Here is a 230,686-nt window from a genome sequence, read left to right as displayed (position 1 = left end):
TATTTGATGCTTGCACTTCTTTCACTTCCCTTTACTGTTTCTTACCTGTTTCATTCCAAAAAGAATGACTTAGGCCCTTAACATTAAATCGGCAATGTTTGTGAAAATTTAATAGTGCTTTGTTGGAAATCCCATAACAAAATTTGCTTATCAATATAAACAAAAAACTGCTGCGCAAAGGAATGCACAACAGCTCTCACTTTTTTATGGATCAAAAAACACCATTTATTATACGATGAAATACTCTTTTCGTTTGAAATCATACTGAAGCGTATTTTGCTGTTTCTTCTCTTGATCTTTTATTAGATAGCCATCTTTCATCTCGAGAATCCGGAAACGAAAATTTTCGATGATGCCTTGGTCATGCGTGGCCATCAGGATAGTTGTTCCACTTTTGTTGATTCTGTAGAACAAACGGAAAATTTCCAGAGAAGTCCGCGGGTCCAAGTTCCCTGTAGGCTCATCCGCAAGAATGATTTTCGGAGAATGTACGACAGCACGTGCAATCGCAACCCGTTGCTTTTCACCGCCGGACAGTTGGTCTGGATAACTGTTTGCTTTATCCGCCAACCCCACCGTTTCAAGCGAGCGATGTACCTTATCCGAAATAGCCTCATTATCTTCTCCCATGACCTCCAGCGCAAAAGCGATATTCTCAAAAACTGTTTTGCCAGCCAACAATTTACAATCCTGAAACACAATGCCAATTTCCCGCCGCAGATGGTGTATGACGTGATTATTCATTTTGCCGACATTGTGTCCACAAACTGTCACCGTTCCTTTTGTGGGTTTGATATCCCGATAAAGTAATTTAATGAAAGTGGACTTCCCTGATCCACTGGCGCCCAATACATACACAAACTCTCCTGCTTCGATGGTAACCGATACATCCTTCAGACTTTTGATGCCCCTAGGATATTCTTTTGTTACGCCAGCCACTTCGATTATTGCCATCTTCTCTCTCTTCCTCCATCTTTTGCTCCCGCAGGAGATCCCTTCACGTTACTACATTATCTCTTGAATCCGTTTATGACACCCATAATCTCATCTGAAGTTTGCGCTGCTTTCAGGTTCATTGAATAAGCGCGTTGGGTCACAATCATATCGGTGAATGCGGCTGCCAAATCGACATTGGATGATTCCAAAAAGTTTTGCTGGATGCCTCCCAACGTAAAACCTTCTGCAGAGGAATACATACGCGTCCCCTCCGCCACTACATATTGATTTTCTCCGGCCGGGACTAGTGCATCAGCAGATGCAGGATAAAACAGTGGAATCCTTCCCGCCAATGTCGCAGCGCCTTTGCTTCCTACCCAGATTTCGCCATTGTCCGAAATCGAAACGGTCCCATCGGTAAGATCCAGCGTCGGCAACAGATTTTGCTCGATTGCGAGGGTATTCCCTGCTGAGTTGGTCACCACGCCATCCGGCCCCACTTGGAATGCGCCATCCCGCGTATAAAAGACATTCCCATTCTCATCATTGACTCTGAAGAAGCCCTCTCCGGAAATCGCCAGGTGAAAATCGCCAGCACTTTCGACCAGACTTCCTTGGGAAAGATCCATTCCGGAAACATTGCTCGATACCCCAGTCGAAATCGCTAAATCCCCAACCCCCTCAGAAAATAACAAGTTTTGATTTTCTGTTTGATTATTGACTAGCAGTTCCTGGAAATTCACATTTTTTGCTTTATAGGAATTAGTATTTACATTCGCAATATTATTCGCAATATTATCCATCCCTGTCTGGAATGCTTTCATGGCAGTTTTGGATATATTAATCGGTAGACTCATCGTTGTCTATCTCCTTCTTCCTACACTTTTCCGATTTCATTGACTGCTTTGCTTAACGTCTCATCTGAAGCATGCAGTATTTTTTGATTCGCTTCAAACTCTCTTGTCAGCTGCATCATTTGGACCATATGATCTGTCATGTCAACATTGGAAGTTTCCAAATATTTTTGAAGGACAAGCGTGTCATCGTCCGTTGTCATCCCTGCCTGATAAGAAAATAACGTATCCCCAATTGATTGAAGGTTTTCTGCTTCCACATTATCCGTCAACAAAAAACGGACGCCGGTAGCGTTGACATTTCCTGTCTGGTCGACAGTAAACGGCACACTGCCTGCTGGAATGGTAGCTATTTGTCCAGCTTGGTTTCTGCCGAGCACCAAGTAGCCTTCCTGAGTAGTCAGATTGCCCGTTGCATCAACCGCAAAATTGCCGTTTCTTGTAACAGCTTGTCCACCGTTTGGCATCTGAACTGTAAAAAAAGCATCCCCCATCAGAGCAAAATCATTGCTTGAATTCGTGCCCTTAATGCCACCTTGGCTCAGATTGCGGTAAGCTGTATCTATCTGATTTCCGAAATTCAGTCCATCAATCGGATTCTGCTGATTCAGCATCGGACCGTTTAAGTTATTCCCAAATTGAAAAGTTTCAGTTGTACTTTGGACAAGCTCTTGATATTTGTACCCGCTGGTATTCACGTTGGCGATATTTGTGCTCAGGTTTTCTTGCTTTTTCTGCAATAAGTTGAACTGATGGCCAACTGTATCCAAACTTCTAATCAAGTTCTTCCCTCCTCATTTCTTCTTTCAATTTCAATATCATTTTCCCATGGATCTGAGAAACTCTGGGGACGGAAACTTCCAGTATGAAGGCAATTTCCTTGAGCGGCAGTTTTTCCACATAATACAGTTGCAGAATCAATTGTTCGCGTTCCTTCAAGCGACCGATTGCGCCCTTCAATGCTCCCATCTGCTCGTTCTTCAGCAATTCTTCCTCAACGGAAACGGCATGAGTATCGACGAGCATATCCCCCAATTCCACGCCACTGCCTTCATCATTAAAGATCATTTTTTCCAATGACTGCGTAGCTAGATAAGACGCCGTATCATATACTTGGCCTAATTGTTTGGAAGTGATCTGAAGTTCTTGGCATATTTCCTCTTCGGTGGGAATTCTTTTTAAACTGTGCTGGAGCGACTCCACTGCCAGCCTGTAATCCTTTAATTTATTCATCCCTGTTCGGGAAACCGGACCATTACGACGAATCTCATCGATTATGGTCCCTTTGATCCGAATAAATGCATAATTTTCAAAAGGGACTTTCTTGTCTTCATCGTATTTATCGATGGCATCCATGAGTCCGATGACACCGATGTTCACCAAATCGCTCTTCTCGTAATCAGAATTACTCAATCCAATGTGTCGGACTACTTTTTCGACTAGAGGCACGTACTTCAATATGGTGGCTTCTCTGTCCTCTATATTTTGCATATCCCGCTCCCATCTTCAGGTGATTGAAAATTCATTTTGTATACTGACCCTCGAGTGAAATTAAATAGCAATATCCTCAACCATACCGACTGATTCGATTGCGATTTCGTTTGGTACTTCATTCAAAGATAATACGGCTATTTCCGGAAAATTAAATGTCAACAGATTTTTTAAAGAGGGTCTTATTTTTGGAGACACCAGCAGGACATGCGGTCTTCCCTCAGCTTCAAGATGGTTATGGATTTTCTTTATGCTGTCGAATAATTTTGTGACATTATTTCCTTGAATCAGTGGAATCGATCCCGATGAAGATTTTTGGATATTTTTACCGAGCATTTCCTCAGTGTTTGGATGGATCGTAACGACATTCAGCACTGCATTTTCATCCAAATAATTTTTCACGATGGTTTGCTTCAGTGCTTGACGGACGTATTCCGTCAGTAGTTCAATGTCTTTTACCGTGGTGCCATAGTCAGCCAACGTCTCCAATACAGTAACCATGTCGGTGATCGGTATATTTTCCTTCAGCAAGTTCTGAAGCACTTTTTGCACTTCACCCAATCTAAGGATATCCGGTATCAACTCATCGATGACAACGTTATGCGTTTCTTTCAGCGTTTCCAATAGTTGCTTCACTTCTTGCCTGCCGAGCAGTTCCTGACTATGCTGAAAAATGGTTTCTTTAAGGTGTGTAACGAACACAGTAAGTGGGTCTACCACCGTATACCCTTGCAAATCTGCCATTTCCCGATCATCCCCAGTTATCCACATGGCATCCAGCCCGAACGATGGCTCTTTTGTTGCGATACCGTTAAAAGCAAACTCTGTATCTCCTGGCGACAAGATTAAGTAGCGATCCATATACAACTCACCCTGTGCGTAGACGTTCCCTTTAATTTTGATTACATATTGATTCATGCTCAGTTGCAGATTATCTTTGATGCGAATTGGCTTCAATAGAATGCCAATTTCCGTGGCACACTGTTTTCGGATGCTATGTATTTGGTTCATCAGATTATCGTCTTTTGTTTCATCAGCTATTGCGATCAGACCGTAGCCGATTTCAATGGATATAGGATCCACTTGATGGGCAGTGACCGTTTCCTCATTTGACTGGTTTTGAAGCATCCGCTCTCCTGCCAGAATGCGTTGTTCTTCGGTTATTTTTTCAAATTGTGCTTTCGTCTCATTTTGCTGGATAAGATAGCTCGACCCGCCCAATAGTATCGCCATCATTGAAAAGGTGAATGTTGGAAACCCTGGTAATAGTGCGAACACGAGTAAAATAGCGGAAACCAGATAGAGTACCTTTGAACTGGACATCAATTCCGGTATCAGTGATGTACCGAATGTTTTTGCGTTTCCGGACCTTGTGACCAAAATACCTGAACCGATTGAAATCAATAAGGAAGGGATCTGACTGACCAGACCATCTCCGATTGTCAATCTCCCGAACTTATTCAACGCTTCCATGATGGGCATGCCTTGTTGCAGAGAATAAATAAGCGTTCCACCGATCAAGTTGATGAAGGTAATAATGATTCCGGCGGTAGCATCGCCCTTTACAAACTTACTTGCACCATCCATTGCCCCAAAAAATTGTGTTTCCCGCTCTAAATCGTTGCGTCGTTGCTTTGCTTGCTGTTCATTGATCAGACCGGAATTCAAGTCCGAATCGATCGACATTTGCTTCCCTGGCATCGCATCCAACGTGAAACGTGCGGATACTTCCGATACCCGACCCGCACCATTCGTCACGACGATCATTTGGATGATGAAAATGATGATAAAAATGACGGCACCGACTATGATATTATTTCCGGCAACCAAATTCGCGAATGTATCGATAACCTTGCCAGCATCGCCCTCAGTCAGAACCAACCGCGTTGAAGAGATATTCAGCCCCAACCTGAACATGGTCGTCAGTAAAAGGAGCGTCGGAAAAGTTGAAAATTCCAGGACATTTTTAGTGAATAACGTCAACAACAGGATCGTCATGGACAAGGCTAGATTCACAATCAACAGTAAATCAAGAAGTGGTGCAGGTAATGGAATAATGATCATTGCCAAAATGAGGACTACAAACGTCGCAATCCCTACATCCATAAACGCTGAAGCATTCCGATTTTTTTTGGTTAGTTGTGCAGCCATTACATCACTCTTTCTCTCACTTATATTTTCCTCTTGTTGCTTTCATCGATCTGATAGATCAACGCAATCATCTCAGCTATCGCTTCATAAAAGTCCAATGGTATCGGCTGGCCGATCTCAACTGATCGGTACATGGCGCGTGCCACTGGTTTGTTTTCCATAATCGGAATATTATTTTTTGAAGCTGCTTCCCTGATTTTTTCTGCCACATAGTCTGCACCCTTGGCGACGACTACGGGCACCTGGTCGCGTTTTTTATCATAACGCACGGCAATTGCCAAGTGCGTTGGGTTTGTGATGATGACAGTCGCAGACTCCACATCCTTCAGCATTTGTTTACTAAATTGTTTATATTTTTGACGTCTTAATGATTTTATGTAAGGATCGCCTTCTGATTCTTTGTATTCATCTTTTATTTCTTGTTTGGTCATATTCAAATTCTTTTTATAGTCATATTTTTGATAGATGAAATCCACCATCCCTAAAAGAAACAACAAGATGGCAAGATTCGTACTGATATCTTTGACAAGTTCCAGAATCAAAAAATAGAGTTTTTCGGTTCCAACTGCAGATGAGTTGATGATGTAGTAACCCGATTTTTCGAACGATATGTAACAGACGTAACCAATCAGGATCATCTTAAGAATATTTTTGATCAAAGTGAATAGCGCCTTTTTACTGAACATATTTTTAAGACCACTCACTGGGTTCAGTCGGCTCATTTTAAATTTTAGGGCTTCTGTTGAGAACAATAATCCTGTTTGGATGATATTTGCAATCAAAGCCCCTATAAAAGCAATCCCTAAGAAAGGTCCCGCTAAGATGAATATGTATAAGATAGCCTTCATCCCGATATCATTGAGATTATTTTCAAGGCCACCCACATCATAAACAACCGCAAATTCACTTTTCAGATAAACATACCCGTATTGAAGGGCGTGCGTGGATAGCGCGATCGCGAACATCATGAACATGATATAAGTAAAGGCGGAATTGAATTCTTGGCTCTTGGCTATCTCTCCACGTTTTCGGGCATCCTTCAGCTTTTTTGGGGTGGGTTTTTCAGTCTTTCCATCTTTCTCACTCACATGATCACCTCTTCATCAGCTTAGTGACTGGATAAATTCAGTCATGTATTTCACCATCAACGGCAGCATCTCTGTCATACTGTCCATCAAATTAGGCAACAGAACCAGCATAAGTGACATACTGACCAGAATCTTTAAAGGCATACTAAGCATCAACACATTTATCTGAGGCACAGTCCGAGAGAGAACTCCCAAAACGACTTCCGTCAACAAAGCCACAATAACGATAGGGGCCGAGAGATTCAACGCTATCTCAAACATCATCGAGAACAGAGTGACAATCCCTTTCACTCCAAAATCCCCTACGGAAAACGCTTCGATGGGGAAAACCGCGAATCCGGATACCAATGCCCTCAAGACATGATGGTGCATATCCGTAAAAAAGAAGATGGACAGCGCCATCCAATAATATATTTTCCCGAAATAAGAAGCCTGGAACCCTAAAGCAGGATCAAAGACGGCCGACATCGAAAACCCGACCTGGAAATCGGCAAAATTCCCGGCTATCTCAACCGCATAAAAGAAGAGGTTTGTGATATAGCCTAGCGCCAGCCCGACCAGGGATTCCTTCAGCGCGAAAAGCGCCAGTTGCACCAAACCCAGCTCGGACTCCATGGCGGGTATCATGATGTAAACCGGCAAACTCAAGCCCAAAGAAATGGCAATCTTCACAACAGTTGGTACACCTTTGAATGAAAATCCCTTACTTATAAAAACGAAAGAACCTATCCGCATAAAGATCAATATGAGTTTCTGTAATGTAATCAGCATCCTTTAGCCATCACAATCCAGCAATCAACTCGAATATTTTTTCTGTATAAGCGATCAATGCGTTCAGCATAAAATTGCCGAACACAACCAAGGCTCCGATTACGGCCAATATTTTTGGAACAAAACTCAATGTCTGTTCCTGCAGCTGTGTTGCTGCTTGAATAATACTGATGATCAAGCCTACCACCAAGGCGATGGCCAGCGTCGGTCCGGCAACTATCAGAATGGTCATGAAGCCTTCTCTCAAAACATCTAAAACTTTTTCTATCGACATTCATGCACCCCTATTGAAAACCTAATACCAGCGACTCAACGACCAAATACCAACCATCCACCAAGACGAACAGAAGTAACTTAAACGGCAACGAAATCATTACCGGCGACAACATGAACATCCCCATGGACATCAAAATACTTGCAACCACGATGTCTATCACCAGAAAGGGAATGAAGATCAAAAACCCGATCGTAAAGGCCGTCCGCAATTCGCTGATCGCAAAGGCCGGAATGAGACTGAGCAAACTTACATCTCCCGTATTGGTTGGCATGTCATCCCCCTGCAGATCCAGAAAGAGGGTAAGATCCTTCTCCCTCGTCTGCTTAAGCATAAAGTCCCGGATCGGGTCCTCTGCTATATAAAAGAACTCTTCGATGCCGATCTGATCCTCCATCAACGGAACCGCCGCCTCATGGTAAACTTCCGTATAGGCTGGCCTCATGATAAAAAATGTCAAGAAGGCCGCCAAGCCTATCAAGACAGTGTTGGGAGGATTTTGCTGTGTGCCTAACGAACTTCTCAAAAAAGAAAAGACAATGATGATCCGCGTAAAACACGTAGTCAATATCAAAAATGCCGGTATGACACTCAGAAGACCTATCAACACATACATTTTTACAGCATCCGATGTCCCGCCCAGAGCATTTTGAACCGTGTCTACGATTTCCGCCGCATGAACTTTTTGAGGAAATGTCAGAAATAACAATCCAACGCCGCTCGTGACAATCCCTTTTTTCACCATCCTATTTTCTCATCCCTCTTCGTGAAATTCTGCCACCCTCATCGACTTCATCCAAAACCACTGGGCTGGCCGGGCGGAATCTTTTATGCTGCGCGATGTCCAAAACAGTCTTTTCTTCCTTGATGTCTTCAATGTTCAATTCCTTCAAAATCTCATTCTTTGTATCTGTACAGCTCATCAAATAGTAGGATTCCGAGACTTTAACGATACAAAGCGACGATGTGCGGTTCATTGGAACACGCTCTATCATGGTGATGTATTTGCCGTTCTTGTTGACGAATCGATCCAATAATTTCAACAGATAATTTATCGCAAAAATCACAAAAATCAACACGATAAAACTTTTCCCGATGTATAACAGTTCATTTTCCATTTCCTTGACGCACACCTTCCACTTCGCTATTGCATGACGATATTTGTAATGTATAAATCACTCGCGATTTCCGAGCCCAAACTTTGATTGATTTTGGCGATGATCTCTTGCTTGATGACCAGGGCTCCATCTGCTTCATCCAAAATATTGGCTGTAGATTTACTCCTGAGAACGCTGATGATCGCATCGCGCACAATCGCCGCCTTTTCGGTCAGAATGGCTCCATTGTCCTCATCAGTTGTCTCTACGGACATTTCGATTTTCAAAAAATCATCGAGACTGCCATCATTGGATTTTAAATTCACCAGAAATTCCTCTTGCGGAACAAGGATGGTTTCCGCATCTTTTTTGTTGAAGTTAGCGATCCATTCCGTTGCTAGCCCGTTCGTCATCAAAGAACCGATCATTCCTCCGCCGACCATTAAAACCATCAAAATGACAGCTATCAGAACAAGCTTCGGAACGCTCTGCTTCTTGGGCAACTGTGCTTCTTTTTCCATTATTCTGCTCCCTCCGGTTCGTAGACCAACACAATATTGACTCTTCGATTTTCAGCACGCTGTTCGGCCGTGTCATTAGGGACAAGCGGATTGTATTCTCCATAGCCGACAGCGGCTAGACGTGCGGGGTCAATATTTTGCTGCTCGGCCAAATGCCTGAGCACAGCAAGAGCTCTGCCTGCAGATAACTCCCAGTTGCTCTCAAATTTTTGATCATGATGGGGAACGTTGTCCGTATGCCCTTCTATCATGATCTTATTTTCAAAATTCCCGATCAATTCTGCCACTTTTTGTAAAGCCGCCGTGCCACTTTCGGTAATAACCGCACTGCCCGGCGTGAACAAGATCGCTGCCTTCACGTTCATGTAGACACCATCAGCATCCATACTCAAACTGATTTCTTCGGACAATCCATTTTTTTCGACAAAATCGATGACTTCCTGATACATTTTGACGACTTCCGGGTCCACCGCTATCATTGTTTGACCTTCTGCAGCCAAGGACTCTGCCCGAGCAGCTTCAGCTTTTACCGCTTGAACAGCAGCTTCTTCCGCTTCTGATAAGGATGCGGAATCTCCGCTTGCTGCATGATCATTTTTCTCAGGTATCCATTGTCCTCCAGTCAAAATACTTTTTTGCCCGGATCCCACAAAAGAATTTTGCAAAGAATCTGCGGCTTGGGTGAACTTGTCATTGCTGACACTGGAGAATGAGTACAACAAAATGAAGAAGGTCAGCAAAAGCGTCATCAAATCCGAGAATGTTGTCATCCATTCCGGGGCGCCCCCACCTGATTCGGCACCTCGTTTCCGCCGTTTACTCATAGGTTAATTTACCTCGCTTTGAACAGCAGCAGCGTTCGTATTCCTATTTTTGTTTTTATTTTTCACAGGTTTGTTATCCAAGTAGCCGTTCAATTTCTGTTCGATTGTCCGAGGATTTTGCCCGGCTTGAATCGACAGCACGCCTTCGATGATCATTTCGCAAACTTCCAGCTCCGCTTCGGTCTGCATCTTCAGATTCGTCGCAATCGGAATGAATAGCAGGTTGGCAAAAAAACTTCCGTAGAAAGTGGTGATCAAAGCGACAGCCATCCCGCTGCCGATTGTGCTGGGATCATTTAATTGGCTTAACATATTGATCAGCCCGATCAAGGTGCCGATCATACCGAACGCAGGAGCCAACTCTCCCCATTTCAGGAATATGGCTTGGCCGACGCCATGTCTGGCTTCCATATTATCGATTTTTATTTCCATGATGCTTTTTATGTCGGCAGGATCCATACCATCCACTGCCATCTGAAGTCCCTCTCGTAAGATCAAATTATCTATCTTGCTGATTTCTTGTTCCAAAGTCAAAATCCCTTTGCTTCGGGACAGACGAGAGAGTTCTGTGAATTTTTCAATCAGATCATTTTTGTTCTCACTGGGAGCTCCGATCACTTTTTTGATTATTGTTGGAATGTTTTTTATAGCAGCAAACGGAAAGCTGATCAGCAAGGCACAGAACGAGCCGGCTAATGTAATGATTAAAGACGGTACATCAATAAACCCACCCATGCTTCCGCCCTGATTAATGGACCAGATGATTAAAGCTACTCCAATGACAAGGGCCAATGGTGGGATCGGATTTTTCTTCATTTTCCAACCTCCGGTAAAGCAAGATAAATCTTTCTTTTATAGTCCACAATTTTTTCTACGATTTTGGTTGCCGGTTCACTCACACGAATGTGCTGACCATCGGACAAGGTTATTATCGTATCGTACGCTTCGTCGATACGGTAAATCAGGTCACAATTTAGAAAAAACGCCTCGCCTGAAACACTGGTTAAAGCTATCATGGGCTTTCCTCATTTCTTTTTGAAGTTTAGCGTTTCAATGCCAATAACTCTTCCAACATCGAATCGGAGGTCGTTATGCTTCTGGAATTAGCTTGATAGGCTCTGTTGGCGATGATCATTTCAGTGAATTCATTCGCAAGATCGACATTTGACATTTCCAAAAAGCCTGATCTGATAACGCCATAACCATCGTCTGCGGGAAAACCTAGTTTGGGAGTTCCAGAGTTTGCTGATTCAACGTACAGATTGCCGCCTGCTTTTTCCAATCCGGAGGCATTAGCGAATTTAGCCATAGCCACTTGTCCGATCACATAAGATTCGCCATTTCCGTAATTACCTGTGATGACACCTTTACTGTCAACTGAATGACTCTTCAAACCAAACACGTTTGTTGCTCCATCCGGGATACTGTCGATTGCCGTAATCGTTTCGTCAGCATTGACCTGGATATAGGCAGGTACACTCAAGTTTTCCAGCGTCTCGGTTCCATCACCTTCAGTATTGTTGACCCCCATCACACTGTAACCAGCACTCGTCACCAAATTGTTCTCGGCATCAAGATAGAATCCCCCATCGCGGGTATAGTAATTGTTGACGCCACCATCCCCACTCACTACAAAGAATGAGCTGTCGCCATTTTCAATCCCGAAGTCCAGTTCTCTTCCTGTCGCCTGTAAAGATCCGCCGTTCATGATGGTGTCGATGGCGCCTGTTTGAACGCCTAATCCAACCTGCTTCGCATTTACGCCTTCTTGGGCACTCGCCATTGATTGGCTGATCATATCTTCAAAACGTACCCTTCCGCTCTTGAATCCGGTTGTGTTTACGTTAGCTATATTATTCGAGATTACATCCATCTTTGTTTGTAAGTTTTTCATGCCTGTAACGCCAGAGTATAATGATTTTAACATTTGATTTCCTCCTAGTAGTTAACATCTTGATCCTATCTGTCATTCAAGGATCGCACGGCTTCCTTATCGGTCCGGCCGTTTTTTAATCTTTGATGAACTTGGTGCTGTCGATGTTCATCACTGTATCCAACTCATTTTGATTCAATGCGGTAATGATCGTGCGGTTGTCGATGCTTGCGATCAAGGCCATATCTTTATAAAATAATAAAGAATTTTTTGAACCTTTGTCATCCAGTTCATCCATCGCTTGGCTCAGATTACTCATATCTTCACCCTCCAATGAGAATCCTCTTTGATCCAGACGTTTTTGAGCATGGTTGGAAATCTTCAACTCTTTGTCATCTTTGCTTTGGCTCAGCGCCTCTTGCATGATTGTTTGGAACTCTCTTGATACTTGTTGATTCTTACTGTTTTGTCGGAGTGGCTCAACCCTCTTGATATCGGTATTCGCTCTTATGTCCATCCGGTTACTCTCCAATCGACTGTACGTCATTCAAATAGTAGTCCTTTCCGCCGATCATCAGCGTTGCAAATCCATTTGAAAATTTCACCTTATCCACTACTCCTGTGACGATGCTTGCTTCCCCAGTCACAGTAACGGTTTTCCCGATCATTGCTAATGCCTGTTGTTGTTGGGTCATCAACATGGTCGTGTTCAATGATTCAGTCAAATCCTTCAACTGTTCCATTGTACTGAATTGGATCATTTGAGCCATGTAATCGGTGGAGCCGCCACTGCTTCCCCCGCCTTCTTCTGACATGGCAGGCATTTTAATGGCTGCAGCCATGATCTGTAAAAAATCGTCCATGGAAAGATCAGAATTGCTTTGGCTTTTATTGCTGATCAGCTGTTCCGTCGATCCGATCGTAAAATTTGATGTGATATCCACTTTCTGTTCACCTCCTCTTTATGCCAATACGCTCAGCCCTCTTGATGACTGTTTCGTTGTTGGATTTTTTTTTGTTTCTGTCTTTTCTTTTGATGTTCTTTTTCTGGATTCTTGCCGTTCCATTTTTCGATGGCCTGGATCAGCTCCTTCTGAAAATGAAAAAGCCAAACTCGGGTCAGCAACAACCGTAAGTGTTAGCGGACTTTCAGAAACGCTATGTTTGAACGGCTCCATCAATAGTGGCAATTGATCCTCCAATAGCCCCTTCGTTTCGGCATCCTGGACATGCAGGACAGCAGTGATGCTGTCTTTCGTTTTGATCAGCTGCACATGGATATCCCCGATATTATCGGGAGTAAGAAGTATTTTCACGACTGTGGTACCCAACACGGGCGTTTTTTCTATCTGCATTTCGATCGTCTTTTGGATGTCTTCGATATGAGATGCAGTCACTTTTGACGGCTTATGCCCAAACACAGTCTCTGTGGCCAGTTCACGGATAACTGGTCCCTGATTCATCAGTGCTTTGTTTTCATTTACATTTGGTGTTTTTCCCGCTGCTTCCGGTAAGTCTAGATTATGTTCTTCATCAGAAATCAAGTTGTTCTCTGCTTCCTGTTCGAAGAGGTTTTCAGGTTCTCCCGAATTAAAATCAACTTGTTGTTTCCGCATATCAACCGTGGTCGGATAGTGCTTTTTTTCTCCGTGTTCGCTTATCCCTATGCGTTCTGTAATGGATACCTGCTCATCCTCTTGCGATCCGCTTGCGCTGGTGGTGATAGCGGCGTCCGAGAGAGGCAATTGTTCAATGTGAGCCCTAGATTCAAACGCTTCAGGTCGTGCAGGCGTTTTCGCTGTGGACACAGCGTAGTTCAATTTATCCGTTGTCACTGACTGTTTCTCTGCCACGCTGACAAGCCCCGTTCCTGTCTGATCTGCTTTTTCATCTGTTGCTGATCCGTCCGGATAGTTTGTCAAGGATTCCTCAGGCGGGCTGCTTTCCTGTACGGAAGAAACAGGCAAGCTTTCCATGTGCGATTTAGCTTCAATCTCTTCAGGTAGTACAGGCGTTTCTGTGGGCGCAGCGTAGCCAAGTTTCTCTGTTATCACTTGTTGTTTCTCGGCCACGCTGACGAGCCACGTTCCAGTCTGATCTGATTCTTCATCTGTCGGAACATTCCTGACTGATACCGTAGCTTTCCCATCCTGAAGGATTCTGTAGGGGTAGAGATTCAAATAGCCCTGTTCTGTTGCCTCCTGATCAGTGCTCTCTTGCGAATCCTCCGTTTCCGCGGAGACGGATGGCTCTTCTTGCATGATAGTCGCTGGTTCCTTGGCTTTGATCAAGCCGGATAAAACACTGTCAAAAATTATACCGTCTGCTTTTGTGGCAGATGACTGAGCCGGATTGAGAAATTGCGCTGAAATTCCGGATGATGCACCAGTAATCAATTTTTCACCTCCTTTCGATACCCACCCTATACTATATCGACTTAAAAGTAACTTTTTTTATACTGTAGGGTAGCGATTTCGTCAAGCTCCTTTTGTTCTTCACTTTTTACTTGCGCAAGCACCTGCACACTTTCGCGTTCTTTTAATTTTTCCATTATTTTGCGGTCTTTGTGTGCTTGTAGCAACGCTTCTTGAAGCTGCTCCATGTCACTTTGCGCTTGATCGATAGCATTTTTTTGAATGACTATTTTTTCGTCGATCAGACCTTTGAGGTGATGGTTATATCTTAAAGTATGTATCTCCGTCAACTTCATTTGTTCATGTTTCAATTTCGTATTTTCATTAACCAGATGCCTGAGTTGCTGTTGCTGCTGCTGCATCTGATTTTGGGCATGGAGAACGGATTTCCTTGCGTTCTCTTCTTCTGTGATTCGCCACTCCAGAATTTTTTCCATTGAGAACTTATGTTTTTTCACCTGATATCACCTTGATTTTCTGATCATTTAAACAAATTTTGTAAAGTAGCCACAATTTCATCATGAGAATGCGGTTCATCCACACGCTGTTTCAAGAAGTTTTTGATGATAGGCGCAACCAAAATAGCCCGATCAATTTCAGGGCTGCTCCCTTTCCGATAGGCACCTACATCGATCAAGTCTTTCGCTTCTGCATAAATGGCCATATTCTCTTTCAGCATTCCGGCTGCACGGCTGTGGGATTCCGGAACAATATCTTTCATCAAACGACTCACACTATTTTGAACATCGATTGCCGGATATTGATTCTCTGCGGCAATTTTCCTTGAAAGGATGATGTGTCCGTCCAAAATTCCTCGGACCGCATCTGCGATGGGCTCGTTCATGTCATCTCCTTCAACCAAGACGGTGTAGAAGGCAGTGATCGAACCATGTTCGGACATGCCGCTTCGCTCCAATAATTTCGGAAGGACGGTGAACACTGACGGCGTATACCCTTTCGAGGTGGGCGGTTCCCCTGTAGCCAATCCGATTTCCCTTTGTGCCATTGCGACACGTGTCACGGAGTCCATCATCAAAATCACTTTTTTCCCTTGATCCCTGTAATACTCTGCTATCGCAGTGGCAACATACGCACCCTTTAGCCGGACCAACGGCGGAGAGTCTGAAGTAGCACAGACGACCACGGATTTACGGTAGCCTTCTTCACCCAAATCCTTTTCGATGAATTCCAACACTTCACGTCCACGCTCTCCGATGAGACCAATCACAATGACGTCCGCTTCGCAGTATCGTGCGATCATCCCTAACAGGGTACTTTTCCCGACCCCACTACCCGCAAAAATACCCACACGCTGTCCCTCACCGATTGTAAGCAGCCCATCGATCGCTTTGATTCCGGTAGGTATGACCTGCTCTATTTTGTTGCGTCTGAATGGATCTGGTGCGCTTCTGTTCACTTTAAACGGAACACCATTCAGTTGCTTTGATTGGTCCATCGGTCTTCCCAGACCATCCAGTGTGGTGCCCAGCAGCTCATCACTGACCTCAATCTGCAACGTCTTTCCGGTCGGACGCACCAAACAGCCCGGTCCTATTCCATCGATTTCATCAAGCGGCATCAGCAACACTGTTGCATCCACAAAGCCGACTACTTCGCTTAGGACTGTGCTTCCGGTCGACCTGATCTGAATCTCGCAAACTTCACCAATAAAGGCGTCCAGACCCTCTACTCGGATGATGATTCCGGTGACTTGACTCACCTTACCCATCTTTAGATAGAATTTTTTTCCTCTGATTTGTTTATGATAGGTTTCAAAAGGAATTTCAAACATGGCTATTGTCTCCCAGAACATTCAAATCTGCGACAATCGCAGCCAATTGTTTCTTTATCTGCAAATCGATGATGGAACGGCTGCACTCTATGATACAGCCATTCTTTTCCAACGTGTCATCGCTCAACACGATATAACGCGCTGTAAATTCATCCGCTTCGTGTTCGGTTACTTTTGATTTGACCATTCCAGTATCTTCCGGACGCACTGTAATCGTAATGAATGGCTCGTTTTTTTCCATTCTTTTTAGGATTGGATTGAGCAGAAGCATGATTTTTTCATCCGTCCTATCAATGGAATGGTGCACGATTTGTTCTGCCATCTGCGCAGCCAGATCAATGATCGCCTCTTTATTATCTTTATAATAGGCCGATACAAGTGTATCGGTTTCTTTCAGTTGATTCAGCAGGCTTACCCGGATTTTGGAAACTGTCGCTAATCCCTCTAGCCGACCTTTTTCATAGCCGGCTAGAAAACCTTCTTGCATGCCCATTTCTTTCCCTTGCAGCAATCCTTCTTCGTTTGCCTTCTGCTTGATGCGGTCTGCTTCTTCAACGGCTTGGGCAATGACACTTTGTCGTTCTTCCTGGGCCTCCAGCAAAAGCTGTCCGATCTGATCGGCTTGAGCAGCGAAAGGGGTGGCGGTATCGGCTTGTCGGTTTTCATTCATCCCTTTTTTGTTGGCGGAAAGCAATGCCGCTTTTTGGCTCAAGGATAATTTTGTATCGATATCTGAAGTCGTTTCATCCGACTTCCATTGGTGCGACTTAATGATGTTATGAGATGACGGCATCTTGTTCACCTCTTCTTAAGTATATCTCGCCGACTTCATCCAGCCTTCTGATGACTGCCACGACTTTCTGCTGTGCTTCTTCTACAGCAGATAAGCGCGCCGGCCCCATAAACTGCAACTCTTCCTGCAGCGTTTCGACGGCACGACTGGACAGATTTTGGAAAATAAATTGCTTGATGTCTTCAGATACGCCTTTAAGCGCCAATGCCAATTGGTCATTATCCACTTCACGCAGAACTTTTTGAACATCTCCACGTTCCAAGCCGACAATATCTTCGAACGTAAACAGATTGGCTTTGACTTCATCAGCCAATTCAGGTTGTTTCTCCTCCAGCATCGAGATGATGTTTTTCTCCGTGCTACGCCCTACAGAGTTGAGGATTTCAACCAGCGTATGGACTCCTCCCACTGACTCCGTTTCGTTATCCACAAAGCTCGAGAATTTTGTCTCGATCACTCTTTCGATTTTTTCTATTACTGCAGGCGTTGTGCGCGTGATCGTTCCGATTCTTTCCGCAATCTCTGCTTGTTTTTCTATAGAAAACTGGGACAGAATCATCGCCGCTTTATCCGGCTGCATGTAACAAAGGATCAACGCTACTGTCTGAGGCTGCTCGTGCAGGAGCAAATTCGTCAACTGCTGCGGATCGGCTTTTCTGGCTATATCAAAAGGACGTTCCCGTAATTGGATCTGATTCAGCATGTCAATGACTTCTTTTGCTCGCTGCGCACCCAATGCCATATTCAACAAGTTGCGGGCATACTCTACCCCGCCATCCAAGACATATTCTCTCGCTTGCGCCATTTCCAAAAACTCTGTAGCGATTTCGTCTACTTCATCTGGATTGACATAATCAATGTTTGCTATCTCATAGCTTATTTTTTGAATATAACTTTCAGGCAGTTGCCGCATTATTTCTGCAGAGGTTTCTGTTCCTAATGAGATAAGCAAAATTGCTGCCTTCTTGATTCCAGCTACATCGCTCACTTATATAACACCTACTTATCTTTCATCCATATTTTTATCATATCCGCGACCATTTCCGGATTCTCTTTCGCATAAACCTTCATTTTTGCATCCCTCTGGAACTTAGGATTTTGAGTAAAATCAAACAAATCATCCTCTTGATTGTTCACAGAAGGTGGTTGAGGAATATTTTTCTCCTCTACAACGCGTGTTGCATTAGCCATTTCCTCATCAAACGCGCGATATTTCTTTTCCTTGCTGTTGCGGAAAAAGAAAGCGATCAGAGACAAAATCAACAGTCCGCCTATGCCCGCCGCAATATACAAGCCATATTCTTTTAGGTAAAAGGCAAAGCTCGTCTGATTGTCGACAATCGATTCTGCTGGATCTTCCGGCGCAATAAATGGAATTCCTTCGATTTCGACCCTATCATTCCGTCCTGCATCAAATCCGATCGTTGCTTTTGTGATATTATCAAGTTGAATCTTTTGTTCATTGCTCAAAGTGCCATTGTAGATGACAGTCGCTGTTACCCTTTTTATCGTTCCAGGGGCACTTACCCGGACAGTGGTTGTCGAATCCAACTCATTATTGATTGTCTGTTCGTAGGATGACTGTCCACCGTCTTCTTCCGAGATGACTTCGTTTATCGTGTTATCATTTGCGGTCTCACCTGCCGCTTCATTCACATCGACGGTTCCACCGGTAGCTGCAACATTCTGGCTTCGGATCGCTGCATCTCCATAATCGACAATTTCCTGTTCCAAGGAATCAAAATCCATCTCGGCAGTCAAAGCAATGGAGAGATTATCCATTCCATAGATTGGCGCGAGTGCTGCCAGCAATTTCTGTTGCAGTTGCTGTTCGTAGCTGCTCACGATTGCGCTGTAGCGGCTCACCAGCTCAGGAGAATACTCATCCGCACCAGCTAATGCTACATTTCCTAAGACATTCCCGCTTTTGTCGACGATTTTGATGTTGTTGGCCGGCAAATTTTCCACCGCACCAGACACCAAGGAAACTACCCCTTGAATCGTGGCAGAAGACAACTGTTGATTTCCCTTCGTCGCGATCACAACGGATGCACTGGCTTCCGGTTGTTCCGTCCCAAAGACGCTTCCTTCCGGAATGGATAAGATGACTTTGGCTGACTCAACAGATTGGAGAGAGGTGATGGCACGTTCCAATTCCCCTGTCACAGCCCGTTGGTACATGATGTTGCGGTCCTCGTCCGTAGCCATCATGCTCGTCTCATCAAAAATTTCGAAACCTGTCGAGGTCTCCGGCATCATCCCATCGACAGCCAGTTGAATCCGATATTTATCAAGTTGTGTGTCATCGATCAGAATCGTTCTCCCGTTATCCTCAAGCTTATAAGAGATCGCTTTTGCTTCCAGATCATTTACGATTATGCCTGCATCTGCCTCTTCCAAGCCGGAAAATAAAGTTGTGTATTCCACGCGTTGGGAATAATAAGAGAGTCCTGAAACAAGAAGAAAGATTGAAAGGAGCGCTGTGATCAGCCCTGCTTTCTTTGGAGTGCTGAGACCAAGCCATCCTTCTCGAATCGCCCCCATTGTGCTCTTCAATTGATTCATGTTGCTTATTCCCCTTGCTTATCATTAAAATTGCATATTTTTGATTTCATTGAAAGCTTCCAAACTTTTATTTCTGACCTGTACTGCCAAATCAAGAGCCAACTGCGCTTCAGTAGCCTTTATCATGACATCATGTAGGTTTTCACTGTTTCCCATGATCAGACTTTGCGTTGCAGCATCGGAGGCATTCTGTGTTTCATTCAGCAGTGTCATCGATTTTCCGAGAAGATTATCAAACGATGCTGGATCGCTCTGGTTCTGAATGCCCGTCGTTCCACTTAACGAGCTGATTTCAGATGTAAGATTGCTGATGGTGGGACTGCTGCCTAAATTATATATTGGTAAACTGATAGCCATGTGACACTCCATTCATTCATTTATTGATTAATCAGCTGAAATTTGCAGCGCTCGCTTCAGCATGTCTTTACTTGCTTCCAAAGCAGTAGCATTCGCTTCGTAAGTACGCATCGTCAGCATCATGTCCACCATCTCGTCTGCCATATTCACATTCGGTTTGATGACGTATCCATTTTCATCTGCGTCTATATGTGTCGGGTCGTACTCCCTGATGACTGCCGTTTCATCTGAATCGATTGCAGTTGGGCGCACGCCGAAGCTCTTTTCTGTCGAACCGTTAAGACCGGGAGTCGTTGTCCTTTTCATGCTCTCCTCGAAAGAAACCGACTTCTTCAAATACGGACCGCCTTCCTCCGTTCGAGTCGTATTGACATTCGCTATGTTCGTGGATATGACATCCAACTTCAATCGTTCCAGACTAAGGCCGCTTGAGTTGATGTGCAACGAATCAAAAATAGACATTCGTTCTTTTAACCCCTTTCATTTATCAACTGGATATAGCAGTATTCAGAAGGCCCAACTTTGCATTCATCTGCGTTACAAGCGCGTTGTAGTACAAACTGTTTTGAGCTTGGTTCGCCATCTCCATATCAATATCCACATTGTTTCCGTTCTCTTTGACAGCAGTATCCGTCCTTTTTGTCACCACCGGATCAATTTGGGTCAAATCGTCGAACCCAATATGCAAATCGTTCGTTTGTTCCATTTCCAAACTATTGTTTGATTGACTTAAAAGCGATTCAAATTGAACTTGCCCCACTTTATAATTGTCTGTGTTAACATTCGAGATGTTACTCGAAATAATCTCTTGCCGCATAGAGGATGCATTTAATGCATTTCTCAGCAAGTTATAATTTATGTCATTCATTCATTATCCCCGCTCTATGTACCGTTTTGTTCACACTTTAGTCACACAAATTTCATCAAGCTTATACATTATACACCACATTCACTTTGCAAGTATAAAATATAATTGCTACTATTTTCTGAAAGGATAGTGGGCATACAAAAAGAACCCCAATCTGACATGATTAAGTCACCACAACACAACCATGTCAGATTGGGGTTCTCTCTATGGATACACTACATGAAAAAAGTGTGAAATTCAACTCAAAAATAACGGTTTCAAATACAGACTGTTTGTTAACTAAATTATAAAGAAGAAAAATACAATTCAATCCAATTAGTCGTATAGGACTATGAAGACAAGAAGGTGAAACCAGCTTATCCTTCTGCCGGGCGCACCCAAAAAAATAGAGCATGCGCGATGCATACTCTATTACAATCATTTTTAATTAAACTTCAACCCACGATGCTCTCAAATTCTGCATGATACTGCAACATTTTTTCACTTGCTCCGCATCTTTGTCGATGTTCGCTTTTATCAGTGCTGCGTGGAGATGGCCATAGATCGTATCAAGTTCCTCAGCGATTGCTGCCCCGTCTTCAAAATTCAATGTCCCCTTGAGTTCCATAACGATGTTCTGGGCCTTGATCAGATTGATATGCGCATCCTCCATTTTCTTGTCCAGGATCGCCCGTTCCGCCAAGTTCATGAACTTGATGCAGCCATCATAAAGCAGGATGATCAATTTCTTTGGCGTTGCCGTCATGACTTGATTCTGTAGATAAACATTCTGCTTATTTCGGTTATACATTTTTCTCTCCCATTCACATGCCTCTATCAACAAAAACCGGCGTTTTCTTCATGTTTATGTAGCTTTCGATGATGCGGCTTTTTTGATTCACTTTTTTTGCTTTCTGAAGCAATTCTTCTTTACTGTTCCTTAAAGTATACATCACTAATTTCTGTTTTTGAATAACCTTGATGAGTAATTCATTTTCCGGTTTGGAAAATGGACTTACGTCTTCAAAGCTATCAAATATTTGCAGAGAAGCAATATGTTCTTTATTTTTTTCGATCACTTTGATTCCGTGTGTCGCTGTGCCGTCCCATGAATCAAATAATTGTTTCATTTCCAGTAAAATATCCAATCTTTGCTTAGCGAAATCTGCGTCCTGCATCTTTCACGACACCTTCTTTCCTCCGTGATCATTAGTCATTGGAACTCGTCAACTGGCTGGATAAGTAGGACATCTGCGACTCTGCTTGCATCATCGCCGTGTCCAAAGCCGTAAAGGTCTTGACGTAGCGCGCTCGCTGCGCTTCCATCCGTACATTGAATGCTTCAATTTTCTTGGCGATGTCATCCATCGCTTTATCGTAAGTCTTATTTTTGGCGGTGATCATGCCATCTTTGGAATCCACAAAGCTGTTTACTACAGTCTGCAATTTTTCCGCCAAACCAACTTTTTTCTTTTCACTGGTCCCGTCGACCGTAATACTTCTGCTGAAGAAGCCGGCAACCCGATCAGGTTCCTTAGTGATGACTTCCTTCAGTTTGGTTTCATCGATGCTGGCTTTGCCGAAACGATCGACAGAAATGCCGAGAGAACCGATAAAATCGTATTTTTGTGTTTCGTTCGGGTCGGTAGGATTTATTTTTTGGATTGCCACCCCACCGGTCAGCATTTGTCTCAGGCTGGATTGCAGACGCATCAATGTGCTGTCACCGCTAAGTGCTCCCGACACGTTAGTTGTTGAAGTAGGATTTCCGACCGACAGTTTTTCGGTGATGAAGCTCACTGTCGAGTTGTATTGCTCGACGAAATCCTTTACGACCTTCAGGGTATTGTCGGTGTCATCCGCAACAGATACGGATACTGAAGAGCCAGAAGTGGTCCCTTTCAGATTGAGCGTCATGCCTTCGATCGCGTCCGTGATGGTATTGGTATTCCGTTCCAACGTAATCATGTTGTTAACGATAATTTTGGCTGTGTTTCCGGTTGCTAATGTGGCTTTAGCGGCACCGGGCGCGGCAGGGTTTAAGGCCAGTTTATCAGCCAAATCGGTTGTGCTTGTCGCCGAAATCGTGCGATCGCCCATCTGCGCATCGGTAAGCGACAAGCGTCCATCGATGATGGTGGCGGAAATACCACTATCTTTCGTTGTTGCGTTGATCTTGATAATGATGTCCTTCAAGGTATCTGTACTGGTAACGGTAATATCCGCTTGTTTCAATGTCGTTGGACTACTTGAGCCAATTTCACTCGTATCCTGACTTGCCAGCTTAAAAGTGCCTTCAAATCCCAAAGCCGAGGTCGAGGTTTGCCCTGTCGTCAGGATTTCTCCCGATAGCAGCTGGGAAGCGGTCGCCCGTCTTTCTATCGCAATCGTATAATCGCCAGGTACGGCGTTTGTTGCGGCAGTCACCGCGAGTTTTGTTTCATCGGAACTCGTAGTTTTTTTCGAAAAAAAGCTTTTTGGATCCATCAATGCATCCATTTTTGTATTCAAGTTCGTTAATCTGGTTTGGATATCCGACCAGGCTGTTTTTTCTTTGGTCAATGTTTCTTTTTGGTTATTGTATTGGGTCAATTTACCGGATTGCGCGGCAATCAAGGAATCGATTGTTTCAGAAGTGATCCCTGAATAGGATCCCAAAAAATTTAAACTGTTGGATACACTCATTCTTTCACTCCGTTCCGTACAGCTTGGCTGTTGGGTTCTGGTTCTAATTATTGAAGCTGCATGGTGCCGCTTTACGACATGATAATATTTTTGGCCCTATAAAGCAATCAAAGGCCAGCCATATGGCCGGCCTTTGATCTAAAGCTATTATTGTAACAAAGAAAGTACAGATTGCGGCATTTGGTTCGCTTGCGCCAACATAGAGGTTGCTGCTTGCGCTAAGATGTTTGACTTCGTGAATGAAGTCATTTCTTCAGCCATATCCACATCGGTGATACGTGAGTTCGCTTCAGACAAGTTTTCTTTTGTAGTGGTAAGATTGTTGATAGTGTGGTCTAGGCGGTTTTGATTTGCTCCTAAGGATGTACGTTGAGTTGATACAGTTTTAATTGCTGTATCCAGCGCTGTAATAGCGCCAGTAGCACCAGCAGTGGTTGTGACATCCAAGGCACCCACGCCTAAGGTTGATGCATCCATTGCATCAATAGTAACTGTCAAAGAATCGTCTGTTGACACATTTGCGCCAATTTGTAACACAAATGTTTTATCTGCTGTATCTAATAAAGATTTTTCATTAAATTTTGTAGTTTTAGCAATTCTATCAATTTCCTTGCTTAAGTCACCCATTTCTCCCTTAATTGCAGTTGAATCAGCTAAACTGTTTGTCTCATTGGCAGCTTGGACAGACAAATCACGCATACGGTTCAGAATGCTGTGTGTTTCTGACAGTGCGCCTTCAGCCGTTTGGATCAAGGAAATGCCATCTTGTGCATTGCGTGTTGCTTGTGTCAATCCGCTGATTTGGTTCTTCATTTTTTCCGAGATGGAAAGTCCGGCAGCGTCGTCTCCGGCTTTGTTGATGCGTAAGCCTGAAGACAGTTTTGCCAATGAACCTGCTTTTGAAGCGTTAGCTGATTTCAAGTTTGAATATGTATTCGTTGCTGCTGTATTTGTTCCGATTCTCATGTGTATTTCCTCCTAGTGTGTTTTCGTTTTGTTAAGGCCTTGCCTATATCTATATAATCGGAGCGGCTCTGAAATAGTTAAGCATTATTTTGCTGAATTTCAAAAAAAAAATAGACTATCCTAAAGATAGTCTAAAATATTGGTCTGGAGAATCTTGGTGCCCATCGACAACGCCGATTGGAAAGCTTGCTGTTCCATCGTGAACTCCATATACTTCTCGGCCAGATCAACATCTTGCTTGTTGGAACGGATCGACTGGAGGTTAATGTTTTCGGAAGTGTTCCGCTCTTGGGCGGATTTCAGCCGGTTGGAGATGGCGCCGATTTCGGTCCGCATATTGACGACGTTTTCCGTCTCTGCGTTGGAACGAGCCAGCAGTATGCCTGAGAGAGCTTCGGTATCATTGGCATCCAAAGCCTTCAGCGCATCCGTAAGGAAGGTGCCGAGATCGTCTTTTTCTGCAGGAGTTCCCTGCTCATTCATAAGCTGTCTGCCATCCGTCTTCAGCGAGACATCCACGCCTGTCGCGATTGTGCGGGATAAATCAGCTTTTACTGGGATAACATTGCCGTTTGCATCGGTTCCGTCAACTGTCCCCTGATATTGGATACCGGTCATTGCCCCTGCAGTATCCCGACTGATTTCGAACGGCTTGGTCGTCGTGTTCATACCGGAGAAGACATACTTGCCGCCAAAATTTGTGTTCAGCGAGTCGACCAATGTGCTGATTTCGGTTTCCATTTCGGCTTTCACGGCTTGGCGGTCCGAATCCGACATCGTTCCGGTGGAAGCCGACTGGATCAGCGTAGTGATCCGTCTGAGTGAATTGGTGGCATTTTCCAAAGCGGAATCCTGCATGTTGGTCCAATCGGTAGTGTCCGCAATCGTTACGGAAAACTCCTCATTCTGGATCAAGCTGTTGTTTAAATTCATGATTTGCGAAGCTCTAAGGGGATCGTCTGATGGTTTGCTGATTTCCTTCATAGAAGACAATTGGTTGTTGTATTTTTCCAACTTGCCTTGGCTTCGGTTGATGCTTTGGATCATGTTCGTTGATGTTATTCTGTCCGTGATGCGCATGTCTATACCCCCGTCCGATTGATCAAAGTGTCCAGCATCTCGGAGGTGACGGCCAACACCTTAGCGTTTGCCTGAAACGCACTTTGGAATTTCATGATGTTGACGACTTCTTCGTTGATGGAAACACCGGAAATGGAACTCTTTCGTTGTTCCAGGAAGGAAACCACTTCGTTTTGGTTCTCCATCATGAAGTCGGCCTGTTGCTTCGAAATCCCCACTCGGGTGATGATGTCATTGTACGCATCCGCTGTAGTCGTGCCATTTGGCTGCGCTGTAATCTTCATCGTGTCCGCATCAAAAGCGAGCGGCTCTTCCGAAGTGTAGCTGAGCACGGCTGATTGGATGTCGGCAATGGCGCGGGCCCGGGTGCCGTCACCGGCTATCTGGCCCGTTAGCGATTTGCCTGAAACAATCTTGCTTGGGTCTTCCGTGATGGCGGAATTCACTTTGAAGTTGGAAATGACCTTATCCGGATCATCGCCCAAATCAAAAAAGGGAATCCCGGTTCCATTGTCGCTATGAACCAAATTGACCGCTTTTGCCACAGTCGAGACCAGCTGATTCAATTCCTGGATGCCTCGATCGATTTCGACCAGCGCTTCCTGGGAACCACTGATATGGCCGCTCTTGCTGGCTAGTTCCGTAAATTGCACCGAACCGTCTTCAGCAGTTTTCTGAAGCAACAGCGTTCCGGCTGGGAAAGCTTCGGATGATTCGACCGTTTTCGAGGTACTGCCGTTGGTCGAGATGCGTGTTCCGTCTCCGGAAGCAGCTCCGATTGCTACACTTAATTCTTGGCGCTTATTTGCTCCGAGAATTTCTTCGCCCTCAATGCTGATGAAAGTCCGTTGGTAAGCATCCGTCTTCACTTCCACCGAAGTGATTCCTGAGAGTTCTCCCACCAATTGATCCCGCTGATCCAATAAGGTATTCGGCATTTCGCCTTTTGTGACCACGGAAAAAATTTGCGTGTTGATTGCTTCCAGTTGCTCGACTTTCGTGTTGAAGTCCAAGACTTTCTTGGAAATTGCCTGAACGGTGCCTTCCTGAAGGGTGTCCAATTGCGCGCCCATATGCGAGACCGTATCCGTCAATGTCTGCGCCTGCTGGCTGACCATCGTTTTGGATGTCGTCAGTTCCGGATTATTCCCCAGATATTTCCAGGATTCATAGAAATCGGTCAATTTATTGTTGAGTCCCGTTTCGGAAGGTTCGTTGAAAACGGACTCCAATTGGCCCAATACATCAGCTTTTTGCGTGAATTTTTCCAAAGATCCATTTTCCGTGAAAGTCTGCTTCACCAAATAATCGTCGACGACACGTGTGACGGATTCCATGCGTACGCCTGTTCCGAGTTGGCCCACTCCAGAAAGCGTGTAAGGATTATTCGTTACCAAATTCACCCGTTGTCGGGAATAACCATCCGTATTTGCATTTGAAATGTTGTTGCTTGTTGTCTGCATCGCCGCCTGCGCTGCGCTCATGCCGTTCGTTCCTGCATTTAGTACTCCAAATAATCCTGCCATGCTACCTCCACCTTACACTGATTGATTGAACAGACCTGCATTTTTGGCAGGGGACAGTTGCCCTTTCTTGGAGTACGTCCGGGATTTTTTTTCCATCCCTTCGCTTAAAGCATCCAAAACGCTGTCATGATAACTGATTGCTTGTCTTGTCAACAAAACGTTGCATTCCTGCAGTTCCTTTATTTCACTTGCTTCTTTTTCGACAGTAAGACGGTCGCAGTCTTCAAAAGAAGCTTCTTTTAATAGGTTTAAAAATGCCTGTTTTTCGGTGACAATGTTTTCGAATGCGGCACTGTCATTCGCCATCAGAGCTTGCTTTTCGCGCTGCAAGGTTTCTTTGAGTGCTAGCAACAAGGATAAGCCATTTTGTCTGGTTTCCATCATTCCGAGCCAGCTCCTTGTTCTTCCATTGCTTTCATCATGCCCGCTGCAATGTTTTCCGCACTTACTTTATACGTGCCATTTTGGATGGCTGCTTTTATCTCTTGGGCTTTGGCGCTAGGGGCGCTAGCGATTGTCTTTTCAGCCAAGCGTTTCGCTTCTTCGGAAATCTCGACTTTTACCGCCGCCTCATTTACTCTTGGTTTAAGCGGTTCAGTCTTGATCGTTTCTTTATGGGTTGTGTCCTTTTGGATTGCTTTCAGGTAACTGTTATAGCCGTTGCCGATTTTCATGCAACTCACTCCTTTTTTACTGGTTAGTATGTATCTATCTTATTGTATCCACATCACTATTGTCGACCACTTTGCTGAAAAGTTAAGTCAAAATCCAGAAAAAGCCCACGGAATGATTGATAAATAGAAAGAAAGCAGCGCCTCTTTCCAAAGGTGCTGCTTTCTATAGCGTTTCGATGCGTTTTTCTTTGCTCAGGATGTTTGTGATGCGGATACCGAAATTCTCGTTGATGACCACAACTTCGCCTTCAGCGATCCGCTTGCCGTTCACGTAGATGCTCAAAGGTTCTTCCGTCAGTTTGTTCAGTTCCACAACGGAGCCCGTCCCTAACGAAAGGATATCTTTGATAGTTTTCTTGCTTTCTCCCAGCATCACACTGAATTCCAACGGGACATCCAGTATCAGCTCCAAATTTTGCGGAAGATGTTGTCTATCGGATTTATGCAATTCTTGAAAAGCAGGTTTTTGAATCGGAACCACATCTACTGCTGGCTGCAAAGGTGGTTGCGCGGGCCGCTCTTCGTGCTTCCGTTCGACTGGAGCAAGCACTTCTCCTTGATCCGCCAACATGATCTCAGTGATCTCTTTGACGGCGTCCATTGTGAACACTTGCATAATTTCACTCTGGAGAATGCCTTCCACTTCCAGTTGGAATGCGATCAGACAGACATCTGCGTTCAAATTATCCACACCGATATCGACATTAAATTGTTCTTTATCATCTACCAAATGCACTTCCGGAGGCAAAATATCGATCATTTTCCCCAGCATGGTCGCCATGGCCGTTGCGGAAGATCCCATCATCTGATTCATGGCTTCACCGACCGCGCTCAATTCCAATTCCGTTAATTCCGAACTGGTTACTTGGCCGTCACCACCCATCATCAAATTGGCGATGATCACGGAGTCCTGCGCATCCATCAGCAAGAGATTATTCCCCGTCAAACCTTTTTTGAAGCCGATCGAGGTAATGATTTTAGGCTTAACCGCAGCATCTATCACCTCACGGATACTTTTGACGAATACTTGGGGCGTTGTGATGTGTACTTTATGACCTAAAATTTCGGACAATGTCGTAGCCGCTTGGGACATAGAGATATTACCGACTTCCCCGATGATGTCGCTCTCCATTTGGCTGATGGTTGTGGATGCGGCAACTGGCGCTTGGGTTAATTCACTCATCATGCGGTCGATTTCTTCTTGTGTTAGTTTTTCCGTGCTCATTTACTCCATGTCTCCTCCGATATAGTGTAATACCTCAACCGCCATTTTATTCCCCAGTACACCAGGCTTCACCAAATAACTTGGCAGATTCTCGATGGACATGACCAATGGCTCGTGTGTGGGTTTATCCAAGGTGATGATATCACCCAACTCTAATTGCAAAAAACTATCCATCGATACGATCGTTTTCCCAAGCAAAACCTCTACGCCCACCGGAACAGATTGCAGATTTTTAGTCAAATTATCTTTGTCTGAAGGATCCGTGGTGCGGCCTGAATGGAACCAATTACGAAAACTCAACTTCTCCAACATGCTCTCAAAAAAGACATACGGGATGCACAAATTGATGAATGTCTGGTCCTCCAGCAATTCAATGATGAACGTAGTCATGATGACAGGTTCATTGGGGGACATCGTCTGCAGCAGCTGTGCATTCGTTTCCATTGCTTCCATCTTCACGTTCAACTCTACGATATCCCTGAAGGCCAATTGCAGTGCATGCCCAAAATTGCCGACCACTTCTTCCAAAATGGCAATCTCGATATCCGTAAAGCTGTCTTTGCTGTTGCCTGTATCAGATAATCTTGTATCCGGTCCGCCGCATAACAGCTGCAATAACTGCAGACAAACCTGAGAATTGATTTCGACAATCTGCATACCCTCTTGTGGCTCTGATCGGAATAGACCCATCAAAGTAAAGTAAGGAATAGAATGCAAAAACTCATCAAAACTGATTTGTTCGATCGATGCAACCCGCAGCGTAACATTTGAACGCACTTGAGTTGTTATTAAATTACTTGCAATCTTAGCATATTCCTCGAGCAACATCGTTAAAGTCGTCATATATTCTTTCGAGAGCCGTGCCGGCCTTCTGAAATCGTATGTCTTGATCTTAACGTGTTCCGCTTCCTCTACTAGTTCGGTGTCAATTTCTCCACTTTTCACACTTTCCATCAATAAATCTATTTCCTGTTGAGATAGAACTTTACTCACGCTTACCCCTCATTTATAGAAAATAATGCTTCCATACTTATTAGACTGATCATTTTGTTGTTTAATCTGATGATGCCTGCTACTTCCTTTGCATTCGCGTAGTCAGTCATTTGTATATCATTTGAATCAATTTCCGAAACAGATTCAACAGAGTCCACCGCAAAAGCAACTTTTTTATCGTTGTTCTTCAAAATGATGATACTATTGTAACACAGTTCTTCTGTTTCACTAGTGTTACTAAGTAATTTATACAAATTAATCAAGGTGATGGCATTTCCACGGATATTGATCAATCCTTCCACCCAGGACGGGGCTTTCGGCACATGGGTATGAGGCATTTCCTTGACTATTTCTTCGACATCTTCAGTAGGTATAGCATAATACTTTTCTTTTAAAGTAAAGACGATTATTTGCATGTTGCCCTCCTGATCAAATGACTTTATCCAATGCTTTGATGACGCGATCTGTGTCAAAAGGCTTCACGATAAAGTCCGCCGCCCCTGCCCGAATGGCATCCATTACCATACCTTGTTGGCCCATGGCGCTGCACATAACCACTTTCGCATTTGCATCAATCACCTTGATTCCCTTTAAGGCCTCAATCCCGTCCATTTCCGGCATCGTGATGTCCATCGTCACAATTTCCGGACGCACTTCTTTATATTTTTCGATCGCTTCGATGCCATTCTGTGCTTCCGCTACGACACTATACCCATTCTTTTCCAGAATGTCCTTCAGTTTCATCCTCATAAATGCTGCATCATCAACAATCATTACACTTTTCGCCATAATCAATTCTCCTTTTCAGTTGTGATTCCATTTAATAATTCGTCTAAAACGCCTTGCTTTGGGATAAAGTACAAGGATGCATCCAGGCGTTCTCCCAAATAAGAAAATTCATTCTTTATGATGAACAGATTTTCTTCATATACACCTTGCTCCATGTAGATGCTGCTGATGATTGCGCCAAACATGTCTTCTATCATGAATGGGATGCCTGTCGTCACGGTCACATCAAACACTTGCGAGATTGCATTCAAAAAGGTGTTGACGATAATATTGACCAATTCGATAAAAGCGGACGCGGCCATTTCATGATCGCCCTGTGTCTCACCCAGCATCAATGACACCAGTTTGTCGGCTTCATCATCCCTGATCACAAACAAAAACGCGCCTTCCAGTTCTCCATGAATCATTGTAATTGCAGCATTCACGCTGCTCTCATCGGACATGATCCCTTCAAACAATTCGGAATAGTCCATTGTTTCCACCAATGGCACCGTCATTACGACAGGGTGATTGATCAACTGCGATAGACTTGTCGCTGCATTCCCTCCGCCTATCGAAAAAAACTCGGTTATGATGTCCAGTTGCATCTCTGAATAATCTTTATACATAGACAGCCACATTTCTTTCGTTGCATATTGCGGTGATATCCAGGATCAAGATGATATTCCCGTTCCCCATGATGGTGGCTCCCAGGTACTTATTGATAGTCTTCAGCTCTTTGCCTAGTTCTTTAATGACAATTTCCTGTTGACGGATCAGATTATCCACTGCCAAAGCGTACAGGCGCTCATCAATTTTTACGATTATCAGATAAGGTTTCTCTTCCACTCCGGTATGGATATCCAAACTATCCTGCAGGCGAACGACCGGAATCGTCTCGTCTTCAAAATAGTATACCTCACCGGTGTGCGTCTGGACAATCTCTTCCGGTTCAGGGCGAATCACTTTTCTGACAACACCCAGCGGCAGCGCAAACTGCTCCGTTCCAACTGTAACAAGCAAAGCTTGAATGATCGACAATGTCAGCGGCAAGCTCATTCGGAATTCGGTTCCTTTATCGACTTCACTGATGATCTCAATCGAACCGCCCAACTCATTGATTTTTTGCTTCACAACGTCCATGCCAACTCCCCGTCCGGAAATGTTGGTCACGTTTATTGCAGTGGAGAAGCCTGGATGGAAAATCAATTGTTGGATTTCCTTATCGGATAAATGGTCGGTTTCGATCCCTTTTCGGCCAGCACTTTCTTTGATGACTGTCGGATTCACACCTTTGCCATCATCGGATACCGTCAGGAACACTCTGTTGCCTTCTTGGTAAGCTGTTATCCGGATCGTTCCTTTAGGGTTCTTTCCTTTTGCCGTTCTGGCTTCAGGTTTTTCTACTCCGTGGTCCACAGCATTCCTCAGAAGATGGATGAGTGGCTCACCCAATTCTGATACGACGGTCTTATCCAATTCTGTATCATCGCCTTCGATGACCAGATCAATATCTTTTTCCAATTCGTTGCTCAAGTCACGGATCATTCTGCCGAACCGATTCGTGACAACGCTGAGGGGCTGCATGCGGATCTTGAGCACCAATTCTTGGAGATCCGTCGCAATCCGGCTCACTTGTTCCAATGGCTCCCGCAGTTCGGACCTTTGCAGATCCTCACTGATCTCTTCCAATCGTGTACGATAGATGACCAATTCCGACACAAGATTCATAAAGGAATCCAATTTCTCGATATCAACCCGTATCGACTGATTCATCGCGTTGTTATGATTCGTGGCTTGTTTCGGCTTAGCTATAATTGTTGGCTTTGTTTCGGTCTCTGCATTTTGTTCATCTGCTTCAGGATGAATAGCTGCTTCGACGACAGCAGTCTCTGCGTTGAGGGCCTCTGCCGTTATTTCTTGAATGATTACGCCGTCTATTTCACTGGTTTCCAGAATCTGTTCTTCGACAGCCGTTTTTTCTGTCTTAGTCAGGTAGACGATGGTGAACTCATTCCCGAAGTCTTCATTCTCCATCGTCACAACATCGGGATCGGAATAAAGAATATCTCCGCTCTTCTCCAGTTTATTGATGACCACATAAACTCTGGCATTCTTCATCATGCTGGTTTCATCGAGACTGACCTTGATAAAAAATGCATGGTAGTTTTTCTCGTGGGCATCGCGGATGACCGAAATATCTGAGGAATCAAGTTTTTCCAATGCAAAGTTTGAATCATCAATCGTCGTCTCGTTTAAATTGGCTTCGCTGACTGTCTCATCCTTCGGTGCTGCTTTTGTGCTTGCCAAAAGATTGTCCAATTTGTTTTTGAGCGTTGTAGTATCCTGCTCCCCTTCATTCTCAGCTCTCAGATCTTCCACAATGGCGGAGAGCATATCCAGACAATCGAAGATCAACGTAACGATCCCTTCGTCTGCAGCTAGCTTGCCCGTTTTGAGCAATTCAAACACGTTTTCCATTTTGTGCGTCAATTCGGCCATGGTTGTATAGCCCATAGTAGCCGCCATGCCTTTAAGCGTATGCGCGGAACGGAAAATCTCGTCCAAAATGCTGACTCTTTCCGGATCATTTTCCAGCTCCATCACTTGGTCGTTCAAATTTTGCAGATGTTCATCGGTTTCTTCAAAGAAGAGTTCCCTGTATTTACTGTTATCGTCCATTGAATCCCAGCCTTCCTCTCGTAGTCCGCTGCTTTACTTATTTACACCTTTTCATACAGAAATGCAGCTACTTTTTTTAGCCCGTATTGTTCAGGTTTGTAGACAGACTCCGTAGCGCCTATAAAGAACAATCCCCCAGGCACTAGCGAATCCGCGATGTTTTGGTATATCTTTTCTTTTACTTCATTCTTGAAATAGATTGTGACGTTTCTGCAGACAATGGCATGGTAGCCCTTTTCGTAGGAATCCAGAATCAGATCATGTTTTTTGAAATGAACCGTTTTTTTGATGTCATCCGACAACACATATCGGTTGTTCTGCTCGGTAAAATAGAGTCTTTTTTCCATGGGAGGAACGTTCTGCACTTCCAATTTGGAGTACGTTCCAGCCTTAGCTTTTGACAAAATGGTTTCGTCTATATCTGTGGCGATTATCTTGCTGTTCGCAGTCAGCTTATTTTTTTTCAGAATCATAGCGATCGAATAAGCCTCCGCTCCCGTCGAACAGGCCGCACTCCATACTTTCAAGGCTTTGAATTTCGAGGAAAGTCTATTGATGAATACTTCTTCAAATTCCTCAAATATTTCCTTGTTGCGATAGAATTCCGTCACGTTTATTGTGATATAATCCAAAAAACTCTTTTTTATATTTTCATCGGTTTCAATCATTTTGGCAAATTGCTTCAAATCGGTTGCTCCGGATTTTTTCATGATGGTCTCAATCCGTCTTTGTAATTGCCCTTCTTTGTATGCTATCAAATTCAAATGCAACGTTTTTTCTGACCAAGCATAAAACCAGTTAAAGTCCAACATTTATTTCCTCCCGCCTAGTACTTGGTTTAGCGCATCTGTCAATTCTTCCAGATTGACTACTTCGTCGATCACCTTATTCTGGATGGCATTGCCGGGCATGCCAAAAACCAAGGAAGATTCTTTGTCCTGAGCGAAGGTATATCCTCCATTAGTCTTTATTTTCTTTAGACCTTCCGTACCGTCTTTACCCATACCGGTAAGCACAACCCCAATCAGACGGTTACCGTAACTTTCGGCTGCTGAGCTGAAAAGATGGTCCACAGCTGGCCTCACACCATGAATTTTATCGGCTTGAGACAGTTGGATGCGGCGATTTTTCACCGTCATATGATAGTCTCCCGGGGCTACATAGGCTTTTCCACCCTCAACCGGCATGCCGTCGTAAGCCTCAATCACCTTTACTGGCGAAACCGCGTCCATACGTTGTGCAAATGATGCAGTGAACCCCTTTGGCATATGCTGCACTATAAAAATGGGCACATTGATCCCTTCCGGCAAGTTCTTCATCACTTGTAAAAGCGCCCTTGGTCCGCCGGTTGATGCTCCAATCACTAAAGCCCGCACTGTATTTGGACGGGATTTAGCTGGAATCGATCCCTCATCATTGATCCGGAGAGCGGTCATCTCTTGGGTTCGGTTGAAGAACTGCTTCATGACAAATTCAATTTGTTTTTTAAAAGACTCCCCTTGATTTCTTATGTTTGCGGGCTTTTCGATAAAATCAATCGCTCCAGCTTCCAACGCTTCAATCGTAATTTCTTTGCCGCTCAGGGAGCTCATCATCATCACGGGTATGTCGCAACTCGCTTTGATGACCTTCAATGTCTCCAGGCCATTCATCCCAGGCATTTCGATGTCCAACGTGATCAGATCCGGATTGAACTGCTTAATTTTTTGAAAAGCTTCTTGGCTGTTCCTTGCTGTCGCGATAACATTCAGCCCATCGATTTCCGCTATTTTCTCTTTTAGTATCTGCCGCATGAATGCTGAGTCATCCACTAATAAGATATTTATTTCCATTACTGTTCCCCCCGTTGAAATTTATAGATCAAAAATTTCTCGATTCCCCATCCTAACTTTCACTTGAAGCGTGTGAAGATCGAAGAACATGGATCTCCCCATTGAACCTCCTGTATGATTTGCCAGAATAGGGATTCCTTGTTCTTTGAGAATAGTTTCAACAGCAGCTACATTGCGCAATCCGATATTCGCTTGAGGCGTATTCAAAGAGTTTTTGAACATGCTTGATCCACCAGCTATTTTCGCAACCAGCCTTCTTTTTGGTGTTTTTTTTGTAAGCTCCGAAATCATATGCGGAATGGCCAAATCGGCAAACTTTTCGATCTTTTTTTCCCCATTGAACATGCTGCTGTCGGGGAGCATAATATGGCTTAATCCACCTACACGGGTGGTTGGATCATAAATCGCTATGCCTACACATGACCCCAGCCCGATTGTAAACAAGGACTGTGGCGCTTCCCCGATTTTGTAATCAGAAATCCCGACCTTTAGTTCCTTTTCCAAAATATGTAATCAACCCCTTTTGAACTTGACCCGCTATCCATTTAATGCAACTAACTCTTCCCTGCCATCAGGATGGAACAAAGCATTGATGTCGATATGGATGATGATGTCTGTATCCGTCTTGAACAGGTGCTCGATATATTGGACTTTATTTTCGACATTGCCGTTTACTGTCGGAAGTTCTTCATCGAATTCACTGACTGAAACGACGCTGTCCACCGCAATTCCGAATCTCAATTCATTGTCGGACACTACGATGATTTTGACGTTTTCCGTAATCTCCATATCGTTATCGAAGAGCCGCTTGCTCAGATCGACGATAGGCATTGTGGTCTCAGCGTATTGGATAACACCACTGACGTATGGTGAAGCTTCCGGAATCAAGGTTGCCTTTCCTAAAGGCAATATTTTCTCAATGATTTCAATTGGAATGGCGAATTGCTGCTGACTGCAGATAAACACGATAAATTTTTTCATGATGTGACTCCCATCAATTTTTTGGTATATGATTCATACTATTTATGATTCTGGTATTCTTATCTTAATCGGCATACTTTTGAAATTATTTAGTCCTTCGGCATAATTACAGTTCTTCATACAACAGTCCCTTTGATTTTATTCGGAAAGTGAATTTATGCTCAAAAAAACCCCGCCAAAATCACTTTGGCGGGGAGAATCAGTTTTTATTACTGGAATTTAAAGTGGTTAACAATCGCATGCAGCATTTCTGCCAAACCGGAAATCTGTTCCGAATTGATTGATACTTCTTCCATGGAACTGTTGATTTGCTGCGTAGCTGCGGAAGTCTCTTCGACACCGGCTGCAGACTCTTGAGAAATGGAAGCTATTTCTTCAATCGCCACACTCATGCTTGCAGTATTTTCCGTCAGACTGGACATTTTGTCTGAAACAAGCAGAATATTCTGGATCATGTTGTTTAATGAACTTTCCATTTCATTCAACACATCTGTTGTTCTTTGGATTTGTTCCGCTCCTGCTTTAACCTCCGTATATCCTTGCTCCAAGGATACACTCACGTCTCTCGACTCAGTCTGAATCTTACCGACAAATCCGGTAATGTCTTTTACAGAAACAGCGACTTGCTCCGATAATTTCCGGACTTCATCAGCTACGACCGCAAATCCTCTACCATGTTCACCTGCTCGTGCCGCTTCTATTGCTGCATTAAGAGCAAGCAGATTGGTTTGATCTGCAATATTTTGAATCAATCTCACCAGCGCCGTGATTTCTTGCGTTTGGAATTCCAAAGATTGCATTTTGACCACAGCTTGTTTCATGATTGTTTCTATTTTATCCATTTGTTGACTGGACAAGTTCATCAACTGTTCACTCTCGTTTGATTGATCGATCACTTGACGAGACGCATCCGCAATGATCAATGAGTTTTCGTTAACAACTTTGAATTCTTCATTGAAGGTTTCCATGACATTTGCAAGTGCGCTGGCATTGCTCGCTTGAGCCTCGGATCCCGTTGCCAATTCTTGCATGGTTAAAGCAACCTGCTCCGACCCAATTTTCACTTCATTTGCAGATTGAGTCAATTCTTGACTATGACCTGCTAATTGTTCAGATGAATCCAGGATATTGACAACAATTGCAGTTAATTGTTCATGCATTGTATTGGTCGCGATTGCCAACTCAGCCAGTTCATCTCGTCCTGCTATTTCAATCGGTTCGACATTCAATCTGCCATCAGCGATCAAGCCCATACGCTCCTTGATAAGCTTGATTTTACCGGAGATTTCATTTGAAAGCACGAACGCAATCACAATGCTCATAATTACAGCAGCCCCGGATAGTGCAACAACAAGCATCAGCGATTTTTGACCTCTCGCGATTATCTCGTGGCCATTTTTATCGATCGTCTGGACTTTACTTTCCAACATTCCGCTTACTGAATCAATCTGCTCGCGAACGACAGGATCCGCAACGTTCACCATAGTCAGCACGGCTGCTTCTGCATTCCCTGCTTGATAAGATGTGAGAACTTCCGATTCCATCAATTCTGCCCACTGATCGTTCGCTTCAAATAATGCGGCAGTTTTTTTTGAATTGTCCAGAGCCAGTATTTCTGCTTTAATAACGTCGCTCTCTTCGGTAAATTGAGTAAACAAGTCCTTGAAGGCCACATCGCCGGTCATCAAGTACGCACGCGCCACTGCGATACGTTGAGAAATCAGAAATTTGAACTCTTCTCCGCTTTCTAAAACAATAATATCCTTTTCGATGATGTCCTTCGTGTTATCATTGATCTCTTTCGTCGTCACGTAACTGTTGACTCCTAAGATTGCTATCAAAGCAATGATAGTGAAGTACCCAGCCAACAATTTTATGCGGATACTTTTAAAATTCAATAATTTTGGCAGATTTATTTTCTTACTGTGGCTCATGATATTGCTGATAAAAGTTTCTCTTACTTCCAAATTTCCCACTCCCATTTCTATGCTGCTTCTATTTCCCTTTGTTTGTAATCGGTATCTTTTTTGTTTTGTTTATATCTTAATGGATTTTTTAATGCAAAAAAAGATCCATACCCCGCTAACGAGTATGGACCTAAGTAAAAAATCTTAAATTGTTCAATCAGCTTCGTCGTTCAATATCGCTTCCCTGCGCTGGAATTGGTGTTCGCTGAGTGTTCTGAAGTGGTGCTGCAGTTCGGGATCGTCGGTCTTATCGGCCATCTCCAAAAGCAGGTGGCCGTTGATGTCGAAGTCGCAGAGCGTACCGAGTGCGGTCTGGACTTTCTTCATCTCTTTGATGGTTTGCTTGTCCATCTCGCCCATAATCGGAGCGAGGTAGGTCGCGGCATAACGCAGTTTCTTGGCGTTGATGCGCAGGCTGTGGGTCTGTTCATGGTTGGAGAAGTCGACTTCTTCCCACTTGCGCATCAGTCGTTTCTTCATCTTTTCAATTTTCTTGATTGTCGCTTTTTTCTGCTGGTCATCATCCAAACTGATGGATTTCAGGAAATGGGCAGTTGCGGCTTCCGCATCCAGGATGCGTTCCGTCAATGCGCCACTTGTGATCAATTCATGGATGCTGTCCTGCTCGCCTTGACGCCCTTCCATCAACCAACTCATGACCTGGCCGTCCTCGGCCAGCATATCCGGATACAACCCGCGCAGTTCGCGGCATTCTTCCATCAGCACATCCAGCTCGCGCAGGTATCCGAAGGTGGTTGCGATGTCACGCCAGTCTTCGCCCGCTTCCCGGTAATATTTCTCTTCGCCGCTCGCTTTGTTGAAATTCAACAAAGCCCGCAGTTGGCGGATCGCGACGCGTAGCGCATGCGCCGATTCCGGTTCGACCGGATCCTGTTGGTAAGCCGCATAGGCATGCTGAACGCCTGCCACCTGTTCATTTATGATATCGGCGTACAAAGTGTCTTCGCCCTCGCCCTGATAACAATCCGCGGTCCCTTCATACTTATCCGCCGCATGTTTTTTTTCTGAGACTTCTGCGTGTTTGCATTTCGCTGATTCTCCCGGCGCCAAAAGCCACTCCAGATTGCCTATCGGTTCCGCGGTCACATCGACCGTGAACAATGCAACCGCCCCTTTTTTGAACGGAATCGCGGCACCGATCAATTCTTTCGTCCAGCTGCTCATATACGGTTCGTGCCCGACAAGCGCCAAATTGAAACCCTCGTCCTCCTGTTTCAATGCATCCATGAAGGCTACGAAATCGCCGGTCGCCAAAAATTCCTGCTGTTGGATCTCTTCGACAGCCGTGGCTTCAGCCACCAACTCAGCTGTTTGGCGCGCCCGGATCAACGGGCTCGTCCATATCTTCAAGTTTCCGTTCTCGGTCAGTAAGGGTGCGATGTCGGGCAGAAACGCAGTCAGTTCCTCCACTCCTGCCTCCGTCAGTTTTCTGTAGAAGTCGTCCCCTTCAGGCGTACGCTCTTCCGCGCTTCCGTGCCGAATCAGTATCAGTTGTCCTTCCATACTGCTCATCCTCCTTAATATTGACCTCTTTCTTGCGGCTACCAGATGATGATTTGTAACCGCTACCTCATTTAACAGTATACCATTTTTAAGCAATGCATGTGAAAAAAATCCGCCTCTTTTTCAGAAAGAGGCGGATTAGCTGAGGTTTGTTGAATTTTGTGGGGATGAACTTAGGCCAGCTTCATCTTTTTCCATTTCCCTGAGCGGAAGCGCATCGCGATCAGGAACCAACGGATGATCTGATCGAGCATGACGGCCAGCCAAGCACCGAGGATGCCGAGTCCGAGCACCTGCACAAAGAAGGTGGCAGCTGCGACACGGATGATCAATATTCCTAGAAAGGTCGAGATCAGCGGGAAAATCGTATCTCCTGCCCCGCGCAACGAACCCGCGACGATCAGCTGGTGCGACTGGAAAGGCTGGGTGATGGCCGCAACCCGGATGGCGATTGCGGCATTCCGGATGATTTCCGGATCAGTGGAATAGAAGCCGACGATGTACTCGGCCCCGAAAAAGAAGGCCACTCCGAGGATTGCACCCCACAGGCTTCCGATTTTACCTGTCCGCGAGGCATATTTTTCGGCCAGATTTGCGTTACCGGCACCCAATGCCCTGCCGACCAAAGCTGACGCCGCAATACCGAAGGCTTGTCCGAGCGTGAATGACAACGACAGGATGTTCATGCCGATGTTGTGGGCGGCAAAGACGACGGTTCCCAAGCCCGACACGATCTGGATGAACAGAATCATTCCGGAACGCAGCACTAGTTGCTCCAGCGCTGAAGGTAGTCCGATTTTCGCCAAGCTTTTCATCGTTTTCATCGAAAAATGGAAAGGATGAGCGAATGAAAAATTCAGCTTGCTCTTGCCGGATCGCAGGTAACGGATCAGCAGGAAGTTGGCCACTAGGTTGGCGATGACTGTCGAAATCGCCGCGCCCTCGATGCCAAAAGCTGGAATCCCGAAAAGTCCATAGATCAGCAAGGCATTTCCGACGACATTCAGGAAATTAGCGCGCAAATTCACGCCCATCGGAATCTGTGTTTCGCCGATTCCCCGCAAGGAACCGGAAATGCTGAAATTGAAGGATTGCAACAGGTAACTTATGCAGGTGATACGGAAATAGAGCCTCCCGACTTCGACTGTATCGGGCTGCGCGCCCATAAAGGTCATGATCTGATCTGAATAGACAAAGGCGGCCAGGGCTAACGGGGCGGAAAGGATCATGCTGATGATCATGACATGCTTCATGACGTTTTCCATCCTGTCATGTTTTCCGGCTCCGAAATAGCGGGCAATCAAGGCAGTGCCTCCGATGTTCAAAGCCTGCACTACGGCCAGCCCTAAGAACATTGGCTGATTCGTCACCCCGACCGCCGAAACGGCAGCTGCCGCATAGGCATGGTCCGCGATATTCCCCAACATCATCATGTTGATCATCCCGAACAACGAACTCAGGACCAGTTCAATCAGAACCGGCCACGCGATGTTCATGATTTCCTTATTGATCGGACTTTTCAGCTGTTTTATGTCCGTTTGCTTCTCTTCCCCCATAATCAACCTCCTACGACTCGTGCTCTGATGTAAAGTACCTAGCACTCACTTGTCCATCCTCATTCTTGTTTCCAGTATAGCATATTTTTGAGCAACTATTCTTATCAAAAATTTCTGTTCAACAAAATCGCATAAACTCCCTACGCTTTTCAGGGAGCCAATGATTTGGAAATCCCTTTGTAATTTGCTTATACATCCGCTGTGATCACTTACCTCGATTCCTCTGCAACCTCGACAATCGAAAAAAGCATGCCACTGGTCCGATAGGGGACGAATAGCATGCTTAGGGGTTGGCTTGTTCAGTTTTAAGCGACCTTGCCTTCCTTGCGTCGTTTCGCGAATTCTGCAGTTGCCGTGAAAAGAACATCCGTCGATGAGTTGAGGGCTGTCTCGAATGAATCCTGCAGGACTCCGATGATGAAACCGACACCGACTATTTGCATCGCCACATCGTTCGGGATGCCGAACAGGCTGGCCGCGAGTGGGATAAGCAGCAGTGAGCCACCGGCAACACCCGATGCTCCACAAGCACTGACCGCTGCCAAGATGCTAAGGATAAAGGCAGTCCCGAAATCCACAGGGATACCCAACGTGTTTACAGCTGCCAAGGTAAGGACGGAAATCGTAACCGCCGCACCGGCCATGTTGATGGTCGCTCCAAGCGGAATGGATACCGAGTAAGTGTCCCTATCCAGTCCAAGGTCCTCGCACAACGTCATGTTCACGGGGATGTTCGCAGCAGAACTTCTTGTGAAGAAGGCTGTGATGCCACTTTCCCGCAAGCATCTGAAGACGAGCGGGAACGGATTGGAACGGATATAGATGTATACGATGATCGGGTTGACGACCAAAGCGACGAACAGCATACAGCCAATCAGGACCGCAAGCAGTTTTCCATAGCCCAACAGAACACCGATTCCGCTAGTCGCGATGACATCGAAGACAAGTCCCATGATCCCTAAAGGAGCAAAGGCAATAACGATCCTGACCATTTCCGTAAGGGCATCAGAAACATTGGACAGCATCAGTTTGGTTGACGCTGCGGCATTCTTCAATGTGAAGCCGAGCATGAGGGCCCATGACAAGATGCCGATATAATTGGCATTGTACAGCGCCTTGACCGGATTGTCCACGATGTTCAGGAGCAACGCCTTCAGAACTTCCACAACTCCGCCTGGAGCGGTGACATCCGCGGCTCCGGCTCCCAAGGTCAAAGTCACCGGGAAGATGAAGCTTGCGACCACGGCTACTAGTGCCGCCAAGAAGGTTCCTAAAAGGTAGAGCACAATGACAGATTTCATGTTCGTCTGTTGGCCTTTTTTGTGCTGTGAAATAGCGGATGCAACCAAGAAAAAGACCAGCATCGGCGCAATCGCTTTTAACGCGCCGACAAACAGAGATCCAAAAATGGTTACCGGTTGCGCTGCATCGGGAATCGTTACGCCAAGGATGATGCCTATGATCAGACCGGCGATGATACGTTTGACAAGGCTCAGCTTGTACCAGTGATTCAATAGTTTATACAATTCAAATTCCTCCTGATGTATGTAAAAAATTACAATAAAATGAGTACACAAGGTCCCATTTTACCATAATTTAATCTGTTCAGGAAGGACTCATTTTGCTGGAAGGCTCTCGATTTGTCATAAACAAGCGAGTATTCCGAAGTTTGTGGCTGTTTTTTTGTTATTTTTGCAAAATCTTCTTTTCTGATTGTCCGAAAAGCGTTATAATATCATTTATGGAGAATTACTCAAGTCCGGCTGAAGAGGACGCACTCGAAATGCGTTAGGTGTCGAAAGGCGCGCGGGGGTTCGAATCCCCCATTCTCCTTAAAAACTTTTAATATTGTCCGACAAAGGCCGGCACTCCCGAAATGGGGGTGCCGGCCTTTTGTTTATTGAAAAGATACACCAATCAGGAATATTTCGCGCCGTCGCCGAACTCCTTAGCGACAGCAATGAAGATATCATCGCCAAAATAGAAGTCGTTTATAGTCCTATACGACTATAAACGTTGGGAATCATGCTGCCCATGGAATAATGTAATGACATTCGAAAGTAAACCGTCGTTTTCTGTTTCCTTGTATTTTTCAACAAAAAACAAATAGCGAGAAATCATGTAATGAATGGAGTGGAATGATGGGAAAAAAAATAAATCAAAAAAATCGGGCAAAGCGGCGGAGAATCGCTAAGCTTATTGGCATCCCGGTACTGCTATTCGTATCCGGCATTACACTGCTTTCCTTGGCTTTTTTTGATAATGTCTCCTACGCTTTTTACATATCACGGATGTTTTTCCCACAAGAGGTCGCTATCGCTCAGACGAATCTGAGTGACCGCAGTGTTATTTTGGAAGAGACAACTACAGTGGACCCATTCTCTTTTCCAAAATATGGGGATGAATACGGAACGTTGAGCGTGGATGCGGCAGGCATCGTCTCCCCTGTTTTTGTCGGCGACGATGCAACCCAATTGTTAGATGGTGCAGGCCAATATTATGGTTCCGTTTTTCCGGGTGATATCGGAAACACCGTCATCACCGGGCACACCAATTCAGTTTTCAAGACGCTGGATGAAGCGCAGATCGGTGATGAGATCCGCCTGGAGTTGACTTATGGAACCTACGTGTATGAAATCAGCAACATCGAAATCAAGAGCAATACCGACGAAAGTATTCTGGCACCTTCCGAAGAGCAAATTTTAACTTTGTACACTTATTATCCTTTCGACTACATCGGTAACACACCTGACAGATATGTCGTGACCGCAAAATTGGTCGAAGGTAAGCCACTGTCGGAAATCAATTTTCAAGGAGCATCGTGATGCGAAACATAAAAAAAATCGGCAGAGTGATTCTCAGCTTTCTCCTGATGTTTGTAGTGATTGCCTTGATCGGAGTCATCTTCATGAAGCAAATCCTGATGAACGCAAGCGACCTCAATCAGCAGTTGGGGGACAGCTCCTACTACACTCAAATAGAGGAAAGCCTGTCCGCTAAATTCAAGACGTTGAGCTTGGAAACATCCATACCTGAGGAAATCTTTGTGGAAGCCGCGATGGACCAACATGGCCTGCAACAGCTTGCCCGCAGGAACAATGAACAAGCGCTCAACTATCTGATTGACCCCGACGCAGCTTACGCAACGACGACCGCTCGCAGCCTATTCGAGGAACCCGTGACGGCTTACGTTGAGAATTATGCCGCAGACCACAACCAGCCGTTCGATGAAAGCTTGCAAGCGCAGACTGCTGCTATCATTGATGAAGCCACCGCCATTGTCGGTAGCCACACAATGCTGTTCAATCTGGATAACGTCATTACTTTCCCACAATTCCAGACCTTCCGGAATATGCTGCAAACCGTTCTTGCCTATTTCTATCTCGTACCGTTGACCTTCTTTTTGATCGCTGGGGCACTCGTCTGCTTGAACTGGAGACAGCCTCACCGCTCTTTACTCTGGATCGGCAGCGGCTTAGTTTCCGGATCCGCCTTCGTCATCATCCCGGCAATCGTGGCATTGAGTCTTAAGATTCCGCAGCGCATCACTGTTTCAACGGATTATATCAACACCGCCCTGCGCACGTTGGCTATGCATTACACTACATTTTTGCTGGTATTGGGGGTATTGGTCTTCTTTTTGGGGATAGCCTGCCTTTTTGGCTACAATTTGATCAGCAAAGCCAAGCGAGCGGCCTACTGGCAAAATCGCGACTATGCGACCGAAATGGAACAATACTGATTCATCATCGGGAGACCGATGTATTGAAAGGAGGTGAAAATATATGAAAAAAGTTATTGTATCTCTTTTGTTTGCATTCGTGTTGTTCTTCGGAGCGCAAGCGAATGTTGCTGCTGCAACTGAAAATGATATCATCAAAACTTTGGTAGCCACCAACTTACCATCCAATTATGTGCAGCAAGCAAAAAATTATTTAAGGTCCAATGATGTGACTGCTGAAGAAGCGAATCAAATCATTGTCCACATAAATAATGCACAAGCTATCGTGAATGCACGTGGAGCAAAAAGCATGAATCAACTTACGAAAGCTGATAAACAAGCCATCCTGGCTGAGCTTACTGCAACTGCTGCTGTATTGGATATCACTGTTACGGTGACTTCAAAACAAGTCGTTTTCAGTGGTTCAGAAGGCACTGTTGTCGCTGCTTTCCCGACAAAGGGAAATGGCGTAAAATAGACTGGAAGCTTTAGTGAACTTCGCTGAGTTTGCATAAACCCTTTTGAAACACCCCCGCATAGAACGGAGGCTCCATCATGGACCGCCGCTATGCAGGGGTGTTTTTTTTCCGCGATATGGTCCAGTCCGGGTTCGCGGCTCCACTCAGTCAGAATAGCCCTCCGGAAAAATCCCGGTAAGCTGCCTTCACCTCCGAATAGAGATCTGGGTAGGCTTCACTCAATGAGGACAGTATTCCAATCGCAAGCTGCGAGCTGTGGATTGTCTGGATTTTATGTACACGGATGTAGGAAACTTCCGCATTCAGGCTCAGTTTGGGGTAGCGCTGCTTTTCGACTTTGATGTCGTGGACGGGATCGATGTTCTGGCTGGCGGATATTTTCGAAATCGGAAAGGCCGTTAAATCGCACGGGACCTTATCGTATTCCGCACCGATGATCAGGAACGGGCGCGATTTGAAGGCGATTTTATCCGTTTCGAGATCATGATAGGCAAAACGGGTCTTCACGATGGCTCCGATGTAATCTTGTGTTTCGGTCATGGTTCCAGCACCGCCCCTTCGAATTCCTCCAACTCATCCAGATAAACATCAAACAACGTATCATACAGCCGCACTTTTTTTGCATCCTCGCGGATATCCGCAAGTTCCAGGAAGTTTGGTTCGGTTTCTTCCGCCGGAATTGCCGTTCTGCTGTTGCGCCAGGATGCTTCGCGGCGCGCCAAATCCGCAAGATACCAGCCTTCGTAATGCCCGTAGTCAAAAACAATACGGTCCAGGATGAATTGTTCGCGCTCCGTCAACTTTTTCATCTCCAATGGTTCGAAGGGATCGTAGCCTTCCTCGAAGAAGAAATGCAGTTCCGGGAGCACCGGTCCCTCTTCCCAGCCTTCAAAGCTTTCCTCGAATAGCGGCTCCCCTACCACAACCAGACATTCCCGCTGCGCGAAATAAAGCAGCGCCTGCAGCTTCAGCTCATTGTCGCCGAACCGGGCTGCCGCATGGTTTTCGTAAGAATAGACCAAATACTTCGCCAGCTGATTCAGTTTCGACATAACGACTTCCCCTTTCATGAATTCCCTTTTTGTTTCAGCACCTTTTTATTCATTTTTCAAAAAATTCTTGCCAGACTTCTGCCAAAAAGACGCCTGCATCTGTTTTGACGGCCAATTGGAAGGTCAGCGACTGCGGTACGGGCGTCCGGTTCAGCAACACGGCGTAAGGGCCTTTGAAATAATGGACGAAGCTCGCGGCCGGGTAGACGGCCAACGATGTGCCGATGACGACAAGCATGTCAGCGGCGCCGATCGCTGCAGCTGCGCGCTCCATCGCCTCCTCATTGAGCATTTCGCCGTAGAGTACGATATCGGGACGCACCATTCGGCCTTGGGGATCGCGCTGGATGCCTTGCGCGTCCATGCTGATCGCGGTGGCATCAGCGGGTTCGGCCGTGTCGAACGTCCGCCATCTCGTCCCGTTTCCATGCAGTTCGATGACGGTGCTGCTGCCGGCTGACTGGTGCAGATTGTCGATGTTCTGGGTGACGACGGTGACATCTTTACCTGTATCTTCGAGCGCCGCAAAGAAGCGGTGCGCGGCGTTCGGTAGCGCCTGCGAAAAATCGAAATGCGCCGCATAATTGCGGAAGAAAAGCTCGGGGTACGTCTCCAGGAAACCGATGCTGAGCGTTTCTTCGCCAGTGAAATGGCGGCCGCTCAGCCTATCGAACAGCCCGCCCGCCGAACGGAAATCCGGGATGCCGCTCTCTGTGCTGATGCCCGCCCCCGTGAACGCGACGATGCGTTGCGATTGGCGGATCATCTCCGCGAAGTGTTCTTTATCATTATTCATGCTCGAGCTCCTTTCTTTTGTTGTTCTTACTGCTTTTATTATAGCTTTCGGAAGGGTTGACTGGGTACTATTTCGCATTATGGGCGGGGTGGATTTGTTAGGGTGTTCGGATTCAGATAATTGCTTGCCCTCTTGGCTGTAAGGCATTCGTTTTGTCCGGAACAGTCGACATGCACGCCCTATCTCGGCTGTTCGGCATTCATTCTCTCCCGAACAGTCGACATGCATGCCCTATCTCGGCTGTTCGGCATTCATTCTCTCCGCATCAGCCGACGACTCTATCCCGACGCACAACGTCCTCTTCTTATTGGCCTATATATATTTATAAACGTATCCCCTTCCATCCAAACAACGTTTTCATCCATTTGCATGCTCCCCCCCTGACTGTTCCCCTTGATTTATCTGGTGAACAGAATTAATATATATAGTATGAGAAACAATCAGATAGCACAACATCTAGTGTTTTCACCATAGATAAGGGAGTGATTATTGTGGATGCAACAAAGACCACATTTAAAGCAGGGTTCGAAAAATTGAACAAGGACATCGAGCGGTTCCCGCATGTGTTTCCGATTACGGAGGATATGCACGTGACTTATGAGGGCGTGTCACGCCTCGTCATGTTGGATCGCTACTCCTATAAGGATTCCACCAAGGAGACCCTGTCCGAAGGCGATATCGTGATTCTGACTGTCAAGGAGGACCCGAAATATCCGGCCCGCGGAACAGGAACCGTTCTTTCTGTAAACCACAAGGAACAGACTGTCCGCATCAAAGTGTCCGAGGAATACCAGCACAACATCGATGATTTCGAAGTCGAGGAAGGCGGCATCGTGACGCGCCGAATCCTGACGTTGGACAAACCGCTGGAGCTTTTCTACGAACAGATTGCGATGCGCAATGCCCATGGCCTGGCCGAGGTCGAAATCACGCCGGAACTGCGCCATGAAGCGTTCCTGAAATTCTACGAAGAACAGAAAGCCTTGAACTTCATCCCGGCCGGGCGCGTGCTCTACGGCGCCGGCTCCGGTACCGATGTCACCTATTTCAACTGTTACGTCATGCCTTTCGTGCCCGACTCGCGCGGCGGCATTTCAGATCACCGCAAAAAAGTCATGGAAATCATGAGCCGTGGCGGTGGCGTCGGATCGAACGGTTCGACTTTGCGCCCACGCCATACATTGGTGAAAGGCGTCAACGGCCGTTCTTCCGGTTCCGTTTCCTGGATGGACGACATCGCCAAATTGACGCATCTGGTCGAACAAGGCGGTTCCCGCCGTGGCGCCCAGATGATCATGCTGGCCGATTGGCATCCGGACATCTTCGAATTCATCATTTCAAAGATGCAGAATCCGCGCATCCTTCGCTACATCATCGAGAATTTTGAGGATGAACAGATCCGCATGTTGGCGAAGGAAAAATTGCATTTTACGCCATTTTCGTCCAAGGACATCAACATGTATACCGGCATCGTCAACTACAAACACATTCCCGGGCATGGCGGTTTTGACGCCTCGGTCGTCCATGAAGCCGAGAAGAAATTGCGCGATGGAGGCACCTACACCGTCAACAATCCCGAATTTCTGACCGGCGCCAATATTTCCGTCTGCATCACGGACGACTTCATGGATGCCGTGATGAGGAATGAGGAGTATGCGCTGCGTTTCCCGGATGTGGAGCACTACAACGAAGCAGAGATGGCGCACTACGATGCCGAATGGACCAACTGCGGCGATGTCCGCGAGTGGGAAGCTGCAGGCAATGCCGTCAGCACCTTCCGGACCATCCATGCGCGCGAATTGTGGCGCCTGATTAATGTCTGCGCCACTTACGCTGCTGAACCGGGCATCTTCTTCATCGACAACGCAAACAAAATGACGAATGCGACAGCTTATGGTCAAAAGGTCGTTGCGACCAATCCATGCGGAGAGCAACCGTTGGCAGCCTATTCCGTCTGCAATCTGGCCGCTGTAAACTTGGCCGAAATGGTCAACAAGGACCTGCAGATGGTCGATTTCGCCAAATTGGAACAGACTGTCCGCACAGGCATCCATATGCAGGACAACGTCATCGATTCCACCCCTTACTTCCTGGAGGAGAACAAAAAACAAGCGCTTGGCGAACGACGTATTGGCTTGGGGATCATGGGCTTGGCGGACATGCTTATCTATTGCGGTGTACGTTACGGTTCACTGGAAAGCCTGCAACTGATCGATCAAGTATTCGAAACGATCGCAGTGGCGGCCTATGAGGAAAGCATCGAATTGGCGAAAACGCGCGGCAGCTTCCCGTTCCTGGTCGGACAGACCGGAAAAGAGACGCAGATTCTGCGCGAGCGTTTCATCAACACTGGCTACATGAAAAAAATGCCGGAGCATGTCCGCGAAGGCGTCCTGAAATATGGCATCCGCAACTCTCATTTATTGACGGTGGCGCCGACCGGATCAACAGGCACGATGGCCGGCGTTTCCACCGGTTTGGAGCCCTACTTCTCGTTCACGTATTACCGCAGCGGGCGTCTCGGCAAATTCATCGAAGTGAAGGCGGATATCGTCCAAGAATATCTGGATCGGCATCCGGATGCCGATTTGAACCAGTTGCCTGATTATTTCGCGACCGCCATGACGCTTGCCCCTGAAGAGCACGTCGATGTGCAGACGACGATCCAACGCTGGGTCGACAGTTCCATTTCAAAAACGGTGAACACGCCGAAAGGCTACACCGTCGATCAAGTCGAGAAAATCTACGAACGTCTTTACCTGGGCGGAGCCAAGGGCGGTACGGTCTACGTCGACGGCAGCCGCGACTCGCAAGTGCTGACGCTGAAAGCCGAAGAAAATGTTTGGGATGACGAAGCCAAACTGGAGGAAGAGAAAGAGCACGTCAAAATCAACAAGGACAAAACTTTCCTGGTTGATTCGATAGCCAGTCTCGCGTCAACCGATGTCACGATCGGCAACGAAATCGGCGACACCTGCCCGATCTGCCGACAAGGTACGGTCGAAGATCTGGGTGGCTGCAACACATGCACAAACTGCGGCGCGCAACTGAAATGCGGCCTCTGATCACATAAAACAAAAAAACGAGCGCGGCCATCCGATTTGGATGGGCCGCGTTCGTTTTTTCGTATCCAGTTGATTACTCTCCGTCCAAAGGTTCCGGTTTACCGGCTTCCAGCAGGACCCGGTCGCGGATAGCGAAGAATGCCACGACCATCAGGAACACGCCCGATACGGCCATCAGGATTTCAATTGCCATCCGGTCCGCCAGCGGTCCGAAGATCAGCATCCCTAGCGGCATCATCGAGCTTGCGACCATGCTTTGGACGCCGAAGACGCGGCCAAGGAAATCTTCCTCGACTTTTTCCTGCAGCAACGTCATGCTCGGCGCGTTCAGGAGCGGGATGACGAGACCGACAAGCCCCATCAGGAAGAGGTAAATCCAAAAATTCGGGATCACGCCCATCCCGAAAGTGCACAGGCCCATCGCCCCGATCGCAAATGCGATTGAATGGATCCGGTTCTTGAAGCCGCCCCATGACGCAATCCAGAGGCCGCCGCTTATCATCCCGATGGAAAAGGCGATTTCGATAGCCGTCAAACGCCAAACATCTTCACCGAATGAACGCGCGACCTGCAGCGGGGAAAGAAACGATACCGGAGCTGCCATCAGGAAAGCCAAGGAAAAATACAGGAACAGCCTTTTGATGAAGGCGTGATTTTGGATGTAGCTGAAACCAAGCTTCATGTCCTCCAGATAATTGCTGACCTGTTCTTGGCTGGCTTTTTCATGCGTAGGGACTTTCAGAAGGAACACCATGATAGCGATCGCCAAAGCCGCGGTCACGATATCAATCATGAAAATACCTTCCATCGGCGCAAATTGGTAAAGCGCGCCGCTGATCATTGGTGAAATCAGCATGACGACGGCCTGGACGCTGCCGTTTAGTCCGTTGATCCGGGTCAATTCCTTTTCCGGAACGATCTGCGGCAGGATGGCGCCGACCGCCGGCATCTGAATGCCCGCACCGACTGCGCGGATGGCCGATGTCGCCAATAGGATCCAAATCGAACGTTGCCCCGCCAAAAACAGTAGGACGAGCACCAATGTCGAGAGCGCGGTGATGCCATCGGAAAGGACAATCAGGCGCTTTCGGTTATAGCGGTCGGCCCATACCCCGGCAAAAGGAGAGATGAAGAAAGTCGGCAGAAAGCCAAAAATGGTCGATAAAGTCATGATGACGCCGGATTGCGTTTCCAAGGTCAGGTACCAGAATATCGCGTATTGGACAAGTGACGAGCCAAACAGGGAAATTGTCTGGCTGCCCAAAAAGAGAGCGGTTTGACGCTGCCACTTTTCATATTTCATTTGCTTGATCACACAGTTTGCACTTCCTTGCTGGAGAAACGGTTGTTTTCCCCTGAATGACTGCGTCAACCGTCCTTTTCGGAATCAAACGGCTGAACGTATGTTTCCATTCATGTTATACTATTCTTAACAAAAAGTAAAAGGATTGAAACGGATGAGTAGAGAAGAAATTAACCAAAAATTGGCGTTGCTGCCCGACTTGCCCGGCTGCTACATTATGCGGGACAAGGATGACGAAATCATCTACATCGGCAAGGCCAAAAATTTGAAAAACCGCGTGAAATCCTACTTCCACAGCAAGCACGAAGGCAAGACGCAGCTGTTGGTCGCGGACATCGACCGGTTCGAAACGATCGTCACCAAAACGAACAAGGAATCGCTGTTGCTGGAGATCAACCTGATCAAGCGTTACCAGCCCAAATACAACATCAAGCTGAAACAAGGGACGATGTATCCTTATCTGAAGGTCACGAACGAAAAGGATCCTCAGCTCATCATCACTTCGACGGTCGAGGATGACGGCGGCCTCTACTTCGGCCCCTATCCGCACGTCTACGCGGCGACTGAGACGCAGGAGTTCATCCAGAAAATCTACCCGCTGCGCAAGTGCGCCAAGAATTCCAAGCGCGCCTGTCTTTATTACCATATGGGGCAATGCATCGGTTGCTGCGCTCATGAAGTTTCGAAAGAAGAATACGATGCCCAGATCAAACGTATTGCCGCTTTCCTGAACGGCGAAGTCAAGGAGATCAAAAAGGATCTGCGGGAAAAAATGCACCGCGCCGCCGACATCCTTAACTTCGAACAGGCTGCCGATTACCGCGATCAGATCAGCTACATCGAGGCGACCGTCGAAAAACAAACGGTCATGTCCCGGGACTACACGAACCGCGACGTCTTCGCCTTCCATATGGACAAAGGCTGGCTGTCGATCCAGGTCTTCCTACTGCGCCAATCCTCGATCATCAAACGCGAGGCCGCCCTTTTCCCTTGCTACGATACGCCGGAGGAAGAGCTGGCTTCCTTCATTATGCAGTTCTACCAGGATCCCAATCACATCCTGCCGCAGGAGGTCCTCGTACCGAAAGGCGTCGACACGGAGCTGCTGCAGGAAGCACTCGGAACGAAAGTGCACACCCCTGTCCGCGGCAGCAAGCGCAGCATCCTTGAACTGGCGATCACGAACAGCGAGTTGGCATTGACTGAGAAGTTCATGCTGATCGAGCGTGACACCCACAAGACGGTCGGCGCCATCCAGGAACTTTCCGAGGCGCTCGGCATCGAATACTTGGAGATCATCGAGTCGTTCGACCATTCCAACATCCAAGGCACCAATCCGGTCTCGGCGATGGTCGTCTACAGGGATGGCAAGCCTGAACGCAAAAACTACCGGAAATACAAGGTCAAAACGGTCGAAGGCAGCAATGAATTCGCGACGACGCAGGAAGTCATCCGCCGCCGCTACAGCCGGTTGCTGCGCGAAGGACGTGCCATGCCGGACTTGATCCTGATGGATGGCGGAAAAGTCCAGGTGCATGCCGCCAAGGAGGTGCTGGAGGACGAACTCGGACTGGACATCCCGGTGGCGGGCATGGTCAAGGACACGAAGCACAAGACGTCCTCGCTCATCTTCGGCGAGAAGGATGAAATCGTGGAACTCAGTCCGAACAGTCAGGCCTTCCATCTCGTGCAGCGGATCCAGGAAGAGGTCCACCGCTTCGCAATCACCTTCCATCGCCAAGTGCGCGCCAAGAACAGCATCTCTTCGCAATTGGATGAGATCGAAGGCGTCGGACCGAAAACCCGCACGAAGATCCTGAAGCATTTCAAGACGATGAAGAACATCCGCGAAGCCAGCTATGAAGATTTCAAATCGTTGGGTATCCCGGAGAAGACTGCGCTACTGATCAAGGAGGAGCTCGGCGAACTGAACGATTGAGCCTGGATTTTAGCAGAGGTTCGGCTCCTCCCGGGGAACCATCGCGCCGAAATTTTCCAACCATCCGAAACGTGCTATACTGTTGAGTAGACCACGGAATATCCCGTGATAGAACTCGCGCTAGAGGAGGCGTTTATTATGAAAATATTTACCGATAGTGCTTGTGATCTGGCTTATGACTATCTGCAGGAAAATGATGTGGAAGTATTCCCGTTGACCACTCTGCTGGATACCGGCGAATACGAAGATATGATCGAAATCCAAGCCGATAAAGTCTATGAAATGATTGCACGCGGTGGTCATCCGAAAACGAGCCAAGTGTCCTTGGAAAAATTCCATTCCGGTTTCCGGAAAGCGGCCGAAGCCGGTGAATCGGGCATCTACATTTCTCTTTCCGCTAAGCTGTCCGGCACTTACCAAGCAGCCTTTCTGGCTTACCAGCAACTGAAAGAGGAGTTTCCGGATTTTGATCTGCGTTTGGTCGACTCCCTGAGCGCCTCCGTCGGTGAAGGCTTGTCCGTCGTCGAAGCGATCGAAATGCGCGAGGCCGGTTTTACTTTGGATGAAATTGAATCGCGTGTCCGTTTTACGGCTGCAAACGTCGTGTCCCTGTTTACGGTCAAGGATCTGAATTATCTTGCCGAAGGCGGCCGACTTTCGAAATCCAGCGCCTTTTTGGGGGGATTGCTGAATATCCAACCTTTGCTTGAAGTGATGAACGGCGAACTGATCCCCGTGGAAAAACTGCGCGGACGCAAAAAAGTCATGAACCGGATGTATGAACGCTTGCGCGATGAAGCGGATATGATCCAGGAACAGAACGTCTTCCTTTGCCATAGCGACGATGCCGAAGCAGTCGAAGAAATGCGCCAATACATCGAAGAACATTTCCATCCGCGCCGCATCTATGTGAACACGATCGGTTCCACGATCAGTTCGCATACCGGACTTGGGACACTGGGATTGTTCTTCCTGAAGAAATACGAATAACAGCAATTGTAAAAAACAGTGAGGCGGAGAATCCGATTCGGATTTTCCGCTCCACTGTTTTTTTGCTTATTTATTGATGTACGTGCTGATGATCCGGACAAAAATCGGCATCAACAGAATGACCGAGAACAGCCGGACGAGATGGATGGAGGAGACTATGATCGTGTCCGCCTCAAAAGCCGCCGCGAGGATAGTCATATCCGTCAACCCACCCGGTGATGTCCCAAGCAATGCCGTGATCAAATCGATTCCGGCCACTTTATGCAGGATATAGCCTGCAATCACCCCGACCGTCAACAAAATAAGCACGGAAGTGACGGCAGGGAAAAACACCTGTTTCATTTCGGCCAAGCTGCTCTTCGTGAAGTTCATGCCGATCGTCCCACCGATTATGATTTGGCCGATGATCTTCAGATTGGCCGGCATATAACCCATCTGCGAAAAATAATTGTAGATTGCGACCGCGACTAGCGAGCCGATCATTCCACCAGCCGGTACACGGAAACGGATCCCAGCCCAGCCTCCGATGAATGCCACGATCAATGTACCCAATAGTTTCCCAAAATTCATATATTTATGCCCCTTTATGTCAAATTAACGCTCTCTTCCCATTTTCGACTTTCCGGCGAAATAGTCAAGTTCATTTCGGCACAAAAAAGAGAACACCGTGTTCTTTCGGTGTTCCCCTTTTTCTTACATAAAGCAATTTATAAAATTATTCAAACCAAAAGAGCATCACCGCAGGTGTTTCACAGGATTGCAAAATGTTTCATGCAGTCCAAGCCGTTGGCTAGCTTCACGGGTTAGCCCTTCGGAAATTAGATAAATCTGACCCATTGCGCTCTACGATGCTCATTCAGGGCCAGATTTCCTAAATTTCTTTCAGGGCTGAACGAACCCGTTCAGCTTTTATTCTCATTCGTATTTCTTTTTCTTGGGCGGTGGGAACGGCAGGATGATGCCTTGGCCCTGCTCGGTCGGCTGCGCCTGGAAAAAGGTCCGTTTCAGAACGATGGTGATTTTCGGCCGTTCCATCTCGACTGTCGGCGATTCCAAGATCGCGTAAAGGCGCTCTTCGGCATCCAACAAATTGGCCAGAACTGCATTCTCCGACCGTGGCACATAACCCAACATGTAGCCAGCTTGCGTCGCAACGGCGATGGCATTCGCGTCGTAGGCATTATCGGTCTCGCGGACGAGCTGAAGTAGGTCCCCCGGTTTCAGGAAATCGGCGACTCCGCTTAGCTCATGGAACTGTGTGCCGGCGATATACGTATGCAGCAATTCCTTATCCGTATGGGCATGGCTCAATGGCGGTTGCTTTACCTTCAAATAGCGACTTTCTTTTTGGTTCTTCAGATTTTCCGGCTGCAACAGTCTGTCGATTTGCCGCTTCAGTTTGATGTTCGGCTCTTTTTCAAGGGCGACCTGGAGTTCATGTTCCACCTGGTCGGACCATTTTTTTCTGTGTTGTTGCAGTACTTGGACTGCCTTTTTGCGCACGCCGGCATGGCGGTAATGGATGCCGCGGATGCACCAGGCTTCATTGTATTTGCGTTTCTCGCTCATCACTTCGAACAGGCGCAGCAACCATTCGTCGGCGCGCATCAGATCCGTAACGCTCGGATTTTCCGGCTCTTCTGTTTCCAAAGGGAGCGCATAAAGATCCGGGTTCAGGATCGCTTCGAGGTATTCGCAGACATCGTCGAAATAGAATTCGGGATTGATTTTCAGGAAGAAATCGAGCATGTTGAATCCCAAAGGTTGCCGACTCAGCACTTCCATGAAGGCCGGAAAATCGGGATGCATGTTCAGATAGACGAGCGCTTTCATGATCAGGCTATCCGATTCCTGAGGGGCAGAAATTTCTTGATACACGATATGGCGCCATTTGGGCTGATGCAGGAAACTTTCGACTTTATGCACCAGCTTTTCGTAGCGGGCGATGCGGGTATCCCACATGGTTTTGGTGCGACGGTATTTCGTCTCATTTTGACTGATGAAATCGTAATCCTGCTGCCAAAAGTCGACTACCTGATACCAGATGCTGACGAGCGCGCCCAGATCGATGAAGCTTGCCGCATAGTCGCGCTTGTCGATGAACTTATACAGGAAATCCAACTGGGCATCAATGGTCACGCTATCATTGTTGTAGTCCGCATAACAGATCAGATAGGCGAAATCCGTGAAATTGGCGGCCGTGATCTCCGTCTTTTTGAAATAGGCGCGCATGTCCGTTTTCTGAATGCAGAGATTGGTATAGATATTGGCTAGGAAATCGCTCTTGATGCCTTCATGCAGCATCCAGTGCTGCTGTTCCCAGGTAACCGGCTTCAGCAGGAACATGGCCGCCAGCTTCCCGTAACCGACCGTGTGCTTGGCCAATTCGAAGATGAAATTGTTCTGCAGAGGGAAAACGAACTGGATGCTCTCGAGCACGTACAAGCTGTACTCGCTGTGGTAACCCAGTGTGCGCATGATCTGTTTGGTCGTATCATATGGAAAGAAACCCAAAAGGATGATGCCCAATTTCACCTGCTCCGGATCGGTGCCGCTGCGGGCCAGCCGCATGCCGAGGTGATAAAGACGTTCCCGCGCTCCCGATTCCGCTTCCAAAGTTATCCGCACCCTTTCGCGCAATTCCAGGAAATAACTGCAGATCGGATAATGCTCCAGGAAATGGCGCAGGACAGGATCTGTCAGGATCGCTTCTTCTTTGTTGACGAGGTCCTTCAGGATGCCGCAGCACTCCTTCGCCAAGTCCTCTTTCCGCCAAAAAGGGATCCCTTCGGAAGCAAGGACATAAAGCACATCTTTTTGCCCAGCCGTCCGCTCATCCTGAAATCGATAAGGCAGGCCCGGCTGTTCTTCCCGCAAACGGCAAATTGTATCGAAAATGCTCTGGTTATTCTCCAATTGGCAACCCTTCTTTCCCATTGACTCCGATGCTCTCTTTCTTCAATATTACCATATATTATAGAGTGTCACTATATTAGTTTTAAAAATTATTAAATTAACAGGAGCAAAATGCACAAAAAAACTCCCCAGTTATAGGGAGTCCGTTGTGATAAAATACAAACAATATTTTAAAGTGCAGCCGTGTAGACGGCTCTTGCATCCTCCGTGGTAAAATCGCCGCGTTCGGAAATATTCTCTTTCTTGTGGCGGATGAGTGCTTCCACCAAAACCGGAATGTCGCTCTCATCCAGCTCAACATCGGAGAAGCGAATCGGTGCGCCAAGACTGGCGAAGAAGTCTTCGGTCTTTTTGATCGCCAAATCGATTTTTTCTTCATCACTAGTCAGCCCGGAGTCCGCGCGGATATCCCACACGCGTTCCGCATACTGAAGCAGTTTGTCCCATTTCTGTTGCTTACGGACTTTCATAATAGCCGGAAGGACAATGGATAAAGTGCGGGCGTGGTCGATCCAGAACGCCAACGTCATCTCATGGCCCAGTTGATGCGTAGCCCAATCCTGGGGAACACCTGGCGAAATGAAACGATTCAGCGCATTCGTCGCTGTCCACATGAAATTGGCGCGAGTCGCATAGTCGTGGTTGTCCTCATCGACTACGTCCGGGCCGATTTCGATCAATGTCTGCAGCAACCCTTCCGCCCAACGGTCCTGCACTTTTGCGTCAACCGGATACGTCAGATAGGCCTCCATCACATGGATAAAGGAATCGATGACACCGTTCGCCAGTTGGCGTTTCGGTAATGTGTAGGTCGCTTCCGGTTCAAGGATGGAGAATTGTGGATAAGTATGTGGACTGGCGAAACTGATCTTCGCTTGCTTTTCCACAAAGGTGACAACCGAATTGTTGTTCATTTCCGATGCAGTGGCCGGCAACGTCAATACTGTACCGAAAGGCAGTGCTTGTGTGACTGGCAGTCCCTTGCCTACGCCGCTGCCGAACATATCGACAGGATCACCCGCGAAGACCGCAGCGGCCGCAACGAATTTCACGCCGTCGATGACACTGCCGCCGCCGACTGCCAATAAGTAGTCATAGCCTTCCGCTTTGATCTTGTCGACTGCTTGTATCAGCGTTTCGTATGTCGGATTCGCCTCGATGCCGCCGAATTCAGCCCACTCACGGTTGCCCAAGGCTTCGACGACGCGGTCAAATGTGCCGAACTTCTTGACGCTTCCCCCGCCAAACAAAATCAGCACTTTTGCGTCTTTCGGGATCAAATCATTGATGCGCTTGATCTGGTCTTTGCCGAAAACTATTTTTGTAGGATTTTGAAACTCAAAATTACGGATTCCGTTTTCCAATCTCATCACTCACTTTTCGTTTTTTATTCTTTTTTCATTGTAGCACAGCCGTGTGGATAATCCGCTTAGGAAGCTTTAAGGTATGTGGCGGACGCCAGCGTCCACGTCAGTTCGCCTGAACTCCGGGGAACGTGGGCCTCGCCGGAGGACAGAAGCGCAGCTAAGACCCCAACTCCGATGAAGGAAGCCTCCCCGGAGTTCAGCCAAATTTTATTCGCACTACATTCGGTCAGCCATGCGCTCATCGGAGCTGACGCTCGTTTGCAACGCGGTGCTCCGATGAGCGCCGGAGCAGACAAAAAATAGGGACCGCTGGCGGCCCCCACATACTAACGATTATTTTTTAAGGATGCGGATGCTGTTGAGGACAGCAAGCACAGTCACGCCGACATCGGCGAAGACCGCTTCCCACATTGTAGCGATGCCGAACGCACCGAGAACCAGAAACACCCCTTTGACCGACATTGCAAAAATGATGTTCTGCCAGACGATTTTACGTGTTTCTTCAGCCACGGTGATTGCGGTCAAAATCTTCGATGGCTGATCGTCCATGATGACAATGTCGGCCGCTTCGATGGCGGCGTCGGATCCCAATCCGCCCATCGCCATCCCGATATCGGAACGGGCCAGCACCGGCGTATCGTTGATGCCGTCGCCCACGAAGATGACTTTTTCGCCTTTGCGTTTGCTCGCCAACACTTCCTCCAGCTTCGTCACTTTGTCCTGCGGAAGCAGTTCCGCGTGGACTTCATCGATGCCGATTTCTTTGGCGACTGCTTCGCCTACCGCGCGGGAATCCCCGGTCAGCATGATGGTGCGGATGCCTCTCGCCTTCAATCCGGCGATAGTGGCCTTCGCATCAGCTTTGATGGCATCAGCAATCAGGATGTAGCCGGCATAGTGTTTATCCACAGCGATATACACAACCGTCCCGGTTTCAGGAGCCGGCGCATGGATGATGCCGAATTTCTCCAACAGTTTGGCGTTGCCGGCCAGGATTTCTTGCCCATCGACGACGACCTGCAGACCCTGCCCCGGGATATCATTTGTGGTGTTTATAAGATCTTCAGCTACCTGCTTTCCGTAAGCTTCCTTGATAGAATCGGCAATCGGATGGCTGGAATGCAGTTCTGCATAGGCCGCCAGTTCCAGCAAGCGATTCTCCGTCAACTCGCCGGCGCTTTCGATCTTGGTTACGGCGAACTTGCCTTCCGTCAACGTTCCGGTCTTGTCCATCACGACCGTTTTGACATCATTCAGACCTTCGAGGAAGTTGCTCCCTTTGACGAGGATGCCTTTGCGTGAGGCCGAGCCGATGCCGCCGAAGAAACCGACCGGAATCGAAACGACCAACGCGCACGGACACGAGATGACCAGAAAGATGCTGGCGCGGTAGAGCCATTCATTGAAGCTTTCGCCCGGGATGACGAGCGGCGGCAGGACCGCCAGCAATACGGCCGCGATGACGACAACCGGTGTGTAATAGCGGGCAAATTTGGTGATGAAGTTTTCCGTCGGCGCTTTTCGGCCGCTGGCGTTCTGCACCAAATCCAAAATCTTGACGACGGTGGACTCAGCAAACAGCTTTTCGACTGCGACTTCGATGACCCCGTTTTTGTTGATGAACCCGCTCAGGATGTTGTCGCCGACTTTCACGCCACGCGGTACCGATTCGCCGGTCAACGCCGAGGTGTCGACAGCGGAGGTTCCACTCACTACTTTCCCGTCCAACGGAACTTTTTCACCAGGGCGAATCAGGATGATGTCGCCGATTTTGACAGTTTCCGGTGCCACTTTTTCGATACCGGCTGCTGTTTTCACGTTTGCGTAATCAGGTCGGATGTCCATCAGTTCGGCGATGGAACGGCGGGACTTGTCGACAGCGATGTCCTGGAAAAGTTCCCCCAGCTGATAGAACAGCATCACAGCTACCGCTTCCGGATACTCCTGAATGTAGAAAGCGCTCAGAGTTGCAATCGTCATAAGAAAGTTTTCGTCGAACAATTGGCCGTTCTTGATGTTCAAGAGCGCGCTCCAAACGATGTCATAGCCCGCAACCAGGTACGCAGTCACAAACAAGATCAGCGAAATCGTTCCGCTGACCGGGGCGAAAATCGCCGCCAACAAGATTCCAAAGCCTACAACCAATCGGATGACGGCTTTCTGGATTTCGTCCTTATCCCCTTCGCCGTGCGCATGCGTGTGTTCATGTGCAGCATCCTGGTCGTGATGTTCGTGCCCGTTTGTGGATAAGTCATCTTGGGGATGTTTCAATCCTATCGGAAACCCATCCACTCCAATAAGGGCGCCGCTTTTTTTCAGAGTCGGATGGATATCCGGCTCAAGTACACTGAGTTTTTGTTTCACTTTCGGTAAAATATCCGCCTCTTGATCCCCTTCGATTTCGATCCGCAAAGTCTTCGTCATGAAGTTCACATTGCTTTCGAGTATCCCTTCTATTTTCGCGATGCCAGTCTCAACTTTGCTGGCGCAATTGGCGCAATCCAATTCGTCCAAATACCATTCAATCTGCTTTACTTTCTCAGACATCTCTATCACTCCTTAGCCCTAAGTATTCGTATTATTTATCCGAAAACGGAATGATTCCGCATTACATATGAATAACTGTTCATGTGTTAGTTGTATTATAATCCTACAGACTGCTTGTGTCAATCGGATGGAAGTACATTGAATGCCCCAAAAAAAAGCCTGCCGCAGCGCGACAGGCTCAACTAAATTCTTCATAAATTAAAGTTCATCATATCCGATATTGAACGTATCTCCGCCGCTCAGGTTGCCGATTTCGAAACCTTTCGTGAACCAGCGCATGCGTTGCTCGGAAGTACCGTGCGTAAAGCTGTCGGGTACGACATAGCCTTGGTTCTCTTTCTGCAAGGTATCATCCCCTACAGCATGTGCTGCTGTTAAGGCTTCCTCGAAGTCGCCTTCCTCAAGGACGCCCTGCTCCTGGACATAATTTGCCCAGACACCGGCCAGGTAATCGGCCTGCAGTTCCAACCGCACATTCAGCTCATTGTATTCCGTTTCGCTTAACTGATTACGACTGCTTTGCACCTGATCCATAATGCCTAGCAAATTCTGGACATGATGTCCGACCTCATGAGCGACGACATAGGCCATCGCAAAGTCGCCGGACGCGCCATACTCTTGCGAAAGCTGATCGTAGAAACTCAAGTCGATGTATAATTTTTGATCGGCCGGACAGTAGAACGGTCCGACTTGGGAACCAGCTACACCGCAAGCAGATTGCACCTGTCCGCTGAACAGCACCAGTGTCGGTTCGACATATTCCATATTGTTGTTGGCAAATTCTTGTGTCCAGGCATCTTCAGTATAGGCCAATACAACGGATACAAATTCTGCCATCTCGTCCTCGGTCTTGTTGCTCGTTTCAGTGACACCTGTCTGTGGCGTTTCAGTCGGCGTGCTGCCACCACCGCCAAACAGGTCGCCCCCTCCAAACAAGGCAATGATGATCATGATGATGATCCCAAAAATCCCGCCGCCTGCCATACCGCTCACGCCTAGTCCGCCGCCACCCGTCGAAAAGCCGCCACCGCCGCGTCGATCTTCAACGTTGGAACTTCTTCTTCCACCCTTCCATTTCATATGAATACCTCCAATATTCTATTTTTCGCATTGATGGGCTCTGGCGATGCCAACCCGTCCAGAGATCTACCGCAATCCGAAAATCGTTTTCTTTCTTACACTTATTATATAGTATTGGACGATAATTTAAAAAACATACACCTGAAGCCGACCTTTTCTTAAGTTGATTCCACGCGCAACAACGCTGCCCGCAACCAGACAAGTCCGTGCTCTAGGTCCTTGACTGCGTTCATATTGATAAAATTATTCCAATATCGACAGCAATGGCATATGTTCATTTTCCGTTCAAATGTTCAGAACATAAACAAACCGCGTTAACAATACAACGTTTACAGCTTTTTATTTTTTTGTGGAAGTGCCTCATTTGTGAATAGATAATTATGCTGCCATAATATTGATTCCAATCCATTAGAGGAATAACATGATTGTAAGCCTATACAAGTTATCCCAAGAGTTAGGGAGCGGCAAAAAAAGAATCTAAAGGAGCTATCTGCAATGGGAAAATTGGAAAACAAAGTAGCAATCATCACAGGAGCAGCACAAGGAATGGGTGCCATGCACGCACGCAAATTCGTGGAGGAAGGCGCTAAAGTAGTCGTGACCGACATCAACGAAGAGGCAGGAAAAGCTTTGGTTGAGGAAATCGGCGAAAATTCCGTCTTTATGAAACTGGACGTCTCAAAATCAGCCAATTGGGAAGAAGTCATCGCGCTGACCGAAGAAACATTCGGGCCGGTTACGGTGCTCGTCAACAATGCCGGCGTCGGCATCTTCAAAACATTGGATCAATTGACGGAAGCGGATTTCCGTTTGACATTCGAAATCGATGAACTGGGCGTGTTCCTGGGAATGAAAACTGTCGTGTCTTCTATGAAAAAAGCGGGTGTCGGCTCGATCGTCAACATTTCTTCTGTAGATGGACTAGTCAGTGCGCCTACCGCCATCGCCTACAGCGCGTCCAAACACGCAGTCACTGGGATGACAAAGGGAGCTGCTGCTGAACTTGGCCCGTTCAACATCCGCGTGAATTCCGTCCACCCAGGCATCATCGAAACACCGATGGCTGAACAGGGTGATGTCTATGAATACATCAAACAATTGGAAAAGGACATTCCTTTGAGACGGACCGCTAAACCGGAAGAAGTCTCCAATCTGGTCATCTACCTTGCATCCGATGATTCGAGCTACTCGACTGGGTCGCAATTCGTCGTCGACGGGGGCATGATTTCCGATTTGTAGGATCCTTTTGAACAACCAAAGTCTCATGATAGCAAAAAAAAACGCGCAAACAGTTGCCGGGACAGTCCCGGCCGCTGCTTGTGCGTTTTTTCAATAGGTTAATCTCTGTGATCTTCCAAGTCTTCGACTTCTTCGATCGTCATGCCTTGGTGCTCCTGCATGTAGCGCTCGCGTTCTTTGTTGCGGTACTTGTCCATCTTGCGGCGGAACAATTCGCCGTTGGAGGGAGGCGTCCAGCTGATGGCATTGGCTCCGGCGTTGATTGCATCGAGAATCGTTTCATCCGTCGGTCCGCCCGTCGCGATGATCGGAACATCTGGGAAATTTTCCCGGATGCGGCTCACGATGTAGGCCGTATCCTTCCCGCCGCTGACGTTCAGAATATCAACTCCGGCATCCAACCGTTCCTGAATATCCATGTATTCCGTCACGATCGTACAGACGATCGGAATATCCACGGTTTCCTCGATTTGTCTGATGGTATCGATTGGGGTCGGCGCATTGACGACGACAGCCAAGGAACCCTGCGCCTCCGAAAACAAAGAGATGTTGGCACTGCGTTTGCCTTGGGTCGTCCCCCCTCCGACACCGGAAAGGATCGGAATGGTTGAGACATTGGCAATGCTTTGGATAACCGCCGGATGCGGGGTAAATGGATAAACCGCGATGACGGCATCCGCATCGTTATTCAGGATAATAGCAATATCCGTCGTAAAGATCAGGGATTTGATTCGTTTTCCAAAAATCCGGATTCCTGAACAGTTCCGGATCACGCTCGGGACTTGCACTGTATCACTGCGCAAATCGGTTGTGATGCTTGGTGCTTCTCTTTTTATTCTTTGCTCCATTATTTCGCTCCTTCTCTGAAAATTTAGTTAATAAGATATGGGCCGATCAGCCGATAATGAGATTTTCTTCCTTCAGAACTTCGGAATAGAAGACTGCGCGCGCAGCTTTCCTTCTCGGTTCAACGATGAAGGTCAGGATTCCGAAGATGGCGAACGCCGCCAACATCAAGCCAATCAACAACAGCAGTTGGTAAAGCAAGGCATCGGGATCAGCGGTCGCAGATCCGGCATACATGTTGAAAGCGGCTATTCCGACACCCATGAACAACGCGACAGGAATCAGGTAGATGACAAAATAAGTCAGATCCAGTTGGAAAAGTCTCATCTTCTTGCCTTTCATGAAGGATTCGCTTTGTCTCAGGATGTCCGTCGTTTTCATATCCGGATTATCGAAGTAAATGAAGTTCGATAATGCCAGAGCGTAAAGCTTCATGATGCCAGGTATGATCAGCAACACGGACCATAGAATGACATAGATAGCCTGCAGCGCCAGAACGCCAAGCGTCTTAAACAACTGATTTTCAAATGGTTTGAGCAGATGGCCTGACGAAAGCGGCGTACCGTCCAGCATGTCCAGGTACCCCCATTCGTTCCCCATCTGCATGGAGCCGATAATCAGCGCCACGATGATCGAAAGGACCACATTCAGGGTCGTTTGGAAAGGTGAGGATTGCATCGAGAAGACGGAATCCCAATTCGGCAAGGTTTCCCCTGTCATCTGCATGTTCAACGCGCTTTCGCCCGTCAGCGTTCTGACTACCGATTGCATGGTGCTATTCGCGATCGTGATAAGGATCAGGTTAATGACCGCCATTTTATAATTGCCGCGTAAATATTCTCTGGCCGTGGATCTGATTTCTTTATTCGTTAACATATAATTATGACCACCCCTTACAATTTTCGATAGTGATAGTATACCATAATTGGACATTTTGCAACGCTTACAGATAATTGTCTTTCATTTATTTCCTGGACAATTCCTTAACGATCCATTTCATCCACTTTCACTCCGCAATTCGGACAAAAATGTGAGCCCTGAGGATAGGAGGCACCGCAGTTGGGACAGCTACTTTCAAGCGGTTCGCCAGTCTGATACATTTGCAGATCGCTGTCGCGGATCGAGACCGTTTCTTTCCGTTCAATCGCTTTGCCTACATGCGGATCCAGCAGATACCATGTGTCGCAACAGGTTGTGCGGACGAGGTACTTTTTCCCGAAGGTGATGACCGGGATGAAAAAAAGGCGGAAGCGATTGCCCACGAGATAGACCTCATAGCGTCCAAAATGACCGCAACGGCTACAGGTGATGGTCTGGTTGTATTCAAGTTGCTTTCGGAACGGCAATACGTCAAAAAATAAAAACATCAGTCAGTTCCCCTTTCAAATTCTTCGAATGCCTGCTCGTAGGCGTACACTGTCGCATCGTCAAAGCAGACAAAGGTTATTTCTGTGATGTCGGATTCCGGCTGATTTTCCAGATATTTCAGAACGGTACCGACAGCGATTGCGGTCGCCTGTTCCAGCGGATAGCCGTAAATGCCGGTGCTGATCGCCGGAAAGGCTAGCGTCCGGATTCCATGGGCTTCGGCCAATTCCAACGATTTTTGGTAGCACGAGGCCAGCAAATCCGCTTCACCGTGCATTCCGCCTCGCCAGACCGGACCGACCGTGTGGATGACATGAGCGGCTTTGAGCCGGAAACCTGGCGTGAGCTTCGCATCGCCGGTACGGCACCCATCCAAAGTGCGGCAGGCAGCCAACAGTTCCGGACCGGCGGCACGATGGATGGCGCCGTCTACCCCGCCTCCGCCGAGCAGACTTTCATTAGCGGCATTAACAACGGCATCTACTTCGCAACGGGTGATGTCGCCTTTAACCACATGCAACGTTGTTTGATTGAACTGCAACTTTTTCATTCCGATTCCTCCCTCTGATTCTGTTCAGTTCGGGCATCTCAACACGTACACTTTACCAAAATTTCGATTGATTATCCATTTGGCCGAATCGCGCGGAAAGGACATGCCTGCGTGGTCGCTCTGCTAGACTTTTTACCCGAAAAGGAATTTAATGAAGATGACGAAATATTCAGAAGGAAGGGTTTCGAGATGGTAGATAATCAGAAAAAGAAAAAACGGATTCTGGGCGTCGAAAGCAATATTTTCTTTGTCGGTTTGACCAGTTTCCTGACGGACACGACGACAAAGATGGTCTACAGCATCCTGCCTTTATTTCTGACAACATTAGGCGCTTCAAAAACGGAAATCTCCCTGATCGAAGGCATCGCCGAAAGCACCGCTTCCGTCCTGAAATCCCTCTCTGGCTGGTGGAGCGACAAAATCGGACGCAACAAGCCCTTCATGATCATCGGTTACGGCATCACCGCCCTCCTTTCCCCACTCTTCGCCTTCGTGACGACACCGCTGCAGGTCCTGTCGATCCGCTTTGTAGAACGCGTCGGAAAAGGCATCCGCACCGCTCCCAGGGACAGTCTGGTGGCTGGTTCTTCGGAGGAAAACAACAATGCAGGCCTGAATTTTGGTTTCCATAAAGCGATGGACAACAGCGGCGCCATCGTCGGACCACTGATCGCCTTTGCCGTGTTAGCAACTTTTCCCGGCGACTACCGGCGCGTGTTCCTATTTGCGGCTATCCCTGGATTTCTGGGGCTTTTGTCGATCATCTTTTTTGTTAATGAAGCCAAACGTGCCAAATCGGAGCGGCTCGGGAAACTGGCCTTCCGGGATTTCCCCAAGGACTTCTATCTTTTTCTGGTCATCGTTTTCTTTTTTACGTTGGGAAATTCGACGGATGCTCTGCTCTTAATCAAAGCCAGTGACGTCGGCATCAGCGATGCGTTCATCCCGATTATGTATCTAGTATTCAACGCGGTTTCGGTTACCTTTGCCGTTCCACTCGGGAAACTGTCCGATAAAATTGGCCGCAAGCGTATCATCATCGGCGGCTATCTGATGTTCTCGCTGATCTATTTTGGTTTCGGCAAAGCCACTACCCCCTTCGCCATCGTCGACCTGTTCGCTTTTTACGGTCTCTACAGCGCCGCAACGGACGGCATCCAAAAAGCCTTGGTATCCGACATCATCGGCAAGGAAAAGAAAGGGACCGGTCTGGGCCTGTACAACGCCATCTTGGGGATGACGCTGTTGCCGGCCAGTTTGATCGGAGGCTGGTTGTATGATACTTTCAACAACCAGGTTCCTTTCTACTTTGGTTCCGCAATGGCTCTGTTTTCGGCCTTTTTGATGTTTCTCTTCTATCAGCACGGAAAACGCAACGGATCGGCCCATGCTTAATAAAATGCTGAAATCGCAAAACCAGCTGAAGCAAATACACTTCAGCTGGTTTTTTCGGTTATTTCAGGATTTTAGCGAGGGCCGCCATTTCTTCTTCGCTGAATGTCAGTCCTTTGCCCATCTTTTCGTGTTCTGGACTCCATTCGCGGATGTCGTATTTTGGTGGTCTGCCGTTCCAACTGACCAAGTTCAATTCTTTCGTCCAACCTTTTGCGGATGTGGACAGGATGCCGAGTTCTTCGACGATTTCAAATGTGATGTCTGCCATAGGGAGGATCCTTTCTTTTTTTGAGTTTTGAGGTTCGCTGCCTGGATGCTTTGGGGATTGGCAGCTTGCCACTTAATTATAACGCAAATTATAGTTCATTTAAAATATCCGCGGACTATTGAAAAATGGATTTCTTTTTCCTTTTCTTCTTCTGAGCGCCGGTTTATCAGATATATATGTTTTATCAGACAACTTCAGACGCAATTGCAATCGAGTTATCGGTTGGAGCCGGATATTGGGCTTCTGACGCCCTCATTTCAGTGCATGCTGACAGGCTTCCCATTGATCCAGCACCTTGATAGCCAAAGCCGAGAAGTAATCCGCTGCGACCACCAAGGCTTCTTCTTTGAGATTGAATTCAGGATGGTGCCATTCACGCGTGCCTTCGACGCCCATGAACACAAAGAATCCGGGCATCAGCGTCTGAAAATGCGCGAAATCCTCCCCGCCAGCAACTGGGTTCGGCTCCACGAAACGATAGCCTTGTTCGGCAGCTGTATATTCCATGATTGCTTTGAAGCGAACATCATTGTCCACGATGGAAACATACGGGTGCCAACGGAAATCGGCTATTGCGCCGAAACCGGCCGCGATCCCTTCGGCCGTCCGGCGCATCAAGGCCGGGATTTTCTCGCGGTCTTCTTTTTGGAAGGCGCGGACGGTCCCTTCCATGTAGACTTTCTCGGGAATAACGTTCCATGAGTTGCCGCCGTGGATCTGTGTGATGCTGATGACTGCGTTATGGAATGGACTTGTATTTCTGCTGATGATCGTCTGCAGACCGATGATGACCTGGCTTGCGATGACGATTGGATCGATGGTCGAGTCCGGAATGCCGGCATGTCCGCCGACTCCATGGATTTCCAGTTCGAAACGATCTGCGCTAGCCATCAGTCCGCCTTCACGGATGCCAATCGTGCCGACAGGGAGATCCGGCTTGTTGTGCATCCCGAAAATGGCAGAAACGCCCTCCAAAGCACCGGATGCTTCGACCCACTTCGCGCCTTGTGCGATCTCTTCAGCTGGTTGGAAAATGAAACGGACCGTGCCTTTCAGTGCCGCTTTTTTACCCTGAAGCAGGATTGCTGCTCCAATCATGGAGGCTGTATGATAATCATGACCGCAGGCATGCATGAGCCCTTCCGTTTCGGAAATGAAAGGCAAACCGGTTGCTTCTTTGACTGGCAAAGCGTCGATATCGGCACGCAATGCGATGGTCGGACCAGGTAGTGCGCCCACGACTTCTGCAATCAGACCCGTCTCCAGCGGGTAATCCAAGATTGTGATTCCTTCCTCCGACAGCCAGCGGCGGATACGCTCAGTCGTCGCAAATTCCTTTGCGGACAATTCCGGATGCGCATGCAATTCACGCCGGTAAGCGACCAACTTTTCGTAGAGTCCTGTTTTAGTTTGTGTTTCCGTTTGCGTTGCAGTCATCGTATCATGCTTCCTTTCGATGGTTCACTATATAAATCAGGGCTGAGCGAACCCGTTCAGCTTTTCTTATTCTCCAGTTGGTTCAAGAATTATTTGGTTCGGGCTTGCTGCGGATTATCGAACAGGCTTTTTCCTTCAGAACGACCTTATCCGGCTGCTCAAGGAAATACAGGCAGCGCAAAAAGCTTGATCTCCCGGAACCGGAAGGGCCGATAATAGCCAAGACTTGCCCTCGTTCCACTACTATATCGATTCCGTTCAGTACCGTCAACTTATAAAAATTTTTATTGAAACCTCTCACTTTAATCATCAGCCTTCCTCCATGATAGCCCGTGTTATCGAATTTCGTACTCGAATTCGGTTACCCAATACAATAACAACACAAGTCATCCCCGACCGCGCATCTGCAGTCTGGGGGAAAAAAACGTACAAAACAAATAAGCCGTAAAACACTCTTTTTCAGTGTTTTACGGCTTTATGACCATTCTATTTTTCTGAATTTTTTAGGTACAGCACCGTTTCCTTGTCGGAAGCAGTCGGTAAGGCATAATCCGTCTTGTATTTCTCATGGCCTTTGCCGGTTACCAGAATCCAATCGCCTGCCCGAGCCTCATTTACTGCTGCTTGGATGGCCAAAGTCCTGTCCATTATGATGTCGATTTTATGCGTCCCAGCCAATTTGTGCTGATAATCAGCATATTCCTGCCTCATCGCTTCTTCCGTAACGCTATTCAAATCGTCGGTGGTTAAAATCACACGCGCACTCTGATCAATCGAAGCCGCGATCATTTCATCCCGCTTCGATGCATCCCGGTTGCCGCGGAAGCCGAAAATGTGCGTGATTCTTTCCGCTCCGTCCTTATGCATCGACTTCAGAATCGAAGTGACCGCTTCCGGCGTATGCGCGTAATCGATGATACAGTGGACGCCATCCTTCAGATGGACGATTTCGTACCGGCCCGGCACGCCCGCAAACGAACGCATCTGTTCCGTAACATCCGCCAACGGATAGCCGAGATCCTGAATCACCGCACTAGCCATCGCAATATCATAGAGATTATGTTCGCCGGGCATATGCGGATCCAACGCCGACGTCTCATCAGAAACGTCCAACGTGACCTCCTGATTCGTCATCTTTTTGATCGACAAAGTGGCATCTTCCTGATGACCCACGGTGATGACCGCTATCCCCTTGGCGACCAGCCGCTGCGCCAGTTCCCCCCCCCAGGCGTCATCGGTATTGACGACCGCTTTCCCATCCGGTTTCAGCTTGTCGAACAGTAGTGCTTTGGCTTCGAAATAAGCCTCCATCGTTTTGTGGTAATCCAAATGATCGTGCTGCAGATTCATGAACAGGGCGTAGTCGAAAGCGACGCTCTCCAGACGGTATTGGGTCAGCCCGTGCGAAGAGACTTCGATGACGACAAGGTCATCCTTTGACGCCGCAATCAACTCATGCACTTTTTCGGCATTCGGTGTCGTATTTGGCGTCGGATATTGGATCCCGTTAATTTCATTGTAGAGGGTACCGATCATGGAAACGGTAAAGCCTTGCTGCTCCAGCAAATGCTTGAGGAAAAAAGCAGTCGTCGTCTTTCCGTTCGTACCGGTTATGCCGATGACGCGTTTCCTGCCGGACGGATGATTATAGAATTTATCCGCGAATTGGCCCAGCGCTCGGCGACTGTTGGCGACTTTTAGGTAAGGAATCGGCAATGCCTCTGGGCAATCGTGTTCGCCAACAATCAAAGCGGCGCCTTGTGCGATTGCATGGGGGATATAATCATGGCCATCCTTTTCAAAGCCAGCAATGGCGACAAATACCATTCCGTCCGTGATGTCCCTGGAACTATCGGTAATGCCGGTGATTATTTGTTCTCCATCCCACTTTGGCTGCTCTCCCAGCTGATAATCAGACAGCATTTCTTTCAGTTTCATGGATATGCTCCTTTAATGATGTTTCTAGCGAGCTTCAGTATACTTATCAAATGCGAAGTTTGTGTGAATTTTTGTAAGTAACACGCGTTGCCTTGTATAGGATATAACATCACGGCGCTTCTCGGTACTGTTATGTTGCAGAATTTTTTTTGCGTTGGGCGGAAATATTATGATAGATATGGGGCTTTCCAGTATACCTTTTCGATTCTGAAAGACGATCCCGTCAAGCCTTTTGTGAACTCAAGATTTCCCAGACGACCGTCACGGTATCGCTGTTGCTGATGTCTTCCGGCTCGAGATCGATCATCGGCGCGCTGTCATAGGCCATCTTCGATGAAGCTGCATAGACGCGGGAGCGCACTTCGATTTCGCCCCAGTCATAATCGATCGACAAGATTTTCCCAAGCATGACACCCCCCGCAGCAGCCAGTATCTGCGCCTTCTCCTTGGCGTCACGCACGGCATCCTCCAGTAAGGCTTGCTCGACTGCATACCGATTCTTCAGGAAAAAGTAGACCGAAAATTCCGGACTCGCTTCGCAAGTCGACAAAGCCAACAGAATTTCGCCCAGGCGCTTGCTGTCATTTTCAAAAGTTATCTTAAGATCATTCCGGTAGCGGTAGCCTAGGAAGTAGCGCTTGTTTTCGCCGCGGAAATCGTTCCTGTGCTCATACGCGCTGTCGATTGAAAAGTGTGTGGATCGGATTTCCTTTTTAGAGAATCCGAGCGGCAACAACGTTTCCCGGACTTGCTCCAGCGCCAAGGCGGCATGCTGCATCGCCAATTCGTACGTATCCTGGATATCCTCCAACTGCAGTGAAATGGCGATAGCATCTGGTGGCGCGCTGGCGAAACCTTTGCCCTTGACCGTCATTCTTGAAATTTCCATGTTGGTCATCCCCTTTTTGAATGGATCTGGTTCATTTTCCTTAATCCTAGCACTAAGTAAGCGGTTTCACAAAATTAAGGGCTGACTATAAAAAAACAGCCGTTCAAGACGACTGTCGGGTTTCTTCCGCATTCAGTTTCTTTGCTGAGAGCCAATCGAAAAATGTACGCACACCATACGTTAAAGGGATCGAAAGGTGCAAGGCTACCTGCAGCCCGTGCAGCATCACAAATTCCACCGTATTGATTGGATTAGGGAGATCCATGCCCAGCTGATACAACTGGTAAGCCTGCTGCGCCTGCTGCCCGGCCATCGCCAAAAAGAAAGCGTTGCTCCAAAAAGGTCGGCGCGTATATTGGTCAAAAAAGGCATTCCGATAGACAACGTTAACCAAAAAGAAAAGGGCACTGATCATGATGATGACCATGATCGCGCTTCGGTGAGATATCCCGCCAAGTCTATCATCCGGCATTGAGATATAAACAAAAAGTAATGCTGTCATGATCAACAAGCTATAAAAGCCGAATTTGTAACGAATTTCTTTTTGCTTCTCATCGTAAAACTTCAAAATTATCCCTCCACATCTTCAGTACAAGATCCTACTAACGTTCTCATTTCGCTTTCCAGCATGTCGATTTCGCAATAGGCAAGCGTCGGATTGTTCGCGGCGAAATAGCGGTAAACTTGGTTCACGCGCACGCGGAATTGTTTTGGGCTGATCGGCAACTGGTTCGCGCGTTTCACGCCACCCTTCTCGTTCAAGAGGAACTGCCGGTTCAATGCATGGATGACCTGAACCCATGAACATGCCGCTTGGAAGAAGCTGCCGCTCGCGTAATGGATGCCCCCCTGCATAGCGGCACCATGGCCATTTTCGAGCGAAAGTGTTGCTTCCTTCATGAAATAAGCAATCGTCGCTTGGCGCAGCTTTTCCGGATATGTTCCCTGCATTGCAAGCATTTCCTTCATCGACTTAAGCGGATGGTCCGGTGCTTCCCAGAGAATCCGGCCATAATGGATTTCCGCCGCGTAACTGCTGTTCACGACGCCGAAAGGATGGCCGCTCTTATGCTTGATCGAAATCTTCCCGTCAAGGCAATCAGAAATGGCGTGCACAACAGGATCGATTTCCCTTAGTTTGTAATGTATGGACACCCCGGTATCATCCATCCGGCAGACCACCTGTTCCAGTTCCTGATTGGACAGTCCTCCAGCGACATGATACAGCAAGATGGCTGATTCCGTGATATTGTCTCCACCACCGTACCCCACGATGCCTTTCAATCCGGGAATGCTTTTCAGTTCACTCACAATTTTCTCTCTGTTCACTTCGTTCACACATGCCACCTCACATTTTTCTGATGGAAAAACTTGTCGGAGCAGCTGGTCGAAAAATTGAATAGCCCCACAACTACGGGCTCCCAGCCTTAGATCGTGCAATCTATTTGCTTTTATCCTATCATTTTTAGGCAATTATCGCAATTTTGACAATTTTTTCCAATTTGATGCACTTCCTGAGGCACTACTTGTTCTATCGGAGATGCCTAAATTTTATTTTGCATTCATTCAAAAATAGGCTGCCTCAATAATTGAGGCAGCCTGAAGGTTCAACTTATTAATTATTTAGCAAAGAGCAAACATTTCCTAACACATGGAGAATTTCCTCATACTCATCACTGAATATTGTTGGATTTTTCGGGTAAATCCGCTCAATAGCGTAGCTATTCTACTAAAGGTAGATTTTACTTTTTGTAGCCATAATCCGGAATCGACAACCACCGTTCTTTCAAGCTATGGGCAACCATTTTCGGTTTTCGATCTCTTGTGAATGCGCCTTTTTTATTCCCATCGATACGACGAAGGTTCGGATGGGTTTCGAAATCCGCGAAATTCCATACATGTTCTCCAATGAAATACGGCATTTCATCAATTATTTCAAAATTGGCTTTGAAAAAGTTCACCTGATATTCCTCAGTGTACGGAATATCATGAATAGAACGTAGTCCGCTTACCGTATCAACCCCAAATTCCGTAAACATGATCGGTTTGTCCGGATAAGCAGCGTGCCATCTTTCAATTTCTTCCTTTAAGTGAATTTTCGCACTCTTTAAATCAGCATGATCGATATACCAACCATAATACCGATTCAAGCAAATAACATCGACTAAATCAGCTAATTTATCAGTTTCTGGCGTAGCATTCACGATATTCGGAATGATTACAGGACGGTTATTCCAATCCAATTCTCTAGTCAAAGTCACAAGGGGTTCGAAATATTCTCTTGCACCCTCCTGATGTCCTGCAGGCTCATTCCCCACTGCCCACATTACCACACAGGCATGATTTTTATCTCTTTCCAGGAGTTCCCGAATGACTTGCTTATGATTTTCAAATGAACCAACGATGCTCCAAGTATTCCCTTTTGAATTTTCATTCTGGCTCACATCTACAGTAAAGCGATTGAACAGCCCTACGCCTGGCACCTCATCGATCACTACAATTCCTTCTCTGTCAGCCATGCGCATAAACTCTTCCGCATACGGATAATGAGATGTCCGCATCGAATTGGCTCCCATCCACTTCATCAGATTGAAGTCGTAGTTGATGATTGCTTCATTCATGCCTTTTCCGAGAATCGGAAAGTCTTCATGTTTCCCGAAGCCTTTGAAATAAAAATTTTTCCCATTGATATATAAGGCATTGTCTTTTATCTCAAGTGTCCGAATACCGAACTCTTCTGTGTATTCATCAATGATTAAACCGTTCTCATCCTTTAACATCACTTTTAACCTATAAAGATAAGCATCCAATGGTTCCCAAAAACGAGTATCCCCAATACTGAATTCGTCATCTGATGTTTTGACCAGTACTTGCCCCTCTTCATCTTGCAGTTCATACAGTACTTCTGCATAGTCACCTATAACAGATGTTTTCGGACGAATGATCGTTTTCGACCCAGCGACTTCATAACGCGCTACAATATCTTCAATGTATGAATAGGGTGTTGTATATAATTTGACTGGGCGGTGGATTCCGCTGTAATTAAAGAAATCAAAATTAGGAAGGACTTTCTTCTCTTTCTCATTCTCTATCAGTACTGCATTCGGCAATGTTGTTTCGTTCAGAATATTTGAAACACAAACCTTCAAATCATTCGGTGCTTTGAGCAAGGAAGCTGCTATCTCCACTTCAAAAGGGGTGAAACCGCCTATATGTTCCGTGACAAATTGACCGTTGATATAAACTTTCGCTTTGTGAGAGACAGAACCAAATCGCAAAACCAATCGTTGCTCATTTAGTATTTGAGGAACAGCAAACTCTTTTTCATACCAAATGTCTCCAACATAATCTCTGAGCTGGCTATCTGTTATTTGATCGTTATACGAGGCGGGAACAGCCATAGTTAGCGGATTTTTCAATTTCTTACTTGGATCAACTTCTTGGCCTTCATCTGGAATAAGAAAATTCCACGTTCCAGAAAGATCAATGACTGTTCGAGTCAACGTATTTAATGGATAGAGCATACTTTCCCTCCCAATCTGATTATGCTAATTCAACTTGAACAGCAGTTTCATTTATTTCTTTTACTTCTTCAAGCTCAGCTTCGCGATCAACACGCTTAAACCATGGATACCATAGAAGAGGAGACAACACCAATTGGATAAACACTTGCAGAATAACGATAGTCCAATGTCCTCCAACCGTGGCATGGAATCCTAACGGAAGTCCAAAAATAGCTTGCATCCCGATGACACGATTCACCAGTCCGATATTCGTCACAAAATAGGCAACAAGCAGTGCAATGCTGTTGTTGAAGATAAAAGGAACAACTAGTTTAAAGTTCAAAACCAAAGGCGTGCCAAATATTACCGGTTCAGTGATTCCGAAGAATGCAGGAAGAATAGCAAGTTTCCCAAGTTCTTTGTAGCGTTTACTTTTCGCAAAAGTCATCAGTAATGCCAGCCCGAAAGCAGATCCGCTCCAACATACAATATTAACAAATGAGGCAGTGACAATATTAGGCAATGGCTGTCCTGCTTGATAAGCCTCAAGGTTTTGAATATTTAAAGAGAGCCACAATGGCGTCACAATAGGGCTAATGATGTTCGTTCCATGCATACCAAGGAACCACAGCAATTGCTGGAAAGCGATAATGCCTGCTACTGACCAGATTGAACCACCTATCCCCTGTAAAGGAGTTTGGATAAACGAAAATATCAATTGGTGGATCGTGCCAAATTCGGATAAACTAAATCCCCATCCTATCAATAAGCCCATCGTTCCGATGAGGAATAATGGAATCAATGATTCAAAAGTCTGAGAAACCATTGGCGGAACCCCATCAGGCATCTTGATTGTCCATTTTTTTTCTTTAGCATATACGTAGATTTTTGACACGAAAAGTCCGGCAATAATCGCTGTGAACATTCCTGACGTTCCTATCCAACTAAGAGGAAGGGCTGTGACTGGCCTCACTTCTCCAGGGATGGCTCCAAGCGGAGTCAGGATAAGGAAAAACATAAGCCCAATCAGTCCTGCAGCAATCCCATCTTCTTTTGTCAGCAGTTTAACCACATTTCTGGTGATCAGAAAAACGAGGTATAGGGAAATCGATCCGATGGTAAATGTATTGACTCGTGCAAACAGCGGCGTAAGTCCAACTTTAGCGAAAAATTCTGCGACGCTCGCGATTGGAAACGCTTGAAAAATTATGATGATTGAACCAAATATCATCAAGCCTGTGAGGGCCATCATTGAATCTGACACTGCCTTTAAATATGTGTTTCTTGATACCTTCTCTACTTTAGCATTTAATTTGCTCCAAATATTTCTTGATTCTTGTGCCACTATAATTCCTCCTCTGTGCCGTCGCCTTAGTTAGACTGACGGATTAATTCCAGTGCAGTGTTTAATACCTTTTCGCCATTCATCATTCCATAATCACGCATATCAATTGTGCAAATGGGAATAGCGTACATTTTCTTAAGGTCTTGCTCAGCATGGGCCATTTGGGGGCCGAGCAGGATGGCATCAACGTTATCCACCATTATGTCGACATTGCTTTCTGCCGTTGCTTCAATCACAACATCCAGATTTTTTTCTCTGGCTACTTTTTTCATCCGTTCAACAAGCATACTTGTTGAAAAGCCACCTGAGCATACTAATAAGATACTCTTTGTCATCCTTCAGACCCCCTTCATTACCTTTTTATCTTCGATCATCAGCGTAGCCAAATCTACAACAGTCATTGCATTCATCAGATGATCTTGGGCATGGATAAGCAAAAGACTGATATCAGTCTTTTCTCCTCTGGTTTCTGCTTGAATCAAGCTAGTCTGAACCTTGTGGGCTAAACTCATTGCCTCTCTTGCTTCTTTCATCAGTTCTTCCGCTCTGTTATGATCGCCTTCACTCGCATTTCTTACTGCCATTAACGCTTTTGAACGGGCATTCCCGCCGTTTACGATAATGTCCATGATTATTTTTTCTTGGTTCAAAATTACTCCCCCTATAATAAACTCTCAAATCCCGACAAAAATTCATCAAACGAATGAACTTGAAGGAGAGCTTTTCGAGTTGCATCATTATCCATTAGTTTCATCAGAAAATTACTGATCTCCTTGTGCAAAAATAAATGTCCTTGTTTCAAGTTGATCAAAAAAATCAAGCTCACTTCTTTTCCTTGCCATTCAATCGGGTTCCTTAAAATAGTTACACCGATAGTGCTTATTTTTGCCTCCAACCGCAACGGATGTGGTGCGGCAATTCCTTTGTTGTAAATCGTAGAAAATTTAATTTCACGTTCCCTGACAAGATCAGCAAAGTGTTCAGAAGCAGCATCTTCATTGATCATTTGATTGGCTTGTTCGCTGATGAGTTCAATGTACGTACCAGTCTCCACTATCCGGAAATATTTTTCAGAGAACAATGACTGAAGATTAACTATGGGTTTATTTTTTTCTCTCTCTGAGATATGGAGTGCTGTTTTGCCTTTGATTGCTTGGATTTCGGATTCATCCAAAAAATTCTTAATCTGAATGACTGGCACTCCCTCGATTTCATCCTCAAGAGGAATCGTAGATAAAAATACGTCAGGCAAATCTTCTATGAACGCTTCCACATTTTTATTTGATATAGTCATTACCACTGCGTCAGGGAACACTCTTTCCAGTCTCAAACGGATAAGATGGGCACTGCCTCCCCCAGTCGAACAAATGACTACAATCCGTTTTACTTTTTTCAGCGTATTTTGATTCTGTTTCTCGAAATGAGCCGCCAAATGCAGAGCAATGTACCCAATCTCGTCTCGAGTCAATGCATAACCGTACTTTTCTTCAATCAGTTCCCCAAACCGGAATGCAACAACAAAAACATTGGCATATTCCAGTTTCATTTCATTAATCAATGGATTCTCAAGCTGTAAGTTATAATACAATCTATTCAGCAAGGGATAGACATGCATGACCAGGCCTTCAATCAAGTCATCGTTGTCATAAAAATCCGTTAAGAACTCTTCATCCAAATTTTTCAATATCGTTTTTATATCACTATATAACTGACTCATTTGTTCTATATTCATAGCAGTGTTACTTGTTTTTGCACTAATATGCGCCGCTAAAAAATCAACTTCTTCTTTTGGTAAACGCAACCCATACTCTTTCTCGATCCAGCCGGATAACTCTGATGCTGCTTTATGATAAACACTTTCAATCTCCTTCATCACTAATTGATCTTTTTTGATGAAGTTCTTTTGGCTTGCCCGAAAAAGTACGATTTTCAAATGCGTGATAAGGTTCTCAAATACCACTTCTGATATATTCAACTGATTCACGATTAGTAGTGATCGAAAGTAATCGTCTAAGTTCTCGGTCTCAAATTTCCCCAGAAATTCTTTATATTGTTTTGTTGGTTCCAGATATAGATTCGACTGAAGGACAAATTTAGAAAAGGCTTTACGGAAGGACTGTTCTTTACCGCTCACCTGAATTCCGTAGTGCGGTTTTTTCTCTAGCTCTAAGTCTTGTTCTTTCAACTTTTGTTCTACCAATTTTAAATCTTTTAGGATAGTGGATCGACTTACACACGTGCGTTCCATCAATTCTGCTATCGTAATGTACTCACTCGCTTGCAGAACGTGAAACAACAGCGCTTCCAGACGTTGATCCACATTATAAAAATCGATTTCTTTTTTTTCATTTTTTCGATATTCTTCAAAAAGGTTTTTGTCCTGTACTCTTAAGTAATACCCCTTTCCTCTCTCCAGTCCAATTGTGAATCCATAATTAGAACTGGATAAATTGATCTCTTTTATTACGTTCCTGACAGTGCTTTCAGAAAGTTCCATCAAAAGTGTCAATTGCGACAACTTAATCGGAGCGTAACTCTTCATTAAGAGATTGACTAGTATTTTTTCTCTCATTGAAAGTACTCCTTAATACCGGTATTTTATTAATAGATCTATCTACGAATAAGTATACTTCAGATTTGATTTTACAAAAGAACTGTTTTTACGATTAAATTTGGTAAAAAGAATACGAATATAATAAATAACCTATAGGATCACGCTGGAGGCTGTTTCCCCTTGTCTGCCTTCTGAAAACATGCTATCATTCTATCTATAACGAGGGAATGAATGTCTCCCGAAGCAAATCGCTTAAACCGCTTATACAAGCTGATGACTTCTGCGCAATAGGCGCAGTCCGTCGTCGGCTTTTTTAGTGGCAACAATTTGGAGGTGCAGCTTTTGATTTACAGTATCGCGCTTATTCTCATACTCGGTTTTCTTCTCAGTTCGCTCTTTACCCGGTTCCAACTTCCCGGCTTGTTGGGCTTGATTTTGACCGGCATCCTGTTGGGTCCTTACGCAATGGACCTCATGGCGCCGGAATTGCTGGCCATTTCCGCGGATATCCGGAAAATCGCCTTAATCGTCATTCTCGTGCGCGCCGGCTTGACGATGGACTTGGGCGATCTTAAAAAGATCGGCCGTCCTGCTGTCCTGATGACCTTTTTGCCGGCTACCTTCGAGATCCTGGCGGTCATCCTGTTGGCGCCGAAATTGTTGGGCATCACTTTACTTGAGGCTGCCATCCTTGGGGCCGTTCTCGGGGCTGTTTCGCCGGCTGTCGTTGTTCCCCGCATGATTATGCTGATTGAGAGCGGCTACGGCAAAGCTAAAGGGATCCCGCAGATGATTCTGGCCGGTGCGTCCGTCGATGATGTCTATGTCATCGTCCTGTTCACCTCGTTCATGGGCATGTACACCGGCAGCGGGTTCCAGGCAATCACGCTGCTTTCCGTTCCGGTATCGATTGGATTGGGCCTGCTTGGTGGTCTGTTGGTTGGTTTGGGTCTGGTTTTTCTCTTCAGGACGTTCCACATCCGCGACACGATGAAAGTCATGCTGGTGCTGAGCGCTTGTTTCCTGTTGGTGGCGACGGAGGATTCCTTTGCCAAATTCATCCCCTTCTCCGGATTGCTCGGTGTCATGGCTGTCGGAGCCACCTTATTGAAAAGACGCCCGGAATTGGCCAGACGTCTGAATGATAAATTCTCAAAAATCTGGTCCGCAGCCGAAATCTTCCTGTTCGTACTGGTCGGGTCGGCTGTCGACATCACTGCTTTGGGCGACGCCGGTTTAGCGGCTGTTGCCTTGATTTTCGGAGCTTTGATTTTCCGGATGGCTGCGGTCTTCCTGGCGGTTTCAGGCACAAACCTGAATGCGAAGGAACGTATTTTCTCCGCGATGGCGTACACGCCGAAAGCCACTGTCCAAGCGGCCATCGGTTCGATCCCTTTGGCTGCTGGAGTCGAAGCGGGCAGCATCATTTTGAGCGTCGCCGTCTTGGCGATCATTTTGACTGCGCCGATCGGAGCCACCTTCATCGACCGCACCTACAAGACCTTATTGACGAAGGATGCCGCATCAAGAAAATAAGAAAAGATACGCCCTCAAGTGCATAAGCGCTTGAGGGCGTATCTTTTCTTATTCATCCAATTCTTCGACCATGCGGTAACCGACTCCGATTTCAGTCAGGATATATTCCGGTTCCGCTTGATTTTTTTCTATTTTCCGGCGGATATTGGCCATATTGACCCGCAATGTCCGGTTCTCATCCATATACGGCCCCCAGACAGCCTTCGTGATGAAGTCATGCGTCAGTACTCTTCCCGCGTACTGCGACAACAGGACAACTATTTTGTATTCGTTGGGAGTCAAATGGACCTCTTTCTTCCTTACGGCCACTTTCCTCTTTTCATAATCGATCGTCAATTCTCCGACACTAAAACTGCCCTCTGGCAGTGCCGAAGTATTCACTTGGTGCAGGCTATGGCGCAAGGCAGTACGAATGCGCGCCAACAATTCCGAAGTGCTGAAAGGTTTGGTCACATAGTCATCCGCACCGCAATCCAACGCCTCCACTTTTTCCCGTTCATTGCCGCGCGCGGATACGACCATGACAGGAACAGCGGAGAAAGTACGGATTTTTTTCAGGACCTCCATCCCATCCATATCCGGCAAACCCAAATCCAACAGAATCAAATCTGGATTGTAAGAGGTCATCAGCGCCATCCCTTCCTTGCCGCTCGCCGCTTTCAGAACGGCATAATCATTCGAAAGCAGGATGGCGGTCAAAAAGTCGGTAATGTGCTGCTCATCCTCAATCAAAAGTATCGTAAGTTTATTTTTCATGCTGTTCTCCTTCTGTCAATGGGAGTGTGAATTCGAAGACAGCACCGCCGTCGAGACGGTTTACTCCCTTCATTTTCCCGCCATGCGCCTGCACAATCGTCATGCAGATGGACAGGCCAATTCCCATACCTCTGGATGAATCTGAACTTTTATTGTTAACACCCGAATTTGCTTCAAACAGGAAAGGAAATTGTTCATCTGAAATCCCCTCTCCATAATCGACTACAGCAAAGACTGCCTCATCTTTCTTTTCATGCAGATAAAGATCAATGACAGAATCATCCGGGGAATGCGTAATGGCGTTCTCCATCAGATTAATCAGTACCTGCATGATCAATGTGGCATCCATAGGTACAAACAGCGCCTTTTCGGGAATACTGACTCTGAACTTGCGTTTCGGAAACCTCTTCTTGATTCGGCTGAGCGCATCGGAAATGACCTCCTCAGCAATCTCATCCGTTTTGTTTACGGACACGGAACCTTCTTGAATACGGGTAACTGACAGAAGGTTTTCCACAAGCCGAATCAGCCACTGCGCCTCGCTCTGGATCGAAGTCAGCAACTTTTGCTGCGTTTCTTTGTCGAAACTTTCTTCGTTTTCCAGCATGGCGGAGCTCGCCCCCAAAATCCCTGTCAAGGGCGTCCGCAAATCGTGGGAAATGGAGCGGAGCAAATTACTCCTCATCTTTTCCCTTTCATTTTCCACAATCGTTTCCCTTTGTTGATCGGACAGTTGTTGGCGTTCAAAAGCTAAAGCTATCAGCGAAGAAATCATCTGGAGTGTCGAACGGCTTTCTTGGTTAACAACACCTTCTCTGCAGCCGATCCCGACTACGCCCAACACGTTCCTTTCAGATGCAATCGGCATGTAAAAACCATCCGCTCCGCTCAGCGTATCCGTACCTGATCCGGCAATTTTATTGTTCAAAAATACCCAATTGGCGACCGCTTCCTCGTCCCGGGTGAGTAGGTAGTCCGCCTCTGCCCTATTTGAGCTGCGGACTGAGGTCTTCGGGATGCCACCCTTTTCGTCGATGGCATAAAAAACAACCGGGCGATTGAACGAACGGCTGATATAATCATTCGCAATAATAACGATGCTGTCGAGGCCGCGTGTTTTTAATAACTGCCTGTTGATATCATACAAGACCTGCAAGCGCTGCTCCCGCTCCACTATAAGACTGGCCTGGATCCGCGAACTCGTAATGAGGCTTGAAGTGATCAAAGCGATGATCAATAATATAAAAAAGGTGACCAAATACGATGGATCATCGGTTTTGAAATGGAAAATCGGATCTACGAAAAGGACATCGAACAAAAGCACACTGACCACGGAAGCAACAATTCCATAAGCATAGCCGTCCGTCGCCCGCGAAGTCAAGATGACCGCAAGTAGATAAACCATTGCCAAATTATGCTGTTCCACTCCCCAGGATTTCAACAGATAAGAAATCACGGTTGTCACAAATAAAATACCCACCATCTTGCTTGTCTGTGTGCTGGACATTGTCCACCAACTCAACCACCGCTTGAATGAAAAGCTGCGGAGCGCCGTCCCTTGGGAACCATCTGGGTCGTTGTTGGAAAGGATATGGATCTCGCTTTTGTCCAACAAGGAAATGAGTCTGTCCTCAAAATCATGTTCCCATAAACTGCGGATGCCTTTTTTCTTTTTACTTTTTCCGATAACGATATTTGTGATTCCAGACATATTAGCAAATTCCGCCAATGCTTCAGCAACATCGTTCGCATGCAAAATCAATGTTCTGGCACCCAACTTGTCCGCCAGCTTCATATTTTCCTCTAAGTCATCCTGCTGTTGCGGAGACAGCCTGCTCTCGTCTCTGGTCACAACATGGACGGCTGTCCATTTGCAGTGAAAAGCCTCAGCCGTCCTTGCAGCCCAACGAATATTTTGCGCAGAGAAAGGCGAGGCAGTGACACATGCCAAAATATTTTCATTCACTTGCTTATCTAATGAACCTGCATTCGCCTGCTGCTCGGCACTGATCCGGTCAGCCAACTTGCGCATGGCAATTTCACGCAGCAGGCGCAGATTTTCTTTCGTAAAAAAATTCTGTTGGGCCAGTTTCACCTTGTCTTCCCGATAGATTTTGCCTTCCTTCAACCGTTGGATCAGTTCTTCGGAATCGATATCGATCAGCTCAATACTGTCGGCCCGTTCAAAAATATAATCAGGTATTGTTTCATTTACGATCACATTGGTTATTTGAGCCACGACATCCTTCAAACTCTCGATGTGCTGCACATTGACTGTCGTATAAACGTCAATGCCCGCCCGTAGAAGTTCTTCGACATCCTGATACCTTTTTTTGTTCCGGACACCGATTGCATTCGTATGCGCCAATTCGTCGACCAAAATCAACTCTGGGTTTCGTTTCAACGCGGCATCCAAATCAAACTCCTGAAGCTTGATGTTCTTGTAGCTGATCTCTTGCGGCGCAAGGACAGGCAACCCCGGCAAAAGGAGATTCGTCTCAGGACGGGTGTGCGGTTCGACGTATCCGACGACGATATCCACACCTGCAGCCAGTTGATCATGGGCGTCTTCCAGCATCGCATAGGTCTTCCCTACTCCAGCCGCATAGCCAAAAAATATCTTCAGTTTACCGAATTTTTGGCTGTCCCGTTCTTCCGTTTTCTTGATCATTTTCAACAACTGCTCCGGGTCAGGGCGCACATCCTCCTGTCTTCTCATTGCCATCCTCACTTTCCTGTGTTATTGCTTCTTACTCAGCGGCGGATGCTTCATCCAGTGCTAAGTTCACTTCCAGTACATTCACTACAGGTTCGCCGAAAACAAACAAAGCCCGTTCGGACGTCTTTTCATTGATGATGGCTTGTACCCGTTCCGGATTCATTTCACGTTCCGCAGCTATACGTTCCACTTGGTAGGCGGCTGCCTCCGGTGAGATATGCGGATCGACACCGCTTGCTGATGCCGTCACTAGCTCCATTGGGATATCTGCTTCATTCAAAGGATTCAAATCTTTCCAAAAGTCGATTCTTTCCGAGACTGCTGCCGCCTGCTCCCCGCTTGAAGGGGATGCGTTGCTGACGGTTTGCGGCCGTCCAATCAGATATTGCGGTTCCGTGAATGCTTGCCCCAACAAGCTGGAACCCACAAGTGCTTCTGAACCCTCCTGTGTTTCTATAGTTATCATACTACCATTCGCTTTGTCTTGAAAGAGCAACTGTGAAATCCCCGTAACAGCGGCTGGATACATAATCCCGCAGATGACGGTGAAGACTGCCATCACTCGGATGCTTGTACTAAATTTCTTCATGATTTCCTCCTATACTAATCCGAGCAATGTGATGATTATATCGATCAGTTTGATCGCGATGAATGGCGCCACCAAGCCGCCTAGTCCGTAGATCAAGATGTTCCGCTTCAGCAGCTTTCCGGCAGGTATTTCTTTATACGGCACCCCTCTTAACGACAAAGGGATCAAGAAAATGATGATTAGCGCATTGTAGATGATCGCCGACAGGATTGCGCTGTTTGTGCTCGTGATGTTCATGAAGTTCAGCACACCTAGCTCCGGGTAGATGCTCAGGAACAGCACCGGGATGATGGCGAAGTATTTCGCAACGTCATTTGCGATGCTGAACGTGAATAAAGCGCCGCGTGTCATCAGCAATTGCTTCCCGATACGGACAATTTCAATCAACTTCGTCGGGCTTGAATCCAGATCGATCATGTTTCCGGCTTCTTTGGCTGCCTGCGTCCCGGAATTCATCGCCACGGCCACATCGGCTTGCGCTAATGCAGGAGCATCATTGGTGCCGTCGCCCGTCATGGCCACCAGATGGCCTTCCCGCTGATATTCGCGGATCAGGTTCATCTTATCTTCAGGTGTCGCTTCCGCCAAAAAATCATCCACTCCTGCTTCGGCTGCTATCGCCGCAGCGGTCATCGGATTGTCACCGGTGATCATGATCGTCTTAATGCCCATGCTGCGCAAATTATGAAATTGCTCCTTCACGCCGTTTTTCACGATGTCCTTCAAGTAGATAACGCCCATAACTTTATAGTTCTTCGCTACCACAAGCGGTGTCCCACCTTTTGTGGAGACTTCCCTGACGATTGCGTCACACTCTTCAGGAAAGGGTTCGCCGTGGTCAAGCACATAAGTCTTGACGGTATCAGCTGCTCCCTTGCGTATTTCATTCCCTTGGTAATCGATTCCGCTCATCCTCGTCTTCGCGCTGAATTCGATGAATTCTGCCTGCAGCGCGCCCATATTGCGGCCTCGAATATTGAACTTTTCTTTCGCCAAAACGACGATGGATCTGCCTTCCGCTGTTTCATCCGCCAGCGACGACAGCTGCGCAGCATCCGCCAAGTCCTCTATGCTGACGCCGGCAACCGGATAGAATTCAGCGGCTTGACGATTACCCAAGGTGATGGTTCCTGTCTTATCCAGCAGCAAGATGTCTACATCCCCGGCTGCTTCTATGGCACGGCCACTCATTGCCAGTACATTCGCTTGATTCAAACGGCTCATCCCGGCGATACCGATCGATGACAGCAGCGCACCGATTGTCGTCGGAGCCAAACAGACAAGCAAGGCGATGATGTTCGTGATCGTAATGGCATTCCCTTGACCAGTTTGCTGCGCTGAAAAGGCGGTGAACGGAAAGAGCGTGCCGCTCACGACCAAGAAGATGATCGTCAGCGTGACCAGAATAATTTGCAGAGCAACCTCGTTCGGCGTCTTCTTTCGCGAAGATCCTTCAACCATTGCAATCATCTTATCCAGGAAACTTTCTCCGGCCTCCGCAGTCACTGTAATGACCAGCCAGTCGGACAAGACGGTTGTCCCGCCTGTCACGGCACTTCTGTCGCCGCCCGATTCACGGATTACTGGCGCTGACTCGCCAGTAATGGCACTCTCATCAACGGATGCGGCCCCATCAACCACATCTCCGTCCATCGGTATTTGCTCGTTGGCTTCCACGAAGACCAAATCGCCTTTCTTCAGGCTGCTCGAGATGATCCACTCAAATGTGTCATGATCTTCTTTCGTCAACAACCTTTTCGCTTGGACATCGGAGCGGGCACTGCGTAAGGTATCCGCTTGTGCGCGGCCGCGTCCTTCGGCTATCGCCTCCGCAAAATTCCCGAAGAGCACAGTGAACCACAGTATCAGCGTGATGATGAGCGTGTAACCTGAAGACTCATCCTTTGTTCCCGTCAGCGACAGGAAAAACAGGATGGTCGTGAAGATGGCACCCAAGTATACGACCAACATGACCGGATTACGCACTTGTATTTTCGGTGACAGCTTCTTGAAGGACTGTTTGACCGCATCCAGCAATATATCTTTTGATATGGCATTATTTTCCATTTTTTAGTTTCCCCTCATCATTATCGTGTGACAAAAAAATCTGCAATCGGACCCAGCGTCAATGCCGGCAAGTAGCTCAGCGCCCCAATGATGAGGATGACACCCAAAAGGAACGCCGTGAACAGGCCATCACTTGTGGAAAGCGTCCCTTCGGTTACAGCGACCTGTTTTTTCCCGGCAAAATTACCGGCCAAATAGATGGCTGCAATCATCGGCACGAATCGCGCAATCACCATGATGCCTGCACCAACCAAGTTGGTGAATAACGTATCCGACGCAAAGCCAGCAAAGCTGCTCCCGTTGTTGTTGGCGAGTGAGGTGTAATTATAGAGCGCTTCGGTAAATCCGTGAGCGCCAGTAGTATGGAGCCATTCCGTGATCATCGGCAGCATTATGGCGACAGCCGTGCCGATCAAACTCAACAGCGAAGGCGTCAAGATGATAACACTCGCCATCTTCATATCGAATGGATCGACTTTCTTGCCCAGATATTCCGGCGTCCGTCCGACCATCAATCCCGCTATGAATACAGTCAGCAATACAAAGGCCAGCATCCCATAGATACCTGAGCCAATGCCACCGAAGACGATTTCGCCTAACTGCATCAAGAACAAGGGCGCTAGGCTTCCTAATGCGGTATAGCTGGACAAGCTGGAATTGGTCGCTCCCGTGGAAGTAGCCGTAGTTGCTGCTGTCCACAGCGCCGATCCGCCAATTCCATGGATCACTTCTTTCCCTTCCATGTTTCCGCTAGCCTGTACGCCTTCAAATATGGGGCCCAACGACCATTCACTGTAGGTCACCAAAGCCAGCAGACCCACGAATAATGCCGCCATCGTAATGAAAAGGGCCCGTGCATGCAATCTGTCCTTCACGGCTTTTCCGAAAGTGAAGAGCAAGGATACCGGGATCAGCAAGATGGAAAGTAGCTGCAGCACATTCGATAAGGCTGTCGGATTTTCCAAAGGATAGGCTGCATTCGTTCCGAAGAAACCTCCCCCATTTGTCCCCAGTACCTTAATGGCTGCTTGACTCGCTACCGGTCCTAAAGAAATAGAGAACAGCTCTCCAGATTCCAAAGCGGTTGCTTGTTGTGCGCCTTGAAAAGTCTGGATTACGCCCTGAGATGCGAGTAAAACGGCCAAGACAGTAGCCAATGGCAGCAGGATGTACAGGACGGCCCGCGTCAAATCCTTCCAGAAATTACCGATTGCTTGGCTTTCCTTTAAGATCAATCCGCGGATCACTGCAAAAAGAACAGCAAGTCCGACAGCTGCAGAAAGGAAATTCTGCACCGTCAACCCCAGCATCTGCGACAGATAGGACAAGCTCACTTCACCAGCATAGGCTTGCCAGTTCGTATTGGTGATGAAGCTGGCTGCGGTGTTCAACGCTAAGTCCCAGGACATCCCGGCTTTCCCTTCCGGATTCAACGGCAGGAAGCCTTGGAACATCAAGAGCATCCATAAACCGGCAAACCCAGCGAGCGAAAATCGGACGACTGCAAGGGCATAGGACTTCGCATCCATCTGTTCTTCTTCATCGACTCCGATGAGCCGGTATACAGCCTGTTCTATCGGCGCAAGAATTTTGGTCAACATCACTTTCTTTCCTGCCATCACTTTATAGATCCCATTTCCGACAGCCGATGCCAGCAGCACCAACAGTACGAAGAAAACGACATATTGCACAACTATGAAACTCATAGATCTTCACCCCTAAACAAGACATAAAATAAATACAACAATAAGCTCACTCCCAATAAACAGGCAAAGATGGACACAATACCCACTATTCCCACTCCCAACTTTCAATTCTTTAGTTCTTTACTATGTCAATCATACTGCCAAAGCGTGTTAAGAAAGTGCTAAGGAAAGGGACGACGGTGTTAAGATTGCATATAGATGACGGTTTCAGTCCAAAAAAAGATTCCCTCTTTCGAAGGAATCCGTCTCTGATCTTACTATTTTGTTTCCCGTTTCTGCAAAATATAGAAAACATAGTTGTAGTAGGCACTGTATTTTTCGAAATGTTTCATTTCCTGGCGGTTCTCTTCCACCAGTGCTTTTGCGTCATCACTGTGGCCGTGCCTTTCCAGGAATGCCGCTTCATTGGTTTCATAGTAATGATAGTAATGGCTCGTCCAGTCCGATTCGGGCAGGATGAAATGCGCCACCGGAATATAGCCGGCTTCCTCGATTTGAGCGGTCTTCTCAGCAATCGTCGCCATTTCCGGGTAAACTTCGGTCCAATATTTGTCCACGATTTGAGGACGTTCCGGTGTCAGCCAGGAAATTTCGGAAACGACCAAAAACCCGTCTTTTTTCAACAACGGACGCCATTCCCGGATGCCTCTGGAAAAGCCGATGTTGTAGATGGCGCCTTCTGCCCAGATGACGTCCAAAGATTCGGGAGCGAAGGCAAGCTGTTCCATATCCATTTCCTTAACCGTCAAGCGGTTTGTAATGCCATGTTCCAGGACTTTGTGCTTGAGTATATTCAAAAATTCTTTGCTGCTGTCAACCGCCGTGATGTGGGCCGGCGTCTGTTCACTCAGCACCATGGTTTGCGCGCCGGTTCCACAGCCGACGTCCAATAATTGCGCTTGCGGGGTCAATTGCGGCAGAAACTGCAGTGCTTTGATGGTGCTCTGTTGGCTGCCGGGACCTTGGCGCGGGTTGCTTTTATGAAAATCGATGATCAAATCCAATGTTTCCATGAATTTCCCTCCTGATCTGCGTTTTCGTACCTGTTAGCGTAAGAATCTATTGTCGTTCGCCGACGACTGTGTAGCGTTGCCTTAGATGTCTTTGCCTTTCGATCTCGTCCACAAATGCAATCGCATAATCCGCGTAACTGATGTAACTCTCGCCTTCGCTGTTCAGCAGCAGCGTTTCTGCCCCTTCGGCGTAGTTTCCGGTCCGGTTGCCGTTTGGGTCAAAATAAGCGGATGGCGAAAGATAAGTCCAATTGACGTTGCTTTCCTTCAGTATGTTGAGGGCTTTTGCCATGTTCGTCGCAGTCGGTTTGAAAGCTTCGGGAAAATTGGCTGTTTCCATCACGCGGATCGTTTTTCCGGGATCCGCATAAAGGCTGCCGGCGCCGCCTACAACGATCAAGCGCGTTTCCGGCAGGTGTTCCAGCTCATCAATCAAGGACTGCAGCGAGGTGACATGCTCCTCTTCCATCCCCGCTGGCGCATTGAAAGCATCCACGATCACATCGAATCCTTTCAGATCCTCCACTTGCACATCAAAAATATCCCGCTCCATGATAGTTACTTGTTTGTCTGCGAGCTTGGCGGGATTCCGGATGATGGCCGTCACCTCATGTCCCCTGGCATGCGCTTCCTCCAAAATCAACCTGCCTTGCCTGCCTGTCGCTCCGATGATTCCGATCTTCACTCAAATCCCTCCGTTCTGGTTTCAAACGTCCATCTGTCTCCTTCATTTTAGGATTCCGGGGAATAAAAGTAAAGCCGGACACTTATCCAGAAGCGAAAACACAGCCTCTCGCGAATCCAAGAAAAAAAGCCCCGCAGAATCCTTTCGGCTCTGCAAGACTTCGTTTTTCGCATCATTTTTCTGATTATTCCGGAATAGACTCCCCAATCGTATGCGGGTAGATGTTCGCAATGACCTCTTTGTCGATTTTCTTGTTGAAATATATGCTCATGACCAATGCGAAGACTTCCGCAATCGGAAACGCCCACCAGACAAACGCAACGTTGCCCATCAAGGAAAGCAGATAAGCTGCCGGCAGCAGCACCACGACCTGGCGGATCATGGAGACCCAAAGACTCAGGCCACCTCTTCCAAAGGCCTGGAACACAGAACCGGAAACGATGTTGTAGCCTGCAGCAACATAGCAGAGACTGATGATCCGCAAAGCCGGTATCCCGATTTCCAGCATTTCATCGGATGCATTGAACAACTGCAGAAGTGTGCCGGGCATCAGCAAGAAAATGGCTGCACCGATGAACATGATTGCCATCGCATATCTTTTCGATAAGGTGATAGTCTGCTTGATCCGCTCTTTTTGATCGGCACCGTAGTTATAGGCAATGATTGGCACCATCCCATTATTCAGACCGAAAACCGGCATGAATATGAAGCTTTGAAGCTTAAAGTAAACACCGAATACCGCAGTCGCAGTCGGTGTGAAACGGATTAGAATATTGTTCAGGCTCAAATTCAGGAAGGAGCCGACAGCTTGCATCAAAATCGACGGGCCGCCGATAGAATAGATTTTTTTGATTGTTTGCATATCCGGGCGGAACCCTTTAAACGATAAAGTGATTTCCTTATTGAACCGGACATTGAAAAAGAACGCCAGTGATGCAGCGGTTATCTGTCCGATGACGGTTGCGATTGCAGCGCCTCTTGTCCCCATTGCCGGAACGCCGAACCAGCCGAAGATGAAGATCGGATCGAGGATGATGTTCAGGATTGCACCTGTCGCTTGGGTCGTCATCGTGAACAAGGTTCTGCCTGTGGATTGCAGCAAGCGTTCCATGCTGACCTGCATAAAGACTCCGATTGAGAAGACGCAGATGACTTGCAGGTAATCGATTCCGTAGGCGATGATTTCTGCATCCTTCGTCTGGAAAGAGAAATAAAGCGGGATGAAGAACAGGCCCAACGCCAAAAATAACAGGAAATGCATTGCATTCAGAAAAATGCCGTTATCGGCTGTGCTGTTTGCAGCCGCGTAATCCTTTTCCCCGAGTCGTCTGGAAACCAACGCATTGATCCCGACCCCTGTCCCGACCGCCAAAGCGATCATCAAGTTCTGCACCGGGAACGCCAAGGATACCGCAGTCAGGGCTTTTTCACTGATTTGGGCCACGAAGATGCTGTCCACGACATTGTATAAAGCCTGTACCACCATGGAAATCATCATTGGTACGGACATGGAGATCAATAATTTGTTGACGGGCATGACACCCATCTTATTTTCCGCCATTGCTGGCTGTTTGTTTTGTTGCATATTTTTTCCTTTCCAAAAAAGTGGAGCCGTCTATTCGACGGCTCGCCTTTTTGTAGCTATAATTTTTTATGATTCATCTGCCTCTTGGATAGGCAATTCGATTTTGGTCAAGTATTCCTGCGGCGTGAAGCCTTCGCCGTTGTAGTAGGTTTCATAGGAGATGCCGTTCGTCTCGAAATCATGGAATGTCAACCACTGGTCCATTTCCTGATAAAGTTTCGGGATTTCATTATAAGGGCCGATGTTCAGACAGGATACACGTTTACCTGCCGGAATGATGGACATGCGGATATCATCCTGCGGCGGCAATAATTTTGCGATCGGATAGCCAACTTCAATTTCGACATTTTGCTTCGTGAATGAGTAATAGATCGTGAAACAGGGACCTGCAGGCAGTTCTTCCAACAAATTCAGATAGGTCAGGACTTTTTCGCGGCAGTCCCCTATCTTCGTCTGCATATTTTTCAGCGTCGTTTCCGTTTTGATGGAAATGATGCGCTGCTCCGGTTGATTGGTCAATGTGATGTCTGAAATTCTTCCCATTTTACAAAACCCCCTTTAACAAGGCTTGCGATGCACCGACTTTGAAAACTTCAATATAAGGATAGCATACTTTTCAGAAAAAAACCGTTTTGGTGCATCAAGTGTCGAAAAACCGCCTTATTTCCGGGTGTTCTCAACGCAGGGAAGAGTTTTTTTGGAACAAATCAAAAAGCCCAAAACTATGTGCATAATTTTAGGCTTTTTGGTTTTTTTAAGAAGGATGATTCATCTCATCCTATTTAGTCGAACTCTGAATCCCAGAAATCTCCGCCTAAGTTGACAACACCACGCGGACAAAAAACGTCCGCTCTGTGTTTGTCCCCTTAGTGCTCGATTTCTACCCGGGATTCATCGTATCCTACATTTTTTCTGGGGATTGGACGCCTAGGAGTCTTAGGCCTTCTTGCAGGACTGTGGCTACGGACTGGACAAGTGCTAAACGGGCGTTGCGTTTGTCGTCTTCCACCAGCACTTTGGTGTTGCCGTAATATTTATTGAATGCTTGGGACAAGTGGATCGTGTATTTCGCGATCACGGATGGCTCGAATTTTTCGTAAGCTTGTTGGATGATTTCAGGGAAACTGTTCAACAGTTTCACGACTTCCCATGCGTAAGCATCATCCAGACCAAGGTCGGCTGCTTCGGTTGTGTCCAGTTCGACTGCCGCTTTGCGCAGGATGCTCAAACCGCGTGCGTTTGTATATTGGACATAAGGGCCTGTTTCGCCTTCGAATTGCACGACTTCCTCTAAATCGAAGTCAAAATTGTTCAGACGATCATTTTTCAGGTCATGGAAAACGACAGCGCCGACGCCGACTGCTTTGGCGACTGCTTCTTTGTCTTCCAATGTCGGATTCTTCTCGTTGATCTGCTTCAAGGAAAGCTCGGTCGCTTCGTTCAGGACTTCCTCAAGCAAGATGACTTTCCCTTGACGCGTCGACAGTTTCTTGCCGCCTTGCGTGATCAGGCCGAACGGGATATGGTGCATGTTTTCTGCCCAGTCGTAGCCAAGCTCTTTCAGGACGGCTTTCAGTTGTTTGAAGTGGTTGCTTTGTTCATTGCCGACTGCATACAGTGACATCGCAAAATCATAGTTGCGTTTGCGGTAGATCGCCGCAGCCAAGTCGCGGGTGATGTACAACGTTGCGCCGTCCGATTTTTTGATCAAAGCAGGATTCAGGTTGTATTTTTCCAAATCAACGATGGTTGCGCCGCGGTCTTGAGTCAGGATACCGGCTTTGTCCAGCAGTTCAACGACTTCTTCCATTTTATCGTTGTAGAAAGCTTCGCCGTTGAAGGAATCGAAAGTGATCCCCAACATATCGTAGATTTTCATGAATTCCTGCAGCGATTCAGAACGGAACCACTCCCAAAGATGCAAAGCTTCCTCATCGCCATCTTCCAATTTCTTGAACCAAGCGCGGGCTTCGTCATTCATGGTATCGTCTGATTCTGCTTCCGTGTGGAAACGGACATACAGAGTCAACAATTCATTGATCGGCTCAGCTTTGACTTTTTCTTCGTCGCCCCACAATTTGTAGGCCACGATCAGCTTACCGAATTGCGTGCCCCAGTCGCCCAAATGGTTGATTTTGATTGGATTGAAGCCGACTTTCTTCATAATGTTGGCCAAAGAATTTCCGATGACCGTAGAGCGCAAATGACCCATCGAGATCGGTTTCGCGATGTTCGGCGAGGACATATCAATCGGCACATTGCCGCCTTTTCCGATATCGGCTGTTCCGAATGCTTGCTTCTCGGCCGCAATTTCATGCAGGACCGTATTCGTTACCGCTGCTTTTTCAAGGAACAGATTGACGTACGGGCCCACTGCTTCCACCTTTTCGATGTAGGGATGGTTCAGTTGTGCCGCCAAATCTACGGCGATGGCTTGCGGCGCTTTGCGCAAAGCTTTCGCTAGTGCGAATGCCGGAAATGCGACGTCCCCGTGCTCTGTATATTTAGGTACTTCCAGCAATTGGTACACTTGATCGTAGCTTAAATGCTCCGGTACCAATTTTTGAATCTCTTCAGCAACAATCTTTTTATAATCCATATTTTTCTGCTCCTTTATTATATGCCTCTACTTATCCATATGATGAATGGATCACTTGTCTTCTCTTTAGGTGCCGCAAATCTGCGATAACGATAAAAAAAGCCCCTATTCTGCCCTGGCAAAATAGAGACGAATATCCGTGGTACCACTCTAATTCGATAAAGCAACACAGATGGGCTCTGATTATTTTATCCTTTTGAACCGCTAACGGGGCTAAACCGAATGACGCTACTCACAAACGTTCTTTCCCAGATGTCCGATGAACAGGGGGATCACGTTTGTCTTCAAGTCACTTTCTCTGAAGTGCGTTTCCTTCTTCGCTCCGTTGCGGGCTTCCACCTTCCCCGCTCGCTGTGAACATTGCACGAAGTACTTTCTTCATCAATGAATGTGTTTAGTATCTGTAATACTATATCAAAGCCAGCCCTGTTTGTCTAATTGATTTTTGACTTCCCCATCATTCCGATGGATTCGGCAAATGCTTCGGGCGGCTCATCCAAATGCTTTCCGAATAGTCCATGAAAATTTTTCCAATCCATGATTTTTTCCGATGCACTTCGCGGAAGCCGATCCGTTCGTAAACACTTTGAGCCCGTCCGTTGCTGTCAACGACATCCAAGGCGAAAGTTCGGTAAGGTTCCGTTTCGATCAACTTGAGCAGCATCTTACCGGCAACACCTTGGCGCCGATCCGCTTCATTGGTTGCCACGCACTCAAAATAAAGCGTCTCATCGTCGATTGGCAAGGGCTCCCCGTATTCTTTATGGAAGCTGAAATAACCGACATGCCCCCAGATGAATCCGAAGTTTGCCAAGAAATCTTCCTTGTTCACTTCCATGGCACGGCGTTGGTTGGTCGAACAACCTACCATCGCGACCGGGCGATCCCCGTCCATCGCAACCTGGATCAGGTCCTCCTGCAGCAGTCTGCGGAATCCGCCCAGCAAGCGCTCGGTATCCCGGTGCAACGTCTTCATGTCCTTGTAATAGCTGGTGACGAAAATTTTTCTGACTTCCTCTTTTTGGGCTTCCGTTAATTGGCTCATTTTCGCCATCGTTATTTCTGTCATATTTTCTTCCCTTCATGCAAATCTTAGGTAAATTTTGCTTATTATTTGATCCGCTGCATTATGGCTGGCGGTTGTTTTCGATAAATGATGTGATGACTTCAACCGTCAGTTGTTGCTGCTGATTGGTAGAGATGGTTGCAGTCCCATCCTCCGCTTGCAGTCCGTAATCGCCGAACTGGCCATGATTACCGCCATCCAGCACGATTTCCGTATAGTCATCCGGCAGCTTTTCTTGCGCTTCATTGTAGCTTTCGCGATTCAGGACTTCATCCTCCGAACCGTAGATGGAAAGAACCGGGAACGGCGCGTCGGTCAAATCACTGGACGGATAGGACGCCAGGAAAATCAGGCCTGCTACCTGATCAGATTGATCAGCCGCAAAACTGGAAGCCATGACCCCACCCAAGGAATGCCCGGCGAGATACCAATCCTGCACACTCTCTTCCTGTTCCATGATCGTTTCTGCCGCATTGGCATCAAAGACCGCCAAATGGAAAGGCATCTTGGCGACGACCACCAACAAATCCGCTTCAGCCAAGCTGCGCAGCAAAGGCGCGTAGGCTTCGCTCTCCACTTTTCCCCCCGGATAAAAGATGATGCCTTCCTCTGGATCTTCCCCATTCGGCGCAAAGGTGATCGCGTCATCGGTTTCGGTGATCGTGACCGATCCATCCGACTGCAGCGCCTCGACCGCACTTGCTGTCGCTTTATAATAGTCATTTACGTACCAAAAGAACGCACCTGCAACAATCACTGCAACTACAGCCAATCCGATGAGTAGTTTACGGATCCAGCTGGATTTCCTGTTTTTTTCCATAGTATCCTCCTTCGAATCATGATTGCACTTTTACAAAAACTGTTCTAAAGTGATTATGACGAGTGACTTACAAGTCGCATCCACCTATGAAAGGCAGGTTAACACCATGTGGTATGATGGCATTTTTGAATCTTTGCTGGCATTGCGCGATGAAGAACGCGCTCCCCAGATGTCGGCCTATATGCGTAATCAATTCCCGTTCTTAGGAATCGCGACGGGTCCGCGGAAAGCAGCATATAAAAAATTTCTTGCAATTGCAAAAAAAGAAAAGAGAGTCGACTTCGATTTCGTCGATCAGTGCTTCGAAAGGGATGAACGGGAATTCCAGTATGCGGGCGTCGACTATCTTCTGGCGATCCAAGATTGCCTGGGTCCGGAAGACTTACCGAAGCTGAAGAAGTACATCCAGACAAAATCTTGGTGGGATACCGTCGACGGGCTGGATGGAGTTGTCGGATCGATCGTCCAACGTTATCCGGAATGCAAGCCGACCCTGCAGGAATGGAGCCTGGCGGACGACATTTGGCTTCGTCGCGTCGCCATCGACCATCAACTCGGTTTTAAATCCAAGACGGACACGGCTTTACTGGCGGAAATCATCCAGAACAATCTTAACCAGAAAGAATTCTTCATCAATAAAGCCATTGGTTGGAGTCTGCGAGATTTCAGCAAAACGAATCCCGATTGGGTCCGCGCATTCATTTCCGCGCATAAGGAGGATCTGGCCAATCTCAGCATCCGCGAAGGCAGTAAGTATGTCTGAAACGAGTAGCCTTTATTTTTGGATTGGCTCGTAGGTGAGCTGCACCAATCCAGAATCAAAAGTTGTTGCTTCAACCAATTTCAAAGACAGCTCCTTCTCGTTCTCTTTGAACAACGGAATGCCTTCTCCCAGCAAAATCGGGATGATGGATACAGTATAGCTATCAATCATCCCTTTTTTACGGAACAGGTCGATTGCTTCAGAACCGCCATCGATAAAGATGTCTTTTCCGGGCTTGCGTCGTATCTGATCCAACAATTTTTCGGGAGATCCGCTGTAAAAATGGACCTGACCATCAGCGATGCGCTCCGTCCGGGAAAGGACATAACAGTCCCGGCCTGCATGCGGGAATTCCCCGCCGAAAGACAGCACTTTTTCGTAGGTCTTACGTCCCATGATGACCGTGTCGATCGTTTCGATAAAAGCAGCATAGCCATAATCTTCGTCATCTCTGGCAACACTATCAAGCCAATCGATATTTCCGTCCGAATGCGCGATGTAACCATCGAGACTGGCTGCGATATAGACTCTGACTTTTCTTTTTTCCATCTGACCACCCCTGACTTGTCTACCCCATACAGTCAACTATACGCTTGGTTGACAATCAAGGAAAGAATTTTTCGTTCAGAAATTGAGAAAACCGCAAAAAAGACGATTCTGTACGAATCGTCTTTTTTGCGTGGACCTCGATTTTTAGGTTGACAATCAGTCATTGTCCAATTCATATATTTGCATAAACTTCACAGCGGGTAGGCAAGGACCAAACGTATGGCGGAATTTGCCGCAGCAACTTCCTTGAATAGGCGGACCAATGCATCCCCATAATCACCGAGTTGATTTTGCACCCATTGCGGATTCTGAAGGATGATCATTTTGCCGGAAAAATCGGTCGTCAGACAATCCCATAAGGCATCCAAATTGTTACCATAATATTCGGGTAGGTGCAATTTCATTTTCAGATACGCATGCGTTGCTTTCCGGTCGGTCATTTCGCCGCCTTCCAAACGGATGATTTCCATCTTCAATCAGTCCCCTTCCCCGTACAGCTGTTCGAACGATTCGTAATGATCATCCGTGTAAAAAATCAAGCCGTCATTCGAGTACACAATGCGCTCCGCCCCGCGGAATCCGCCGTCATAATCGATATCGGCCTCGTAATAGGTCCTGCCCGATTTCTTTGGGAGCAGGCCCTCCCGATTGCCGAAGAAATCACCGCCGATGGACATTCTATCCGTGACTTCCCATAAGTTGCCTTCGGAGTTATCCCAACCCAGTTCCTCGGCTTCGTCCTTCGTCAGATAGTTGGGCGGCAGCTCGTTGAACTGGTGAATGTAGGCGGCCACTTCGTCTTTCGTTGAATAGGATTGCCCTTCCATGACTCCGCTGCTGGTTATCGTTTCAGCCGATTCCTGCGTCTCATTTTGCGGGATAGCTTCTTGGGTACCTTCTTCAATTGCTTGCGAGCTGCTGGCGGCGATGCTGATCGAAGAATCGGGTGTTTGATCCTCTAAAAGCGAATCTACGCCATTGACCCATACGGCCAGAATGATCGCCAATAAAGCGAACAAGCCTTTCAAGCCGCTTTTTAAGTTTTTCATGCATTAGTCCCCTTTATGTTAAGTGTGTTCCCTGATACGATACAAAAGGAACGCCGAATTGTCCAGAATTTAATCGGAATCCTGTTGATCCGTTCCGACCCGCACCATGATTTCGTTATGCCGGAACATCGGCGGCACGAACGGTGCGTTGAAGGACGCCAGCATATAGTTCGAAGTGGGCTGGTACTTTTTCTCGTGAAGCCACTGCGTCAATTTCTCCAGCATGTCGCGCTCTTTCCGATCATTCGAAAAGCCGCCGTACTGGATGACCGCAAAAAGACCGCTGTCGAACTTTTTGACAGTCAACGAAGGGCTGTTGGGCTGCGGAATATCTTCCCATTCCGACTTCGGGACAACGAACGCCATCTTCGTGCGATCGTCCGACAGTTCCTGTATCACAGGAACTGTCATGCTGATTTTTCGGTCCGCTTGATTGTCTTTTGAAATGTAGCGGAACAAGGTGCCGAACCCGCTGTCCACATCCGGATCAGCGGCATTGTCGTATTCCACGATGTAGAAATCCCGGTATTCCCTCAATTCGAACGGATCCTCCGACAGCAGTACTGTGTATTCCGGGCGTTCATATTTGGCCATGATTTCCCTTCCCCCATTCTGTTATCTATAGCTGAATTTTACCATGATTTTCTTTTTTTCCGAAAAGATAGGCTGCTTGACTGGCTTGGGGCTTGTGCTATCAGCCAACAACTGATATAAATAAATTATAAACAAATGAGAGCGTTATCACCTTTTATGATCGGAGGCGAAAGCCATGTTGAAAAGTTTTTCGCTGCAGGAAAAAAGTTGGATCATGTACGATTGGGCGAATTCCGCCTACTCCATCATCGTCTCCTCGGTCATTTTGCCACTTTTTTATAAATCGATCACGACCGGGGAAGGTATCGCCCCGAACTTGGCGGATTCTTATTGGGGCTATGCGACCTCTGCCGCAACTTTGACTATAGCAGTATTCGCCCCGATCCTCGGTACAATCGGTGATTATCCAAAATGGAAAATGCGGCTTTTCAAAATTTTCTTCCTGATCGGTGTTATCGCAACCGCCGCGCTCAGCTTCACGGACGATTGGCGCCTGCTGCTTGCCTTCTATATGCTCACGACAATTGGCTTTTCGGGTGCTAACATTTTCTATGACGCCTTTTTGGTCGATGTCGCGACAGAGGAACGGATGGATCGGGTATCCACTTACGGATTTGCGATGGGTTACATCGGTGGCAGTACCATCCCATTCGTGCTTTCGATTCTGCTGATTATGTTCGGCGAGAGGATCGGCATTCCCAGGACGACCGCCATCAAAGTCTCCTTCCTGTTCACGGCATTTTGGTGGATCGTTTTCACGATTCCGATGCTGCGCAATGTGAAACAGCGCTATTTTGTCCCGGCCAGCGAACATATCATCCATGACAGTTTCGCCCGGCTTAACAAAACGCTGCACCAGATCCGCAGCCACAAGAAAATGTTCCTGTTCCTGATCGCCTACTTCTTTTACATCGATGGACTGAACACAATCATCCACATGGCAGCTGTCTTCGGCGACAGTATCGGGGTTGTGTCTGATGTGCTGATGATTGCCGTGCTGGTTATTCCGATCCTGTCTTTTCCTTTCACGATCCTCTACGGAGTACTGGCCAAGCGCTTCGGCAGCAAAAAGATGATTTTGGTGGGCATCGTCATTTATCTGTTTGCCTGCCTACTGGCTTTCCGGATGACCACTGCTGTCGAATTCTGGATCCTCGCTGCGCTGGTCGCAACTTCGCAAGGCGGTATCCAGGCACTGTCGCGTTCCTATTTCGCCAAGCTTGTGCCGAAGGAGAACGCCAATGAATATTTCGGTTTCTACAATATCCTCGGCAAATTTGCCGCCATTATGGGTCCGGCGCTGTATGCGCTCACGAGCCAATTGACCGGCGATTCACGCAACGGGCTCGCCAGCATTTCCCTCCTTTTCATCATCGGAGGCGTGCTGATGCTGCGCACAGAGGACAATTGAAACAACGTTGCTTCTGATCATACCCAAAAGGCTGACTCCATGCGGAATCAGCCTTTTTTGATTTAATGTTTAATTATTTCAGGATGATCTTTTCAGGGAAAGGCTGCAGTCTTGAAATATGCCACATCTTATCGATGTAGGCTGTCGTATACGCCTGTTCGACATCGTGATAGAGATAAGCGGCCTTATCGGTCAGTTCGTAGACGCGCCCACTCTTCCTGAGATAGCCCAACTTAGTCGCCAAGAACAGTTCCAGTCCGAACATCCGGTTCAGGGGGGTGCCGATGAGCTCCTCGAATCTGTTCGCATCGAGCCTCATGGCGTAGGCGCTCCAGAACAGATAATAGACCGCCCGCTGCCTTTTGGTGAAATGGAGCGTCAAGGAAGTAGGTAAAGCATCGCCCTCGATCCGCTTGATGTATTCGGGAATCGAAAACGTATTGATCTTGAAGATGTCCTTCAGCAACGTAGTCGCGGAAACGCCGAAGCCCAGAAAAGCATCCCGCGTGACGGAAGAATATTTATCGGTTTGCTGTTGCGCAAACGTCCAGACTGATGTCCGCTCGATGCCGTTTGCGTGGCAATATTCCGTTAGGTGTTCCAGCATTTCGCGCTTCACCTCTTCGTTCATCGGCTTGTAGGCGTTGTCGGCGAAAGTGAAGTCGATGAATGGATAAGTCGAAACTTGCGTCGCTCCATTAGCGAAGGCCGTCTGGATATCATTCACCAAAATCTCGTCGGTCTGACCGGGAATAGCGAATATCAGGTCCACGTCGACCACATCAAAGCCGTAACTTCTCACCAAACGGATTTTGTCCTCAAAGGCATCGCTTCTCCTTCCGATTTTCCGGAGGCACTCGTCCTGGAAGGATTGGATGCCGATGCTCAACATGGTCACCCCCGCCTCCCTCAGCTTGTGCAGATTCCTTTCGGTGATGTCGCTAGGGTGCAGTTCCACGCCGATGCCGCCCGTCAGGATAAAATATTCCTTCAACTTTGCGATGATGTCCTTCAGATCGTCCAACATCATGGCTGGCGTCCCTCCGCCGAAGTAAAGACTGGTCGCTTGTTTTTTTCCGCTCATCCCCTTGCAGACCAGATCGACTTCCTTCAACAGCGCAATCTTATAAGCATCCGCCTGCGGCTTGTTGTGGACCACTTTGCAATAAGGGCAGAAACTGCATAACGAACGGCAGAACGGGATATGCACATACAGGCCTAAATCATCCAGTTTTTCAAAATCCAATGTGTTCTCATGGGTCCCTTCAAAGACGAAAGGCTTGAACGATCGGGTAAGGTACACCCGCAACAAGGATGTCCAACGCATAACTTCACCTCCTATATGTATTTCAGATAAGTACTGAGCAGATCCCACATCACCTTCACATTGCCTTTGAAAAGGAGCGAAAATTCGGCAGAGAAAAAGAAGCCACATTCTGCGCAGAGCCCTTCGATGTCGATGCAACGCCCGCACACCCATTTCTCCCCATTTTCCACAACAACGCATTGGTAGCAAGGTGTTGGAAATGTATTATCCACGATATATGGCAGGGCGCTTTTCAGATTCAGGATTGGATAGCCCGCATTGATCAGCTGCACAATTTGGTCGGCACAAGCCTGCTTATCAGTTCGGCTTAGTTTGAGCCGCTCCGTCCCGGGATATGGCGTGTGGAAGTTGAAGGAAACTGCCTTGACTTTTTTCGTATGCACAGCCGTTTCGCAGACTGCCTCGATTTCGCCCTTGTTGATCTGATTGATTGCCATGTAGAGGCAGACGTTTTCCCGGGAAGCTTTCTCGATATTGGTGATGATGCGGTCGTAGCTTTCGCCTCTGATTTCATTGTGCTTTTCTTTGCCGCCGTCGAGGCTCACCATGACCAAATCGGCTTCCGGCAGATCCACCTGCAGCGTTCCGTTGGTGACCACGTTCACGAGCAGAAAGCCGATTTGCTTCGCTTCAATGACCAGATCCCGCAGCGTGTGGCCCTGATTGCGCCAAAGGAAGGGTTCCCCTCCGTAAAAAAAGAGGATCCTGACGCCTTCTGCGTACAGCCACTGCATCTCAGCCCTTATCTGCGGATACGGATAAATGATTGAGGTGATGTTGCTGACGGCGCAGTGTTTGCAAGCCAAATTGCATTTGTCGGTCAGGATGATGGAACCCACCAGCGGCCGTTTTCTTTTGAACAAAATCGTCGTGGCGCCAAAGTACGCCAACTGCAGCAACGAACGCAGTTCCATGATGCACCCCTTCCAGGCAAAGACTGTTTCCTTGTTGCCTCATTCCAGTAAATCGCTTTTTTTCTGTTTGAACTCCTCTGCATCGATTTCTCCGCGTGCATACCTTTCGCGGAGGATCTTCAGTGCCAAATCTTCCTCCGTTTTTGGCGGAGTTGGCCTATCGGCGAAATATTTTTTGAAGAGCTTGGCCGCAAAAAGGATGACGACAGCCCAGAAGATTAGGTACATGGCCATCGATAGCAACCCGATCCACCACTGCCCTTCTGCCAAAAACTCAGTTACTGATCCATAAAAAGGATGCATATGGCTAAACCCCCTTTCAAGTTAATGATTGTTTGATGCGACGTCCGGCAGTCTATCTCTTCCTGACGAATCCGGAAAGCGGACGTTTGACGAGCTCCGTAACGACAAGATAAGCGGAGGCGATCCCAAAAATGATCCCCAAATGCGCCAGTGTCGGCGTTTGGAATTCAAAGAAGGCGGCAGTAGCGGGAATCATCGGCAAGCTGACGGCAAGTACCATGGCAATCACCGATAGGACCACAATCGACGGCGCCGGCCAGCCTGCTTTGGTGATTGGCAACAAGGAACGTATCGAGAACATCAACAATATCTCCGTCAATACGCTGGCAATGAACCAATTGGTCTGCAGCACTGCAGGGGAAATCCGATAGAACAGCCCGAAACAGATGAAATCGAAGACCGTGCTCACGAGTCCCATCGTGACAAAAATGATGTAGAGGGAATGCAGATCATATCGCTGTGGCCGTTCCACTTCCTGGGCCGATACCCGGTCAAACGCGATGGCCATCATCGGAAAATCGGAAAGCAGATTCAGGAGCAACAGCTGTTTCGGCAGCATCGGCAAAAAGCTGATGAAGAGCGAGCCGATGGCGACTGCATAAAAATTACCGAAGTTCGAGATCAAAGTGGCGCGGATGTATTTCATTGTATTGGCGTGCGTTTCTCGCCCGAAGCGGATGCCTTCAATGATCACCCGCAGATCGTTCTGGAGCAATACGATATCAGCGGTCTCGCGGGCGACATCGGCCGCGGATTGCACGACCATCGAGACATGCGCAGCCTTCAATGCCGGCGCGTCATTGATCCCTTCACCCAAGTAACCGACCGTGAACTGTTCCTTCAGAAGTTGGATCACTTCCAACTTCTGCTCGGGCGTCGTCCGGGCAAAGACGCGGATTGAGGATAGGCGTTTCTTCCTTTCGGCCAGAGATAATGCCAAAAACGCAGCCGCCTCCGTAACTTCAGCGCTCTCCGTCACCAGACCGGCTTCCCTTCCGATGGCCTCGGCAACCTTCAAAGCATCTCCTGTGATTACCGTGATAGCGACATTCATTTGTTTTGCGGCCGCTACGGTCGCAATAGTGGAATCCTTGATGCGGTCCACGAAAGAGACAAATCCGCCGAAATGTGCACCACTGCCGTCATCGTAGCTCACGCCCAGTACCCGGTGCCCTTTTTCTTCTTCCGCCTCTAGCCAATCCGCGACTGCATCCCGGGAAATCTGCCCTTCGCCAAAGAAATATTCAGGGCTTCCGCGGCGGATATGCAGTGTTTTGCCGTCCGCCTGTTTCACGAACGCACCGTTGCTGCGCAGCGCCGGATCGAAAGCCTCCTCCTGCACGAGACTGTAGCGGTCCACAATTTGCCGTTGCTCGGGTGTGAGGGCCTCATCGCTTGCATGGTCGAAAGGTTCCGGTATCCGATCATGCAGGTTGATGGCGCTCAAGCGTGCCAAGACCAACGGATCGTAAGGTGAGCCCGCCATTAGGTAGACATTGCTGAAAACAAGATGGTTTTCCGTGATTGTGCCGGTCTTATCGGTGCACAACAGATTGACTGATCCCAAGTCCTGGACTGCGGAAAGCCGCTTGACGATAACGTCGTGCTTGGCGAATTCCAAAGCTCCACGTGAAAGTGAAAAAGTCAGCACCAATGGCAAAGCTTCAGGTATGGCCGATACGGCCAGGGCAATCGCGAAAATCAGCAGGTCTGTGACATCCGCTTGACTGCCTTCGATCAAGATGTTCGCCACCACAACGAATGCGAGCGTCAATAGTGTCACTTTCATGATGAAGTTGCTGATTTTGTCCACGCTCTTGACCAGTTCGCTCTCAGCCTGGACGGTTGATGCCGTCGAAGCGATATGGGCCAACTTCGTCTCCTGTCCGATAGCCGTGACCTCCGCTAAGACATTTCCACGCACGATTACAACCCCTTGCAGCAGGAGTTCTTCATCGGTGGCGACCGTATCCGTATCCTTGTCGGCGGCTGTTGCGCTTGATGAGGACGCCCGTTTCGTAACCGGAATGGACTCTCCCGTAAAGGTCGTTTCATCGACCAACAGATCGCGGTCTTGGCGGACGATGGCATCGGCAGGGACGATATCGCCCGACTCGAGCTTCAGGATGTCCCCGGGCACCAACGAATCGGTGGGAACTTCCTTTTCTTGTCCATCCCTCACCACCGTAATCGTGCTCAACAGGTAAGCTTTCAATTTATCGGCCGCCTGATTCGATTTGTGTTCCTGATAGACGTTGAGGGCTGTCCCAAGGAACACAAACAACAGGATAAAAGCGCCGTCGATTGGCTCTCCTAGCGAAAAGGTCACTCCCGCTGCAATCAGCAGCATCAGATTGAAGATACCCCGGAATTGCCTCAGAATCAGGCCAAGGAGCCTATGTTTTGGTACCGGCAAGGCGTTCGCTCCGTATCGGACTCTCCGTTCAGCAACTTCGGCCTCAGACAATCCTTTCCATTCATTCCAATCATTCTTGTTTGCCATAGCTAATCACCGCAGCTTTCGCATCAAAGTAAGTGAAATCCCCTTCGTCATAGTGCCAGACCGCCTTCAGTTCTGTCGGCTGACGGATTCCGTTGATTTCCTTGTACCCGCCGCAGATGGCCGACCATCTGACTTTTTCGCTTTTCCCATCCATTGTTGTGGCTTCCCGGTCGTTGGTCGAAAAGGCAATCATCTCATCATCTTCATTGAATGTGAAAATCCCTTCAGCAGTGGTACCATGCGCCGTGATCACCGCCTTGGCATGGTGCGCGTCGATCGCTTCCCAGTGGATGTAGTCCTGAAGAGCCGCATTCGGAACGAAGAGGCATTCGGAGAGAAACGTCACCAAGCTGGCCTTGTCCATCGCTTTTCCGTCAATATCGAACAGGGTGATATTTTTAGCCACAATCCCTTTCATCGATCCTTTGCCGTTGACATAGGCATCCACCCCTTCGAAAGGTATGCCATAGAGTGAACTGTCGATGTAGGCGATCCGGTCAGGTCCGTCCACAAAATTATATTGTGTGTAGGCAATCTTGATGGTCTTTTTTCCTTTTCCGAGCGAAAAAACGACATCCGGAAAAACTACCTTCATGTAGGCCATTTTCGGTTTCCCGAGATGTCCGCAACGGCGCAGATGACGTCGGACTGGTCCAGGCAGCGTCGCAATATCAGCTTCCGTGAAGCGGCCTTTGACCGGCTTCATTTCCTTCAATAAATCCTCCGCTAAATCGGTAAATTCTCTAGCAGCCTTCGAAGGGGCCGTGCGCAGATAGGCATGCACAACGCCGGCAGTCCCGAGCAAAACCCCACCGACCGCAATGATTTTCTTTATCGCTATCATTTTCTCTTCCATCCTTTCGAATCCTCAAAATCGTTCTATTATTTTCTATGCAGAATCACTTCACAACAACACTCACACGTAAATAATGCTTACACGAAAGAAAATTTCCGTAGCATCAAAAGTGAACTTTAAGTGTACTTTTTCCGAAACAGATTGACGACAGCAATCAATATGGATATAATCACCCTGACATTATTTTCAGATTTGAAATCAAAGGAGAACAGACTACTAATGAAAAACGCATCAAATACACAGAACAACACGATCGTGAGCTTGAAAGAATTCACTGCTAATCCAGCGCCGCTTGGCTTATTGGGCTTCGGAATGACAACAGTCTTGTTGAATATCCACAATGCGGGTTACTTCCCGATGAACACGATGATTTTGGCTATGGGCATTTTCTTCGGCGGTATGGCGCAAGTTATTGCCGGTATTATGGAATTCAAGAAAAATAACACTTTCGGTGCAACTGCCTTCACTTCTTACGGCTTCTTCTGGCTTTCACTTGTGGGAACGATCGTTATGCCAGGCCTTGGCATGGGCGAAGCAGCATCAGCTCAAGCGATGGCCGCTTACCTGTTCATGTGGGGACTGTTCACATTGGGCATGTTCGTCGGAACGTTGCGCATCAGCAAAAACCTGCAGATCGTCTTCGGTTCTTTGACATTGCTTTTCTTCCTGCTTGCTTTAGGAGACTTTTCGGGCAATGAAATGATTTCAAGAATCGCTGGTTACGAAGGCATATTCTGCGGACTCTCAGCAATCTACGGCGCTTTGGCACAAGTTTTGAATGAAGTCTACGGCGAAGAAGTCCTGCCGTTGGGCAATGTGACGACTGTCAAGAAAACAGCAAACGTTGAAGTAGCTACAAGCAAATAAACAACTGAATCCAATAAAAAAACGGGCGCTATGCAACATGATTGCATAGCGCCCGTTTTTTGCCTTTTCGGTGGCGTTCCTCGACTATCTGTCTAGGAGTGTCATTCGAAGTCAGCAGCAATTTTTTTACGGGGCTGGCTTGTGCAACCTGACCTGAAAATTTGCCTACTGCTCTGTCCTGAATAATGACTGGTTTAATTGATTACTGCTGGTTGCCTCTTGGTAGTCTATCTGCTGACTATCCGGCAGCAATGGATTCTGGCGGCTTTCTTTTTGCCCTCTTCGATTTCCTGATCGAATGCTGCCCGTTCTTCCGGCGTCAAGTCATTGATCGACAACAAGCTCAGATTGGACAGTCTGTATGTTTCCTTCACATCACTGTCGTTTCCGAAGGCTGTCGCTTCGATGTTGTTCAGCACCTTTTCCGGATTGCCGGCTCCCATCGCATCAAGGTTTTCTTTATCCTGTTCGGAGAAACGCATTGCCAGATCAAGTGTCGTCGTCTTGTAGACGGTGCTGCCCATAAAGGTGACCCTCGTCAGATATTCATTCGTGATTTCATTGAAAAGGATGTATTCTTTCGCTTTTGACTGTTCCATGATTAAGTTGTTCCCTCCAAAAATACCGGTCCGCCGCTCAGCGGGAACCCGTTCTGTTTGCAATTCCATTATAGACCATCCGTTCCGCTTTTCACATACCCGTTGCCAATTGTTTGCCGGTTCAGGCCGGCTTTTTGCTATTTTTGTAGGCATCATGGAACCCCTCAAAGGAGTCCAGCAGGAAGATGAAAAGGAAGACAGCTTTGATTGAGTTGAATGCAGTATTAAGTACCCTTTGCCCATCCGTGGCTTCCGCGATTTTCGCGACGAGCTCGGGATTCAGAATGGCTGTATCTCGAAGGATGAACCACAACAACAGAAAGGACAGGATATTCAGGATCAGATTTGCGGTCGCGACCGGATAAGTCCACTTCCTGAAAACGAGCTTGCTAGCGGAGAAAAGCAATTGCATCACCAACATGCCGTCGATGTAAGGAAGATAACTGCGGAACACTTCCTGATTCAACATCGGAATCATTTCCTGGATATTGCCATCTAGCGTATAGTAGAATCCCAGCAGATGACTGTATTGGTTGACGAGGACGATGAAAAGCACCGTGAAGATGATGCCGACGATGACCCCGACCCTACTGAATGGTTTCTGAGGGACTTCCTTTTCGGGCAGATCAGCCAGGCTCCAGTCCTCTTGGATTTCCGTCAGAATCTTCTCTTTTGCCGTCCTTTCCATGATGGCGAACACGAGCGTCACCCATCCGAAAGCCCCGATTGCCACACCGATTGCTGCCGCAAAACTTTGGGCGAGATAACGCAAAAGGGTTTCGCCGTTGACGATGAAATCGACGGTATTCCCAATCAGCGTGCCGATGACCGCCACCGTCATGACTATTTTAACAATCAACATATAGGTGCCGTACAATTCAGGTCCGATCAGATGGGGCGGTTCCTTCAGTTGCTTTTCAGCCAGAATCCTTGGACTCCCCAATCCTCTCAACACTTCGCGTTCCGTCTCTTCGGAAGGATCGCCGCGTCCTTCAAGCCGCTCCGCGATGATGCGGCGCATCCCCTTTTCAACTTCATCCTTTTCGGTCGGCGGAATATGTTTCAGGCCCGCCGCGATGTACCTTTCCTGCAATTCCATTTTTTGTACCTCTTTTCTTTTCAACCCTTGATTACAGCGACGGTCTTGAGGCGGCGAACCGGTTCGACGAGATCCATTTCCTGTGAGAGCACAAAATCGATGGCCTTATAGGCAAAACGTGATTCTGTGCCGACGTCGGTCCGTTTGGCTTTCGCCAGAAAAACGCCTAAAGCCCTCAAATCCAGAATGGTGTCCTGGACACTGAACTGTTCCCTGGCATCCAAACGGCTCATGCGCCTGCCCGCCCCATGCGAACAGGAAAGGAAGCTTTCCGGATTGCCCTTGCCTTTCACCAGATAGGAATACGTTCCCATCGCTCCCGGGATGATGCCCATTTCGCCCGCACCGGCGCGGATGGCTCCTTTGCGGTGGACCCAGACTTCTTTGCCGTAGTGTTCTTCCAGTGCGGCATAATTGTGGTGGCAGTGGACGGCATCCGACAAATTGACGTGGTTGATGCCGGCGTACTTTTTCACCCAGAGTCGGACGATATCGAGCACCTTCTCCATCATCTGGTTGCGGTTTTCTTCGGCGAAATCCATCGCCAATTTCATCCAACGCAGATACAGTTTCCCGAGATCACTTTCGGTGGAAAAATAAGCCAGATCCCACTCGTGAGGGACCGGAGACTGGTCCTGTCTGTTCACTTCCTTGGCCAGATCGTTGAAATAATGGCAGATTTTGAAGCCCAGATTGCGTGATCCGGAATGCAACATGATGCCCAGCTTTCCTTGGTCGTCCGTCTGCAGTTCAATGAAATGGTTGCCGCCTCCGAGTGTGCCTACCTGATAAGCTGCGTCATCCAGTTCCTTCATCAATTCCTGCGGCATCGTTTCTTTTTCCTCGGGCGTCAGTCCTTCCAGGAAGCGGGTAACCGATTCACATTGCTGTTTTTTCTTGTGGTGTTCGAAACCAGTCGGAATGTTCCGCAAAATGTCGCCCGCAATCGCCTGGGCCAGTTTCCCGTTCGGTGTCTCGATTTCAATCAGTCGTTCGACCGGGATGTTCGTCTGGACAAAGCTCATCCCGCAGCCGATATCCACCCCGACCGCATTCGGAATGATGACCTTTTCGGCAGCGATGACACCCCCTATCGGCATCCCATAGCCGGAATGCGTATCCGGCATCAGCACAACCCATTGATGCAGAAACGGTAGATTCGACAAATTTTTCGCCTGTTGCAGGCATTCCTCACCCATTTGTTCCTCATTCTCCAGCCACACCTTAATCGGCCACTTTTGTTCCTCGGGATTGAAGATGGTAATCATCTCTTGATGCCCCTTTCCGGATAACTTGCGCGGCTTCCTATTTTATTTTTTTGTCCATCCGCGTTGCCAACTCGCTGAACTGTTGCAGCAAATCTATGATTTGCCTTTCGCGGTGCGGATTCTTCCAGTTGATAACGCCGCTGCCGATGACGTCGACGCCGTGTTCTGCGCAAAGTACCGTCATCTGCTTCAAGGCATTCTTGCCGCCCATCCAAGGGAATGGGAAAAACTCAGTCACAAACAGGAGCGTCGGCTTATTCTCAAATTGGCCGATCCGCGAAAAATAATGCTTCAGGATAGGGGAAGCCGAAGCTCCTCTAACCGGTCCGGCAATGATCAGGAGATCATGCGCTTGCGGATCCGGATAGGACTTCAGTGTGATGTTCCCGCTGTTGGTTTCGTTCGTGTTTTCCTCCCCAATAGTCTTGAGCTGTTCGATTTCTACGTCATGCCCGTCAGCTATCAGTCTTTCCTGCAGCCGCTCCGCTACCGACAATGTATTTCCTGTCAACGAGTGGATGATGATGCCGATTTCCATATTCTTTCCCACTTTCTGTTTTTTAATCTTAACTATTAATGGATGTGTTTCGTCTGTCCGAATGGAGACCTTACCGCAACCTCGACTTTGATCCGATCGGGGTCTTCGAAAAACACAGCGTAGTGTTCCTTTCCGCCTGCGAAAGGATGCCTTTCGGGATACAGCAACGGGATGCCGAGACTTTGCAGTTCCCTGTACAGTTCGTCCACCTCATGATTTGTATCGGCCGCGAAAGCGATATGGTTCAATCCGGTCTGGCCGCGGTGATAGGATTCGGCCAGGAAGCGGTCGGCTGTCTGGACGAAGACGATGTAGGTATCGTTTTCCCTGTAGCTGAACCCTTGATCCCATTCCTGGTATTTGCGGAATCCCAGCTTTTCCAGCAGCCAAGACCAAAATACCTTACTTGCAGCCAAGTCGCTGACATTGATTTCGATATGATGGATGATGCTCACATTCCCACTCCTTTTCTGTTAAGTCAGTTTCTTGAACTTGGCGTACAGGATCGGCCCAAGGAAGACCCCCAGCAACAAGATGTAGAAGCCGTACGAGCCGAAAACAGGCCCGACATTATCGTTCCCTACTGCGATGATCGTGTACAACCCCAACACCACAGCCGTCCAAATGATGCTCTTACGGTAGGCGCTGACGATGGTCGGCACCTTTGTGACCATCGCCGCCGTATAAGTGAGGATTGCGGCCGGAATTGCGGTCAACAGGAATTCCCGATTCAGATAGACGGCAAGATCTCCACTCTCATTGCCAGGCTCCCCGAACGGCAACGTCACCGCAAATTCCAACACCATAATCAGTACAAAAATAAGTAAGCCCGACAGTACATCTTTTATGATTGCTTTCATTTTCGACCCTTCTTTCGCTATTTTCGCTTACATTTTAAAAGCTGATTCTTTGTCCCAACCGACTGGGTTTGTTATAGTCATCTTATCAGCATTTCGTACAAAGCCTGCACAAATTTATTCAGAATAAACAATCGGAGGAAAATATGAAACTCAGTATCTTGGACCAAGTCCACATCACCGCAGGAGGCACTGCCGAGCAGTCCCTGCAGAACGCCAAAGAACTCGCCCGTTTGGGGGACAACCTCGGGTACGAACGCATCTGGTTCGCCGAGCATCACGGCAGCCAACTGATGGCGAGCGCAGCACCTGAAATCATCGCCGCCTTCATCGCGGCCGCGACGGATCGGATCCGTGTCGGGACCGGCGGCGTCATGATGATGCACTACTCCCCTTTGAAAATAGCGGAAGTCTTCAAAACATTGTCCGGCTTTGCGCCCGGCCGGATCGATCTGGGTGTGGGCCGTGCCCCCGGAGGCGATCGCCAATCCATGCACGCATTGGCGCAAGGCAACACGCCCCAGTTGGATAATCACTACGAAAAACTGCAGACGATTTTGGATCTGTTGGAAGACCGGAAACCCCAGGATCCGCTTTACCGGGACACTCCCGCAGCTCCAGTCGCTGTGACGATACCTCAGACTTGGTTGTTGGGGTCAAGCGGCAATAGTGCCGTACAAGCCGGTAGAATGGGCGTCGGCTATTCCTTCGCGCAGTTTTTCACCGGGACGCTCGACAAGAGCATTTTCGATCTCTATAAGCAGCATTTTGTTCCGTCCGCAGCCATGCCCGAAAAACAGATCAGCGTCGCTTTCCATGCCATCGTCGCGGATACGCGCGAAGAAGCGCTCTACGAAGAGTTGCCGTATGCAATCTTCAAAATGCAGCTCTTCCGCGGCATGATGCGCAACCATCTGATGACCCCGGAACAAGCCGCCGCTTACCCGTTGACGGAAATCGAGAAGCAACTCATCAACGACATCCGCAAAACGCATATTCTTGGGACCGCAAAAGAGGCCGGTGAAACATTGCTGAATCTGCAGGACCAGTACGGATTCGACGAAGCGATGATCATCAGCATGCCGCATTCCCAACAGGCGCGGCTCAAAACCTATTCCCTATTGGCGCAGAAGTTGCTGTAGACTGTCTGCCCATCAAGCTCGGCTATCCTCTTCACCGGGATGGTCTCTTTTTGCTTTTGCCCTTTCCAATGTTTCGGTAATCCTGTTTTGGCGGGTATCCGCACGTTTGGCTTGGGCGATCCAGAAAAGATAGTGGGCCTTTTCGCCGGTCGGCCAGTCTTCGAAATGTTTGCAGGCAGCCGGGTCAGCCCTGAATGCCTGCTCCAATTCCTCGGGCAGCTCCGGGACTTCCTTCGAAGAATAGGCCGCTTGCCATTTCCCGTTGGCCTTCGCCGCCTGGATCGCCGCCAAACCGGCTTCAGTCATCCTTCCTGCCTCAACCAAGGCTTCGGCACGCCGCCGATTGACCAGTGACCACACACTTCCGGGCCTACGGGGAGTCATGCGGATGATGAAGCTGTATTCATCCAGACTGTACATCTTTCCGTCGATCCAGCCGAAACAGAGCGCCTCTTCGACCGCTTCCGCGAGCCGAATACCAGTCCCTTCAGCACGAGCTTTCTTGATCTTCAGCCAAACCTGGTCCTTTTGATCATGGTTTTGCGCCAGCCAGTCATGCCATTCCTGAGGGTTGCGCAAAATGAGCCACTTATCGGGAAACCCGGATACTGTCATAACCTGCTCTCCTTCCATTTCGGAAATGCTTCCGCTTTTTAAAAGCGTCATGCATCTCTGTCATAATATGCCAACACCCGCAGGCATCTGAGCGTATTCCAGCGGCTAGGCTTTCCGGCCTGTTCCATCAAGAAATGCACCTCGCCGGGATGATGGGCCTGTGTTTTCCAGCGTCCATCAGGCAAGCGTTTCTGCTTCAGAACGTCCAAAGCATCCTGTAGCCTTTCATCGTATGGGAAAAGAGCATTTTGGAAATAATCGAGTGCGCGCAAAATATCGTAGCGCCAACGCGGCGGATAGACCAGTTTCAAAAAGCTTGGGTGGATGATTGCGCCGGTATGGTCGGATTTGTACAGCCTATGCCGCAGTAGGAATTCCTGGCCTTCGCTTTCCATCTTCTTCAACTCATCCAACCGATAGGCATAACCGGCAGCGATGTATTCCCGGATGCCCTCAAGGACGCTCAGCGTGGAATGCACCGAACTGTGGCGGGCACCGGAACGGTTCAGGCGGCAATTGGAGCCACCGTCCGGCAACTGCTGGCTCAGGATGAAATCGACAACTGACTTGAGTTTTTCCTCTTCCGTACCGAAATAGCAGGCGTAGTTCAGGAACATGCCATTTAGGCAGACGTCGCTCTGCTTGATGTCTTTCGACGGATTGACGCCACCGTCCGGTCCGATTGCAGTAGCAAGGATGAGTTCCAACGCCTTCTCGATTTCCGGTGTCGCCGGTGCGCACAGATTCCGCAAATCCAGTAAGGTGTAATGACTGCTCGTCCATTTCGGTTGATAGAACGCACGGCCCCAATGTCCGTCAGGCTGTTGCCGTTCCAAAAAAGCGCGGCCCCAACCTTCCTCCGCAATTTTGTCCCTTAAACCGGACAAAGCGACCGGGTCTTCGTGCAACAGATTGCGCCTTGTCTGATATTGAATCGCTGCATCGCCTTCCAGAAGCCACGCGATGATTTCTTCCCTATTCATTTCCATCGGCCTTTCCTCTTTCGGTTCAATCATAATAAATGCTGCCGCCGATGAATTCCCTCAGAATGGAATTGAACGGCACTTTTGATACGTCCAGCGGCTCGAAGAAACTCAGCAGATTCAACAACCGTTCGCGCGTGTCGTAATAGGGGCTGTCGGCAGGAATCTTCTGCAGAGCCGTTTCCGCAAAGGGGCGCAAGGCGTTCATTTCGTAAATCATGCTGGAATTGAACATGACGTCGGCCTCTTCCTGGAACTTGAAGATATTCTGGTACTCGCCGCGGCGCACGCTGTCCCATTGGTGGATCGTATTTTCCGGGGTGACGCCCCTGTATTTGTCGTCCCTGACCAAACGGCGGAGCAGACGGATTTCCGAAGTCGGAACCCGGCTCATTAGATCTATATTGAGGCCGCCGAGTGCACTGATGTAGATTTTATAGATGAGGTTGCGGTTGATGCTCGTGACCAATTCCGGATTCAGCGCATGGATGCCTTCAATGATAAGGATCTCCGATGGACCGACCTGCATCGGTTTATATTCAATCAGACGCTTGCCGGTGACAAAGTCGAATTGAGGAACAGCTACTCGCTCACCCGCGATAAGCTGCGCGATTTGTTGCTTCAGCAAGGGGAGATCCAACGCCTCCATACTGTCGAAATCGTATTTTCCGTCTGCATCCCGAGGCGTATGCTCCCTGTCCACGAAATAATGGTCCAACGACAGTGCGATCGGCTTCAGCCCGTTCACTTCCAGCTGCGTCGACAATCTTTGGGTGAAGGAGGTTTTCCCTGAAGAGGAAGGCCCCGAAACCAAAAGTAGGCGCAAAGCGCGCCGATGCTGCAGGATGGCGTCCGCAATGATGGAAATTTCTTTTTCATGCAAAGCTTCGGCGATGCTGACCAACTTCATCGTGCGGCCGGATCGGATATAGTCATTCACGTCTTGAACCTGTTCAATGTTGATATTATCCATCCAGCGTTGATTCTTTTCGAACGCAGCAGATAGCTGCACCGGCGGAATCAGTGGTCTGTCGCTGCCTTTGTCGATGTCCCCGAAATCCACGATGAACCCATAGGAAAACGGCAGAATGGTAAATGGTTCCACGAGGAAGGTATCCGTAAAAGCCGGATAGACGGCCTTCACGATGATATCACCCACCTGATAATGGTAATAGCCGCCTTCTTTCCGGAGCAACACGATGCTGCTGTCTTTTTTGACCCACTCCCGCAATTTCCATTCGATCTGCTTCACTTCCCTTGTCGACAGAATCGATCCGTAAAGGTTGCAGAAGACCCCTTCCAAGATGGAATAGGATGTCTTCAGTGTCTCCTCCGGAAAGAGTTCATGCACAACCTTGATCAAACCCAATTTGACTGTCTGGCGTCCTTTGTGCAGATGCGTCTCACTCATGATGTTTTCCCCCTTGCGGTTGCTTATATCTTTGAACCAGGCTGCCGGCCCCGCGTTTCCGAGAACCGGTACGCTTCCCGCAGCCAAGCATCGACAACCGCCGTCAGATCCGCTTCCTCCGCGATGATGACGTGGTGCGTCCATCTGCCGGGGTTCGGTTCGATGGCTTCGACAATCTGATCATGCACAATCTGGCGCCCGCAGCCGAAGCTCAGCACCAGGCTGTGCAACGGCCGCTTTCTGTCCGTCGGCTGGGGCATCCAGACCCAAGCGAATTGTGTCCGCGTGGCAAAAGAAATCTGGGTCTTTGTCACCGTGATGATGGCTGGTCCGATCGCCCGGATTTTCCTTTCTACAGCCATGAACAATGCTCTCACTTCAGGTTTCCCGGCAAAAAATGCTTCCACTTCTTTGTTGATTATTACGTCCGTCATGTTATCGCCTCATTTTTTAAATAGGGATTGGCGGATTCTCACTCCACCAGGAATACGATTTTCGTCAGTAGTTCGCTTTCGGGAACCTCTTCTGGAGAATTGTAATAGTGTTCATAGACCGGACGAAGCGGCTTGTAGCCTTTATCCTTGATCCATTTCTGGATTTCCTCATAAGCGGGCGGCATCTCCCTATACGGACCTTTGTACATGCACGTGACCTGTTTTCCGGCCGGGATGTTTCCGGCTAGGATATCGCCTTTGCCGGGCAGCGCTTTGGATACCGGAAAACCGATTTCCAATTCGAGCCTTTCCATATCCATGTTGAAATAGCCGACGAAAGCCGGACCAACCGGCTGTTCACCCAATTCCATGATGTACGTGACGATGTCCATGAAGGACTTCCCCAATATTTTCGGAAGCTCACTTACCGGAGTAACCGTTTTCAAAATTAAAGTCGGTTGTTCCTGCGTTTCCACCATTTCGATCACAAAGCTCATTTTCTCCACGTCTCCTTTTCTGAAGCCCATTGTCTCATGCTTATTTTATCACTTCCGCATCCGCACGACCATCAATACGATGGCAGCCGAAAGGAGCTGAAACGGCGCAAATACAGGGCTGTTCCCGATGTTCCCGAGATAGCCGTATTCCTTTTTCACTGCAAACAAAAAGACGCCCTATAAGAGCGTCTTCCTTACTGCACAAGTGACTGATCCGAACAGAATACGGACCCTATTCGCCTTCAGCCAAAAGTGCCGTAATCGCGGCCTGCGAATCCGCGTGGTCAACATAGTCTACTATTTCGCCCTTCTCGAGCTTCACCAATTTCGGCAATGTCACGACCTCATGAGCATCCAGAATGTCCTGAATATCTTCATCGGCTTTATGCTCGTCCGTGTCGTAGTGGTAAACGATGGCATCCGTTTCGGCGATGGCTTTCTCCAAAAGTGGCTCGAAGGTGCGGCAGTCGATGCTCGTGTCCCGGCCAAAGTAAATATAGGCGATATCCTGACCCATCACTTCGGCATATTCTCCCGGTCCATAGATATATTGGTAACTTTTCCCCGATGCAGTCGTCAGACCGAACAACACCCACAAAAACGCCAGCGGGAATAACCATTTCAAATATTTTTTCATCACTGCTTTCCTCATTCCGAAGCTTATTTCGTCGCCAGGCTTCTCTTGATCCTTACGGAAACAGCCTCAAGCAAGAAGCATGTCAAAAGGATCAGGAAAGTGACAGCCCCGACTTCCCGCATATTGTAGTAGAAATTTCCGGCCATAAACAGGTTGAAGCCGATCCCGCCAGCGCCTGCGGCCGCCCCCATGCCCAAAGCCACGATGTAGTTGATTTCGAAGCGCATGAAGGTCCAAGCCACCAGCGAACGGATCGTGGTCGGCAATACGCCTTGGAAGACAATCTCCCACCAGCTGGCTCCGGTAGCTTTCAATGCCTCAATGACGCCGCCATCCATTTCCTCAAAACTTTCCGAAAACATCTTCGTCAAGTAGCCCAACGAGTGGAAGGAGATGCCGATGACTGCTGCAACGCTGCCCAAACCGGATACGATGGCAAAGATCAGCACCCACATTACGGTAGGGATTGCGCGGATCAGTGCGACAAACCCTTTGATCAACGCAGAGGACCGCTTGCCGCCCAAATTCCGTGCAGCCAACAATCCCAAAACGACCGACAGAACGGCGGAGAACACGGTCGTCAAAAAGGCGATTGCAAAGGTGATGAGCACCTGCAGCAGGGCATCTGTCAGGCTGATGCTGCTCAATTCCGCTTCCAGAAAGATCGTCTTCAGGTTGGCAAAGGTTCCACTTATCGCAAGTCCCCAATCGATGTTCCCGTAGTCGAAACTGACGAAGGCGTACAGACTGACGAGCGCCAAACCTGTCAGGACGAACCAGACATTGCGCAGGCTGCTTTTTGGGCCGATTCCATTCGACAGCTGAGGCTCTTTGGATTCGCTTCTGCGTTTTTTCTCGTTCAGGAGCGCCTCCAATGGCAAACCGTTATCGCTCATAAGATGGACCTCCTTACTTGGTTCGAAATGGCTTCCAGCCCGAGCACAACGATCATGATGCAGAGCACAATCAGGCTGCAGGAATGGTAATCCAGGTTTTTGTAATAAAGATTGAAGATATGGCCGATCCCCGATCCGGTCAGCATGCCGATCAAAGTGGCGCTGCGGACGTTGTTTTCGATGCTGTACAGGATCCAGGAAATGACACCCGAGATGCTGTTCGGGAAAATCGCCTGGCCGATGATCTGCCAGCGGGTAGCACCGGTGGCGGTCAAAGCTTCGACAGAATCCTTAGAAGTTTCATCGATGGTTTCGATGAACGCGCGGTTCAAAGTCCCGAATGTCACGAAAAACAATGCCAAGAAACCGGTCATGATGTTCATCCCGAAGGAGAACAGGAAAATCATCGACCAGACGATATCCGGCACGTTCCGGAAAAAGGAAGCGAACAGCTTGGACGCCCAAGCCAGTCCGTTGTTCATTTTGGTGGCCTCCGCTCCGAACAAAGCGAAGACGTAGGCGAAAAGGCTCGCGGCAGTGGCCGACGCTACCGACATCAGCACCGTTTCCGTCAGCTTCTCCAGGATATCCGGGAGCTTGATCCAAGCGGCTTGATTTGGGTAAAAGTTTTGGATGAGCCAAACAGTCGCAGCCGGGAAGGCACCGAGCGCTTCCCCATATTCAAACTCCAACAGTACGGAGGCTGCCACCACCAACAGCAGCAGCACCAGGAAGGCGAGTGTTCTTCTGATTCCGCGCGTGTGCAGCGGGTTCGTTGTAACTTGCATCTTGTCCTCCTTCTAGGCCGAAATATCGGTGATGAGTTCCCCGGCTTCGGAACCATAGATTTCATGGATCTTTTCCTGCGTCAATTCTTCAGGCGTGCCGTCGAAGACGATCTGGCCGCCGTTCACGCCGATGATGCGTTTCGAATAGGCTATGGCGACATCGACTTGGTGCAGGTTGCAGATGACGGTGATGCCCATCTTTTTGTTGATGTCCTTCAAATATTCCATGATGATGCGCGAAGAGCTCGGGTCCAAGGAAGCGATAGGTTCGTCGCAAAGGATCAGTTTCGGATTCTGCACCAACGCCCGGGCGATGCCAACACGCTGTTTCTGCCCTCCTGACAATTGGTCGCAGCGCTGGTGGATCTGCTCTTTCAAGCCGAGTTGTTCAAGGATCGTGACCGCATGCGTTTTGTCCTCGTTCGTGAAAGCTCCGAACACCCCTCTGAGTGTGCTCGTGTAGCCGAGGCGGCCGTGGCAAGTGTTGTCCAGCACGCTCAAGCGGTTGACCAAATTGTAGTGTTGAAAGATCATGCCGATCTGCCTTCTCAGTCCGCGCAACTCTTTCGTGTTCAGTTTTTCGGTATCCACACCATCGAACATTACCACTCCTTCGGACGGATCAATCATGCGATTGATACAGCGAAGGAGAGTCGATTTCCCTGCACCGGACTTTCCGATGATTGAAATGAACTCCCCTTCTTCGACCGAAAAATGAATGTCCGACAATGCTTTTGTGCCCTTTGTGTATTCTTTCGATACATGGGTCATTTCCAGCAATGGCATTCTATTTCTCTCCTTTATGTTTCCTTAGTCAGTGACTCAGTTTTCGGACAATGCGCGGATCGGGTCAAACCAAGCGTCTACCGCCGTCACGAATTGGGATTCGCCATCTTTTTCGAACAGAGCAGATTCTTCCGATTCCGGATCTTTCCAAATCGATGGGTCGTTGTTCATTTCTTCGCTCGTGAAGATTGCTTCCAAAGCTGCTTGGTCTTCAGGAGAAGTAACGTCGTTGTTGATGACCATCGGCGCGTTCAATACTGGTGTCACCGCGATTGAAACGAATTCTTGTCCAGCCAGGCCGGTGAACGGATCAGCTGCGTCTTCCTTGACCGCGTATGTCGTTCCGACTGCGTTCTTTTCGCCTTCGACCGGTTCCACATAGTTGATCAAAGCAGTGTCACAGAAAGCCGCCAGGTCCGCACGGTCAGTCAACAAGTTGACTGCAGATCCTTGGTGCGATCCGCCGAACAGGACTTCGCTGAAGAATTTATCTTCTCCGCCCTCCATCAAGGCTTCTTGCGACAGTTCTTCATCAGGGAAAGCCGCGATTATGCCGGAAGTCGGCACTACGAAACCGGAAGTGGATGAGTTGGAAACGAATGAGAAGCGTTTGCCTTGGATGTTATCCAATGAGTATCCGCCGTTGCCGTCGCTGTAGGCTTCTTCATTGCCTTTTTTGACGTTGATCCAGCTGTAGTAGATGGCATCTTCCAACGTGCCGGATTCTCCTGATGGCACCACCAATGGGATAACGTTTTCGTTCTTGTCGTGGGCTTCGACATATCCTTGCGCACCCATGAAGGCCAGATTGGCTTGTCCATTTGCGATTGCTTCGATGGCGATGGCATAGTCAGTCGTCAGTTGATGCTCGACTTTTTTACCTGTCGCTTCTTCGATGTAGCTGCCGATTGCTTCACGCGAGGCTTCCATATCATTGCCTGATTCATTCGGGTACCATACGATCGTGATCGTGTCCGTGTATTCGCCTGTCGTTTCGGGTGCAGTGGATTCGGTTCCTGTTGAAGAGTCTTCTGTTGCTGACCCGCTGGTTCCGCATGCAGCAAGTGCCAAAGCGCTCATTGAGAGCAGTGCGATCTTCGATAATACGTTTTTCATGATAGCCTCCAGAACGATTTTTTATTTTTCCTACAAGATTAAAATTAACATATGGATATAAATTATCGGTTAAACAAATGTAAATCTGTGTTAATAAACTGTTAATGTTTCCAAACAAGGGGATGCAGTGCATCATCGGGCGCCAACGTGTGCCCCACTTCCAATGGGATCCAATAGTTGCCGTGGTAGTCAGAGCCCCCGGTCAGGAACAGGCCGTATTGTTCGGCCAGTGCTTTGATCCGCAATTGGTCCTCTTCCGAATGATCCGGGTGGTTGATTTCAAGTCCGGCCAACCCATTTTTGATCAGTTCAGGGATGATGTCAAAGGAGTCCAATTGGCCGGGATGCGCCAGCACAGGCAGGCCGCCATCCGCTTTGATCGCTTTCACGGCCAGGTTCGCGTCGATGTATTCGATGTCGTTTGCGCAGATGCCGTCCCCTTTGAAGAGCGCGCGGTAAAGCGTCTTGTATTCGGCCGAACTGTAAGGTGCATCGGTCATGGATTCCATGATGTGCTGTTTGTAGAGGGTCGGCTGCTCCCCTTTTGATTTTTTCAACTTGCTGGTCCGGATTGTGTATCCTTGGTCGATCAGGGTTTCCACTTGGATCCAGGAATGGTCATCGCGCCGCTTCAGCAATTCCCCGCAAAGATCGATAATGTGGATTGCTGGAGAGTTGTAGCCGTAGCCGAGGATATGCACTTTGCGGTTTCTTTTGAAATCATAGGCGGAGATTTCGATACCGGGAATGACAATAATGCCGAGTGCTTCGGCGACTTTTTTCGCCTTTGGGTATGTGTCAGTCGTATCGTGATCGACGAAGCTGATCATCTCGATGCCGTTCTTTTTTGCCTGAGCGAGAATCGTCTCGATGCTGTCATAGCCATCCGAATAATCGCTGTGTACATGCAGATCTGCTCTCATCTAGTTCGCCTCCATTCGTCTTTCCTGCATCTGGTAGGTATAATCGCAAAGGCCTTCCATGAATTCAAGATCATGGAAAATGCCCAACAGCGTCGTGCCGCCTGCCTTCAGCTTTTGGATGACTTCGCGGACTTTCTGCTTGGATTCGTTGTCCAGGCTTGCTGTTGGTTCATCCAACAACAGCAAGCGCGGATTTTTGACAGTCGCACGGGCGATGTTCAAGCGCAGCTTTTCGCCTCCGGAGAAGGTATTCGGATAGCTGTCCCACAAGGCTTCCGCGATGTCGAAATGGCGCAACGCCTCTTTTGCGCGCAGTGTGGCGGTTTTTTCGTCCACACCGGTCTCCAGCAGGCTCTGTTCAACCAGTTCCAATGTTGTCGTGCGCGGCATCACGCTCAGAAATTGCGATACATAACCGATTTCATTTTTGCGCAGATGGATGATTTGCCTTTCCGAGGCGGTCACGAGGTCGATTTTCCCGAATGCTTCCGAATCGTAGTAGATCTGTCCATCCTGGGGCAAGTACGTCCGATAAATGCACTTGATGATAGTGGACTTGCCGCTGCCGCTTTTGCCGACGATGCCGAGGAACTTGCCTTTCTCCAGGCCGAAGGAAATATCTGCGACTGCCGTCATCGTCTGGTTCAGGTGATGGGTCGTGAAAGCTTTCTGCAGTCCCTGCAGTTCAATCAATTTATCCATGGGTACCTCCTTCTTCCGCACAAGCCGGCTTTTTTTGGTATTTCTCGATAAAGTTTTCAATCGGTCCGCGGAAATCCTCCAACCGTTCCTTGAGCAACTCCGGTTCCCAATCCCACCACTGCATTTCCTCCAAAGCGGCGATGGTGTCCGGCTCGAAACGGTACTTCACGATCCGGGCCGGCACTCCGACTGCGATCGCATAAGGCGGGATATCCTTCGTCACGACAGCACCGGAGCCTATGATGGCGCCGTTTCCGACAGTCACTTCCGGCATGATGATGGCACCATGGCCGATCCACGTGTCGTGCCCGATCGTTGTGATGCGGCTGAGGCGGTGGTCGAAGAAGGCCGTATCCTCCTCTTCGGCGAAACCGTACATCTGCGGACGGTAAGTGAAATGGTGCAACGAAGCGCGTTCGTAGGGATGATCGGTCGGACCGATCCTAACGGCTGCCGCGATGTTGGCGAACTTCCCAATTTGGGTATTCTGCACGAAACAGAACTGACCGGTATAGGAATAATCCCCGAAATGACTGTTTTCGATGAAATTATGCGGGCCGATTTCGCAATATCTTTCGAAATTGACATTCGTCAAGCTGGCTGTGGGAGCGATCGTCGGATCTTCCGTCAGCCTTTTCTCATTGATGATCATCGGCGATACTCCGTTCTGTAGACGATTTTCCCGTCGATCATGACGGAGGTGATGGCCGGATAGTTGTCCTTCGTTTTGATCAGCAGCAGATCGGCTTTCTTGCCTTCCTCGATCGAGCCGATTTCGTGGTCCATCTTCACGGCTCTGGCGGGATTGATCGTCAGCATGCGGAACATCCGCGCCAAGCTGATGCCATGCTCACGATGCATGATATAGATGGCATGGATCAAGGCTGCCGGATAATAGTCGCTGCAGAGGATCGAGATGTTGCCTTCCTGGATCCCTTGGGCAGCGCTCAGATTGCCGGTATGCGAACCTCCCAAGAGGATGTTCGGCGCGCCGGCGATCGTCCACAGGCCGGCATCGTGGGCGGCATCCGCCACTTCCGATGTGATCGGAAATTCGCTGATGGTCGTGCCGAGCCGTTTGACCAACTCCAGCTTTTCGATGGAATCATCATCATGTGAAGCGACAGCCAAACCGTATTCCAGAGCTACTTCGGCCATTTCCGCAATCTGTTCGAAAGTGATTTTCTCCTTGCTTTGGCGTTTGACGATCACAGCTGCCGCCTCCGCATCTGTCAATTCCGAATAGCCGGCTATCGTCTTTTTGTAGATTTCCAGGTTGCGGTACTGCCCTTGCCCGGGCGTGTGGTCCATGAAGGAAATCAGATGGATTTTGCCGTTGCGGATATGCTCCTTGACCTGTTCCACCATCTCGACATTGTCGATTTCGAAACGGGCATGGACGCGGTGGCGGATCATGTGGTCGCTGGTATGGGTGGCATTGATGGCTTCAATCAGCCGGTTCGCGTGCTGGGGTTGGCGGATCGCCTTCACCCCGAAGTCCTGTTCCTTGTAGAGGGAAAGCGAGTGGAACATCGTCGTGATGCCGTGCGTAATCAGGATGCGCTCGCTTTCGCGCAGACCGATGTTGAAATCCATCATCGCGGTCGGCCGCGGCGATACGACAGTCTCGATGTAATCGGAATGGATATCCACGAAGCCCGGCGCAATCAGCCCGCCATCCGCATCCAGCACGTTGTATTCCGATCCGTACTGCTCCACTTCATGCTTAGACATGATTTTTTTAATGGTGTCGCCTTCGATCAGAAGCGCTGCATTCTCCAATAACGAATCTTCCAGCACTATGGTCCCGTTTGTGATAATGTACATGTCGTTCCTCCTATAATAATGAATAGACTAACTGTTGCGTGTAGGCGTGCTGCGGGTCTTCAAGAACCTGATCGGTCAGGCCTTCTTCGATGATTTCGCCGTTGTACATCACGATGGTCCGATCGGAGAGCATGCGGATGACGGCAAGGTCGTGGGAAACGACGATCATGCTGATCTGCAGTTCCCGTTGGATCGTCTTGATGAGATCCAATACGTCCGCCTGCACGCTGAGATCAAGCCCGGTCGTCACTTCGTCCAGCAGCAGCACCGGCGGATTGTTCGATAAAGCCTTGGCGATCTGCACCCGCTGCTGCATCCCGCCGGAGAAATTTTTCGGCGCTTCGCTCGAACGGAACGTCGGGATGTTCACTTTGTCCAACAGTTCATGGCCTCTGCTGAACATCTCTTCGACATTGCGGTGGTTCGCGGCGATCATCTTCTCGGCTATGTTGGCGATCGACGAAAATTCCATCCGTAATCCCAACAGCGGGTTCTGATAGACCATCCCCAGCAGCATATTGCGGATCCATTTCTGTTGCTGCAGGGACGAGCCGAAGACATTCTCCTGGCCGTCTTTGTAGTCCGCCAGCAGGTATTCGCCGTCCCTCACTTCGCTGTCGAAATAGAGCGACCGCATCAAGGTCGATTTCCCGGAGCCGCTCTCGCCGACGATGCCAATGATTTCGCCTTTGTAGAGGTCGAAGGAAATGTCGCGGCAGGCATAGACAGTTCCGCAATTAGGGCAATAATTCATCTCCAGGTTTTCCGGTTGTTCTATGCAACGGGAACAGCCTTCACCGAATTGCTTGTTCATGCCGCGCAGAGATAATACAGGTGATTCCTTAGTCATGTCTGATCCCTCCTGCTGCCGTTTCTTGTTTTGCATTCAACGTTTCCAACAGATATGATTGATCATTCGTCAGATAATAGGTTTCCCCGGTCGCTTCATCAACTAATTCATCAAGGAAGACATCCGTCTGCCCAGTCAATCGGCAGGCTGCTCCAGCGAAGCTTTCCACTTCGAAAGGATGGTCCTCGAAATCGATCGATACGACATCGGTATAAGGTGGAACAGCGTAAATTTTCTTTTCGCGCCCCGCCCCGAACAATACAAGCCCCTCGTTATGGTTTAGCTTTGGGTTGTCGAAACGCGGAATAGGGCTCGGTGCCATCAGGTAGCGCTTGTTTACGATGACGGGATAATCCGAATGCATCGCCGTCTTGCCGTAGCGGACGATCTGCTCGAAGAGGTGCAGCCAAGAGACGCTGTATTCCCCGTAGGCATGCATCGCCTTGGTCTTGCGTTCCGAAGGCTCGACCGCCCGCAGCGGTTCCGGCAACGGAACCTGCAGCACGAGGATCTGGTCCTCGGTCAGAGGAACTTCCGGAATCCTATGGCGCGATTGGATCAGCGTCGCTTCTCCGGTATGGATCGTCGTCGCCACACCGGTCGTATCAGCAATCATTTTTTTGATGTTGACAGCATTGACGCTCTCATCGGATCCTTGGTCGATGACTTTCAGCACATCTTCCTCGCCTATCAGCGACAGGCTGAGCTGCAGTCCGCCCGTCCCCCAACCGCGGGCGATCGGCATTTCGCGGGATGCAAAAGGCACTTGATAGCCGGGGATGGCCACCGCCTTCAAGATTGTGCGGCGGATTTCCATTTTGGAATTTTCGTCGAGGAAAGCGTAATTTCCTTGGTAATTCATTCTGTTCCTCCTTTGATCTTGCGGATGCCGTCCAACAACGACTGGAAGGTCACGTAATGCGGCAATTTCAGATGTGAAATGAACCCGGTCGATTCGACGGAATCCACATGCAATAGGACAAACTCCTCATCGGAAGTCGGATGGTTTTCAGCGGGATGCTCCAATGAATAATCCAGTATGCTCATGGCGATGGCCTTCGTTTCATTCTGACCGAACGTCAGCCCGTAGCCGATCGAAAAACTCATCTTCGTTTTCCCGGATTCGTCCGCCACATCGATCGGGATAAAGGACTCGACTTCGGTCACCGTAATCGATCCGATGTAATAGGCATCCTCCTCATCCTCCGCGCGGCGCGGATCGGCGACATGGAGCGGCAGTTGGCCGACCCGAAGTTCGCCGATGTTCGGGTGGTTCGCGACACCGTAGCCGCGGATCTCCGCATAGCCTAAGGACGTGACCGCCCCCGTCTGGCCGCGCGTCAAGGATTGCAGACGCTGACTCCGGGAAGTCGGGAATTGGATGCTGTGCTTGGTGATGTCGTCCGGTTCGCTGTCGTCAAACAGGGCTGTTTCGAACAGGCCCTGCTCCTCCAGGTAATCGACGACTTTCGGCAACCGGCGCAGATCCATCAGCGGCACATCATCATTTGCTGATTGTTCTTCGTAGTCTGCGGCTTTTTGGATTGCCTCCGCTTCCGTTTCAATCAGGAGATCGAAATCGAGGAAGCGCTGCGTAAAGTCATTGGCGATGCCGAGCAGTTGGCCTCCCGGGATGTCCTTGAAGGACGCCGAAATCCGCCGCTCCACGAACATGTCCTTCGTGCTTGTCGCCGTCGTGTAATACAAGCGGGACAGCGTCGAACGATGTGCCCGCATGAGAAAGACCGCCTCCTCCATGCTTCCGCCCGCCTGCTTGATAGCCAGAGCAGCCAACTCTTCATCGTAGAGACTGCTCTCCGACATCACCTGATCGACCAGCGGACGCATCCCCGCCAGGATATCTTCCACAGCCAAAATCCTACCGCTTCTGACGCGCGCATAGGCCAAACCCAGATTCGATTGCGCAATGGCTTCCTGTCCACCTTTTACAGCTACATAGCCCATCTAGCTCACCCCTTCCAGAACCGTCGTCCGCGGCAAACCGATGCAGAAACCACCTTGATCGATGATGAAACAATCAATTCCGAGGGGAAATTCAGCGACCGCTTCATTGCGTGCCGCTATCCAGCTTTCAGCTGCTGCGATTTCCACCCATTGGCACTCCCTTACTCCCGGACCGCTCAAGACATAGGCTGCATCTGCAGAGATGGCTTCCGTCTCCAAAATCACGGTCGCGTTGTGGTTCGGGTCCAACAGTGTGCCTCTTTTGGCTTGGCGGAAAGCGACGGCTAAACCGGTTTGTTCGGTTGCCTTCGGGATAACGATGTAATCCGCGTCCTCCAAACGGGCAGACCGGGCCAAGGTGCGTATTTCTATTTCTTCGGTGGTCGCCGCATCCTCGCCAAGCAGGTGGAACGTCACTTCCCTATCCAACAGGGTCATCAGGATATCCATCGTTTCATCCAATAACGTCGTTCTGTATGCGAATGTCGTATCCAGCGCCACGATTTTCCCCGGGCGGGACAGACTGTCCAAAATTTTCCGGAAAACCCGTTGCGAATCTATCACTTTGTTGTGCATGTTATCCTCCTATTGGTTCATCGTCTCAAAATTCACTTTGGTCCGGGCAAGCTCTCTTTGTCTGCGGGCGATCGCTTCTTCCCCTGCAAGCTCCAGCTCGTCAAGAATCGCCTGCCATTCGTGCGTTTCCGGCAGTTCGGCACTGTAGGCCGCATCGATGACGGCCAACGCGCGCGAAATGTCTGTTTCATTGCCTTTAACGAGGCCGATGCCAAGTTTCCCAGCGACGCGCACTTTCGTTTCCGTGACAAGTAGCTCACCCAGGTAGAAGAGTGAATTCTGAGCCGACTCCCTCACTTTGATCATCGTCAACGCTTCGTTCGGTCCGGAAATCATTTCTATAGGATAGCTGCCTTCGATAGTCTCGGCCATCCGCAGTGCAGCGGCCCTTCCGTAATCGATCAAAATCCGTGTTCTGCTTCTTTTGTTCAACTGGAACACCCCTTTCGAAAATCAGTGTAACTTGTCGCCAAGTTCGAAACCATGAATTTCCGGTTAAGCTTGTGTAAACACTGTAAGCATTTTGTAAACGCGAAAGAGTGTATTTGTGGATAGGAACATCCGCAATGCAGTACATCCGCCGTATTCTTCGTGCTCAAATCCCCGCCCCAAACGGCAGCACAAAAACACCGCCGTGCCGGTTTTTCTGCGCCGGCACGGCGGTGTTTCTCTTAAACATTTATTTTGTAGCTGAATCGGTCGGAGCGGTAGACGATTTTGGTCAGCTCAAGCTGCTTCCCGCTCGCTTGGTCACGGCAGTCGCTTTCCAGGATCAGCAGCGGCACCAGTTCACCGCACTCCAGCAATTCCTGTTCCTCCGAATGCGGGAAGGAGACGCTCAACTCCGAACCGCTGCTTGTGAATGTGCAGTAACCTTTCGAAAGGTAATAGCTGAACATCGATCCGATGTCTCCACCCTCAGCCTTGATGTCCGGGAACATCGCTGTTGAAACGTAGGAATAATGCAAGGCAGCAGGCACATCATGGACGATACGCAAGCGGCAGATTTCATAGAGTTCGCCTTCGCCGCGCAGTTGCCACAAACGTTCATCCCTGCTCCCCTCGTCCATCAATTTGCAGTGAACGTTGAGCGAGCGGTAAGGAATATTTTGCCGGTTCATCTTTTCGGAAAAACTGACATCTCCGCGCAGCGCCAGTTCGATAACCGGACGTTTTTCGCGAGGAAAATGCCCCAGCCCTTGTTTGGAGCTGATGTAGCCCATCGCTTCCAGCGTCTCATAGACTTTTCGGACACTATTGCGGGTCGTCCCGAAAAAGTTCGCCAGTTCATTTTCGCTCGGCAATTTTTTATTTTCCGGAAAACCATGGTGGATGATTTTATCCAGCAGATAATCACGAATTTCACTTTCGATCGTACGCAGTTTTCATCATCCTTTCTGGAGACTTCATTTCAGGATGGGTGGAGCTTGTTTCTTCGCGAAGAGCACGTAGCCTATTGCAACGCCCATCAGCACAATGGAGGCGATGACGGTCATGATGATGCCCGAATATTGCCCGGCAAATCCGTCTTGGGACATGTGTTTGATCAGGATGCCCGCATAAGCCCAAATGATCACGAGCCCGTAGGCGATATCGTGATTGCGGATCATTGTGACCGCTCCGATCGCCAGTCCGATAATGAGGATCAGGATTGTCCAGACTGACTCGGAGATCCCGAAGCCCTTCCAGCCGATGTCGACCAGAAGCGTCGTGATGTTCGCGATGGTCGCCACCGTGATCCAACCGAAATAGACGCTGAACGGCAGACGGATGAACAGTTTTTCCCTCTGATCAAGTTTCTCCTTCAGGATCAACTGGTTGATGTAGATCAGGCTAAGCAGAATGACCAACATCAGTAACACTGACAAACCAATCATACCGTAATGCCAACTGAAGATCCATGCGGCGTTTACTAGTGAACTGATTGAAAAGACGATACCGATTTTTCTCAATAGGTCAGTCTTCACCTTACTTTTATCCCCTTGGAAAAAACCGAATTGGTACAGCGTATAACCCACCAATAACAAATAGATGACGCCCCAAATCGAAAACGTCAATCCGGCGGGCGCAAACAGGTTCGGATAGGAATCCGATACCGCTCCGGTGTCGATGCCGTTGATCGGCAGGATGTTCGCCATGGCATTGACGACAATCATGATCAGATACGTCACGACCACTGTGATTTTGATGGGCGTTTCCAGTTGTTTCGTTTCCATATTTATTTCCTCCTTTTTCGATGTCCCAGATAAGAAAAATAATTGCCTATGGATAGTCTGAAGCACAGCATTTTGAGGAATAAATAAAGTATTCCCTAAGTCAATAGTACTCAAAACAGCATGCCTATGCAAATATTGAGACAGCTCGGAAGCCGAATTTTTTTCTTCCACATACCCCAATTTTTTGACATTTCCCCAATTTAGACGTACTTTTAGGGTGACAAATTCTTCGTTCGGCCTTACCCTTCATCATCTGAAAATGTTGAGCCCCGCCCCCATCCCAATCGCTCCTATCACTTTGAAATGAAAGGACAAAAAAATGAACAGGAAGCAGAAACTTTACGGCTCGGCCACATTTTTGAGTCTATTGCTGTTGGTCGGTTGTACCGCGGCCGATGATACCGCGACAAATGATTCTTCAGCAGCCGGCTCATCGGAAGTGGTCGAAAGTAGTTCAGAAGCAGCCAGCAGTTCCGAACAAGATGAATCCATCATGGAAGACAGCGACACAGAAGAATCGAATGACGCGCCATACATCTACGGTGCAGTCGGTGCCTTGGGGGACGACGATCTGACGATGGAAGAGATGTTCACCTATGCCATTCAGGATGAACAATTGGCCCATGGAGAATATACCTACGTACTGGAAAATTTAGGCGACCAAGCCCCGTTCAACAACATCGTAACAGCTGAAGCCCAACACGTCGCCGAAATGACCGTTCTGTTCGAAAAATACGACTTGGCGGTTCCGGCAGACGCATCAGCCGATCACATCCAAATGGCTGCAGATATCCAGGAAGCGTTGGAGAACTGCGCCTCAGGGGAAGTGGACAACATCGCGATGTACAATAAGTTCCTCGAACAGGACATTCCGGATGACGTACGCGCAACCTTTACGGCTTTGCGCAATGCTTCGGAAGGACATCTGGATGCGTTCAATAAAAACCTCGAAAAATATTGATAGCTCCAATACCGACAAAAGCCTTTCCCTTATTTTGGGAAAAGGCTTTTTTGCATCGTTTGCTGTTGTTGTGCAGCAAAAGTTCTTTTCTTCGCAAAGGTGTCTTGACACCTGTAAAGTTACGTGATATAGTCATTTTCATTAAAATATCACTAAAAAGGGGTAGCAATAATGGATGAACTTACGGAAAGAATATTGCAGCTGAAAGCAGAAAAAGATGCCGTCATTCTCGCACACTACTACGTTCCTGGAGCCGTTCAAGATATCGCAGATTTTATCGGGGATTCGTACTATTTGAGCAAAATTGCAGCACAGGTCACGGAAAAAGTGATCGTTTTCTGCGGCGTCGCCTTCATGGGCGAAAGCGCGAAGATGCTGAATCCGGATAAAATCGTCCTGATGCCCGACCTGAAGGCTGATTGCCCGATGGCCCACATGGTCAAGATACGCGACATCCAGAAAATCCGTGAAACTTATGAAGACGTTGCTGTGGTCTGCTACATCAATTCCACCGCCGAAATAAAGGCCCACGCCGATGTCTGCGTCACGTCATCCAATGCAAAAAACGTCATCGCCGCCCTTCCCAACAGCCATATCTATTTCATTCCCGATGAGCACTTGGGCAGATACATTTCCCATCAGCTGCCCGAGAAAACGTTCCTTTTCAATGATGGCTACTGCCCGATCCATACTAGCATCCGCGTTGTCGATGTCCTGAAGATGAAGCGTGACCTTCCGCAAGCCGAAATTCTGGCCCATCCGGAATGCAAGGAAGAGATCCTTGATTTAGCGGACTTTGTCGGCAGCACGTCGGACCTCGTCGCCTACACCGAAAAGAGCCCATCCCAGGATTTCATCATCTGCACGGAAATCGGTGTCATCCATGAAATGAAAAAACGTTCGCCTAGCAAAAGGTTCCACGCCCCTTCCGTCGGGCAGGTCTGTCCCGACATGAAACTGAACACTGTGGAGAAAATCATCTATGCTCTGGAAACCTTCGAATCTGCTGTGAAAATGGATGAATCGTTGCGCATAAAAGGACTGCAGCCGCTGGAACGGATGCTGGCATTGGCCGAGGTGAAGACCCATGCAAAACTATGATGTCCTTATCATCGGAACGGGTGTAGCCGGACTTTTTGCGGCCCTCAATCTCAACAGCGCCAAACAGATTCTGGTCGTCACCAAGGGGACTTTGGAGGATAACGATTCCTTCCTTGCCCAGGGCGGCATCTGCGTTCAGCGCGACGAAACGGATTTCGAGCCTTTTATGGAAGACACTTTGCGTGCCGGTCACTACGAAAACAACGAGGCAGCCGTCTCAGCAATGATCGGCTCCTCGCAGGAAATCATCGCAGATCTGATCGGTTGGGGTGTCGCCTTCGACAAAAAAGGAGACGGTTTCTCCTACACCAAAGAAGGCGCCCACTCCAGAGCCAGGATTCTGCATTGCAAAGACATGACCGGCAAGGAAATCAACAGCAAACTGATCGCCCGTATCAAAGAACGGAAAAATATCACCATCCTAGAAAACAGCACGCTGGTCGATCTTCTAGTGGCAGACGATCGTTGCCACGGCGCAGTGCTCCGCGACCAGTCCGGAGCGTTATCCAACGTTTATGCACAAAACACCTTGCTTGCCACCGGCGGAATCGGCGGCCTGTTCAGCAAATCGACCAACTTCGCGCATTTGACAGGCGACGCCATCGCCGTTGCGCTGAAGCACGGCATCCGCGTCAAAGACATGAACTATGTCCAAATCCATCCGACTTCGCTCTATACCGGTCTGCCGGGAAGAGCTTTCCTGATGTCGGAATCGCTGCGTGGGGAAGGCGCCATCCTTGTCGGCAAGGACGGCAACCGTTTCGCCGATGAACTCTTGCCACGGGACCTGCTTACGAAAGAAATCTATGCCCAGATGGAGAAAGACCGTTTGCCCTATGTCCGGATGCTTTTGAAAGGCCATGTGGAGGGATCGATTGCCGAAAGGTTTCCGGGCATCCACGGCCAATGCCTTCGGGAAGGCTATGATTTGACCGAGGATCATATCCCGGTCGTGCCCGCCCAGCATTACTTCATGGGCGGCATCGAAGTCGATCTGCAGAGCAAAACTTCGCTAGCTAACCTATACGCGGCCGGGGAAACGAGTTGCAACGGTGTGCACGGACAGAACCGCTTGGCGAGCAACTCGCTATTGGAAAGCTTAGTGTTCAGCAAGCGCGCCGCCCAAGCCATCAACGCGAAATTCCAGCGCGCGCTTCCTTATCTGTTTCCCGAACCGGATGCCCAAGCCATCGCGGATGGCTTGAAGGAAGCTACAAAGAATTTATTAGAATTAATCGGAATCGAGGAGGAATCCCATGCAAAGTAATATGAATCGCCTAATTTTGGCGGCACTGGAGGAAGACATCCCAACCGAGGATCTCTCGACCAATGCCATCATCTCAGGCTATACAAAAGGCAAGGCCGAGCTATTGTGCAAACAGGACGGTATCATCGCAGGACTGTCAGTTTTTGCTAGGACCTTCGCACTCCTTGACGATACGACCGAAGTGCTTTTCCATTTCCATGACGGAGATGCTGTCAAATCAGGAGATTTGTTGGCTGAAGTAATCGGCGATATCCGCGTAATCTTATCCGGTGAACGCACCGCCCTGAACTATCTCCAGCGAATGAGCGGCATCGCCACCCATACGCACAAAATCGTCGCTTTGCTTGAAGGCAGCGGCATCACGCTGCTCGACACCCGCAAGACTACACCGAACAACCGGATTTTCGAGAAGTATGCCGTGAAAGTCGGCGGCGGTCACAACCACCGCTTCAGCCTGTCCGACGGCATTATGCTGAAGGATAACCACATAGCAGCAGTGGGCGGTATCAAGCAGGCTGTCGCTGCGGCGCGGGGATATGCTTCTTTTGTGCATAAGATCGAAGTCGAAGTGGAAAACTTGGATATGGTGAACGAAGCTATCGAGGCGAAGGCCGACATCATCATGCTGGACAATATGACCCCGGCGGAGATGAAGGAAGCCGTCCATTTAATTGACGGGCGCGCATTGGTGGAGTGCTCCGGTAACCTCACCGCTGAAAACATCTCCGCCTTGCGCGAAACCGGCGTGGATTACCTTTCTTCAGGCGCCTTGACCCACTCTTCGGCGATTCTCGATCTGTCGCTGAAGAACCTGGAACGGGTCTGACGGAAAGTTATACCCATCAAAACGCAGATAAGCTGTGGAAAAGCCATAAAGAATGGTTTTCCACAGCTTTTTTTTGCGTTATCCACAAACAGAATGATTTCAGTTCAAGTCCATCCTCAGAAACTGATGATTGATTTCTTGAACAGCCCATCGATCATAGCATGTAGCAAAGTCAGCGGCAAATAGACGATGATGCTCAACATCATTGTGATTTCATACAACAAGCTGCTCTTTTTAACTACTTTGCCTCTTAAACGGCTAGCGAAAGCACTGAACGCGATTCCATGCGCATTGCCGACCATGATGGCTCGAACAGCGCCCAAAATGCCTTTGGCCTTGTCCTCCCCATAAAGCGAAACAATCCGATCCCAGGACTCTTCGGTCGGATACCCTCTCCTGTCGGCATAATGCTGGGCAAAAAGGTAGGCCGGCATTTCGTCCACAGGGATTTCGTTAGTGGATCCCGCCAACAACTTCTGGATTTCTTCCGCAGCCATCCCTTGCTCTAGAGCCATTTTCGTGTGGGCATAGGAGCATACTTCACAGCCGTTGACTTCAGTAACGCCCAACATGATCCGCTCGATGAATTCCGGACTCAATTCTTTTTTCTTTTTTGCCTTGATCATGTACTTCATCGTGCGGACTCCGTCATACAAAATTGAATAAAATTCCCGCACCGAGTATATTTTCTTGTAGAATTCCTGCGCCATTGTTGTCTCCTTCACTCTGTAGGGCCTCGCCAGATTTGTTAATAACTATTATACCCCTATAGGTATAAATAGTAAAGATGAGTGTTTAGCTGCGCTATTTGTCTTTCCAATTCCACCATTTCAATTTTTCGGGATGCGGATGCGGTTCGGTCGCGTAATAGACGGCGCAGCGGAAAGTGTACAGTACGCAGGGATCTTGCCGCTGACCTGTTATCTTGTTCAAACGCTCATAGAGTTCCTGCGGATCTTTGTCGCGCAGATCGGCGATTGTATTTATCCCCAATGAAACAAGGGTTGCCGCCATCTTCGGCCCGATGCCGGGAATTTGCTGCAGCTCTTTCATCTTATGTTCCACCTCACTTTGATTCTTTTTTCCTCAAAACCATTGTAGTCCTTGTTTCTCGTGATTGCCAATAATGGCATTCTGGCTGAAAAACGCAAAAAACCGGACAGGTTGGGCATCCATCAGAAGCTTTCTGGTGGACGCCCAACCTGTCCGGCTGTAGCATGAACATTCGAGTGCAAGCAACACAGAAAATAGTCACCTTTCCTCTACACATTCAATATACACTTCTTTTGTAAACTGTATTGAAAAAAACTGTATTGTTTTTGTAAAGGAAGGCCATTAAAGGCATGCTTCATCATGGCTGCATCGCACCGAAAAGCACAAGCCAAGCAAGGATTGATTTCGCAACCAGACTGAGCACGATGTAGACCCGTTCTCCGTAGAGGTAGTCCGCCCATTTACCGACTTTCTTGTACTGCAAAATCATATTGATCGGGAAAGTGTTGAAGGCAACGAAATAAGTGCCGACGATTGCCCAGACAAACCAAGGCACTTCACTAAAATTCCCGGTCCCGAACATGTAGAGCAAGATGGCGATCCATGGTGCAATACCGGCAATCGAACCCCAAATGAACGGGCCCCATTGGATGTTATCTTTTGAATGTCCAACATTCAGCTGTTCCATCACGAGACCGAAGAGATTCATAGTGGCGTTGACAATGAATATCAGAATAAGTGAAGCGATATCGTAAATGCCGAACAGCGTAGCGATCAGGACAATCATGATCGATGAACTGAGCGCATATTCGAACCAACGAAATTTATTGATGCCCTTGGCCAAATCGGCATTGTAGATCGCATTCAAATTTTTTGGAATGGAAATCAAGGCATGCGCGATGGCGGAAATGAATAAGAACGAAGCGACCAGGACTCCGAATGGTAATTCAAAAAGGACACGCGAAGCAGTCTCCAATGAGCGCGTTTCAGGATTGAAGGCTAGGTAGAACTGGCTGATTTCTGGACTGAACTCACCAATTTTCTGGATGACGTTCGTTGCCAAAAAGAGCATTGCAATGCCTTGGACCAGGTGGAGACCACCCATGATTAGATTGAAGCGCCGTAATTTTTCTGTGGTTATCTCTTTCATGATGATGTTCCTTCTTTCTGTAATGAGTGTAAAATAATGACAATTAACCATTCCATTCACTGTATCCAACGATTCATCAATCAGAATGCCTTTTACCATCTCCCATCTTTTCCATTTGATTATCATGAAAAGGCCCAAACCCAAATACGGCTAGGCTCGCGCCGATCAATGCCCAAATCATATCCCATAGGCTGTCGAAGGCGTCACCCTGCGTTCCCATCACATTATCGGCTGGTACATCCATAATTTTGACGATCGCAAATTCGCTCAGTTCATAAGCTGAACTGAACCCGAGACAGGATAGGATGACGATTAGTGTCAGCACTTTGCCTTTCTTGACATAGCCGCCCCGCAGCAGGAATTCCTTGGCCATAAAAGCCGGTACGAATCCTTGTGCGAAATGCCCCACCCGATCGAAGTAGTTGCGCTCCCAATCGAACTGTTCTTTCCATTGATTGAACAGGGGATTCTGGGAGTAGGTGTAGTGTGCGCCGTAAACCAACAATAGCGCATGCAGAAAAGCCATCACGTAGACGAAATTGCTGAAACGGAATTTCCGGTAAGTCACAACTAGCAAGAAAACAAGCAGGAGCGCAGGCGTCATCTGCCCTGCCCAAGCCAGTCGCTCAAGTGGGCGGAAGGCCGAAAAGATGTACGCTATGACGAAAAGCACCAAAAGGATTACATGCAAGGGTTCTGCCTTTTTGCCATTTACCACCATCCGTTTCGCCTCCCTTTATTTTCGTGACCGTTCCGCAACCTGATCCATATACAACGGCATGTCGAACTTGCGCTTCAGGCCTTTGTCGTTCATGAAGCGGACATTGCCGAAGATCGCCCGTTCTCCCCATGGCCGGTCATGCTTGCCGAAGCACCAGCTCACTCCGGCGAAACCGTTCGGATCGCGGCCGTCCAACAGATATTTATTGTTCAGATAAATGGCTTTGCGATAGGCTTCCTCCGGCGTACTGCTCCACTCCAGAATTTTTTTGGCCCAATACATCCGCATATAACCGTGCATTTTCCCGGTCAGATTCATCTCCAGCTGCGCGGCGTTCCAGTAGTCGTCATGGGTCTTGGCCACTTCCAATTCCTCCAGGGAATACAGGTACTCGCGTTCATCCGCCAAATGCTTGGCCAGCGTCTTCTTGGCCCAATCCGGCACAGCCGCAAAGGAATCGTACTGTTCATTGTAATAAACGAAATTGATGGCCAACTCTCTCCTGACGACAAGTTCTTCCAGGAAACTCTGCTGACTTTCGCTGTCCATCCCCATCAGCCTGCGGTAAATATAGAGCGGCGAAATCTGGCCGAAATGGAGATACGGACTCAGGTTTGAGGTGAACGACTCGCCAGGGCGGTTCCTCCGTTCGCCGTACCCGGACAGTTTATTTTCGATGAAATCCTCCAGCCAGCGCTTGGCCTCGCTTGTTCCGCCGATATAATCCGAAACGCGCGGGACACTGCGGTCGATAGCCAACCCGGTCAAGGCCTTTTCGGTATCCGAAACGTCGTACGCCTCGAACGGTAGCTTCGATGCGAGCGATGGATGCTGGCAGACAGTCGCTTCTAATGGAGCTAAACACTGCGGCAGGATTTTCTTTAGTTTGGAGCGCAAGGTCGCGGCGGAATACTCCTCTTTAGGAGAGGCCAGCTCGACCGGGACGACAACGTTAGTTTCGATTTGCACGACGGCGCACTCGGCACCCTTGGCCAAGGCAGCGCGCCATTGCCGCTCGATCCTGAGATAACCGCGGTCGACCACCAATAGAGCCGCCAATCTGGAAATCTGCAAAGCGCCTTGTTCCGGCGATATTTTCCGGATCAGCAGTTGGATGCCACGCTGCTCCAGTGCGGCCTTCGTTTCCTTCAGCCCTTCCAGCATGAATGCATAGTGGCGCTCATTGGCTTCCGGAAAGCCGTCCGTGATGCCGAAGTAAACGACCAGCGGTTTCTCGAGCCGGTTAGCCTGCCGGATCGCATATTCCAAGGCATGGTTGTACTCCGCTCGCTGCGAACTCTGCATCCAGTAGACGACATACGGTTGCTCCATTCCTATTTTCTTTTCGTTCAATTGTTTGATTCTTTCTTCCATTATCATCCGTTTTCCCCCGTATTTCTGCACGATTATTGTCATTCTTATTATAGAACATCGCATCCGATCCGCCTATTTTGAAGATTCGGGTGTGAAAAGAAGAAGCGCCTTATTGAACACGCCTCACTAAATACATGCGCAAAAAAGCCGATTCCTTTTTTCGGAATCAGCTTTTTTTGTTTTGAATCATCGCACTCTCTTAAACGCGTTCTGAATCCCAGAAATCTATGCCTAAGCTGCTATGACGTCACGACCAAAAAGCGGTCGTTCTCATAATAACCTCTTAGTGCTCGATTTCTACCGGGGATTCATCACGCTCTCTTACATGTTTGCACGAATTTGTTCAGCTAATGCTTCGTACGCTTCGTCCGTCAGTGTCACGCGGCCTGGGTTCATGTCGAAAGTCGAGCCCCATTCGAAGGCATCGTCTTTGTATTTAGGCACCAAGTGGAAGTGCAGGTGTTTACCGGTATCGCCGTAGGCGCCGTAGTTAACCTTTTCAGGGCTGAACGCTTTGTGCAACGCGTTCGCAACTGTGGCGATGTCCGCGAAGTAGCCGTTGCGCTCCTCATCCGTGATGTTCACCAATTCGCTCACGTGGTCTTTGTAGGCAACGATCACACGACCTTTATGGCTTTGTTCTTTAAAAACGTAGACTTTACTGTAAGGCAATTCGCAGCAAGGGTATCCAAAAGCCAACACCATTTCGCCTTCCATGCAATAGGCGCAATTTTCATCTTTCATCAACACAGACCTCCTAGAAATATATTTCCAGTTAATTATAGCATTTTTAAGCGCCTACATTTTGTCCATAATCCAACAGTATTGCGGACAAAATGTGAACACACTGGATCCGCACTCAATCCAAGTGGTGCTTCTTTTCCACATACCCGACCATGGCCCAAGCTGTCAAGTGCACCAAAATCAGAAGTGGGGTCCCCGGAAAGAACAGCAACACCGCATAGCTGGTGGTGTTATTCAGCGCATGCATGACCATCACGGTCGGAATCGATTCGGTCTTCTCGAATACAAAATTGGTCAGATAGTTCATCGCAACAATACCAGCGGTGAATCCGATTAAAGAGGGCAGCAGCACGGCCATACCTTGGCCTGCATACATTAAAATTAAGAGTGGATAATGCCAAACAGCCCAGATGATTCCACCCTTCCAGGTAGCCTCCCAGAAGCTTTTTTCCCGTTTCCGCAAATAGGGATAAAGAAAGCCGCGCCAGCCCCATTCCTCCGTCCCACTCGTCAATAGGTTAGACAGAAAATACAGCCCAATCACACTTGCTGCACTTCCAAAAGTCAGCCTTCCTTCTGACGCCTTACTGAATAAGAGGCTCATGATAAAGGTCGGAATCACAATCACAAACGGAATCACTGATGCATAGGTGACGAAAGAACGTTCCTTTAAAGAAAAAAAGTCTTTAAACGGTTTCCCTGCAATCAGACTCCCCAAAAGCGGCCCAAACACCCCCAAAGCAAACAACAGCTGCGGAAAAGCGGATTTCTCTTTCCCGAGCGCTCCAATCACTTCGAATAGCGTAGCATCTGTGTCCAAAGCATAACCGTTCAGCTGGATGAGGAAAGCTCCTCCGATCCAACAAGCCCACGTCCAGCCGAAGGACATCAGCAGATATAGCCAGACATTTCGTTTCATCTCCTCACCTCCAAATGATGAGTTACCGATTTTTTTATTATTGATTTTTTGCCGACCCTCGACTATCTTTCACTGAATATAACGAACAGCGCTAGCGCAATACCGCATAGGAAATACTCTATCTTCCGCTTGACCCACTGCTTATTTTATAAATGACCCAAATCCCCGATGCTGTTCACGATCATGGCACTTATGGCAAATAACGCAACAAAAGAGAATGTACTACCTGTAAACATACCTTCACTCCCTGACTCATCCATTCCATAAAAGTATCATTCTTCGGAATAGCCAAAATAGGCCAGAATTTTCTCCAGCACTTGGTATTCGGGGACATAGCCATACCCCGCAGATTGATCTTCACTGATGCTGAAAGGCGCTGATCCAATCAGTGTTTCCTCATGGATGATGGTTCCGGCAGCCCTGTCCAGGATGGTTATTTGGACATAGCGCGTGTAGGCAATCCCTTCGTTCGAGTAGGTTCCAGCCTCCATGTAATAGCTGCGCAGCTTCACCAGCACATTCATCTCGGCATCCGACTTGGCCTGCAGTTCTTCCGGCAAATCGAGATAGTGCGGTGAATACATGTATTTTTCTCCGTCCCCTTCCTCAACGGATTCATCGTTTTCGATGATGAACACTTTGGCTGGCATCGGAGCAGCCGCTTCCGCAAGCACGCCTTGGATAGCCGCATATGCATCCACATTCCCGATCAGATTGCTGTTTTCCAGTTCGCTGATTTGGCTCTCCCTGATCGCTTCCGGATCCGAAGATGAGGCAGCTTCATCGCTCGATGAACCGCAGCCCGAAAAGATAAACAAAAACATGGTCATGATGAAGAAAAACGTGCATTGGCGTTGGTTATTTTTGATCATCTGTAGCTCCTCCTTGAATTGACAAAAGCCTATGGATTAAGGAAGACAATGGGCTATATATTAACTTTGTAACCGCTCTTTTTCCATCTCATTATAACATATACTCAGCCCCGGAATCGCGTGCAGCTTCGCCTGCTGCAATGCAAAAAGACCATACAGCCCTTTTTTTCAGGAAGTCTGTATGGTCTCTATCTTTGTTTATTTCCCCAAACGGTCCGGCATCATGAATTCCATGAAGCCCCAGACGCCGTTCGCGAGGAACAGTTCTTCGCGGTCGTATTTGGATATTTCTTGGCGAATCAGATCATCCTTTTTGTCGAGGACTTTCGCACCCCAATGCGGATCAATCAGCAAAGCGCGTCCAACGGCAACAAGCTCCGAATTTTCCAATAAGTTTTCTGCATCTTCACTTGTGCGGACATCGCCGACACCGACCAGCGGCACACGTCCGTTAATTTGTTCATGGATGTACGCCATCATGCTTTTCTCTTTATGATCCTCAGAAACCGAAACAAGTTGATGATCCCTCAAAGAAATATGCAGATAATCCAATTTTTTGTCGGCCAATCGGTCCACAAGGAAGAGCGTATCCGAAAAGCGGATGCCAGGATTTTCGTATTCCTCTGGGGAAAAACGGTAACCGACGATAAAGTTCTCGACGCCGGATTCATCCACAGCTGCTGTCACTTCATCAACCAACTTGTCGATTAAGCGGAATCTTTTCTCAAGCGTGCCGCCCCATTCGTCGTCCCTGCGGTTGGAGTGCGGCGAGAAGAATTGTTGCAACAGATAAGTGTTGGCGCCGTGCAGTTCCACACCGTCGAACCCAGCTGCGATTGCGCGAAGGGTCGCGGCTTTGAAGTTTTCGATCAAGTCCAAAACTTCATCACCAGCCAAGGCTCTCGGCGTTTCGGCATTTGGTCTTTCGGCAGCGACCGCACTCGGAGCTACCGGTTGAACACCGCGCAAGACGCTTGAATCGGTCATGCGCCCGCCATGGAAAATCTGCAGAATGGCTTTGGTGCCGTTCTTTTTGATGGCCGCAGCCAGTTTGCTCAATCCAGGAATGAACACATCGGAAGCGACGCTCAATTCCCCTTCCCAACCTTTTCCGTCGTTCTGTACATTCGCTGCGCCTGTGATGACCGCACCGATTTCACCGGAACGAAGCGCGTAGTAATTGATTTCGTCGGATGTCACGACGCCGTCATAGAAACTCATCTTCGTCGTCATCGGTGCCATTATGATACGGTTCTTCAGCTCAAGGCCGCGTCTAAAAGTCAGTTTGCTGTTCATAGTTGACATATTTTTCTCTCCCCTTGATTCGCTTTATTTCATTTTACTGAGCTTGCCGGAAATTCCCAAACAAAACGCTCGCCCCAATCGCAATTCATGCGCATGCATATATATTATTACAAGTGCTTCTCTTTTGCAAGAGGCGCAATTTTGAGTCGTACCCTTCAGAAATCAGACTGCCAGATTTTATCCGATCAGCAACCTCATCAGTTCTATCCACTCACGCAAAAATACTGCGGAAAAGGCGTCCCCGCAAACCTCCGCAGTCTTCATCATTCATATGTTCTTGACATCAGATCAGTAGTCCGTCTGTTTACTGACGGCACTCCAGTCTTCGATTTCCTGCAATCTTTCCTTCATCTCGGCGGACACGATTTTCACTGCATCCGATCCAAGCAACAAGCGTTTCGGAAGGTTATCTTTCTGCATAGTATCGTAAATGACTTCCCCTGCCTTGTCCGGATCACCAGGTTGGTCTTGGTTGTCGATGATGTTCTCTTTTCTGGTTTTCCAAGCAGTATCGGCATAATCTCCGATTTGCTTCTGCGTCCCTTTCAAGGAAGTGTCATAGAATTTGGTCCGGAAAGCACCTGGTTCCACGGTCATCACTTTGATCCCCAACGGTGAGACTTCCTTCATCAAGCCGTCCGTCATCAACTCCAGAGCGGCCTTGGATGCGGCATAATAACCGGAGCCGACACCTGAGCGGGCTGCAGCAATCGAAGAAACATTTAGAATGGCACCATTTTTCTGTACACGCATGTAAGGTAGGACTTGTTTGATCAACGTAATCGGCCCGAAGAAGTTCGTATCAAACAGCAGATCTACGCTTTCCTCTTCACCTTCTTCAACGGAAGAACGATAGCCGTAGCCGGCATTGTTCACCAGGATATCCACCCCGCCGAACTTGTCCGCTGCCGCTTTCACGGCATTGGCGATGCTCTCTTTGTCTGTGATATCCAAAGCTACTGAAATGGCGGTGTCGGGGTAATCTGCGATGATATCCACCACCGTGGAAATATCCCGTGCCGTCACGACAGCGTTATCCCCGTTTTTTAAAACTGCTTTTGCGATCCCTCTGCCAATGCCGCTGGAGCAGCCTGTAATCAACCATGTTGTCATATTGTTTACTTCCTTTCCGAATCCGTTTATTTAATCCTTGCCCCTTTTCAACGAATGGAAATGGAGCTACTCGCATCATAAACTGAAGTATATACCTTGGAGTGCACTCTAAGGGAAGCGTTTTATTTTCCATATAGCAAAATAATTCAGAAGTCATAATTCCTCTTCAAAAAAGAAATTGATTTCATCCATGAAGTCCAGATCCAACTCACTCGTCCAGAATCTGTCGACGCCCTCGTAATATTCCGCCTTGATGTCATCCGGGATTTCCCCATCATAGCGATTATATATCTCCTTATATTCCAGATTTTTAGCTTTGGTGTATTCACTTGCGGCATCGGATTCGAATAGATTGTTGTGTCCGTCATGATTCGCTGTGCTGCAGGTCTTGTAAACAATGTTAGGATTGATTATTTCGTCACTATGAGCAATGATTCCCGCTCCATCGTATGCTATCGATTCATCATTCACGCCATGGATAATCATGACCGGAGTATCCGTACTATTTATGCCGCTCGTAGCTGTAACCCAGGCTACTTTGCCGAAAAGCATGTTCTGATTTATCCACAGGAAAGGATAGGCTATTGGGGAAAACGCCCCTAAGAGGCTATCCGACTGCTCTTTTACCAGTTCCATGGGCGAATTGAATCCTGCAATGCTGGCGACGGCGGCAATATCAAAGCCGGAACCCAAAATTGCCGTGACCGCGTAGCCTCCCCAGCTGTGCCCGTACAGCATGACGGGTAAAATGTTTAATCGTTGATCTCCTTGGATGTAGGTCAAGGCAGCATCCAAATCAAGCAAAGATTGCGAAGGGCCAATGGTGCTCTCCCCCTCGCTTTCGTGTGTGCCGGTATTGTCGAAGGTCAAAACGCGCCATCCGTTGTCGACGAAATACATCGTTTCTGCCAGATAGTTTTCCGATCCGAATCCCAATCCAGGGGAAAGGACGACTAAGCCTTGGTCGTTTTCGCTGCCATAGACATGGCCTTTCAAAACATTTCCACTTGATTCGAATGCGATTTCCGTGCGTTCATAGGCATCCGCAACATCACTGTATCTGAGATAGCCTGAATATTCTGGATCCGGTTTTTCGACTCTGGAGAAACTTTCGTCATAGTTTATTTTGACGAAAACCATCACCCTTGTTGAAATGACGCCGATTAACAGCATCATGCTTATCAGCGCTATTTTCACTGTTTTCCATTTGAAATGGATGTTTTTCATGCTTTGATGCTCCCTTTCTTACTTTTGAAGAAATACGTATTCCTCTCGCTAACGAACAGGAATAGACAAAGGATACCGAATACTACGCTCTCGACTGCAAATAACTGCAGGGTAAATCTATCCCACAAAAAAAAGTGTGAAGTCACGTTAAAAGTAAAGTGCCAAACAGTCATGAGTACCAGATTCCCAGCTGATTTGTTGTAAAGCCAAGTCATCAAAATGGACATCTCAATGATAGTGAACGTATACAAAATGAACCCCAACAGCCCACCGGTAAAGTTCACATGCCATACACCCCACAGGATTCCCACAATGATACTGCTGCTAAACGGTGTGTACTTTTGTTGCAGGTTCGGCAACAGAAACCCGCGCCAGCCTATCTCTTCTGCAGCGCACCCGATCAGGATCGCAACAAAATTCAGCAAATAGAACAATGCATCTCCTTTCCAAGCGACGAAGGCCACTTCATAATAAGTCATGATGAAACTGCTGACGATGATACCTAAGGCCGGGACAGCAATGGCAGGCATCAGCCATTTCACAGCAGCCTTATCCACACGAAAATGGTCCCTTATGTCCTTGATGATCGGTTTATCCTTTAGAAGCAATGCCAGCGCAGCCACCGCAAAGGCGGGTGACAATTGGGTAAAGGAAACAGAATAGTCCCCTGCAGCTCGGAATACAAAATGTAACGTTAACAATAGGATACTGAACAAGAATGTCATAACATAAAAGGAACTCAAATAATATTTCCGGATTAGCTTTTCCAATATCTCTCCTCCTGGACCATACAAAACTGTGAAGGCATCGGGAAGTCTGCCTGTTATTGACAACTACAGCGTTTTTTTTCATATGATGCTCATTATGATACGAAAAAAGCTCTAGGACTGCGGCAACAGGCTAGAGCAAATCATACGACATTGTGGTTTCATTTCATGATCCATTTTACGTTTTTGTCCTGATAGGATGGCGCACGACCGTCTTCATCTTTTCTGGAGCGACTCTGCGCGGATCGTTCAGGTAAATTTCGTGGTGCCTACGGACCGTACCGTCTGGACTTACTTCCGAAATGGCATTGACGTATCCATTGGCTGCTGCAAAGTCGTCGATAGCCTTAACCGTCACGGCTTCGGTATCATAGGGACCCATATGCAGCATCTGAACGCAAATCCCTTCCGTGAACTCCGCCAACCTTGCTTTGGTGAGGTCAAGATCCGGTTTCTTTTTCTTCAGCCCTTCAACGGCCCATTGGAATACTTCATCGGTTACAAATTCCGGCTGCCGGATCATCGCTGTCCAAATCAGTTTGTCCTTTTGGCTCGTGTCAAAGGGACGATCAAGCTCCGTCCACCATAAGCCCTCCAATGGCGGAACGACGTATTCGAAGAAATCAGCGGGTGCATTGCCGCTTCTGTTGCTCATTTTGATGGTGTAGGACAGTCCGTAAAGTATTTCGATTGCTTTCGCGTATTCCCCCGATTCCTCATTGGGGTTTCCCTTGCCGTCAACCATGATAAATCTCATCTTCGGCACATCGACAATCGCGGGGACTGTCTTGGGCTGGTAGAGGTTCTTGGCTTCCTTTTTGAAATCTAATGGACCTGACATTTCATCGTTCCTCCCTCGCAAAAATATGGGTTTATCTGAGACCACCTGTAGGTCCAAATTGGTATTTGTGTCATCCAAATTATTGTATGCAATACCGCTTCGAGCATCATTTACCCCATATTTGCAACCGCTATTTTTCGGTCTCATTATAACATACCGCCCGCCAAGGTATCACGTATAGCTATCCCTCGTAAGGGAATTACAAAGGGCAAATAAAAAAGACGTCCTGCATCGAGGACGTCTAATAAGTTTTTTTTGGATAACCCTGGATTATAGTTCCTCAGCTTCGCTCTATTGGTTAATCAATCAATGCGCGGATGACTTCGGAAATCTCCGTATTATCCAGGTAAGCGCCTCTTACAGTATCCGTTTCGTCGGCAACTTTCTTGAAGATTTCTGCCCCTGCACCCTTCGCATAGAAAGGAATCAATTGGTTGGTATGGCTCCCGGAATTCCATGCCATCGTCGGCATCACGCCTGTTCCGTTGTTCACCACTTCATCATACACGCCTTCTGTTCCCGTCAGATAGCCGGTCTCATGGTCTCCGGTAACGATCAGCAGCGTTTCGCCCCAGTTGCTGTTTTCTGCTACCCAATCGTAGACAGCTTCTACGGAATTATTGAAGGCTGCTTGTTCTTCGATCAGACGTCCGCTCTGATTGGCATGCCCTGCCCAGTCAATCGCTCCGCCTTCGACCATCAGGAAGAAGCCGTCTTCGTCATTTTCCAAGACATTCAAAGCACCTGTAGTCATCACATCAAGGCCAGGCACGTTGCTGTTTTGCTCCACTGCATAAGCACCGGCTTGCGTATCTCCACCTCTTGCTTGCTGCAAGGTCGTATAGACTTCCGGCACGCCGATGACGCGGCTTGCTGTTTCTCCGGTTTGAAGCGCTTCGAAGTCCTCTTTGCTTTGGATCAGTGTCCAGGCATCATCAATCCCATCCCCGTCCGCATCGGAAACATCCAAAGTACCGTCAACCAATCCATTCCACGTAGCTGCTCCACCCACATATTTGTAGTTCGGAACGGCTGCAGCATCCCCATTATCGGTATACAGCGGATTTCCGGCACCCATGATGACGTCTGTCGCGCTATCCTTGATCATTTCGTTCGCCAAAATGCTGTAATCATTGCGGCTCTCATGATGCGCCACGAAACTTGCTGGCGTCGCATGGCTGAATTCCACAGAACTGACTACACCAGTCGCTTTGCCTTGCGATTCGAAATCTTGTGTCATATGCGTCAAATCTTCTGGTTGCTCATCGACACCGATTGCGGCATCATAGGTTTTCACGCCTGTTGACATCGCTGTACCGGCAGCGGCGGAGTCTGTTGGGTTATTCATCAAAGTGTTGAAATTTTCCCATACAGTAGTAGGATCGTATACACCCTCAGCATTGTCTGCCGTCGTTAGATCTCCCAGCGAATAAGTGCTCAAAGCCAATTGTGTCGGGAAGTTTTCGTATACTTGCGTGCCTGCTTTCCCTTCGGTATAGTAATCCGTCGCTAAAATTTGGTTGTATCCCCAGCCATCGGAAATCATCAGAATGACATTCTTGACATCTTTGCCGTTGCCGGTCAAATTCGCATTGTTGTTTGAGGCAGCCATAACCGGAACAACCGTCGCTGTGCTCATAACCCCTGCCATCAAAGCTGCCGTAATTGTTCTTCTGATTCTTTTGTTTACCATATTACAATTCCTCCTCATATCGCTTACCTAAAAATAACTTGCTTGTTTCTTTCGCTTTCTATTTCAGTGTACTCCTCGAATGTCATTTTCTTGTTAATAGCATTTATGTTTTCTGTAAAGTTTGTGAAAAAATAGTTAATTAAAATATCGAATTAGGTGGACGCAAAAGGAAAGCCTGGAGATCAACTATTGATCCATAGGCTTTCCTTTTGGTTACTGATTTATGTATTTTATGAACCGAACCCAATCCTCATATACCGAGAGCAGTTCCGCATCAAAATAGCTCAATGCACGTTCTTTGATTGGTTCCGGAATGCCATAAAAAGCTTCCGCGAGTGCACCAGCAATGGCGGCCAGTGTATCGCTGTCTCCGCCAATTGAAACCGCATTGCGGATGGCATCCTCAAACGAAGTGGATTCCAGAAAGGCCTCAATTGCTTGAGGAACCGTTGCTTGGCAATCCGTAGTGAAGCGGTAGGAGTCCCTTATTCTATCCAGCGGGTAATACTCGTCCGCAATCCTGTTTTTGATTTCGTCTTTCGAAGCGCCTTTTCGTGCCATAAAGATCACTGTTGCCGTTGCTTCCGCACCCTTCAAGCCTTCTGCGTGGTTGTGTGACACACCCGTTACGGTTTCGGAAAAATGTTGGATCTCTTTTTGGGTTCTGCCGACATACGCAACCGGGCTGATCCGCATGGCCGCGCCGTTGCCGAAACTGTGGTATGGTTGAGGATTGTCGCTGATGATCCATTGGTAGAACGCCCGGCTGAAGCCGCAATCAGGAAAGCGACGGCCGAACGCTTGCATGTGTTGGATGCTCATTTTTTCCAACAAGACATAATATTCACTGTTTCGTTCCTGCCTACTGGCCACGGATTCCATTGCATTCTCCGTCTCCATCAGTGCCTTGGCGACCGCTAGCGTCATGATGCTGTCGTCCGTCAACCGGCAATCTTCCGTGAATAGTTCAAACTCCTTGTCTTTATGGTTATGCCATTCGAAACGGGATCCGACGATATCCCCAATGATTGCGCCCAACATAGGAAGTCCTCCTTTTCTAAATTTCTGTATCCAATATAATTGAGAAATCACTATCTACATATCATCCACACATTGAAGGTGTATAACTATATTAAATTAAGTTAATAAGGAGATGACTATATGAATTGTTGCAAAAATAATAAACCAGAAGAAAAGAACCTCCCAACAGAATCCGTTGATCAGCAAAACATACATGACCGCAACGATGCAAAAGCATCAAAGCACAGCCACAAAAAACACTTCCTGCACTTGGCTTTATGCTGCGGCTTGCCGCTGTTGTTGCTGTTCGTCCTGCCGCTGATCGGCTATCAAGGAATTCTGCTGAGCATCGCGCCGCTAATCTGTCCGATTATGATGTTTGTGATGATGCCAATGATGATGAAAGGGCACGACCGCAAGGAAAAGTGATCAATAGACCTTAAAGTCCTTGAAAAATCCTTCCGTGCATTCTTCGACCCAAAGTGCGATGGCACCTTCCGCATGCGGACCATTTTTCAGGTCATTAACCACCAATACGAGATATTTTGAATTGTTTACGTAAAACTCGCATGTTCCCCAGCCACTTTGATTTTTAGGTCGATGCATTCATCCAGACCCATGTCGGCGTAGGATTCGTATTCCCCTGGGCTTTCGGTTCTGAATCTGTCGAATTTGTAGTCAGGGTAAGAGAAATATTGTGTGGATCGGTTCCTTCTCAACTGGTTTTCATCCCTGCCGTTCGTCGGGCGAATATACAACGATTCGAAATGCTCATTGTTCTCATCGATGCAGAATGCAATGCCAAGGAAGCCTCTGGCGAATTCCGGCGCGTCCGGCAAAAGACGGCTCAAAAGTTTCAATTTTCGGATCTTTTATGATTCTGAGCACTTCGTTTCCGTCAAAATCGAGGTTGTCGATAAAGTAATTCACTGCGATAAAGTTCTCTGCTTCCATGGCTATGTTCATGCTTTATTCCCCTTTGGATGATTGATTTGTACTGTTCTTTTCATCAGTCTAGCACGAATTTTGAGGTTGTAAATTAGGCACAAAAAGGTATGTTTGTAAAAAAAACGCAAGGACAGTCAGAAATTCAGATTGTCGTTGCGTCCTTTTTTGTTGCACTTGGATTCAGCTGTTAACTCAAACAATGCCGCTGCTAAATCATCCAGCTTGATGGATTGAAACTATCATTTATTTTATTGATTTCCCTTCCTCTTCGGTATTGTACAACATGCGCTCAATTCTCCTATCAGGGATTAACCAGAGCAATGCCACAATAGCGTACAGTGCCTGGGCAACCCAAGGTTGTATCATTGCTAAACCAGCTGCTGCAATGTGGGCTAACATGGATATTTTCCCCTTTCTGTCTTTTCCGATGGCTTGTTTAAGTATCGAATTACCCCCTTCAGTATTGATGATCAGTTTTTGCAATACATGATAGGCAATCGAAGCCATAAGCAACACCATTCCATATAGCACTGAGGGCACTGCGGCAGAAGGGTTCGCTCCCATCCATCCCGATGCGAAAGGAAACAGGGACAACCAAAAAAGTAGATGCAGATTAGCCCAGAGAATAGGTCCAGTCACCCTGTGAAGAGTATGCAGCAGATGATGGTGATTATTCCAGTAAATCCCAACATAGATAAAGCTAAGTACATAGCTCAAAAACGTTGAAACCATCAACAAAAGCGCCTCTATCCCTTGCTCCTCCGGAATCTTCAATTCCAGAACCATAATGGTGATGATAATTGCCAACACACCATCGCTGAATGCTTCAAGCCGATTTTTCCCCATAGCAATTCCCCTTCTGTATAAAATACTTGGATGATTATTTAATCGCTGCCTATTACCTTCATTTTTACTGTGGATTCTTATATGTTCATTTTACCACTTCTGTAATCAAATGCTTAAGCCCTTGCATTTGATGTTATTGATTTGGATTTTTCGGACAATTCCTACGACAGATTCTCATACCACCAGTGCCGCCCAATCAGTTCATCAGCATAAAAGCAAAAAAAGCACCTTCACGAAGAAGATACTTTCCCCTTATATGCAGACATCCTTATCCCATTACGCTGCTAGTTCACTGTTTCTTTTCGCATCCTTAATCTGATGCAACTTAAGCAAAATTGTTCTGGCAATCGGTGGGGCAACCAATGCTTCTATCGCAAACGAAATGACAAAGTTGCGCGGCCATTTGTAGAAAAATGTCCGGATCGGTTCGATGCTGACATGTCTGCTGCGGATCCATGTGCCGATTACGGTCATGAATATCGACATCAGGAAAACTATGTACAGGATATTCACGATGATGTGCGCATTGAAGCTATCGCCTTCTTTGACCAGCTTGTCGGTCATAAACTCAGCCGGTTTATATGTAATCAAAACGAGTGCGATGACGCTGCACCAAATCAGCGGAATCACTTTCAAGACGTTCAACCATACGTCCATTCGGAATCCCATTTCTTTTATTTCGAAATTTCAGGCAAAAAAAATGCGTGAGATCACAAAAGTGATCTCACGCTGATCCATTATACAAGTTGAAATTTCTATAATTAATATTATGATGATTTCCTAGGATTTTTGCCAGTGTATTTTCAAAAAAGATTCACCTTTTCTGACCCTCGCCATCCCGCTCTTTCTGCCTGAAGGATTTATGCTTCTGCACATTTAAAGGTACATAATGTGCCGAAGTGCTTGGATTCTAGTTTTTTTTCAGAAAGTAACAACCTTATCCGCCCATTCGACCATTTGGACGCAATCGATCATGGTGCTGATGGGGCAAACATCCGAGCCTTCCATGTTGCGCGACTGTAGGCACGTTCCACAAGCCAATATTTCACCATTCAGTTCGTCAAAAGCTTGCACTTGCGCGGCTACATCGTATGTTTCGTGGGTCATGTTTTCGATTTCAACTGCTTCTCCCATCAGGAAGACTTTCACTTCATGTCCGGTCTTCTTCGCGGTCACTGCGAACCTCATGGCGTTCCAAGATTTTTCATATTCCTTTGTTTCGATGATGATTCCTAATTTCATTGTGATTCCTCCAAATTTTATTATTTACCCTTATCTTTTGATTTGATGTACCGCTTGGCGTTCTTGATGCCTCCGAAGTCGGAAAACATGGTGCTGATTTTCTCTTTTTCGATCTGTTTGGAATTCATGCCCTCGTATTTGGCTTCCTTCTTGAGCTTTAGGTAGCTCTGCAGCCGTTCTTCGGTCAGTGCGCCATCCTCTATGGCCTTCCTGACCATGCAGCCTGGCTCGTTCTCATGCTTGCAATCTTTGAATTTGCATTGTTCTGCCAATTCATCGATGTCGACAAACGTCCTCGCCAGGTTGGCGCTTTCCAAACCGAGTTCGCGCATGCCCGGCGTATCGATGATGCAACCGCCAGTGGGTATGAGGAACAACTCCCGGTTTGTGGTCGCGTGCCGACCTTTGTCATCTCTTCTGATTTCCCGCGTTTCATTCAGTTCTTCCCCAAGGATCCGGTTGATCAAGGTTGACTTTCCCACACCGGATGAGCCGATGAAAACGACGGTCTGACCCAGTGTGATGTATTTCAGGACAGCCGTATATCCGTCCTCGCTCAGGCTCGAAGTGACCAGCACATCGACCCCGAAAGCGATCGTCTCGATTTCACGCAGCTTTTCCGGGATATCTGCGCACAGATCTGCTTTCGTCAGCACGATCACCGGCGTTGCCCCGCTGTCCCACGCGATCGCCAGGTAGCGTTCCAGCCTCCGCAGATTGAAGTCATTGTTGAGTGACATGCAGATGAAGACAATGTCGATGTTCGCCGCCACAACCTGGACGTCATGCGCCTTGCCAGCTGCTTTCCGGATAAAGACGCTTTTCCTTGTCAGAGTGTGGTGGATGATGGCATGATCCTGGCTTCCCTCATTCCGGTCGATCATCACAAAGTCGCCGACTGCCGGATAGTCCGACATTTCGACTGCAGCATGGCGCATTTTCCCTGATATTTCCGCCAGCATTTCCGATTCAGCGGTCGCCACTCGGTACAATTCCTTGTATTGCGCGATGACTCTTGCCGGATGCAGGTCCGGATAAAGGGTCGCCTCCTGCACGAACCTGTCCGAGAATCCTAAATTAATTAATCTATCAGTCATGATTCCTCTACCTCATTATCAGTAAATTTTATCTGCTTGATTTAATCCCTGATACTAGTGTACACCATTTGAAGGCATTTCATCCATTCCACCTTCACCAATGAATACAGGGACTAATCCTCAGTATAATTCGAGTAACACGATGCAAAAAAGCTGTCCAAAATTAGACAGCTTTTCTCTGATTTATAGTCTATTTTCAGTTACTAAACGTGACCTCGACACTCCCTCGTCCCAGATTTTGGGAAAGTCCAGCGGGGTCTTCAATCCGGCCGATTGGGGTGTAGCTGTAAGAGGTCGAAAAATCTTTGTAGAAAATCACCAAACAGTCGGAACCGTACAACATCACATCCCCGGCCTTGATGCTGCCAACTCTTTTGGAGTCCGTCGGCAAGGTTTCCGAAAGATAATAAAATTTTTCATTCCCATTCAGTTCATCCATTTTTAGAGTCATCGGCAACTTTTGGGTCAGTGCCTGCATTGCCGCATTGTTATCCAGCGACACAGTATATCGGGTATTTCCGACTTGAATCGTCATCATTGACATGGAGTCATCCCTTTCTTGTGGACTTGGTTCGATGAGCATTTGGTCTGTTTCTGCAACAAGTCCGGCGTCTCCCTGTTCTAACAGCGAGAAAGTATTTGCTCTTTCTGAAGAGGCCGATAATGAAGCCTCATCTGATGGCGGACTAATGGTGCATCCAGTCAGCAAAAACACATAAAATACGCACGTAAAAATAAAATCAACTTGTTTAGGTTTTTTCATCTGATCCGCATCTTTTTACAAATTTTCCGTAAAGAACGACTCAAGTTTATCGAACGGAATCAGATCCGTTCTGTCGTACAGATCCACGTGACCGGCGCCGGCAATTTCATACAGTTCTTTCGGTTCGGCCGCCATTTTGTAGGCATCCTCACTGAAATATCGCGAATGCGCATGCTCACCGATGATGAACAGGATCGGTCTAGGAGAAATCGTCTGGATGTAGTTCATCAATGGGAAGTTCATGAAAGCCATGGCGCTCGTCTTTGTGAAGGCACCGATCGAGTTCGGATGGAAGCCGCGTTTCATCGCATAATAGCCGAAGAATTCACTGCTGATCGGATCCATTCCTTCAGGGATGGAATCCACCGGCTCGCTTGGGAAGGCCGGCGTCAATTCCGGTTCATCGCCCTGGAAATCTTTCCAGCGTTGTTCACCCAGTTGGTCAAACAGCTGTGTGCGTTGTTCATCCGTCATGCTGTCTGCCCAGCCATAGCGCATCACCCGGCTCATATCGTACATGCTGACGGTCGCAACCGCTTTGATCCGCGTGTCGACCTGCGCTGCCGTCACTGCAAAACCGCCGCTGCCGCAGATGCCGATCACACCGATTTTATTTCTGTCCACAAAAGGACGCGTGCCGATAAAGTCAACAGCCGCACTGAAATCTTCAGCAAAAATGTCCGGTGACGATACGTGTCTAGGTGCTCCGCTGCTCTCTCCGTTATAGGATTCATCAAACGCAATCGCCACAAATCCGCGTTCCGCCATATTCTGTGCATAGATTCCTGCGCCTTGCTCCTTGACGCCACCGTACGGGGTGCCGACGATAAGGGCAGGATATTTTTGGGATGTGTCGATGTCTTTTGATAAATATAGGTCCGCCGCGACGGTTATGCCATAACGATTTTTAAAAGTGACCTGCTCAACGGTTACCTTATCGCTGAGTGTGAAAGTTCTGTACGTATTCTCTGTCATATCATTTCCTCCAAATTATTCAAGATTATGTTCGTTTAATCTCTAAGCAGTGAGCTTAAGTTGATTCTACGACCTAACCTTAACGTGAAGTCAAATGTTTTTTAGAAAATAATTTTGGCGGGTGAATATAGGAGCGGTGGAGTTGCAATATGGCCTTAGATGATTTTGTAACTGATGTGCGTTCTGCCAGCCGGAAGTCCAACCAACTGAATCCTTTCCAACTTTACATCACTGTTATCAAAATCCTCAAATGGCCGAAATCCGGTCCGTAAAAACCAAGGCACGATATCCACTTGCAATTCATCGATCAAACCGGTTTTTAAACAAAGCGGTGTAGTAAGTGCGCTGCCTATGATATTCACATCTTTTTCACCCGCTGCCGCTTTGGCTTGGAGGATTGCATCAGCGACGCCCGTGGTTACAAAATTGATAGTTACCTTGTCTGATTCTTTTGGATGTTTTTCTGGAGCCTTATCGGTGAAGACAAATATCGGAACTTGATACTCATAATCCACATACCAATCAGGATCTTCCGCCATTCCATATTCCTTTTGAGACATCACAACCGATCCGGTCGTCAAAATCGACTCCTTCATGACTTCCGTTTCCTTGAGCATATCCAAATCAGCGTACAACGTATTGACACTGCCTTTACTATCCTCGGCAAATCCATCCAAAGAAATGGTTAAACCTAAAACAACTTTTCCCATGTTCTTTCTCCTGTCTGAATTTATTTTGTTAGAATTGATAATCCTCATACAGACAATTCATCAATCTATTTTCAATAAGGATGATAATTTGGAAATATATTTCGATATAGTGATCCGAGCAACAGGTATTAAATGTAAAATATGTTTAGCTTTGTAAAGATTATCGCACATATCTTTAGTTTTGCGAACTTTTGCGAATATCAAAAAAAACTCTCCGAACAGTGCAGACTAGACGTTCGAGGAGTTTTTTTCTACGAATATTTTATTAGCTAGGGTCTTTATCAGTACTATCATCCATAGCCTGAAGTGCCAGTTCAAAGGACTTGACCCTTCTTTCCAGGAGGGTTTTTTGGGGACTGCCTAGCTTCGACTTGGCGTAGACGCCTTCGATTGAGGTCAGCAAACCGGCAAGCAGGATGCGGGCTTCCGCCAATTCTTCCGGTGAGTAAGTATGGGACTTTTCTTCCCAAACGTGTTCCAGCACAGCCAAGCCGATGCTGAGGGCCTTTAGCCGTTTCGCCACCACGGTCGTGTTGGCGCCTTTCTCGGTCATACTGCTCAATGCATTTTCGGATTTGCGGATGGTCGATCGGAAGGATTTCAGCGATTCCTCTTTAGTTGTTTCAGTCAAATTGTCCATAAACAAGCGTCCCCTTCTCGGTGGCATTCGCTAAATAGAGCGCAAAACCGGCGACGATCAGCTCGGAAAGCACAAAGGCCGACCAGATGCCCGTCATTTGCCACATATTGCTGAACACTATCGCCAAGGGCACAATGATCGCCAAGCCCCTCAGAATGGAGATGATGAAGGCGGCGCGTGCCTTTTCGGTGGCGCTCAGGAACATCGCCGTCACGATGTTTATGCCGACGAAGAAAAAGCCCAGGAAATAAATCTTCATGCCTTTATCCGCCAGTTGCGCGATCGCAAGATCATTTTCGTTGTTGAATAGGCTGATCAGCGTGTCCGAATAGGTAAATGTGCCCGCATAAATCAGTCCGGCTATCAGGACAGCTGTCAGCAAGGCATACTCCTTCACTTTTTTGACCAATTCCCACTTCTTCATCCCGTAGTATTTGCTGATGAGCGGCTGTACGCCTTGCCCCAGACCGGTGAAGATTGCGACAGCCACAAAAGCAAGATTCGCAACAATACCATATGCAGCGACTCCCCTATTCCCCTCGAGCCCCAAAATCAGCAGATTGAACGTCGTCAACACGACCGCGGAGGACACTTCCATGATGAACGTTGAAGAGCCCAGATTGAGGATATCCATAACCGCCGGACGGGTCATTTTGTGTTTAAGGAACGCCGGCTTGCGCTTCCTCGCTGCGAAGTGCGTGGACAGGATGCCCAAACTGATGATCGGCGAAAGGCTCGTCGCAAAAGCGGCACCGAACATACCCATCCCGAGCGGAAAGAGGAAAATATAATCCAGGATCACATTCGAAAAGCTGCCGACCAGCATCGCCGTCATGGCCAGTTTTGGATTATTGTCATTGCGCACAAAAGCGAGCACGGTGTTATTCAGGATGAAAAATGGCGCAAAGGCTAAAAGCGTAGCCATGTAAGCGTGGGTCAATGGTAAAGTGACCGCGTCCGCCCCGAGCGCCGATGACAGTGCTCTAGATCCGAATAAGCCGAGCACAACGAACAATAAGCCTGCGATGACACCAAGTTTGAGTGCACTCGCAAAGATCCCTTCAGCTTCTTCCCCTTTGTTTCGGGATTTCAATATGCCGAAACGGGCGGCGCCGCCGATGCCGATCATCAAGCCGACACCGTGAATCAGGCTATATACCGGCACAGCAAAATTCAACGCAGCGATACCATTTGCCCCCAATGCTTTCGCTATATAGAACGTGTCGGCCAAAATGTAGAAGGACACGCCGATCATCCCCAAAATATTCAAGCTGACGTACTTCGAAAAGTCCCTCAGTAATGTTTTTTCCATGTTGCAATCTCCTTCCAAAATAAAAAAGATGCCCCGAAAACATTCCTTCAAAGACCTACGGAATGTTTCTGAACACCTTGAACTCTCTGCCCGGTGGCAAAAAGAGGATTATCTATTTGGTTAATATCACTTGATTATAATTTTTCGGAGACTGATTGTCAATGCCGCCATCAGATCAATTTGCCCCAGGCTTTACTTCAAATTTTTTCACACTGAAAAATAAGCAGCCAACCATGACTGCGGCTATATCCACAAAAGTTCTTAACAACAAGTCAATCATATCAGCATCAAACACAAGCGGCATGAAGAAGTTAAACAGAAACAGATTCAGGCCAAACAACACGCCTCCAACAATCAGCACATTTGCGGTCCTGCTGCTCTGCTGAACATGTTTGTTGAACCAATCCAAAACACACGCAGTGGTAAGTCCAGTCACTGCGCACCAAATGAGGGTTTCCAAAGGTTTTTCTGCAAAGGACGAATAAATATCCAACACATAATACTGGATCAGTCGCCCGATAATAAACAGCCCCGTAATGGCAACAATCGCCATAATACTGCTGTTCCCTGGCAGCTTGCTATTCCTTTCCCCCTCTTTTTTTCCAAGCATAACTCCTACCAAGGCACCCATGACCAGTAGAGAAAAAGTATCAGCCAGAGGATATGTGATTCTGTCAAGTGGCGCGGCGTGCGGTAACGGCTCGAGCAGATATACAATCCAAACAAGGCTGAAAGCAATACCGTATTTAAGTCCTTGTACTACCCTGCTCCCCGATAACTGATCGCATACCAGCAAAAACATCGCTGCAATCAGCGAGAAGGCAATGACACCATACACAGAAAAAGCTAACGGCATCGTACCGTTGACCACAAACACACTTGGAGGCAAAATCGACTGTTTTCCAGGCGGAATCAATAGCTGTCCAATAATCCTCGAAAAGGTTGTCATCACGCCCACAAAAAGAATCTTGAGTATACATTTAGTCCTTACTACCACTACCGCACCCCACTTATTTATCAACTTATGGTATCTTACTTCTGTAATTTGCTTGATGGAAATCTTGAACGTATAATTTAATTAAGGCATTCACAAAACAGTTGTCCATCCCCTCTGGTTTATTATACGTCTTCATACTGATACATATCAAAGTTTTAACCGATTGAAAGGCCGTTCCGCCTGACTCATGACTGAAATCGGGAGCATGCGGTGGCACTCATTCAATCATGCAGATCAATAGCTAACCGGCTCTTCCGAATAAAGTATGATACATGGAGGTTTATAATATGTCTGAGCAAGTAACCGTTGAAACATTGAAGGACTTTCTGGAAGCATTCAACCGTCACGACCTGGATTCCATCATGAGCTATTTCGCAAATGATTGCATCTTCTATATGCCCCGAGGCACCAAACCACGCGGCAATCGATATGTCGGAAAAACGGAAGTCAGAGCAGGTCTGGCAACTCGATTCGAGGGTATCCCAGATGTACATTATGGAGAGGATCAGCATTGGATCTGCGGTAATTTGGGAGTATCGGAGTGGACTCTCACCGGTACGACTAAATCAGGGCAGCAGCTTGAGGTGCGAGGTGTTGATCTGCTCGAGTTCGCTGGAGGAAAAATTATGCGCAAAGATTCTTTCTGGAAGATACTGGAATGATGGGCAGAGACTTCTCTCGGAAATGTGTCAATCACCTATAGTCCTCGTGATATTGTCAAAGGCAGCCAACAATATGTTGACTGCCTTTATTTATAATACTTTATCATAAACTCAAAGTTCTCTATATCAGTCTGTCTTTACGGAAGCCTGCCGTTATAAAACGCCAAGCAGCCTTTCGTTTTGTCAGCCAAGCGATTTGGGCGTCATTCCTGGTGTTGCTGAGTATTCTTGGTATTAAAAATTTTGCGACTGTGGCCGGTTTATCGGCCAATATATTGAATATCTTTCTGAATTTCTCATCTGCGATGACCGGAGACGGCTCACCGTTAGGCGTTTTTGTGATAAAATCAGTCAGCACCATGCCCGGAGATAACCTCCCCGCTATTACATTGGTACCATCCAATTCCTTGGCGAGCCCTCTCATAAAGTACGTTAATGCGTGCTTGGTGGTGCCGTACAATATTGTTTTTCTCTGTATCATATTGTTTGAACCCAGGCCCTCCATACTGTATATCGCGCCTTGTCCCTGCTTTAGCATTCCAGTTGCCGCAATCTGTGAACCGTATATCATACCAATAAGATTGGTCTTAATAATATTTTCGGTGTCTGTTTCGCTCATTTCCCACGAAAACAGGTGCGGCGTATTTTCCCCCGCGTTATTGATCCATATATCTATCTTGCCCCATTGTGCCGAAGAAGCGTCCCAAAGTTTTTGCAGATTTGCTCTTTCTTGGACATTGCATGAGACATAGATGTATTTCCCCTCAAAGGGCGACAGTTCCCTTTGAGTTGCTTCCGCGAGTGCTTTCCCTCTGCCGGACAGCGTAACATTACATCCGGCTCGCAGAAACTCGGTTGCCATAGAAAAACCAAGGCCACGAGTACTACCCGTTATCACAATGTTTTTCATAATATTCCTCCGTTAGTGTGGATTCAGCCATTCCCGAATTGGCAGGAGATTCCCTCTCTTGTGCCGTCAAAACCGTTCATTACAACATGGTTTCGCAACCGTTTTCTTCGCAACTTATTATATCATACCGCTACAGACTTCCAGTGCGCAAAAAAGCCGTAAGGATAGTCATTATTCACGACAGTCCTTGCGGCTTTACATAACGGTTAAAAATTCCTTTGAAAACCTATTTTTTAGCATTTCTTCCTACTAACCAACCACTTTGTTCCTTCCGGACTTTTTAGCTTCATATAATTTCTTGTCTGAACGGTGAATCAGAGTCTCATAGTCTATCATTTCTTCGCTTGTTATAGTATAAAGTCCAAAACTTGAAGTTAGCTTGATCTTTTCTCCATTATAGCTAAAAACTGTATCTTCAATGGCTTTTCTCATTCTATCAGCGATAACTCCTGCGATTTTTTTATCTGTATTTGTTAAGCAGACAATAAACTCTTCACCGCCAAATCTGGCAATCCAATCCACATCTTGTCTTGTGTTTTTCCCAAGGATTCCGGCAACTTCTTTTAATATGTGATCCCCTGCCAAATGACCATAGGTGTCGTTGACTTTTTTGAAATGATCAATATCTGCCATCAGGACTGAGATTGGTTGATTTTCCAGATGAGATTTGACCATATCTGCAGGTAATCTTTCAATGATATATCTCTTGTTATAGATTTGTGTCAGCTCATCTGTTACTGCTGCTACATTGGCTTGTTCCAGCAGTCTTTTAATTTCCAAGCTTTCAGTTAACTCTCGGTCACCAAGAATCATGCTTTTTGTAACGTTTTTTAAAAGTTCAACTACAACCATTCTATCTTCTATTTTTACCGGTATTGCTGTAACCATAATGATTTTATCAAGAGAAGTTTCTATTTTGATAAAAGTGTCATTTTCATTGTAGGCTCTCATGGAAATACAATTCTTGCATACCGTACCTTTCCCCCATATGCCAAAACAGGCTTCCAGAACCGGCATGAGTTCTTCTTGATTTTTATTTTTAACAAATAAGACTTCCTTTTTAATAGGGTCTACAATCCTTACCTGTTCATACATTTTTTCAAATGTTGTCAATTGACTTATGAGTGTCTGAAACCCCTTCAAATTTATTTCTACCTTAATCACCTCTTCTTAATATTTATCGTTACAGCAAACCATACCCTATTTTCTCATTTTTTTCATTTCAATTATACCATAGGAAATTTCTACCGAAAATTCAAAGATAACATATATAGGATTCTTCCTGATGAACAAATGGGTAAGAATGAACTTCCATATCCCGTATTTCACCATTAGCCAATCTATGTTGAAAGTTAAATCACTTTAACCGCACTCAAAAACCAAAAAAACCTGAAAACAGCATAAATATGCCATTTCCAAGGGTTTGTACATTTATTTGTTGCGTGTCAACGCCACAACTGATTCCACGTGTCTCGATTGTTCCTAATTGATGTCGTCATATCAGAACATGTCTACACATTTTATCCGATTTTTAAATGTTCACGAAAACATATCCATACCAAGTTTATCCGTTATATTCATTCCACTGCCTAAACTTCGGTAGTGATAAGTAACAGGTCGAGATTTTCTTTACACCTCTTTTCCTGATCTTATATAATGTCCTTCCTGAATCGCTGAGAAGGTTGCCATGCCACATACCACGATAGCGGTATACTTAAGTTCAATAGAAGATAATGTCAGCGGCAATAAGAAAAGCACTACTCCCGTAAACTTGTTCATGATGGTATGTTCTGTCACAAACTTCTTTTGGCAAATGAATCCTGATATAACATTAATGATTTTTATTACAGCAATCGTTACAATCCATATCCAGAGCCATGTGGGAATATTTAATACAGGAAGCAGCTTAACCAAACAAGCCACAATAAATATGAAATCAGCGATTGTATCCAGTTTGGAGCCAAACTCACTGTCGGTGTTCGTCTTTCTTGCAACAGTACCATCAATCATATCCGTGAAGCCGCTGATCAAATACAGTGCATAAAACTGCGGTGAAAATGCAGGAAAGAAAAACAGCAGAACGCTGCACAGGATCCGACAGCCAGTAATGATATTTGCCATTTATCCACTCTCCTTTCCCGTGGCACGTCAATGATAATTGGACTCTTGTCAGCTGTGCAACAGTCTCAATTCTAGATTTATCTCATCAGGCTATTCGCCTACTTCTTTTCTTGACAAAGATTTATTTTTTGAATGAACCAATTTCAATCAGGTTCCCTTCAGGGTCAGCGATATAGCATGTACGTTGGCCCCAAGGCTGAGTAGTAGGCTCCAAGATAGGGACTGCACCTTTGGATACGACTTCATTAAAGGTCAAATCAACCGCATCATAGTTATCGACGCTTAGGGCAATTTCATAATGCCCATTAATTTCATTCGCATAACCAAAGGCTCTGTTTGTCATCTTTTCAAAGTCTGTCCGACGATACAATAAAAACAAGGTTCCATCCTTTACCAAATACACATTCGTTGCGTTTTCATCTTCCCGGATTTCAAAATTCAGAATATCCCTATAAAAGCGGACCATCGCTGCCATGTCTTTTACGAAGATCCCAAAACCATCAAGTTTCATAGTGTTTCCTCCGATTATTGTTCATTGTATATTGCCCCTCGCAGTTTGTATTCTCCATTTCTTCCACTATTGAGACACCTACAACTCCCTGCCCCGATGCTTCTCTTTCTGCTGCTTCCTTGTATTCCTTTATATGTTTTGGAAAGGTTTTTTATCCTTGAAATTTCCCAGTAAATTCGAGGAGCGTCTTGACCTCACAGCCCTTGTCTGCGTAATAACGGAGCATTTCGTCCATCTTTTTCAGGTCATAACTGGTGACACAGTCAGAAATGACACGTACTGTGTAGCCGGCCTTAGCCATGTTGAAGCAGGTGGATTTCACGCAGGCGGTGGCATCCGCACCGGTGATATAAAACTCGTTTATGCCGTTTGCCTCGATAAATGCGGCAAAATCCTCACTTGTCAGAGCGTTGCCCTTAGTTTTCAGAAAGATGTTTTCCGAAACGATCTTCATCTCGGGAACAAGCTCTGCGCCTTTTGTGTCCGGCTTGAAGGTGCGTGTACCTGCGGAAAGATTGTTGTGCTTGATGTACACAACGTGCATTCCCTTGCTCACAGCCCAATCTATGCCAGTGTTGATGTTATCAATGATTTCCTTATAGTGTTTCGTGATGTCGTTCTGAATATCTATAATAACAAGTGCTTTCGTCTCCATATCTCTCCGCTCCTTATGTTTATTAGGTTATATATGTCTCACTGGAAACTGATCTTTCGTCTCATCCTATTCTCGTGACATCAACACTACCGCCTCAACATGAAATTGTTAGGCTATTTCACACTTTTATAAAACATAACAAAACTCTAGTGTTTATAAAGGTTCTAAATCTATATTATCTTCTCGACCTACAATTTTCAATTAGGCTATTTTATATCTGTATAAATTTCTTTTATTCTAAACTCTTTTTTATCCCAAAATTCAAGAGCTAATAACATATATCTAATAACATGGTGACCAGTCTTTATACACAAACACCCTTCCTTAATCATTCTATCAACAAATGCCTTATCTTCTATAAAATAAATTTTATGACAGTAATTATAAATACCATCAAACGAGTCTAAATAGTTCTTTAATGTCGCCTTATTTGCTCGGGCATTTACTAAAATATATGAAGTATCTTTTTGACGCTCTTGTAGTTGATAATAACTTGCTAAGTAAGAAACAAGAGTATCTGCTCTATCAAAAGAGGCATAAACGCCATTATTTAAACAACTTCCTTTAAAACCTTGCATATTACCTTTAGTTTGCATTAAAGAGAAATTAAGTAAGCTGTGATGCATATTTTTGCATTCTTCTAAAAGGTCCAAAGCATATTTTTGCATTCTTGAACAATTCTTGTATTCTTCTTTTACCATTTGTTCAAAAATAAGACACTTACTTTCGTTAAAATTAAAATCACAGTCTCCTGAAAGATTTGCATCTTCTCCTGAATATTTATGGCTTTCTTCTTCATATGTAGCCTCATTTGATAAAAAATAATACCTATTGACATTCGGATATTTTGAGTTTGGTTCATCATAATACCCATTATTTTTATAATTACATAGTACCAAACGTTTTTCAAAATATGAGGCAGCTGGATAATCGTACTTATTGTTAATTTTACTTTTTCCATCAGTATCAAAATATATTATTTTATAATGCTCCCATGCTTCTTCAGACGAATCATGTTCGAAATTAATGATCTTATCATTAATTTTTTTATATTATTTACTATTTTGTTTCTAAATTCCATAATCATCTACCTCAATCTTTTTGAACTATATTTTTTACTTTTTCTTTGTACTCCATTTTCGTCTTTAACGATATTGCTTCTTTTAGTTTTTTCTATCTGCACTGCTTGAAATGTTTCCTTAGAAATAATGGCTGGGTTGTTATCCTCACATAAATTAACCACTCCATGTTTTCCATTATCCAATAATCTTACACTACCCGTATATTTTTCATTGCTAAGCATAACATCAATTGTACGCTTGCTCCACGTATCTTTTCCAGTAGGAGATTTAACACCCAACCGTTCCAACTCAGCAACTATACTAATGACACTTTTTCCATGGAGGCACATCTGAAATATCGTCATTACATTTTTAGCCTCATCGTCTTTGATAATCAGATTGCCCTCTTTATCATGTACGTATCCATAACATTTTCGGTTATATAGTTTTGAAGTGCCTTGTACGGCACGCTGTTTGATCCCCAATTTAATATTTTCACTACGAGATTCATTTTCAGCCTGCGCTATAGATTCGATTATAGAAATCATTAGGTCGCTGTCAGTATCGGTAGTATCCAGACTCTCCTGTTCAAATATAACACGAATGCCTAATGTCTTTAGTTGATTTAATGCCTCAAGAGTATCAACCGTATCCATGCCAAATCTACTAATACTCTTGATGAGTATGATGTCTAGATTATAGGATTGACAATCTTCCAGCATCCTTGCAAACTCTCTACGAGAAGAACCTGTTTTACTGGATGCAATATCCATATATACATCCACTAATAACCACTATGGTGTAGCTGCAGTTAATCTTGTTAGTGCCGATACTTGTGCTGTTAGGCTTTTTAGTTGGTCTACACTATTTGTACTCACACGGCAGTATATACCCACTCACTTATCTCTCTTTGGAGGTTTTGCTGGTATGTAATGAACTTTTGAATTTTCCAACATATGTTTCCTCCTTCAGAAAATTTCATATAGCTATCTTACAAATTAAAACCAAACAACTACGGCTATGTTCATAATCACATTAGTAAACATTTTTTATTTTGACGTCATTTTCCACATTGAACCATCTGGCATTCTTCGTAAATATCCAGGACTACGCTCAAGGATTTGCCCTGTTATAGCATCTCTAACAATGATTTCTTCACGATAATCCGGATCCTCAATCCATTTTGTCAAATACAATTTCCCATCATCTTGGAAATTCAAACTTTCATTTCTTTCAAATTCATAATTTGTTTCTTTTGGCCACAGAAATTCTGCTGCATCATTGTGCACATCGTGCTTAACTAATGCAAACGGGGAAATTATTAGTCCTAAATTTATCATATCTCCAGCTTTTGAGAAAGGTATTTCTGTAATAGTCTTTACGCTGTAACATTCCGGTTTAAAGATAAGTACCTGTATAACTTCTTTATTAAAATCATAGCGAATAATTCCAAATGAATTGTCTTTATGTTCATAAATAGGTCTTTCTAAAAACACATTTATTTCCTGCTTAATCGGTTCAAAAACTTTTCCTGATGGATATTCTATAAAAGAAAGTTTTGTTCCAGGATACTTATTTTTAAACTCTGGAACTTCATATGCTTCTGAACATGGAGTCCAGTGACCAAAATACCAAGAATCAGTTCCATCTACTTTTTCTGGATAAATCTCTTCAAATCCTTTGAACGTCTTAATATTCATTTAATTTAATTCCCTTCACTATAAAAATCACACCTAAAAACTATGTAAATAATCTTCCTATCAAATCATGAGTTTTCATGACATTGATATGAACTAAAGCTTAAAGTTTGTCATTAGTAAATTCATATAGGCTAATCACATCTTAAAGACTTACGCCTTATTTTGATTAGCCTATATCTATTTTATCAACTCAACCCTCCGAATTACTAATGGTGGATATGTTCCCATTTTACAAGAGTTTGGGGGATTCCGAGAATTTGAATTTTATCTTTAACTCTCAAAAATTTCTATATATCAAAGCTTTTTCAACCCTTGACATCAATACCACCGTCTCAACATGTAGGGTTTGCGGGAACAGATCCTCTGGTTGGGTGCTGCCTATGCTGTAGCCGCCTTCGTGGAATAACTGCAGGTCGCGCGAGCCTTTGCAGCTGGGTTGCACGTGCAGAGGTTATTCCGAAAGCAGATTATAAAAAAGATTTCAGTCCATCACAATCATTATAAACTCTTTGGCTGGCCATCGCTAAGTGCAACCTCTTTTTGAATGCAAAAAAATCCGCAAGAACCGTCATCATTCATGACGGTCCTTGCGGATTACTAATTTTTTCCTATTATTTGTTGCGTGTCAAAGCCACTACTGACTCGACATGCAGTGTTTGTGGGAACAGATCCACTGGCTGAATGCTGCCTACACTGTAGCCGCCTTCGTGGAATAACTGTAGGTCGCGCGCCATTGTAGCTGGGTTGCAGCTGACATAGACGATGCGCTCAGGAGCGATTTCCAAAGCAGCTTCGATGAATGCCGGTTCCAAGCCTTTGCGTGGAGGATCGACAACCAAGACATCCGCTTTGACGCCTTCTGCAGCCCATTTCGGCATCACTTCTTCGGCAGCGCCGATTTCGAAGGTAATGTTATCGATGTTGTTTGCTGCGGCATTCATTTCAGCCATTTTGACGGCATCGGGAACAACTTCCATCGCATACACGTGTTTCGCTTTTTCAGCCAATGACAAGGAGATTGTTCCGATTCCGCAATAAGCATCGATGACGGTTTCTTCGCCTGTCAATTGTGCAGCTTCGATCGCCAATTTATAAAGTTTTTCCGTTTGGATTGGGTTCACTTGATAGAATGAGCGGGAAGAGATGGCGAAAGTATGACCCATCAATTTGTCGCGGTACACGTCTTCACCGTGAAGGACGATGGTTTCGTCACCCAGGATGACATTGTTTTGTTTCGGGTTCACGTTTTGGACGATGCTGACCACTTCCGGTAAAGCCTCCAAGATAGCTGGAATGATTTTGCTTTGTGGGAACAATTTCGCCGTACGTGTAACTAGGACAACCATCATTTCGCCTGTGTAATAACCGCGGCGGATCATGATATGACGGATATTTCCGGTATGTTTCTTCTCGTCGTATGCTTTCACGTTGAATTCTTGCAGAATGTCACGGACTTTTACGATTGCTTCATCGATTTTTGGATCCTGGATCTGGAAGTTTTCCATCGGGATCAATTCATGTGTGTTGGTGCGGAAGAATCCGGTTACCAATTTGCCGTCTTTTTGACGTACTGGGATTTGTGCTTTATTGCGGTATCCCCACGGATTTTCCATTCCGATTGTCGGTTTGACTTCGACTTCAGGCATTTTGGCAATGCGTTTCATCACTTGCTCGACGTTGTTCTTTTTGAAAGCCAATTGGGCAGAGTAACGCAGATTCTGCAACGGCATCGTACCAACGCGTGTTCCTTTAACATCACGTGTCGGAATGCGGTCAGGAGAACTGCTCAGTCTTTCCTCAATGCGGGCGAATCCAAAAGATTTGCCGACTTTCGTCACTTTGATGATTGCCCGTTCGCCCGGTAGTCCATCCGCTACAAATAATGGATAACCCTCAACTTTTGCGACACCCATACCTTCTGACGTTAAGTCCTCAAATGTTACAGTCATCTTCTCATTTTTTATTACCGGTGCTACCGTATATTGTTTTTTCATATGTGCTCCTCAGTTCATAATTTATCATTCGGGTTCATTATACCAAAAAAGAAGGGGTCTCGATACAGCAAGCCCATTTGTTTGGAAAAAATAAGTACTTTCTCATAATATCGCCTGATGCGGCGCGTCTTATCGATAGGAAGTTTCGCTCGCGTTCAGTATAATAGAAATATATAGACCAGTTACTGATGGGTACAGGAAGAAAGCGAGGATGACAAAATGAGCGGACAACGGATTATTCCCTTTTTGACGTTACCGGGGACTGCAGAAGCAGCGATGCACTTTTATGTTTCCATTTTCCCGAATTCCAGCGTGACCTCCCTCACCAAAATCGATGAGGATGAACACGGTGAAGGCGGCCGTGTGATCAATGAGCAGTTTGTGTTGAATGGACAGGAATTCATGGCGATGGACATGGAAGAGGATTTTTTGCCGGATATGACTTGGGCCGTTTCCCTCTACGTGGACTGCGAAGATGAATCCAGCTTCGACAATTACTTTGATTCCTTATCCGCGGATGGCGTTGTGATGATGGGGCCTGAAGCAGTCGGCGAATTGCGTGCGGTAGCTTGGGTGACCGACCAATTCGGCGTCACCTGGCAATTAGTGTGGAAATAAAGCAAATGGGCTACTCCAGTTTTTTGGGGGCAGCCCATTCTTTTTGATTATCGGACATTCTCGCCTACTATTCTGCCGCCAATAATGCCGGCAGGTCCGCAACGGTGTCCAGATTGACGGACCCGACCGCTTTGCCATCCTCCAGTTTGATCAAAAGCGGCACAAACTCGACGCCGTAGGTATCCAGCACCTCATCATAGTTGGCATCATTGACACGCTTTTTCGTATTGTAATAATAAGCGGTCTGTCCGGTTTCCGTCAATTTTTCTTCCAGGATTGGACGGAACTCCTTGCAGTAAGGGCAATCATCGAAGCCGAAATAGAGGTAGGCCACATCCAGTGCGACCACTTCTTCGTATTCCGCTTCATTTGCGATGGCCACTATCGGGGAATTTGCCGCTTTCCCGCAGGCCACAAGCAGCATCAGCAGTCCGCTCAAAAATAAGATGGACAAAAATTTCTTCTGTTTTTTCGGCATACGGCAGGTCCCCTTTTGTGTGAAAGCTTCTTTTTTCCAGTATAGCAAAAAATGCCCGAGACCTCTCATCATAAGACCGAGTGGCCGGGCATTTTTTCTATTTTCAGTTTTTAGTTCTTGCCGTCGTAAGGCAAACGTTTGTCGTTTACTTCATCCGGATGCAAGGTTTCAACTTCCTTCATGAAGCCTGTGCCGGCACCTTCCAAAATACCTTCATCGACTTCTTCGATTGGATCAGCGTAATCGGAAGTATTCCCGATGATTTTGATGTGCTGCTGGTGGTTCGTGAACGTAGTCGGTGCATCACCGCCGTACTCCCCATCCAAGTTGATCATCAAACGTGAACCATCCATGGATTCTGCTTTCACAAAGCTGGTATGTGTATAAAGGACGTTCGAATTTTCAAGATGTCTGCCCCCGTTCAAAACTTGGGCCAACAGTTGCAGGATTTCGAAAATGTTCGCGGTCTTCACGACAAACAGCGTGAACTTGCCATCCCCCAAAACGATGTTCGGATCGATCGTCTCAAAGCCGCCGACCGAGTTGGTCAAGGCCACGAAGAACATGGAAGCCATGCCGTCGTAGACGCCGTCTTCATACTCGATGCGCATATGCATTGGTTTGAGCTGCGGGATTTTTTCGGCGCCTTTCACCAGATAGGCAAGGTAACCGAAAATGGTCTTCAGCTTCGCAGGGACGTCGTAGGTCAGGTCCGTCAGATAACCGCCTGCCGCGATATTTATGAAATAAGTACCATTGGATTGACCGATATCCATCGGGATGACATTTCCGTCAGCGATGATGCGGGCTGCATCCAATAGATTTGAGCGCGGAATCTTCAAAGCACGGGCATAGTCATTTGTGGTCCCTGCAGGTATGATGCCAACTGTCGGTCTGTGGTCCAATCCGGCGATACCGTTGACAACCTCGTTTACGGTACCGTCTCCGCCTGCTGCAACAATCAGGTCGAATCCGGCCAAAGCGGCACGTTCCGCTTCTTTTGTTGCGGAAAGCGGTTCGGGTGTAGTGGCGTACGCACTGGCCTCATAGCCTGCTTCTTCCAATATTTGAAGGATGTCAATCATGCTTTTTTTCAGCATTTCTCTTCCGGAAGTAGGATTGTAAATTACTCTTGCTCTCATTCTTTTCCTCATCTTTCTAGGCTCATCTGTTATATAGATCACAATTTATCTTTTCTTGTCAAACCACTCAATTAATGATTATATCACCTAAATCATAATAATACTAATTGTTGAACTGGAAAAAGATAGGTTTATTGCGATTTTTTTGAGAGTTTATTATTTCAGAAAAATAGCCAACCTCCGGAAGGAAGTTGGCTGGAATGTGCTCAACGCAGACGCGTTCTGAATCTCGCTCTATCTTAGTTGAGTTCTGATTCGCAGAGTTCTCCGCCTAAGTTGACAACCACACGCGGACAAAAAACGTCCGCTTTGTGGTTGTCCTCTTAGTGCTCGAACTCTACCCGCGAATCATCACATCCTATTAGTCGAACTCTGAATTGCAGATAGAAAACGCATCTCTTGGCTTGGTACAAAGATTGCTAAAGACCTCAAACGTCGCACTGTGACGTTTGAGTGCCTAACGCTATTTAGACCCATCCAGCCAAACCCGGGCTGGTTGTTCCTAAATTTCGTTAGTGCTCGCCCCCTACCCGCAATTCATCGTATCCTATCTTTTTTCCAACTCCTGCGCCAGGAGTTGGTTGACCATGCCTGGGTTGGCTTGGCCTTTGGTTTGTTTCATGATTTGGCCTACTAGGAAGCCTTTGGCGCGATCTTTTCCGGCTTTGAAGTCGTCAACGGATTGTTGGCTGTTGTCCAAAACGGCGTTGATGATCGGCAACAGTTGCGACGGATCGCTCATTTGGATCAGGCCTTCTGATTCAACGACTGCTTTTGCGTCGCCGCCTTTTGTTGCCAACAGGCGGAAGACTTTTTTGGCGATCTTCGTGCTGATGGTGCCGTCTTCGATCAATGTGATCATGCCGGCAAGGTTCGCTGGCGTCAGTTTCGTGTCGGCCAGTTCCACTTTTTCACTGTTCAGGTAGGCTGATACTTCACCCATCAACCAGTTGGAAGCCAATTTGGCATCCGCACCGGCAGCAAGGGTACCTTCAAAGAAGTCGGACATTTCTTTCGATAGTGTCAATACCATTGCATCGTACTCAGGCAGATCGTATTCAGAAATGTATCTTTCACGGCGTTTTGCTGGCATTTCCGGAATGCTTGCTTTGACACGGTCGATCCATTCTTGGGAAACGGTCAAGCCTGGCAGATCCGGTTCCGGGAAGTAACGGTAATCACTTTCGCCTTCTTTGACGCGCATCAGGATTGTTTCGCCATTTGTTTCATCGAAACGGCGTGTTTCTTGTTGGATGACCCCGCCAGCGTTCAATACTTGTGCTTGGCGTTTTTCTTCATGAGCCAAACCTCTGCGGACGAAGTTGAAGGAGTTCAGGTTCTTCAATTCTGTCTTCGTGCCGAATTTTTCTTGGCCGAATGGGCGGATGGAGATGTTGGCATCGCAACGCATGGAGCCTTCTTCCATCTTCACATCGGATACATCTGTGTACATGATGATTTGGCGTACGGCATCCAGATAAGCATAAGCCTCTTCAGGAGAGCGCATATCCGCTTCCGATACGATTTCGATCAATGGCGTTCCTTGACGGTTCAAATCGACATAGGAATAGCCGTCCGATCCGTGCATGTTTTTGCCGGCATCTTCTTCAAGATGGACGCGCTCGATGCGGATTTTTTTCTTGACGCCTTCCACTTCGATTTCGACCCAGCCGTCATGGCCGATTGGGTTATCCAATTGCGAAATTTGGTAGGCTTTCGGATTGTCCGGGTAGAAGTAGTTTTTGCGGTCGAAATGCGTTTCCGTCGAGATTTCGCAGTTCAAAGCCAAAGCGGCCTTCATGCAGAATTCAATGGCGCTTTTGTTGATGACAGGCAAGACGCCCGGGTAGCCCCAGTCGATGACGTTTGTGTTTGTGTTCGGTTCTGCCCCAAAGTGTGCTGGAGATGGGGAGAACATTTTTGATTCAGTTTTCAATTCCACATGGACTTCCAGTCCGATGACTGTTTCATAATTCATAATGTTTTCCTCCTACAGGTTTGGGTGTTGATCAAGATAGTCGTTCGCTTGTTCCAAGGCAAAAGCGGCTTGATAGATTTTCGCTTCTTCGAAGTAATTACCGATCAATTGGATACCGATTGGCATGCCGTCAGCCGAGAAGCCCCCAGGAACGGAAATGGCCGGAACGCCCGCCAAGTTGATCGTTACGGTCAACAAGTCGTCCATATACATAGCCAATGGATCGTCGTTCTTTTCGCCGATTCCGAAAGCAGTCGTTGTAGTGGTAGGCCCCAGGATCAGATCGTAACCTGCGAAGATGTTCGCGAAGTCGCGTTTGATCAGCGTGCGGACTTGACCAGCCTTCTTAAAGTAAGCATCATAGAAACCGGCGCTCAATGAGAAGGATCCCAACATGATGCGGCGTTTCACTTCCATCCCGAAACCTTCGGAACGGCTCTTGATGTACAATTCATCCAATGAATTCACATTTTCTGCGCGGTAGCCATAACGCACACCGTCGAAACGTTGCAGGTTGGATGAAGCTTCCGAAGAAGCGATGATGTAGTAAGCAGGGATTCCGTAGGCTAAAGTCGGCATGCTGACTTCTTCCACGGTAGCGCCCATTTCTTCGAATTGGGCAGCTGCTTTTCGTACAGCCTCTTGGATTTCAGCGGATACGCCATCTTGGAAATATTCTTTCGGCAAAGCAATCTTCAAGCCTGCTACATTTCCGTTCAGGTTCGCACTGAATTTAGGCACTTCCAACTTCATGCTAGTGGAATCTTTGGCATCATAGCCGCTGATTGCTTCCAATAATAGTGCATTGTCGGTTACGTTGCGTGTCATCGGACCGATTTGGTCAAGGCTGGATGCAAAAGCAATCAAGCCGTAACGGGATACGCGGCCGTATGTCGGTTTCATGCCGACGATGCCGTTGAAGGCAGCCGGTTGACGGATACTTCCGCCTGTATCTGAACCCAATGAAGCGACAACTTCGCCGCTGGCAACAGCAGCAGCGGAGCCGCCGGATGAACCGCCGGGAACTTTAGTCAGGTCCCACGCATTTTTGGTTTTTTTGTAGTAGGAGTTTTCCGTGCTCCCGCCCATGGCAAATTCGTCCATGTTCAGTTTTCCGACGTTGATGGCGCCGGCTTGCTTCAATTTAGTGACGACTGTTGCATCATAGATCGGCATAAAGTCGCCCAACATGCGGCTCGCCGCTGTCGTAGTCACGCCTTCGGTTACGATGTTGTCTTTGATCCCTAATGGAATACCGTTCAGGACATTGCCGTCAGCGTAGCCTTTTTCGTCTGCAGCTTGCGCTTGTTTCAAGGCTCCTTCTTCGTTCAAAGCCAAGAATGCTTCCACTTTTCCGTCTGTTTCAGCGATGCGTTTGAAGGCTGCTTGTGTCAGTTCCACAGAAGAGAATTCTTTGTTGACTAAACCTTCATGCAGGCTCGTTAGCGTTTCATTGAAAATACTCATGCGCCTTCCACCTCGTTATCTAAAATTGCCGGCACTTGGATCATGCCGTCTTCGGCTGTCTTGACGTTTTTGAATAAAAGTTCGCGATCTGTTCCTGGTTCCGCTACATCTTCACGCATGACATTCTTCAATGCATAGCCATGAGAAGTCACGGGTACATCCGTTGTATCGACTGCTTCCAATTGTTCCACCATGTCGATGATGTCGCCCAATTGTTCTGTAAAATGTGTGATTTCATTAGGAGCGAATTCCAGCTTGGCCAGTTTTGCTACGTGACGCACTTGCTCTTCAGTGATTGCCATGTAATACCCTTCTTTCTGTCGTTTTGTGTAGTCATCGTTTTTTTACATACTTATTCATTTTAGCATAAAAAGCATCGGTTTGTGGGAGTTTTCTCACGTTTCCAACACTTTCTGAAAACCGTTAAAAGCGGAACGGGTTCGTTCAGCCCTGAAAGAAATTTAGGAAATCGTGCCGACTGAGCATCGCAGAGCGCAATAGGTACGATTTATCTAATTTCCGAAGGGCTAACCCGTGAAGTTGGAGAAGAAAAGCGGAACGGGTTCGTTCAACCCTGATTATGGAAAACTATCCGCTAATCGAAGATATGGTAACTGAAGCCCTGGCTGTCGTTCTCTCTTGTAAGGAACGATTCGATGCCATTGATCGATTCAACGGTGATCTCAACAGGAATGTTTTGGGGCAGGAACCGCCCTGCCGCATCCGTTACGTGCTGAGTGAACGCGATGATTTCCGTTTCTCCATAGAACTGCGTCGTGATGTCGATTTCGAGCGACATCAGCTGTCCATCGATGTATTTGCCTTCACCGACGATACCGTTCAGATTCGGGAAGAAATTTTGCACTTCATTTTTGAAGTTGTCAAAGTTGGAAGATTCTTCCGTCTGCGTTCCGCTTTGCAAAGGGAAAACAACTTTGCTTTCATTGCGGGTAATCCATTCACCGATCGCATTCCCTTCCGTGGAGACGCCTTCGAACAGATAGACGCCGCCGACCGGGCTGTCCTGCGCCGATTGTTCATAAATGCCGATGACGATCGGAATGCTTTCCAATCCTTCGGTCTGGCGCAAACGCGTAACAATCGTATTTGCATAGGCTTTTGCCTGTTCTTCCAGTTTATCGCGAGAAATGGCTTGTTCCATTGGCACATCGTTCACCTTGTAATAGTCGACCGAATTCATTGCCAGTCCGATCGTCATCCCGGCCAATTCGAAGCCATTTTCATTTTGGATCATATAGTCCTGTTCCAAAATCTGCTCCAGATAAATCGGCTCTCGGGTCGCTACGTCGGTACTGCCGTTATCGGTCGGATTCAAACCGTCCGGATTGGAATCGCTGTAACGTCCCAACCATAACCTCGTCGTATCATAATCGATGACTTGACCTTCCTGAAAAAAATATTGGTCGGTCGGAAAAACATTTTTTGATACATCCAACAGATCCGCCTCAAAGTCTTTGATGTTAGCTGTCGAGTTCAGCGAGAGGCTGACGCCTCGATTCTGGCTGAATTGGTACTTGCCGTCCACAATCAAGGCCGGGTAATAATCGGTCGACAACTGATTCTGTGTCGTTTGGACAGTCACTTTTTCAGGGCCGGTATTGGTTGTATTCTCCGTTGTTTGCGTCTCTGATAGCTGTCCGCAACTGGCTAACAGGAACATCGCTGCTCCGGAGACAGTCATAAGGATGACGCTTTTCGCTTTATTCACTGCTGTCACTTCTTTCCAAGTTTTTCACCATATCTTCTTCTGTCCAGACAGGGATGCCCAAAGATTGGGCTTTTGCCAATTTGCTGCCGGCTTCTTCTCCGGCAACGATCCAATCGGTCTTTTTGGAGACACTGCCAGTCACTTTTCCGCCGAGTGCTTCAATCATTTCCGTTGCTTCGGTTCGGTTATAGTGTGTCAGTTTTCCTGTCAATACAACGGTTTTGCCGTTCCATATAGAATCAACCGCGGCCACCTCAGCCTTTTTCTTGCCCAGGTAGGTCAGATTCACGCCATTCGACCGGAATTCTTCAATCAGGTCCTTCACTTCAGGCAATTGGAAATAGGCTACAACGCTGTCCGTGATGATGTCACCCATGCCTTCGACGTTCATAATTTCTTCTTTTGTAGCCAACATCAGGCGCTCGACGGTTTCGAATTCCGCTGCCAGACTGGCTGCCGCCTTCGATCCGACATGGCGGATACCCAATCCGAACAGTAGGCGTTCTAATGAATTTCCTCGGCTCTGATCGATGGCGGTCACGATATTATAGGCGGATTTCTCTTTGATTTTATCCAATTGATACAGGTCTTCTTCGGTCAGTTTGTACAGGTCGGCTACGTCTTTGACAAGTCCTTTTTCGAACATTTGGCTGACGACGCGAACACCAAGACCGCTGATATTCATCGCATTGCGCGAAACGAAGTGGGATAGGCCCTCTTTGATCTGGGCCGGGCACTTCGGATTGATGCAGCGCAGAGCTACTTCATCCTCCAGATGCACCAGGTGGCTCTCGCAGGCGGGGCACACTTCCGGAATGACATAAGGTTCACTTTCCGGATCTCGGCGGTCGATGAGCACATGCTGGATTTCCGGGATGATGTCGCCGGCCTTATGGATCACGACAGTGTCACCGATGCGCACATCCTTTTCGCGGACGAGATCGACGTTATGCAGGCTAGCGCGTTGCACGGTAGAACCAGCCAAGAAAACAGGATCCATAACGGCTGTGGGCGTCACGACACCGGTACGGCCAACAGTCCACTCGATGTCGCGCACGATTGTTTCGGCTTCTTCTGCCTTGAACTTATAGGCGATTGCCCACCGCGGCGCTTTTACCGTATAGCCGATTTCTTCTTGAGCAGCGAATGCATTGACTTTGATGACGATGCCATCGATATCGTATGGCAAATCTTTTCTTTTCGCTGCGATTTCTTCCGTGAATGCCCAGACTTCTTCGATTGAATCGAAAAGTCTGCGTTCCGGATTGGTCCGCAAACCAACTTGAGCCAATCGGTTCAGCAGCGCATCTTGCGTTTCCACAGCCAATTGTTCGAAATTGGTTGCGCTGTACAGATAGATGTTCAGGTTGCGGCTGGCCGCAATACTGGAATCCAGTTGACGCAGACTGCCGGCAGCGGCGTTGCGCGGATTCGCGAAAATCTCCAGGCCTTTTTCATCACGGTCCGCATTCAATTGGACGAATGAAGCTTTTGGCATGTAGCATTCGCCGCGGACTTCGAAAGTCAGCGGTTCATTCATGCGCAACGGGATCGATTTGACCGTCCGCAAGTTCTGCGTGATGTCTTCACCGGTGTTTCCGTCCCCACGCGTCGCGCCTTGGATGAACAAGCCGTTTTCGTACTTCAACGATACGGCCAAACCGTCGATCTTCAGCTCGCATATGTATTGCAAAGGCTGGTCGGTCAGTTTGCTGATCCGTTGATGGAATTGCAGCAGTTCTTCCTGATTGAAGGCATTCCCCAAGCTCAACATCGGTGAATCATGCTGAACCTTTGTGAAGCCAGGCAGGATGGTTCCGCCGATTCGTTGCGTCGGTGAGTCGGTGGTGATCAGCTCAGGATGGGCTTTTTCCAATTTTTCCAGTTCTTGATACTGCTGGTCGTATTCTTTATCTGAAATACTGGGCTTGTCCAGTACATAATACTCGTAACTATAGCGGTTGAGGAGCGTCTTCAACATCTCGATGCGCTCTTGGGCTTCGGTCAGACTTTCTTTCGCCATGAATGGTTCCCCTCCTAAATTATGCTTTTTCGATCGGTGCAAAGGATGCCAACAAGCGTTTGATGCCGATGTCTTTGAAGGCGATATCCAACGTCAAACCGTCGCCTTCTCCGCTCGTCTGAACGACAATGCCTGTGCCCCATTTCTTATGGCTGGCTTTGTCCCCGACAGCCCAGCCAAGGCTGGCTGCACCGCTGCTTCCGGTTTGCTTGACGGACTGCGTCGTTTTTTCACGCGGCCCGGCCGAAAACGGCTGACTGAAGGCTTTCTCCTGGCGGGTGTCGCTTGCTGTTTTCCAGCGGCCGCCCGAGCTTGCCGGTTTTGAAGAATACATGCTTGACGTGGATCCCGAACTGTCCTCGCGGTCCAGAACGGATCCGTCCAATTCATCGAGGAAACGCGATGCCGGGTTAGACATCGTGCGTCCATAAAGCATGCGGGAATAGGCATTCGTCAGGAACAGTCTTTGCTCCGCCCGCGTGATGCCGACATAGGCCAGGCGCCGTTCTTCTTCCATCTGGTCCTCATCCAGGAAGGAGCGGGACGACGGGAAAATGCCGTCTTCCATCCCGATGATGAAGACGATTGGAAATTCCAATCCTTTGGCTGCATGCATCGTCATCAGCGTCACTTCGCTCTGCGGTTCTTCCTCGATCTGATCCAAATCGGAAACCAGCGCCAAATCGGTTAGGAAGGAGGTCAGGTCAAAGTCGTCTTGATTCATTTTATCGAACTCCTGAGTTACCGACAGGAATTCATTGATGTTTTCGATCCGCGCTTCCGACTCCAGCGTCTTCTCCATTTCGAGGGCTTCCAGATAAGTCGTCTGGGAAAGCAACTCCTGCACCAATTCCGTGATTGGAAGGAATTCCTGCATTTTATGCAGATTGTCCATTATGGTAGCGAATTTCTTCAATTCCTTCGCGGCTTTTCCGGATACGCTGGACATTGCCACATCATGAGCAGCCTGCAATAAGGTCAGGTCATGCATATTTGCGAATTCGCGCAGTTTTTCGACACTAGCATCACCGATTCCGCGTTTCGGCACATTCACGATCCGGCCGAAGCTCAAGTCATCCGATGGGTTCACGATCAGGCGCAGATAAGCCAAAAGGTCTTTGATTTCTTTGCGGTCGTAGAACTTGCGCCCGCCGACCATCTTGTAAGGGATGTTCGACTTCAGGAGGTTCTCTTCGATAACACGCGACTGGGCGTTCGTCCTGTAGAGCACTGCGAAATCCCCGTACTGGCGTTTGTTTTCTCGGACTTCCTGCTGCATCTTCGAAATGACGTAACGCGCTTCGTCGTGTTCGGATTGGCCCCGGTAATAGACGATGTTCTCCCCGTCCGGATTATCTGTCCACAACTCTTTTTCTTTCCGGTTGACGTTGTTTTGGATCACGTCGTTGGCTGCGCGCAGGATTTTTTTGGTGGAGCGGTAATTTTGCTCCAGCAAGACCACTTTTGCGTCCGGATAGTCCTTCTCGAAGTTGAGGATGTTTTCCATATCGGCACCGCGCCAACCATAGATACTTTGGTCCGCATCGCCGACGACGCAGATGTTTTTGAATTTGTTGGCCAACAGCTGCACTAATTGGTATTGGGCGTAGTTGGTATCCTGGTACTCGTCCACGTGGATGTAATGGAATTTATTTTGGTAGTAGGACAGCGTTTCTGGGTATTCCTGAAACAGCTTGACCGTCAACATGATCAGGTCGTCGAAATCCATCGACTGGCTGTTTTCGAGCGCTTTTTGGTAATCCTTGTAGCACTCGAAGACGATATTGTCGATGTATCCGCCGGCCAGATCGCCGAATTCCTTCGGTGTCTGCAGCTCATTTTTTGCTTGGCTGATCCGCCCCAGAATCATGCGGTGATCGTATTTTTTGGAATCCAGATTCTTTTCGCGGATGATGCGTTTCATCAATGTTTCGGTTTCGCTTTGGTCGCAGATGGTGAAGGAGCGCGCATAGCCGAGCTGTTCGCTCTCTCTTCTTAGGATCCGTACGCACATGGAGTGGAAAGTGGATACCCACATGTCGTTGCCGACTGTTCCGACCAAGCGGATGACCCGCTCTTTCATTTCTTTTGCCGCTTTATTCGTAAAGGTGATGGCTAAGATGTTCCAAGGGTTTACTGATTTTTCTTCCAGTAGATAGGCCATACGATGGGTCAGCACACGCGTTTTGCCGCTGCCTGCCCCCGCCATGATCAATAGTGGCCCTTCCGTCGCCAAAACGGCTTCTGCTTGCCTTGGGTTCATTCCTTTTATGAGATCGTGTTTTTGTTGCACAATTGCCATCCTTTCTTTTGTTGCCTTTGTTTCAGAGTGTGTATGGGTATGTTCTTTTTTGATAGGTTCAAGGCGATGGTGCAGCCTTATCGATTCTGATTTGCATCATGGTTTAGTCTATCATTTTAGAGCCTGTCTATCAATGAATCCCCGGATATTTTAGAGAGTTTTTAACCCTTGTTCCCCTTGGTGCATTTCAGTTTCGTCTCAACCTATTATGCCACTCTTTTCGGCTGTTTATAGCAAAAGAACTTCCTTTTCAAAATGTCAGGGGTTACACAGAAGGCGGTAGTCAGTATTCCGATAGAAGACACCTATTTTATATTAGCCTTTAGTGTGGATTTCATGAAAATAAAAGTCCTGCCACTGAATCATTTGCTTGATTCAGTGGCAGGACTTTCTTTATACAATAATGATGGCTAGCTTCACGGGTTAGCCCTTCGGAAAACGGATGAAGGATCCTCTTGTCTCTACGAGCCAAGACATACTGTTCGACTAACCTGCTGACGCAGGAAGTCTCTCCGCATATTGCGCTCTACGATGCTCAGTCGGCACGATTTCCTAAAATTCTTTCAGGGCTGAACGAACCCGTTCCGCTTTTATTCTACTATTGGGCCAGGATATCGTTTGTGTCTTTCAACGTTTCGAAGAAGAAAACAAGGTATTCGCCCATCTTATCGTAATCTTTAGCACGTATACAGATGCTCACTTCTTGATACAAGGCGAGCAATTTGGCTTCGTTTTGATAACGCGCTTCATCCATCAGGTCACTGTTGTCGGAATAAGTACCATGGATGTCCCGGGCTGTCGTCAAAATCACTTTCTTCAGGAATTGATTGTCGCTTTGTTCGATGAATGTCTCAAAGAGTCGGTATTCATTCTTGAAGTAACCTGTCGCATCACGGTAATTCAAATACTCCGCTTGTTTTTCCAGAATCTCATCAAATTTGTTGTGATCCAAGGCGATGTCGTTTTCCTTCAAATATTGTAGGTAATTCATAATGAGACCTGCGATCAGTTCCAGGCGTTCCAATAGACCCTCGTTTGAGATCTTCTTCTCGGCCACGATATAGCCTTTGTAGGGGATGGATTTCACCATCCCTTCTTCCTCCAGCAAAAGCAGCGCAGTGCGAATCGGTGTCCGGCTCATGAACAACGCTTCCGAAATAAGTTGTTCGGTTATTTTGGTTCCCGGAGGCCAGCAATTGCTGTCGATTTTGTCCTTTATGTAGTCGTATGCTTTATTGAATAGCCTATCCTCCATCAATTGATTCCTTCCTTCATATAAGAGAGCGGACACCTGTTTCCGTTACTCTGTAGATTTCAACAAGCCGTTTTCTTCCAATTCGTTGATGAGGATATCTGGGCTGTCACCCAATAATGTGACGTGTCCCATTTTCCGTTTCGCGCGGTGTTCTTTTTTTCCGTAAAAGTGGAAATGCCAATCTGGTTTGGTCAGCAGCAGAATCAGCGCTTCATCAAGTTTTTCTTCCATGATGTTGAAAGTCACGCTTGTATCGTACAACTGGATTTCCGGAATGGGCAACCCACAGATGCAGCGGACCAGGACCTCATATTGAGAGATGCTGCATCCGTCCAGCGAATAATTGCACGAATGGTGCGGTCGGACGACCAAACGGTTCACATACAGCGTTCCTGAAGAAGTCATGAATGTCTCGATTGTCAAAATTCCGGTCAAATTCATGGCCTTCGCAGCCAGCTTGCCGATATGCTCTAGCTCTTTCTGGAAGGTACCGCCTACTCTTGCTGGCGTTATTGTCTTCACCAGTTTTTGTTCCCGGTAGACTGTTTCGGTGACTGGGAATGAAGTGAACACATTGTTCGCATCCTGTGCGACTGTAATAGCCAACTCCATCTCAAATGGGATCCAAGCCTCCAAAATGCACGTTCCTTTTTTCAGTAAGGCTGACGCCCTTCCGAAATCTTCTTCACTGTACAAAAGATGTTGCATCGGTGTAGCCATTTCAATACGGATCGGCTTCAGCACACACGGGAAGCCGATACTTTTGACTGCCTCTTCCATGTCTTCGATGGTGGTTATCGTCGCATAAGGCGTTACGTTTATGTTCAATGATTCCAGAAACGCCTTTTCGATTAATCGGTCTTGGGTGATGGAAAGGCTGTCCGGATCCTGCGGTATGCTGATATAAGGATTGATTTGCGTCAGCAACATTGTATCCACGGCTTCGGATTCAAAGGTCAGGACGTCCGATTTTGCTGCGAGATCCGTCAGCGCATCAAAGTCCGTATATCTCTTGGTTATCTGCCAATCAGCTATTTGCCCAGCCGGACAGGCAGGGTCGGCGTCCAAGATGCCTATTTGGTAGCCCATTTTTTTGGCTTCCAAAGCAATCATACGGGCGACGTGTCCTCCGCCAATAATACCGATTGTTTTCCCGGGTAAAATTTGATTCGGCATGTGATCACACTACTCCCTTGGATTTTTCATTAGAATTTGTTGAAAAAGTCTTTACCAAATCATTTTATCACTATATTCAACGAATGTCGCCATGCAAAAATTCTCCGTTGGTCGAATTTTCGTAAGAAACCAGAGGGGATGGGGCAAAAAAAGCGCGGACATCAGGCGCCTCTTGAAAAGGGCACAATCTGTCCGCGCGTTTCTGTTTGTATGCTTCAACTATCATATTCATAAAGTGCATGCTGTTCGATGACCGCAATCAATTTGGTCGCGTAATCCGGATCGGTCGCATAGCCACAATCCTGGAGAGCTTGAGCTGCTTCCTGATAAGTGGCTGCCTGCAGAACGGGAGCGTATTGATTCGGATCCCACGTTGTACCGTTGACGAACAGCAACGCATGGTCTTGGACCGATTCTGTCCAGCTGCCGTAGACCCTGAATTTTGCTTGAATGGTGACCCACTGGCCATTGTAGTATTCATTGGTCGTCAAAAGAACCGTATTTCCCTGATCCTCACCCTTCATGCCGTAAAGATTGTTGTAGACGGCAGACAGTTCGCTCTCTCCCCAATCTGATTCGAGTATCGCTTGAGCGATGCTGATGCTAGCGTGAACACCGTACGCTGCTTGCATCTGTTGTGCGGCAGGAGCGATGGTGGCGATGAAGTCGGTTCCCTGATTATTGTCGTACTCCGGGATATCCGGTACGATCGGAGCAAAATCGCCGATAAACGACAGACTTGCCATAAAACTGATCGACAAGAAAAATAAAATCTTGACGGCCTTAGCAGATGCTGATTGCGGTTGTTTTCGAGCCCGCTTACTCTTTCGTGCCATATTTTCCTCCATCTATTTGGTTGTGCTGCTTTACCTGCTATTGTTTACTGATCCCTAGTTCTTCATTTTGCTTCAGAATGGCTATGTATTCTTCCAACGTCAGATTCTGTTCAGTCATGTACACAGCATTCTCTACGCCCACATACCGGAAATGCCACGGTTCAAAATTGATGCCGGTGATGTCTTCTTTCGCTTTTGGGAAACGTAAGACGAAACCGTATTTGGGTGCATTTTCTTTCAGCCACAGCCCTTCTGGATAGTTTTCCAAATCCGGGAATAAGCCTGAATTGCCTTCTTGATTGGCTAACGCAGTCGATGTGATATCCACGGCGAGTCCGGTTGTGTGTTCGCTGGCATTAGGCAAGGCGATATATTCTTCCGTCTTTACGCGCGCCTCTTCTTCCGACAAACCTGAGGCTATATAATTTTGATAGTTGACGTCATAGTTTGCTTGCTGTTGCTCGATGGAGCGGTAACCTGAAATCGTCGTGAAATCCATTCCGGCAGCTTTCCCCGCTTCCAATAGTGCCAAGTATGGGTCCTTAATTCTGCTGTCGATCGGATAGCCGCTTTCTGTCACGTATAACTCCATGGCGATTTCTCCAGCAAGCGGATTGTCCCTGTTCACCAAAACCAGATTCCAATCAGCTGATGAAGCGTCAGGGGTCACAACCACTTTGGGCTCATCTTCGTCAACTGCATCTTTGGAAGCGGCTTGCGATTCTCCGGAGTGATTGCTTGTTGAAGAATTCTGCTGACTGATTGCTGGCTCATCATCACCCGTTGTGCATCCTGTGAAAAAGAGCATCGCCAGCAAGAGTCCCGCAAGGAAACGCAGTCTTTGTGCGTACCGCTCAGGTGTATGGGAGTATTTTTTTTTCGTTTCCATCTTCTACCCTCTTCTGGTCTGAAATTTTTTGTTATGCCTATTTTAGCACAAATGCCTGTCAATCCACACTGAAAAAGTAAGCCTAAGCTCGAATCCAAGCGAAAAGCCAAGATACTATCATCTCGGCTTTTCGGTTTATATTAAATTATTCAGTAATTTTTGTGATGGTATCGGGCGTATTCTCATTGAACCATTCCAGCAGATTGGTTTTTTTCGAATCGATCTGATGGCGGATGATGCTAGGCAAGCGCAGGTCGATGATATCTTTGTAACTCCAGAAATCATAATTGCTCTCCAGTCGGAGGGTCGTGATTGCTGGTTTGTGGATCTCTGAATCATGGACCGTCTCATCGGTGGTGTACCATTTGAAATCAGCCAAATCCGTCGCTATCCATTTTTTGGCGACTTGATATTTCAGGAATTGATATTCTCTTACAGGGTTTTCTGCCACTTCGGGAAGAATTTCGGCATTGCGGCAAACTTTCTGGACAAGCATCCACTCATAATCGGTGAACAATTTTGAAATGATCTGCATGTTCTCGGGTTTTAAACCATGCTCTCCTTTTTTCCAGCGATCCCAGCTCTGCGGCGAGATCCCTAGTTGATTGGCATAAAAAGCTTTTTCACTGACATATTGCTCTTTGATCGTAAACAAGACAATTGTTATAAGTGCATTATTCATTTATGTGACCTCCAATCTATCATGTTCTTATTATACACTTATTACGTGATAAAAGAAATCATTTGCCCCAAAAAAACCGCCCACTCCTTTTTGTTAGAGTGAGCGGCTATTCTTTTGCATGATGTCGGTTACTCAATGCTAGCGTTCACGCACTCTAAACTCTCTCAGGTTTATAAATAATCGATCCGATTTCGTAGCCATGCTCTTCGAGTCTGGCACGGATGCCGTCGATGTCTTTGCTTTCCAACTGAATGACGACTTGGACATAGCCCATTTTGCGGTACGTCGCGATCTGTTGGATGTTGATGTTCTCATCGGAGAAGATATCCGTCAGGTCCTCGAGCACGCCTTTTTTGTCTTCATGGATATTGACGACCACGCGGACGCCCGGTGTGTAGTAACCTAGTACATCGATGAAGGCAGAGAAGATATCTTTTTCGGTGATGATACCGATCAGGCGGTTGCCTGTCTCGACGACTGGCAATACGCTGATGCCATTCTCACGCATCATTACGGCAGCTTCTTCCAAAAGAGCTTCCTTATTGATCGTTACGACACGTTTTTCCATGATGTCGGCCACTGTCGTTTTGTTCAACAGATAGTTGACTTCATGCATATCCAAACTGGTCATGCTGGAAGGTGTATTGCGTTCAATGATGCCCTCCGTAATCAAACCCACGATAGCCTCGCCTTGAACAACCGGCAGACGGTGGATCTTATGCTCTTTCATCAAATCCAAAGCTTCGATAATTTTTGTTGAAGGTTGAATCGTTACTAAATCCGTTGACATATAGCTTTGTACATCCATTGTTTAGCCTCCTAAGTAAGCTTTCTGAACTTCGTCACTTGCTAATAATTCTTCCCCGGTTCCGGTCAATACGATATTTCCCGTCTCCAATACATAACCGCGATTCGCGATTTTCAGCGCAACGTTGGCGTTTTGTTCGATCAAGAGGATCGTCGTGCCTTGTTTCTGGATATCCTGAATGATATGGAAAATTTCTTTGATGAAAATGGGCGCCAGCCCCATCGAAGGCTCATCCAAAAGCAACAGCTTCGGCTTCGTCATCAAAGCGCGGCCCATCGCCAACATCTGTTGTTCTCCACCGGACAAGGTGGCTGCATCCTGATTTTTTCTTTCGCGCAGAATCGGGAATCGTTCGAATACCGCTTCGAGATCACCAGCAAGGTTCTGCTTGTCTTTGCGGGTAAAGCTTCCCAGGTCAAGGTTTTCTTGAACGGTCAAACCTTTGAAGACATGGCGGCCTTCCGGTACTTGGGCAATCCCTTGTTCAACGATTTTTCTGGTCGCGATATTATGGATGGGTTTCCCCAAATATTCGATTTCTCCTGAAGACGGCTTCACCAAGCCAGAAATCGTACGCAAAATGGTGGACTTCCCTGCTCCGTTGGCTCCGATCAAAGTTACGATTTCGCCTTCATTCACTTCAAAGCTGATATCTTTGATGGCTTGGATCATGCCATAGTGTACGGATAGATTTTTTACTTTCAGCACGTTAGTCGCCTCCTAGATAAGCCTTGATTACGGCTGGATTTTTTTGGATTTCTTCGGGCGTTCCTTTGGCAAGCAGACGGCCATATTCCAACACATAGATTCTTTCGCACACGTTCATGACCAAGGACATATCATGCTCGATCAAAACGACGGTGATTTTGAAATCTTTCTGTATTTTGCGGATCAATGCGGTCAATTCGGCAGTCTCCTGCGGATTCATGCCGGCTGCTGGCTCATCCAGGAAGAGAATTTTCGGATTCGTCGCCAAGGCGCGGACGATTTCCAAACGACGTTGCTCCCCGTAAGGAAGATTTTTCGCTAAAACATCGTATTTCTTTTCCAATTCGAAAATGGCCAACAATTCCAAAGCTTTTTCACGCATTTCAGCTTCCTTGCGATAATAAGTCGGCGTGCGCAGCAAGCTGTGGAAAGTATTCTCACCCATGGTGCTGTGCATCGCGATCAGCACATTGTCGATGACCGTCAGCTCCTTGAAGAGACGGATGTTCTGGAAGGTACGCGCCAAGCCGAGGTCCGTAATTTTGTATGGTGCTTTTCCGTTCAACAACACTTTTTTGTTGTCGATTTCTAATTCGATTGTACCTTCTGTGGGAACGTAAACGCCAGTCAGCAAGTTGAAGAATGTCGTTTTGCCAGCACCATTGGGACCGATCAGACCGACCAATTCATTTTCTTCGATCGCAAAATCGACATTGGATACAGCGGCCAAACCGCCGAAGTTTTTGGTCAATTCTTTTACTTCTAATAGGCTCATTATTGGACCTCCTTCTTAGCAGAATCTTTTTTCGCAAAGCGCTTCAGCAAAGCGGACATCGTGAATTCACGGTTGCCCAACAATCCGCCTGGACGGAATACCATGATGGCGATGATGGCCAAAGCATAGAAAATCATCCGCAGCTCACCGAACGATTGCAGATACGTGTTCAGGACACCCAACACAACGGCTGCAAGGACTGTGCCGGTTACACTGCCGATACCGCCGAACACGACGATGATCAGCACGTCGATCGATTTTTGGAAAGTGAAATCGCCCGGAGTGATTACGCTGAAATAAGTACCATATAAGGAACCTGCGATACTGGCAGTCGCTGCACCGATCATGAAGGCGATGACTTTGTAAGTCGTTGCGTTGACACCCATCGACTCCGCAGCAATCTCATCTTCGCGGATGGCGATGGTCGCACGACCAGGGCTGCTGTTGATGTAGTTGACTGTGATGATGGTCGTCAAGATCAAGATCACGAACAAGACCATGATGAAACCAGCATTCGATTCGAAAGGAAAAGAAATGCCGCTGATTCCGCGCGCGCCATTGGTCAGCTCACCCATATTCAGAATCAGAATGCGGATGATTTCCGCTACACCCAAGGTCGCAATCGCCAAGTAGTCGCCTTTCAGACGGAGCGTCGGTATTCCGACGATCAAGGCCACAATGATGGAAATGATCATGCCCACAATCAATCCGACAAAGAAGCCGGCCAAGCCCTCCATCAAATCTCCGATGATGGCGCCGCTATAGGCTCCGATTGCCATAAAACCGGCATGCCCCAGTGAAAACTGTCCGGAAAATCCGATAACCAGATTCAGTCCGATCGCCAGGATGATGTTGATCAAGATAGTGACTAAAGTGATTTGGTAGAAGGGAGAAATCATGTTTGTGCTGACGCCCATGAACAGTACGACAGCCATCACAGCGATAAGAATGAGCCAACCTAGATTTGTTTTATTGAATTGTTTCATTTTTATCACCTACACTTTCTCTTTTGTATTTTTCCCGAAAATTCCGGAAGGTTTAACGATCAGGATGATGATGAGGATTAGGTACACGACTGCATCTTTGAACATTGATCCGCCATAAGCGCTGACCAAAGTCTCGATGATGCCGATGACATAACCGCCGACCATTGCTCCCGGGATGATGCCGATGCCGCCGAATACTGCCGCAACGAAGGCTTTCAGCCCAGGTGTCACACCCATCAACGGGGAGATCGAATTATAATAGATTCCGACCAATACCCCTGCTGCTCCGGCTAAGGAAGAGCCCAGGACGAACGTAAAGGAAATGACGTTATCCACGTTGATCCCCATCAATTGTGCTGCTTCAGGATCGGTACTGACTGCCCGCATGGCTTTCCCCATCTTTGTGTATTTCACGATGACCTGCAAAATAATCATCAGAATGAGCGTCGTCAGGAAAATCAGGATTTGCTGCGAGTTGATGGTCACACCACCGAATGTCCAATTCCGGACTATCAACGCTGTCGGGAAGGCCTTCACTTCAGGCCCCATAATATAGATCATGACATTTTGCAATAAATACGAAACCCCGATGGCTGTAATCAGTGTCGCTACCCTTGTTGCGCCCCGCAACGGTTTGTAGGCGACCTTCTCGATGACCACCCCTAAAATGGCACAAAAAATCATTGAAATCAGAATAGATGGGAAAAGGCCAAGACCAACGTTTTGGATCAAAGCATATCCAAGGTACGCGCCCACCATATATATATCCCCGTGGGCAAAGTTAATCAATTTGATGACACCGTATACCATGGTGTACCCTAGCGCAATCAAAGCGTAGATACTTCCCAAAGATATACCGTTTATCAGTTGTTGAACTAAATTTTCCATTTTACACCTCTCTTTTCTTCTGCTGCACAGAAATCTTTCTTTCATTATACTGTATTGTTCGCCTATAGTTTACTATTATTCACATACGATGAGGGATTCCTTAATGATGAGGTTAAACATAAAGAAAGGTGCTAAGCAAATTCTGCCAGCACCTCATTGTGTTACTTTAGAATCAAACGGTCTATTCAGGTTTCAATGCCGCAATTTTTGTGCGCCAGCGTCTTTTTATTTAGCTGGTTCCACAACAGAGTTGCCGACTTCTACACCATCTTGTAATTCAATAACGAAAGCGGATTTGATAGGGTTGTGGTTCTCGTCAAATGAGAATGTACCCGTTACACCTTCGAAATCTTTAGTTGCCGCTAAAGCATCTGTGATTGCTTGAGGATCTGTGCTGTCAGCAGTCGTGATTGCATCGAATACTAATTGCGCAGCATCGTAAGCCAAAGCTGCGAATGAATCTGCAGGTTTGCCGTACTCTGCTTCAAAAGCAGCCAAGAATTCTTGTACTTTAGGGTCTTCACTGTTCGGAGTGAAGTGGCTAGCGTAGAATACATTATCGACATTGTCGGCACCCGCCAATTCAACCAATGTTGAGTTAGCGAAGCCATCCGGTCCAAGGATCGGTTGCATGATACCCATTTCGCGGGCTTGCTTGATGATCAATCCGCCTTCTTCATAGTATCCAGGCAAGAAGATGACATCATAATCCATTTTCGCAATGTTCGTTAAGATTGCTTTGAAGTCTGTATCGCCGGCTGTGAAGTTTTCTTCAGCAACGATGTCTCCAGTGAAGGTTTCTTTGAACGCATCCGACAAGCCGATTGCATAGTCAGTAGAGTTATCCACTAAGATGACAGCTTTTGTAGCTTGTAAGTCTGTTTGAGCGAACTCTGCCAAGGCTTTACCTTGGAAGGAATCTTGGAAGCATACGCGGAATACGTATTCCAACACGGAATCGCCATCCATTGTTACGCTATCCCCTGTAGCAGCAGGAAGGATTGCTGGTACTGTCGCTCTTGTGACTGCTGGAGATTGCGCATTTGCTGCACCTGTTGTAGCAGGTCCCAGGATTGCGACAACATTATCTTCAGTAGCTAAACGAGTCGCAACCGATGTTGATTCTGAAGGCTCGGATTTATTATCGTAAGATATGTATTCAATCTCTTTGCCCAATAAGCCATCTGCAGCGTTCTGTTCTGCAACTGCCATTTTGATTCCTTCGTCCATCAGCGTGCCGTATGCACTCGCACCGCCTGATAATTCGAAGTTACCACCCAATTTGATTGTATCGCTCTCTTCTGTCGTCGCGCCATTGCCGCATGCTGCAAGTACGAATACAGATGCCAAGCCCATCAATAATTTCTTTTTCATCTAAATAATCCTCCCCATCTCACTATATGTTAATAATTAGTTGCAAATCCAAAGAAAAGGCCCTCATTCTTCTCCTTAAAATTTAATGTCATTAGTATAGAATATTCTGACAATTTAAGCAACCCAATTTTGGCCTTTTTTGGCAAAAAGCGAATGTTCTTTTTTTACCCCACTGTAAAAAGGCGCTGTTGCAACAAATCCAACAAAACAGCTTGTCCGAAAAAGGACATTGTTTGTCCAAAAACAGCTGCTCTTTCTTTCTCCTTTTTCAAAAAGTCACACGGAATAAAACCGCAAATGCAGGTGTATTATTTGCACAATAATACGAAAATGACTTGAAATAAATTCTGAAATGCTTATGATTGAGATATTATTTGTTTTCGAGAGGAAGTGCAGTACTTACTATGTTTCATTTGGATAAGGAGAAGTTCCGCGTAGGCATGCGTACGATCAAGTCCGGGGTTGCTGTCGGGTTTTGTGTCCTGCTGTTCAAATTATTGGACCGAGGTTCTCCGATGTTGGCCGGCTTGGCGGCAGTCTTTGCTTTGCGTGAAGATTGCTCACAGTCACTCCACCATGGAATCCGTCGAATCGGAGGCAATACTGTCGCCGGTATCCTGGGAGTGACCTTGATTGCTGTCAAAGATTTTCTGGGACTGGATTTTTCTGTGGATTTCTTCGGCACGATCATCGCTGTCATCACCCTGATCATGGTCTGCAACATCTTGGACATGTCCACAGCTATCGTCGGCGCGACAGCTACCTTCCTTGTCGTTTTCTACAATATTGACGATACCGAAAAAATCACCTACGCCATCCAAAGGGTACTGGACACAGTCATTGGCACGTCCATCGCCATAGGGGTCAACTACCTGCTGCCTGGCGCGCCTCAAACACCATCCGAAAACTGATCAACTACAGAATAAAAACGCGCAAGCCGCCATTTTTTGGCCGCCTGCGCGTTTTTTCATTCTATTCGACTGATTTGAGTGCTTCGATCATGTCCACTTGTTTGAGTTTGCGGTGCATGATCAGCATGACGACGCTTGAGAACAATAACGACAACAATCCTGAATATAGGTAGCTGATCGGCATGATGGTCGGCGGGAACATCATAAAGTCGATTTCCACCATTTTAAGAACGACTGTACTCAAGATCTTCCCGAGAACAAAACCGAACAAAATGCCCAGCAAGGTTAAGATTAAGGACTCCCTGTAGATGTACATGCTCACTTCCACATCATAGAACCCCAAAACTTTGATGGTCGACAATTCCCTGATCCGCTCCGATACGTTGATATTCGTCAGACTGTAAAGGACAACAAAAGCCAAGGCGGCTGCTGACACGATCAATACCAAGGTGACGATATCGAGACTCCCTAAGGTTTCAGCGAAGCTGCGGTCGACGGAATTGATGAACGTCACCAGTGCGACGGCTTTTTCTCCCATCGCTTCGGATCCGAAGCTCCGCTCCCAACTTTCCGGTTCGTCAAACAGCAACAGATCCGTTGTCGGTTCCGCGGCTTGGATGAAAACTTCTTCGTAAAGGGTTGGCGTCAAGTAAATATAATGGTTGACATAGTTTTCGGTGACAGCCTGGATCGGAACCAGGTAGGTCTGCATTTCATCATTCCGGATTTCGATGCTATCCCCCGGCCCGACGCCTGCCAAGTTCGCCAATTTTTCCGAGATGACGGCTCCCTCATCCGTCAAAGCGATCGGTTCTTGCGTCGCGCGGTCACGCAGGCTGACAAAATCCGACAGATTTTCGGTGTCCAGCGGAGAAAAAACCGTGACATTCTGCAGGTTCACACCTTTTTTATCCAATTTATAGCTCTCTTGGACCACTTTGAGATGATCCGTTATTTCAGGAGTCGCAGCAATCAGCTCATCATACGAAGTGGTTTCTTCCTCGCTTGCTTCCGGACGCATTGCCGTGATCGCGTTGTAGCGCATCACGTCGTTGAATTGTGTGTCCGCCAATCCGGAGATGGAATTCTTGATGCCGTATCCGGTCAAGATCAAGGCGGTACATCCCGCGACACCCAGAATCGTCATCATATTGCGCGCTTTGTAGCGCAGCAAGTTCCGTACTGTGATCTTCGAATTGAAACTCAGGCGATCCCAAACGAATGTCAGTCGCTCCAAAAGCACACGTTTGCCGTTCTTCGGCGCTTTCGGACGCATCATCGCAGCAGGATTTTCCCGGAGTGACGTATGGGCGGCCCATGCTGCCGGCCCGATAGTGCAAAGCATTGCGATAGCTATGGAAAACAGTGCGTAGGACAGGTAGTAAGTGATTTTTACGGAAGGCAGGCTATACATGGACCCGTAGGCATCAAAAATGACTGCAGGGAAAATATTATATCCGGCCACCAAACCGAGGGATGTCCCCACGATGCAGGCGATCGCTGCATAGATCAAATATTTTTTTGCGATATCGAAATCACTGTAACCGAGTCCTTTCAACGTACCCATCTGCTGGCGCTGTTCATCCACCATCCGAGCCATCGTCGTAAAGCTCACTAGGGCCGCAATCAGGAAGAAGAACACCGGAAAAATTTCTGCGATGGCCGAGATGCGGTCAGCATTATCGCGGAATTCCTGATAACCAGGATTGCCGGATCGATCCGTCACATAGTAGACCGGTTCAATCAGATCGGTCAAAGCTCGCTTCGCTTCCTCGACCTGCCATTCTCCGTCAGCTATCTCCAGTTCGGCATCGGCTCGTTCAGCTGTGAAGGTGCCCCAGCCCTCTTGATACTCTGCTTCGCCCTGCTGGATTTTCTGCCAAGCTTCCGCTAGGGCCTGGTCACCACTCGCGCGTTGGCTTTCCAACTCAGACCAGCCGTTGTTGATCTGTGCCTGTCCGTCCTCCAGTTGGGCCAATGCCGATGCCAATTCCAATCTACCGTTCTCCAAAGCCGCTCCTTGCTCGGCGAATTGGGCGTCTGCAGCCTCGATTTGAGCTTCGGCATCTGCCATGAATGCCGCAATCTTTTCTTCCAGCAGTTGTTGCTGCTCCAGCAATTCTTCCCCTTTGGCAGCCAACTCGGCACCGGCTTCCTCCAAGAGGCGCTGTTCATCCAATAGAGCAGCCTCTTCACTGGCCCGTTCCGTTTGGAAAGCCGCGCCAGCTGCGGTTAAGTCTTCTTGCCGGCTCGCTAAGGAGGCGCCCTCTTGCTCAAGTTCGCTTTGACGGCTTGCCAAATCCGCTTCATTTTGCGCCAGAGCGGCCTCTTCCGCATCCAAAGTAACCTGTTGATCGGCCACAACAGCTAAGCGATCTGCCACACTCGGGTCCGTTTCCGGATCCAAAGCTGCCAAGGTGTCCCTTTCTGCATCGATGGCGGCTTGGCGTGCCGAAAATTCCGCTTGTTTGACTGCTTTTTCCGTTTGGAAGGCTGTCATGTCAGCAGTGAAAACAGTCAGTCCGTTCTGATAATCAGCGCCATCCGTCTCCAGACTCGTTTGTTCAGCCAAAAGCAGTTCGCCATTTGTCGCTAAGGCGGTTGCCCGTTCCTGCAACTCCACAGCTTTGGCTTCCAGTGAGGCTTGGGTCGCTTCAATTTCGGCTTGCCCATCGAGTAATCCTTGCGCCAACTCAGCTATTTCGCGGCCTTCCGGTGTGTCGGGCAGGCTCGCCAACAACACGTCCAAGGAGGCATCCGAACCGGTTTGCCCTTGCAGGGAGTCTTTCTGCGCTTCCCAAGCTGCTTTCGACTCGTCGTAGAGCGCCTTGTTTTCGAGATAGGTCGAAAAGCCCGCGCGGTATCCGGCCATGCCAGCATCGATTTCGGATTGACTGGCGGTTAAGGTATTCTCGGCTGCTGCTATTTCGTCCAGAAACAACTGGCGATTTTCTTCGTAAGCCGCTGTTCCCTCATCCAATTGTTTACGGGCATCCCGAAGTTCTTGCTCGGCTTCCGCAAGCTTGTTTTTCCCTTCCTGCAGTTCATCTTCAGCGTCTTTGATCTTCCGCTGCCCCTCTGCACGGATTTCGTTGATGCGTTCCAACGGTCTCCCGTTCAAGGCGAGTTCCACGTCATTAGCCAAGTTGTCCACCTGATCGTCATAGCTGTCCGTATAGCCGGTTTCCGCCACATCAGGAGCGATTGTGAGGTAAGCCTCCGTGTAGATGCTGCCGAGGATGTCCGAATCAGGCACGAGCAAGAAAGCATCCAAGCTGCCTTTCCCGACGTTCGTAGAGCCGCGCATCATCGTTTCGATGTACATCGGCGAGTCTACGAAACCGACGACCGTGTATTCCTGCTCTTTCAAGGAAATGCGGTTTTCCTTTTCCTCCTCAGTGAGCCCTTCTTCAGATTCATGGCGGAAGATGACGGTATCCCCAATTTGATAAGTGTTCATCAAATTCTGTTTCGCATCCAAGGCGATTTCCCCGCTTGTCTCCGGCAGTCTGCCGTCGACTAGCGCATATTCATTGACCGGATCCGCACCGATTTGCAACGGGAAGACTTTTACGAGGAAGTCACTGCCTTCCATTTCGATATCCACCGTTCGCATCGGGTGGACAGCCAGATCGGCTGTTTTAGCCAGAATGGCGATGTCCGCTTCTTCTAATCCGTAAGTGGACAGCACCTTCAGATCATACAGGTTATTTTCTTCATAATATTGGTTGGCGGTATCCAGCATATCCGGACCCGCCGCTTTGATGCCGGCAAAGAAGGCCACCCCCAAGGTGATGATGGCCAAGAGCGCGAGGAAGCGCGCCTTACTTTTGCCTATCTCTATCCAAATGTCTTTCCGGAGCGCCTTCTTCTTCATCGTCGCCTCCCCCTCCTACCATTCGATTTCTGATACTGGTTTGGGATTCGGATTTTCATGGACTGCCCTTACTTTGGCATTGTTGATTTCGATGATCCGGTTCGCCATGGCTGCGATGGCTTGGTTATGCGTGATGACAATGACTGTCGTTCCGGTTTCGAGGCACGTGTCCTGCAGCAACTTGAGCACTTGCTTGCCCGTTTCGTAATCCAAGGCCCCTGTCGGCTCGTCGCAAAGCAATAGCTTGGGCTGCTTCGCCAAAGCGCGGGCGATGGCGACGCGCTGTTGCTCGCCTCCTGAGAGTTGCGCCGGGAAGTTGTCCATGCGCTCGCCCAAGCCTACTTCCCGCATGACTTCGGCAGCGTCGCGGGCATGGGGCGATATCTGCGAGGCAAGCTCCACGTTCTCCTTCGCGGTCAGGTTAGGCACCAGGTTATAGAATTGAAAGACAAAACCGACATCCCGCCTTCTGTAGGTCGTCAAGGCTTTTGAAGTGAACTGGGAGATGTCCACCCCATCGATGGTGATGTGCCCTTCATCGGCATCATCCATCCCTCCAAGGATATTCAGAACAGTGGATTTCCCGGCTCCACTGGGCCCCAATATCACGACAAACTCTCCTTCGTTGATGTCGAAGCTGATTTTGTCGTTGGCTGTAATCCGTGTCTCGCCCATCTGATAAAATTTACTGACATTCTTTAAGGAAATGTATGCCATCATGTATCCCTTCATTTCTTGATTGATTTGTATTTTGAAGCTTTCCGGAAAAATTATCCGCAATATACTTACCTATTGTAATAGTACAATCTTATCCAAACTGGCGCAGAAATGCAATCGGGGCCCTCATCTTTGGTTAAGCCCACCTCAGACGGGTACGCAAAAAACGACCCGGGAAACCTGAACGTTTCTCCTGAGGTCGTTTTTCATTGCCTGAACCGTCCTATTCGACGATATTGCTGGCGATTTTTTCCAATGTGCGCGGCCGGTCATGCAGATAGCCATGCGGGTAGCCGGCCACCATTCCGGCGACAGGCGTGAAACCGTCGGGAATCCCCATTTTTTCGCGGATCCCTTCAGCATCCAATGTGCCGTTCGCCATGAGTCCCATCAGGAAGCAGCTTCCCAACAGTTCTGCGGTTGCCTGCAGGTGCATATTTTCTACGATTGCGGCTGCGCTTGCGATGCTGCCTGGTTTAGCCGGTTCCTTAACGGAAATAACGAAAAAGGCAGGTGCTCCGTACAAGGGATCTTTGTCCTTATTGCCCGTCACTTCCTTCGCCGCAGATGTAATCGCTGCCAAAATTTCCGAATTTTTTATGACCGTGATATGGTAATCCTCAAAGCGGCCGCGGCTGACTGGTGCATTTTGCCCAGCATGCAGTATCAGTTCCACTTGACCTTGCGACAGCTCTAACGTTTGGTAGCTGCGTGTTGTTTGTCTCGTATGCATTACTTTCATGAAATCCATTTCTATTCCCTCACTTCTTCAAAAATAACTGTACTATACGGCTATTATACCCTTTCAGGCAAAAAAAATGAACGGAAATCAAGGCTTACAGAAAAAAATCATTCTGCATGATTGCTGATTAGCATTTCAGCAATCAAAGCCCCGTTTCCGTCCAAGAGGGAGGGGTTCTTCTGCGGGTACAGAAAAGGAAAAAGAAACGATTATCTTTGGGTATGAACACAGTATAGCCGCGATCTTTGAATATTTAATGAAGGAAAGCCTATTTTTTCGTGATCATTCTGAAAAGAAAGCCATTTTCAGATGGACATATCTGTGATAAAGTAAGTGCAGCAAAAGAACGGAGAAATTATATAATATGAAAACACGCATCATTATTGTCGGTGGAGGTTCGAGCGGTCTGATGGCGGCTTGCACAGCTGCCGAAGCAGGGGCTGAAGTGACGCTCCTCGAACAAAATCCAAGTCTCGGGAAAAAATTGCTTTTGACAGGCGGCGGACGCTGCAACGTCACCAACAATCGTCCCGAAGAGGAAATCATCCGGCATATTCCCGGAAACGGAAAATTCCTGCACAGCAGCTTTACTCAATTCAGTCAATATGACATCATGACCTTCTTTATCGAACGCGGCGTCGCCCTGAAGGAAGAGGATCACGGCCGGATGTTCCCTGTCACGGACAAGGCCAGGACGATCCTCGAAGCATTCATCGAGGAACTGAAGCGGCTGCAGGTCCAGATCCGGACCAACATAAAAGTGGAACGCATCCTGATCGAAAACGGACAGGTGACCGGTGTCCTTTTGGAGGATGGCGAAATCCTCCCGGCGGATCGGATCATTCTGGCAACCGGCGGGAAGGCTCTACCGCGAACAGGATCCAAAGGCGATGGCTACAAGTTCGCCAAAGCAGCTGGACACACCATCACTGAATTGTACCCGACCGAAGCACCAATCACATCCGATGCAGACTTCATCCGTTCAAGCGAACTGAAGGGGCTGTCCCTGCGCAACGTTGCCCTCAGCATTAAAAATAAAAAAGGCAAAACAGTCGTGTCCCACCAAATGGACATGATCTTCACCCATTTCGGCGTGTCCGGTCCCGCCGCTTTGCGTTGTTCGATGTTTGTCCATCAGACAATGAAGCGCGACAAAACCGAGACTGTCACGATGTCCTTGGATGTCCTGCCGGAACTTTCATTGGGTGCCGTCGAGCAACAGTTGCAGAAGCTCATCAAGGCCCAACCGGAAAAGAGCGTTAAAAACGGTTGGAAAGACCTGATGCCAGAGCGTTATCTGCTGTTCGGTTGCAGCCAAGCCGCTATCGATCCGCAGAAGTCCCTGAAGGAATTGACGCCGAAGGAAATCAAAGCTTTCGCCGACTTCTCCAAAAATTTCTCCTTCGAAGTGAACGGCACGCATCCATTGGATAAGGCCTTTGTCACTGGCGGAGGCGTCTCCACGAAGGAAATCAATCCGAAGACAATGGAAAGCAAACTGACGCGGGGGCTTTATTTCTGCGGCGAACTGATCGACTATAACGGCTACACAGGCGGCTACAACATCACCGGCGCCTTTGTTACAGGGCACACTGCCGGGCAGCATGCGGCTGCAGATTGGGAAGAATAAAAACATCCATTCGCAAAGAGAACGGAGCCACCTCATTTAGAGGCAGCTCCGTTCTCTTTTCTCTATATTGTAGGAATAATATAAATTTCTCTGTACTCAAAAGTGCGTCACCATAGGTGCTTCCCAAAATTGCAAAATGTTCCATGCCATCCAAAGCGTTGGCTAGCTTCACGGGTTCGCTCAGCTTTTCCTATCTCGTCAGTTTCTTGATGATGAAGACCTTCAGGTAATCGCTGGTCTTGCTGCCTGCAGGAACAGCGAAGTCGCTCGGCAGATGGAAGGTTTCCAGTATACGATAGTCACAATGGCTGTTCTTGAAGGCTTGGTCGATGTCCTGTTTGAAATTCTTTTCCTTGTAGTTGGCGGCGTTGGAAGAAACGATCAGTGTACCATCCGGTGCGGTGATCTGGATCAGCTCCTCCAACAACTGGGTGTAATCCTTCGTGACCGAGAAAGTCCGCTTTTTGGTGCGGGCAAAGCTCGGCGGATCGATGATGGTCACGTCATACTGCAATTCTTTGCGGATGGCGTAGCGGATGAAATCGAAGACATCCATGACATAGATTTTTTGCGCCTCGCCATCCAGGTTGTTGACGGCGAATTGTTCTTTGGTCCGTTCCAACGAACGGTTCGCAACATCGACACTTGTTGTTTCGATTGCTCCGCCCATGGCTGCAGCGACAGAGAAAGCGCCCGTGTAGCTGAAAGTGTTCAACACCCGTTTGCCTGCCGCATAACGCTCCGTCAGAGCACCGCGTACGTCGCGCTGATCCAGGAAAATACCCGTCATCAGCCCATCATCCAGATACGTCGCATAGTTGATGCCGTTCTCCTTCACGATCAGAGGCGTCGGGGCTGCTTCACCCGTGACGAAGCGGCTGATCAGGCTGTCTTTCCGTTGGTAACGGAATTTTTCATAGATGCCCTTCGTTTCCGGGAAGACCGTTTGAAAGGCAGCGATAATGGCGGCTTGGTAGCGGAAAATGCCTCCGCTGTACCAGGATACTACCGCAAAGCCGTCATAATGGTCGATGGTGACACCAGGAATGCCGTCACCCTCCGCATTGAAAATCCGATAGGTAGTCGTTTCCGGGTCCGATTGCAGATCCGTGCGCTTGCGTTTCGCATTTTCAAACTGTTTTTTGAATAACGCTTCATTGAAACTATCCGCGTTATCCAACGAAAACACCCATCCGACGCCTTTGTTCTGTTTGGCCAAATAGGCTTTTGCTACGAATGCTTGGCGAGAATCGACCAGTTCGACGATTTCGCCTTCAGAAAAGCTGAGTTCATTCGGAAAATCCTCGAACTGCAGCAAGGGATTCCCTGCCTTAATTTTTTTTTCGCTTATTTGCGTAATGATTATTTTTTTCATTGTTTTCTTCCTTTATAGTCAATTGTCCGTTCTGCCCTACTGTGTTTTTTTGAAGATACCCAGATGCCGTAGCCGATTGCTGCACCCAACGTATTGAAGAAGACATCATCGATATGCGTCACGCCCGTCTGAAAGATGAGTTGGAGAAACTCGATTGTGGCGGAAAAAAGAAAGCCGACCGCCGTCACTTTGAGGAAACTGCATTTTTTCCTGAACAGATACGGACCCACGAAGCCCAACGGCATAAACCAGACGACGTTCCCCCACGAATTATACCAAGCCGAAAAACCGGAGTCCCCGTAAAAGAGTTTAACCGTATCCACCAACGGCAGCCAATGGATCGCCGACCAATCGATTTTGTGATACTCGACAGTCCAGAAGGTCTCTTCGTTGCGAAAAACCGTCAGTTGAAGCAGCAGCACGATGTAGATAAACAGAGCATGCAACAACCCTTCCTTATATAAGGGGATTTTCTTGCCGGTCTTGCGGTGCCTGTGCAGCAGATAGGCTACCCGCAGGACCAGAAAAATCAAATAATACAGTATAGTCTTGTCCACGCTGTTGAAAACTAATTGTATGAGCGGAAAATGATTGACGGATGATTCCAGCGAAGCAGCCACCCACTCATACAGCCCTTTTAAAAATATCATAATCTATGCTCACCTTTGTCAGTTTTGTTCCTTTAATCAGATACATGGAAAGACCCATTTTCTCGAAAAATCCTGAAAAAAGCAACTGTTCTTGTTAAAAACTTAGGAAAAACTTTACGGTGCTTCGATTGACTATCAAAAGCATTCAGAATATAATGACACTAGCTCATTTTACATAAAATTCACAAACAACACACATTACCCTTAAAAATTCACATGAAATTTACATGTGTTCCACAAGATATCATAGGAGGTCTCTTTTTTGAAACAAAAATTAACTGAACAGTTGCAGACGCGATTCGGGTTTTTCCTGTTCGCCGTTGTCCTTTTCTGGCTGAAGACCTATTTCGCTTACCACACAGCGTTCTCTTTAGGCGTAGACGGCTGGTTCCAGCAGCTGATTCTTTTTATCAACCCGATTTCAACGACTTTATTGATCCTGGGGATTTCCCTTTTTGTAAAGAATCCTAAAAAAGGTTACCGGAGTCTTATCGCCCTTTATTTTTTCAATTCCTTTCTGCTGTTCGCCAATGTCGTCTATTATCGTGAATTCACGGATTTCTTGACGCTTAAGACCATTTTCGGTTCAGCCAACGCAACCAAAAACTTGGGTTCGGGCGTCATCGCCATGATGCAGCCGATCGACCTGTTCTATTGGATAGACGCATTCGTCCTCGTCTATGTCTATAAGAAATTCGTCAGCAAAAACCGCGACGAACGCAACTTCAAGAAAAGATGGGCATTTGCGACAGTTGCAGCCTCGATTGCGATTTTCGCCGCTAACCTGGGCCTGGCTGAAATAAGCCGCCCGCAATTGTTGACCAGAACATTTGACCGCAACTATATCGTCAAATACTTGGGAATCAATGTCTACACCCTCTATGACGGAATCAAGACAGCCCAAGCCAACCAAGTGCGCGCAAGCGCGGACAGCTCGGATATGGCTAGCGTCCTTGATTATCTGGGTGAACATTACGCCGAACCAAATCAAAAATACTTCGGACAAGCGGAAGGCAAAAACGTCGTCTACATCCATCTGGAAAGTATGCAACAGTTCCTGATCGATTTGTCGCTTACCGATGAAACAGGCACAACTGCGGAAGTGACGCCGTTCCTGAACAGCTTGTATCACAGCAGCGATTCCTACAGTTACAGCAACATCTTCCACCAGACTGGACAAGGAAAAACGAGTGATGCCGAACTGATGTTGGACAATTCACTGTTCGGATTGCCTCAAGGATCAGCCTTCACACAGATTGGTGCGGACAATACATTCCAATCGGCACCGGCCATCTTGAGCGAAACCTTTGGCTACACATCAGCCGTTTTCCACGGCAATGTCGGCTCTTTCTGGGATCGCGATAATGTCTACAAATCTTTTGACTATGATTATTTCTTTGATGCCGACAGCAGTTACACGCTGACGGATGAAAATTCAGTCGAGTACGGTTTGAAGGATAAATTGTTCTTCCAGGAATCGGCTCAATACTTGGAACAATTGCCGCAGCCTTTCTACGCGAAGTTCATAACTGTATCAAACCACTTCCCGTTCCCTGAAGACGAGATGAACAACACCTTCGCCTTGGATACCGGCGACGAAACGGTTGACGGTTATTTCAATACCGTCCACTATGCCGATGAGGCCTTGGCTGAATTCTTCCAATATATGAAGGATGCAGGGCTTTATGATAATACGATTTTCGTATTGTATGGCGACCACTTCGGAATTTCCAGCTCACGCAATGAAACGGTCGCGCCTCTCATCGGAGGGAATGCAGACTTGTGGGGTGCCTATGACGACGCCATGATGCAAAAAGTGCCGTTCATCATTCACAACCCTGGTTCCGGTACCGGACAGATCAGCGATGTCTATGGCGGTCAGATTGATATCTTGCCTACTGTGATGCATCTACTTGGTGTCGATACTTCAGCCTATGTCCAACTGGGACAGGATCTGTTGTCAGCGCAAAATGAAGGAATCGTTGTTTTCCGTAACGGCAGCATCGTAACAAGTGAATACACTATTTTAGGAAATACTGTTTATCATACCCAAACAGGTACGCTTGCTTATCAGACTGAAGAAGTAATCCAAAAGGTTGCTGAAATCCGGGCCCAAGCTGAACTGCAGCTAGCCATCTCCGATCAGATCATCAATGGCGACTTGCTTCGCTTCTACACTCCGGATGGATTCATGCCGGTCGACAAGAGCTTGCACAGCTATGTGGATTCTCCAGCCGAACTGGAAGAGGACATCGCGGAATTGGGCGATCTGAACACTTCCTTGTACTACACGAACAACGGTGTCTCAAGCGTTCCGCTTTATCAGACGGATGCCCCAGAGTTCCCGGCCAACCAAGCCGCTACTGAAGGACCCGTAACGGAAGAACAACCCGCTTCTGAAGAAACCCCAGCAGAAGAACAGACAGAAACAGTTGAATAATCAAAAGATCTGCCGGAATTTTAAATTCCGGCAGATCTTTTTTTAACTATTTTTTTCGAGTGCTGTTTTGGTGGGCAAGGTAATCGTGAAAGTCGTTCCCTCGCCGGGATTGCTCTCTACGTCGACAGTTCCTTTATGGTTCATCACTAAAGATTGAACAACTGCCAATCCGATCCCCGACTCGCCAAATTTCGTGTTCTTCCTGGAAACATCCACTTTATAGAATCTTTCCCAGATGCTCGTGATATCCTTCTTCTCGATGCCGATCCCCGTGTCCTTGACCTGGATGACTTGCTGTTCCCCATCTGGGAACGACGACAGGGTAATCGTGCCGTTTTTCGTGAATTGGATAGCATTCTGTGTGAGGTTCACCATGATCTGGATAAAGCGATCATAGTCCGCGTAGATTCGGTCTGCTTGATCCACATGCACGATAATCAGGTCATCCTTCGCATGTGCTTTTGCCCGCATCTGCTCCGCGACATTCTCCAATGCCTCCTTCGCAGAAAACTCTTGCTTCACTAAAACGATCTGATTAGAGCGAATTTTTTCATAGTCCAAGTTTTCATTCACCAAACGGATCAGCCTTTTGGTTTCTTTCTGCATCAGTTGCATGCTCCTGTCCCGCCGTCCTTCTGGAATCATGTGGTGCTGGATCCCTTCAAGAATGCCATTGATTGTCGTGAGCGGCGTGCGCATCTCGTGGGCAACATCCATCATGAACTGACGCCGCAAATTCTCTTGGCGTTCGACTTCTTCGTTGGAGGCTTTCAAAGACCTTGCCATTTGGTTGAAATCCTCCGACAGCTCATCAAATTCATCTTTGTGATGATTCTCCAGCGAGATATCAAAATTGCCTGACGCAATCTCATGGGTGGCCCTCCGCATGCGTTTGATGCGCCTGGTCAAATAGTTGGCGATGCCGAGGCTCAATACAATCGCGATGCCCCCGGAAGTCAGCACTGCGACAAGCAGGTTGTGCTCAATTTCGTTGATTTCGTCCTCTATGCCTTTTACCGGCGAGCCTACCGCTATGAAGCCTGTGAACTCGGCCGTAGTCGCATTAAATAGCGGGAGATAAACCGTCAAGAAACGTTTTTTTTCATTCAGGAAGCCGCGATCCCGCTCCGTTAAAGAAATCCGTTCCCCTTCTGAGAGCCGCTCAAAATCCTTCGTGCTGATTCCGCTCGTATACAGATCTGTCGCTTGCGGATAGACCATATGATCCTCCGCATCAAAGATGGCAAACGAGACATCCTGGTTGGATACCAAGGTAGAGCCGCTCTCCAGTTGCTGGATCGTCATGTTCTGATCGATGATCGATTCGGCATAGCCATACAGCTGCGCCTCTTTCTCGTCGTAGATATTACTGGTGACGTATTGGATGATCAGGATGCCGGTCGTACTGACAGTTATTAGAATCAATGCGAAAAAAGCAAGGGTTTGTTGATAGACGTACTTCATTTTTCCTCTACTCCGCTGTCGTCGAATTTGTAGCCGACTCCCCAAACCGTTTGGATCACTTGTGGTCCGACTGCTTCTATTTTTTGTCTCAATTTCTTGATGTGGGCATCGATTGTCCGTTCATCCCCGTAATAAGGATCTTCCCAGATCCGAGTCAAAAGATGTTCCCTCGAAAATACTTGTTTCGGATGTTCGGCCAATAACGCGAAAAGTTCGAATTCTTTCGGCGTCAAACTTTCTATTTGGTTCCCGTCAAGATAGGCTTCACGCGTGATCGTGCTGATTTTGACATGATCAGTGAGCACATCGAAATCATCCGTGGCCTGCACTTGCGAGTGATCGACCGAAGCGCGACGGTGCATCGCTTTGATGCGGGCTATCAGGGTCAGTGGGCTGAACGGCTTCGTGACGTATTCATCCGCACCGATTTCCAGACCGATGACTTGGTCGCTTTCCGAATCGCGCGCCGTCAGCATGATGATCGGCACAAACTGGGAAATTTTCCTTATTTCACGGCAGACCTGCATCCCATCCATGCTAGGCAGGTTCAGATCGAGGATGATCATATCCCATTTTTTGTCTGCAGTCGCGAATGCCTCCAGGCCCTCTTTCCCGTCATGTTTGAATGCAGCTTCCCAGCCTTCATTCTCAAAAAACATCGCCATCATTTCGCAGACGGCTTCATTGTCTTCTATCATCAAAATTTCCATAGCGATTCCCCTTTTCATTTCTTTCATTATATCTTTTTTTCCGATAAGCGGCATCATTTCCCGTCTACGATACCACGTACCTTTGAATTTTCTATGAATAAATAAGGAAATCGCCGTTTAAAGCACAAAAGCCCCGGACTCCGGGGCTTTTGTGCGGAAGCATCAGACTGCTTCCTGTTCTCTTTTCGCTTCAACAAAATACAATTCTTCCACGACCAATTCGATGACATAGACGTGTTGCTCTTGCTTATTGACGTAGGAACGCGAAACCAAATGGCCGTTGACACCAATCTGGTTCCCTTTGGCGCAATACTGTTCAACCAGATTGGCGGTTGCTCCCCAAAATACGACCGGGATGAAATCCGCTTGCGGTTGGCCTTCATCCGCTTTCCTTAGGCGCTGCACCGCCAGCGTATTGTTGCAGACTTGCCTTTCCCCATTCACCTGTTGCACTTGGATGGGCCGCACCAGCCGCCCGATCAATGATACTTGATTCATCTTTTCATTCCTCCTTCTGCTTGACTTACTGTCTATACTATCCGCAAAAAAAAAGGTTTGATTTTTTATAAAAAAATAAACCAGAAGACTTTTCTTTGTCTCCAGGTTTATTTGTCTGTATCATCGAACGGCTTTCCCCATCCGCAGCGAATCTGCATAATCATTGATTTTTCGCAAACGGTGATTGATTCCGGATTTGGAGATGACACCGCTCGGGATCATTTCGCCAAGTTCCTTCAGGCTGATGTCGGGATTCTCCAACCGGATCACGGCGATTTCCTTCAGCTTGTCAGGCAATCTCCCCAACCCTACAGTTGCTTCGATGAATTCGATGTTGGCGATCTGTTTTGCAGCCGCATCGATCGTCTTGTTCATATTCGCGTTTTCGCAATTCACCAAGCGATTGACGGAATTGCGCATGTCACGGATAATCCGCACGTCCTCAAACTTCATCATCGCATTATGGGCACCGATCAATGCCAGAAAATCGGCGATCTTCTCGGCTTCCTTCAGATAAGTGATGAATCCGTTGCGGCGCTCGATCGTCCGCGCGTTCAGGTCAAAGTGATTCATCATATCGCAGATGTCCTGATTGTGGTCCTCATAATTGGAATAGATTTCCAGATGATAACGGCTCGTTTCCGGGCTGTTCACCGATCCACCGGCCATAAAGGCCCCGCGCAGGTAAGAGCGTTCCTTCTGGTTATTGTTCATGATGTCATCGGAAACCTGCGTCTTGAAGGACAGCCCGTCGAAAATGCTCAGATCGCTCAGCAATTCCGTGACGCCCTGTTTCAGGCGCACAATATAGACATTATTCTTCTTCAGCTTCATTTTGCGGCGCACCAACAGTTCGCTTTCGAATGAGTAGTGATCCTTCAAGAGAACGTACATCCGTCTGGCGATTGCCGCATTTTCTGTCTGGACATTCAGGACAAATGCCTGATTATAGATGCTGACCGATCCGCTCATCCGGATCAACGCGGTCAATTCGGCTTTCGCGTGTTCGCGGTGCACTTCCAATGTTGTTAATTCTTTTTTTACTTCAGATGCAAAAGACATATGTGCCTCCTTTCCGACAGCTTCTTTCAATCAGAAAAAAGGTCAACAGATTGTTTTGATATTGGAAATCAGATTGATCAGTTCCGAAACGACTTTATTGCCGTCATGATACACGCCGCCGTTTTTCATATCCAAGAAGTCCGCCGAAATGACCCGGCAGTTTTCTTCGCGCAATCCTTTGAAATCGTGCCGTACCTGCAACAGATATTCCTCGTCCGCCTGTTGGTTGAGGTACTCATCCGGCACTTTCTCCGTGTTCACCAATACGGTGTCGATGAATTTCGCTTTCAGATGATTATGCAATACCTTGATATGATCAGCATCGGTGAAACCCTCTGTTTCGCCCAATTGCGTCATGATATTGCAAATATATACTTTCTCGGCTTTGGTGTCGATGACCGCTTGACCCAGATCAGTGATCATCAGGTTAGGCAAAATGCTCGTATACAGGCTTCCCGGTCCGAGGACGACCATATCCGCCTCCAGAATGCTATTGATGACGTGACGGGAAGCTACGGCCTCCCTTGATTCATCCAACGGTTTGACATACACCCGTTCGATTTTTTTGCGGCCATTTGCGATTTTCGACTCGCCCTTGATGACCGTACCGTCCTTGAACTCTGCGTAGAGCGAGAGCGGCTCGTCAGCTGCGGCGTAGATTTTGCCTTTTACGCCCATCATGACCGACAACAACCGAATGGCATCAAAAATGTTCCCTTTCATTTCAGTCAGAGCCACGATAATAAGGTTTCCGATTGCGTGCCCGGAAACGAAGGAATCCTTTGAATCGAAACGGTACTGGAAAATGTCCTTTTCTAATTTAGGCATATCGGAGAGCGCAATCAGACAGTTGCGGATATCCCCGGGAGGTACAATGTTGATATGGTCGCGGATGATGCCGCTGCTGCCGCCGTCATCCGCCACCGTGACGATGGCGGTGATATCCGTATTGTGGTTCTTCAGTTCTTCCAGAATAACCGGCAAGCCCGTTCCGCCGCCGATAACGACGATTTTCTTCGTTCTGCTCGGATTTTGACTCATGACCGATTCACCGTCTCTTTGCGTTTATTCCGATCCCGGTGGGTTGTATTGACTTGATAGCCCGCGCTCTTCAATTGCAGGCTGGTGCGTTCCGACAATGCGACAGAGCGGTGTTGGCCGCCTGTGCATCCGATGGCGATATTTACGCTGGTTTTGCCTTCTTTTTTGTAGCCGGGAATGATGTATTCCAACAGGTCGATGAATTTTTTGTAAAAAATTTCCGTCTCCGGTTGCTTCATAACATAATCATAGACCGGCTTATCCAGCCCCGTCAACGGACGCAGTTCATCTACGTAATGCGGATTGGGCAAAAAGCGGACATCCATGACGATGTCGGCATCGATCGGTAAGCCATACTTGAACCCGAAAGATACGACTTCGATATGGAAAACATCTTTATCGTCGACTTTGAATGTATCCAGCAGACGTTCCCTTAATTGGCGCGGTGTTGTTTCGCTCGTGTCGATGACCAACTGCGACCGATTGCGGATGTCCTCAAGCAGTTCCCTTTCTTTGTGGATTCCTTCCAGTACGGTTCCGCCTGATTGTGTCAGGGGATGGCTTCTTCTCGTCTCTTTGTATCGGGAAACAAGCACATCGTCCTTCGAATCAAGGAAGATGACTTTGGTTGTGATGAAGGAAGTATTGTCCAAACTGTCCACAGCAGACATGATTTCATCAAAGAATGCCCGGGAGCGCAGATCAATCACTAAGCAAATCCTGCTTATTTTACCCGATTCCTTTACAAGCTCCCAAAATTTCGGTAATAAACTTGGGGGCATATTGTCTATACAGAAATAGCCTAAATCTTCAAATGTCTGTAGGGCCACCGTTTTCCCGGCGCCGCTCATCCCCGTAATGACTACCAATTCGAGAGTGTCTGCCATTATAATTCCTCCAGTTCAAAAAGTCTTTACAATCATTATAACATACCGGGTGTATCATTTGTCTATTTCTGAACATTTTATCGATTCTTACGTTTTGGCTTAGGTATTCAAGCAGAAAAGCTTCCTTACTTTGCTCCGCTAACGAAAGTCATGCTCTTAAACGTGTTCTGATTTGCAGGGGATTCCGTCTAATCTGGCTAGCCTTCATGGGCGAAAACAGACCCATTACGGCTAGCCCGTTCAATGCTCACCCCCTACCGCACAGACCATCACGCTCTTTCTTAAACGCGTTCTGAATCCCAGAAATCTGTGCCTAAGCTGACTAACACACACGGACACAAAGCGTCCGCTTTGTGTTAGTCCTCTTAGTGCGCGATTTCTACCCGGGTTTTGTCATGGCTCTTGCGATTTTTAATCGCTTAGAGACATGATACACTTGGGCGATTGCGCCCACAGTGCTTCCTTTAAAATCTCTTGGATTTGTGTTTGAAGTGGCGGGCGGCGGCTACTGCGTTTTGCCAGCCGGCGTAGAGGTCCTCGCGCACTTCGGCAGGCATATTAGGATGGAATTCGCAGTCGGGCTCCCAATTTTGGATGATATCTTCAGTGTCCTTCCAGAATCCTACAGCCAAACCTGCCAAGTATGCGGCTCCCAGGGCGGTTGTCTCCAATACTTTCGATCTGGTCAATGTTGTGTTCAGAATATCGCTTTGGAATTGCATCAAGAAGTTGTTGTGGGCCGCTCCCCCATCGACGCGCATATTCGTGATGACCAACCCGGAGTCTTTCTGCATCGTATCCACGACATCCTTCGTCTGGTAGGCCAACGACTCGAGCGTTGCACGGATCAGATGCGCTTTCGAAGTCCCTCTCGTCAATCCAAAGAAAGCACCGCGCACATCCTGATCCCAATAGGGTGCGCCCAGGCCGACAAATGCAGGAACCATATAGACGTTCTCATTCGATTCAAGCAATTTGGCATATTCTTCCGACTCCGCTGCCGTCCGGATCAACTGGGCTTCATCGCGCAGCCATTGCAGAGCGGATCCGGCCACAAAGATGCTCCCCTCAAGGGCATAAGTCACTTCGCCGTTCAAACCGTAGGCGATCGTCGTAAGCAAGCCATTCTCCGATTTCACCGCTGTAAGGCCTGTGTTCATAACAATGAACGCGCCGGTACCGTAAGTATTTTTCACCATCCCTTGTTCAAATCCGGTCTGCCCGAAAAGAGCGGCTTGTTGGTCGCCGGCGATTCCGGCTATCGGGATGCACGAACCGTAAAAATCATTTTCGTCGGTATAACCATATATTTCCGATGAAGAACGGACTTCTGGCAGCAGTGTTCGCGGAATATCCAGCAAATCCAGGATTTCCTGATCCCATTTCAAGTCGTAAATATTGAACAGCATCGTTCTGCTGGCATTGGAAACATCCGTTACGTGCACTTTTTTACCTGTCAGTTTCCAAACGATCCACGTATCAATGGTGCCAAAAAGCAGTTCGCCCTTTTCGGCCCGATCACGAGCATTCGGGATATGATCCAGCAACCATTTGATTTTAGTGGCGGAAAAGTAGGAATCAATGATCAGTCCGGTCTTGTCTTTAATGAAATTATCATAGCCCGCTTTCTTAAGACTATCCGCAATTTCCGAAGTCTGACGGGATTGCCAAACGATCGCATGGTGGATTGGCATTCCGGTCACGCGGTCCCATATGACTGTCGTTTCGCGCTGATTCGTGACCCCGATGGCCGCGATTTCCTCCGGCCTGATGGCGCCTCTGATCAAGGCATCCGCTATGACAGACTGGACACTGATCCAAATTTCATTCGCATCATGCTCCACCCAACCAGGTTCGGGGTAATATTGCATCAATTCTCTTTGCGAAGATGAGATGATTGTGCCTTTCTTATCCCAGATCACTGCGCGCGTACTGGTCGTGCCTTGATCTATCGACATCACATATTGTTTTTCCATTTACCTTCACCTTTCTTGTTTTCCATCTGATTTCGGCAAATTCACCAGCAAACGTTTTCATTCTTCTGTATGCATCCTGTTTGCCTATACTTCTATCCTAGCATTCTTTATTAACGAATCCCAATTATTTTTCTTCGCTTCAATCCTGATCTATCACTTAGAACCAATTATATTGAACATGCAACTTATCAATTTAACAATATTAATAATAGACGAATTTTTAAATATAAAAATTTATCAAAAATATACCGTCATCCCAATGATGTACACCCTCTCATTTACGTACGTTTTTCACAAAGTTTTAGCCTTGTCATTTGCAAAATGGCTTCCTTGCGCGGTAAGGTAGAGTAAGGAATTTGTGAAACTAAAATAATTAAGAGGTGAAACCATGATAGAATTCAAAAATTTAACCAAGCGATTCCCGGGCGGGAAAATTGCAGTGGACTCCCTTAACCTGACATTCAATGATGGAGAGTTCATTGTATTCATCGGAACAAGCGGCAGCGGCAAAACAACCTCCATGAGGATGATCAATCGCATGATCGAACCTTCTTCCGGTGAAATCCTGATCGATGGAAAAAACATCAAGGACATGAATGCGGTGGAATTGCGTCGCCAAATCGGCTACGTCATCCAACAAATCGGTCTGATGCCACACATGACCATCTTCGAAAACATCGTCATGGTTCCAAAATTACTGAAATGGTCTGTGGAAAAACAAAAAACAATTGCCGAAGAGCTGATCCAAAAAGTCGATCTTCCATTGGATTTTTTGGAACGCTATCCATCTGAACTATCCGGGGGCCAGCAACAGCGTATTGGTGTTATCCGTGCTTTGGCAGCCGACCAGGACATCATTTTGATGGATGAACCTTTCGGAGCATTGGATCCGATCACCCGTGATTCGCTGCAGGAACTTGTCAAACAACTGCAGCAGGAATTGGGCAAAACAGTCATCTTCGTCACCCACGATATGGATGAGGCTTTGAAACTGGCAGACCGAATTGTCATCATGCAGGAAGGAAAAGTCGTCCAATTCGACACTCCCGACAACATCCTGATGGACCCCGCGAACGAATTCGTCGAAAATTTCATCGGCGAGGAACGCCTCAGCCAAGCGCGCACGAATTTCCGCACAGTGGAACAAATCATGATCCGTGGCCCGGTATCCGTTTCGAGTGATCAAAATCTATCAGAAGCCATCAAACTGATGCGCACGCGTCGTGTCGACAGCTTATTTGTGACAGATGTGGACGATGTTTTGTTGGGCATATTGAGTGTCGAAGCGATCAACCAGAACCGCCGCAGACCGGTAACTGCTGGTGAAATCATGAGCGAAGTTTCCTTTGTCCGTGAAGGCACGCTCGTTCGGGACGCTTTGCAACGGATCCTGAAATTGGGTTATAAAAACATTCCTGTCGTGGATGCAAAAAACCATCTGATCGGCTTGATCACCCGTACTTCCATTGTGGATATGGTATACGATACGATATGGGGAGACATAGAGCCTGAAATGCCGGCTGAAGAAGTAATCGAAACGACCGCAGACATTGAAACGGTTAAGGGGTGATGACAATGGACTTTTTGACAACGAACGGTTCCGAGTTACTCTTCAAAACAGGGGAGCATTTCTACATCTCAGCCTTAGCTCTGATGCTTGGCGTTCTGGTTGCCGTTCCTTTGGGCATTGCCTTGACCCACTTCAAGCGTTACTCCGGTTTTATCATCAGTTTTGTTTCGATTCTCCAGACGGTCCCTTCCCTGGCGTTACTTGCCTTGATGATCCCCCTTTTCGGGATCGGAAAACTTCCTGCGATTGTAGCTTTATTCATCTATTCCTTGTTGCCGATTCTGCGCAATACGTTCATCGGCATCTCGAATGTGGACAGCAATATCATCGACTCAGCAAAAGGGATGGGGTTGACCGACAACCAGATCATTCTGCAGGTGAAATTGCCTTTGGCAGCTCCGGTCATCATGTCCGGAATCCGCTTGGCGGGAGTATACGTCATCGCCTGGGCGACACTTGCTTCGTATATAGGAGCCGGCGGTTTGGGTGATTATATTTTTAACGGATTGAATGTATACGATCAGGAAATGATCATTTGGGGAACTTTACCGGTGACCGTATTGGCTTTATTGGCTGATTTCCTTCTTGGAAAGCTTGAACGATTCGTTTCTCCACAGACAACATCTGCAAAAGGAGGAAACTGATTATGAAGAAACACATGAAGAAATGGTTGCTATTTCCACTGACGTCACTTTTATTGGCAGCCTGCTCCTTGCCTGGCCTTGGGGCATCGGTGAACAATGAAGGCATCGTCATCACTGGTGGGACAACGACAGAAATGCAAATATTGAGTTATATGGTCAGAGGGATGGTCGAACATTACCTGCCGGATGCTTCTGTCGATATGGTCAATAATCTCGGCTCATCAACCCTGAATCATCAAGCTATGATCGGCGGGGATGCGAATATATCGGCTGTCCGCTACACAGGGACGTCACTGACCGGTGAATTGGGCATGGAGCCTCTTACGGATCCGGCATTGGCGTTCAAGACAGTCGTCGAGGGTTTCGATGAACAATTCAATCAAGTCTGGTTCCCATCCTATGGCTTTGCCAACACGTACGCTTTTTTGGTGACACGTGAATTTGCCGAAGAAAATAATTTGGAGACCATCAGCGACCTCGCGACATTGGCTCCGAATCTGAGAGCCGGCGTCGACAACTCCTGGATGGAGCGGGAAGGTGACGGATATGAAGCATTCAAAACGACATACGGCTTTGATTTCCAACGCGTTTATCCGATGCAGGTCGGTCTCGTCTACGATGCTTTGCAAGCGGACGAAATGGACATCGTTTTGGGCTATTCCACGGACGGCCGGATCGCGAGCTACGACCTAGTCGTTCTCGAAGACGATCTGCAGCTGTTCCCACCTTATGACGCTAGCCCTGTCGCCACCAAAGAGATTTTGGAGGCTTATCCTGAACTGGAGACCATCCTGCTGAAATTGGAGGACACGCTGACTGACGAGATGATGCAGGCAATGAACTACGAAGTCGATAACGACTTGGTGGAAGCCCAAACAGTCGCCCAAAATTTCCTGGAAGAGAACAGCTATTTTGAAGATAAAGAAGTCACATCCTTAAAGGAGGGAAAATGATGAACCTCAGCGAAATGAATATGCTCCAGCAGCTGCTCTACTATTATAGAGAAAATGGTAGCTATGTCTTCGAACAGTTCACCCGCCATTTTCTGATTTCCATTTATGGGGTCCTGTTCGCCGCAATTGTAGCTATTCCGCTCGGTTTCTGGATCGCACGCAATAAAAAACTGGCGGATTGGATCATCGGCGCCGCCAATGTCATCCAGACCATCCCTTCTCTGGCCCTGTTATCCATTTTGATGCTGGGACTCGGACTCGGTTCGGATACCGTCATTGCCACTGTCTTCCTGTATTCGCTGCTGCCGATCATCAAAAACACCTACACTGGTGTGCGAAATGTGGATACCGCTCTGTTGGATACGGGTAAAGGCATGGGAATGACGCGGATGCAATTGACTTATCTGGTCGAATTGCCGTTGTCGCTTTCCGTCATAATGGCCGGCTTGCGTAATGCCTTGGTCGTTGCAATCGGCATCACCGCCATCGGCACTTTCATCGGCGCCGGCGGTTTGGGGGATATCATTTCCCGCGGCGTCAATGCGACGAATGGGACAGCCATCATCCTTGCTGGCGCGATCCCAACCGCCCTGATGGCAGTTCTTGCCGATTGGCTGCTGGGTCTGATGGAAAAACGTCTGGATCCCTCCAGCAAAGTTAAACGTACCCGTTGAGTGCTCAAAATACGCAGTGAAGTCGAAGGACAAGGCCATTCCCTACAAAGTGGATTGCCTTGTCTTTTTGATTTTCGGAAATTCCGCCGCGCTTCCCGATCGGATAATTTCTTTAAATGATTTTCCATTTGTGATAGAATAGATTGGACTCTAGACGGAAAGAAATTCTGATCTAACAAGAGATACTTAAGGAGTGGTATAAATGTGTGGTTTTGTTGGATATATCCATGGATCGACTGCATGGAACCATCAGGCTGTAATTGAAGGTATGATGAACAGGATCGTCCACCGCGGACCAGACAGCGGCGGCATGTATTCTGATGATAAGGTAACGTTAGGCTTCCGCCGCTTGAGCATCATCGATCTTTCCGATAACGGGAAGCAACCGATGTACAGCGCCGACGGAAATTTGGTATTGGTGTTCAACGGCGAGATCTTCAACTTCCAAGAGTTGCGCGAAGATCTGAAGCAAAAAGGACACGTCTTCCATTCCAAAACGGACAGTGAAGTTTTGATTTACGGCTACAAAGAATACGGTTATGACTTCGTGAAACAATTGCGCGGCATGTTCGCGTTCGCAATCTGGGACAAAGTGAACGATACGATGTTCATCGCCCGTGATGGCTTTGGCATCAAACCGTTGTACTATACGACAAACACAACCGACGGCAGCTTGCTTTTCGGTTCTGAAATCAAGTCATTTTTGGCTCACCCTGCTTTCATCAAAGAAGTGAACAAGGATGCTTTGCGCCCTTACTTGACGCTGCAATATTCTTCGATGGGCGAAACCTTCTTTAAGGGCGTCCACAAATTGAAACCGGCGCATTATATGGTGCTGAAAGGCAACGATATCCATACGGTCGAATATTGGGACAAGAAATTCCATGCCGAAAACGGCACTTTGGAAAGCTATGTGGAGGAAATCAAAGCAACAATGGCCGATTCCGTCCGCGCCCACAAAATCAGTGACGTGAAGACAGGCGCTTTCCTTTCCGGCGGTGTCGATTCCAGCTTGATCACAGCCTTGATGAAACCGGAAAAATCTTTCTCGGTCGGCTTCTCCGAATATGAAAAAATGTTCAACGAAACCAACCAGGCTGCCGATCTTTCCGACATCCTCGGCATCGAGAATGTCCGCAAGTACATTTCTCCTGAAGAAGCTTTCCATGCCCTGCCTACCATCCAATACCATATGGATGAACCGCAATCAAATCCGTCTTCCGTTCCATTGTATTTCTTGGCTGAATTGGCGAAGAAAGACGTGACGGTCGTGCTTTCGGGTGAAGGCGCAGATGAAATTTTCGGCGGCTACTCTTGGTATGAACCATCCAAGAAAATGGAAACTTATGAAAAAGTCCCTTACAGCCTGCGAAAAGGCATCGGCAAATTGGCCCACAAACTGCCGAAGAATACGCTGACGACATTCTTGGTCAAAGGCGGCCAAAAAGTTGAAGAACGCTTCATCGGCCAAGCCATCGTCTGGGACGAAGAAGAAGCTGTGGACATCCTGAAGCCAGCCTACAAAAATGGCCCGGATATCCGTTCGATCACCAAACCGATCTATGACGAAGTCAAAGACCAGGATGATGTGACAAAGATGCAGTATCTCGATCTGAACCTTTGGATGCCTGGGGATATCCTGTTGAAAGCCGACAAGATGAGCATGGCCCACTCGTTGGAGCTACGCGTACCTTTCCTGGACAAAGAAGTCATGGAATTGGCGAAACGCATCCCTTCCGATTACCGCGTCAACGAAATCGATACGAAATATGTGCTGCGCAGAGCGGCTGCCGATGTCCTGCCGGAAGAATGGGCGAAACGTCCGAAGTTGGGCTTCCCTACTCCGATCCGACACTGGCTGCGTGAAGAAGAATTCTATAATGAAGTCAGAAAAGCGTTCGCTTCCGACTATGCGGCAGAATTTTTCGACACAGACAAGCTCGTGCAGATCCTCGATGACAACTATACGAAGAAATTGGATTACGGCCGTCAGATCTGGACTGCCTACATCTTCCTCGTCTGGTACAAACGTTTCTTCATCGATGAAACGCCTCTGTCTGCGGAAGCTTTCGTAGCTTAAGATTGCTGATTCAAAATACAAATGAGAGTTGCCCGACAAGGGTGACTCTCTTTTTTGGCTTACTTCTCTCATTGGCAGGTAATGGTTATGCTTTATCATCTATGCATGTAAATGGTATCATGTAGGTATAACAAATTGGAAAGAAGGTTATTCTATGGCCAGAGTTTTAGTTGTGCGCGCGCATCCATTCGACAGCAGCGTCTCCCGTTCCATGAAAGTCCTGGATGCATTTTTGGAAGAGTACAAAGTTGTGAATCCTTACGATCGCATCAAGGACATGAATCTTTATGAAGTCGCCATCCCTGAAATCGATCGGGATCTTTTGACTGCTTGGAAGGAATTGTCCAAAGGCGTGCTATTCGATCAATTGACTTCCCGCCAACAGGAAAAAGTGACGCTCTTCAATCACTACACCGATGATTTTTTGTCTATGGATAAGATCATCATCGCCAATCCTTTGTGGAACATGCATGTACCTGGGCGCCTAAAAACGTGGATCGATACCATCACGGTCGCCGGACAAACGTTCCGTTACACGGAATCGGGAGCAGTCGGAATGGTCCCGGATAAAAAATTGTTGCATATCCAAGCCAACGGCGGAATCTTCGACGGAAGCGACCCTGCCAGCCAGTACATCAAGAGCATTTTCCGCTTCTTGGGAGTCGGAGAAATCTCGCAATTGTTCGTTGAAGGTATGGACACATACCCAGACCGTGCCGATGAAATCGTTGCAGATGCGATAGAAAAAGCCAAACAATTGGCCAAAACTTTCTGATAAACCTTCAAACAAAAAAGAAGCCCGTGGGCTTCTTTTTTTCTTGTATTCCTTATTCAGCGGTCAACGTACGGATGCTTGCCTCGAAAGCAGCGACTTTTTCGTCGACTGCAGCTTGGCTCTCAGCCTTCGCACCGATATAGAATTTGATTTTTGGTTCTGTTCCGCTTGGACGGATAGCGATCCAGCTGCCATCCTCAAGGAAGTATTTCAGCACATTCGAGCTCGGCATATCGATGCTTTCTGTGGAGCCGTCAGTGAATGTCTTCGTTGAGTTGCCGAAGTCTTCCGTGATCGATACGGCGATGCCTGCGAAGTCTGCTGGTGCTTCCGAACGGAATTTTGCCATCAGTGATTTGATCTTTTCTGCTCCGGTGATGCCGGACAGCGTGACGGAAATCGTCTGTTCTTTATAGTAGCCGTGCGTTTCGAAGATTTCTACCAAGCCATCATACAGCGTTTGGCCTTTTTTCTTGTAGTAAGCCGCTACTTCAGCAATCAATACTAGGGCTTGGATAGCGTCTTTGTCGCGGACGAAAGGTTTTGCCAGATAGCCGTAGCTTTCCTCGAAACCGAACAAGAATTCCTTGCTGTGGTCTTCTTCGTACTGTTTGATTTTTTCTGCGATGAACTTGAATCCAGTCAGAACATCCACCATATCCGCACCGTAAGATTTTGCGATTGCGGTCGGCAACTCACTGGATACGATCGATTTAAGGGCTGTACCGTTGGCAGGTAATGTGCCGGCTGCTTTTTTCGCGCGCAACAAGTAATCCAGCATCAATGCAGCGATTTGGTTACCAGTCAAAACAACGTACTCGCCTTTTGCTTTGCGGACGGCCGCACCCAAGCGGTCAGCATCCGGATCGGTCGCGACCAAAATATCAGCATCCAGTTCTGTACCCAGCTTGATGGCGTATTCGAATGCGCCTGCTTCTTCTGGATTCGGTGATTTCACGGTGGAGAAGTTTGGATCGGCGACTGCCTGTTCCGGCACGAGGTAGATGCCTTCAAAACCGGCGTTCTTCAAGGCACGTTCACCCATCATCTGCCCGGTGCCGTGCAGGGGAGTGAAGACCAATTTCATTTCTTTGCTCATTTCATGGACAAGGGCAGGATCGACAGTCACTGTTTTGACTAGATCAAGGTAAGTTGCATCGATCTCTTCCCCAAGCATTTTGATTAAGCCGGCTGCCTTCAGCTCTGCTTCATCGCCCACTTGGATCGTCAGTGGATTTTCGATTGCTCTTACATATTCAGTCAAAGCGTCTGCATCGTCAGGAGTCATCTGGCCGCCGTCGTCTCCATATACTTTATAACCGTTGTAATCAGCCGGGTTATGGCTCGCTGTTATCATGATCCCCGTTAGCGCATTCAAATGTCTTACCGCAAAAGACAACTCGGGTGTTGGTCGCAAGCTTTCAAAAACGAAAGCCGGAATACCGTGCGCACCCAATGTTTTCGCTGCCTCCATCGCAAACTCCGGAGATTGGTGTCTGGAATCGTATGCGATCGCGACGCCGCGTTTTTTCTCTTCTTCACCTTTCGCCTCCATCAAACGGGCCAATCCTTCGGTGGCTTGACGTACTGTGTAGATATTCATCCGGTTGATGCCGACTCCCAGGATGCCGCGCATACCTGCAGTCCCGAATTCCAGCGGAGCAAAAAAAGCATCTTTCAGCGCTTCTTCATTTCCCTCCAAAGACTTTAGTTCTTCTTTTAATGTAGATTCTAATAAGGCAAAATTATTCCATTGTGCGATGGTTTCTTGATAAGACATTTTCATCATCCTTCCCATATTAGTTTAGCTATATTATAACATTATTTGCATGCCATTTGAGTGAAAAGATGGAATCTACAAAAAAAGTTCACGCTCTGAAATCAGAGCATGAACTTTGGTGCTTTTTATCGATTGGACAACAAATTTACTGTTCCACTGATAATCATTCAATCAGCTGTCTCGGCAGCAGCTTCAGCAGCTGCCAGACGATCATGCAAGCCTTCAATGTAAGAAAAAGCACGGTTCCCGGCTTCCCCACCATCTCCGACAGCAGTCGTGATTTGGCGCAGAAGCTTCTGACGGACATCCCCGATGGCAAATATGCCCGGTACGGCCGTTTCCATATGCTCATTCGTGATGATCCAGCCTTCTTCATCCGTGATGCCCAGATCAAGGAAGGCATCCGATTGCGGCAAAATACCGACGTAGATGAAGACACCGTCCACGGCATTTTCCGTGATCTCGTTGGTGTGCTTGTTCCTGATCACCACACCCGTGACTTTTTGTCCGTCTCCCTTAATTTCTTCCACAAAGGAATCCCACGTAAAGGAAACTTTCTCATTCTTAAAGGCACGGTCCTGGATGATTTTTTGGGCGCGCAAGGCATCCCGTCTGTGCACGATGTTAACTTCCGCAAATTGCGTCAAGTAAGTCCCTTCCTCCACGGCGGAATCTCCACCGCCTATCACTGCCAGTTTTTTGCCTTTAAAGAAGGCACCATCACAGACGGCACAATAGGAAACGCCGCGGCCGTTGTACTGCTCTTCTCCGGGAACTCCCAATTTGCGGTGGTGGGAGCCGGTCGCGATGATAATGGCACGCGTTTTATAGGATTTCTTGCCTGCTTCCACGATGCGGTAATCGCCGTCGATGACAATGCGTTTCACATCTCCGTAAGCGTGCTGGGCTCCGAATTGCATGGAGCTTTCGTACATCCTTTCAGCCAGTTCCGGACCCAATATCGATTTGAAGCCAGGATAATTTTCAATTTCGGCCGTATTGATCATTTCGCCGCCGGGCACGCCGCGTTCCAGCATCAAGGTACTCAAATTCGAACGGGAGGCATAAAGAGCCGCAGTCATTCCGCCTGGTCCGGCTCCGATGACGATGACGTCGTAAATTTTTTCAGTTTGTTCCATGTTTAGTGTATCTCCTTCTGGTGTTAAGTCTGTTCCGGGCTGGTTCCGGAATCTGGTTCCTATTCAGTTTACTCTGACTTTATTTTTTGTGCCACAATTCTGCTCAGGGCGCCGAATTAATGGAGAAGAAGCCGAGCCATGAATCGCAGAACGATTGATGGCCCGGCTTCTCTTATTTTATTCAAAAAACAATTGGCTTTGGATTGCCTAAATGACTACTTGCCTTCGTCCTCGGCAGTCAACTTTTCGCCCAGCTCCACCAGATAATTTTTCAATTTATCCTTTATTTCCGGATGGGTCAGACCGTAGGAAATACTAGTCGTCAGGAAACCGAATTTGTCTCCGACATCAAAGCGTTTGCCGTCGAAGCGTTTTGCGAAGACGCGCTGCGTTTGGTTTAGCGTATCGATAGCGTCGGTCAATTGGATTTCTCCGCCGGCTCCCGGGTTCTGATTTTCCAAAATTTCAAAAATTTCCGGAGTCAGTAAGTAGCGGCCGATGATCGCCAAATTGCTCGGCGCGTCTTCTGGATTCGGTTTTTCGACGAATCTGCGGACGTTGAACAAGCCAGGCTCCAATTCCTGATCCGGATCGATGATGCCGTATTTGGATGTTTCCTCATGCGGCACTTCCATCACGGCGATGTTCGAAGCATGCGTGCGCTCGTAAGCATCCATCAACTGCTTGGTCAACGGCACTTCATCTTCCATCAGATCATCCCCAAGCATGACCACGAAAGGCTCATCGCCGACAAAAGCTTTTGCCTGCAGAACCGCATGGCCCAATCCCAACGGATAAGATTGACGGACGAAATGGATGCGCAAACCGGTCGTTTCCTGCACCAATTCAAGCAATTCATTTTTGCCTTTTTCGCGCAGATTCGCTTCCAACTCGATATTCGAATCAAAATGGTCTTCGATCGGACGTTTGCTTTTTCCGGTTACGATCAGGATATCTTCGATCCCTGATGCTATAGCTTCTTCGACGATGAATTGAATGGTCGGCTTATCGACTATTGGCAACATTTCTTTTGCCATCGCTTTCGTTGCCGGTAAAAAACGCGTTCCGAATCCCGCAGCAGGAATCACTGCTTTTCTGACTTTCTTCATATTGACTGGCTCCCCTTTTCCACATTTTGAGAAGATTGTTCCGCTTTGCCTTCGCGCAGCATCAATTCCTCGATTGCTTTTTTGACATCGACTTTCTCGTACAACACTTTATAGATGGCTTCCGTGATCGGCATTTCGATGCCTTTTTCTTTAGCCAATTCATAAGCGGCTTTTGTTGTCGCCACGCCTTCAACGACCATTCCCATATTGTTCAGCACTTCATCCAAGTCCTGGCCTTTACCAATCAGATCCCCGGCTCGCCAGTTCCGTGAGTGGCGGCTTGTGCCGGTAACAATCAGGTCGCCTACCCCGCTCAAACCGAAGAAGGTCATTGGATCGGCTCCAAAGGCTGTTCCGAGTCGGCTGATCTCAGCCAATCCGCGCGTCATCAAAGCCGCTTTCGCGTTATCGCCATAGCCCAATCCATGGAGCGCTCCCGCACCTACGGCGATGATGTTCTTCAAAGCAGCGCCCAACTCAACCCCGATGACATCGGTGTTCCGGTAAACCCGAAAATAGGGATTCATGAACAGTTTTTGCACATACCCTGCATCCTCTTCGCTCTCGGATGCGGCAGTGATTGTTGTGATGTCTTTTTTGGCCACTTCTTCCGCATGGCTCGGTCCGGAAAGGACGACCAAGCTATCGTACTTTTCAGTCGGAATCTCTTCCTGGATGATCACGGAAATCCGCTTATGCGTATCCTGCTCCAAACCTTTGCTTGCATGGATCAGATGCGGCTTCGTTTGTCCGTCCAACAGCGTTGCGACTTCTTTCGCGACCACGCGGATCGCTTTTGTCGGAAGTACGAACAAGAGCGCGTCTGCTTCGTTTATGGCGGCTTTCAGATCTGTGTATGCCACAATCGCTTCACTCAACTTGGCACCCGGCAAGTAATGCTCATTCGTGTGTCGTTCGTTGATTTCTTTGATTTGTTTCGGGTCATTCCCCCAAAGGCGGACATCATGCCCATTCTCATCCAATACCATGGATAAGGCTGTACCCCAAGATCCTGCCCCCAATACGGCGACTTTTTGTTTCATTTTGCTCGCTTCCCCTCGATTAAACTCTCACGCCGGAAAGAATGTACTCTTCCAACTCCTGTGGATCTTTGACTATTTTTGTTGGCCGATATGGTTGGATGAAGGCAGTCGTTTTTTCGGACCAGCCCACAAAAATGCTTGTTACACCCGCATTATTGCCTGCGACTATATCGTGGTGATTGTCCCCGACCATTACGCTGGTTTCCCTTTCGGCGTCCAGACGATCCATAGCCAGAAAGAGCGATTCGGGATCGGGTTTCGGTTGCGAAAAATCGCCTGAGCCGAGGATCGTATCAAAATAATCCGTGATGCCGAGGATGGAAACTCCACGTTTCAGCACATCGCTGCGCTTCGTCGAAACAACGCCCAAGCTGAGGCCTTCCCGTTTGAGGTTCTCAAGCACTTCTTTGATTCCCGGAAAAATGCCGATCATTTCATCATGTTTCTCCAGCATGACTTCCCTGTAGCGGGCGACCAGTTCATCCTGTCTTCCTTGATCAAGATTCCCGTATATTTCTTCTAAACTAGGACCGTTGAACTGGGACATTTCCTCTTTTTTGAACCGGCCCGGAAAATTTTCCTCCATGACGACAAAGTGGCTTTCGCTGATGAGTTTGTTCGTGTCGGCAATCGTGCCGTCAAAATCAAATAATACTGTTTTGAATTTCATTACTCTATTATGCTCCCTTTCTGGTGATGTCTTTGTAGTAGGGATCAGGTGGATAATTATTTCTGCGTCTGTAAGCCCAGATTCCCATCGCTCCAAGGAACAGCAGGATGGACAGCGCCTGTGAAACCCGGATAGGCCCGAATAGATACAGGCTGTCCGTGCGCATGCCTTCGATGAAGAAGCGGCCGAACGAGTACCACATGACATAAGTGAACATCACTTCCCCGACACGCAACAGCTGTCCTTTTCGGCGCAGGAACAGGATCAGCACAAAACCGGCCAACGACCAAAGTGATTCATACAAGAAGGTCGGGTGGTAATATATTCCGTTGATGTTCATCTGTTCAATGATGAATTCGGGCAGGAACAAATTCTCCAAAAAGGCGCGGCTGACTTCCTCACCATGCGCTTCCTGGTTCATGAAATTCCCCCATCTGCCGATAGATTGCGCAATCAGGACAGCGGGTGCCAGAATATCCATCGTCAATGCAAAAGAAATCCCTTTTCGTTTCGTGTACCAGTAAATTGTCAAAATACCGGCTATCAATGCCCCATAAATGGCGATGCCACCATTCCAGATCTGAATGATTTCGCCTGGGTTCTGTAAATAATAATCCAATTCAAACAATACATAGTAAATGCGGGCGCCGATGATTCCAAGCGGTATCGTCCAGAACATCATATCGACAATAAAATCCGGATCCAACCCTTTTTTCTCGGCCTCTTTCGTCGCCAATGTCATGGCAATGAGGATGCCTACCGCGATGATGACACCATACCAACGGATTTCCAACCCACCGAACGACAATGCGACAGGATTCAATGCGGCTATCAAGTTATTCATTTATCTACTCCTTCATTCATGCCTAATCATTTTTTTGAACATTCTCTTTTATCAAAGCTTCCAAATTTCTTTCGAAAGTCTCAGCGGCGTTGTAGCCCATTGTTTTCGCACGGAAATTCATAGCCGCCACTTCGATGATGATGGCAAGATTTCGCCCTGTCTTTACCGGAATCGTAATTTTAGGGATGCCGACACCCAGAATGTTCACAATCTCCTCCGTGCTGCCCAGACGTTCAAATTTTTTGTCTTTGCTCCAAAGCTCCAGGTTGACGATCAGGTTGACTTCATTGGTCTGTTTGACTGCCCCGGCTCCGAACAGCGTCATCACATCGATGATGCCGATTCCGCGGATTTCGATCAGATGGCGTAGGATGCCCGGTGCCTCACCGATCAGCGTATTTTCATCATGTTGATACAGATCAACGCGATCGTCAGCAACCAGACGGTGGCCTTTTTGGATCAATTCCAAAGCCGTTTCCGACTTCCCGACGCCGCTGTCCCCTGTAATCATGACGCCCATTCCAAAAACATCCACGAAAACCCCGTGCATAGAAACCCGTTCGGCCAACTGCGCTTCAAGGAAATTGGTGATGTTACTGGATACTCTTGTCGTTCTGGACTGCGCCGAAAGAATCGGTATGCCGGCTTCCTGCGCGGCTTTCGTCAATTCTGCTGGCGCCTGCAGCTTGCGTCCGATGACGAAGCAAGGTGTCTCTTTGCTGCATAGTCGCCTCATGACGATCAAGCGCTCTTCAGCGGTCATCCTCTCGATAAATGTCAGTTCCGTTTTCCCCAACAACTGGATACGGGCCGACGGGTAGAAATTAAAGAAACCTGTCAACTCGACGCCGGGTCTGGAGATTTCGCTGGTCGTGATCTTGTTGTCCAAAAATTCTTCTCCGCTCAGTACAATATAACCTGAAGAATTCACTAATTCCTTTACAGTAACTGTATTCGCCATTCTTATCCCTCGCTCTATCATTTAATTTCCTGACCCTGATCAGGCAGGATTATTTTACATTTTCGTCTTACCGCAAACAATGATTGCATCGCTTGTGGTTTATTGTATTCCTATCCATCATAACATTTTATGGGTGCATACGAAAGAACAAAAAGGCAGCTGAAACAATCGTTTCAGCTGCCTTACTTTATGTTATTTGGTGCTAAGTGCCGTAGTGGAACCCTGTTGGCTAACGCGCATCGTCCCTGCTCAGGAACATATGCACAACCGACATGATCAAAGCCACCAGGAATGCTGTGCCGTAGCTCGTGAAGTGAAATCCGGGACCGATCAACCAAGACGTAAGATACAGCATAAAGCCATTGATGACGAAGCTGAACAAGCCGAACGTAAGGATCGTAATCGGGAACGAGAGGATCGAAAGCACCGGCTTGATCAAAAAGTTGACGATGCCCAAAATGATGCTGGCCCAAAATGCCGTCCAAAGGCTATGCACATAGAACGAAGGTGCCATGAAATAAGCCAGAGCGATGAACACCAACGAATTGACGGCCGCTTTCTTCCAAAATCCCATCAAAAATCACTCCAGTCGTCCTCATCTTGTTTTTCCACTGGTTTTGCTTCTTTTACAGATCTAGAGGCATCGGAACTGCGACGGGATGATGAAGAACCATATTTACCGCCGAATGATTGTCCATCGCCGCTTTGGCCCGGTTCAGGCATCAGTACAGCCATCAGGATGTACAGCAATACAGGCGATCCGACACCCGCAAATACGGAAATCAGAAATATCACACGCACAATCGTCGAATCGATGCCGAAGTATTCGGAAATACCTCCCAGAACACCGCTGACTTGTCTGTCTGTAGCAGATTTAGTTAATTTTTTCATGTTCGTTCTCTCCTTATATATGCCATTTATTGTCGCTATTTTTAGTTATTTTTTAAGAATATGTTTCCTGTTGTTGTCTTTAATTCTACCATAACCGGCGCTTCCTCGTCCATTCGTCTGAATTCCAAGTACTTGTTGGTGTGTTCATTTTTTTGACGGATGATTTCAATATTTTCCATCCGATTCATGATTTTGCCCAAAGAGCTGCTGGCTTTCACTTCTGCACTTTTGGAAGCCGGCAAGGACAGTTTGACGGAACCGTTGACGGAGCTGGCTTGAATTTGTTTTGCGTTGGTTCCTGGATAGGAAAGTTTCACATCGCCGTTCACAACGGAAACAGTTGCGCTGATGACATCACTCTTGATCGTCAGACTGCCGTTTATGGTCTTCGCCAGAACATCAACGATTGTACTTTCTGAAACATCCAGATTCCCATTGACGCCATCCGTCTCCAACATGATGGCCTTGAGACCTGAGATGACCATATTGCCATTGGTGGATTTGATGTAAAAATCTTTTCCTTCAATGTTCTTCAAGCTTGCATTCCCGTTCAACATCTTGATTGCGACGTAATCGTATTCACGTTTCGGCAAGGAGACGATGATATCGCATTTCACTCTTTTGTTCGGAACGCGGAAAGTAAATTTATCCTCATCCATCACCAGCGTACTCCGCGCATCGAATGCTTCCTTCGCTGTCGCTTCTTCGGTTTTCCCATAGATTTTCACATCCGCGGCGACCGAAATGGTTTCGTTATCCCAACTCTGCAACGTCACGTTGCCGTTGGCCAGTTGAAAATCAAGAATCGTCGCTGTATTTTGATCAAATGTGAATTCATGCTGGAATTTGCTGGTGATCAACCCAGGGATCTTGATGTTGAAATCAGTGTCTTTCCAATCGACATTCTCTACGACCGTTTGCACCGTGTCGGTCAAAAATTTACTAAGTTGTGCGCCTGCTTTTGTGAGGCGATCGGTGAAATTGGTGGCTGTGTCTTTCCATTCCTCTTTATTGCCCAGTTTCTCCCCAAAGGATTTCACGCTGTTTTCCACATGCTCCTTCTTGAGGCTGCGCATTTTTTGTTCCATCTCAACTTTTTCGGCTTCCAGTGCGGCAGCTTGCCCGCGCAGACCATCCAGCTCTTCATCCAAGCGCATCAGGGTGATTTCTTGTTCGCCCGTCAAATCGCCCAGTTCATCGGCTGTCGCCAATTCTTGCCTTTTTTCGGCTTTGTCGTTGATCTGTTTTTTCAGCGATTGCAACGCTTCGCCCTTCGCATCGATCTGAGAGGAGAAATAGGAAATTTCACTAGCCAGTTCATCCAAAATCTTTTCCAAATTTTCACGGTCTTCCCGCTCTTGCTCAGATGCTTGATCGGTTTGCTCTATGTACTCTGATGCAGCATCAGGTTTATCGGTAAAATCTTGCTGCTGATTCAATTTCACAGCATCTTTTCCTTCGCGCTTCGCCAAGTTTTCCAAAAGTACCAATGCTTCTTCTGTAGTGATGATGCCTTCCTTTACCAACGCCAAAATACGGTCTCTTTCATTCATGGTAGTTCCTCCTTGATGGTTATCCATTTATCTATTCACTGACATGGGACAGTTTGCCTGTTTTCTGATTATCTTTTGCTTATGTCCTTATTATGCCTAATTTCCTTTCCCTTGTCATAGGTCTAAAGATTGATTTTCCCTTCAGCAGAAATGACTAGAGAATTGTAAGAAAAGCGGAACGGGTTCGTTCAGCCCTGAAAGAAATTTAGGAAATCTGACCTCGCAACGTTCCCTACGGTCACCTTATACTGGGAGTCTAAGGGATGAATCCCTAAGACTCCCATGCAATGAGCATCGTAGAGCGCAATGGGTCAGATTTATCTAATTTCCGAAGGGCTAACCCGTGAAGCTAGCCAACGCTTTGGATTGCAAGGAACATTTTACAATCCTATAGAACACTAACGGTGATGCACTTTTGATTCCAATTAATTTTATACTTTCCTAGTATTACGAGGAAAAAAGGCCAACCGGAATCGGCTGGCCTTTCGCTATCTATTTTGTCTTTTTGTTTCTTGCTTTATCCCGTTCCAGAATGGGTTTCAGGAATTGGCCGGTGTAGCTCCCCTTCACTTCGGCAATTTCTTCCGGAGTTCCGGTCGCGAGCACGGTTCCTCCGCCGGCTCCGCCTTCAGGTCCCATATCGATGATGTAATCGGCCGTTTTGATCACGTCGAGATTGTGTTCAATCACGACAATCGTATTGCCGGCTTCCACCAATCGGTCCAAAACCTGCAACAATCTGGCGATATCGTGCGTGTGCAACCCCGTGGTAGGTTCATCCAGTATATAGAATGTCTTCCCGCTGGAAACGCGTTGCAGTTCACTGGCCAATTTCATCCGCTGGGCTTCCCCGCCGGATAGAGTAGTGGCTGGTTGTCCTAATGTAACATAGCCAAGGCCGACATCGACGATAGTCTGCAATTTGCGCCTGATTTTAGGGATGGCTTCAAAATAGGCCAAAGCTTCCTCAATCGTCATATCCAACACTTGAGCGATGTTTTTGCCTTTGTATTGCACTTCCAAAGTTTCTGAATTGTAACGCGTGCCATGACAGACTTCGCAAGGCACGTAGACATCCGGCAAGAAATGCATCTCGATCTTCAGAATGCCGTCGCCGCGGCAGGCTTCACAACGCCCGCCCTTGACGTTGAAGCTAAACCGGCCTTTTTTGTAGCCGCGTATTTTGGCTTCGTTGGTGCTGGCAAAAAGGTCGCGCATGTCATCGAAAACGCTGGTATAGGTTGCTGGATTGCTTCGCGGTGTCCGTCCGATCGGGCTTTGGTCGATATCGATGACTTTCTCCAGACCTTCGAAACCGCTGATTGTCTTGAATTTGCCCGGTTTTTCTTTTGTTCGGGTCAATTCTTTGGCCAGGGCTGTCTTCAGGACATTATTGACCAAGGAGCTCTTCCCCGAACCGGAGACGCCGGTGACTGCCACAATTTTCCCTAGAGGAAAAGCCGCGTCCACATTCTTCAGATTATTTTCAGCGGCGCCGGTGATTTTTACGGCACCTTTGTCTGCTGTCCTTCGTGTCTCCGGAACCGGGATGAACAATTTCCCTGACAGATATTTCCCGGTCAGCGATTTCCTGTTTTTCATGACTTGCTCAGGCGTACCGGCAGCCACAATTTCGCCACCGAGTTCACCTGCACCTGGTCCGATATCGATCAGATAATCCGCCTGCATCATCGTGTCTTCATCATGCTCCACAACGATCAGCGTATTCCCGAGATCACGCATATTTTTCATTGATTCGATCAAGCGGTTATTGTCGCGTTGGTGCAACCCGATGGATGGCTCGTCCAAAATGTAGAGCACACCGGACAGGTTGGAGCCTATTTGCGTAGCCAAACGGATCCGCTGCGCTTCCCCGCCGGAAAGCGTGCCCGCCGTCCGGCTCAAGGTCAAATAGTCTAGGCCGACGTTCTTCAGGAAAGTCAGTCGTGACAATATTTCCTTAAGGATAGGCGCCGCAATCTGTTTCTCTTGTTCCGAAAGGGAAATCTCTTCGAAGAAGGCGACCGCATTCTCGATGGAAAACTCCGTGACTTGACCGATATCGTGTTCTGCAACCTTTACGGACAGGGCTTGCTCATTCAGTCGATAGCCCTGGCAAGTATGACAAGCCAGCTCGGTCATGTATTGGCGCATCGCTTCGCGCGTAAAATCGCTCGATGTCTCTTTGTAGCGTCGATTGACATTAGTGATGACCCCTTCAAAAGGGATATCCACATCCCGAACACCCCCGAATTCATTCTGGTAATGGAAATGAAACAATTCACCTCCAGCACCATAAAGCAGTTTTTTCTGGGTATCGGTGCTAAGTTCAGCGTATGGAAGATCCATATCAATTCCGTTTTGGACACAAAATTGGCGCAGCATTTCCGGGTAGTAATTCGAACTGATCGGGTTCCACGGCACCAACGCACCTTCATTTAAGGAAAGCTGTTTATCCTGAACGATCAAGTCAGGATCGACTTCCAATTTCATCCCTAATCCATCACATTCGGAACAGGCTCCATAGGGCGCGTTGAAAGAAAACAGGCGCGGTTCGATTTCACCGATCGTAAATCCACAATAAGGACAGGCGTGGTGTTCACTGAACAAAAGCTCTTCACTCCCGATAACATCAACGATGGCGTATCCATCCGCCAAATGCAGGGCCGCTTCGATCGAATCAAAGATTCGCGAGCGGATGCCCTCCTTGATGACCAACCTATCCACAACGATAGCGATATCGTGTTTCTTATTCTTTTCCAATTCAATGTCCTCAGAGACATCAAACAACTCTCCATCGACGCGGACGCGAACGTAGCCTTGTTTTTTGATGTCTTCGAATACTTTTTTGTGCTGCCCTTTTTTCCCTTTGATGATCGGTGCCAGTATCTGCAGTTTCGTGCGTTCCGGCAGCTCAAGAACCTGATTTACCATCTGTTCGGGCGATTGGCTGCTGATCGGCGTGCCATCATTCGGACAAATCGGGTGACCCACACGGGCAAAAAGCAGTCGCAGGAAGTCATTGACTTCTGTAACTGTACCGACAGTCGAACGGGGATTGCGGTTCGTCGTCTTCTGATCGATCGCAATCGCTGGGCTCAATCCATCGATGCTGTCCACATCCGGTTTGTCCATCTGTCCCAAAAACTGGCGCGCATAGGCGGAGAGGCTT

229 protein-coding genes, 1 tRNA gene, 1 riboswitch and 1 other annotated feature (2 of these 232 only partly in view) are annotated in these 230,686 nt (G+C 47.6%); of the genes, 31 read left to right on the top strand and 199 right to left on the bottom strand.

Annotated elements, in window-relative coordinates:
- The 49 genes from C7R56_RS06260 to sstT form a co-directional block, all read right to left on the bottom strand.
- A protein-coding gene (locus C7R56_RS06260) for a methyl-accepting chemotaxis protein (RefSeq protein ID WP_107995702.1) crosses the window boundary here: on the bottom strand, positions 1-16 show its beginning. The gene continues 1,742 nt to the left of window position 1, outside the view; 16 of the gene's 1,758 nt are visible here — the first part of the coding sequence; the start codon lies at positions 14-16; its stop codon lies off the left edge, out of view.
- A gap of 212 nt (positions 17-228) precedes the next feature.
- A complete protein-coding gene (gene ftsE, locus C7R56_RS06255) occupies positions 229-954 on the bottom strand; it encodes a cell division ATP-binding protein FtsE (RefSeq protein WP_107995701.1) in 726 nt (241 codons plus the stop codon).
- A 56-nt stretch (positions 955-1,010) separates the two neighbouring features.
- A complete protein-coding gene (locus C7R56_RS06250) occupies positions 1,011-1,793 on the bottom strand; it encodes a flagellar hook-basal body protein (protein WP_107995700.1) in 783 nt (260 codons plus the stop codon).
- A 20-nt stretch (positions 1,794-1,813) separates the two neighbouring features.
- Positions 1,814-2,572, bottom strand: coding sequence for a flagellar hook-basal body protein (locus tag C7R56_RS06245; protein WP_107995699.1), 759 nt, complete (start codon positions 2,570-2,572; stop codon positions 1,814-1,816).
- On the bottom strand, positions 2,565-3,281 hold the full coding sequence (locus C7R56_RS06240) for a sigma-70 family RNA polymerase sigma factor (protein ID WP_107995698.1): 717 nt from the start codon (positions 3,279-3,281) through the stop codon (positions 2,565-2,567). The genes C7R56_RS06245 and C7R56_RS06240 overlap by 8 nt, the downstream gene beginning before the upstream one ends.
- Positions 3,282-3,341: 60 nt before the next feature.
- The gene (flhA, locus tag C7R56_RS06235; RefSeq protein WP_107995697.1) at positions 3,342-5,432 is read right to left on the bottom strand and encodes a flagellar biosynthesis protein FlhA; all 2,091 of its coding nucleotides are present in this window, start codon (positions 5,430-5,432) and stop codon (positions 3,342-3,344) included.
- Between the two features lie 20 nt (positions 5,433-5,452).
- On the bottom strand, positions 5,453-6,520 hold the full coding sequence (flhB, locus tag C7R56_RS06230; protein WP_107995696.1) for a flagellar biosynthesis protein FlhB: 1,068 nt from the start codon (positions 6,518-6,520) through the stop codon (positions 5,453-5,455).
- Positions 6,521-6,535: 15 nt separating this feature from the next.
- Positions 6,536-7,291: a flagellar biosynthetic protein FliR gene (gene fliR / locus C7R56_RS06225; RefSeq protein ID WP_107995695.1), complete on the bottom strand. Its 756-nt coding sequence runs from the start codon at positions 7,289-7,291 to the stop codon at positions 6,536-6,538.
- Positions 7,292-7,301: 10 nt separating this feature from the next.
- Positions 7,302-7,565, bottom strand: coding sequence for a flagellar biosynthesis protein FliQ (gene fliQ / locus C7R56_RS06220; protein WP_086628582.1), 264 nt, complete (start codon positions 7,563-7,565; stop codon positions 7,302-7,304).
- Between the two features lie 10 nt (positions 7,566-7,575).
- Positions 7,576-8,310 (bottom strand): flagellar type III secretion system pore protein FliP, encoded by a 735-nt coding sequence (fliP, locus tag C7R56_RS06215; RefSeq protein ID WP_086628581.1) that lies wholly within the window; start codon positions 8,308-8,310, stop codon positions 7,576-7,578.
- Between the two features lies 1 nt (position 8,311).
- Positions 8,312-8,683, bottom strand: coding sequence for a flagellar biosynthetic protein FliO (locus C7R56_RS06210; RefSeq protein WP_107995694.1), 372 nt, complete (start codon positions 8,681-8,683; stop codon positions 8,312-8,314).
- Between the two features lie 26 nt (positions 8,684-8,709).
- Positions 8,710-9,183: a flagellar basal body-associated FliL family protein gene (locus tag C7R56_RS06205; protein WP_107995693.1), complete on the bottom strand. Its 474-nt coding sequence runs from the start codon at positions 9,181-9,183 to the stop codon at positions 8,710-8,712.
- Entirely contained in the window at positions 9,183-10,007 is an 825-nt protein-coding gene (locus C7R56_RS06200; RefSeq protein WP_086628578.1) for an OmpA family protein, read from the bottom strand. Before C7R56_RS06200 ends, C7R56_RS06205 begins: the two co-directional genes overlap by 1 nt.
- Before the next feature lie 3 nt (positions 10,008-10,010).
- Positions 10,011-10,823, bottom strand: a complete 813-nt coding sequence (locus C7R56_RS06195; RefSeq protein ID WP_107995692.1) for a motility protein A — start codon at positions 10,821-10,823, stop codon at positions 10,011-10,013.
- The gene (locus C7R56_RS06190; protein WP_086628576.1) at positions 10,820-11,023 is read right to left on the bottom strand and encodes a flagellar FlbD family protein; all 204 of its coding nucleotides are present in this window, start codon (positions 11,021-11,023) and stop codon (positions 10,820-10,822) included. The genes C7R56_RS06195 and C7R56_RS06190 overlap by 4 nt, the downstream gene beginning before the upstream one ends.
- Positions 11,024-11,049: 26 nt before the next feature.
- The gene (locus tag C7R56_RS06185; protein WP_107995691.1) at positions 11,050-11,934 is read right to left on the bottom strand and encodes a flagellar hook-basal body complex protein; all 885 of its coding nucleotides are present in this window, start codon (positions 11,932-11,934) and stop codon (positions 11,050-11,052) included.
- 82 nt (positions 11,935-12,016) lie between these two features.
- The gene (locus tag C7R56_RS06180) at positions 12,017-12,397 is read right to left on the bottom strand and encodes a flagellar biosynthesis protein (protein WP_107995690.1); all 381 of its coding nucleotides are present in this window, start codon (positions 12,395-12,397) and stop codon (positions 12,017-12,019) included.
- 4 nt (positions 12,398-12,401) lie between these two features.
- A complete protein-coding gene (locus tag C7R56_RS06175) occupies positions 12,402-12,824 on the bottom strand; it encodes a flagellar hook capping FlgD N-terminal domain-containing protein (RefSeq protein WP_107995689.1) in 423 nt (140 codons plus the stop codon).
- Between the two features lie 18 nt (positions 12,825-12,842).
- Positions 12,843-14,276, bottom strand: a complete 1,434-nt coding sequence (locus C7R56_RS06170; RefSeq protein ID WP_107995688.1) for a flagellar hook-length control protein FliK — start codon at positions 14,274-14,276, stop codon at positions 12,843-12,845.
- A 41-nt stretch (positions 14,277-14,317) separates the two neighbouring features.
- Positions 14,318-14,752, bottom strand: a complete 435-nt coding sequence (gene fliJ / locus C7R56_RS06165) for a flagellar export protein FliJ (protein WP_107995687.1) — start codon at positions 14,750-14,752, stop codon at positions 14,318-14,320.
- A 23-nt stretch (positions 14,753-14,775) separates the two neighbouring features.
- Complete coding sequence (gene fliI, locus C7R56_RS06160) at positions 14,776-16,086, bottom strand: flagellar protein export ATPase FliI (RefSeq protein ID WP_107995686.1); 1,311 nt, start codon at positions 16,084-16,086, stop codon at positions 14,776-14,778.
- Positions 16,079-16,879 carry a FliH/SctL family protein gene (locus C7R56_RS06155; protein ID WP_107995685.1) on the bottom strand — a complete coding sequence of 267 codons (801 nt, stop codon included), beginning with the start codon at positions 16,877-16,879 and terminating at the stop codon, positions 16,079-16,081. The genes fliI and C7R56_RS06155 overlap by 8 nt, the downstream gene beginning before the upstream one ends.
- Positions 16,863-17,867, bottom strand: coding sequence for a flagellar motor switch protein FliG (gene fliG, locus C7R56_RS06150; RefSeq protein ID WP_107995684.1), 1,005 nt, complete (start codon positions 17,865-17,867; stop codon positions 16,863-16,865). The genes C7R56_RS06155 and fliG overlap by 17 nt, the downstream gene beginning before the upstream one ends.
- A gap of 11 nt (positions 17,868-17,878) precedes the next feature.
- Complete coding sequence (gene fliF, locus C7R56_RS06145) at positions 17,879-19,444, bottom strand: flagellar basal-body MS-ring/collar protein FliF (protein WP_107995683.1); 1,566 nt, start codon at positions 19,442-19,444, stop codon at positions 17,879-17,881.
- A gap of 24 nt (positions 19,445-19,468) precedes the next feature.
- Positions 19,469-19,801 (bottom strand): flagellar hook-basal body complex protein FliE, encoded by a 333-nt coding sequence (fliE, locus tag C7R56_RS06140; protein ID WP_107995682.1) that lies wholly within the window; start codon positions 19,799-19,801, stop codon positions 19,469-19,471.
- A gap of 27 nt (positions 19,802-19,828) precedes the next feature.
- The gene (flgC, locus tag C7R56_RS06135; RefSeq protein ID WP_107995681.1) at positions 19,829-20,263 is read right to left on the bottom strand and encodes a flagellar basal body rod protein FlgC; all 435 of its coding nucleotides are present in this window, start codon (positions 20,261-20,263) and stop codon (positions 19,829-19,831) included.
- Between the two features lie 25 nt (positions 20,264-20,288).
- Positions 20,289-20,669, bottom strand: coding sequence for a flagellar basal body rod protein FlgB (flgB, locus tag C7R56_RS06130; RefSeq protein ID WP_107995680.1), 381 nt, complete (start codon positions 20,667-20,669; stop codon positions 20,289-20,291).
- A gap of 427 nt (positions 20,670-21,096) precedes the next feature.
- Entirely contained in the window at positions 21,097-21,459 is a 363-nt protein-coding gene (fliS, locus tag C7R56_RS06125; RefSeq protein ID WP_107995679.1) for a flagellar export chaperone FliS, read from the bottom strand.
- A 13-nt stretch (positions 21,460-21,472) separates the two neighbouring features.
- A complete protein-coding gene (locus C7R56_RS06120) occupies positions 21,473-21,778 on the bottom strand; it encodes a hypothetical protein (RefSeq protein WP_159072179.1) in 306 nt (101 codons plus the stop codon).
- 79 nt (positions 21,779-21,857) lie between these two features.
- Positions 21,858-23,333: a flagellar filament capping protein FliD gene (gene fliD / locus C7R56_RS06115; RefSeq protein ID WP_107995677.1), complete on the bottom strand. Its 1,476-nt coding sequence runs from the start codon at positions 23,331-23,333 to the stop codon at positions 21,858-21,860.
- Positions 23,334-23,480: 147 nt separating this feature from the next.
- Positions 23,481-24,299, bottom strand: a complete 819-nt coding sequence (locus C7R56_RS06110) for a flagellin N-terminal helical domain-containing protein (RefSeq protein WP_107995676.1) — start codon at positions 24,297-24,299, stop codon at positions 23,481-23,483.
- Between the two features lie 120 nt (positions 24,300-24,419).
- Complete coding sequence (flgL, locus tag C7R56_RS06105; RefSeq protein WP_107995675.1) at positions 24,420-25,379, bottom strand: flagellar hook-associated protein FlgL; 960 nt, start codon at positions 25,377-25,379, stop codon at positions 24,420-24,422.
- 2 nt (positions 25,380-25,381) lie between these two features.
- Positions 25,382-26,905 carry a flagellar hook-associated protein FlgK gene (flgK, locus tag C7R56_RS06100; protein ID WP_107995674.1) on the bottom strand — a complete coding sequence of 508 codons (1,524 nt, stop codon included), beginning with the start codon at positions 26,903-26,905 and terminating at the stop codon, positions 25,382-25,384.
- A gap of 12 nt (positions 26,906-26,917) precedes the next feature.
- Positions 26,918-27,289, bottom strand: a complete 372-nt coding sequence (locus C7R56_RS06095; RefSeq protein WP_107995673.1) for a hypothetical protein — start codon at positions 27,287-27,289, stop codon at positions 26,918-26,920.
- Positions 27,286-27,579 carry a flagellar biosynthesis anti-sigma factor FlgM gene (gene flgM / locus C7R56_RS06090; protein ID WP_107995672.1) on the bottom strand — a complete coding sequence of 98 codons (294 nt, stop codon included), beginning with the start codon at positions 27,577-27,579 and terminating at the stop codon, positions 27,286-27,288. The genes C7R56_RS06095 and flgM overlap by 4 nt, the downstream gene beginning before the upstream one ends.
- A 163-nt stretch (positions 27,580-27,742) precedes the next feature.
- Complete coding sequence (fliY, locus tag C7R56_RS06085) at positions 27,743-28,804, bottom strand: flagellar motor switch phosphatase FliY (protein ID WP_107995671.1); 1,062 nt, start codon at positions 28,802-28,804, stop codon at positions 27,743-27,745.
- Entirely contained in the window at positions 28,805-29,797 is a 993-nt protein-coding gene (gene fliM / locus C7R56_RS06080) for a flagellar motor switch protein FliM (RefSeq protein ID WP_107995670.1), read from the bottom strand. It lies immediately after the preceding gene.
- A 2-nt stretch (positions 29,798-29,799) separates the two neighbouring features.
- A complete protein-coding gene (locus C7R56_RS06075; protein WP_086628551.1) occupies positions 29,800-30,213 on the bottom strand; it encodes a chemotaxis protein CheW in 414 nt (137 codons plus the stop codon).
- Between the two features lie 13 nt (positions 30,214-30,226).
- Positions 30,227-30,586 carry a response regulator gene (locus tag C7R56_RS06070; RefSeq protein WP_107995669.1) on the bottom strand — a complete coding sequence of 120 codons (360 nt, stop codon included), beginning with the start codon at positions 30,584-30,586 and terminating at the stop codon, positions 30,227-30,229.
- 2 nt (positions 30,587-30,588) lie between these two features.
- Complete coding sequence (locus C7R56_RS06065; protein ID WP_233436773.1) at positions 30,589-31,194, bottom strand: chemotaxis protein CheC; 606 nt, start codon at positions 31,192-31,194, stop codon at positions 30,589-30,591.
- Positions 31,187-33,247 carry a chemotaxis protein CheA gene (locus tag C7R56_RS06060; protein WP_107995668.1) on the bottom strand — a complete coding sequence of 687 codons (2,061 nt, stop codon included), beginning with the start codon at positions 33,245-33,247 and terminating at the stop codon, positions 31,187-31,189. The genes C7R56_RS06065 and C7R56_RS06060 overlap by 8 nt, the downstream gene beginning before the upstream one ends.
- 41 nt (positions 33,248-33,288) lie before the next feature.
- A complete protein-coding gene (locus C7R56_RS06055; RefSeq protein ID WP_086628548.1) occupies positions 33,289-34,059 on the bottom strand; it encodes a CheR family methyltransferase in 771 nt (256 codons plus the stop codon).
- Positions 34,060-35,079, bottom strand: coding sequence for a protein-glutamate methylesterase/protein-glutamine glutaminase (locus C7R56_RS06050; RefSeq protein WP_107995667.1), 1,020 nt, complete (start codon positions 35,077-35,079; stop codon positions 34,060-34,062). It lies immediately after the preceding gene.
- A 21-nt stretch (positions 35,080-35,100) separates the two neighbouring features.
- The gene (locus C7R56_RS06045; protein ID WP_086628546.1) at positions 35,101-35,583 is read right to left on the bottom strand and encodes a chemotaxis protein CheD; all 483 of its coding nucleotides are present in this window, start codon (positions 35,581-35,583) and stop codon (positions 35,101-35,103) included.
- Between the two features lie 33 nt (positions 35,584-35,616).
- Complete coding sequence (locus C7R56_RS06040) at positions 35,617-36,060, bottom strand: chemotaxis protein CheW (protein ID WP_107995666.1); 444 nt, start codon at positions 36,058-36,060, stop codon at positions 35,617-35,619.
- A gap of 209 nt (positions 36,061-36,269) precedes the next feature.
- Complete coding sequence (locus C7R56_RS06035; RefSeq protein WP_159072178.1) at positions 36,270-38,027, bottom strand: methyl-accepting chemotaxis protein; 1,758 nt, start codon at positions 38,025-38,027, stop codon at positions 36,270-36,272.
- A 153-nt stretch (positions 38,028-38,180) separates the two neighbouring features.
- Complete coding sequence (locus C7R56_RS06030; RefSeq protein ID WP_159072177.1) at positions 38,181-39,551, bottom strand: CHAD domain-containing protein; 1,371 nt, start codon at positions 39,549-39,551, stop codon at positions 38,181-38,183.
- Between the two features lie 173 nt (positions 39,552-39,724).
- A complete protein-coding gene (locus C7R56_RS06025) occupies positions 39,725-41,107 on the bottom strand; it encodes an MATE family efflux transporter (protein ID WP_107995663.1) in 1,383 nt (460 codons plus the stop codon).
- 305 nt (positions 41,108-41,412) lie between these two features.
- Positions 41,413-42,633, bottom strand: coding sequence for a serine/threonine transporter SstT (gene sstT, locus C7R56_RS06020; protein ID WP_107995662.1), 1,221 nt, complete (start codon positions 42,631-42,633; stop codon positions 41,413-41,415).
- Between the two features lie 217 nt (positions 42,634-42,850).
- On the opposite strand from sstT, the gene C7R56_RS06015 reads away from it, so the two are divergent.
- The 4 genes from C7R56_RS06015 to C7R56_RS06000 all read left to right on the top strand — a co-directional run bounded on the left by C7R56_RS06015 (position 42,851) and on the right by C7R56_RS06000 (position 45,306).
- Positions 42,851-42,940: transfer RNA gene (locus tag C7R56_RS06015), tRNA-Ser, on the top strand.
- 308 nt (positions 42,941-43,248) lie between these two features.
- Complete coding sequence (locus C7R56_RS06010; RefSeq protein WP_159072176.1) at positions 43,249-43,932, top strand: class D sortase; 684 nt, start codon at positions 43,249-43,251, stop codon at positions 43,930-43,932.
- A complete protein-coding gene (locus C7R56_RS06005; protein WP_107995660.1) occupies positions 43,932-44,849 on the top strand; it encodes a hypothetical protein in 918 nt (305 codons plus the stop codon). Before C7R56_RS06010 ends, C7R56_RS06005 begins: the two co-directional genes overlap by 1 nt.
- Before the next feature lie 43 nt (positions 44,850-44,892).
- A complete protein-coding gene (locus tag C7R56_RS06000) occupies positions 44,893-45,306 on the top strand; it encodes a hypothetical protein (protein WP_107995659.1) in 414 nt (137 codons plus the stop codon).
- Between the two features lie 148 nt (positions 45,307-45,454).
- Here the strand turns inward: C7R56_RS06000 and C7R56_RS05995 are convergent, their stop codons facing one another.
- Genes C7R56_RS05995 through C7R56_RS05985 form a run of 3 tightly spaced genes read right to left on the bottom strand, consistent with a single transcriptional unit; the run spans position 45,455 to position 47,302 of the window.
- Positions 45,455-45,847: a hypothetical protein gene (locus tag C7R56_RS05995; RefSeq protein ID WP_107995658.1), complete on the bottom strand. Its 393-nt coding sequence runs from the start codon at positions 45,845-45,847 to the stop codon at positions 45,455-45,457.
- Complete coding sequence (locus C7R56_RS05990; RefSeq protein ID WP_159072175.1) at positions 45,844-46,359, bottom strand: Panacea domain-containing protein; 516 nt, start codon at positions 46,357-46,359, stop codon at positions 45,844-45,846. Before C7R56_RS05990 ends, C7R56_RS05995 begins: the two co-directional genes overlap by 4 nt.
- Before the next feature lie 49 nt (positions 46,360-46,408).
- Positions 46,409-47,302 (bottom strand): NAD-dependent protein deacylase, encoded by an 894-nt coding sequence (locus tag C7R56_RS05985; protein WP_159072174.1) that lies wholly within the window; start codon positions 47,300-47,302, stop codon positions 46,409-46,411.
- Positions 47,303-47,643: 341 nt separating this feature from the next.
- Here C7R56_RS05985 and C7R56_RS05980 point away from each other — a divergent pair, with 341 nt between their 5' ends.
- Entirely contained in the window at positions 47,644-50,220 is a 2,577-nt protein-coding gene (locus C7R56_RS05980) for a vitamin B12-dependent ribonucleotide reductase (protein ID WP_107995789.1), read from the top strand.
- Between the two features lie 73 nt (positions 50,221-50,293).
- On the opposite strand, the gene C7R56_RS05975 is transcribed toward C7R56_RS05980, so the two are convergent.
- The gene (locus C7R56_RS05975; RefSeq protein WP_234402593.1) at positions 50,294-51,535 is read right to left on the bottom strand and encodes an MFS transporter; all 1,242 of its coding nucleotides are present in this window, start codon (positions 51,533-51,535) and stop codon (positions 50,294-50,296) included.
- A gap of 142 nt (positions 51,536-51,677) precedes the next feature.
- On the opposite strand from C7R56_RS05975, the gene uvrC reads away from it, so the two are divergent.
- Positions 51,678-53,462, top strand: a complete 1,785-nt coding sequence (uvrC, locus tag C7R56_RS05970; RefSeq protein ID WP_107995655.1) for an excinuclease ABC subunit UvrC — start codon at positions 51,678-51,680, stop codon at positions 53,460-53,462.
- A 138-nt stretch (positions 53,463-53,600) separates the two neighbouring features.
- The gene (locus tag C7R56_RS05965) at positions 53,601-54,452 is read left to right on the top strand and encodes a DegV family protein (RefSeq protein ID WP_107995654.1); all 852 of its coding nucleotides are present in this window, start codon (positions 53,601-53,603) and stop codon (positions 54,450-54,452) included.
- A gap of 66 nt (positions 54,453-54,518) precedes the next feature.
- Here C7R56_RS05965 and C7R56_RS05960 read toward each other — a convergent pair whose 3' ends face one another.
- The 3 genes from C7R56_RS05960 to C7R56_RS05950 form a co-directional block, all read right to left on the bottom strand.
- Positions 54,519-55,022, bottom strand: a complete 504-nt coding sequence (locus tag C7R56_RS05960; RefSeq protein WP_086985711.1) for an AbrB family transcriptional regulator — start codon at positions 55,020-55,022, stop codon at positions 54,519-54,521.
- Positions 55,023-55,367: 345 nt separating this feature from the next.
- Complete coding sequence (locus C7R56_RS05955; RefSeq protein WP_159072173.1) at positions 55,368-57,368, bottom strand: HIRAN domain-containing protein; 2,001 nt, start codon at positions 57,366-57,368, stop codon at positions 55,368-55,370.
- 170 nt (positions 57,369-57,538) lie between these two features.
- On the bottom strand, positions 57,539-58,738 hold the full coding sequence (locus C7R56_RS05950; protein WP_327229080.1) for an iron-containing alcohol dehydrogenase: 1,200 nt from the start codon (positions 58,736-58,738) through the stop codon (positions 57,539-57,541).
- A gap of 78 nt (positions 58,739-58,816) precedes the next feature.
- Here C7R56_RS05950 and C7R56_RS05945 point away from each other — a divergent pair, with 78 nt between their 5' ends.
- Entirely contained in the window at positions 58,817-59,038 is a 222-nt protein-coding gene (locus tag C7R56_RS05945) for a hypothetical protein (protein ID WP_107995652.1), read from the top strand.
- A gap of 30 nt (positions 59,039-59,068) precedes the next feature.
- Here the strand turns inward: C7R56_RS05945 and C7R56_RS05940 are convergent, their stop codons facing one another.
- Positions 59,069-61,282 (bottom strand): heavy metal translocating P-type ATPase, encoded by a 2,214-nt coding sequence (locus tag C7R56_RS05940; RefSeq protein WP_107995651.1) that lies wholly within the window; start codon positions 61,280-61,282, stop codon positions 59,069-59,071.
- A 198-nt stretch (positions 61,283-61,480) separates the two neighbouring features.
- Positions 61,481-62,362, bottom strand: a complete 882-nt coding sequence (gene ypfJ, locus C7R56_RS05935) for a KPN_02809 family neutral zinc metallopeptidase (RefSeq protein WP_107995650.1) — start codon at positions 62,360-62,362, stop codon at positions 61,481-61,483.
- 495 nt (positions 62,363-62,857) lie between these two features.
- Between ypfJ and C7R56_RS05930 the strand changes: the two genes are divergently transcribed.
- Positions 62,858-63,601: a glucose 1-dehydrogenase gene (locus tag C7R56_RS05930; protein ID WP_107995649.1), complete on the top strand. Its 744-nt coding sequence runs from the start codon at positions 62,858-62,860 to the stop codon at positions 63,599-63,601.
- A 98-nt stretch (positions 63,602-63,699) separates the two neighbouring features.
- On the opposite strand, the gene C7R56_RS05925 is transcribed toward C7R56_RS05930, so the two are convergent.
- The 4 genes from C7R56_RS05925 to C7R56_RS05910 all read right to left on the bottom strand — a co-directional run bounded on the left by C7R56_RS05925 (position 63,700) and on the right by C7R56_RS05910 (position 66,365).
- On the bottom strand, positions 63,700-64,449 hold the full coding sequence (locus tag C7R56_RS05925; RefSeq protein ID WP_107995648.1) for a beta/alpha barrel domain-containing protein: 750 nt from the start codon (positions 64,447-64,449) through the stop codon (positions 63,700-63,702).
- Positions 64,450-64,495: 46 nt separating this feature from the next.
- On the bottom strand, positions 64,496-65,323 hold the full coding sequence (locus tag C7R56_RS05920; protein ID WP_159072172.1) for a DUF975 family protein: 828 nt from the start codon (positions 65,321-65,323) through the stop codon (positions 64,496-64,498).
- A gap of 107 nt (positions 65,324-65,430) precedes the next feature.
- Positions 65,431-65,814 (bottom strand): zinc ribbon domain-containing protein, encoded by a 384-nt coding sequence (locus C7R56_RS05915; RefSeq protein ID WP_107995646.1) that lies wholly within the window; start codon positions 65,812-65,814, stop codon positions 65,431-65,433.
- Positions 65,814-66,365 carry an O-acetyl-ADP-ribose deacetylase gene (locus tag C7R56_RS05910; protein WP_107995645.1) on the bottom strand — a complete coding sequence of 184 codons (552 nt, stop codon included), beginning with the start codon at positions 66,363-66,365 and terminating at the stop codon, positions 65,814-65,816. Before C7R56_RS05910 ends, C7R56_RS05915 begins: the two co-directional genes overlap by 1 nt.
- A 189-nt stretch (positions 66,366-66,554) precedes the next feature.
- On the opposite strand from C7R56_RS05910, the gene C7R56_RS05905 reads away from it, so the two are divergent.
- A complete protein-coding gene (locus C7R56_RS05905; RefSeq protein ID WP_107995644.1) occupies positions 66,555-67,760 on the top strand; it encodes an MFS transporter in 1,206 nt (401 codons plus the stop codon).
- A 58-nt stretch (positions 67,761-67,818) separates the two neighbouring features.
- Here C7R56_RS05905 and C7R56_RS05900 read toward each other — a convergent pair whose 3' ends face one another.
- The 12 genes from C7R56_RS05900 to C7R56_RS05845 form a co-directional block, all read right to left on the bottom strand.
- On the bottom strand, positions 67,819-68,028 hold the full coding sequence (locus C7R56_RS05900; protein WP_107995643.1) for a YdbC family protein: 210 nt from the start codon (positions 68,026-68,028) through the stop codon (positions 67,819-67,821).
- 252 nt (positions 68,029-68,280) lie between these two features.
- The gene (locus tag C7R56_RS05895) at positions 68,281-69,465 is read right to left on the bottom strand and encodes an amidohydrolase (RefSeq protein ID WP_107995642.1); all 1,185 of its coding nucleotides are present in this window, start codon (positions 69,463-69,465) and stop codon (positions 68,281-68,283) included.
- An 82-nt stretch (positions 69,466-69,547) separates the two neighbouring features.
- Positions 69,548-69,775, bottom strand: coding sequence for an ATP-binding cassette domain-containing protein (locus C7R56_RS05890; RefSeq protein WP_107995641.1), 228 nt, complete (start codon positions 69,773-69,775; stop codon positions 69,548-69,550).
- A gap of 176 nt (positions 69,776-69,951) precedes the next feature.
- On the bottom strand, positions 69,952-71,403 hold the full coding sequence (locus tag C7R56_RS05885) for a UDP-N-acetylmuramoyl-L-alanyl-D-glutamate--2,6-diaminopimelate ligase (RefSeq protein ID WP_107995640.1): 1,452 nt from the start codon (positions 71,401-71,403) through the stop codon (positions 69,952-69,954).
- A 223-nt stretch (positions 71,404-71,626) separates the two neighbouring features.
- Entirely contained in the window at positions 71,627-72,292 is a 666-nt protein-coding gene (locus tag C7R56_RS05880; protein WP_159072171.1) for an SIMPL domain-containing protein, read from the bottom strand.
- A 103-nt stretch (positions 72,293-72,395) separates the two neighbouring features.
- Entirely contained in the window at positions 72,396-72,860 is a 465-nt protein-coding gene (locus C7R56_RS05875; protein ID WP_107995638.1) for a hypothetical protein, read from the bottom strand.
- Positions 72,861-72,862: 2 nt separating this feature from the next.
- A complete protein-coding gene (locus tag C7R56_RS05870; RefSeq protein ID WP_107995637.1) occupies positions 72,863-73,630 on the bottom strand; it encodes a hypothetical protein in 768 nt (255 codons plus the stop codon).
- Positions 73,631-74,034: 404 nt separating this feature from the next.
- Positions 74,035-75,816 (bottom strand): beta-glucuronidase, encoded by a 1,782-nt coding sequence (gene uidA / locus C7R56_RS05865; protein WP_107995636.1) that lies wholly within the window; start codon positions 75,814-75,816, stop codon positions 74,035-74,037.
- Between the two features lie 19 nt (positions 75,817-75,835).
- Entirely contained in the window at positions 75,836-77,140 is a 1,305-nt protein-coding gene (locus C7R56_RS05860; RefSeq protein ID WP_234402592.1) for a PTS sugar transporter subunit IIC, read from the bottom strand.
- 26 nt (positions 77,141-77,166) lie between these two features.
- A complete protein-coding gene (locus C7R56_RS05855; protein ID WP_107995635.1) occupies positions 77,167-77,475 on the bottom strand; it encodes a PTS sugar transporter subunit IIB in 309 nt (102 codons plus the stop codon).
- A gap of 3 nt (positions 77,476-77,478) precedes the next feature.
- Complete coding sequence (locus C7R56_RS05850; RefSeq protein WP_234402591.1) at positions 77,479-77,790, bottom strand: PTS lactose/cellobiose transporter subunit IIA; 312 nt, start codon at positions 77,788-77,790, stop codon at positions 77,479-77,481.
- Between the two features lie 11 nt (positions 77,791-77,801).
- On the bottom strand, positions 77,802-79,712 hold the full coding sequence (locus tag C7R56_RS05845) for a BglG family transcription antiterminator (RefSeq protein WP_107995634.1): 1,911 nt from the start codon (positions 79,710-79,712) through the stop codon (positions 77,802-77,804).
- Between the two features lie 196 nt (positions 79,713-79,908).
- Positions 79,909-79,984, top strand: a riboswitch (Fluoride riboswitch).
- A 43-nt stretch (positions 79,985-80,027) separates the two neighbouring features.
- Between C7R56_RS05845 and C7R56_RS05840 the strand changes: the two genes are divergently transcribed.
- Positions 80,028-81,230, top strand: coding sequence for a cation:proton antiporter domain-containing protein (locus C7R56_RS05840; protein WP_234402596.1), 1,203 nt, complete (start codon positions 80,028-80,030; stop codon positions 81,228-81,230).
- 48 nt (positions 81,231-81,278) lie between these two features.
- On the opposite strand, the gene C7R56_RS05835 is transcribed toward C7R56_RS05840, so the two are convergent.
- From C7R56_RS05835 to C7R56_RS05775, 12 genes are all read right to left on the bottom strand, one after another.
- Positions 81,279-81,986, bottom strand: a complete 708-nt coding sequence (locus C7R56_RS05835; protein WP_107995632.1) for a response regulator transcription factor — start codon at positions 81,984-81,986, stop codon at positions 81,279-81,281.
- Positions 81,976-84,711, bottom strand: a complete 2,736-nt coding sequence (locus C7R56_RS05830; protein WP_234402590.1) for a sensor histidine kinase — start codon at positions 84,709-84,711, stop codon at positions 81,976-81,978. The genes C7R56_RS05835 and C7R56_RS05830 overlap by 11 nt, the downstream gene beginning before the upstream one ends.
- A gap of 25 nt (positions 84,712-84,736) precedes the next feature.
- Positions 84,737-85,294: a K(+)-transporting ATPase subunit C gene (gene kdpC / locus C7R56_RS05825; RefSeq protein WP_107995631.1), complete on the bottom strand. Its 558-nt coding sequence runs from the start codon at positions 85,292-85,294 to the stop codon at positions 84,737-84,739.
- Between the two features lie 9 nt (positions 85,295-85,303).
- Positions 85,304-87,361, bottom strand: coding sequence for a potassium-transporting ATPase subunit KdpB (kdpB, locus tag C7R56_RS05820; protein ID WP_107995630.1), 2,058 nt, complete (start codon positions 87,359-87,361; stop codon positions 85,304-85,306).
- A 20-nt stretch (positions 87,362-87,381) separates the two neighbouring features.
- Entirely contained in the window at positions 87,382-89,067 is a 1,686-nt protein-coding gene (kdpA, locus tag C7R56_RS05815; protein WP_107995629.1) for a potassium-transporting ATPase subunit KdpA, read from the bottom strand.
- A gap of 257 nt (positions 89,068-89,324) precedes the next feature.
- A complete protein-coding gene (locus C7R56_RS05805; RefSeq protein WP_107995627.1) occupies positions 89,325-90,080 on the bottom strand; it encodes a class I SAM-dependent methyltransferase in 756 nt (251 codons plus the stop codon).
- A 46-nt stretch (positions 90,081-90,126) separates the two neighbouring features.
- Positions 90,127-90,765 carry an NAD(P)-dependent oxidoreductase gene (locus tag C7R56_RS05800; RefSeq protein WP_107995626.1) on the bottom strand — a complete coding sequence of 213 codons (639 nt, stop codon included), beginning with the start codon at positions 90,763-90,765 and terminating at the stop codon, positions 90,127-90,129.
- A 184-nt stretch (positions 90,766-90,949) separates the two neighbouring features.
- Positions 90,950-92,350 carry an MATE family efflux transporter gene (locus tag C7R56_RS05795; RefSeq protein ID WP_107995625.1) on the bottom strand — a complete coding sequence of 467 codons (1,401 nt, stop codon included), beginning with the start codon at positions 92,348-92,350 and terminating at the stop codon, positions 90,950-90,952.
- A 66-nt stretch (positions 92,351-92,416) separates the two neighbouring features.
- On the bottom strand, positions 92,417-92,893 hold the full coding sequence (locus C7R56_RS05790) for a GyrI-like domain-containing protein (protein ID WP_107995624.1): 477 nt from the start codon (positions 92,891-92,893) through the stop codon (positions 92,417-92,419).
- A 358-nt stretch (positions 92,894-93,251) separates the two neighbouring features.
- The gene (argS, locus tag C7R56_RS05785; protein ID WP_107995623.1) at positions 93,252-94,949 is read right to left on the bottom strand and encodes an arginine--tRNA ligase; all 1,698 of its coding nucleotides are present in this window, start codon (positions 94,947-94,949) and stop codon (positions 93,252-93,254) included.
- 122 nt (positions 94,950-95,071) lie between these two features.
- Positions 95,072-95,343, bottom strand: a binding site (T-box leader).
- A 63-nt stretch (positions 95,344-95,406) separates the two neighbouring features.
- A complete protein-coding gene (locus C7R56_RS05780; protein WP_107995622.1) occupies positions 95,407-96,018 on the bottom strand; it encodes a GNAT family N-acetyltransferase in 612 nt (203 codons plus the stop codon).
- A gap of 58 nt (positions 96,019-96,076) precedes the next feature.
- Complete coding sequence (locus tag C7R56_RS05775) at positions 96,077-96,835, bottom strand: alpha/beta hydrolase (protein WP_107995621.1); 759 nt, start codon at positions 96,833-96,835, stop codon at positions 96,077-96,079.
- A 106-nt stretch (positions 96,836-96,941) separates the two neighbouring features.
- On the opposite strand from C7R56_RS05775, the gene C7R56_RS05770 reads away from it, so the two are divergent.
- The gene (locus C7R56_RS05770; protein WP_107995620.1) at positions 96,942-97,598 is read left to right on the top strand and encodes a DNA alkylation repair protein; all 657 of its coding nucleotides are present in this window, start codon (positions 96,942-96,944) and stop codon (positions 97,596-97,598) included.
- Positions 97,599-97,610: 12 nt separating this feature from the next.
- Here the strand turns inward: C7R56_RS05770 and C7R56_RS05765 are convergent, their stop codons facing one another.
- The 4 genes from C7R56_RS05765 to C7R56_RS05750 form a co-directional block, all read right to left on the bottom strand.
- Positions 97,611-98,147: a dihydrofolate reductase family protein gene (locus C7R56_RS05765; protein ID WP_107995619.1), complete on the bottom strand. Its 537-nt coding sequence runs from the start codon at positions 98,145-98,147 to the stop codon at positions 97,611-97,613.
- Between the two features lie 191 nt (positions 98,148-98,338).
- The gene (locus C7R56_RS05760) at positions 98,339-98,617 is read right to left on the bottom strand and encodes a barstar family protein (protein ID WP_107995618.1); all 279 of its coding nucleotides are present in this window, start codon (positions 98,615-98,617) and stop codon (positions 98,339-98,341) included.
- Positions 98,618-98,623: 6 nt separating this feature from the next.
- A complete protein-coding gene (locus tag C7R56_RS05755) occupies positions 98,624-99,196 on the bottom strand; it encodes a ribonuclease domain-containing protein (RefSeq protein ID WP_107995617.1) in 573 nt (190 codons plus the stop codon).
- 69 nt (positions 99,197-99,265) lie between these two features.
- Positions 99,266-99,790, bottom strand: a complete 525-nt coding sequence (locus C7R56_RS05750; protein ID WP_107995616.1) for an SOUL family heme-binding protein — start codon at positions 99,788-99,790, stop codon at positions 99,266-99,268.
- Between the two features lie 175 nt (positions 99,791-99,965).
- Here C7R56_RS05750 and C7R56_RS05745 point away from each other — a divergent pair, with 175 nt between their 5' ends.
- On the top strand, positions 99,966-101,201 hold the full coding sequence (locus C7R56_RS05745) for an MFS transporter (protein WP_199902993.1): 1,236 nt from the start codon (positions 99,966-99,968) through the stop codon (positions 101,199-101,201).
- A gap of 73 nt (positions 101,202-101,274) precedes the next feature.
- On the opposite strand, the gene C7R56_RS05740 is transcribed toward C7R56_RS05745, so the two are convergent.
- Genes C7R56_RS05740 through C7R56_RS05720 form a run of 5 tightly spaced genes read right to left on the bottom strand, consistent with a single transcriptional unit; the run spans position 101,275 to position 107,104 of the window.
- Positions 101,275-102,528 (bottom strand): coproporphyrinogen-III oxidase family protein, encoded by a 1,254-nt coding sequence (locus C7R56_RS05740; protein ID WP_107995615.1) that lies wholly within the window; start codon positions 102,526-102,528, stop codon positions 101,275-101,277.
- Between the two features lie 11 nt (positions 102,529-102,539).
- Positions 102,540-103,442, bottom strand: a complete 903-nt coding sequence (locus C7R56_RS05735) for a radical SAM protein (protein ID WP_107995614.1) — start codon at positions 103,440-103,442, stop codon at positions 102,540-102,542.
- A 39-nt stretch (positions 103,443-103,481) separates the two neighbouring features.
- On the bottom strand, positions 103,482-103,745 hold the full coding sequence (locus C7R56_RS05730; RefSeq protein WP_199902992.1) for an SHOCT domain-containing protein: 264 nt from the start codon (positions 103,743-103,745) through the stop codon (positions 103,482-103,484).
- A 52-nt stretch (positions 103,746-103,797) separates the two neighbouring features.
- Positions 103,798-106,248 carry a cation-translocating P-type ATPase gene (locus C7R56_RS05725; protein WP_107995613.1) on the bottom strand — a complete coding sequence of 817 codons (2,451 nt, stop codon included), beginning with the start codon at positions 106,246-106,248 and terminating at the stop codon, positions 103,798-103,800.
- The gene (locus tag C7R56_RS05720; RefSeq protein WP_199902991.1) at positions 106,232-107,104 is read right to left on the bottom strand and encodes a DUF6544 family protein; all 873 of its coding nucleotides are present in this window, start codon (positions 107,102-107,104) and stop codon (positions 106,232-106,234) included. The genes C7R56_RS05725 and C7R56_RS05720 overlap by 17 nt, the downstream gene beginning before the upstream one ends.
- A 219-nt stretch (positions 107,105-107,323) precedes the next feature.
- Here C7R56_RS05720 and C7R56_RS05715 point away from each other — a divergent pair, with 219 nt between their 5' ends.
- Positions 107,324-107,971 (top strand): acetate uptake transporter, encoded by a 648-nt coding sequence (locus tag C7R56_RS05715; RefSeq protein ID WP_107995612.1) that lies wholly within the window; start codon positions 107,324-107,326, stop codon positions 107,969-107,971.
- A 227-nt stretch (positions 107,972-108,198) separates the two neighbouring features.
- Here C7R56_RS05715 and C7R56_RS05710 read toward each other — a convergent pair whose 3' ends face one another.
- From C7R56_RS05710 to C7R56_RS05685, 6 genes are read right to left on the bottom strand one after another with little or no spacing between them, the layout of a single operon-like run.
- Positions 108,199-108,639 (bottom strand): hypothetical protein, encoded by a 441-nt coding sequence (locus tag C7R56_RS05710; RefSeq protein ID WP_107995611.1) that lies wholly within the window; start codon positions 108,637-108,639, stop codon positions 108,199-108,201.
- Positions 108,640-108,691: 52 nt separating this feature from the next.
- The gene (locus C7R56_RS05705) at positions 108,692-109,669 is read right to left on the bottom strand and encodes a hypothetical protein (protein ID WP_107995610.1); all 978 of its coding nucleotides are present in this window, start codon (positions 109,667-109,669) and stop codon (positions 108,692-108,694) included.
- Positions 109,670-109,689: 20 nt separating this feature from the next.
- Positions 109,690-110,937 carry an RtcB family protein gene (locus tag C7R56_RS05700; protein WP_107995609.1) on the bottom strand — a complete coding sequence of 416 codons (1,248 nt, stop codon included), beginning with the start codon at positions 110,935-110,937 and terminating at the stop codon, positions 109,690-109,692.
- A 37-nt stretch (positions 110,938-110,974) separates the two neighbouring features.
- Entirely contained in the window at positions 110,975-111,475 is a 501-nt protein-coding gene (locus C7R56_RS05695; protein ID WP_107995608.1) for a flavodoxin family protein, read from the bottom strand.
- 35 nt (positions 111,476-111,510) lie between these two features.
- On the bottom strand, positions 111,511-111,924 hold the full coding sequence (locus tag C7R56_RS05690) for a VOC family protein (RefSeq protein WP_107995780.1): 414 nt from the start codon (positions 111,922-111,924) through the stop codon (positions 111,511-111,513).
- A gap of 24 nt (positions 111,925-111,948) precedes the next feature.
- Positions 111,949-112,335 carry a hypothetical protein gene (locus tag C7R56_RS05685; RefSeq protein ID WP_107995607.1) on the bottom strand — a complete coding sequence of 129 codons (387 nt, stop codon included), beginning with the start codon at positions 112,333-112,335 and terminating at the stop codon, positions 111,949-111,951.
- A gap of 143 nt (positions 112,336-112,478) precedes the next feature.
- On the opposite strand from C7R56_RS05685, the gene C7R56_RS05680 reads away from it, so the two are divergent.
- On the top strand, positions 112,479-113,474 hold the full coding sequence (locus C7R56_RS05680; protein ID WP_107995606.1) for an MsnO8 family LLM class oxidoreductase: 996 nt from the start codon (positions 112,479-112,481) through the stop codon (positions 113,472-113,474).
- A 12-nt stretch (positions 113,475-113,486) separates the two neighbouring features.
- Here C7R56_RS05680 and C7R56_RS05675 read toward each other — a convergent pair whose 3' ends face one another.
- The 21 genes from C7R56_RS05675 to C7R56_RS05575 all read right to left on the bottom strand — a co-directional run bounded on the left by C7R56_RS05675 (position 113,487) and on the right by C7R56_RS05575 (position 130,696).
- Positions 113,487-114,089 (bottom strand): YdeI/OmpD-associated family protein, encoded by a 603-nt coding sequence (locus tag C7R56_RS05675; RefSeq protein WP_159072170.1) that lies wholly within the window; start codon positions 114,087-114,089, stop codon positions 113,487-113,489.
- Between the two features lie 47 nt (positions 114,090-114,136).
- Positions 114,137-115,078, bottom strand: coding sequence for a hypothetical protein (locus C7R56_RS05670; RefSeq protein ID WP_199902990.1), 942 nt, complete (start codon positions 115,076-115,078; stop codon positions 114,137-114,139).
- Between the two features lie 19 nt (positions 115,079-115,097).
- Positions 115,098-116,483 (bottom strand): uridine kinase family protein, encoded by a 1,386-nt coding sequence (locus C7R56_RS05665; protein WP_107995604.1) that lies wholly within the window; start codon positions 116,481-116,483, stop codon positions 115,098-115,100.
- Between the two features lie 23 nt (positions 116,484-116,506).
- Positions 116,507-116,917 carry a DUF5655 domain-containing protein gene (locus C7R56_RS05660; RefSeq protein WP_107995603.1) on the bottom strand — a complete coding sequence of 137 codons (411 nt, stop codon included), beginning with the start codon at positions 116,915-116,917 and terminating at the stop codon, positions 116,507-116,509.
- Between the two features lie 38 nt (positions 116,918-116,955).
- Entirely contained in the window at positions 116,956-117,414 is a 459-nt protein-coding gene (locus C7R56_RS05655) for a GyrI-like domain-containing protein (protein ID WP_107995602.1), read from the bottom strand.
- 232 nt (positions 117,415-117,646) lie between these two features.
- Positions 117,647-118,051, bottom strand: a complete 405-nt coding sequence (locus tag C7R56_RS05650; RefSeq protein WP_107995601.1) for a thioredoxin family protein — start codon at positions 118,049-118,051, stop codon at positions 117,647-117,649.
- 23 nt (positions 118,052-118,074) lie between these two features.
- Positions 118,075-118,947 (bottom strand): PhnE/PtxC family ABC transporter permease, encoded by an 873-nt coding sequence (locus tag C7R56_RS05645; RefSeq protein ID WP_107995600.1) that lies wholly within the window; start codon positions 118,945-118,947, stop codon positions 118,075-118,077.
- On the bottom strand, positions 118,944-119,735 hold the full coding sequence (locus tag C7R56_RS05640; RefSeq protein WP_107995599.1) for a PhnE/PtxC family ABC transporter permease: 792 nt from the start codon (positions 119,733-119,735) through the stop codon (positions 118,944-118,946). Before C7R56_RS05640 ends, C7R56_RS05645 begins: the two co-directional genes overlap by 4 nt.
- A gap of 12 nt (positions 119,736-119,747) precedes the next feature.
- Complete coding sequence (phnC, locus tag C7R56_RS05635) at positions 119,748-120,521, bottom strand: phosphonate ABC transporter ATP-binding protein (RefSeq protein ID WP_107995598.1); 774 nt, start codon at positions 120,519-120,521, stop codon at positions 119,748-119,750.
- A gap of 36 nt (positions 120,522-120,557) precedes the next feature.
- Positions 120,558-121,637 (bottom strand): PhnD/SsuA/transferrin family substrate-binding protein, encoded by a 1,080-nt coding sequence (locus C7R56_RS05630; protein WP_234402589.1) that lies wholly within the window; start codon positions 121,635-121,637, stop codon positions 120,558-120,560.
- Positions 121,638-121,738: 101 nt separating this feature from the next.
- Positions 121,739-122,560, bottom strand: a complete 822-nt coding sequence (locus tag C7R56_RS05625) for a PHP domain-containing protein (RefSeq protein WP_107995597.1) — start codon at positions 122,558-122,560, stop codon at positions 121,739-121,741.
- Entirely contained in the window at positions 122,561-123,262 is a 702-nt protein-coding gene (gene phnL / locus C7R56_RS05620) for a phosphonate C-P lyase system protein PhnL (RefSeq protein ID WP_107995596.1), read from the bottom strand. It abuts the gene before it with no gap.
- Positions 123,255-123,914, bottom strand: coding sequence for an LbetaH domain-containing protein (locus tag C7R56_RS05615; RefSeq protein WP_107995595.1), 660 nt, complete (start codon positions 123,912-123,914; stop codon positions 123,255-123,257). The genes phnL and C7R56_RS05615 overlap by 8 nt, the downstream gene beginning before the upstream one ends.
- A complete protein-coding gene (phnM, locus tag C7R56_RS05610) occupies positions 123,911-125,089 on the bottom strand; it encodes a phosphonate metabolism protein PhnM (RefSeq protein ID WP_107995594.1) in 1,179 nt (392 codons plus the stop codon). Before phnM ends, C7R56_RS05615 begins: the two co-directional genes overlap by 4 nt.
- A 10-nt stretch (positions 125,090-125,099) precedes the next feature.
- Positions 125,100-125,939: an ATP-binding cassette domain-containing protein gene (locus tag C7R56_RS05605; RefSeq protein ID WP_107995593.1), complete on the bottom strand. Its 840-nt coding sequence runs from the start codon at positions 125,937-125,939 to the stop codon at positions 125,100-125,102.
- Complete coding sequence (locus C7R56_RS05600; protein WP_107995592.1) at positions 125,932-126,801, bottom strand: alpha-D-ribose 1-methylphosphonate 5-phosphate C-P-lyase PhnJ; 870 nt, start codon at positions 126,799-126,801, stop codon at positions 125,932-125,934. Before C7R56_RS05600 ends, C7R56_RS05605 begins: the two co-directional genes overlap by 8 nt.
- Positions 126,798-127,904: a carbon-phosphorus lyase complex subunit PhnI gene (locus C7R56_RS05595; protein WP_107995591.1), complete on the bottom strand. Its 1,107-nt coding sequence runs from the start codon at positions 127,902-127,904 to the stop codon at positions 126,798-126,800. Before C7R56_RS05595 ends, C7R56_RS05600 begins: the two co-directional genes overlap by 4 nt.
- On the bottom strand, positions 127,905-128,480 hold the full coding sequence (gene phnH / locus C7R56_RS05590) for a phosphonate C-P lyase system protein PhnH (protein WP_107995590.1): 576 nt from the start codon (positions 128,478-128,480) through the stop codon (positions 127,905-127,907).
- 9 nt (positions 128,481-128,489) lie between these two features.
- Positions 128,490-128,912, bottom strand: a complete 423-nt coding sequence (gene phnG, locus C7R56_RS05585; protein WP_107995589.1) for a phosphonate C-P lyase system protein PhnG — start codon at positions 128,910-128,912, stop codon at positions 128,490-128,492.
- Positions 128,913-129,151: 239 nt separating this feature from the next.
- A complete protein-coding gene (locus C7R56_RS05580) occupies positions 129,152-129,841 on the bottom strand; it encodes a GntR family transcriptional regulator (protein WP_268811289.1) in 690 nt (229 codons plus the stop codon).
- A 45-nt stretch (positions 129,842-129,886) separates the two neighbouring features.
- Positions 129,887-130,696 carry a lantibiotic ABC transporter permease gene (locus C7R56_RS05575; RefSeq protein ID WP_107995587.1) on the bottom strand — a complete coding sequence of 270 codons (810 nt, stop codon included), beginning with the start codon at positions 130,694-130,696 and terminating at the stop codon, positions 129,887-129,889.
- A 319-nt stretch (positions 130,697-131,015) separates the two neighbouring features.
- Here C7R56_RS05575 and C7R56_RS05570 point away from each other — a divergent pair, with 319 nt between their 5' ends.
- From C7R56_RS05570 to nadC, 4 genes are all read left to right on the top strand, one after another.
- On the top strand, positions 131,016-131,657 hold the full coding sequence (locus C7R56_RS05570; protein ID WP_107995586.1) for a ferritin-like domain-containing protein: 642 nt from the start codon (positions 131,016-131,018) through the stop codon (positions 131,655-131,657).
- Between the two features lie 171 nt (positions 131,658-131,828).
- Positions 131,829-132,758, top strand: coding sequence for a quinolinate synthase NadA (gene nadA, locus C7R56_RS05565; protein WP_107995585.1), 930 nt, complete (start codon positions 131,829-131,831; stop codon positions 132,756-132,758).
- Positions 132,745-134,025, top strand: a complete 1,281-nt coding sequence (locus C7R56_RS05560; RefSeq protein WP_107995584.1) for an L-aspartate oxidase — start codon at positions 132,745-132,747, stop codon at positions 134,023-134,025. The genes nadA and C7R56_RS05560 overlap by 14 nt, the downstream gene beginning before the upstream one ends.
- Complete coding sequence (gene nadC, locus C7R56_RS05555) at positions 134,015-134,851, top strand: carboxylating nicotinate-nucleotide diphosphorylase (RefSeq protein ID WP_107995583.1); 837 nt, start codon at positions 134,015-134,017, stop codon at positions 134,849-134,851. The genes C7R56_RS05560 and nadC overlap by 11 nt, the downstream gene beginning before the upstream one ends.
- A 116-nt stretch (positions 134,852-134,967) precedes the next feature.
- Here nadC and C7R56_RS05550 read toward each other — a convergent pair whose 3' ends face one another.
- The 15 genes from C7R56_RS05550 to C7R56_RS05480 form a co-directional block, all read right to left on the bottom strand.
- Positions 134,968-135,576, bottom strand: a complete 609-nt coding sequence (locus C7R56_RS05550; protein ID WP_199902989.1) for a carboxymuconolactone decarboxylase family protein — start codon at positions 135,574-135,576, stop codon at positions 134,968-134,970.
- 79 nt (positions 135,577-135,655) lie between these two features.
- Positions 135,656-135,916, bottom strand: coding sequence for a helix-hairpin-helix domain-containing protein (locus C7R56_RS05545; protein WP_268811288.1), 261 nt, complete (start codon positions 135,914-135,916; stop codon positions 135,656-135,658).
- Positions 135,917-136,202: 286 nt separating this feature from the next.
- Positions 136,203-137,093: a heliorhodopsin HeR gene (gene heR / locus C7R56_RS05540; RefSeq protein ID WP_234402588.1), complete on the bottom strand. Its 891-nt coding sequence runs from the start codon at positions 137,091-137,093 to the stop codon at positions 136,203-136,205.
- Complete coding sequence (locus C7R56_RS05535; protein WP_107995580.1) at positions 137,071-137,715, bottom strand: DUF2238 domain-containing protein; 645 nt, start codon at positions 137,713-137,715, stop codon at positions 137,071-137,073. Before C7R56_RS05535 ends, heR begins: the two co-directional genes overlap by 23 nt.
- Before the next feature lie 15 nt (positions 137,716-137,730).
- Positions 137,731-139,095, bottom strand: coding sequence for a deoxyribodipyrimidine photo-lyase (locus C7R56_RS05530; protein WP_107995579.1), 1,365 nt, complete (start codon positions 139,093-139,095; stop codon positions 137,731-137,733).
- Between the two features lie 315 nt (positions 139,096-139,410).
- Positions 139,411-139,833, bottom strand: coding sequence for an HIT family protein (locus tag C7R56_RS05525; protein ID WP_107995578.1), 423 nt, complete (start codon positions 139,831-139,833; stop codon positions 139,411-139,413).
- Positions 139,834-139,948: 115 nt separating this feature from the next.
- On the bottom strand, positions 139,949-140,752 hold the full coding sequence (locus C7R56_RS05520; protein ID WP_107995577.1) for a CPBP family intramembrane glutamic endopeptidase: 804 nt from the start codon (positions 140,750-140,752) through the stop codon (positions 139,949-139,951).
- A 272-nt stretch (positions 140,753-141,024) separates the two neighbouring features.
- On the bottom strand, positions 141,025-141,624 hold the full coding sequence (locus tag C7R56_RS05515; protein ID WP_107995576.1) for a hypothetical protein: 600 nt from the start codon (positions 141,622-141,624) through the stop codon (positions 141,025-141,027).
- Between the two features lie 198 nt (positions 141,625-141,822).
- Positions 141,823-142,929 (bottom strand): NADH-dependent flavin oxidoreductase, encoded by a 1,107-nt coding sequence (locus C7R56_RS05510; protein WP_107995575.1) that lies wholly within the window; start codon positions 142,927-142,929, stop codon positions 141,823-141,825.
- A 288-nt stretch (positions 142,930-143,217) separates the two neighbouring features.
- Complete coding sequence (locus tag C7R56_RS05505) at positions 143,218-144,042, bottom strand: oxidoreductase (protein ID WP_107995574.1); 825 nt, start codon at positions 144,040-144,042, stop codon at positions 143,218-143,220.
- Positions 144,043-144,195: 153 nt separating this feature from the next.
- On the bottom strand, positions 144,196-145,269 hold the full coding sequence (locus tag C7R56_RS05500) for an alpha/beta hydrolase (RefSeq protein ID WP_107995573.1): 1,074 nt from the start codon (positions 145,267-145,269) through the stop codon (positions 144,196-144,198).
- On the bottom strand, positions 145,266-146,039 hold the full coding sequence (locus C7R56_RS05495) for a CPBP family intramembrane glutamic endopeptidase (protein ID WP_107995572.1): 774 nt from the start codon (positions 146,037-146,039) through the stop codon (positions 145,266-145,268). The genes C7R56_RS05500 and C7R56_RS05495 overlap by 4 nt, the downstream gene beginning before the upstream one ends.
- A gap of 175 nt (positions 146,040-146,214) precedes the next feature.
- On the bottom strand, positions 146,215-146,877 hold the full coding sequence (locus C7R56_RS05490; protein WP_107995571.1) for a GyrI-like domain-containing protein: 663 nt from the start codon (positions 146,875-146,877) through the stop codon (positions 146,215-146,217).
- 298 nt (positions 146,878-147,175) lie between these two features.
- Positions 147,176-148,570 (bottom strand): alkaline phosphatase, encoded by a 1,395-nt coding sequence (locus tag C7R56_RS05485; protein ID WP_199902988.1) that lies wholly within the window; start codon positions 148,568-148,570, stop codon positions 147,176-147,178.
- A 213-nt stretch (positions 148,571-148,783) separates the two neighbouring features.
- Positions 148,784-149,611, bottom strand: coding sequence for an ADP-ribosylglycohydrolase family protein (locus C7R56_RS05480; RefSeq protein WP_107995570.1), 828 nt, complete (start codon positions 149,609-149,611; stop codon positions 148,784-148,786).
- A gap of 120 nt (positions 149,612-149,731) precedes the next feature.
- On the opposite strand from C7R56_RS05480, the gene C7R56_RS05475 reads away from it, so the two are divergent.
- The gene (locus tag C7R56_RS05475; protein WP_107995569.1) at positions 149,732-150,019 is read left to right on the top strand and encodes a hypothetical protein; all 288 of its coding nucleotides are present in this window, start codon (positions 149,732-149,734) and stop codon (positions 150,017-150,019) included.
- Between the two features lie 125 nt (positions 150,020-150,144).
- On the opposite strand, the gene C7R56_RS09120 is transcribed toward C7R56_RS05475, so the two are convergent.
- The 11 genes from C7R56_RS09120 to C7R56_RS05420 all read right to left on the bottom strand — a co-directional run bounded on the left by C7R56_RS09120 (position 150,145) and on the right by C7R56_RS05420 (position 159,081).
- Entirely contained in the window at positions 150,145-150,450 is a 306-nt protein-coding gene (locus C7R56_RS09120) for a hypothetical protein (protein WP_327229078.1), read from the bottom strand.
- Positions 150,451-150,781: 331 nt separating this feature from the next.
- Entirely contained in the window at positions 150,782-151,384 is a 603-nt protein-coding gene (locus C7R56_RS05465; RefSeq protein WP_107995568.1) for a TMEM175 family protein, read from the bottom strand.
- A 276-nt stretch (positions 151,385-151,660) separates the two neighbouring features.
- Positions 151,661-152,041 carry a hypothetical protein gene (locus C7R56_RS05460; protein ID WP_107995567.1) on the bottom strand — a complete coding sequence of 127 codons (381 nt, stop codon included), beginning with the start codon at positions 152,039-152,041 and terminating at the stop codon, positions 151,661-151,663.
- A 264-nt stretch (positions 152,042-152,305) separates the two neighbouring features.
- Positions 152,306-152,626, bottom strand: a complete 321-nt coding sequence (locus C7R56_RS05455; RefSeq protein ID WP_107995566.1) for a DsrE/DsrF/TusD sulfur relay family protein — start codon at positions 152,624-152,626, stop codon at positions 152,306-152,308.
- Between the two features lie 20 nt (positions 152,627-152,646).
- Positions 152,647-153,723, bottom strand: a complete 1,077-nt coding sequence (gene rsgA, locus C7R56_RS05450) for a ribosome small subunit-dependent GTPase A (protein ID WP_107995565.1) — start codon at positions 153,721-153,723, stop codon at positions 152,647-152,649.
- A gap of 196 nt (positions 153,724-153,919) precedes the next feature.
- A complete protein-coding gene (locus C7R56_RS09080) occupies positions 153,920-154,486 on the bottom strand; it encodes a cyclophilin-like fold protein (RefSeq protein WP_234402587.1) in 567 nt (188 codons plus the stop codon).
- Positions 154,487-154,501: 15 nt separating this feature from the next.
- On the bottom strand, positions 154,502-155,461 hold the full coding sequence (locus tag C7R56_RS05440) for an alpha/beta hydrolase (RefSeq protein ID WP_107995564.1): 960 nt from the start codon (positions 155,459-155,461) through the stop codon (positions 154,502-154,504).
- A 155-nt stretch (positions 155,462-155,616) separates the two neighbouring features.
- Positions 155,617-156,171 (bottom strand): dihydrofolate reductase family protein, encoded by a 555-nt coding sequence (locus C7R56_RS05435; RefSeq protein WP_159072169.1) that lies wholly within the window; start codon positions 156,169-156,171, stop codon positions 155,617-155,619.
- Positions 156,172-156,436: 265 nt separating this feature from the next.
- Positions 156,437-156,811 carry a hypothetical protein gene (locus C7R56_RS05430; RefSeq protein WP_107995774.1) on the bottom strand — a complete coding sequence of 125 codons (375 nt, stop codon included), beginning with the start codon at positions 156,809-156,811 and terminating at the stop codon, positions 156,437-156,439.
- Positions 156,795-158,123, bottom strand: coding sequence for an MATE family efflux transporter (locus C7R56_RS05425; RefSeq protein WP_107995562.1), 1,329 nt, complete (start codon positions 158,121-158,123; stop codon positions 156,795-156,797). The genes C7R56_RS05430 and C7R56_RS05425 overlap by 17 nt, the downstream gene beginning before the upstream one ends.
- A gap of 175 nt (positions 158,124-158,298) precedes the next feature.
- Positions 158,299-159,081 carry a hypothetical protein gene (locus tag C7R56_RS05420; protein WP_159072168.1) on the bottom strand — a complete coding sequence of 261 codons (783 nt, stop codon included), beginning with the start codon at positions 159,079-159,081 and terminating at the stop codon, positions 158,299-158,301.
- A gap of 326 nt (positions 159,082-159,407) precedes the next feature.
- Between C7R56_RS05420 and C7R56_RS05415 the strand changes: the two genes are divergently transcribed.
- A complete protein-coding gene (locus C7R56_RS05415; RefSeq protein ID WP_107995560.1) occupies positions 159,408-159,782 on the top strand; it encodes a nuclear transport factor 2 family protein in 375 nt (124 codons plus the stop codon).
- 121 nt (positions 159,783-159,903) lie between these two features.
- Here C7R56_RS05415 and C7R56_RS05410 read toward each other — a convergent pair whose 3' ends face one another.
- The 9 genes from C7R56_RS05410 to rlmD form a co-directional block, all read right to left on the bottom strand.
- Positions 159,904-160,692 (bottom strand): SDR family NAD(P)-dependent oxidoreductase, encoded by a 789-nt coding sequence (locus C7R56_RS05410; protein WP_107995559.1) that lies wholly within the window; start codon positions 160,690-160,692, stop codon positions 159,904-159,906.
- Between the two features lie 249 nt (positions 160,693-160,941).
- Positions 160,942-161,856, bottom strand: a complete 915-nt coding sequence (locus C7R56_RS05405) for a GGDEF domain-containing protein (RefSeq protein ID WP_199902987.1) — start codon at positions 161,854-161,856, stop codon at positions 160,942-160,944.
- A gap of 465 nt (positions 161,857-162,321) precedes the next feature.
- Positions 162,322-162,813: a CDP-alcohol phosphatidyltransferase family protein gene (locus tag C7R56_RS05400; protein ID WP_107995558.1), complete on the bottom strand. Its 492-nt coding sequence runs from the start codon at positions 162,811-162,813 to the stop codon at positions 162,322-162,324.
- Positions 162,814-162,934: 121 nt separating this feature from the next.
- The gene (locus C7R56_RS05395; RefSeq protein WP_107995557.1) at positions 162,935-163,324 is read right to left on the bottom strand and encodes a VOC family protein; all 390 of its coding nucleotides are present in this window, start codon (positions 163,322-163,324) and stop codon (positions 162,935-162,937) included.
- A 151-nt stretch (positions 163,325-163,475) separates the two neighbouring features.
- On the bottom strand, positions 163,476-163,979 hold the full coding sequence (locus tag C7R56_RS05390) for a cysteine hydrolase family protein (RefSeq protein WP_107995556.1): 504 nt from the start codon (positions 163,977-163,979) through the stop codon (positions 163,476-163,478).
- Between the two features lie 206 nt (positions 163,980-164,185).
- The gene (locus C7R56_RS05385) at positions 164,186-164,878 is read right to left on the bottom strand and encodes a hypothetical protein (RefSeq protein WP_159072167.1); all 693 of its coding nucleotides are present in this window, start codon (positions 164,876-164,878) and stop codon (positions 164,186-164,188) included.
- Between the two features lie 188 nt (positions 164,879-165,066).
- Complete coding sequence (locus C7R56_RS05375; protein ID WP_234402586.1) at positions 165,067-165,813, bottom strand: recombinase family protein; 747 nt, start codon at positions 165,811-165,813, stop codon at positions 165,067-165,069.
- 276 nt (positions 165,814-166,089) lie between these two features.
- Complete coding sequence (locus C7R56_RS05370; protein WP_107995553.1) at positions 166,090-166,740, bottom strand: hypothetical protein; 651 nt, start codon at positions 166,738-166,740, stop codon at positions 166,090-166,092.
- Between the two features lie 611 nt (positions 166,741-167,351).
- On the bottom strand, positions 167,352-168,734 hold the full coding sequence (gene rlmD, locus C7R56_RS05365; RefSeq protein WP_107995552.1) for a 23S rRNA (uracil(1939)-C(5))-methyltransferase RlmD: 1,383 nt from the start codon (positions 168,732-168,734) through the stop codon (positions 167,352-167,354).
- A gap of 219 nt (positions 168,735-168,953) precedes the next feature.
- On the opposite strand from rlmD, the gene C7R56_RS05360 reads away from it, so the two are divergent.
- The gene (locus C7R56_RS05360; protein WP_107995551.1) at positions 168,954-169,352 is read left to right on the top strand and encodes a VOC family protein; all 399 of its coding nucleotides are present in this window, start codon (positions 168,954-168,956) and stop codon (positions 169,350-169,352) included.
- A gap of 67 nt (positions 169,353-169,419) precedes the next feature.
- Here the strand turns inward: C7R56_RS05360 and C7R56_RS05355 are convergent, their stop codons facing one another.
- The 19 genes from C7R56_RS05355 to C7R56_RS05265 all read right to left on the bottom strand — a co-directional run bounded on the left by C7R56_RS05355 (position 169,420) and on the right by C7R56_RS05265 (position 190,848).
- Positions 169,420-169,830, bottom strand: coding sequence for a thioredoxin family protein (locus tag C7R56_RS05355; protein ID WP_107995550.1), 411 nt, complete (start codon positions 169,828-169,830; stop codon positions 169,420-169,422).
- A 110-nt stretch (positions 169,831-169,940) separates the two neighbouring features.
- Complete coding sequence (locus tag C7R56_RS05350; protein ID WP_107995549.1) at positions 169,941-170,972, bottom strand: diacylglycerol kinase; 1,032 nt, start codon at positions 170,970-170,972, stop codon at positions 169,941-169,943.
- A gap of 547 nt (positions 170,973-171,519) precedes the next feature.
- Positions 171,520-172,950, bottom strand: coding sequence for an Asp-tRNA(Asn)/Glu-tRNA(Gln) amidotransferase subunit GatB (gatB, locus tag C7R56_RS05345; protein ID WP_107995548.1), 1,431 nt, complete (start codon positions 172,948-172,950; stop codon positions 171,520-171,522).
- Between the two features lie 12 nt (positions 172,951-172,962).
- Positions 172,963-174,417 (bottom strand): Asp-tRNA(Asn)/Glu-tRNA(Gln) amidotransferase subunit GatA, encoded by a 1,455-nt coding sequence (gatA, locus tag C7R56_RS05340; RefSeq protein WP_107995547.1) that lies wholly within the window; start codon positions 174,415-174,417, stop codon positions 172,963-172,965.
- Complete coding sequence (gene gatC, locus C7R56_RS05335) at positions 174,414-174,719, bottom strand: Asp-tRNA(Asn)/Glu-tRNA(Gln) amidotransferase subunit GatC (RefSeq protein ID WP_107995546.1); 306 nt, start codon at positions 174,717-174,719, stop codon at positions 174,414-174,416. Before gatC ends, gatA begins: the two co-directional genes overlap by 4 nt.
- Before the next feature lie 293 nt (positions 174,720-175,012).
- Positions 175,013-176,146: a CamS family sex pheromone protein gene (locus tag C7R56_RS05330; protein WP_107995545.1), complete on the bottom strand. Its 1,134-nt coding sequence runs from the start codon at positions 176,144-176,146 to the stop codon at positions 175,013-175,015.
- A complete protein-coding gene (ligA, locus tag C7R56_RS05325) occupies positions 176,139-178,169 on the bottom strand; it encodes an NAD-dependent DNA ligase LigA (protein ID WP_107995544.1) in 2,031 nt (676 codons plus the stop codon). Before ligA ends, C7R56_RS05330 begins: the two co-directional genes overlap by 8 nt.
- A 19-nt stretch (positions 178,170-178,188) precedes the next feature.
- Complete coding sequence (gene pcrA / locus C7R56_RS05320; protein WP_199902986.1) at positions 178,189-180,471, bottom strand: DNA helicase PcrA; 2,283 nt, start codon at positions 180,469-180,471, stop codon at positions 178,189-178,191.
- A gap of 598 nt (positions 180,472-181,069) precedes the next feature.
- Positions 181,070-181,726, bottom strand: coding sequence for a GntR family transcriptional regulator (locus C7R56_RS05315; RefSeq protein WP_107995542.1), 657 nt, complete (start codon positions 181,724-181,726; stop codon positions 181,070-181,072).
- 45 nt (positions 181,727-181,771) lie between these two features.
- Positions 181,772-182,902 carry a 5-(carboxyamino)imidazole ribonucleotide synthase gene (gene purK, locus C7R56_RS05310; RefSeq protein WP_107995541.1) on the bottom strand — a complete coding sequence of 377 codons (1,131 nt, stop codon included), beginning with the start codon at positions 182,900-182,902 and terminating at the stop codon, positions 181,772-181,774.
- A gap of 215 nt (positions 182,903-183,117) precedes the next feature.
- Complete coding sequence (locus C7R56_RS05305; RefSeq protein ID WP_199902985.1) at positions 183,118-183,738, bottom strand: glycoside hydrolase family 73 protein; 621 nt, start codon at positions 183,736-183,738, stop codon at positions 183,118-183,120.
- A 37-nt stretch (positions 183,739-183,775) separates the two neighbouring features.
- A complete protein-coding gene (locus tag C7R56_RS05300; protein ID WP_107995540.1) occupies positions 183,776-184,627 on the bottom strand; it encodes a M15 family metallopeptidase in 852 nt (283 codons plus the stop codon).
- Positions 184,628-184,772: 145 nt separating this feature from the next.
- Positions 184,773-185,309 (bottom strand): hypothetical protein, encoded by a 537-nt coding sequence (locus C7R56_RS05295; RefSeq protein WP_107995539.1) that lies wholly within the window; start codon positions 185,307-185,309, stop codon positions 184,773-184,775.
- Positions 185,310-185,463: 154 nt separating this feature from the next.
- Positions 185,464-186,117, bottom strand: coding sequence for a CBS domain-containing protein (locus tag C7R56_RS05290; RefSeq protein ID WP_107995538.1), 654 nt, complete (start codon positions 186,115-186,117; stop codon positions 185,464-185,466).
- Between the two features lie 3 nt (positions 186,118-186,120).
- Positions 186,121-186,789 carry an ABC transporter ATP-binding protein gene (locus tag C7R56_RS05285; protein WP_107995771.1) on the bottom strand — a complete coding sequence of 223 codons (669 nt, stop codon included), beginning with the start codon at positions 186,787-186,789 and terminating at the stop codon, positions 186,121-186,123.
- Positions 186,790-186,826: 37 nt separating this feature from the next.
- Positions 186,827-187,600, bottom strand: coding sequence for an ABC transporter ATP-binding protein (locus C7R56_RS05280; protein ID WP_106449282.1), 774 nt, complete (start codon positions 187,598-187,600; stop codon positions 186,827-186,829).
- Positions 187,600-188,586: a branched-chain amino acid ABC transporter permease gene (locus tag C7R56_RS05275; RefSeq protein ID WP_107995770.1), complete on the bottom strand. Its 987-nt coding sequence runs from the start codon at positions 188,584-188,586 to the stop codon at positions 187,600-187,602. Before C7R56_RS05275 ends, C7R56_RS05280 begins: the two co-directional genes overlap by 1 nt.
- 9 nt (positions 188,587-188,595) lie before the next feature.
- Positions 188,596-189,474 carry a branched-chain amino acid ABC transporter permease gene (locus C7R56_RS05270; protein WP_107995537.1) on the bottom strand — a complete coding sequence of 293 codons (879 nt, stop codon included), beginning with the start codon at positions 189,472-189,474 and terminating at the stop codon, positions 188,596-188,598.
- Between the two features lie 225 nt (positions 189,475-189,699).
- Entirely contained in the window at positions 189,700-190,848 is a 1,149-nt protein-coding gene (locus C7R56_RS05265; protein WP_107995536.1) for an ABC transporter substrate-binding protein, read from the bottom strand.
- A gap of 404 nt (positions 190,849-191,252) precedes the next feature.
- Between C7R56_RS05265 and C7R56_RS05260 the strand changes: the two genes are divergently transcribed.
- Entirely contained in the window at positions 191,253-191,759 is a 507-nt protein-coding gene (locus tag C7R56_RS05260; RefSeq protein WP_107995535.1) for an FUSC family protein, read from the top strand.
- Between the two features lie 61 nt (positions 191,760-191,820).
- Here C7R56_RS05260 and C7R56_RS05255 read toward each other — a convergent pair whose 3' ends face one another.
- From C7R56_RS05255 to C7R56_RS05245, 3 genes are all read right to left on the bottom strand, one after another.
- Positions 191,821-195,636 (bottom strand): FtsX-like permease family protein, encoded by a 3,816-nt coding sequence (locus C7R56_RS05255; RefSeq protein WP_107995534.1) that lies wholly within the window; start codon positions 195,634-195,636, stop codon positions 191,821-191,823.
- Between the two features lie 15 nt (positions 195,637-195,651).
- A complete protein-coding gene (locus tag C7R56_RS05250; protein WP_107995533.1) occupies positions 195,652-196,353 on the bottom strand; it encodes an ABC transporter ATP-binding protein in 702 nt (233 codons plus the stop codon).
- Positions 196,354-196,576: 223 nt separating this feature from the next.
- On the bottom strand, positions 196,577-197,104 hold the full coding sequence (locus tag C7R56_RS05245) for a nitroreductase family protein (protein WP_107995532.1): 528 nt from the start codon (positions 197,102-197,104) through the stop codon (positions 196,577-196,579).
- Between the two features lie 355 nt (positions 197,105-197,459).
- On the opposite strand from C7R56_RS05245, the gene C7R56_RS05240 reads away from it, so the two are divergent.
- Positions 197,460-198,725, top strand: coding sequence for a BaiN/RdsA family NAD(P)/FAD-dependent oxidoreductase (locus C7R56_RS05240; RefSeq protein ID WP_107995531.1), 1,266 nt, complete (start codon positions 197,460-197,462; stop codon positions 198,723-198,725).
- 190 nt (positions 198,726-198,915) lie between these two features.
- Here C7R56_RS05240 and C7R56_RS05235 read toward each other — a convergent pair whose 3' ends face one another.
- Positions 198,916-200,100: a class I SAM-dependent rRNA methyltransferase gene (locus C7R56_RS05235; protein ID WP_107995530.1), complete on the bottom strand. Its 1,185-nt coding sequence runs from the start codon at positions 200,098-200,100 to the stop codon at positions 198,916-198,918.
- Positions 200,097-200,750, bottom strand: coding sequence for a VanZ family protein (locus C7R56_RS05230; RefSeq protein WP_107995529.1), 654 nt, complete (start codon positions 200,748-200,750; stop codon positions 200,097-200,099). Before C7R56_RS05230 ends, C7R56_RS05235 begins: the two co-directional genes overlap by 4 nt.
- Positions 200,751-201,012: 262 nt before the next feature.
- Between C7R56_RS05230 and C7R56_RS05225 the strand changes: the two genes are divergently transcribed.
- Positions 201,013-203,190: an LTA synthase family protein gene (locus tag C7R56_RS05225; RefSeq protein ID WP_107995528.1), complete on the top strand. Its 2,178-nt coding sequence runs from the start codon at positions 201,013-201,015 to the stop codon at positions 203,188-203,190.
- A gap of 42 nt (positions 203,191-203,232) precedes the next feature.
- Here the strand turns inward: C7R56_RS05225 and C7R56_RS05220 are convergent, their stop codons facing one another.
- The 7 genes from C7R56_RS05220 to glpK all read right to left on the bottom strand — a co-directional run bounded on the left by C7R56_RS05220 (position 203,233) and on the right by glpK (position 210,828).
- Positions 203,233-204,654 carry a sensor histidine kinase gene (locus tag C7R56_RS05220; protein ID WP_107995527.1) on the bottom strand — a complete coding sequence of 474 codons (1,422 nt, stop codon included), beginning with the start codon at positions 204,652-204,654 and terminating at the stop codon, positions 203,233-203,235.
- Positions 204,651-205,364 carry a response regulator transcription factor gene (locus C7R56_RS05215; RefSeq protein WP_107995769.1) on the bottom strand — a complete coding sequence of 238 codons (714 nt, stop codon included), beginning with the start codon at positions 205,362-205,364 and terminating at the stop codon, positions 204,651-204,653. The genes C7R56_RS05220 and C7R56_RS05215 overlap by 4 nt, the downstream gene beginning before the upstream one ends.
- Before the next feature lie 162 nt (positions 205,365-205,526).
- Positions 205,527-205,862: a single-stranded DNA-binding protein gene (locus tag C7R56_RS05210; RefSeq protein WP_068560913.1), complete on the bottom strand. Its 336-nt coding sequence runs from the start codon at positions 205,860-205,862 to the stop codon at positions 205,527-205,529.
- Positions 205,863-205,982: 120 nt separating this feature from the next.
- Positions 205,983-206,924 (bottom strand): DNA-binding protein WhiA, encoded by a 942-nt coding sequence (whiA, locus tag C7R56_RS05205; protein ID WP_107995526.1) that lies wholly within the window; start codon positions 206,922-206,924, stop codon positions 205,983-205,985.
- 42 nt (positions 206,925-206,966) lie between these two features.
- Entirely contained in the window at positions 206,967-207,965 is a 999-nt protein-coding gene (locus C7R56_RS05200; protein ID WP_107995525.1) for a gluconeogenesis factor YvcK family protein, read from the bottom strand.
- Positions 207,962-208,852, bottom strand: coding sequence for an RNase adapter RapZ (rapZ, locus tag C7R56_RS05195; RefSeq protein WP_086985581.1), 891 nt, complete (start codon positions 208,850-208,852; stop codon positions 207,962-207,964). Before rapZ ends, C7R56_RS05200 begins: the two co-directional genes overlap by 4 nt.
- A gap of 464 nt (positions 208,853-209,316) precedes the next feature.
- On the bottom strand, positions 209,317-210,828 hold the full coding sequence (gene glpK / locus C7R56_RS05190) for a glycerol kinase GlpK (protein ID WP_107995524.1): 1,512 nt from the start codon (positions 210,826-210,828) through the stop codon (positions 209,317-209,319).
- A 388-nt stretch (positions 210,829-211,216) separates the two neighbouring features.
- On the opposite strand from glpK, the gene C7R56_RS05185 reads away from it, so the two are divergent.
- The 6 genes from C7R56_RS05185 to C7R56_RS05160 all read left to right on the top strand — a co-directional run bounded on the left by C7R56_RS05185 (position 211,217) and on the right by C7R56_RS05160 (position 217,524).
- A complete protein-coding gene (locus C7R56_RS05185; RefSeq protein ID WP_107995523.1) occupies positions 211,217-212,398 on the top strand; it encodes a betaine/proline/choline family ABC transporter ATP-binding protein in 1,182 nt (393 codons plus the stop codon).
- Positions 212,398-213,042, top strand: coding sequence for an ABC transporter permease (locus C7R56_RS05180; protein WP_107995522.1), 645 nt, complete (start codon positions 212,398-212,400; stop codon positions 213,040-213,042). Before C7R56_RS05185 ends, C7R56_RS05180 begins: the two co-directional genes overlap by 1 nt.
- Before the next feature lie 2 nt (positions 213,043-213,044).
- Positions 213,045-213,995: an osmoprotectant ABC transporter substrate-binding protein gene (locus C7R56_RS05175; RefSeq protein WP_107995521.1), complete on the top strand. Its 951-nt coding sequence runs from the start codon at positions 213,045-213,047 to the stop codon at positions 213,993-213,995.
- Positions 213,992-214,669: an ABC transporter permease gene (locus C7R56_RS05170; protein ID WP_327229075.1), complete on the top strand. Its 678-nt coding sequence runs from the start codon at positions 213,992-213,994 to the stop codon at positions 214,667-214,669. Before C7R56_RS05175 ends, C7R56_RS05170 begins: the two co-directional genes overlap by 4 nt.
- A 202-nt stretch (positions 214,670-214,871) precedes the next feature.
- Positions 214,872-216,749, top strand: coding sequence for an asparagine synthase (glutamine-hydrolyzing) (gene asnB / locus C7R56_RS05165; RefSeq protein WP_107995519.1), 1,878 nt, complete (start codon positions 214,872-214,874; stop codon positions 216,747-216,749).
- A 154-nt stretch (positions 216,750-216,903) separates the two neighbouring features.
- Positions 216,904-217,524, top strand: coding sequence for an NAD(P)H-dependent oxidoreductase (locus C7R56_RS05160; RefSeq protein WP_107995518.1), 621 nt, complete (start codon positions 216,904-216,906; stop codon positions 217,522-217,524).
- 52 nt (positions 217,525-217,576) lie between these two features.
- Here C7R56_RS05160 and C7R56_RS05155 read toward each other — a convergent pair whose 3' ends face one another.
- The 11 genes from C7R56_RS05155 to uvrA all read right to left on the bottom strand — a co-directional run.
- On the bottom strand, positions 217,577-219,304 hold the full coding sequence (locus C7R56_RS05155) for a phospho-sugar mutase (protein ID WP_107995517.1): 1,728 nt from the start codon (positions 219,302-219,304) through the stop codon (positions 217,577-217,579).
- Between the two features lie 167 nt (positions 219,305-219,471).
- Positions 219,472-220,443, bottom strand: coding sequence for a thioredoxin-disulfide reductase (trxB, locus tag C7R56_RS05150; protein ID WP_107995516.1), 972 nt, complete (start codon positions 220,441-220,443; stop codon positions 219,472-219,474).
- 215 nt (positions 220,444-220,658) lie between these two features.
- Positions 220,659-221,552: a UTP--glucose-1-phosphate uridylyltransferase GalU gene (gene galU / locus C7R56_RS05145; RefSeq protein ID WP_106449305.1), complete on the bottom strand. Its 894-nt coding sequence runs from the start codon at positions 221,550-221,552 to the stop codon at positions 220,659-220,661.
- Positions 221,549-222,595 carry an NAD(P)H-dependent glycerol-3-phosphate dehydrogenase gene (locus C7R56_RS05140; protein WP_107995515.1) on the bottom strand — a complete coding sequence of 349 codons (1,047 nt, stop codon included), beginning with the start codon at positions 222,593-222,595 and terminating at the stop codon, positions 221,549-221,551. Before C7R56_RS05140 ends, galU begins: the two co-directional genes overlap by 4 nt.
- A gap of 19 nt (positions 222,596-222,614) precedes the next feature.
- Positions 222,615-223,265, bottom strand: coding sequence for an HAD-IA family hydrolase (locus C7R56_RS05135; RefSeq protein ID WP_159072165.1), 651 nt, complete (start codon positions 223,263-223,265; stop codon positions 222,615-222,617).
- A gap of 7 nt (positions 223,266-223,272) precedes the next feature.
- On the bottom strand, positions 223,273-224,109 hold the full coding sequence (gene lgt, locus C7R56_RS05130; RefSeq protein ID WP_107995513.1) for a prolipoprotein diacylglyceryl transferase: 837 nt from the start codon (positions 224,107-224,109) through the stop codon (positions 223,273-223,275).
- A gap of 22 nt (positions 224,110-224,131) precedes the next feature.
- The gene (gene hprK, locus C7R56_RS05125) at positions 224,132-225,070 is read right to left on the bottom strand and encodes an HPr(Ser) kinase/phosphatase (RefSeq protein WP_107995512.1); all 939 of its coding nucleotides are present in this window, start codon (positions 225,068-225,070) and stop codon (positions 224,132-224,134) included.
- Positions 225,071-225,299: 229 nt separating this feature from the next.
- On the bottom strand, positions 225,300-225,644 hold the full coding sequence (locus tag C7R56_RS05120; RefSeq protein WP_107995511.1) for a phage holin family protein: 345 nt from the start codon (positions 225,642-225,644) through the stop codon (positions 225,300-225,302).
- Positions 225,644-225,961 carry a PspC domain-containing protein gene (locus C7R56_RS05115; RefSeq protein ID WP_107995510.1) on the bottom strand — a complete coding sequence of 106 codons (318 nt, stop codon included), beginning with the start codon at positions 225,959-225,961 and terminating at the stop codon, positions 225,644-225,646. The genes C7R56_RS05120 and C7R56_RS05115 overlap by 1 nt, the downstream gene beginning before the upstream one ends.
- A gap of 41 nt (positions 225,962-226,002) precedes the next feature.
- Complete coding sequence (gene liaX / locus C7R56_RS05110) at positions 226,003-227,514, bottom strand: daptomycin-sensing surface protein LiaX (RefSeq protein WP_159072164.1); 1,512 nt, start codon at positions 227,512-227,514, stop codon at positions 226,003-226,005.
- 492 nt (positions 227,515-228,006) lie between these two features.
- Positions 228,007-230,686: the 3' portion of an excinuclease ABC subunit UvrA gene (gene uvrA / locus C7R56_RS05105; protein WP_107995508.1), read on the bottom strand. 170 nt of this gene lie beyond the right edge of the window; the window shows 2,680 of its 2,850 coding nt (coding positions 171-2,850); its start codon lies off the right edge, out of view — the gene reads right to left on this strand; its stop codon occupies positions 228,007-228,009.

Origin of the sequence: Trichococcus paludicola, from assembly GCF_003052295.1 — a bacterium.
Lineage (GTDB): Bacteria > Bacillota > Bacilli > Lactobacillales > Aerococcaceae > Trichococcus > Trichococcus paludicola.
The sequence above is the reverse complement of the archived record's forward strand: the minus strand, read 5'-3'. Positions and strand labels throughout refer to the sequence as shown.

Excerpts from the sequence above, each read along its gene's own strand:
- C7R56_RS05235 (WP_107995530.1), bottom strand. The coding sequence starts at position 200,100 with ATGAAAAAAATAATCATTACGCAAATAAGCGAAAAAAAAATTAAGGCA.
- C7R56_RS05435 (WP_159072169.1), bottom strand. The coding sequence starts at position 156,171 with ATGGGAAAAGTTGTTTTAGGTTTAACCATTTCTTTGGATGGATTTGCC.
- C7R56_RS05370 (WP_107995553.1), bottom strand. The coding sequence starts at position 166,740 with ATGAATATTAAGACGTTCAAAGGATTTGAAGAGATTTATCCAGAAAAA.
- C7R56_RS06030 (WP_159072177.1), bottom strand. The coding sequence starts at position 39,551 with ATGGAAGGACAACTGATACTGATTCGGCACGGAAGCGCGGAAGAGCGT.
- C7R56_RS05465 (WP_107995568.1), bottom strand. The coding sequence starts at position 151,384 with ATGGGGAAAAATCGGCTTGAAGCATTCAGCGATGGTGTGTTGGCAATT.
- kdpA (WP_107995629.1), bottom strand. The coding sequence starts at position 89,067 with ATGAGTTTCATAGTTGTGCAATATGTCGTTTTCTTCGTACTGTTGGTG.
- pcrA (WP_199902986.1), bottom strand. The coding sequence starts at position 180,471 with ATGGCAATTGTGCAACAAAAACACGATCTCATAAAAGGAATGAACCCA.
- C7R56_RS05880 (WP_159072171.1), bottom strand. The coding sequence starts at position 72,292 with ATGGAAATTTCAAGAATGACGGTCAAGGGCAAAGGTTTCGCCAGCGCG.
- C7R56_RS05395 (WP_107995557.1), bottom strand. The coding sequence starts at position 163,324 with ATGAAACTTGATGGTTTTGGGATCTTCGTAAAAGACATGGCAGCGATG.
- fliE (WP_107995682.1), bottom strand. The coding sequence starts at position 19,801 with ATGGCTATCAGTTTACCAATATATAATTTAGGCAGCAGTCCCACCATC.
- rsgA (WP_107995565.1), bottom strand. The coding sequence starts at position 153,723 with ATGACTGATAGATTAATTAATTTAGGATTCTCGGACAGGTTCGTGCAG.
- C7R56_RS05275 (WP_107995770.1), bottom strand. The coding sequence starts at position 188,586 with ATGAAACAATTCAATAAAACAAATCTAGGTTGGCTCATTCTTATCGCT.
- C7R56_RS05685 (WP_107995607.1), bottom strand. The coding sequence starts at position 112,335 with ATGAAAGCAATCATAAAAGATGTACTGTCGGGCTTACTTATTTTTGTA.
- C7R56_RS06025 (WP_107995663.1), bottom strand. The coding sequence starts at position 41,107 with ATGGGGGAAGAGAAGCAAACGGACATAAAACAGCTGAAAAGTCCGATC.
- argS (WP_107995623.1), bottom strand. The coding sequence starts at position 94,949 with ATGGATTATAAAAAGATTGTTGCTGAAGAGATTCAAAAATTGGTACCG.
- asnB (WP_107995519.1), top strand. The coding sequence starts at position 214,872 with ATGTGTGGTTTTGTTGGATATATCCATGGATCGACTGCATGGAACCAT.
- C7R56_RS06095 (WP_107995673.1), bottom strand. The coding sequence starts at position 27,289 with ATGATGGAAACCAGACAAAATGGCTTATCCTTGTTGCTAGCACTCAAA.
- phnC (WP_107995598.1), bottom strand. The coding sequence starts at position 120,521 with ATGCCATTGCTGGAAATGACCCATGTATCGAAAGAATACACAAAGGGC.
- C7R56_RS05200 (WP_107995525.1), bottom strand. The coding sequence starts at position 207,965 with ATGAGTCAAAATCCGAGCAGAACGAAGAAAATCGTCGTTATCGGCGGC.
- C7R56_RS05210 (WP_068560913.1), bottom strand. The coding sequence starts at position 205,862 with ATGAATCAAGTATCATTGATCGGGCGGCTGGTGCGGCCCATCCAAGTG.
- C7R56_RS05805 (WP_107995627.1), bottom strand. The coding sequence starts at position 90,080 with ATGGAAACATTGGATTTGATCATCGATTTTCATAAAAGCAACCCGCGC.
- ligA (WP_107995544.1), bottom strand. The coding sequence starts at position 178,169 with ATGGCGAAAGAAAGTCTGACCGAAGCCCAAGAGCGCATCGAGATGTTG.
- C7R56_RS05595 (WP_107995591.1), bottom strand. The coding sequence starts at position 127,904 with ATGGGCTATGTAGCTGTAAAAGGTGGACAGGAAGCCATTGCGCAATCG.
- C7R56_RS05260 (WP_107995535.1), top strand. The coding sequence starts at position 191,253 with ATGTTTCATTTGGATAAGGAGAAGTTCCGCGTAGGCATGCGTACGATC.
- C7R56_RS05790 (WP_107995624.1), bottom strand. The coding sequence starts at position 92,893 with ATGGGAAGAATTTCAGACATCACATTGACCAATCAACCGGAGCAGCGC.
- phnM (WP_107995594.1), bottom strand. The coding sequence starts at position 125,089 with ATGTACATTATCACAAACGGGACCATAGTGCTGGAAGATTCGTTATTG.
- heR (WP_234402588.1), bottom strand. The coding sequence starts at position 137,093 with ATGGTAAAAGGCATTCTGATTGATGAATCGTTGGATACAGTGAATGGA.
- fliP (WP_086628581.1), bottom strand. The coding sequence starts at position 8,310 with ATGGTGAAAAAAGGGATTGTCACGAGCGGCGTTGGATTGTTATTTCTG.
- C7R56_RS05995 (WP_107995658.1), bottom strand. The coding sequence starts at position 45,847 with ATGACCGAAACACAAGATTACATCGGAGCCATCGTGAAGACCCGTTTT.
- C7R56_RS05375 (WP_234402586.1), bottom strand. The coding sequence starts at position 165,813 with ATGGATATTGCATCCAGTAAAACAGGTTCTTCTCGTAGAGAGTTTGCA.
- C7R56_RS06210 (WP_107995694.1), bottom strand. The coding sequence starts at position 8,683 with ATGGAAAATGAACTGTTATACATCGGGAAAAGTTTTATCGTGTTGATT.
- C7R56_RS05180 (WP_107995522.1), top strand. The coding sequence starts at position 212,398 with ATGACAATGGACTTTTTGACAACGAACGGTTCCGAGTTACTCTTCAAA.
- C7R56_RS05725 (WP_107995613.1), bottom strand. The coding sequence starts at position 106,248 with ATGGCAAACAAGAATGATTGGAATGAATGGAAAGGATTGTCTGAGGCC.
- C7R56_RS06000 (WP_107995659.1), top strand. The coding sequence starts at position 44,893 with ATGAAAAAAGTTATTGTATCTCTTTTGTTTGCATTCGTGTTGTTCTTC.
- C7R56_RS05160 (WP_107995518.1), top strand. The coding sequence starts at position 216,904 with ATGGCCAGAGTTTTAGTTGTGCGCGCGCATCCATTCGACAGCAGCGTC.
- C7R56_RS06250 (WP_107995700.1), bottom strand. The coding sequence starts at position 1,793 with ATGAGTCTACCGATTAATATATCCAAAACTGCCATGAAAGCATTCCAG.
- C7R56_RS05135 (WP_159072165.1), bottom strand. The coding sequence starts at position 223,265 with ATGAAATTCAAAACAGTATTATTTGATTTTGACGGCACGATTGCCGAC.
- C7R56_RS05770 (WP_107995620.1), top strand. The coding sequence starts at position 96,942 with ATGTGGTATGATGGCATTTTTGAATCTTTGCTGGCATTGCGCGATGAA.
- C7R56_RS05900 (WP_107995643.1), bottom strand. The coding sequence starts at position 68,028 with ATGGCAGACATCACATTTGAAATCGTCGAAGAACTCGGCATCCTGTCC.
- C7R56_RS05390 (WP_107995556.1), bottom strand. The coding sequence starts at position 163,979 with ATGGAGACGAAAGCACTTGTTATTATAGATATTCAGAACGACATCACG.
- C7R56_RS06110 (WP_107995676.1), bottom strand. The coding sequence starts at position 24,299 with ATGAGAATCGGAACAAATACAGCAGCAACGAATACATATTCAAACTTG.
- C7R56_RS05720 (WP_199902991.1), bottom strand. The coding sequence starts at position 107,104 with ATGGAAGAGAAAATGATAGCGATAAAGAAAATCATTGCGGTCGGTGGG.
- C7R56_RS05410 (WP_107995559.1), bottom strand. The coding sequence starts at position 160,692 with ATGAAAAACATTGTGATAACGGGTAGTACTCGTGGCCTTGGTTTTTCT.
- C7R56_RS05115 (WP_107995510.1), bottom strand. The coding sequence starts at position 225,961 with ATGAAAAAATTAACTAAATCTGCTACAGACAGACAAGTCAGCGGTGTT.
- C7R56_RS06005 (WP_107995660.1), top strand. The coding sequence starts at position 43,932 with ATGCGAAACATAAAAAAAATCGGCAGAGTGATTCTCAGCTTTCTCCTG.
- C7R56_RS05250 (WP_107995533.1), bottom strand. The coding sequence starts at position 196,353 with ATGGCATACATTTCCTTAAAGAATGTCAGTAAATTTTATCAGATGGGC.
- C7R56_RS05600 (WP_107995592.1), bottom strand. The coding sequence starts at position 126,801 with ATGAATTACCAAGGAAATTACGCTTTCCTCGACGAAAATTCCAAAATG.
- C7R56_RS05285 (WP_107995771.1), bottom strand. The coding sequence starts at position 186,789 with ATGATCCAAGCCATCAAAGATATCAGCTTTGAAGTGAATGAAGGCGAA.
- ftsE (WP_107995701.1), bottom strand. The coding sequence starts at position 954 with ATGGCAATAATCGAAGTGGCTGGCGTAACAAAAGAATATCCTAGGGGC.
- C7R56_RS05290 (WP_107995538.1), bottom strand. The coding sequence starts at position 186,117 with ATGGATGTACAAAGCTATATGTCAACGGATTTAGTAACGATTCAACCT.
- C7R56_RS05525 (WP_107995578.1), bottom strand. The coding sequence starts at position 139,833 with ATGAAAGATGAAAATTGCGCCTATTGCATGGAAGGCGAAATGGTGTTG.
- C7R56_RS05775 (WP_107995621.1), bottom strand. The coding sequence starts at position 96,835 with ATGGAAAAAAACAGGAAATCCAGCTGGATCCGTAAACTACTCATCGGA.
- uvrC (WP_107995655.1), top strand. The coding sequence starts at position 51,678 with ATGAGTAGAGAAGAAATTAACCAAAAATTGGCGTTGCTGCCCGACTTG.
- C7R56_RS05890 (WP_107995641.1), bottom strand. The coding sequence starts at position 69,775 with ATGATTAAAGTGAGAGGTTTCAATAAAAATTTTTATAAGTTGACGGTA.
- C7R56_RS05665 (WP_107995604.1), bottom strand. The coding sequence starts at position 116,483 with ATGAGTGAGACGCATCTGCACAAAGGACGCCAGACAGTCAAATTGGGT.
- C7R56_RS05140 (WP_107995515.1), bottom strand. The coding sequence starts at position 222,595 with ATGAAACAAAAAGTCGCCGTATTGGGGGCAGGATCTTGGGGTACAGCC.
- C7R56_RS05360 (WP_107995551.1), top strand. The coding sequence starts at position 168,954 with ATGAGCGGACAACGGATTATTCCCTTTTTGACGTTACCGGGGACTGCA.
- C7R56_RS05355 (WP_107995550.1), bottom strand. The coding sequence starts at position 169,830 with ATGCCGAAAAAACAGAAGAAATTTTTGTCCATCTTATTTTTGAGCGGA.
- C7R56_RS05905 (WP_107995644.1), top strand. The coding sequence starts at position 66,555 with ATGGTAGATAATCAGAAAAAGAAAAAACGGATTCTGGGCGTCGAAAGC.
- C7R56_RS05735 (WP_107995614.1), bottom strand. The coding sequence starts at position 103,442 with ATGGAACTGCGTTCGTTGCTGCAGTTGGCGTACTTTGGCGCCACGACG.
- C7R56_RS05185 (WP_107995523.1), top strand. The coding sequence starts at position 211,217 with ATGATAGAATTCAAAAATTTAACCAAGCGATTCCCGGGCGGGAAAATT.
- C7R56_RS06055 (WP_086628548.1), bottom strand. The coding sequence starts at position 34,059 with ATGTTGGACTTTAACTGGTTTTATGCTTGGTCAGAAAAAACGTTGCAT.
- flgC (WP_107995681.1), bottom strand. The coding sequence starts at position 20,263 with ATGTCTATTTTTGATTCGTTGCACATCAACTCAAGCGGCCTTAGTCTG.
- fliS (WP_107995679.1), bottom strand. The coding sequence starts at position 21,459 with ATGTATAACCGAAATAAGCAGAATGTTTATCTACAGAATCAAGTCATG.
- C7R56_RS05730 (WP_199902992.1), bottom strand. The coding sequence starts at position 103,745 with ATGCATCCTTTTTATGGATCAGTAACTGAGTTTTTGGCAGAAGGGCAG.
- flgL (WP_107995675.1), bottom strand. The coding sequence starts at position 25,379 with ATGCGCATCACGGACAGAATAACATCAACGAACATGATCCAAAGCATC.
- liaX (WP_159072164.1), bottom strand. The coding sequence starts at position 227,514 with ATGAATGAAAGAGACCGTATTTTGGCGTTGGTAAAGGAAGGCATCATC.
- C7R56_RS05930 (WP_107995649.1), top strand. The coding sequence starts at position 62,858 with ATGGGAAAATTGGAAAACAAAGTAGCAATCATCACAGGAGCAGCACAA.
- C7R56_RS05575 (WP_107995587.1), bottom strand. The coding sequence starts at position 130,696 with ATGGAAACGAAACAACTGGAAACGCCCATCAAAATCACAGTGGTCGTG.
- C7R56_RS05680 (WP_107995606.1), top strand. The coding sequence starts at position 112,479 with ATGAAACTCAGTATCTTGGACCAAGTCCACATCACCGCAGGAGGCACT.
- C7R56_RS05645 (WP_107995600.1), bottom strand. The coding sequence starts at position 118,947 with ATGAGCGATAACGGTTTGCCATTGGAGGCGCTCCTGAACGAGAAAAAA.
- C7R56_RS05255 (WP_107995534.1), bottom strand. The coding sequence starts at position 195,636 with ATGAAGAAGAAGGCGCTCCGGAAAGACATTTGGATAGAGATAGGCAAA.
- C7R56_RS05895 (WP_107995642.1), bottom strand. The coding sequence starts at position 69,465 with ATGACTGCAACGCAAACGGAAACACAAACTAAAACAGGACTCTACGAA.
- C7R56_RS05990 (WP_159072175.1), bottom strand. The coding sequence starts at position 46,359 with ATGTCGAAACTGAATCAGCTGGCGAAGTATTTGGTCTATTCTTACGAA.
- C7R56_RS05695 (WP_107995608.1), bottom strand. The coding sequence starts at position 111,475 with ATGGAAATCGGCATCATCATCCACTCGTTGACAGGAAATACATTGTCG.
- C7R56_RS05630 (WP_234402589.1), bottom strand. The coding sequence starts at position 121,637 with ATGAAAAACGTATTATCGAAGATCGCACTGCTCTCAATGAGCGCTTTG.
- C7R56_RS05965 (WP_107995654.1), top strand. The coding sequence starts at position 53,601 with ATGAAAATATTTACCGATAGTGCTTGTGATCTGGCTTATGACTATCTG.
- C7R56_RS06205 (WP_107995693.1), bottom strand. The coding sequence starts at position 9,183 with ATGGAAAAAGAAGCACAGTTGCCCAAGAAGCAGAGCGTTCCGAAGCTT.
- fliF (WP_107995683.1), bottom strand. The coding sequence starts at position 19,444 with ATGAATCAATTGAAGAGCACAATGGGGGCGATTCGAGAAGGATGGCTT.
- C7R56_RS05530 (WP_107995579.1), bottom strand. The coding sequence starts at position 139,095 with ATGATAATGGAAGAAAGAATCAAACAATTGAACGAAAAGAAAATAGGA.
- C7R56_RS05700 (WP_107995609.1), bottom strand. The coding sequence starts at position 110,937 with ATGATTACCATCTTCAATCCCGAGGAACAAAAGTGGCCGATTAAGGTG.
- C7R56_RS05755 (WP_107995617.1), bottom strand. The coding sequence starts at position 99,196 with ATGAAAAACTTAAAAAGCGGCTTGAAAGGCTTGTTCGCTTTATTGGCG.
- C7R56_RS05670 (WP_199902990.1), bottom strand. The coding sequence starts at position 115,078 with ATGGAAATGAATAGGGAAGAAATCATCGCGTGGCTTCTGGAAGGCGAT.
- C7R56_RS05740 (WP_107995615.1), bottom strand. The coding sequence starts at position 102,528 with ATGCGTTGGACATCCTTGTTGCGGGTGTACCTTACCCGATCGTTCAAG.
- C7R56_RS05240 (WP_107995531.1), top strand. The coding sequence starts at position 197,460 with ATGAAAACACGCATCATTATTGTCGGTGGAGGTTCGAGCGGTCTGATG.
- C7R56_RS05245 (WP_107995532.1), bottom strand. The coding sequence starts at position 197,104 with ATGGATTTCATGAAAGTAATGCATACGAGACAAACAACACGCAGCTAC.
- C7R56_RS05765 (WP_107995619.1), bottom strand. The coding sequence starts at position 98,147 with ATGGAAAAAAGAAAAGTCAGAGTCTATATCGCAGCCAGTCTCGATGGT.
- C7R56_RS06010 (WP_159072176.1), top strand. The coding sequence starts at position 43,249 with ATGGGAAAAAAAATAAATCAAAAAAATCGGGCAAAGCGGCGGAGAATC.
- C7R56_RS05505 (WP_107995574.1), bottom strand. The coding sequence starts at position 144,042 with ATGACAACATGGTTGATTACAGGCTGCTCCAGCGGCATTGGCAGAGGG.
- nadC (WP_107995583.1), top strand. The coding sequence starts at position 134,015 with ATGCAAAGTAATATGAATCGCCTAATTTTGGCGGCACTGGAGGAAGAC.
- C7R56_RS05490 (WP_107995571.1), bottom strand. The coding sequence starts at position 146,877 with ATGTCAGGTCCATTAGATTTCAAAAAGGAAGCCAAGAACCTCTACCAG.
- C7R56_RS05170 (WP_327229075.1), top strand. The coding sequence starts at position 213,992 with ATGATGAACCTCAGCGAAATGAATATGCTCCAGCAGCTGCTCTACTAT.
- C7R56_RS05940 (WP_107995651.1), bottom strand. The coding sequence starts at position 61,282 with ATGTCTGAGAAAGTAAAGCAGATTGAATGGTATTTGGACGAATTGGAT.
- flgM (WP_107995672.1), bottom strand. The coding sequence starts at position 27,579 with ATGAAAATCGGCAACGGCTATAACAGTTACCTGAAAGCAATCCAAAAG.
- C7R56_RS05750 (WP_107995616.1), bottom strand. The coding sequence starts at position 99,790 with ATGGCCAAATATGAACGCCCGGAATACACAGTACTGCTGTCGGAGGAT.
- C7R56_RS06040 (WP_107995666.1), bottom strand. The coding sequence starts at position 36,060 with ATGAAAAAATTTATCGTGTTTATCTGCAGTCAGCAGCAATTCGCCATT.
- C7R56_RS06060 (WP_107995668.1), bottom strand. The coding sequence starts at position 33,247 with ATGGACGATAACAGTAAATACAGGGAACTCTTCTTTGAAGAAACCGAT.
- C7R56_RS05605 (WP_107995593.1), bottom strand. The coding sequence starts at position 125,939 with ATGACTAAGGAATCACCTGTATTATCTCTGCGCGGCATGAACAAGCAA.
- purK (WP_107995541.1), bottom strand. The coding sequence starts at position 182,902 with ATGCCGAATCAAATTTTACCCGGGAAAACAATCGGTATTATTGGCGGA.
- C7R56_RS06070 (WP_107995669.1), bottom strand. The coding sequence starts at position 30,586 with ATGGCGAAAAGTGTAATGATTGTTGATGATGCAGCATTTATGAGGATG.
- fliY (WP_107995671.1), bottom strand. The coding sequence starts at position 28,804 with ATGAGCACGGAAAAACTAACACAAGAAGAAATCGACCGCATGATGAGT.
- C7R56_RS05660 (WP_107995603.1), bottom strand. The coding sequence starts at position 116,917 with ATGACGGACGTAATAATCAACAAAGAAGTGGAAGCATTTTTTGCCGGG.
- C7R56_RS05625 (WP_107995597.1), bottom strand. The coding sequence starts at position 122,560 with ATGAGAGCAGATCTGCATGTACACAGCGATTATTCGGATGGCTATGAC.
- trxB (WP_107995516.1), bottom strand. The coding sequence starts at position 220,443 with ATGGAACAAACTGAAAAAATTTACGACGTCATCGTCATCGGAGCCGGA.
- C7R56_RS05985 (WP_159072174.1), bottom strand. The coding sequence starts at position 47,302 with ATGCCTTACAGCCAAGAGGGCAAGCAATTATCTGAATCCGAACACCCT.
- fliQ (WP_086628582.1), bottom strand. The coding sequence starts at position 7,565 with ATGTCGATAGAAAAAGTTTTAGATGTTTTGAGAGAAGGCTTCATGACC.
- C7R56_RS05915 (WP_107995646.1), bottom strand. The coding sequence starts at position 65,814 with ATGTTTTTATTTTTTGACGTATTGCCGTTCCGAAAGCAACTTGAATAC.
- C7R56_RS05655 (WP_107995602.1), bottom strand. The coding sequence starts at position 117,414 with ATGAGCTTTGTGATCGAAATGGTGGAAACGCAGGAACAACCGACTTTA.
- C7R56_RS05300 (WP_107995540.1), bottom strand. The coding sequence starts at position 184,627 with ATGGAAACGAAAAAAAAATACTCCCATACACCTGAGCGGTACGCACAA.
- C7R56_RS06050 (WP_107995667.1), bottom strand. The coding sequence starts at position 35,079 with ATGGAAATAAATATCTTATTAGTGGATGACTCAGCATTCATGCGGCAG.
- C7R56_RS05295 (WP_107995539.1), bottom strand. The coding sequence starts at position 185,309 with ATGAATAATGCACTTATAACAATTGTCTTGTTTACGATCAAAGAGCAA.
- kdpB (WP_107995630.1), bottom strand. The coding sequence starts at position 87,361 with ATGGAAAATAATGCCATATCAAAAGATATATTGCTGGATGCGGTCAAA.
- C7R56_RS05230 (WP_107995529.1), bottom strand. The coding sequence starts at position 200,750 with ATGATATTTTTAAAAGGGCTGTATGAGTGGGTGGCTGCTTCGCTGGAA.
- C7R56_RS05570 (WP_107995586.1), top strand. The coding sequence starts at position 131,016 with ATGAACAGGAAGCAGAAACTTTACGGCTCGGCCACATTTTTGAGTCTA.
- C7R56_RS05675 (WP_159072170.1), bottom strand. The coding sequence starts at position 114,089 with ATGACAGTATCCGGGTTTCCCGATAAGTGGCTCATTTTGCGCAACCCT.
- C7R56_RS06120 (WP_159072179.1), bottom strand. The coding sequence starts at position 21,778 with ATGAAACAATTATTTGATTCATGGGACGGCACAGCGACACACGGAATC.
- C7R56_RS05960 (WP_086985711.1), bottom strand. The coding sequence starts at position 55,022 with ATGAATTTTGGGAAACTATTGGGTACATTGATCGTGGCATTCATCGGA.
- C7R56_RS05455 (WP_107995566.1), bottom strand. The coding sequence starts at position 152,626 with ATGAAATTAGGAATCATCATCGAAACAAAGGAATATGAAAAATCTTGG.
- C7R56_RS05615 (WP_107995595.1), bottom strand. The coding sequence starts at position 123,914 with ATGATCATCAATGAGAAAAGGCTGACGGAAGATCCGACGATCGCTCCC.
- C7R56_RS05305 (WP_199902985.1), bottom strand. The coding sequence starts at position 183,738 with ATGGCACGAAAGAGTAAGCGGGCTCGAAAACAACCGCAATCAGCATCT.
- C7R56_RS05760 (WP_107995618.1), bottom strand. The coding sequence starts at position 98,617 with ATGGAAATCATCCGTTTGGAAGGCGGCGAAATGACCGACCGGAAAGCA.
- C7R56_RS05500 (WP_107995573.1), bottom strand. The coding sequence starts at position 145,269 with ATGAAAAACATCCATTTCAAATGGAAAACAGTGAAAATAGCGCTGATA.
- C7R56_RS05835 (WP_107995632.1), bottom strand. The coding sequence starts at position 81,986 with ATGAAAAATAAACTTACGATACTTTTGATTGAGGATGAGCAGCACATT.
- C7R56_RS05215 (WP_107995769.1), bottom strand. The coding sequence starts at position 205,364 with ATGGAAATTTTGATGATAGAAGACAATGAAGCCGTCTGCGAAATGATG.
- gatC (WP_107995546.1), bottom strand. The coding sequence starts at position 174,719 with ATGGCAATCACTGAAGAGCAAGTGCGTCACGTAGCAAAACTGGCCAAG.
- C7R56_RS05510 (WP_107995575.1), bottom strand. The coding sequence starts at position 142,929 with ATGTCAACTATGAACAGCAAACTGACTTTTAGACGCGGCCTTGAGCTG.
- flhA (WP_107995697.1), bottom strand. The coding sequence starts at position 5,432 with ATGGCTGCACAACTAACCAAAAAAAATCGGAATGCTTCAGCGTTTATG.
- C7R56_RS05845 (WP_107995634.1), bottom strand. The coding sequence starts at position 79,712 with ATGAGAGAAAAAATACTAGTCAATCTCTTAATGAAGAGTTACGCTCCG.
- C7R56_RS05885 (WP_107995640.1), bottom strand. The coding sequence starts at position 71,403 with ATGAAACTGAAAGAAATGCTGTCTGATTATCAGCTGGGAGAGCAGCCA.
- galU (WP_106449305.1), bottom strand. The coding sequence starts at position 221,552 with ATGAAGAAAGTCAGAAAAGCAGTGATTCCTGCTGCGGGATTCGGAACG.
- C7R56_RS05950 (WP_327229080.1), bottom strand. The coding sequence starts at position 58,738 with ATGAGATTGGAAAACGGAATCCGTAATTTTGAGTTTCAAAATCCTACA.
- C7R56_RS05400 (WP_107995558.1), bottom strand. The coding sequence starts at position 162,813 with ATGGCAAATATCATTACTGGCTGTCGGATCCTGTGCAGCGTTCTGCTG.
- C7R56_RS05650 (WP_107995601.1), bottom strand. The coding sequence starts at position 118,051 with ATGAAAAAATATTTGAAATGGTTATTCCCGCTGGCGTTTTTGTGGGTG.
- C7R56_RS05640 (WP_107995599.1), bottom strand. The coding sequence starts at position 119,735 with ATGCAAGTTACAACGAACCCGCTGCACACGCGCGGAATCAGAAGAACA.
- C7R56_RS05485 (WP_199902988.1), bottom strand. The coding sequence starts at position 148,570 with ATGGTAAACAAAAGAATCAGAAGAACAATTACGGCAGCTTTGATGGCA.
- hprK (WP_107995512.1), bottom strand. The coding sequence starts at position 225,070 with ATGGCGAATACAGTTACTGTAAAGGAATTAGTGAATTCTTCAGGTTAT.
- C7R56_RS09080 (WP_234402587.1), bottom strand. The coding sequence starts at position 154,486 with ATGAAAAAACCTAAACAAGTTGATTTTATTTTTACGTGCGTATTTTAT.
- C7R56_RS05440 (WP_107995564.1), bottom strand. The coding sequence starts at position 155,461 with ATGACAGAGAATACGTACAGAACTTTCACACTCAGCGATAAGGTAACC.
- C7R56_RS05270 (WP_107995537.1), bottom strand. The coding sequence starts at position 189,474 with ATGGAAAATTTAGTTCAACAACTGATAAACGGTATATCTTTGGGAAGT.
- C7R56_RS05855 (WP_107995635.1), bottom strand. The coding sequence starts at position 77,475 with ATGACAAAGAGTATCTTATTAGTATGCTCAGGTGGCTTTTCAACAAGT.
- C7R56_RS05705 (WP_107995610.1), bottom strand. The coding sequence starts at position 109,669 with ATGGAATTGCAGGAAAGGTACATCGCGGCGGGCCTGAAACATATTCCG.
- fliD (WP_107995677.1), bottom strand. The coding sequence starts at position 23,333 with ATGAGTGTATCCAACAGTTTAAATTTTTTGGGATCCTATTCAGGGATC.
- C7R56_RS05430 (WP_107995774.1), bottom strand. The coding sequence starts at position 156,811 with ATGGACAATTTGACTGAAACAACTAAAGAGGAATCGCTGAAATCCTTC.
- C7R56_RS06190 (WP_086628576.1), bottom strand. The coding sequence starts at position 11,023 with ATGATAGCTTTAACCAGTGTTTCAGGCGAGGCGTTTTTTCTAAATTGT.
- kdpC (WP_107995631.1), bottom strand. The coding sequence starts at position 85,294 with ATGAAGAAATTTAGTACAAGCATCCGAGTGATGGCAGTCTTCACCGTC.
- rapZ (WP_086985581.1), bottom strand. The coding sequence starts at position 208,852 with ATGGCAGACACTCTCGAATTGGTAGTCATTACGGGGATGAGCGGCGCC.
- flgK (WP_107995674.1), bottom strand. The coding sequence starts at position 26,905 with ATGGCAGGATTATTTGGAGTACTAAATGCAGGAACGAACGGCATGAGC.
- C7R56_RS05795 (WP_107995625.1), bottom strand. The coding sequence starts at position 92,350 with ATGCAACAAAACAAACAGCCAGCAATGGCGGAAAATAAGATGGGTGTC.
- gatB (WP_107995548.1), bottom strand. The coding sequence starts at position 172,950 with ATGAATTATGAAACAGTCATCGGACTGGAAGTCCATGTGGAATTGAAA.
- C7R56_RS05475 (WP_107995569.1), top strand. The coding sequence starts at position 149,732 with ATGAATTGTTGCAAAAATAATAAACCAGAAGAAAAGAACCTCCCAACA.
- C7R56_RS05460 (WP_107995567.1), bottom strand. The coding sequence starts at position 152,041 with ATGGACGTATGGTTGAACGTCTTGAAAGTGATTCCGCTGATTTGGTGC.
- C7R56_RS06155 (WP_107995685.1), bottom strand. The coding sequence starts at position 16,879 with ATGCCGTCATCTCATAACATCATTAAGTCGCACCAATGGAAGTCGGAT.
- C7R56_RS05560 (WP_107995584.1), top strand. The coding sequence starts at position 132,745 with ATGCAAAACTATGATGTCCTTATCATCGGAACGGGTGTAGCCGGACTT.
- C7R56_RS05535 (WP_107995580.1), bottom strand. The coding sequence starts at position 137,715 with ATGGTGGTAAATGGCAAAAAGGCAGAACCCTTGCATGTAATCCTTTTG.
- C7R56_RS05120 (WP_107995511.1), bottom strand. The coding sequence starts at position 225,644 with ATGGGATTTTGGAAGAAAGCGGCCGTCAATTCGTTGGTGTTCATCGCT.
- C7R56_RS05280 (WP_106449282.1), bottom strand. The coding sequence starts at position 187,600 with ATGAGCCTATTAGAAGTAAAAGAATTGACCAAAAACTTCGGCGGTTTG.
- C7R56_RS05350 (WP_107995549.1), bottom strand. The coding sequence starts at position 170,972 with ATGAGAGCAAGAGTAATTTACAATCCTACTTCCGGAAGAGAAATGCTG.
- nadA (WP_107995585.1), top strand. The coding sequence starts at position 131,829 with ATGGATGAACTTACGGAAAGAATATTGCAGCTGAAAGCAGAAAAAGAT.
- C7R56_RS05920 (WP_159072172.1), bottom strand. The coding sequence starts at position 65,323 with ATGTTAACGAATAAAGAAATCAGATCCACGGCCAGAGAATATTTACGC.
- C7R56_RS06180 (WP_107995690.1), bottom strand. The coding sequence starts at position 12,397 with ATGGACATAAGAGCGAATACCGATATCAAGAGGGTTGAGCCACTCCGA.
- C7R56_RS05710 (WP_107995611.1), bottom strand. The coding sequence starts at position 108,639 with ATGGAATTGCAAACAGAACGGGTTCCCGCTGAGCGGCGGACCGGTATT.
- C7R56_RS05415 (WP_107995560.1), top strand. The coding sequence starts at position 159,408 with ATGTCTGAGCAAGTAACCGTTGAAACATTGAAGGACTTTCTGGAAGCA.
- C7R56_RS06200 (WP_086628578.1), bottom strand. The coding sequence starts at position 10,007 with ATGAGTAAACGGCGGAAACGAGGTGCCGAATCAGGTGGGGGCGCCCCG.
- C7R56_RS05175 (WP_107995521.1), top strand. The coding sequence starts at position 213,045 with ATGAAGAAACACATGAAGAAATGGTTGCTATTTCCACTGACGTCACTT.
- C7R56_RS05780 (WP_107995622.1), bottom strand. The coding sequence starts at position 96,018 with ATGACAGAAATAACGATGGCGAAAATGAGCCAATTAACGGAAGCCCAA.
- C7R56_RS05155 (WP_107995517.1), bottom strand. The coding sequence starts at position 219,304 with ATGTCTTATCAAGAAACCATCGCACAATGGAATAATTTTGCCTTATTA.
- C7R56_RS05910 (WP_107995645.1), bottom strand. The coding sequence starts at position 66,365 with ATGAAAAAGTTGCAGTTCAATCAAACAACGTTGCATGTGGTTAAAGGC.
- lgt (WP_107995513.1), bottom strand. The coding sequence starts at position 224,109 with ATGAATAACTTGATAGCCGCATTGAATCCTGTCGCATTGTCGTTCGGT.
- C7R56_RS05315 (WP_107995542.1), bottom strand. The coding sequence starts at position 181,726 with ATGGAGGATAGGCTATTCAATAAAGCATACGACTACATAAAGGACAAA.
- whiA (WP_107995526.1), bottom strand. The coding sequence starts at position 206,924 with ATGTCTTTTGCATCTGAAGTAAAAAAAGAATTAACAACATTGGAAGTG.
- phnH (WP_107995590.1), bottom strand. The coding sequence starts at position 128,480 with ATGCACAACAAAGTGATAGATTCGCAACGGGTTTTCCGGAAAATTTTG.
- C7R56_RS06185 (WP_107995691.1), bottom strand. The coding sequence starts at position 11,934 with ATGTTAAAATCATTATACTCTGGCGTTACAGGCATGAAAAACTTACAA.
- C7R56_RS05520 (WP_107995577.1), bottom strand. The coding sequence starts at position 140,752 with ATGAAACGAAATGTCTGGCTATATCTGCTGATGTCCTTCGGCTGGACG.
- C7R56_RS05220 (WP_107995527.1), bottom strand. The coding sequence starts at position 204,654 with ATGAAGTACGTCTATCAACAAACCCTTGCTTTTTTCGCATTGATTCTA.
- C7R56_RS06075 (WP_086628551.1), bottom strand. The coding sequence starts at position 30,213 with ATGCAAATAATCGTCTTTACTTTAAAAGAAAAGTATTATGCTATACCT.
- C7R56_RS05745 (WP_199902993.1), top strand. The coding sequence starts at position 99,966 with ATGTTGAAAAGTTTTTCGCTGCAGGAAAAAAGTTGGATCATGTACGAT.
- C7R56_RS06240 (WP_107995698.1), bottom strand. The coding sequence starts at position 3,281 with ATGCAAAATATAGAGGACAGAGAAGCCACCATATTGAAGTACGTGCCT.
- flgB (WP_107995680.1), bottom strand. The coding sequence starts at position 20,669 with ATGAATGACATAAATTATAACTTGCTGAGAAATGCATTAAATGCATCC.
- C7R56_RS05925 (WP_107995648.1), bottom strand. The coding sequence starts at position 64,449 with ATGGAGCAAAGAATAAAAAGAGAAGCACCAAGCATCACAACCGATTTG.
- C7R56_RS05425 (WP_107995562.1), bottom strand. The coding sequence starts at position 158,123 with ATGGAAAAAACATTACTGAGGGACTTTTCGAAGTACGTCAGCTTGAAT.
- C7R56_RS05265 (WP_107995536.1), bottom strand. The coding sequence starts at position 190,848 with ATGAAAAAGAAATTATTGATGGGCTTGGCATCTGTATTCGTACTTGCA.
- C7R56_RS06065 (WP_233436773.1), bottom strand. The coding sequence starts at position 31,194 with ATGTATAAAGATTATTCAGAGATGCAACTGGACATCATAACCGAGTTT.
- C7R56_RS05715 (WP_107995612.1), top strand. The coding sequence starts at position 107,324 with ATGAAAAACGCATCAAATACACAGAACAACACGATCGTGAGCTTGAAA.
- C7R56_RS05480 (WP_107995570.1), bottom strand. The coding sequence starts at position 149,611 with ATGTTGGGCGCAATCATTGGGGATATCGTCGGATCCCGTTTCGAATGG.
- ypfJ (WP_107995650.1), bottom strand. The coding sequence starts at position 62,362 with ATGAAATGGAAGGGTGGAAGAAGAAGTTCCAACGTTGAAGATCGACGC.
- C7R56_RS05830 (WP_234402590.1), bottom strand. The coding sequence starts at position 84,711 with ATGGCAATGAGAAGACAGGAGGATGTGCGCCCTGACCCGGAGCAGTTG.
- fliR (WP_107995695.1), bottom strand. The coding sequence starts at position 7,291 with ATGCTGATTACATTACAGAAACTCATATTGATCTTTATGCGGATAGGT.
- fliI (WP_107995686.1), bottom strand. The coding sequence starts at position 16,086 with ATGTTTGAAATTCCTTTTGAAACCTATCATAAACAAATCAGAGGAAAA.
- C7R56_RS06195 (WP_107995692.1), bottom strand. The coding sequence starts at position 10,823 with ATGAAGAAAAATCCGATCCCACCATTGGCCCTTGTCATTGGAGTAGCT.
- glpK (WP_107995524.1), bottom strand. The coding sequence starts at position 210,828 with ATGGAAAAACAATATGTGATGTCGATAGATCAAGGCACGACCAGTACG.
- uidA (WP_107995636.1), bottom strand. The coding sequence starts at position 75,816 with ATGCTCTATCCATTAAATACGTTGACTCGAACAGTCATTGATCTTTCT.
- gatA (WP_107995547.1), bottom strand. The coding sequence starts at position 174,417 with ATGAGTATTTTCAATGAAACGCTAACGAGCCTGCATGAAGGTTTAGTC.
- C7R56_RS05515 (WP_107995576.1), bottom strand. The coding sequence starts at position 141,624 with ATGATCAAAAATAACCAACGCCAATGCACGTTTTTCTTCATCATGACC.
- rlmD (WP_107995552.1), bottom strand. The coding sequence starts at position 168,734 with ATGAAAAAACAATATACGGTAGCACCGGTAATAAAAAATGAGAAGATG.
- phnL (WP_107995596.1), bottom strand. The coding sequence starts at position 123,262 with ATGGATAAATTGATTGAACTGCAGGGACTGCAGAAAGCTTTCACGACC.